Origin of the sequence: Chitinophaga pollutisoli, assembly GCF_038396755.1 — a bacterium.
GTDB classification, from domain to species: Bacteria; Bacteroidota; Bacteroidia; order Chitinophagales; family Chitinophagaceae; genus Chitinophaga; species Chitinophaga pollutisoli.
Genome location: NZ_CP149822.1, coordinates 1,268,133 through 1,498,818, shown reverse-complemented (window position 1 = coordinate 1,498,818; position 230,686 = coordinate 1,268,133). Strand labels below are relative to the sequence as shown.

General features: G+C 53.4%; 167 protein-coding genes, 1 tRNA gene and 4 pseudogenes (2 of these 172 only partly in view). 92 read left to right on the top strand and 80 right to left on the bottom strand.

The window, feature by feature from the left end:
* The 5 genes from WJU16_RS06130 to murC all read right to left on the bottom strand — a co-directional run.
* Positions 1–2,242, bottom strand: partial view of a prolyl oligopeptidase family serine peptidase gene (locus WJU16_RS06130; RefSeq protein WP_341837445.1) — the 5' portion only. The gene continues 326 nt to the left of window position 1, outside the view; the window shows 2,242 of its 2,568 coding nt (coding positions 1–2,242); its start codon is at positions 2,240–2,242; its stop codon lies off the left edge, out of view.
* Between the two features lie 95 nt (positions 2,243–2,337).
* Positions 2,338–3,222 (bottom strand): DMT family transporter, encoded by an 885-nt coding sequence (locus tag WJU16_RS06125; protein ID WP_341837444.1) that lies wholly within the window; start codon positions 3,220–3,222, stop codon positions 2,338–2,340.
* Positions 3,223–3,231: 9 nt separating this feature from the next.
* Positions 3,232–3,960, bottom strand: a complete 729-nt coding sequence (locus WJU16_RS06120; protein WP_341837443.1) for a polyprenol monophosphomannose synthase — start codon at positions 3,958–3,960, stop codon at positions 3,232–3,234.
* Positions 3,961–4,030: 70 nt separating this feature from the next.
* A complete protein-coding gene (locus tag WJU16_RS06115; RefSeq protein ID WP_341837442.1) occupies positions 4,031–4,807 on the bottom strand; it encodes a 3'-5' exonuclease in 777 nt (258 codons plus the stop codon).
* 2 nt (positions 4,808–4,809) lie between these two features.
* On the bottom strand, positions 4,810–6,183 hold the full coding sequence (gene murC / locus WJU16_RS06110; protein ID WP_341837441.1) for a Mur ligase family protein: 1,374 nt from the start codon (positions 6,181–6,183) through the stop codon (positions 4,810–4,812).
* Positions 6,184–6,516: 333 nt separating this feature from the next.
* Here murC and ytxJ point away from each other — a divergent pair, with 333 nt between their 5' ends.
* From ytxJ to WJU16_RS06060, 10 genes are all read left to right on the top strand, one after another.
* Positions 6,517–6,840, top strand: coding sequence for a bacillithiol system redox-active protein YtxJ (ytxJ, locus tag WJU16_RS06105; protein ID WP_341837440.1), 324 nt, complete (start codon positions 6,517–6,519; stop codon positions 6,838–6,840).
* An 81-nt stretch (positions 6,841–6,921) separates the two neighbouring features.
* On the top strand, positions 6,922–7,482 hold the full coding sequence (locus tag WJU16_RS06100; protein ID WP_341837439.1) for a UbiX family flavin prenyltransferase: 561 nt from the start codon (positions 6,922–6,924) through the stop codon (positions 7,480–7,482).
* A gap of 25 nt (positions 7,483–7,507) precedes the next feature.
* Entirely contained in the window at positions 7,508–7,927 is a 420-nt protein-coding gene (aroQ, locus tag WJU16_RS06095; RefSeq protein WP_341837438.1) for a type II 3-dehydroquinate dehydratase, read from the top strand.
* A 94-nt stretch (positions 7,928–8,021) separates the two neighbouring features.
* Positions 8,022–8,645, top strand: a complete 624-nt coding sequence (locus WJU16_RS06090; RefSeq protein ID WP_341837437.1) for a sigma-70 family RNA polymerase sigma factor — start codon at positions 8,022–8,024, stop codon at positions 8,643–8,645.
* Between the two features lie 77 nt (positions 8,646–8,722).
* Positions 8,723–9,739 carry a FecR domain-containing protein gene (locus WJU16_RS06085; protein WP_341837436.1) on the top strand — a complete coding sequence of 339 codons (1,017 nt, stop codon included), beginning with the start codon at positions 8,723–8,725 and terminating at the stop codon, positions 9,737–9,739.
* Between the two features lie 161 nt (positions 9,740–9,900).
* Entirely contained in the window at positions 9,901–13,359 is a 3,459-nt protein-coding gene (locus WJU16_RS06080) for a SusC/RagA family TonB-linked outer membrane protein (RefSeq protein ID WP_341837435.1), read from the top strand.
* Positions 13,360–13,371: 12 nt separating this feature from the next.
* Positions 13,372–14,847, top strand: coding sequence for a RagB/SusD family nutrient uptake outer membrane protein (locus WJU16_RS06075; protein ID WP_341837434.1), 1,476 nt, complete (start codon positions 13,372–13,374; stop codon positions 14,845–14,847).
* Positions 14,844–15,686: a DUF4843 domain-containing protein gene (locus tag WJU16_RS06070; RefSeq protein ID WP_341837433.1), complete on the top strand. Its 843-nt coding sequence runs from the start codon at positions 14,844–14,846 to the stop codon at positions 15,684–15,686. Before WJU16_RS06075 ends, WJU16_RS06070 begins: the two co-directional genes overlap by 4 nt.
* A gap of 11 nt (positions 15,687–15,697) precedes the next feature.
* Positions 15,698–17,113: a PKD-like family lipoprotein gene (locus tag WJU16_RS06065; RefSeq protein WP_341837432.1), complete on the top strand. Its 1,416-nt coding sequence runs from the start codon at positions 15,698–15,700 to the stop codon at positions 17,111–17,113.
* Between the two features lie 27 nt (positions 17,114–17,140).
* Positions 17,141–18,304, top strand: coding sequence for a TlpA disulfide reductase family protein (locus tag WJU16_RS06060; protein WP_341837431.1), 1,164 nt, complete (start codon positions 17,141–17,143; stop codon positions 18,302–18,304).
* Between the two features lie 262 nt (positions 18,305–18,566).
* Here the strand turns inward: WJU16_RS06060 and bioB are convergent, their stop codons facing one another.
* The 7 genes from bioB to WJU16_RS06025 form a co-directional block, all read right to left on the bottom strand.
* Positions 18,567–19,574, bottom strand: a complete 1,008-nt coding sequence (bioB, locus tag WJU16_RS06055; RefSeq protein ID WP_341837430.1) for a biotin synthase BioB — start codon at positions 19,572–19,574, stop codon at positions 18,567–18,569.
* Positions 19,575–19,594: 20 nt separating this feature from the next.
* Positions 19,595–20,695: a M42 family metallopeptidase gene (locus WJU16_RS06050; protein ID WP_298715394.1), complete on the bottom strand. Its 1,101-nt coding sequence runs from the start codon at positions 20,693–20,695 to the stop codon at positions 19,595–19,597.
* A 43-nt stretch (positions 20,696–20,738) separates the two neighbouring features.
* A complete protein-coding gene (locus WJU16_RS06045; RefSeq protein WP_341837429.1) occupies positions 20,739–21,593 on the bottom strand; it encodes a UbiA family prenyltransferase in 855 nt (284 codons plus the stop codon).
* A gap of 79 nt (positions 21,594–21,672) precedes the next feature.
* Complete coding sequence (locus WJU16_RS06040; protein WP_341837428.1) at positions 21,673–23,223, bottom strand: DUF6770 family protein; 1,551 nt, start codon at positions 23,221–23,223, stop codon at positions 21,673–21,675.
* A gap of 3 nt (positions 23,224–23,226) precedes the next feature.
* The gene (locus tag WJU16_RS06035) at positions 23,227–24,636 is read right to left on the bottom strand and encodes a M48 family metallopeptidase (protein WP_341837427.1); all 1,410 of its coding nucleotides are present in this window, start codon (positions 24,634–24,636) and stop codon (positions 23,227–23,229) included.
* 142 nt (positions 24,637–24,778) lie between these two features.
* Positions 24,779–26,317, bottom strand: coding sequence for an acyl-CoA carboxylase subunit beta (locus tag WJU16_RS06030; protein ID WP_341837426.1), 1,539 nt, complete (start codon positions 26,315–26,317; stop codon positions 24,779–24,781).
* Positions 26,318–26,358: 41 nt separating this feature from the next.
* Positions 26,359–26,820 carry a hypothetical protein gene (locus tag WJU16_RS06025; RefSeq protein WP_341837425.1) on the bottom strand — a complete coding sequence of 154 codons (462 nt, stop codon included), beginning with the start codon at positions 26,818–26,820 and terminating at the stop codon, positions 26,359–26,361.
* A gap of 109 nt (positions 26,821–26,929) precedes the next feature.
* Here WJU16_RS06025 and WJU16_RS06020 point away from each other — a divergent pair, with 109 nt between their 5' ends.
* From WJU16_RS06020 to WJU16_RS06005, 4 genes are all read left to right on the top strand, one after another.
* Positions 26,930–27,907, top strand: coding sequence for an acyl transferase (locus WJU16_RS06020; protein WP_341837424.1), 978 nt, complete (start codon positions 26,930–26,932; stop codon positions 27,905–27,907).
* Positions 27,908–27,961: 54 nt separating this feature from the next.
* Positions 27,962–28,780 (top strand): hypothetical protein, encoded by an 819-nt coding sequence (locus WJU16_RS06015; protein ID WP_341837423.1) that lies wholly within the window; start codon positions 27,962–27,964, stop codon positions 28,778–28,780.
* Between the two features lie 291 nt (positions 28,781–29,071).
* A complete protein-coding gene (locus tag WJU16_RS06010) occupies positions 29,072–29,698 on the top strand; it encodes a YceI family protein (RefSeq protein WP_341837421.1) in 627 nt (208 codons plus the stop codon).
* 83 nt (positions 29,699–29,781) lie between these two features.
* Entirely contained in the window at positions 29,782–31,107 is a 1,326-nt protein-coding gene (locus WJU16_RS06005; RefSeq protein WP_341837420.1) for a DEAD/DEAH box helicase, read from the top strand.
* 2 nt (positions 31,108–31,109) lie between these two features.
* Here the strand turns inward: WJU16_RS06005 and WJU16_RS06000 are convergent, their stop codons facing one another.
* Positions 31,110–33,302 (bottom strand): B12-binding domain-containing radical SAM protein, encoded by a 2,193-nt coding sequence (locus WJU16_RS06000; protein WP_341837419.1) that lies wholly within the window; start codon positions 33,300–33,302, stop codon positions 31,110–31,112.
* Between the two features lie 76 nt (positions 33,303–33,378).
* On the opposite strand from WJU16_RS06000, the pseudogene WJU16_RS05995 reads away from it, so the two are divergent.
* Together WJU16_RS05995 and WJU16_RS05990 are read left to right on the top strand one after the other, a co-directional pair.
* Positions 33,379–33,756: pseudogene (locus tag WJU16_RS05995) on the top strand (TonB-dependent receptor plug domain-containing protein); the annotation flags it as partial.
* A 617-nt stretch (positions 33,757–34,373) separates the two neighbouring features.
* Positions 34,374–35,381, top strand: a complete 1,008-nt coding sequence (locus WJU16_RS05990; protein WP_341837418.1) for a TonB-dependent receptor — start codon at positions 34,374–34,376, stop codon at positions 35,379–35,381.
* A gap of 185 nt (positions 35,382–35,566) precedes the next feature.
* Here the strand turns inward: WJU16_RS05990 and WJU16_RS05985 are convergent, their stop codons facing one another.
* From WJU16_RS05985 to WJU16_RS05975, 3 genes are all read right to left on the bottom strand, one after another.
* Positions 35,567–37,471, bottom strand: a complete 1,905-nt coding sequence (locus tag WJU16_RS05985; protein WP_341837417.1) for an AAA domain-containing protein — start codon at positions 37,469–37,471, stop codon at positions 35,567–35,569.
* Between the two features lie 99 nt (positions 37,472–37,570).
* The gene (locus tag WJU16_RS05980) at positions 37,571–39,184 is read right to left on the bottom strand and encodes a SusD/RagB family nutrient-binding outer membrane lipoprotein (protein ID WP_341837416.1); all 1,614 of its coding nucleotides are present in this window, start codon (positions 39,182–39,184) and stop codon (positions 37,571–37,573) included.
* 11 nt (positions 39,185–39,195) lie between these two features.
* The gene (locus tag WJU16_RS05975) at positions 39,196–42,294 is read right to left on the bottom strand and encodes a SusC/RagA family TonB-linked outer membrane protein (RefSeq protein ID WP_341837415.1); all 3,099 of its coding nucleotides are present in this window, start codon (positions 42,292–42,294) and stop codon (positions 39,196–39,198) included.
* Positions 42,295–42,803: 509 nt separating this feature from the next.
* On the opposite strand from WJU16_RS05975, the gene WJU16_RS05970 reads away from it, so the two are divergent.
* From WJU16_RS05970 to WJU16_RS05950, 5 genes are all read left to right on the top strand, one after another.
* Complete coding sequence (locus WJU16_RS05970; RefSeq protein WP_341837414.1) at positions 42,804–43,250, top strand: MarR family transcriptional regulator; 447 nt, start codon at positions 42,804–42,806, stop codon at positions 43,248–43,250.
* 400 nt (positions 43,251–43,650) lie between these two features.
* Positions 43,651–43,893, top strand: coding sequence for a hypothetical protein (locus WJU16_RS05965; RefSeq protein WP_341837413.1), 243 nt, complete (start codon positions 43,651–43,653; stop codon positions 43,891–43,893).
* A 6-nt stretch (positions 43,894–43,899) separates the two neighbouring features.
* The gene (locus WJU16_RS05960; protein WP_341837412.1) at positions 43,900–44,526 is read left to right on the top strand and encodes a hypothetical protein; all 627 of its coding nucleotides are present in this window, start codon (positions 43,900–43,902) and stop codon (positions 44,524–44,526) included.
* A gap of 9 nt (positions 44,527–44,535) precedes the next feature.
* Positions 44,536–44,784: a hypothetical protein gene (locus WJU16_RS05955; protein ID WP_341837411.1), complete on the top strand. Its 249-nt coding sequence runs from the start codon at positions 44,536–44,538 to the stop codon at positions 44,782–44,784.
* A 112-nt stretch (positions 44,785–44,896) separates the two neighbouring features.
* Positions 44,897–45,733, top strand: a complete 837-nt coding sequence (locus WJU16_RS05950; protein ID WP_341837410.1) for a sugar phosphate isomerase/epimerase — start codon at positions 44,897–44,899, stop codon at positions 45,731–45,733.
* 300 nt (positions 45,734–46,033) lie between these two features.
* Here the strand turns inward: WJU16_RS05950 and WJU16_RS05945 are convergent, their stop codons facing one another.
* Positions 46,034–46,792: a hypothetical protein gene (locus WJU16_RS05945; protein ID WP_341837409.1), complete on the bottom strand. Its 759-nt coding sequence runs from the start codon at positions 46,790–46,792 to the stop codon at positions 46,034–46,036.
* A 221-nt stretch (positions 46,793–47,013) separates the two neighbouring features.
* On the opposite strand from WJU16_RS05945, the gene WJU16_RS05940 reads away from it, so the two are divergent.
* The 5 genes from WJU16_RS05940 (at position 47,014) to WJU16_RS05920 (ending at position 52,214) form a co-directional block, all read left to right on the top strand.
* Positions 47,014–47,223 (top strand): hypothetical protein, encoded by a 210-nt coding sequence (locus WJU16_RS05940; RefSeq protein WP_341837408.1) that lies wholly within the window; start codon positions 47,014–47,016, stop codon positions 47,221–47,223.
* Positions 47,224–47,370: 147 nt separating this feature from the next.
* Positions 47,371–47,703, top strand: coding sequence for a DUF1508 domain-containing protein (locus tag WJU16_RS05935; protein ID WP_341837407.1), 333 nt, complete (start codon positions 47,371–47,373; stop codon positions 47,701–47,703).
* 169 nt (positions 47,704–47,872) lie between these two features.
* A complete protein-coding gene (locus tag WJU16_RS05930) occupies positions 47,873–48,547 on the top strand; it encodes a Crp/Fnr family transcriptional regulator (RefSeq protein WP_341837406.1) in 675 nt (224 codons plus the stop codon).
* Between the two features lie 1,168 nt (positions 48,548–49,715).
* The gene (locus WJU16_RS05925; protein ID WP_341837405.1) at positions 49,716–50,816 is read left to right on the top strand and encodes a TlpA disulfide reductase family protein; all 1,101 of its coding nucleotides are present in this window, start codon (positions 49,716–49,718) and stop codon (positions 50,814–50,816) included.
* A gap of 18 nt (positions 50,817–50,834) precedes the next feature.
* Positions 50,835–52,214, top strand: a complete 1,380-nt coding sequence (locus tag WJU16_RS05920) for a hypothetical protein (protein WP_341837404.1) — start codon at positions 50,835–50,837, stop codon at positions 52,212–52,214.
* Positions 52,215–52,324: 110 nt separating this feature from the next.
* On the opposite strand, the gene WJU16_RS05915 is transcribed toward WJU16_RS05920, so the two are convergent.
* Entirely contained in the window at positions 52,325–52,750 is a 426-nt protein-coding gene (locus WJU16_RS05915) for a hypothetical protein (protein WP_341837403.1), read from the bottom strand.
* An 86-nt stretch (positions 52,751–52,836) separates the two neighbouring features.
* Complete coding sequence (locus WJU16_RS05910; RefSeq protein WP_341837402.1) at positions 52,837–53,325, bottom strand: MauE/DoxX family redox-associated membrane protein; 489 nt, start codon at positions 53,323–53,325, stop codon at positions 52,837–52,839.
* A gap of 514 nt (positions 53,326–53,839) precedes the next feature.
* Between WJU16_RS05910 and WJU16_RS05905 the strand changes: the two genes are divergently transcribed.
* From WJU16_RS05905 to WJU16_RS05890, 4 genes are all read left to right on the top strand, one after another.
* Positions 53,840–55,978 (top strand): TonB-dependent receptor plug domain-containing protein, encoded by a 2,139-nt coding sequence (locus tag WJU16_RS05905; RefSeq protein WP_341837401.1) that lies wholly within the window; start codon positions 53,840–53,842, stop codon positions 55,976–55,978.
* Positions 55,975–57,390, top strand: coding sequence for a hypothetical protein (locus tag WJU16_RS05900; RefSeq protein ID WP_341837400.1), 1,416 nt, complete (start codon positions 55,975–55,977; stop codon positions 57,388–57,390). Before WJU16_RS05905 ends, WJU16_RS05900 begins: the two co-directional genes overlap by 4 nt.
* Positions 57,391–57,413: 23 nt before the next feature.
* Positions 57,414–58,787: a RagB/SusD family nutrient uptake outer membrane protein gene (locus WJU16_RS05895; protein WP_341837399.1), complete on the top strand. Its 1,374-nt coding sequence runs from the start codon at positions 57,414–57,416 to the stop codon at positions 58,785–58,787.
* 262 nt (positions 58,788–59,049) lie between these two features.
* A complete protein-coding gene (locus WJU16_RS05890) occupies positions 59,050–61,032 on the top strand; it encodes a PAS domain S-box protein (protein WP_341837398.1) in 1,983 nt (660 codons plus the stop codon).
* 141 nt (positions 61,033–61,173) lie between these two features.
* On the opposite strand, the gene WJU16_RS05885 is transcribed toward WJU16_RS05890, so the two are convergent.
* A complete protein-coding gene (locus WJU16_RS05885; protein WP_341837397.1) occupies positions 61,174–63,282 on the bottom strand; it encodes a hypothetical protein in 2,109 nt (702 codons plus the stop codon).
* A complete protein-coding gene (locus WJU16_RS05880) occupies positions 63,279–64,436 on the bottom strand; it encodes a caspase family protein (protein WP_341837396.1) in 1,158 nt (385 codons plus the stop codon). Before WJU16_RS05880 ends, WJU16_RS05885 begins: the two co-directional genes overlap by 4 nt.
* A 176-nt stretch (positions 64,437–64,612) precedes the next feature.
* Between WJU16_RS05880 and WJU16_RS05875 the strand changes: the two genes are divergently transcribed.
* Positions 64,613–64,990: a DUF202 domain-containing protein gene (locus WJU16_RS05875; protein ID WP_341837395.1), complete on the top strand. Its 378-nt coding sequence runs from the start codon at positions 64,613–64,615 to the stop codon at positions 64,988–64,990.
* 3 nt (positions 64,991–64,993) lie between these two features.
* Here WJU16_RS05875 and WJU16_RS05870 read toward each other — a convergent pair whose 3' ends face one another.
* The 8 genes from WJU16_RS05870 to WJU16_RS05835 form a co-directional block, all read right to left on the bottom strand.
* Positions 64,994–65,713, bottom strand: a complete 720-nt coding sequence (locus WJU16_RS05870; RefSeq protein ID WP_341837394.1) for a GAF domain-containing protein — start codon at positions 65,711–65,713, stop codon at positions 64,994–64,996.
* 357 nt (positions 65,714–66,070) lie between these two features.
* On the bottom strand, positions 66,071–66,928 hold the full coding sequence (locus WJU16_RS05865) for a fumarylacetoacetate hydrolase family protein (RefSeq protein WP_341837393.1): 858 nt from the start codon (positions 66,926–66,928) through the stop codon (positions 66,071–66,073).
* Positions 66,929–66,935: 7 nt separating this feature from the next.
* Positions 66,936–68,159 carry a DUF6786 family protein gene (locus WJU16_RS05860; protein WP_341837392.1) on the bottom strand — a complete coding sequence of 408 codons (1,224 nt, stop codon included), beginning with the start codon at positions 68,157–68,159 and terminating at the stop codon, positions 66,936–66,938.
* A gap of 16 nt (positions 68,160–68,175) precedes the next feature.
* Positions 68,176–69,783: an altronate dehydratase family protein gene (locus tag WJU16_RS05855; protein WP_341837391.1), complete on the bottom strand. Its 1,608-nt coding sequence runs from the start codon at positions 69,781–69,783 to the stop codon at positions 68,176–68,178.
* 6 nt (positions 69,784–69,789) lie between these two features.
* Positions 69,790–70,584 (bottom strand): SDR family oxidoreductase, encoded by a 795-nt coding sequence (locus WJU16_RS05850; RefSeq protein WP_341837390.1) that lies wholly within the window; start codon positions 70,582–70,584, stop codon positions 69,790–69,792.
* 39 nt (positions 70,585–70,623) lie between these two features.
* Positions 70,624–72,174 carry an aldehyde dehydrogenase (NADP(+)) gene (locus WJU16_RS05845; protein ID WP_341837389.1) on the bottom strand — a complete coding sequence of 517 codons (1,551 nt, stop codon included), beginning with the start codon at positions 72,172–72,174 and terminating at the stop codon, positions 70,624–70,626.
* 27 nt (positions 72,175–72,201) lie between these two features.
* Positions 72,202–73,338, bottom strand: a complete 1,137-nt coding sequence (locus tag WJU16_RS05840) for a glycoside hydrolase family 172 protein (protein WP_341837388.1) — start codon at positions 73,336–73,338, stop codon at positions 72,202–72,204.
* Between the two features lie 93 nt (positions 73,339–73,431).
* Entirely contained in the window at positions 73,432–74,451 is a 1,020-nt protein-coding gene (locus tag WJU16_RS05835; RefSeq protein ID WP_341837387.1) for a substrate-binding domain-containing protein, read from the bottom strand.
* Between the two features lie 88 nt (positions 74,452–74,539).
* Between WJU16_RS05835 and WJU16_RS05830 the strand changes: the two genes are divergently transcribed.
* The gene (locus tag WJU16_RS05830; protein WP_341837386.1) at positions 74,540–74,812 is read left to right on the top strand and encodes a hypothetical protein; all 273 of its coding nucleotides are present in this window, start codon (positions 74,540–74,542) and stop codon (positions 74,810–74,812) included.
* Positions 74,813–75,162: 350 nt separating this feature from the next.
* On the opposite strand, the gene WJU16_RS05825 is transcribed toward WJU16_RS05830, so the two are convergent.
* The gene (locus WJU16_RS05825; RefSeq protein ID WP_341837385.1) at positions 75,163–76,032 is read right to left on the bottom strand and encodes an AraC family transcriptional regulator; all 870 of its coding nucleotides are present in this window, start codon (positions 76,030–76,032) and stop codon (positions 75,163–75,165) included.
* A 304-nt stretch (positions 76,033–76,336) separates the two neighbouring features.
* Here WJU16_RS05825 and WJU16_RS05820 point away from each other — a divergent pair, with 304 nt between their 5' ends.
* The 9 genes from WJU16_RS05820 (at position 76,337) to WJU16_RS05780 (ending at position 91,588) form a co-directional block, all read left to right on the top strand.
* Entirely contained in the window at positions 76,337–77,836 is a 1,500-nt protein-coding gene (locus tag WJU16_RS05820) for an alpha-L-fucosidase (RefSeq protein WP_341837384.1), read from the top strand.
* Positions 77,837–78,123: 287 nt separating this feature from the next.
* On the top strand, positions 78,124–79,773 hold the full coding sequence (locus tag WJU16_RS05815; protein ID WP_341837383.1) for a trypsin-like peptidase domain-containing protein: 1,650 nt from the start codon (positions 78,124–78,126) through the stop codon (positions 79,771–79,773).
* 179 nt (positions 79,774–79,952) lie between these two features.
* Positions 79,953–80,504 carry a sigma-70 family RNA polymerase sigma factor gene (locus WJU16_RS05810; protein ID WP_341837382.1) on the top strand — a complete coding sequence of 184 codons (552 nt, stop codon included), beginning with the start codon at positions 79,953–79,955 and terminating at the stop codon, positions 80,502–80,504.
* A 74-nt stretch (positions 80,505–80,578) separates the two neighbouring features.
* A complete protein-coding gene (locus WJU16_RS05805) occupies positions 80,579–81,649 on the top strand; it encodes a FecR domain-containing protein (RefSeq protein WP_341837381.1) in 1,071 nt (356 codons plus the stop codon).
* 145 nt (positions 81,650–81,794) lie between these two features.
* Positions 81,795–85,199 (top strand): TonB-dependent receptor, encoded by a 3,405-nt coding sequence (locus WJU16_RS05800; protein ID WP_341837380.1) that lies wholly within the window; start codon positions 81,795–81,797, stop codon positions 85,197–85,199.
* A gap of 9 nt (positions 85,200–85,208) precedes the next feature.
* Positions 85,209–87,158 (top strand): RagB/SusD family nutrient uptake outer membrane protein, encoded by a 1,950-nt coding sequence (locus tag WJU16_RS05795; RefSeq protein ID WP_341837379.1) that lies wholly within the window; start codon positions 85,209–85,211, stop codon positions 87,156–87,158.
* Positions 87,159–87,178: 20 nt separating this feature from the next.
* Positions 87,179–88,339, top strand: a complete 1,161-nt coding sequence (locus WJU16_RS05790; RefSeq protein WP_341837378.1) for a BT_3987 domain-containing protein — start codon at positions 87,179–87,181, stop codon at positions 88,337–88,339.
* Positions 88,340–88,357: 18 nt separating this feature from the next.
* Entirely contained in the window at positions 88,358–91,036 is a 2,679-nt protein-coding gene (locus tag WJU16_RS05785) for a GH116 family glycosyl hydrolase (protein WP_341837377.1), read from the top strand.
* Entirely contained in the window at positions 91,037–91,588 is a 552-nt protein-coding gene (locus WJU16_RS05780; protein WP_341837376.1) for a hypothetical protein, read from the top strand.
* A gap of 57 nt (positions 91,589–91,645) precedes the next feature.
* On the opposite strand, the gene WJU16_RS05775 is transcribed toward WJU16_RS05780, so the two are convergent.
* On the bottom strand, positions 91,646–92,371 hold the full coding sequence (locus WJU16_RS05775) for an SDR family NAD(P)-dependent oxidoreductase (RefSeq protein ID WP_341837375.1): 726 nt from the start codon (positions 92,369–92,371) through the stop codon (positions 91,646–91,648).
* A gap of 100 nt (positions 92,372–92,471) precedes the next feature.
* Between WJU16_RS05775 and WJU16_RS05770 the strand changes: the two genes are divergently transcribed.
* The 8 genes from WJU16_RS05770 (at position 92,472) to WJU16_RS05735 (ending at position 103,225) form a co-directional block, all read left to right on the top strand.
* Positions 92,472–93,146, top strand: coding sequence for a sigma-70 family RNA polymerase sigma factor (locus tag WJU16_RS05770; RefSeq protein ID WP_341837374.1), 675 nt, complete (start codon positions 92,472–92,474; stop codon positions 93,144–93,146).
* A complete protein-coding gene (locus WJU16_RS05765; protein ID WP_341837373.1) occupies positions 93,071–94,039 on the top strand; it encodes a FecR domain-containing protein in 969 nt (322 codons plus the stop codon). Before WJU16_RS05770 ends, WJU16_RS05765 begins: the two co-directional genes overlap by 76 nt.
* 184 nt (positions 94,040–94,223) lie before the next feature.
* Entirely contained in the window at positions 94,224–97,466 is a 3,243-nt protein-coding gene (locus WJU16_RS05760; protein ID WP_341837372.1) for a SusC/RagA family TonB-linked outer membrane protein, read from the top strand.
* A gap of 11 nt (positions 97,467–97,477) precedes the next feature.
* The gene (locus tag WJU16_RS05755) at positions 97,478–99,019 is read left to right on the top strand and encodes a SusD/RagB family nutrient-binding outer membrane lipoprotein (RefSeq protein ID WP_341837371.1); all 1,542 of its coding nucleotides are present in this window, start codon (positions 97,478–97,480) and stop codon (positions 99,017–99,019) included.
* Between the two features lie 10 nt (positions 99,020–99,029).
* Positions 99,030–100,052, top strand: coding sequence for a glycosyl hydrolase family 18 protein (locus WJU16_RS05750; RefSeq protein ID WP_341837370.1), 1,023 nt, complete (start codon positions 99,030–99,032; stop codon positions 100,050–100,052).
* Positions 100,053–100,266: 214 nt separating this feature from the next.
* Positions 100,267–101,979: an IlvD/Edd family dehydratase gene (locus tag WJU16_RS05745; RefSeq protein WP_341837369.1), complete on the top strand. Its 1,713-nt coding sequence runs from the start codon at positions 100,267–100,269 to the stop codon at positions 101,977–101,979.
* A 27-nt stretch (positions 101,980–102,006) separates the two neighbouring features.
* Entirely contained in the window at positions 102,007–102,765 is a 759-nt protein-coding gene (locus tag WJU16_RS05740; RefSeq protein WP_341837368.1) for an SDR family oxidoreductase, read from the top strand.
* Between the two features lie 46 nt (positions 102,766–102,811).
* Positions 102,812–103,225 (top strand): EthD family reductase, encoded by a 414-nt coding sequence (locus WJU16_RS05735; RefSeq protein ID WP_341837367.1) that lies wholly within the window; start codon positions 102,812–102,814, stop codon positions 103,223–103,225.
* Positions 103,226–103,236: 11 nt separating this feature from the next.
* Here WJU16_RS05735 and WJU16_RS05730 read toward each other — a convergent pair whose 3' ends face one another.
* From WJU16_RS05730 to mobA, 10 genes are all read right to left on the bottom strand, one after another.
* Positions 103,237–103,593: a DUF2200 domain-containing protein gene (locus tag WJU16_RS05730; protein WP_341837366.1), complete on the bottom strand. Its 357-nt coding sequence runs from the start codon at positions 103,591–103,593 to the stop codon at positions 103,237–103,239.
* A 108-nt stretch (positions 103,594–103,701) separates the two neighbouring features.
* Positions 103,702–104,760 carry a discoidin domain-containing protein gene (locus tag WJU16_RS05725; RefSeq protein ID WP_341837365.1) on the bottom strand — a complete coding sequence of 353 codons (1,059 nt, stop codon included), beginning with the start codon at positions 104,758–104,760 and terminating at the stop codon, positions 103,702–103,704.
* Positions 104,761–105,036: 276 nt separating this feature from the next.
* Positions 105,037–105,837: a hypothetical protein gene (locus WJU16_RS05720; protein WP_341837364.1), complete on the bottom strand. Its 801-nt coding sequence runs from the start codon at positions 105,835–105,837 to the stop codon at positions 105,037–105,039.
* Position 105,838: 1 nt separating this feature from the next.
* Positions 105,839–106,720: a DUF488 domain-containing protein gene (locus WJU16_RS05715; RefSeq protein WP_341837363.1), complete on the bottom strand. Its 882-nt coding sequence runs from the start codon at positions 106,718–106,720 to the stop codon at positions 105,839–105,841.
* 18 nt (positions 106,721–106,738) lie between these two features.
* Positions 106,739–108,601 carry an Eco57I restriction-modification methylase domain-containing protein gene (locus WJU16_RS05710; protein ID WP_341837362.1) on the bottom strand — a complete coding sequence of 621 codons (1,863 nt, stop codon included), beginning with the start codon at positions 108,599–108,601 and terminating at the stop codon, positions 106,739–106,741.
* A gap of 23 nt (positions 108,602–108,624) precedes the next feature.
* The gene (locus WJU16_RS05705) at positions 108,625–110,724 is read right to left on the bottom strand and encodes a DEAD/DEAH box helicase family protein (RefSeq protein ID WP_341837361.1); all 2,100 of its coding nucleotides are present in this window, start codon (positions 110,722–110,724) and stop codon (positions 108,625–108,627) included.
* A gap of 9 nt (positions 110,725–110,733) precedes the next feature.
* Positions 110,734–111,738 (bottom strand): hypothetical protein, encoded by a 1,005-nt coding sequence (locus WJU16_RS05700; protein WP_341837360.1) that lies wholly within the window; start codon positions 111,736–111,738, stop codon positions 110,734–110,736.
* Between the two features lie 4 nt (positions 111,739–111,742).
* Entirely contained in the window at positions 111,743–111,940 is a 198-nt protein-coding gene (locus WJU16_RS05695) for a helix-turn-helix transcriptional regulator (RefSeq protein WP_341837359.1), read from the bottom strand.
* A gap of 116 nt (positions 111,941–112,056) precedes the next feature.
* A complete protein-coding gene (gene mobB / locus WJU16_RS05690; protein ID WP_341837358.1) occupies positions 112,057–113,331 on the bottom strand; it encodes a conjugal transfer protein MobB in 1,275 nt (424 codons plus the stop codon).
* Between the two features lie 69 nt (positions 113,332–113,400).
* Entirely contained in the window at positions 113,401–113,769 is a 369-nt protein-coding gene (mobA, locus tag WJU16_RS05685; protein WP_341837357.1) for a conjugal transfer protein MobA, read from the bottom strand.
* 732 nt (positions 113,770–114,501) lie between these two features.
* On the opposite strand from mobA, the gene WJU16_RS05680 reads away from it, so the two are divergent.
* The 4 genes from WJU16_RS05680 (at position 114,502) to WJU16_RS05665 (ending at position 117,817) form a co-directional block, all read left to right on the top strand.
* Positions 114,502–115,203 (top strand): nucleotidyl transferase AbiEii/AbiGii toxin family protein, encoded by a 702-nt coding sequence (locus WJU16_RS05680; RefSeq protein WP_341837356.1) that lies wholly within the window; start codon positions 114,502–114,504, stop codon positions 115,201–115,203.
* Positions 115,204–115,222: 19 nt separating this feature from the next.
* On the top strand, positions 115,223–115,540 hold the full coding sequence (locus WJU16_RS05675; protein ID WP_341837355.1) for a DUF6922 domain-containing protein: 318 nt from the start codon (positions 115,223–115,225) through the stop codon (positions 115,538–115,540).
* A gap of 762 nt (positions 115,541–116,302) precedes the next feature.
* The gene (locus WJU16_RS05670; protein WP_341837354.1) at positions 116,303–116,665 is read left to right on the top strand and encodes a hypothetical protein; all 363 of its coding nucleotides are present in this window, start codon (positions 116,303–116,305) and stop codon (positions 116,663–116,665) included.
* Between the two features lie 114 nt (positions 116,666–116,779).
* Complete coding sequence (locus tag WJU16_RS05665) at positions 116,780–117,817, top strand: ATP-binding protein (RefSeq protein WP_341837353.1); 1,038 nt, start codon at positions 116,780–116,782, stop codon at positions 117,815–117,817.
* Here the strand turns inward: WJU16_RS05665 and WJU16_RS05660 are convergent.
* Both WJU16_RS05660 and WJU16_RS05655 read right to left on the bottom strand, forming a co-directional pair.
* A complete protein-coding gene (locus WJU16_RS05660) occupies positions 117,806–119,287 on the bottom strand; it encodes a S8 family serine peptidase (RefSeq protein WP_341837352.1) in 1,482 nt (493 codons plus the stop codon). The two genes, WJU16_RS05665 and WJU16_RS05660, sit on opposite strands and share 12 nt — an antisense overlap.
* Positions 119,288–119,313: 26 nt before the next feature.
* Positions 119,314–120,264, bottom strand: coding sequence for a hypothetical protein (locus WJU16_RS05655; protein WP_341837351.1), 951 nt, complete (start codon positions 120,262–120,264; stop codon positions 119,314–119,316).
* Between the two features lie 214 nt (positions 120,265–120,478).
* Here WJU16_RS05655 and WJU16_RS05650 point away from each other — a divergent pair, with 214 nt between their 5' ends.
* Positions 120,479–120,640, top strand: coding sequence for a hypothetical protein (locus WJU16_RS05650; RefSeq protein WP_341837350.1), 162 nt, complete (start codon positions 120,479–120,481; stop codon positions 120,638–120,640).
* Between the two features lie 57 nt (positions 120,641–120,697).
* Positions 120,698–122,224, top strand: a complete 1,527-nt coding sequence (locus tag WJU16_RS05645; RefSeq protein ID WP_341837349.1) for a recombinase family protein — start codon at positions 120,698–120,700, stop codon at positions 122,222–122,224.
* Here the strand turns inward: WJU16_RS05645 and WJU16_RS05640 are convergent.
* The 6 genes from WJU16_RS05640 to WJU16_RS05615 all read right to left on the bottom strand — a co-directional run bounded on the left by WJU16_RS05640 (position 122,221) and on the right by WJU16_RS05615 (position 133,036).
* Positions 122,221–123,285, bottom strand: coding sequence for an alpha-L-fucosidase (locus WJU16_RS05640; protein ID WP_341837348.1), 1,065 nt, complete (start codon positions 123,283–123,285; stop codon positions 122,221–122,223). The genes WJU16_RS05645 and WJU16_RS05640 overlap by 4 nt on opposite strands.
* 157 nt (positions 123,286–123,442) lie before the next feature.
* Positions 123,443–124,060 carry an XRE family transcriptional regulator gene (locus tag WJU16_RS05635; protein ID WP_341837347.1) on the bottom strand — a complete coding sequence of 206 codons (618 nt, stop codon included), beginning with the start codon at positions 124,058–124,060 and terminating at the stop codon, positions 123,443–123,445.
* Between the two features lie 22 nt (positions 124,061–124,082).
* Positions 124,083–126,218 carry a GDSL-type esterase/lipase family protein gene (locus WJU16_RS05630; protein WP_341837346.1) on the bottom strand — a complete coding sequence of 712 codons (2,136 nt, stop codon included), beginning with the start codon at positions 126,216–126,218 and terminating at the stop codon, positions 124,083–124,085.
* 442 nt (positions 126,219–126,660) lie between these two features.
* Complete coding sequence (locus WJU16_RS05625; RefSeq protein ID WP_341837345.1) at positions 126,661–129,594, bottom strand: insulinase family protein; 2,934 nt, start codon at positions 129,592–129,594, stop codon at positions 126,661–126,663.
* 125 nt (positions 129,595–129,719) lie between these two features.
* A complete protein-coding gene (locus tag WJU16_RS05620) occupies positions 129,720–131,390 on the bottom strand; it encodes a DEAD/DEAH box helicase (RefSeq protein WP_341837344.1) in 1,671 nt (556 codons plus the stop codon).
* Positions 131,387–133,036 (bottom strand): hypothetical protein, encoded by a 1,650-nt coding sequence (locus WJU16_RS05615; RefSeq protein ID WP_341837343.1) that lies wholly within the window; start codon positions 133,034–133,036, stop codon positions 131,387–131,389. Before WJU16_RS05615 ends, WJU16_RS05620 begins: the two co-directional genes overlap by 4 nt.
* 194 nt (positions 133,037–133,230) lie before the next feature.
* Between WJU16_RS05615 and WJU16_RS05610 the strand changes: the two genes are divergently transcribed.
* The 15 genes from WJU16_RS05610 (at position 133,231) to WJU16_RS05540 (ending at position 155,922) form a co-directional block, all read left to right on the top strand.
* Positions 133,231–136,431, top strand: coding sequence for a TonB-dependent receptor (locus WJU16_RS05610; RefSeq protein ID WP_341837342.1), 3,201 nt, complete (start codon positions 133,231–133,233; stop codon positions 136,429–136,431).
* 30 nt (positions 136,432–136,461) lie between these two features.
* A complete protein-coding gene (locus WJU16_RS05605) occupies positions 136,462–138,009 on the top strand; it encodes a RagB/SusD family nutrient uptake outer membrane protein (protein WP_341837341.1) in 1,548 nt (515 codons plus the stop codon).
* Between the two features lie 13 nt (positions 138,010–138,022).
* Positions 138,023–139,522 (top strand): M81 family metallopeptidase, encoded by a 1,500-nt coding sequence (locus WJU16_RS05600; RefSeq protein WP_341837340.1) that lies wholly within the window; start codon positions 138,023–138,025, stop codon positions 139,520–139,522.
* Positions 139,519–140,343, top strand: coding sequence for an SMP-30/gluconolactonase/LRE family protein (locus tag WJU16_RS05595; protein ID WP_341837339.1), 825 nt, complete (start codon positions 139,519–139,521; stop codon positions 140,341–140,343). The genes WJU16_RS05600 and WJU16_RS05595 overlap by 4 nt, the downstream gene beginning before the upstream one ends.
* A 22-nt stretch (positions 140,344–140,365) precedes the next feature.
* Positions 140,366–141,343 carry a mannonate dehydratase gene (locus WJU16_RS05590; RefSeq protein WP_341837338.1) on the top strand — a complete coding sequence of 326 codons (978 nt, stop codon included), beginning with the start codon at positions 140,366–140,368 and terminating at the stop codon, positions 141,341–141,343.
* A 23-nt stretch (positions 141,344–141,366) separates the two neighbouring features.
* Positions 141,367–144,384 (top strand): cellulase family glycosylhydrolase, encoded by a 3,018-nt coding sequence (locus WJU16_RS05585; RefSeq protein WP_341837337.1) that lies wholly within the window; start codon positions 141,367–141,369, stop codon positions 144,382–144,384.
* A gap of 127 nt (positions 144,385–144,511) precedes the next feature.
* On the top strand, positions 144,512–145,816 hold the full coding sequence (locus tag WJU16_RS05580; protein ID WP_341837336.1) for an aspartate aminotransferase family protein: 1,305 nt from the start codon (positions 144,512–144,514) through the stop codon (positions 145,814–145,816).
* 93 nt (positions 145,817–145,909) lie between these two features.
* A complete protein-coding gene (locus WJU16_RS05575; RefSeq protein WP_341837335.1) occupies positions 145,910–146,803 on the top strand; it encodes an AraC family transcriptional regulator in 894 nt (297 codons plus the stop codon).
* 142 nt (positions 146,804–146,945) lie between these two features.
* Positions 146,946–148,520 carry a hypothetical protein gene (locus WJU16_RS05570; protein ID WP_341837334.1) on the top strand — a complete coding sequence of 525 codons (1,575 nt, stop codon included), beginning with the start codon at positions 146,946–146,948 and terminating at the stop codon, positions 148,518–148,520.
* 32 nt (positions 148,521–148,552) lie between these two features.
* Positions 148,553–149,974: a sugar porter family MFS transporter gene (locus tag WJU16_RS05565; protein WP_341837333.1), complete on the top strand. Its 1,422-nt coding sequence runs from the start codon at positions 148,553–148,555 to the stop codon at positions 149,972–149,974.
* 17 nt (positions 149,975–149,991) lie between these two features.
* Positions 149,992–150,756, top strand: a complete 765-nt coding sequence (locus tag WJU16_RS05560; RefSeq protein WP_341837332.1) for a glucose 1-dehydrogenase — start codon at positions 149,992–149,994, stop codon at positions 150,754–150,756.
* Positions 150,757–150,785: 29 nt separating this feature from the next.
* Positions 150,786–151,415, top strand: a complete 630-nt coding sequence (locus tag WJU16_RS05555) for an SGNH/GDSL hydrolase family protein (protein ID WP_341837331.1) — start codon at positions 150,786–150,788, stop codon at positions 151,413–151,415.
* 31 nt (positions 151,416–151,446) lie between these two features.
* A complete protein-coding gene (locus WJU16_RS05550) occupies positions 151,447–153,012 on the top strand; it encodes a hypothetical protein (RefSeq protein WP_341837330.1) in 1,566 nt (521 codons plus the stop codon).
* A gap of 26 nt (positions 153,013–153,038) precedes the next feature.
* Positions 153,039–154,565, top strand: coding sequence for a hypothetical protein (locus WJU16_RS05545; RefSeq protein WP_341837329.1), 1,527 nt, complete (start codon positions 153,039–153,041; stop codon positions 154,563–154,565).
* Between the two features lie 10 nt (positions 154,566–154,575).
* Complete coding sequence (locus WJU16_RS05540) at positions 154,576–155,922, top strand: hypothetical protein (protein ID WP_341837328.1); 1,347 nt, start codon at positions 154,576–154,578, stop codon at positions 155,920–155,922.
* Between the two features lie 67 nt (positions 155,923–155,989).
* Here WJU16_RS05540 and WJU16_RS05535 read toward each other — a convergent pair whose 3' ends face one another.
* The 5 genes and pseudogenes from WJU16_RS05535 to ppsA (WJU16_RS05515) all read right to left on the bottom strand — a co-directional run bounded on the left by WJU16_RS05535 (position 155,990) and on the right by ppsA (WJU16_RS05515) (position 164,489).
* Positions 155,990–157,408 carry a Glu/Leu/Phe/Val dehydrogenase gene (locus WJU16_RS05535; protein ID WP_341837327.1) on the bottom strand — a complete coding sequence of 473 codons (1,419 nt, stop codon included), beginning with the start codon at positions 157,406–157,408 and terminating at the stop codon, positions 155,990–155,992.
* A 12-nt stretch (positions 157,409–157,420) separates the two neighbouring features.
* The gene (locus WJU16_RS05530; protein ID WP_341837326.1) at positions 157,421–160,255 is read right to left on the bottom strand and encodes an FAD-binding and (Fe-S)-binding domain-containing protein; all 2,835 of its coding nucleotides are present in this window, start codon (positions 160,253–160,255) and stop codon (positions 157,421–157,423) included.
* Positions 160,256–160,281: 26 nt separating this feature from the next.
* The gene (locus tag WJU16_RS05525; RefSeq protein ID WP_341837325.1) at positions 160,282–161,133 is read right to left on the bottom strand and encodes a fumarylacetoacetate hydrolase family protein; all 852 of its coding nucleotides are present in this window, start codon (positions 161,131–161,133) and stop codon (positions 160,282–160,284) included.
* A 12-nt stretch (positions 161,134–161,145) separates the two neighbouring features.
* Positions 161,146–162,044: pseudogene (locus tag WJU16_RS05520) on the bottom strand (SMP-30/gluconolactonase/LRE family protein).
* 12 nt (positions 162,045–162,056) lie between these two features.
* Complete coding sequence (gene ppsA / locus WJU16_RS05515; protein WP_341837323.1) at positions 162,057–164,489, bottom strand: phosphoenolpyruvate synthase; 2,433 nt, start codon at positions 164,487–164,489, stop codon at positions 162,057–162,059.
* A gap of 290 nt (positions 164,490–164,779) precedes the next feature.
* Here ppsA (WJU16_RS05515) and WJU16_RS05510 point away from each other — a divergent pair, with 290 nt between their 5' ends.
* From WJU16_RS05510 to fbp, 7 genes are all read left to right on the top strand, one after another.
* Complete coding sequence (locus WJU16_RS05510) at positions 164,780–165,811, top strand: hypothetical protein (RefSeq protein ID WP_341837322.1); 1,032 nt, start codon at positions 164,780–164,782, stop codon at positions 165,809–165,811.
* 110 nt (positions 165,812–165,921) lie between these two features.
* On the top strand, positions 165,922–167,484 hold the full coding sequence (locus WJU16_RS05505; protein WP_341837321.1) for a right-handed parallel beta-helix repeat-containing protein: 1,563 nt from the start codon (positions 165,922–165,924) through the stop codon (positions 167,482–167,484).
* Between the two features lie 370 nt (positions 167,485–167,854).
* Positions 167,855–170,017 (top strand): SusC/RagA family TonB-linked outer membrane protein, encoded by a 2,163-nt coding sequence (locus WJU16_RS05500; RefSeq protein ID WP_341837320.1) that lies wholly within the window; start codon positions 167,855–167,857, stop codon positions 170,015–170,017.
* The gene (locus WJU16_RS05495; protein ID WP_341837319.1) at positions 169,936–170,967 is read left to right on the top strand and encodes a hypothetical protein; all 1,032 of its coding nucleotides are present in this window, start codon (positions 169,936–169,938) and stop codon (positions 170,965–170,967) included. Before WJU16_RS05500 ends, WJU16_RS05495 begins: the two co-directional genes overlap by 82 nt.
* A gap of 10 nt (positions 170,968–170,977) precedes the next feature.
* Entirely contained in the window at positions 170,978–172,708 is a 1,731-nt protein-coding gene (locus WJU16_RS05490; RefSeq protein WP_341837318.1) for a RagB/SusD family nutrient uptake outer membrane protein, read from the top strand.
* A 78-nt stretch (positions 172,709–172,786) separates the two neighbouring features.
* Positions 172,787–174,136 (top strand): hypothetical protein, encoded by a 1,350-nt coding sequence (locus tag WJU16_RS05485; protein ID WP_341837317.1) that lies wholly within the window; start codon positions 172,787–172,789, stop codon positions 174,134–174,136.
* A gap of 42 nt (positions 174,137–174,178) precedes the next feature.
* A complete protein-coding gene (fbp, locus tag WJU16_RS05480) occupies positions 174,179–175,171 on the top strand; it encodes a class 1 fructose-bisphosphatase (protein WP_341837316.1) in 993 nt (330 codons plus the stop codon).
* Between the two features lie 279 nt (positions 175,172–175,450).
* On the opposite strand, the gene WJU16_RS05475 is transcribed toward fbp, so the two are convergent.
* The 10 genes from WJU16_RS05475 to WJU16_RS05430 form a co-directional block, all read right to left on the bottom strand.
* On the bottom strand, positions 175,451–175,825 hold the full coding sequence (locus WJU16_RS05475) for a hypothetical protein (RefSeq protein ID WP_341837315.1): 375 nt from the start codon (positions 175,823–175,825) through the stop codon (positions 175,451–175,453).
* Positions 175,783–177,534, bottom strand: coding sequence for a beta-galactosidase (locus tag WJU16_RS05470; protein ID WP_341837314.1), 1,752 nt, complete (start codon positions 177,532–177,534; stop codon positions 175,783–175,785). Before WJU16_RS05470 ends, WJU16_RS05475 begins: the two co-directional genes overlap by 43 nt.
* Positions 177,535–177,546: 12 nt before the next feature.
* Complete coding sequence (locus tag WJU16_RS05465) at positions 177,547–179,949, bottom strand: glycoside hydrolase family 95 protein (RefSeq protein ID WP_341837313.1); 2,403 nt, start codon at positions 179,947–179,949, stop codon at positions 177,547–177,549.
* Between the two features lie 27 nt (positions 179,950–179,976).
* Positions 179,977–182,223 (bottom strand): beta-galactosidase, encoded by a 2,247-nt coding sequence (locus WJU16_RS05460; RefSeq protein ID WP_341837312.1) that lies wholly within the window; start codon positions 182,221–182,223, stop codon positions 179,977–179,979.
* 77 nt (positions 182,224–182,300) lie between these two features.
* Positions 182,301–182,777 (bottom strand): DUF5018-related domain-containing protein, encoded by a 477-nt coding sequence (locus WJU16_RS05455; RefSeq protein ID WP_341837311.1) that lies wholly within the window; start codon positions 182,775–182,777, stop codon positions 182,301–182,303.
* 20 nt (positions 182,778–182,797) lie between these two features.
* Positions 182,798–184,687, bottom strand: a complete 1,890-nt coding sequence (locus tag WJU16_RS05450) for a RagB/SusD family nutrient uptake outer membrane protein (RefSeq protein ID WP_341837310.1) — start codon at positions 184,685–184,687, stop codon at positions 182,798–182,800.
* Between the two features lie 27 nt (positions 184,688–184,714).
* Positions 184,715–188,008, bottom strand: a complete 3,294-nt coding sequence (locus WJU16_RS05445; RefSeq protein ID WP_341837309.1) for a TonB-dependent receptor — start codon at positions 188,006–188,008, stop codon at positions 184,715–184,717.
* A 168-nt stretch (positions 188,009–188,176) separates the two neighbouring features.
* A complete protein-coding gene (locus WJU16_RS05440) occupies positions 188,177–189,355 on the bottom strand; it encodes a FecR domain-containing protein (protein WP_341837308.1) in 1,179 nt (392 codons plus the stop codon).
* 6 nt (positions 189,356–189,361) lie between these two features.
* Complete coding sequence (locus WJU16_RS05435) at positions 189,362–189,997, bottom strand: RNA polymerase sigma-70 factor (protein ID WP_341837307.1); 636 nt, start codon at positions 189,995–189,997, stop codon at positions 189,362–189,364.
* Between the two features lie 404 nt (positions 189,998–190,401).
* Entirely contained in the window at positions 190,402–191,157 is a 756-nt protein-coding gene (locus WJU16_RS05430; RefSeq protein ID WP_341837306.1) for a sulfite exporter TauE/SafE family protein, read from the bottom strand.
* A gap of 217 nt (positions 191,158–191,374) precedes the next feature.
* Between WJU16_RS05430 and WJU16_RS05425 the strand changes: the two genes are divergently transcribed.
* From WJU16_RS05425 to WJU16_RS05415, 3 genes are read left to right on the top strand one after another with little or no spacing between them, the layout of a single operon-like run.
* Positions 191,375–192,103 carry an Error-prone repair protein ImuA gene (locus WJU16_RS05425; protein ID WP_341837305.1) on the top strand — a complete coding sequence of 243 codons (729 nt, stop codon included), beginning with the start codon at positions 191,375–191,377 and terminating at the stop codon, positions 192,101–192,103.
* Between the two features lie 2 nt (positions 192,104–192,105).
* Positions 192,106–193,608 carry a DNA polymerase Y family protein gene (locus WJU16_RS05420; RefSeq protein WP_341837304.1) on the top strand — a complete coding sequence of 501 codons (1,503 nt, stop codon included), beginning with the start codon at positions 192,106–192,108 and terminating at the stop codon, positions 193,606–193,608.
* 10 nt (positions 193,609–193,618) lie between these two features.
* Entirely contained in the window at positions 193,619–196,837 is a 3,219-nt protein-coding gene (locus WJU16_RS05415) for an error-prone DNA polymerase (protein ID WP_341837303.1), read from the top strand.
* Here the strand turns inward: WJU16_RS05415 and WJU16_RS05410 are convergent.
* From WJU16_RS05410 to rocD, 7 genes are all read right to left on the bottom strand, one after another.
* A complete protein-coding gene (locus WJU16_RS05410; RefSeq protein ID WP_341837302.1) occupies positions 196,834–197,598 on the bottom strand; it encodes a hypothetical protein in 765 nt (254 codons plus the stop codon). The genes WJU16_RS05415 and WJU16_RS05410 overlap by 4 nt on opposite strands.
* A 154-nt stretch (positions 197,599–197,752) precedes the next feature.
* Positions 197,753–198,229 (bottom strand): hypothetical protein, encoded by a 477-nt coding sequence (locus WJU16_RS05405; RefSeq protein ID WP_341837301.1) that lies wholly within the window; start codon positions 198,227–198,229, stop codon positions 197,753–197,755.
* A 170-nt stretch (positions 198,230–198,399) separates the two neighbouring features.
* Positions 198,400–198,906: a hypothetical protein gene (locus WJU16_RS05400; RefSeq protein WP_341837300.1), complete on the bottom strand. Its 507-nt coding sequence runs from the start codon at positions 198,904–198,906 to the stop codon at positions 198,400–198,402.
* Between the two features lie 153 nt (positions 198,907–199,059).
* Complete coding sequence (rsgA, locus tag WJU16_RS05395; protein WP_341837299.1) at positions 199,060–200,118, bottom strand: ribosome small subunit-dependent GTPase A; 1,059 nt, start codon at positions 200,116–200,118, stop codon at positions 199,060–199,062.
* A 228-nt stretch (positions 200,119–200,346) separates the two neighbouring features.
* A complete protein-coding gene (locus WJU16_RS05390; RefSeq protein WP_341837298.1) occupies positions 200,347–200,592 on the bottom strand; it encodes a helix-turn-helix domain-containing protein in 246 nt (81 codons plus the stop codon).
* 80 nt (positions 200,593–200,672) lie between these two features.
* Positions 200,673–201,644: an arginase gene (rocF, locus tag WJU16_RS05385; RefSeq protein ID WP_341837297.1), complete on the bottom strand. Its 972-nt coding sequence runs from the start codon at positions 201,642–201,644 to the stop codon at positions 200,673–200,675.
* Positions 201,641–202,897, bottom strand: a complete 1,257-nt coding sequence (gene rocD / locus WJU16_RS05380; RefSeq protein WP_341837296.1) for an ornithine--oxo-acid transaminase — start codon at positions 202,895–202,897, stop codon at positions 201,641–201,643. The genes rocF and rocD overlap by 4 nt, the downstream gene beginning before the upstream one ends.
* A gap of 121 nt (positions 202,898–203,018) precedes the next feature.
* Between rocD and WJU16_RS05375 the strand changes: the two genes are divergently transcribed.
* The 4 genes from WJU16_RS05375 to ppsA (WJU16_RS05360) all read left to right on the top strand — a co-directional run bounded on the left by WJU16_RS05375 (position 203,019) and on the right by ppsA (WJU16_RS05360) (position 207,291).
* Entirely contained in the window at positions 203,019–203,471 is a 453-nt protein-coding gene (locus WJU16_RS05375) for an Lrp/AsnC family transcriptional regulator (protein ID WP_341837295.1), read from the top strand.
* 338 nt (positions 203,472–203,809) lie between these two features.
* The gene (locus WJU16_RS05370; protein ID WP_341837294.1) at positions 203,810–204,517 is read left to right on the top strand and encodes an FAD-dependent oxidoreductase; all 708 of its coding nucleotides are present in this window, start codon (positions 203,810–203,812) and stop codon (positions 204,515–204,517) included.
* Positions 204,490–204,813 (top strand): FAD-dependent oxidoreductase, encoded by a 324-nt coding sequence (locus WJU16_RS05365; protein ID WP_341838650.1) that lies wholly within the window; start codon positions 204,490–204,492, stop codon positions 204,811–204,813. The genes WJU16_RS05370 and WJU16_RS05365 overlap by 28 nt, the downstream gene beginning before the upstream one ends.
* A 57-nt stretch (positions 204,814–204,870) precedes the next feature.
* On the top strand, positions 204,871–207,291 hold the full coding sequence (gene ppsA, locus WJU16_RS05360) for a phosphoenolpyruvate synthase (RefSeq protein ID WP_341837293.1): 2,421 nt from the start codon (positions 204,871–204,873) through the stop codon (positions 207,289–207,291).
* An 89-nt stretch (positions 207,292–207,380) separates the two neighbouring features.
* On the opposite strand, the pseudogene WJU16_RS26020 reads toward ppsA (WJU16_RS05360), so the two are convergent.
* The 6 genes and pseudogenes from WJU16_RS26020 to WJU16_RS05335 form a co-directional block, all read right to left on the bottom strand.
* A pseudogene (locus tag WJU16_RS26020) lies at positions 207,381–208,352 on the bottom strand (phosphate acyltransferase); the annotation flags it as partial.
* A gap of 72 nt (positions 208,353–208,424) precedes the next feature.
* Positions 208,425–209,651 (bottom strand): annotated as a pseudogene (locus tag WJU16_RS26015) (malic enzyme-like NAD(P)-binding protein); the annotation flags it as partial.
* Positions 209,652–209,927: 276 nt separating this feature from the next.
* Positions 209,928–210,014, bottom strand: a tRNA-Leu gene (locus WJU16_RS05350).
* Positions 210,015–210,085: 71 nt separating this feature from the next.
* Positions 210,086–211,033 (bottom strand): DUF5996 family protein, encoded by a 948-nt coding sequence (locus WJU16_RS05345; protein WP_341837291.1) that lies wholly within the window; start codon positions 211,031–211,033, stop codon positions 210,086–210,088.
* A 76-nt stretch (positions 211,034–211,109) separates the two neighbouring features.
* Entirely contained in the window at positions 211,110–211,361 is a 252-nt protein-coding gene (locus WJU16_RS05340) for a hypothetical protein (protein WP_341837290.1), read from the bottom strand.
* Positions 211,337–212,332 (bottom strand): MBL fold metallo-hydrolase, encoded by a 996-nt coding sequence (locus tag WJU16_RS05335; RefSeq protein ID WP_341837289.1) that lies wholly within the window; start codon positions 212,330–212,332, stop codon positions 211,337–211,339. Before WJU16_RS05335 ends, WJU16_RS05340 begins: the two co-directional genes overlap by 25 nt.
* A 335-nt stretch (positions 212,333–212,667) precedes the next feature.
* On the opposite strand from WJU16_RS05335, the gene WJU16_RS05330 reads away from it, so the two are divergent.
* Together WJU16_RS05330 and WJU16_RS05325 are read left to right on the top strand one after the other, a co-directional pair.
* Complete coding sequence (locus WJU16_RS05330; protein ID WP_341837288.1) at positions 212,668–213,018, top strand: MmcQ/YjbR family DNA-binding protein; 351 nt, start codon at positions 212,668–212,670, stop codon at positions 213,016–213,018.
* 309 nt (positions 213,019–213,327) lie between these two features.
* Positions 213,328–213,807, top strand: a complete 480-nt coding sequence (locus WJU16_RS05325) for a RidA family protein (protein WP_341837287.1) — start codon at positions 213,328–213,330, stop codon at positions 213,805–213,807.
* Positions 213,808–213,822: 15 nt separating this feature from the next.
* On the opposite strand, the gene WJU16_RS05320 is transcribed toward WJU16_RS05325, so the two are convergent.
* Both WJU16_RS05320 and WJU16_RS05315 read right to left on the bottom strand, forming a co-directional pair.
* Complete coding sequence (locus WJU16_RS05320) at positions 213,823–216,945, bottom strand: ATP-binding protein (RefSeq protein WP_341837286.1); 3,123 nt, start codon at positions 216,943–216,945, stop codon at positions 213,823–213,825.
* Positions 216,945–218,804 (bottom strand): CHAT domain-containing protein, encoded by a 1,860-nt coding sequence (locus WJU16_RS05315; protein WP_341837285.1) that lies wholly within the window; start codon positions 218,802–218,804, stop codon positions 216,945–216,947. The genes WJU16_RS05320 and WJU16_RS05315 overlap by 1 nt, the downstream gene beginning before the upstream one ends.
* A 196-nt stretch (positions 218,805–219,000) precedes the next feature.
* Here WJU16_RS05315 and WJU16_RS05310 point away from each other — a divergent pair, with 196 nt between their 5' ends.
* The 6 genes from WJU16_RS05310 (at position 219,001) to WJU16_RS05285 (ending at position 230,668) form a co-directional block, all read left to right on the top strand.
* Complete coding sequence (locus WJU16_RS05310) at positions 219,001–220,497, top strand: caspase family protein (RefSeq protein ID WP_341837284.1); 1,497 nt, start codon at positions 219,001–219,003, stop codon at positions 220,495–220,497.
* 709 nt (positions 220,498–221,206) lie between these two features.
* Positions 221,207–221,914, top strand: coding sequence for a hypothetical protein (locus WJU16_RS05305; protein WP_341837283.1), 708 nt, complete (start codon positions 221,207–221,209; stop codon positions 221,912–221,914).
* A gap of 11 nt (positions 221,915–221,925) precedes the next feature.
* On the top strand, positions 221,926–224,529 hold the full coding sequence (locus WJU16_RS05300; RefSeq protein ID WP_341837282.1) for a S8 family serine peptidase: 2,604 nt from the start codon (positions 221,926–221,928) through the stop codon (positions 224,527–224,529).
* Between the two features lie 224 nt (positions 224,530–224,753).
* On the top strand, positions 224,754–228,344 hold the full coding sequence (locus WJU16_RS05295) for a PAS domain S-box protein (RefSeq protein ID WP_341837281.1): 3,591 nt from the start codon (positions 224,754–224,756) through the stop codon (positions 228,342–228,344).
* A 51-nt stretch (positions 228,345–228,395) separates the two neighbouring features.
* On the top strand, positions 228,396–229,613 hold the full coding sequence (locus WJU16_RS05290; RefSeq protein WP_341837280.1) for a PAS domain-containing sensor histidine kinase: 1,218 nt from the start codon (positions 228,396–228,398) through the stop codon (positions 229,611–229,613).
* Entirely contained in the window at positions 229,610–230,668 is a 1,059-nt protein-coding gene (locus WJU16_RS05285; protein WP_341837279.1) for a response regulator, read from the top strand. The genes WJU16_RS05290 and WJU16_RS05285 overlap by 4 nt, the downstream gene beginning before the upstream one ends.
* On the opposite strand, the gene WJU16_RS05280 is transcribed toward WJU16_RS05285, so the two are convergent.
* A protein-coding gene (locus WJU16_RS05280; RefSeq protein WP_341837278.1) for a hypothetical protein crosses the window boundary here: on the bottom strand, positions 230,625–230,686 show its end. The gene runs 298 nt beyond the window's last position; 62 of the gene's 360 nt are visible here — the last part of the coding sequence; its start codon lies beyond the right edge, outside the window — the gene reads right to left on this strand; it ends in the stop codon at positions 230,625–230,627. The two genes, WJU16_RS05285 and WJU16_RS05280, sit on opposite strands and share 44 nt — an antisense overlap.

Sequence of the window (230,686 nt, the reverse complement as noted above, 5' to 3'; positions counted from 1 at the left end):
CGTACGCGCTTTTGCCGGGGCGCCCGTTTTCATAACGGATATCCGGCGCCAACACCACATATCCGCGGCTCACGAAGAACGTAATATTCAGGCGCGAAGGTGTGGGCGCGGGCGGCTGATAGCCATATAAACCGTCGGTCAGTTTTTCGTAGAAGTAAATCAGCACCGGGTACTTTTTTGCGGGGTCGAAGTCCTCGGGCTTGTACAGGATACCCTCGGTTTCCTGGCCGTTGAACGTCGTCCATTTGAACAGTTCCGCCGTGCCCCAGTTGTATTCTTTCTGCTGGGGATTGAGGTGGCTGATGCGTTTGGCGGTCGATAATTCCTCACCGGCGAAAATATCGGGAGACTCCTGGTACGTAGTGCGCTGGTAAAGGATCATGCTCGCGTTTTTCGCTTTTACGGGGGCAATGTAGGCATACGGGCCGCTCACCACTTGTTTCGGCGCGCCTTTATCGAGTAGTCTCACTGTCCAGAAGCCGCCGAACTTGGTGACGTCGCTCTGGCTTTCGAGCAGGAGGGTTTGTTTCGGTGCGTAAAAGCGCTCGTCGGGATTGAGTTTCACGTTGCGCAGCACAGTTTTGTTCGCCCTGCCAAGGCCTTGCGTGATCATTACAGCGGGTTCTTTGCCGGAAGGGTCTACCTGCCAGATATCGTATCGGTCGTTGATGTATACGTATTTGTCGTTTTCCATCCACCCGCTGGTGCCGTAGGGCTGGGGGAAGTCGGGCATGTCCATTTCCTCGTCGGTCAGCTTCACGGGGATGCCCGCGGAAATGATGCGCGTGGAGCCAGTAAGGAAGTCGTAGGAAGAATATTGCCCGTTCATGTTATCGAACCAGATGATGTATTTGCCCGCCGGCGAAATAGCGATCTGCCCGTTCAGGTCCTGTTTGATGGACATGCGGCGGCCGCTCGGGATGTGCACCATCCAGGCGTTCTTGTTGGTTTTGCCGGTCCATTGCAGTGCGATGCGGGAGTGGCTGTCGCTGGTGCCCAGGCCGTATTCGGCATTGCCTTCGTCGCCGAACTGGAACGTTTCCATGGAATCGTCGCTGAGTTGTACCATGCGGTTCTCCGCCGGGAAGTAAACGGCGGTGTAGCTGCGTTTCAGTTCGCGGTCGAGGTTTTTGAGCTGCATGGGTTGCAGGTAGTCGTCGAGGTAATGCCAAACGTCCACTTTCGCTACTTCGAAATCCACGATGGTGGTGTCTTTCGGTTTGGGAATGGGCGCAGTGCCGAAGAAGAGGCGCTGGCCGTTGCGGGAGAATATAAGCCTGCCGTTTTCGGATACGCTCCATGTGTCGCGCATGCCATTGCTGCTGCGGGTGATCGCCAGGCGCGCGGTGTCCATACCGGGGCCATACACTGCCAGGGCGTGAACGGCTACGGGGGCTTTGGCGCTGTCGCGGCTCACCGTCCAGGCGAGTTGTTCGCCTTTGTCATCGAATGCGAACTGTGCAAATTGGCCCTGACCTTTTGAGATATATTTCGATTCGCGTTTGGCGGTGTTCCAGAAGATGATGCCCGGTGTAACCAGACTGTCTTTTTTACCCGGGCTCACCACGGCGGCGAGGGCGTTGCCGGGTTTGGAAATAGTGTAAGATGTGACGTGACGGATAGTATCGAACGCGAGTGTTTTGCCGGTCCGGATGATTACGAGGTCTACCGCGGCGGAAGCGCCTCCTTTCCCGGGTCCGTTATCGTCCGCATCGGCGAAATCTGCCGCTGCGACGGGTTTTGCTGCTGGTTTCTTCGCGGAAGATGTATCCTTCGCGGGTTCCACGAGGTAAGCGATGATGCCGCTGCCTTTTTCGGGCGTTTTGAAGGATTTTACTTTCGCTGAATGCACGAGGGTTTTACCCGTTTCCAGTTCGTAAATAACGAGGGAATCTTTCGGCATCTCGTCGGGCTTCGTTTTTTTAATGCGGGCCTGCCTCGTTTCCTGGAAGCGCGGTTTCACGGTGAATGCCACAAACCGGTTATCATCCGTGATCGTGGGAGCGGTACCGCGTTCGAAGGCGGTTTGCCGGCCGGTCTGGAGATTACGGATGAAGAGGGTGGCGTCGCCTTCCTGGGGCGTTACGGTATAAACGGCCCAGCGCCCGTCGGGGCTGACCAGTTTCACGCCGATGTTTTGCCAGCTGTCGTACACGCTGTGGTCGAGCGGTTTTTTGGATTGCGCCATCTCGCCGGTGCACCATAGGCTGAGGGATACGAGCCACATTGCAGATCGGGTCATAAGCCAGTTCAGTATTTTTTAGTTCGTAAAGTTGGTTAGGATAATCGCAAAATAAGGCATTTCAGATCAAGTTCCCGTCATTTGGTGATAAACGGTCAATGCGCGGGTGCATGCTTCGCCTGGCGTGCTACGCGGAGCATCTGTAGTATTACGGATAGGAGGATGAGCCCGAGCCCGCCGTAAAAGCCGCTGTGCAGCAGCTTGTTTTCATGGAAAATGATGAAAGCCAGGACGATGCTGTATAAGGGTTCGAGGTTGAAGCAGAGGTTGACGGTAAACGCCGATATCTTCTTCAGCGCGTTCATCGACAGCGTGTACATCATCACCGTACAGAACCAGGAAAGGATGAGCAGGTAAATGGCATCGGGCAGGCTGGGGAGAATGTTTTCAACAGGAAAGGCGACCAGGTAGGCCGGCATGAGGAGCGTAAGTCCGAGGAAACCCACGCCCAGTTCGTAAAACGTTATGGTGGCTGTGTCGTATTTCACCACCAGCTGCTTGTTCAGCACGGTAAACAGCGCTGCGAACATGCTGGAGATGACGCCAAGGATGATGCCGGTCCGGTATTGCGTATCGAAATGGAAAATCAGGAGGATGCCCGCCAGGGTGAGCATGCTGAGAAACATCTCCATCTTGTCGAACCGGCGGCGGTTGATCAGCGGGTCGAAAACGGCGGTGAAAAGACTGGTGAGCGAGAAGCAGACGACACCGATGGAAACGTTGGCGTATTTGATACTGCCGTAGAAGAAAATCCAGTGCAGCGCCACGATGCAGCCGACCCCTCCGATCCGCATCACGTCGCGGAGCGGCAGTTTTTTCAGCTTCCCCTGCCAGCGGAAGAGGAAATACATCGTCACGGCGGTGATGAGGAGCCGGTACCAGACCAGCAATCCCTCATTCAGCGTGATCAGTTTGCCGAGGATGCCCGTAAACCCGGCGAGGAATACGGAGAGGTGGAGTTCAATAAACGCTTTCTTCACTGCACTATTTTAGCGGCGCTTTTTCCCGAAGAGGCTATGCCATTGGATCTTCAGCACCCCGAAGATCCCTTCTTTCACAATGCCCTTGCTCATCTTCGAATAGCCTTCTTTACGATCTATAAATGTAATGGGAACTTCCGCGATCCGGAAACCGAGCTTCCAGGCGGTAAATTTCATCTCGATCTGGAAAGCGTAACCCACGAACCGGATGTCGGAAAGATCAATGGTTTCCAGCACCTTGCGGGTGTAGCAAACGAATCCTGCCGTAGCATCCCTCACGGGCATCCAGGTGATGCAGCGCACGTACACGGAAGCGCCGTAGGAGAGCACTGCCCTGTCCCAGGGCCAGTTCTCCGTTTTGCCGCCCGGCACATACCGCGACCCCACCGACACATCGGCCCCGCCGTTGGCGCAGGCGTCATACAAGCGGATAAGATCCTTCGGGTTATGCGAGAAATCGGCGTCCATCTCGAAGATGTATTGGTAGGTACGGGCCAGCGCCCAGCGGAAACCGTGGATATAGGCGGTGCCAAGCCCTTGCTTGCCGCTTCTTTCCTCGATAAATAAGTGATCCGGATATTGCGGCTGCATGCCTTTCACGATCGCGCCCGTGCCATCCGGCGAGCCGTCGTCCACAATTAAGATATGGAACCCCTGTTGCAACGAAAAGACCGTCTCGATCATGCGCGCGATATTGTCTTTTTCGTTGTAAGTGGGTATGATAACTAATTTTTCCAATTAGCTGAATTGATTTAAGGATGGCGAAAATAGATAATATCCTCCGGTTTTTTACCGGACGAACTAACTTTTATGGTTTTTTTAGCATCATGTCGTGGTAAATCTCCGTCAGTTTCTCTTTCGTGTTAAGCGGGAACTCGGCTTTCATCATCCAGTCGTAGTACTGGGGCTCCTGTTTCAGCACATCGCGCACGGGGCGGCCCTTGTACTTGCCGAAGTTGAAAATTTCCGTGCCGTTCTGCCGCACGATCCTGCGGGCGAAATCCACGTATTCGTCTTCCTTGGTGAACTGTGCGAGGGCGTCCACATCCGCTTTCAGCTGCTCGGAGTACCGCACCAGCTGGGCTTCCAGGATCTCGAAAGTAGCCACGGCATCCGCTTCGGCACTGTGCGCGTTGGTCAGGTCTTTGTCGCAGTAAAATTTGTACGCGGCGCTGAGGGTACGCTTTTCCATCAGGTGGAAAATCTTCTGTACGTCCACAAAACGACGGTCTTTTACATCGAATTCCAGGCCCACGCGGAGGAATTCCTCCACCAGCATGGGGATATCGAACCGGTTGGAATTGTACCCGGCGATATCGCAATGCTCCAGGAACTGGCGGAATTCGTTGGCCGCCTGCTTCCAGGTAGGCGCGTCGGCCACGTCTTCGTCCTTAATCCCGTGGATGGCCGTGCTGGCCGACGGGATAGGCATCTGGGGGTTGATCCGCTTTACCTTGCGCTGCACGGAACGGTCCGGCATCACCTTGATGACAGCGATTTCAATGATTCGGTCGGTGGCAACGTTTGTGCCGGTAGTCTCCAGGTCGATCACGGCGAGGGGACGGGTAAGTTGTAAAGCAGACATTATTATGATTGAGGTTTCTGAACCGGTAAATATTTTTTCAATCCCGCCAGGTCGAGCCCTTCGTAATCGCCGGAGCTCATGAGCAGGAGGTTGGTATGGGAATAGGAACGGCCGTCGAGCCATTTTTCCAGGTCGGCGCGGCTGGTGAAAACTTGCAGATCCTTCCGGCCGAAGCCTTCCCGGATCACTGCGGGCTCAAGATACGGCATCCGTTTGATCTCCAGGGCATGCCCGCTGTAGAAAACCGCCGCTTCGTTCGCCGGATCCAGTGCGCCGGCATATTCTTTCATGAATCCCGCGTTCAAACTGCTGTAAGTATGCAATTCCAATACGCCAATAAGTTTGCGCTCCGGGTACTGGTCTTTCAGCGCCTGGATAGTGGCTTTCACCTTGGAAGGCGCGTGGGCGAAGTCGCGGTAAATGGCCGTTTCCTCGTTTTTAGTCACCAGTTCCAGCCTTTTGGCCGCGCCTTTGAAAGAGGCGATGGCCGCCAGGAAGTCGATGTCGCCCACGCCGAGGGCCCGGCACACGAGCAGCGCGGCGTGGATATTCAGGAGGTTATGCCCGCCGAATACCAGCAGATCGGTGGAAGCGTTCCCGAAGCGCACGCGGGTGATCCCGTTGCGGATTACGTGCTCCGGCATGCCGTAGGGCTCCAGCACGAGGTGTTGGCCTTCCTTTTCCACCAGCTGGCGGAGGGTGTCGTCGGTTTCATTATAGATCAGCCTCCCGCCCGGTTCCATCGTCCGGATGAAGATGGCGAACTGTTCCAGGTAGTTTTCGAAGGTGGGGAACACGTTGATATGATCCCAGGCGATCCCGCTCAAAACGGCGATCTGGGGATGCAGAAAATGGAATTTCGGCCGTTTTTCGATGACGGAAGCCGGATATTCATCCGCTTCGCACACAATGAGGGGGGCATTTGTGACGTTAACGGACTGCGCAAAACCTTCGAGCCGGGCGCCCACCAGGTAGTCGAACTGCATCTGGCACTGTTGTAAAACGTGCATGACCATAGCGGTAATGGTCGTTTTACCGTGGCTGCCGCCGATGGCCACGCGGGTTTTGTTGCGGCTTTCCTGGTAAATGTACTCCGGGAAAGAGTAGATAGGTAGCTTCAGTTCCTGGGCGCGCAGCAACTCGGGATTGTCCGCCCGGGCATGCATGCCGAGGATCACGGCATCAAGGTCTGCCGTTACACGGGAGGGGTCCCAGCCCAGGGAATCGGGCAATATGCCCGCCAGGCGGAGGTTGGTACGCGAAGGCTCGAAAATTTCGTCGTCGCTGCCCGTAATCCGGTACCCCTTGTGCTTCAGCGCGATCGCCAACTGGTGCATCACACTGCCGCCTATCGCTATAAAATGTACATTTGCCATAACTTCAGGTTCAATTGCGGTCCCGTTCGTCATCCGTTCCATGCCGCCGGCAACACATAGGATTGTTTTTTTTAATATAATGTATATATTTGCAAAATAACGTCACAAAATACAGATCACAAAGTTCTACAATCCAGGCCTATGAAATTTCGTTCAATTACTAAAACGCAGACTATGAGTTCAGCACGCCGTATATTCGGTATAATTTGTGCGGTGGCAGTAGTAGCCGCCTTGTTTTCTTCCTGTGCTTCCCAGAAGCTGGGTTGCCCGATGAAGATCACGAAAGTGCAGCACGAGCAAAACAAAAATTGTTAGTCATTATCTTTGTAGGATATGTGGACAACCCTGGAAAGTGAAGAACAGCTGGACCAGATCCAGCACCGGTCGTTCGACCACCCTGTGGTCATTTTTAAACACAGCACGCGCTGCCCTACCAGCGGTATGGTCAAATCGCGGCTGGAAAGATCGGTGGCGCCCGAAGGGTGGGAGTTTTATTACCTCGATCTGATCCGTTACCGCCCGGTTTCCAACCGGATCGCGGAAAAGTTCGGTGTGGAGCACGAATCTCCGCAGGTATTGCTCATCCGCAACGGGGAATGTGTGTACGACGAAAGCCATATGTCCATCCGCATGGAGGAACTGACTGAGATGAGCTAAGAAAATATTCACCCATGGCACGGTCGTGTTGAAAAGTGTAAATGCTTTTTAACAGGACCGTGTTTTTTGTAGATTTGCCGTATGAAGCATCGTATAGTTGTGGCGGTTACCGGGGCCAGCGGGTCCATTTACGCCCGGCAGCTCCTGCAAAAGCTGGCCGGGATGAAGGAGCAGATCGACCAGGTGGCCATTGTGATGACCGAGAATGCGAAGACGGTCTGGGAAACCGAGCTGGATGAGAAGGGGTACGAGCAGTTGCCGTTCCCGTTTTTTTCGCAGGGCGATTTCCATGCCCCTTTCGCCAGTGGCAGCGGGCGTTTCGGCACCATGATTATTTGTCCCTGCTCGATGGGCACCCTGGGCCGCATTGCCGGCGGGATCTCCAACGACCTGATCACGCGGGCGGCCGACGTGGTGCTGAAAGAGCGCCGGAAGCTCATCTGCGTGCTGCGCGATACGCCTTACAACCTGGTACACATCCGGAATATGCAGGCGGTGACTGAAGCGGGGGGCATTATTTGCCCGGCAACGCCTTCGTTTTACTCCCGGCCGCAAACGATCGAGGACGTGGCAGCCACGGTGGTGGACCGCGTCATCGACCTGGCGGGGCTCGACCACGATACCTTCCGTTGGGGGGAATAAGTTATAACAATCAGCAATCCATCACATGAAAATAGCCATCATCAACGGCCCCAACCTCAACCTGTTGGGCAAGCGCGAACCGGAAGTTTACGGAAAGATTTCCTTCGAACAGTATTTTGAAACCCTGAAAACCGCGTTCCCGAACGTGGAGCTGACGTATTTCCAAAGCAATGTGGAAGGCGTGCTGATCGACAAATTGCAGGAACTGGGGTTCTCTTACGACGGCATCATCTTCAACGGCGGTGCGTATACCCATTATTCCTACGCCATCCGCGACGCCATCGCAGCCATCAAGACGCCCGTGGTGGAGGTGCATATCAGTAATGTGTACGCGCGGGAAGAGTTCCGGCATAAGTCCATCTCCGGCGGCAACGCGGTAGGGGTGATTACCGGTTTAGGGATGAAAGGGTACGACCTGGCCGTCCGTTTTTTTCTGGAACGTTGAAAGTAGTTGATTTTCTGCATGATAAGGGCTCACCGGCAGGCAGGGGAGCCTTTTCTGTTGCATTCCACCATTCCCCTTGTTATCTTTAACGGCATTGAGCAACGGTACAGAACATATTATTGAGGCGGGCGGGAGGTACGCCCACCTGTCCGACCCGGCCCTGTGGAATAAAGTGAAAGAAGGCGACCGTGGCGCGCTGGATTATATCTACCGGCAGCACTTCCGCCCGCTTTTCGGCTATGGCATGAAGGTACATGCAGACGAGACCCTCGTGCAGGACGCCATCCACGATGTATTCGTTAGCATCTGGCAGGGGAGGAACGGGCTTTCTTCCACGGATTCCATCCGGTATTATTTGCTTTCCAGCCTCAAACGGCGCATTCTCCGTCACCTCGGCAAACAACTCGTGTTGCAGGACGACGATACCTTTTACGATGCGCCCGCATCATCCCCCGAAGACGATCTTATCGGCCGGCAAAACGATCTGCAGCGCAGGGCGCGCCTGGCGGGCGTGATGTCCGAACTGCCGCCGCGGCAGCAGGAAGTTTTGTACCTCCGTTATTATCACGGCCTCGACACCCGCGAAACCGCGGATATCATGTCCCTTTCCGTCAATTCGGCCTACGTATTGCTCTCCAAAGCGCTGAAATATTTAAAAGACAACAGCGACAAAATCGTTTTTGCAATCACTTTCCTTGGGAACGGATTTATATACTGAAAAAAATATTCAAGAAATAACGGGGAGCGGCGCTAAGATTTTCCTTGCCACCTGCTTTACCTGTATAAGTAATCATCATGGCCGACCAGACTTTCACGTTGGAATACTTCTTATCGCAGCCCGGATTCCGGGAGTGGGTCCTCCAAAAGGACATCCGCTTCACGGAAGAGTGGGAAGCGTGGACGCGCCGGCACCCGGAACATGCGGCTACCGTACAGGCCGCGGCAGACTGGTTGCTGATGACGGACGAGCGAGAAGCCGTTCCGGAAGCATCCATGCAGGAAGCAACCTGGGCGAAAGTAGTGGCCTCCATCGATGCAGCGCCCGCCCGCAATAGCCGCCGCACCCTGGTGCGCTGGCTGCCATGGGCCGCCGCGGCCGCCATCATCGGTCTCTTGGCGATCGTATGGCTCCAGGGAAAGGAAGCGGAAAAAGAATTTGTAACCATGGCCACCGGTTACGGCGATGTGAAGAACATCACCCTGCCCGACGGCTCGGAAGTTTGCCTCAATGTAAATTCCACGGTAAAATATGCTGCCGTATGGCACGCCGACTCAACGCGGGAAGTGTGGCTGGGTGGGGAAGCCTTCTTCGAAGTGAAGCACCTCGCCGCCAACCGGAAATTTATCGTTCATACGGATGACGTAGACATCCAGGTAGTGGGGACCGCCTTCAACGTGAACACCCGCCGCGTGCAAACGCAGGTGGTATTGCAAAACGGGAAGGTGAACCTGAAACTTAACCGGAAAGATACGGCGCTGATCGCCATGAAACCCGGGGATATGGTCACCTGGTCCGCCGAGCGCCGGGAGCTGACCAATAACCAGGTAGATCCCGTGCAGTACGCCGCCTGGCAACAGCAGCGCCTCATTTTCCATGACGCCACGCTGGCCGAAGTGCTGCTGGCCCTGCAGGAAAACACCGGCGTGAAAGTACAGCTGGAAGATACCGCCATGCTGAAAGAAACATTCACCGGAACAATACCGACCGATCATATCGACGTGTTTTTCAAAACATTGTCGCGGTCTTTTGATATCACGATCACGGAAAACGGGAAAGACAGTTATGTGATCCGTAAGAAAGAGGGACAGTAGAAAGTTTAAAGGAGAAAATTTATCAGCATACATATTTATTAAACACCGGGTAACCGGACTACGCCCGCGGCATGCAGCGGCGCGATAGGGAAAATTATTGCCTGATGGATGAGCAACGAAAAAGACATCGTGACTAACAACCAACCTAAATCTACATTGCTATGGGACAATTCAACGCCGGCCGATGCCTGACGCTGGCGATGTGCCTTACAGTGGGCGCCGCACAAGCTGCTTCGGCAAATGACTTGCCGCAAAGGGAAACGGCCCTTTCGTACCAGGAACCGGGAGGCCGCAAGATGCCGCTTAAACGCGTGCTCGCCGACATGGAGAAAGCGCTCCGCGTCCGGATCAATTACATGGGCAACACCGTGGGTAATCTCCAGGTAGACCCTCCGCCTCCGCATGCCGGCGAAGCCGTCATCACCTACATCAACCGCTACCTCGCCGCCTTCGGGCTCGAAGCGGAACATGCATCCGGCAACGATTACATTATTTACAAAAAGGAAAAGGCCAACACGTCCGCCGCACCCGCTACGGCACCCACAGCGCAGCCCGCAACCAGCGCTCCGGCCCGGCAGGACCTCACGGCCATCCCGCAGCAACAGGCCTCCGTGCAAGGTACAGTTACCGATGAACAGGGCCTCGCATTGCCCGGAGTAACCGTGCTTGTTAAAGGCACGACCAACGGTACCAAAACCAACGACAACGGCCGCTACCAGATCAACAACGTTCCCCCCAACGCCACGCTTGTCTACTCCTTCATCGGCTACAAGGCCCAGGAAGTGAAACCCGGCAAGCGCACGCAGCTGGATGTGAAACTGCTCACCGATGTGCAGTCCATGAAAGACGTGGTGATCACCGGTTACCAGCGTATCAAGCGCGATAACTACACCGGTTCCGCCGTAACGATCACAGGAGAGGAGCTCAAGCGATTCAACCCGCAAAATATCCTGTCCAGCATCCAGGCCTACGACCCGTCGTTCCGCCTCGCGGAGAACAACCTGGCCGGCTCCAACCCCAACATGCTGCCCAATATCAGCATCCGGGGAACGACCGCGCTGCCGGCCAATACCGACAACGTACTGAGCCGCAACCAGCTGGCATCCGTTACCAACCTGCCGCTCTTCATCCTCGACGGCTATCCCACCAACATCCAGGCGATCTTCGACCTGGATATGAACCAGGTTGAAACCATTACCCTGCTGAAGGACGCGGCGGCGACGGCGATCTACGGTTCCCGCGCTTCCAACGGCGTAGTCGTGATTTATACCAAAGCCCCGAAAGAAGGCAAGCTGGAACTGCACTACAACTACGAACTGAACGTGGTGGCGCCCGACCTGACGGCTTACAACGTCCTCAACGCAAAGGATAAACTGGAATACGAAAGGCTCGCGGGACTGTACACCGACAACCAGGTGGATGCGCCCGACGAACTGGAGAAACAATACTTCCGGAAGCGGCAGAACGTGCTGGCGGGAGTGAACACCTACTGGCTGTCGCAGCCCGTGCAAACGGAGCTGGGCCATCGCCATTCCGTGTCGCTGCAGGGCGGTACCCGCGCCGTGAAATACGGTGTGGATGCCCGCTACCAAAGCAACGGCGGTGTGATGAAAGGTTCCGGCCGCGACCGTTACAGCCTTTCCAATACCCTCAGCTACAACCTGGGCGAGAATAACAAGTTCCTGGCCCGGAACATGTTCACCATCACGCAGGTGAACCAGAAGAACAGCAATTTCGGGAGCTTCTCCAATTATGTAAGGATGAACCCCTACTACCCGAAAACCGACAGCCTGGGCCGCCTCATCCGTGAAGTGGATATGTGGAACTCCCGCGGCGGCGAAGGTAACGGCGTCATCAATTCCGCGGTGCTCAATCCCATGTACGAAGCCACCATCGGTAACTTCGACAAAAGCGAATACCTAGAGTTTACCGACATCCTCGCGCTGGAATACAACTTCAACCCGCAATGGCGCGTACGCTCGGAAGTGAGCTTTATCCGCCGCGGCAACTCCGTGGATAAATTCACTTCTCCCTTCAGCAACAAGTATTACGATTATGAGGGCGACGATCTGAAAGACAGGGGCGAATACCTCTTCGCGACCGACAAGGAAACGCAATGGGACGGTAACATCACCCTCAACTATAACAAACAGATCGGCGGCAACTTCATTACCGCTACCGGTGGCTTCAATATGCAGTCGGTGGATTACTGGAGAAAGGAGACGATCGGCGAAGGGTTTGTAAACGACCGGTTCAGCGATATCAATTTCGCGCGCCGGTATAAAAACAATACCCGGCCCGAAGGTGAATCGCGCCAGCAGCGCCTGGCCGGTGGCTTCGCTACCGTGAACTACGCCTACAAAAACCGTTACCTGCTCGACGCAACATTCCGCGTGGACGGGTCCAGCAAATTCGGGGCGGATTCGCGCATGGCGCCGTTCTGGTCCATGGGTATGGGCTGGAACCTCCACCAGGAAGCCTTCCTGCAAGGCCATCCGTTCATCAACCAGCTGAAAATACGTGCCACAACAGGTCTTACGGGAGACGTTTCTTTCCCTTCCTACCTGTCCAACACTACATATGAATATTACGGCGGTGACTGGTATTCCACCGGTGTGGGCGCCATCTTCAAAGAGTACGGCAACCGCAGCCTGAAATGGCAGCGCACGCAGAACTACGATCTCGGGCTGGAAGCATCGCTCTGGAACGACCGTGTCTACCTGGCGCCGCGTTACTACTTCAAGCACACCCGCGACCTGTTGGCCGACGTGAACGTTCCCCTCAGCACCGGTTTCCCCAAATACAAGGAGAACCTCGGCGAGATGGTGAACAAGGGCTACGAACTGTTCCTCCGCATGAATGCCTTCCGCAGCCGCAAGTGGTCGGTGAACTTCAACGTGAACCTGGTGCATAACTCCAACGAGATCACCAAAATCTCCAACGCGCTGAAAAGCTTCAACGACGAGATCGACAAGCAACAAACCGAGAAACCCGAACTGCGTTCCGTGCCCCTGCTGCGATTCCAGGAAGGGCAGTCGATGAGCACGATCTACGCCGTGCGCTCCCTCGGCATCGATCCGGAAACCGGCAAGGAAATCTTCCTGAAACGCGACGGCACCCGCACGTTTGATTATAATGTGAAAGACATCATGCCCGTTGGCGACGAAACGCCCGTGCTCGAAGGCAACTTCGGTACCAGCGTCGTATACGGCGGATTTATGGTGGAGGTGCGCTTCTGGACAAGGCTCGGCGGCGATATCTACAACCAGACGCTGGTAGACCGCGTGGAAAACGCCGACCCGAGATACAACGTAGACAGCCGCGTGCTGTCCGAACGCTGGATCAAGCCCGGCGACGTGGCGTTCTTCAAGAACATCGCCGACCAGGGCACCACGCAGACGTCCTCGCGCTTCGTGCAGGAGGAAAACAGGCTGGAGCTGAAATCCGTGTTCCTGTCGTACGACTTCCCGGCCAGCTTCTACAAAAGGCTGCGGATGCATTACCTGCGCTTGTCGGCCAACATGAACGACCTGGCTTACTGGTCGACCGTTAAGGCCGAGCGCGGTATCGATTATCCGTTTGCCCGGAGCATCACCTTCACACTTTCAACCAGATTCTAAAAATTGCGCCCAATGAGAATAAATATCATACTGATCGGTGGCATGCTGGCGCTCGCATCCTGCACCAAATGGCTCGACGTGTCGCCGAAATCGGAAGTTTCGATGGACCTGCTGTTTACTTCCCGCGAAGGGTACCAGGATGCGGTGAACGGGCTTTACAGCCGCAGCGTGAAGGAAGACCTTTACGGCAGGGAGCTGACCGCAGGCACGCTCGACGTGCTGGCACAGAATTATAATATTGACGTAGTGGACCGGGTAGGTTTCCGCCAGACCATGCTGTTCAACTACCGCGACAATAACTTCATCAACCGCCAGAAGGATAGCTGGGCCGGTCTGTATACGGTGGTGGCCAACAGCAACCTCATCCTGGAGCATGTAGATGGTTCCGGCAACCTGCTGGAAGCATCGGAGCGCGACCTGATCAAAGGGGAAGCGCTGGCGATGCGGGCCTGGTGCCACTTCGACGTGCTGCGTCAGTTCGCGGCCGCTCCGATGGTTACGCCCGGTGCGCAGGGGATTCCCTATGTAACGACTTTTTCACGGAAAACGACGCCGGTGTACACCTTGCGCCAGGTGCTGGATTCCGTGATCCGCGACCTCACCGCCGCGCGGGAGTTGCTGAAGAACGTAGACCCCATCGTGAAACCGGGTTATAAAGTGGGATATACGACGCCCGATTCTTCCACGGAAGTTTCCGGCCCGATGTTCTTCCAGCACCGCCGTCACCGCCTCAATTACTTCGCGGTAACCGGCGCGCTGGCCCGTGTGCAGCTCTACGCCGGCAACACTGCCGCCGCGCTCACAATGGCGAAAGAAGTGATCGAATCCAACAAATTCCCCTGGACGCGGCAGACGGATTTTCTGAATCCGGACGAGCAGCAGAAGGACCGTATCCTGTACAAGGAACTGCTCTTCGGGCTGTACGCACCGAACATGACCAATCCGCTGTACGACCGGCTACGCAATGGTGAAACCACGCTGAACACGCCTCCCGGTGAGTTGCGGACCATGTATGAAGTGGCGGGCCCCGGCGCGGAGGACTTCCGGTACAAGCAATGGTTCTCCCAGCAGAACAGCTCCACAGGCGGCTACATGCGCCTGGAAAAATACAGCCGCAACGGCGACAAGAACCTGCATGATCTCATGATCCCCATGCTGCGACTCAGCGAAATGTATTATATCGCCGCGGAAGCAGTGTACGATACCGATCCCGCGAAAGGTTGGGAATACCTCAACACCGTTCGCAAACAGCGCGGGATGGGCGTTCCGTTGAATGATCCCTCCAAAACCGTATTCATGAATGAACTCGTGAAAGATGCCAGGAAGGAATTCTTCGGGGAAGGTCAGATCTTCTATATGTACAAGCGGCTGAACCGCGCATATCCCGGACTGGGAGGCAATACCATCCAGCCCACCCCCAGATATTCGTCTTCCCCTGGCCGGACGACGAGCTCGCTTATGGTAACCGTTAAACCTGCCAACTCATGAAGAAAATAACCAAAATCACAATATGGCTGCTGGCTGCCGGATGGCTGGCAGGATGCGAAAAAGGGGACGACCTCGTATACAAATCCGATGACGGCGTATACTTCGATTTCAGCTCCAGCGACCTGACGAACCAGCGGATCGACAGCGTGATCTATTCCTTCGCGCTGTTTCCCGATAAATCTTTCGACACGATCCTTTTGCCCGTGCGGCTTTCCGGGAACAGGACCACCGCAGGCCGCAAGGTGAAGGTGACCCTGGTAAACGGTAAAACCACCGCGCAACCGGGCCTGCACTTCGAAGTGCTGAAGGCGGATTATACCCTGCCCGCAGATTCGGGCCGGCTCGATATCCCGGTGGTGATCTACAACACCGACCCCTTGCTGGCGGAAAAAGCCGTGCGGCTCTTCCTGCAGCTGCAACCTACCGGCGACTTCGCCACCATGTTCCCCAAACTCGATACCGCCAAGATCATCTTCTCCAACCGGCTCGAAAAGCCCCTCTACTGGGAGATATGGCAAGGCGAACTGGGCGAGTATTCCCGCGTGAAGCACGAGCTGTTTATCCGCGTTTCAGGTACTACATCGCTAACGGAAGACCGCGCCGACTGGCAGGCTACACCCAAAGTGCTGTACCATACCCGCCGATTCCGTTCTTTCCTCGCCAATCCCAAAACCTGGACGGAAGAAAACCCGGAAGAAGGATATGTGGTAACGCCCGGCGCCAATGGTACGCTGGAATTCTATCACAGCGAAAACACCGCGAAGAAATACATCCTCACGCTCAACCCGGCAGACGGACGTTATTATTTCACCGATGAAGACGGAGATCCGGTCATCTAATGCTGCAAGCCATGAAAAAGATTTATCTGCTCATACTCTGCCTTTCGGCCATCATCGCCGGTTGTTACAAGGATAAAGGCAATTACGATTATGTGGAAGTACCGGCGCCGATTATGGCGGGGCTGGATTCGGTGTACCATGTGATGTCGGGCGACAGCCTCATCGTGGCACCCGTTATCACCCTCAAAAGCGGCCCGAACGATTATTCCTGCGAATGGAAGATCAATGTGCCCGAGCGTGCCACTACCGACGATTACTTCACCCGCGACCTGCGCATCGTGTATGGTCTTGGTGCCGCCCGTTATACCGTGTTGCTGAAAGTGACCGACAACAATACGGGCCAGAAGTACTTTTATGATTTCGTCATCAGCGGGCAAACGGCGTTTACGCGTGGCTCGCTGGTGCTCAGCGGGAACGGCAGCAGCACTTCGCTTTCCTTTATCAAACCGGATGGTACGCTGCAGGCCGATATCTACGAAGCGATCAACAAGGAAGCGATGCCCGGCGGTCCGCGCCAGATTGTGCAGGTGCGGAACCAGTTCTACATGAACCAGATCACCCAGTACTGGCTTACTTTTGGCGGCAACGAAGGCGCTGTGCTCATCGACGCCAATACCCTTGGCAAAGTGCGCAGCCTGAAAGAAAACTTCTACCAGCCGATGGCGGCTACCCGCGCGGATTATTTCCTCCGCAACCTCAACGGCACCACTACGGCGATTATTAATGACCAGCTGTATATGGGCACCTTCGAAACCGCGCCTTTCGGTTCTTACTACGGATTCTTCGGCGTGGCGGTGAACGGCGAATACAAACTCGCGCCGCAACTGTTGCAGGAGCTGACGGAAAGCGGCCAGGCCGTTTCCCACTTCCTCGGATTCGACAAGGAAAAGAAACGTTTCCTGCGCTTCTTGCCTGGTACTTATCTTGATACCACTTATACCGTGTTCGATTCCGCCTTTGTTCCCAAAGACCTGGGCATGGATCTCCTTTACATGGAAAAATTCAGCGACAACGACATCTACGCCTTCTGCGATTCGCTCGGCAAAACGATGCAGTTGCGATTTGGTCTGAACTGGAGAGAAGGCAGGCAGCAATTCAACGCCCGCGAAATGAAGAAATTCAAAGGCGACAGCCTCGTGACGGCTACCACCAAATGGGCGGTTTCTCCCGTAGGCGTGTTCTATTTTACCGGCAACGGCAAGGTTTACCGTTATAACCCGCTGAATGAAGAAATCCGCGAGCTGAATGCCGCCTTCGGCGGGAAGGAGATCACCCTCCTGAAGATCGAACAAAACGGCAACTTGCTCGTAGTGGGGGTAGAAGGAGAGCTGCATATACTGGATACCTCCGTGGGCCACTTCGGCGACCTGATCCGTAAAACGACGGGCATTCCCGGATCGCCGACTGATATCTTCATCCGCGAATAACCGCATTGATTTTTTAAAACCGACACCATGAACATACGTATCGTAAGATCCCGGACCCTGGCCCTCGTGGCCGCCGCCATCATCCCGGCAGCCGCTATGGCGCAGGAGGGCAAATTTGTGCTGAAAGGCAGGATCGGCAAGCTGAACGCCCCGGCCACCGTGTATTTTGACAGAACCGAAGATGGCGAGCGCATGCTGGATTCGGCGGTACTGAAAAACGGGGAATTTTCTTTCTCAGGCACCACTGCAGAACCCGGGCTCATGATGATCGCGCTCAGCAAAGACGGCAAAGGCCTCCAGAACATGGGCTCCGGCATGGACCGCAAGATCATGTACCTCGAACCGGCCACCATCACGCTGAGCTCCGAAACTGACATGGCTTCCGCCAACATCAAAGGCTCTAAGCTGAATGCCGCCGACGCCGAATATAAAAAGCACCTGCAGCCCTACGAAGACCAGATGGACGCCATCAACAAGGTATGGGGCAGCGCCACCGACGAGCAACGCCGCGACACCGCCCTCACCAACGCCCTGAACGTGAAGTTCCGCAAGGCGCTGGCTGATAAGCGCGGATTGATAAAATCCTTTATCGAAAAGAACCCCGGATCGCCCGTTGTCGTGTTCGCATTGCAGGAGCTGTCGGTCCATAACAACATGGACCTGGCCGAACTGGAGCCCCTTTTCGCCAGCCTCCCCGCCCATCAGCAGGCTTCCCCCGCCGGGAAGCGCTTCGCGGAGAACATGCATAAGAAAAAGACCATCGTGATCGGTGCCGTGGCGCCGGATTTCACCCAGAACGACCTGGCGGGCAAACCCGTCAGCCTGTCCGATTTCCGGGGCAAATACGTGTTCCTCGACTTCTGGGCCAGCTGGTGCGGCCCCTGCCGTGCAGAGAACCCCCACGTAGTGGCGGCTTATAAGAAGTTCAAAGAGCGTAACTTCCTCGTTCTCAGTGTGTCGCTCGACCAACCTGGCCGTAAGGACCTCTGGGAAGAGGCCATCAAAAAGGACGGTCTGGAAGATTTCGTGCACGTTTCCGACCTGAAGTTCTGGAACAACGCGGCGGTGAAGCTCTATGGCATCCGCGGGGTACCGGCCAACTTCCTGATCGACCCGCAGGGAAAAATCGTGGCGAAAGACCTCCGCGGCGCCGCCCTGGAGGAAGCCCTGACGAAGTACTTACCGCAGTAATCGTTCCTTATTCTCCCTATAAAGCCCCCTTAAGCCCGCCGGTACAATTCCTGGCGGGCTTTTTTGTACCCTCCGGTGAGTTGCGGTACAGACTTAGTAGGGACTTAGTAGGGATACCGTACTGTAGCCGTACTAAAATACCTTGTCAGCCGGCGGTGAACAATTGCATAAATACTACCGGCAGGGTGGGAAAATGACAGGAAAAAGAAGAGCCGCCCAACACGGGCGGCTCTTTTGGATTTAGTTTGAAAGGCTATCTGTGTTAATGTGTATGTGCGTGTTCGTGCTGGTGGTCGCAGCAGCCGGCGGCTTTTTCATCTTTGAAGACTTCGCGGGGTTTGAGGCCCAGCAGCTCGAACATCAGGTTGTCTTCCTCGAAGGAAGGGTTTTTGGTGGTAAGCAGCTTATCGCCGGTGAAGATGGAGTTGGCGCCTGCCATAAAGCACATCGCCTGTTCGGAAACGCTCATTTCCGCGCGGCCGGCGCTGAGGCGGACCATCGTGGTGGGCATGAGGATGCGGGCGGTTGCGATCATGCGGACCATATCCCAGAATTCCACTTTCGGCATGTGTTCCAGCGGGGTGCCGGCCACGCGCGTGAGGGCGTTGATAGGCACGGAATCCGGATGTTCGGGCATGGTGGCGAGGGTGGCCAGCATGTTGATGCGGTCTTCATGGCTTTCGCCGAGGCCGATAATGCCGCCACAGCATACGGTTACGCCTGCCTTACGCACGTTTTCGAGGGTGTTGAGGCGGTCGTCGTACGTGCGGGTGGTGATGATTTCCCCGTAGTATTCGCTGGATGTGTCGAGGTTGTGGTTGTAGGAATACAGCCCCGCGTCGGCGAGCTTTTGCGCCTGCGATTCGGTGAGCATGCCGAGGGTGCAGCATACTTCCATGCCGATGGCGTTTACGCCTTTCACCATATCGAGCACGCGGTCGAAGTCGCGGTTGTCGCGCACTTCGCGCCAGGCCGCGCCCATGCAGAAGCGGGTGGAGCCCGCATCTTTGGCTTTTTGGGCGTATTCCAGGACTTTATCTTTCTGCATGAGGGCATGCACATCTACCCCGGTGCTGTAGCGCGCCGCCTGGGGGCAGTAGGCGCAATCTTCGGAGCAGCCGCCGGTTTTGATGGACAGCAGGGTGCAAACCTGTACCTCCGCGGTATCCTGGTGTTCGCGGTGCACGGTGGCGGCACGGTACATCAGTTCGAGGAGCGGTGTATTGTAGATATCCTTTATTTCGGGGATGGTCCAGTCACGACGGATCATACAACATCGGTTTTATATGGTTAAAGATACTGGAAGTTGGTTTTGGGGGTAATGTTGAGCAAGGTTTGGTAGATGAGGCGGATGGTATTTTCCACGTCGTCTTTCTTTATCATTTCCACGGTGGTATGCATATAGCGGAGGGGAATGCTGATGAGTGCCGAAGGCGTGCCGTCGTTGGAATAGGCGAAAGCGTCGGTATCCGTGCCGGTGCTGCGGCTTACAGCGTGCAGCTGGTGGGGGATATCTTCTTTTTTAGCCGTTTTGATGATGAGGTCGCGCAGGATGTTGTGCACCGCTGGCCCGTAAGTGATGCTGGGGCCGGCGCCGCATTTGATTTCGCCTTCGATGTTTTTGTTGATCATCGGCGTGGTGGTATCGTGCGTTACGTCGGTGATGATGGCCACGTTGGGCTTGATCCTTTTGGCGATCATTTCCGCGCCGCGCAGCCCTACTTCTTCCTGCACCGCATTTACAATATAAAGACCGAAAGGCAGGCGCACCTTGTTTTCTTTCAGCATGCGCGCCACTTCCGCGATCATGAAGCCGCCGATGCGGTTGTCGATCGCGCGGCAGATGAAGTAATCGTAGTTCAGCTCCTCGAACATATCGTCGAAAGTAACCACGCAGCCCACATGGATGCCCAGTTCTTCCACTTCTTTCCGGTTGCGGGCGCCGCAGTCGAGGAAGATGTTGTCCACCTTTGGTTGGGGTTCCTTACCATCGCCGCTGCGCAAACGGGTATGTATCGCCGGCCAGCCGAACACCGCTTTCACGATGCCTTTTTCCGTATGGATGTTCACGCGCTTGCTGGGTGCAATGGCCTGATCGGAGCCGCCGTTGCGGATCACGTAGATGAGGCCTTCGGGAGAAATGTAGTTTACAAACCAGGAGATCTCATCGGCATGCGCCTCGATCACCACTTTAAAAGCCGCTTCGGGATTGATCACCCCAACGGCGGAGCCGTAAGCGTCTACAATGGTATCGTCGATATATGGTTTCAGGTATTCCAGCCACATTTTCTGTCCTTCTTTCTCAAAACCGGTGGGAGAGGGGTTGTTGAGGTAGTTGCGGAGGAAGGTCATAGACTCTTTCGTCAGTATGCTTTTCGGTTTTTTCGCCATTGTTGTTCAGGTTAAATATCCTTCAAATGTAATGAATTCCATATCAAATGCCGCCTGCCAGCCGCCACAGGAGGTGGATGAGGGCGGAAAAGGCCATGAGGCCGTCGAGCTGGAAATAATAGACGTAATCGGAATGATGGTTTTGCGCGTAGTTTTTCACGGCCCAGACCACCGCCACCGCCGCCAGGAGGCTGAACAGCACGAAGAGCGGCAAAGACGGCGCCAGCGCCAGTGCGCAGGCCGCTGACACGATGAGGGAACCGTAATATAGTTTGTCGAGGTGGGGTTCCTCCAGGCTGGTAATGAGGCTGCGGATGCCTTCGGCGCGGTCTTCTTCCCGGTCGCGGTGGTCGAACAGGATGCAGATGGCATAGATGAGGAAAAACCGGTATACACACAGTAGCGCCACTTCCCCGAAATTCACCTTCGCCGCATCGGCGATCAGGTATGGCAGGAGGGTGGTTACGTACATCCATACGAATGCCAGGAAGATGGTTTTCCCGATGGCGATCTTCTTCAGCCACCGGAACGTGGCATGCGGCACTTTGGGCGCCGAATAGAGGAAAGTCAGCACCACCGCGCCCGCCAGGGGCAGCCAGTGATGGAGAAGGGGCAGGCCATACCAGGCGGCGCCCATGAGGCCGATGCAGCAACCCATGAGCTGGAGCCTCCTGCGCCGGCGGCCCCACAGGATCCTTTCCGAGTATTTCTCAGAACCAGGCGTAAGGTACCAGTGGAAGTTATAGCTGCATATGGTGGAAAAGAACACGAAACCGAAGTAATTGCCGCGGTCGAGCGCGAGCCCCATGATCTCTTCCGATTCCCATACCATGAGCAACGCCACAAGGGCGATGTAGATGGAACTGAACAGCAGGAAATTGAAGAATCCGCGAAACATAGCCGCTAAAATAGGCATTGCGGGCTATAAATATGCAAGGAAAAAGAAAAGGGGGAACGTCATCCGTTCCCCCGTCATATCAACTGATTTTTTCCATGCGCATCTCTACCGTTTTTTCCTTCCTGTTGTCTTCTATGATCAAAAGGAACCCCGGCTTGGCGGGCAGCACCGTCGTCGTGCGTTCCCGGGTGCGCAGCGCCACTTCGTATTGCCGGAACTTCTGCCCGTTGTATCGCAGGTAAGTGAAATACCCGCTTTCGCTTTCCGACGAACGGCTGCTGTAATAACAAATGGAGAAATGACCCGGATTACCCGAAGGATGGATAAACTGGTACCCGAAACGGCCGACAGTCCGCATCGAACGCGCCACCATATGCCGGTTCAGGAAATCCATCCGCGACATCATCCGTGTTCCCGGCTTATCGTATGTGACGGCTTTCACCAATTTGTCGGTATTGCTGAATTCCAGGACCACCATGTCCGCATTGGCTACCGTGGTAAACGAAGGCGTCATGTGGAAAGGTAGCAGTACCGTCGAATACACCACGCCAAAAGGATACACCTTGCGCGAATACCCTTCCGCGGCTACAAACAGCTTGCCGTCGGGCCCGAGCGCGGCGTTATGCAGGTAGAGGTATCCGTTTTCGGCGTTCTTGCCTTTTTTATTGCAGGAATACAACCGGTTGATTTCCGTTTCCCAGCTATTGTATGTCCGCGTGAGAATGGCGCCGGTATTGCGGCTGACGCGATAGATGGCGATGCCTTTGCCATTGCTTTTCATATGCCTTTCGCCCTTCTCGAAATACTTGCCTACCATCACGATCGTATCCTGTCCGGGAACAGGCAATACCGCCGCCGGTTCAAACTGCCATTTCTCCTTGTTGGCATTCACTTCAAAGGCTTTTTTCTTCGTATGGATGTTGAACGCCACAATGCTCGTGGACGCGCGCGATGACCGGCGGTTGGAAATCTCCAGGAACAACAGGCTGTCGGTTTTGGCGAGGAAATCGGCGCGCAGGAAATCCTTGTCGGCCACACCCGGACTGAACTTCGTCGTCTTGTGCTTTTTTACGTCGTAGAAATTGATGTCGTAGGTGCAGGTGCCCTTACCCTGCCAGCGTACGAACACGGCCATGTAGCCGTTGGCGCCCACTTCAAACAAGGTGCGGTTGGCATCTGATTCATTATGCTGGCTCATGTTCTGCAGGTGCAGTTTGCGCTTCTCCGAATCGTAGGTGCGGGCGTAGGTTTGCAGCAGCTCGCCGTCGTGATCGTAGATGCGCAGTTCATATTTTCTGTCCATCGGGTAGAAGAACAGGAAAGCCATGCTGCTGTCGCTGGCGGCGGCTTCTTGCAGGCGGATATTGCTGGAGGCGTTGAATTTGATTTTCCTGACGCGGTTGAGGTTCTCGTCCAGTACGTGCAGGGCGTAGGCGTTGGTGGTTTTATCGACCTTGTCGTTCTGCATGAGGAAATAATACCCGCCGATCTGGTTGTTCCGCTGGATGGTTCCGCTGCTGTAGAGGATGGAGGGCGTGGCGGCGTCGTTGAGGCTGAGGGTCTTCTGTGCGGAAGCGCCCTGTATGCTGCATACGACTGTCAATAAACAAAAAAGTATATGCCGGATCATGGATTACATTTTTATGAAGCCTTCGCTTTTGGTGATTTCGGATTGGAACTCAGGATAGGCGCCTAGCTTGTCCTGGTACCGTTGCAGGTAATGGAATGCGATGTGCGCGTATTCCTCCATGTACAGGTTCTGTACGAACTGGGCGAGCGTATTCATCGATTCGGCGTTCTCGGGCGAGGGGTACCGCAGCTTCTTGCCCAGGCGGTGCAGGCGCTGGAGGTAGAAGCAGTTGTTGAGGATGCGCGCCACGTGCATGATAAGATACGGATCGTCCGGATGCTCTTCCAGCATGGCGATCGTGTAATAAAGGCTTTCGGTATAGTTATCCTCCGCAAACGAATACTCGATGATCTCGAAACGGAACGCCTTTTTCAGGGAATCGAACCGTTGGGGGTGGATGCTGGCGTAGGGCACGTCGGGCTTGCCGGCTTCGGCGCTGTCGGCAAAGGCGTTGAAGGCAACCAGTTTGTTGGCGCGGTCGATGCAATCCGGGTGGGTTTTGAGGGAATCGGTGAGGGTGCTGTCGAGCCGGAGGCGTGCGTGCCCGCCGAGGAGCCCTGCGTCTTTGCGGAGCCATCTGTCCTGGAAGGGATATTGCGGCGCGTTGAAGAGGGTGCGGAGGCGTTTTTCCATGTCGATGTAGTCGATGTCGATATCATCGAGCAGGAGCATGCCGGCAACGGCCGCCTGCGGTTCGAAGCCGCTGTTGCGGTAGTAAACCAGGGCGAGGGAGTCGGCGTCGGATTCGTTGTTGCGGCTATGCCGGCGGCTGTCGAACGCGAGGCCCTTGCTGAGGTCTTCCAGTTTGGAGAGGCGGTTGTATTGTACTTTCTTCAGCTCTTTCAGCTGCGACTGCAGGGCGGAGGAGTGGAGGTTTTTTACGTACTTCTCGATCGATTTGTCGCTGTGCTTCAACACGGCGTGGGCGATCTCATGGCAGAGCACGAAAGCGGCCTGCTGCTCGTTGTCGAGGCGGCTGAACAGCCCGATGTTGAAAAAGATGATCCCCTGGCCAACGTAAGTGGCGTTGGGGGTGCCGGAGCGGGAGAAGAAAGCGTGGAGCTGCTCGCGTTTCAGTTCGGGATTGGCGGCGATGATGCGGTTGAGCATGCTGTCGATGTACTGTTGCGCAACGGGAGGGGTGTAAATCTCTTTCTTCTGGAACCGGGATTTAATGTACTTCCACCGTTGGCCGTAAATCTCGGAATAGTCTTTCCGGAACTCGGTAGGGAGGTTTTTCTGCAGGGTGTCGTGCTGCCGTTCGAACTTGCGCATCAGGGCGTGGGTCCGGGTGCCGTCTACGATGGAGGGCTTGTAAAGGGGGGCTGGCGTCTGTTGGGCGAAAACGGAAGATGCCAGCAGCAGGAGGGGTAATAGCCGGCTTGGACGGCATGCCCGCAGTAGTGCATTCATGGTATAAGGGTTGAAAATCGATGCAAAGAAATGATTTTCAACCGGTATTCTTATTGCATGAACGTGTGATAGGGGCATGAAAAAAGGGCTTTCCCGGGAGGAAAACCCTTTTACATTATGTTTTTGGCAACGGCCGGCGGTATCACAGGGGGATATTCCCGTGTTTTTTACGCGGCATGTTTACCACTTTGTTTTCGAGCATGGCGTAGCCTTTGATGAGCCTTTCGCGGGTGGTTTCGGGCACCACTACTTCGTCGATGTATCCTTTCTCGGCGGCGAGGTAGGGATTGGCGAAGCGTTCGGTGTATTCGGCCACCAGTTCGTTCATACGGGCTTCCGGGTTTGGGGAGGCGTCGATTTCTCTCTTGTAGATGATTTCCACCGCGCCTTTCGGCCCCATCACGGCGATTTCCGCCTGGGGGAACGCGAAGTTGAGGTCTGCGCCGATGTGTTTGGAGTTCATCACGCAATAGGCGCCGCCATAAGCTTTGCGGGTAGTCACGGTGATCTTGGGAACCGTGGCCTCGCTGAGGGCGAAGAGCAATTTGGCGCCGTTGGTGATGATGCCGTTCCATTCCTGGTCGGTGCCGGGCAAAAAGCCGGGAACATCCACCAGCACGAGCAACGGAATATTAAAGGCGTCGCAGAAGCGGGTGAAGCGGGCTCCTTTCACGGAGGCGTGGATATCGAGCACACCCGCGAGCACGGCGGGCTGGTTGGCCACGATGCCGATAGCGCGGCCTGCCACACGGGCGAAGCCCACGATGATGTTGTCCGCGAAATCCTTGTGCACTTCCAGAAAGCTGTCGGCGTCCGTCAGTTCGGCGATGACGTCCTTCATATCATAAGGCTGGTTCGCATTATCGGGAATAATATTATTCAGGGCGGGGCGGCTTTCGTTCCCCGCTTCGTAAGGCACGGAGGGCGCGGTTTCTTCGCAGTTCTGGGGCATGTAGGAAAGCATGTCGCGGATCGTCCGGATGCATTCTACTTCGTTGGCGCAAGCGAAATGCGTTACGCCGCTTTTGGTGGCGTGCGTCTGCGCGCCGCCCAGCGCTTCGCTGGTCACTTCTTCATGGGTTACCGTTTTTACCACGTTGGGTCCGGTCACAAACATGTAGGAAGTATTTTCGACCATGAGGATAAAGTCAGTGATGGCGGGGGAGTAAACGGCTCCGCCGGCGCAGGGCCCCATGATCGCGGAGATCTGGGGGATCACGCCGGAAGCGCGGGTGTTGCGGTAGAAGATATCGGCGTACCCGGCGAGGCTGACTACACCTTCCTGGATGCGCGCGCCGCCGCTGTCGTTCAGCCCGATGAGGGGCGCGCCGTTTTCCATGGCGAGGTCCATCACCCGGCAGATCTTGCGGGCGTGGGGCTCGGATAAGCTGCCGCCGTACACGGTAAAGTCCTGGGAAAATACATACACGAGGCGGCCGTTGACGGTTCCATAACCGGTTACAACGCCGTCTCCCGGAAACTGTTCCTGGTCGGTGGTCATGCCGCGGTTACGGTTATGAACAAACATGCCGATCTCTTCGAAGGAACCTTCGTCGAGCAGGAGTTTGAGCCTTTCGCGGGCTGTCAGCTTGCCTTTCTTGTGTTGGGAATCGATTCGTACCTGTCCTCCGCCGAGTTGGGCTTCGGCGATTTTGGATTGCAGTTCCTGGATCTTGCTCATAATTGTAAATGTACGGAAAGCCGTGCATTCACAAATAACAATTAGCGGCGAACGACAATCTTGGGCGTGAGGATCGTGTCGCTGGAATTGCCTTTCTTGTCGAGTACAAAAACTTTGAGCTGGATGGTATCGGGGTCGGATAAGGGATCGCGGGACCAGGTGCGGACTTTCAGGAAATTGCCTTCGCGGACATCACTCAGGATCAGGATCATTTCCGCGTCGAGCTTCACGCCGGCATGGGCCTCGAGCTTGGGCAGGTCCAGTTGGTCATATTTATCGTGATCGTCGAAGTGATAAAGTTCCACGACGTTCCAGGTGCCTTCGAGGTCGCCGTCGCCGTCTTTTACGTTGAAGGTCATCGTAAACTCTTCCTGCTCTTTGGGAATATCCGTAGAGGAGGCGGATTTAAAGGTCAGGATCGGCTTGGTGCCGGTATCGCCATCCTTTTTGCAACCCATGAATGCCATGAGCGCCAACGCCGAGAGAGGGAGGATTTTCTTCATATGACAAACGTACATTAAATTAGGCAAAAGGCAAAGTGCCCGGTTATTTAACGCTGCCTGTGCCGGGTTTGTTACATATTGGCGCCGGGATTCGTAAATTTGCCGTCTCATGACCGACGCATTAGCAGAAAGGATTTTCAGGGAAGGGGACCCGCTGGCCCTGGCAACGGAGGTTTTCCGGTACCAATACGAAGGGAATGCCCTCTACAGGGCTTATGTGGACGCGCTGAAGGTAAACCCCTCCGCCGTCCAATCCCTGGAACAAATCCCGTTCCTCCCCATCTCGTTTTTCAAAACCCACCGCATCACCACCGGCACCTTCGAACCGGAAGTGGTCTTTGAAAGCAGCGGCACCACCCAAACGGTCAATTCCCGCCACGAAGTGAAAGACACGGCGCTCTATACACGCAGTTTCCTCGACGCCTTCCGCAGGTTTTACGGACCGGTGGAAGATTTCGTGATCCTGGGACTTCTGCCTTCCTATCTCGAACGGAAAAATTCCTCCCTCGTGTACATGGTGGAAGACATGATCCGCCGCAGCGGCCGCCCCGAAAGCGGCTTCTACCTCTACGAACACGAAAAGCTGGCCGATACCCTGCTGGCCCTCGAAGCCCGCCACCAGCCCACCCTCCTCATCGGCGTCACCTTCGGCCTCCTCGATTTCGCGGAAAACCACCGCATGGACCTCCGCCACACCATCGTCATGGAAACCGGCGGCATGAAAGGCCGCCACGAAGAATGGACCCGCGAAGAACTCCACGCCTTCCTCTGTGAACGCCTCGGCACCGGCGCCATCCACGCGGAATACGGCATGACCGAGCTGCTGTCCCAGGCCTATTCCCAGGGACGCGGCATCTTCAACTGCCCGCCCTGGATGAAGGTGCTCGTCCGCGACGAAAACGATCCCTTCCAGCTCAGCACCGCCGCCGCTTCCGGCGTCATCAATGTAGTCGACCTCGCCAACATCCACTCCTGCTCCTTCATCGCCACCGACGATATCGGCAAAATTCATGCAAACGGCAGCTTCGAAGTACTCGGCCGCCTCGACCGATCCGCCCTTCGCGGTTGCAGTCTCATGGTCAGCTAGCATTGTGATTTAAAATAATATGATTAATTTTCAGGCGGCATATCGCCTGAACCTATGAAGATACCTCTACTCACGGCAGCCATGCTGTTTTGGCTCGCGCCCGCATCGCAGGCCCAGCTGCTGAAAAAACTCAAGGACAAGATCAAACCCGCGGAGGAAGCCCCCGCGCCGGAAATGCCCGATCCCAAACTGATCATCGGCGGCGACGAAGCCGTTGCCATCGACTCTTCCTACGAATACGACTGGGCCGTCTACCAGGAAAGCGAAGCCTTTCAGGGCAATCAGCGCGTGATCGACGGCGGGGAGGAAATCGTGATTTATTACAGCTCCACCCAGCCTGCATTCAACATCCAGCTGAAAAGCCGAAGTACGGGCACGAAGTATTACTTTTTCGGGGATTTTGAGAAAGAATCGCAACTGCAGCTCGCCGGCGTGGCGGGGATCGCCAGCGGCGACAAATCGAAGCTGGAGCTGAAAGGGATGGAACCTGTTTACCCCGGTGAGATCGGCTACCTGAGCGAGCTTCGGAAAACAGGGTCCAAGAAGGTGATCGCCGGCGTGGCCTGCGAGGAATATGTGGCCCAGAACCTGCGCCACGACCCACGGGTAAAAAACACCTCCCACAACAAAGTGACCGCCTACGTTTGGATCCCCATGGACCCGCATTCCGTTTTCCCTGGCTATTCCCTCATGCCCGAACACTTCAAACTGCAGATCGAAACCATGCGCCGCGCAGGCTCGTACCCGCCCGTAGTCATGCCCCTGGAAATGTTCCTCGAATACGGCAACGGCGATAAAGTCTTTACCCACACCACCCACATCATCATCAAAGAAAGAAGGAAAATCCATATCGGCGATATCAACCAGCTGTAAAAAAGCCGGCTTCCAGGGGGAAAGCCGGCTCATGCGCCACGCGTCGAATATCTTTTTGCACCGGGTCAGGCGTTACATGGGTTTTACAGGACCGTTCGTTCAGGACTTTTTTGGGTAGATGAAAGACCGGACTGCCGTCAGGACTTAGAATGGCGGAGGGAGACCCTTTGAACGATCACGCTGCTAAAGTACCCGTCAGAATGTAAAACTTATGTGAAATGTTTGCAAAACAAATGTGAAAGTTATCTATCCTTCAGTATATTGGATCAACAAATCAAACCTACCCACAACATGCGTAAAATTGCCACCATCCTCTTCATCAGCGGCGCCGCCGTCCTGATGTCGTTTAACGCTCCCGTTTCCACCGCTCCGGCATCCGCCGCAGTAGCCGCTCCGGTGGCTTTTAAAGTAGACGGTTCCAAAAGCAAGATCGCCTGGCTCGCTAAGAAAGTGACCGGTTCCCATAATGGTTTCATCAATATCTCCGGCGGTACCCTGCAGGTCGACGGCAGCACGCTGACCGGCGGCTCCTTCAACGTGGATACCCGCACCATGACCGTGGAAGATATTAAAGATGAAAAAGGCAACGCACGCCTGCTCGGCCACCTGAAAAGCGACGACTTCTTCTCCGTGGAAAATCATCCTGACGCCTCTTTCGCCATCACTTCCGCGAAAAAGAAATCCGGTAACACCTACGATATCACCGGCAACCTCACCATCAAAGGTATCAGCCAGTCCATCACCTTCCCTGCTGATGTGGTGGTAAACGGTGACCAGCTGAACGCCAAAGCCACTATCAAGATCGACCGTACCAAATTCGATATCAAGTACCGCTCTAACAGCTTCTTCGAAAACCTGGGCGACAAAGCCATCTATGATGACTTCACCCTCGACGTGGAACTGGTGGCGAATAAATAGTTTTCCCTCCGGGAAACAGCAAAAGGGCGTCTAAATGACGCCCTTTTTTATTTTCAGCCGGATTCGGCGTAATTTTGCCGGCTATGACATTCGAGGAACTTAATCTGAACAAGCCTTTGCTGAACGCCCTCCAGGACCTGGGCGTTACCACGCCTACCACCATCCAGGAGAAAGCGTTCTCCGTGGTGATGTCCGGCCAGGACGTGTGCGGCATCGCGCAAACCGGTACGGGTAAGACTTTCGCTTACCTGCTGCCTTGCCTGCGCCTGTGGTCGTTCACCAAAGACCGTTACCCCCAGATCCTCATCCTCGTGCCCACCCGCGAGCTGGTGGAGCAAGTGACCACGGCTGTGAAACAGCTGACCACTTATATGACTGTCGAAACCCAGGGTTTTTATGGCGGTGTGAATATGAAAGGGCAGATGGCCGTTTCTGACGGCAAGCTGGATGTAGTGGTAGCCACGCCGGGCCGGCTGGTAGACCTCATCCTGAGCGGCGCCCTCAAGATGAAAAACATTAAAAGGCTGGTAATCGACGAGGTCGATGAAATGCTGAACCTCGGTTTCCGCGCGCAACTGACCCGCGTGCTCGACATGCTGCCCGTTCGCCGCCAGAACCTCATGTTCTCCGCCACCATGACGCCGGAGGTAGACGCCATCATCCAGGATTTTTTCCAGAACCCCACCGTCATAGAAGCCGCGCCGGCAGGTACGCCGCTGGCCAATATCCGGCAAACGGTGTATCATGTTCCCAACTTCAATACGAAAGTCAACCTGCTCGAATATTTACTGACGAAGCGGGAAGAAATGAGCAAAGTGCTGGTATTCGCTTCCACCAAGGCGCTGGCCGACGAGTTGTACGAGAAAATGTCGGAACATATGCCCGGCGCCGTGGGGGTGATCCACTCCAATAAAGACCAGAACTTCCGTTTCAACAGTGTTCGCCAGTTCCGGGAGGGCAATTACCGTGTGCTCATCGCGACGGACATCATGGCGCGCGGGCTCGATATCGCGGAAGTGTCGCATGTCATCAACTTCGACATGCCCGAATCTCCCGAGAACTATATCCACCGTATCGGCCGTACGGGCCGTAAGGATGCGGAAGGTGTGGCGCTTACTTTCGTGACGGAAAAGGAAAAGCCGTTGCTGGAGCAGGCCGAAGCTTTAATGAAGTTCGAAGTGCCGGTGGCGCCGATTCCGGAAGAAGTGGCGATTTCGGATGTGCTCATCAAATCGGAGATCCCCGAGGTTATCATACCCAACGTTCAGCTCAAACAACGCAAAACCGAAAGCGGCGCGGCGTTTCATGAGAAACTCGCGAAGAACAAAAAGGTGAACGTGGTGGTGAGCCACAAGGATAAAATGATGGCGAAATACGGGAAACCCAAGAAGCGCCCGAAAAAGCGCTGATCCTACAGCTGTAACAATCCTGCCTTATAGAGCGTGTTCACGGGCTTGTTGTCCCAGAACAGCTCGAAATCCTCCAGTCCCGCGGCGGTGTAGTGATCCTCCACGTCTTTGAGCGTGAGCGGGGATTGCTGTACCGACAATTTCTCCAGCATGCCGGCGAGCCAGATGCCTTCTTCTTTGCCAACGCTGATGCTCAGGGGTTCTTTGCGTGTCTGGAACGTGAGGGAGGTCACTTCCCAGGTGTTGCCTTTTTTGGATTTGGTGAGCGTTTGCACCTGCGGCTTTTTGCCTAACCATACTACTTTGGCCGTGGGTTTGCGGGCGCCGAGCGCGTCTTCCATGAGGGCTTTCTCGATGTAATCCGGGGGGATTTTGGTGCGGGGGATTTTCATCTCGAACCAGTTCTGCAGGGGATCGTCGAGGCAAACGCCGTGCATGAAATTGAAGAGCGACTTCTTCAACCCGAATGCGAAATCTTCATGTTCCGCGCCGGAGTCGTCGATATGTTCGAGGTCGTTGTTGGCGAAAGCGCCGACGGTTTCCGTCATCCGTTTCACTTTATATTTTTCCGGGGCCATGCCTACCGGGCTGTGCGCCGTCATCGTAAACAAGTGCCAGAAAGCAGATTGCAGGATACCTGTTTTGAACATCTGGCGCACCATTTCCAGGGAATCCACCGTTTCCTGCGCGGTTTGCGTAGGGAAGCCGTACATGAGGTACGCATGCACCATGATACCTGCTTCGGTGAAGTTCCGGTTCACCTGCGCCACCTGCGCCACGGTGATGCCTTTCTGTATCAGTTCCAACAACCGGTCTGACGCTACTTCCAGCCCGCCGGACACAGCGATGCAGCCGCTGGCTTTCAGCAGCAGGCAAAGGTCGCGTGTGAAGCTTTTCTCGAAACGGATGTTGGTCCACCAGCTGACGGTGAGCTTTCTCTTGATGATTTCCAGCGCCAGCGAGCGCATCAGGGCCGGGGGCGCGGCTTCGTCCACGAAGTGGAAGCCGGTTTCTCCCGTTTGCGCGATGATTTCTTCCATCCTGTCTGCCAGCAGCGATGCGGCGATGGGCTCGTAGAGGCGGATGTAATCCAGGGAGATGTCGCAGAAGGTGCATTTGCCCCAGTAACAACCGTGGGCCATGGTGAGCTTGTTCCAGCGGCCGTCGCTCCACATGCGGTGCATGGGGTTCACGACTTCGATGGCGGAGATGTATTTGTCGAGATGGAAGTCGCTGTAGTCGGGCGTTCCTACTTGTCCTTGCCGGTAATCCTTGCAGGAAGCGTTGTTGATGAATTCGACTTTCCCGTTTTTCAGCAGGAAGGCGCGTTTCAGGTCGCTTTCAGGGAGTTCGCCGTTGATATGGCGATAGAGGTTTTCGATCGGGGCTTCGCCATCGTCGAGCAGGATGTAATCGTAGAATTCGAACACGCGCGGATCGCTGACGGAGCGCAGTTCGGTATTGGCGAATCCTCCGCCCATGGCTATTTTCACCTGCGGATAATGTTTTTTGATGTATTGTCCGCAGCGGAGCGATGCATACAGGTTGCCGGGAAAGGGTACGGAAATGGCTACCATGCAGGGTTGTATGGTTTTCATTCGTTCTTCCAGCAGCTGGAGGAGGATTTCGTCGATGTAGGTGAACGGCTGATGGAGGGCTTCGTACAATGCGTCGAAGCTGTTGGCGGAGCGGCCGAGTTTTTCGGCGTAACGGCTGAAGCCGAAGTGTTCGTCCACGGTTTCCTGGATGAGATCGGAAAGATCTTCGAGGTACATGGTGGCGAAGTGCTTGGCTTTGTCCTGGGTGCCCATGGAGCCGAAGGCCCAGGCGAGGTCTTCGAGCTGGGAGAAGCGGGAAGCTTCGGGTAGGAAGTCGCGTTTGCAGATCCGGTGCGAAAGGGTGGGGTTATGGCCTTGCAGGAAGGAAACGACGTCGTCGATGGTATGGATATAGTCATCCTGCAGGGCGATGATGCGCGCCGCGTTGGCAGACAGTTCCGCGCCGGCGGGAATGCGGGCGAAAAGGCTGGTCAGGCCGCTTTTGGAGAACAATGCCACGGTTGCTTCAATGCCCAGGTCGGCCTGTACGGAGGGGATGCCCCTGGTATTGAGGAAACCTTTCAGATAGGCCGTAGCCGGGTATGGCGTGTTCAGCTGTGTAAAAGGCGGCGTGATAAGAAATACGGGTGCGCTCAATTCGGAATCGTTTAAACCGCAAAATTAACCCGAAATAATTAAACCCGGATTTTTCCTATTTTACACGTTGCCAATTATGAAAAGAAATATGATCATCGCGGCGCTTGCGTTCAGCCTGCCGGCCGCGGCACAATCGGATACCACGGTGCTGGAAGGCGTTACGGTACAAGGTTACGCCCAGCAGCGCGACTTGTCGACCGTACCGGGTGCGGTGAGCGTAGTGCGCGGGCAGGATTTGCAGCGCGTGGCCCCGGGTTCCCTCGTTCCCGCGCTCAATGCGGCGCCGGGCGTGCGCATGGAAGAACGTTCGCCGGGCAGCTACCGGCTCAATATACGCGGCAGCTCGCTGCGGTCACCTTTCGGCGTCCGGAATGTTAAAATGTACTATAACGGCCTGCCGTTCACTGATCCGGGCGGCAATACTTACCTGAACCAGTTTTCACCCATCATATTTTCCTCGCTCGAAGTGCTGAAAGGCCCCGGCAGCAGCCTGTACGGCGCAGGGACGGGAGGCGTGCTGTTGGGCGACCGCCGTTTCGAGGCGGGCAACGGATTCAGCGCGGGGTATACCGCCGGCAGTTACGGGAGCCACCTGGCTTCGGCTAACGGCACCTGGGGGAACGAGACTTTCCGGCAGCAGGCGGTAGCGTCGTGGCAGGAGTCGGGCGGTTACCGCGACCATACTTACATGCGGCGTTACGTAGCCGGGTGGAGCGGCCGCTGGAAAGCCAGCGAGCGCTCGGCCCTGGAGGCGCATGTACTGGCGGGGGATCTCTATTACGAAACGCCCGGCGGGCTCACGCTGGCGCAATTCCTCGCCAATCCCCGGGCGGCGCGCCCCGCGGCGGGCGCTTTCCCTTCCGCACAGGGCGCCAAAGCGGCGATTTACCAGCAAACGGTCTGGGGCGGGCTGAAATGGGAATACAAATGGAACGAGCACTGGGAGCATTCCGCCGGCGTCTACGGCGCCTGGAGCGGGCTTAAAAACCCTTCCATCCGGAACTACGAGCAACGCAATGAGCCCCACGCCGGGGCGCGCACGGTGGTGACCTGGAAAAAGGCCCCTGGCGGGTGCTGGCGGGCGCGGAAGGACAGACAGGGAACTTCCGGACGCGCGTATCCACGAATAAAGACGGCAACGCCGGCGTATTGCAAACCGACGACCGCATCCGTAACGGCATGCTGTCGCTTTTCCTGCAGTCGGAAGTGGTGCTCGCAGGCGGATGGGTGTTCACGGGCGGTTTGAGTATGAACGGCGCCAATACCATGATCCGCCGCGTGTCCGAATCGCCGGTGTTCCGGTTCGAAACGGATTATGACAAAGAATGGGCGCCGCGCATCGCCGTGCTGAAGCAATTCAGCCCCTGGGCCAGCGTGTATGCCGTGGTATCCAAGGGCTTCTCGACGCCCGCGGTGGCGGAATTGCTGCCATCCACCAGCGTCATCAATACCGGTTTGCAGGCGGAAAAAGGATGGAACTATGAAGCCGGTGCGCGCGGCGGCAACGGCCGTTTCCGTTACGACGTGAGCCTGTTCCGTTACCAGTTGAAAGATGCGATCGTTTCGAGAAGAGACGCTTCCGGCGCGGACTACTTCGTGAATGCCGGGGCCACCGTGCAGCAGGGCGCAGAAGTCGCCGCTACCTGGTTGCCGGCGCATTTCCTGGGGCTCCGCGGCGCGTGGACGTTCCACCATTTCCGGTATGATCAGTTTACGCAAGCCGACAAGTCTTACGACGGCAACCGACTGCCGGGAACCCCGCAGCATGCGCTCGCCGCTTCGGCGGATGTGCGCCTCAGCCGGTCGTTTTCGCTCTTCGCCACCTGGCAGTACAACGACGATGTTTTCATGAACGACGCCAATACCGATAAAGCCGCATCCTTCAACCTGCTGGGCCTCAAGGCCGAATACCGGCTGAAGCGCAACGGGTGGGAGGGGCGCCTCTTCGCCGGCGGCGAAAACCTGCTCGACGAAACGTACAGCCTCGGCAACGACATCAACGCTGCCCTCGGCCGCTACTATAATGCAGCGCCGGGCCGGGCGTTTTATGCCGGCTTCGCCGTTCAGCTGGGAAAATAAATCCGGTGGATAAGTTGCGACTAAATAAAACGCCCGATGCATCGCGAAGCGCCTGCATGCGATTATCTTTGCAGGGTACTTGATTGGGGCCAATCCCCACAGGTACCTTTCGGCAGCAAAGCTGCCTCAACATATACCGCCCGCCACGCTAACGTGTAAACCGCAGCATGGCGGGTATTTTTTGTTTATACCATAAACTCCCACGCGCTTTTGTACGCATCATTCGCTTCGGCGTAGGCGATGAAACCGGCGTAATAGGGGAGCCTCGACAGCGTGGCGCTGTCGCCGATCACTACGAGTTTTTTACGCGCGCGGGTCATGGCCACGTTCATCCGGCGGATATCGGAAAGGAAGCCGATTTTATTGTCGGAGTTGCTGCGCGTCATGCTAATGTATACGACGTCGCGCTCCTGCCCCTGGAAGCTGTCGATGGTATTGACGGATATTTGTTCGCCGTAAACTTTGAGGTCGGGATGATGATCGAGTTGTTCGCGCAGCAGGCCGATTTGTTCTTTGTACGGCGCGATCACCGCGATGGAAGGGAAGTTATCGGGCGTGTAATGCGGCTGCAGCGTTTCCACGAATCCCGCGAGGTGCTTGAAGAGGAACGCCGCTTCTTCCGGGTTGGAGGTGCTGGTGCCTTCGGCTTTTTCGTCGAACCCGCAGCCGGCGGTATCCACGAAGGCCAGCGGATCGTCTTCCCCGAACAACAGGTGCCCCGCCACGGAAGGGTGGGCTTTGAGTTTGTCGTCGTAGAACGCGGTGGAAGCATATCCCATGATGGTGTTGTGCATGCGGTATTGCTCTTCCAGCATCACTACAGAACCGGGATGGCGGGCGGCGATCTTTTCCAGCAGGGTTTCGGCGAGGCCGTTTTTGGCTGCTTCGGCGGATTTGATGGTAGGCGGCAATTGACAATGGTCGCCAGCGAGCACCACTTTATTCCCTTTCAGCGCGGCGATCCAGCAGGCGGGCTCCAGGGCCTGGCCGGCTTCGTCGATCACCACGGTGTCGTATTGCAGGTGGCGGACGGTGTAATGCTGCGCGCCCACGGGCGTGGCGGTAACCACCTGTGTTTTGTCGAGGATGTCGGAAACGATGTATTGTTCCATTTTCTCGACGCTCTGCATGATGTTGCGGGCTTCGGCGAACAGGGCTTTGCGCTGCTCGCGCTCGGCTTTCCCGAAGTTGCGCTTGTATTTATGCGCCATATCACGGAACTCGTTAGCCTGTTTGCGCAGACGGCGGATTTCCTTCACGGAGGCGTGGTTGCTGACCTGCGCATCGAGGGTGATGTTGGTGAGTTTTTCGGATACTTTCACCGGGTTGCCCACGCGCAATACGCGCAACCCTTCGGCGGCGAGCTTTTCGCTGAGCAGGTCGACGGCTGCGTTGCTAGGCGCCACCACCAGGATCTTTTTGTCGTCGTTGGCGAGCAGGGCGCTGATGGCCTGCACCACTGTGGTGGTTTTGCCGGTTCCCGGAGGACCGTGTACCACGGCTACATCCCGGGCGGATAATATCTTCCACACGGCTTCGTGCTGCGAGGGGTTGAGCTTTTTGGTGGTGAAAGGTTCGTGGGGTTTGTCGAATTCCGGATTTTCCATTCCGGCGAGCACGCGTACCAGGCGGCCTTCGGTGGATTTTTCGGCCAGGGCGAAAGCTTTCTGCAGGGCGGAAAACATTTCTTCGTAGCTGGTATCGTCGAACAGGAGATCGATGCCCAGTTTGCCGCTGTCGGCCCATTCGGGCAGCTCATCGGTTTTGAGGGTAATCTTCAGGCGGTTGCCGCTTTGCCAGCTGATGGTCCCCTCGGCACGGTGCTCTTTCGGATCATGCTGGGAAAACAACACTGCCGAGGCGCCGAAGCGGAGCTGGTGGGGTACGTCGTGATGCGTGGTGCGCTCCACTTCCACTGTCAGGTAATCGCCCCGGCTCATTTCCGACCCGCGGATGGCGATTGGGTACCACGATAAGCCGTTGGCCCTCCTTTGCGCCACGGGCACGCTGTCAGTCTGTTTACGATAGTTTTCCCTGTCGCCCGACTTTTCCTGCTGCAATAACTGCCGGAGCCTGTTGAAATAATCCATCCTGCAAAGGTAAGCATTCCCGGAGCCAACACCAGCGGAAAGAACGACGGCGCCCCGGATCCCCGGAGCGCCGTCGTTATCGGAAAAGCATCCGTTAACTCAGGGCTTGTCCCACCACACGGGTTCCGCCATGTAAGTCGGGTTCGAAGCATTGGGATTCGCCGCCAATACCTGTTGCAGGTTGTAGTTGACCTCGTAGGAAGGTACGGCGCAACGGCGCGGCCAGTCGGTTGGACTGGGGTAACCTTCCGGCATGACGTGCGAAGGACGTTTGAAGCCCTTGTAGATGCCGGCGGCTTCGTTGTAGTTGCCGCCCGCGTCGGTACAGAAATTCATGCGGCGCATATCCATCCAGGCTTCGGGAGAATAGCTCAGCGCGATCCATTTCTGGATCATGATATGGCTCATGGTCAGCTGTCCGGCGGACTGCACCACAGACGTGCTGGCCAGGAACTTGTTGATGGAATCCACCGGCACGCTCATGATCGTCATATGTGAACGGATTCCCGCCTGATAAGCGGTAAGCGCTTCGCCGGTTTTGCCCTGGCGAAACAGCATCTCCGCCTCGATGAAACGCATCTCGGCATGGGTCAGTAAAAGCCCTTTGCCGCCACGCTGGGTGTACCACGAACCGGTAGAGACAATCTTGTCGCCGGGCTTGGGCGCCACTGGGCTTTTCCGCAGGGTGATAAAGCGCGTATCTCCCGCGGCAGGACCGGATTTCGGCAAATCCGACGCCATATCCACGCCTTCTGAACGCACCAGTTCGCCGGCGGCATTGGTAGCGCTGGGGATCATCATGGCGGCGCGCGGATCTTCCATGTTGGCGGCGCCGGTTGGTGCGCCGGTGTAATTGTTCGTGAGGTAATCGATGAACAGTTTGGTAGGACGGTAGTTGTTGTTGATGTTCACATATTGCAGGGCCGCCTGAACAGTTGTGCTGGCCGGGGATTCATCCACATATTGCATGATGGCGCTTTCGTCTGCCGTTTTGGGAGCGTTGGCGAGCAAGTCGAGAACTGCCTGGGGATTGAAGTCCGCTTTTTTGGAAGTATGTAGGAGGAAGCGGGCCTTCAGGGCATATGCGGTTTTGATCCAGTCGCTGGCGCTGCCGCCATGCAGGATATCGCCTTTGGCGAGCGCCGGGGCCGCTGGGCCCTGGGTCTTTTGCAGATCAGCGATGGCTTCGTCGAGCAGGGCGAGCACTTTGGTCTGAACATATGCGCCGTCGTCGAATTTAGGCGTCAGCACGGCGGGATTATCGAAGTCTTCATACGGCAGCATGCCGTAGTAATCGGACATATACCCAAAGCCCCATGCCTTGATGACCTTGGCTACGCCCACATAATGCCAGGCATCCACTTTCTGCGCCGCTTTGATCATGGGTTGCAGGTTCACTGCGGTATTCACGTACCAGCTCTGCCAGGGCCATCCTGCAATAGCGGAAGTGGCGGCGGTGGAGTTCCAGCGGCTGAGGTGATAGGCGGCCAGGGAGGTGCTGTAAATGGTGGCCAGTTGCTGCGTGATAACGCCAGCACGGGTGCCGGCGCTTTCATACCCGTCCACGAACTGGGAGATAATGGGCGCCAGGCGCTGGTCGGCCGTGGGATCGTCTTCCTGGCCAACGTTCGGGTTATTGTTGATGTCCAGCCATTTGGTGCAGGAAGAAAACGCCATGGCGGCTATGGTGAGAATGCAGATTATCTTTTTCATGTTCCTCATAATTAGAATTTAACATTTAAGCTCACACCCAGGCCCGACGTGGAAGGAATCCCCCCGTAATCGATACCCACGGAGCCGGAACCGATTACCCCGGCGCCGGCGGCGCTTGTTTCAGGATCCATGCCGGTATAATTCGTGAAAAGCAGCAGGTTGTTGCCGTTCAGGCTCAACGATGCGTCTTTCACCCACTTCAGCTGCGTGAAGAGATTTTTCGGCAGGTTGTAGGTCAGCGAAAGGGAACGCAGGCGCATCCAGTTCACTTTCTCCACGAAGAAAGGAATGTTGTTCAGGTACAGCTCACGGTAATATTTTTCCGACGCTTTCACCGTAGTGGTGCGCGGTTCATATTTATTGGTGGTCGTGTTGAGCGTTACGCCGTTGAAGGTGATATCAGCATCACGGTTCCCGGTCAGCGTGCTCAGGCCGTTGGACACGAGCATGTACTCTGTGCCGTTGAACACATCGCCGCCCAGGCGGAAGTCCCAGAGGAATGACAGGTTCCAGTTTTTGTAAGTGAAGCTGTTGTTGATACCACCCAGCAGATCCGGTTCGCGGTTGCCTACGTTCTCGGTGGTGTTGCCGGAAAGGATGGGATAGCCCGCGGCATCGAGGAGGAGATCGCCATCGGGAGAGCGCTGCCAACGGGAACCGCTGATGCCCATGAAGTTGCCGCCGTCGAAGGACGCGGCTTTGGCGTTACCCACCTGCACATCCGTTACATACAGGATAGGCAGCGATCCGGGGAGCGATTTCACCCTGCCTTTGTTTTTGGAGAAGTTCAGCGCGATGTCCCAATTGAAGTCCGCCTTGCGGATGGGATTGGCGTTGAGGATCACCTCGATGCCCTTGTTCTCGATCTCGCCGGTGTTTACGTAACTGAGGATGTAACCGGTAGCGTTGGAAACGCGGGGCTGGAGGATCTGATCGCGACTGTTGTTGATGTAATACGTGAAATCCACACCCAGCCTGTTATTGAGGAAACGCAGTTCGGTACCGATCTCGGTGGAGGTGGTCGTTTCCGGTTTCATATTGGGATTGCCGCGCGTCCATTCGTTACGGAAACCGCCGCCGATGGTCAGTTCGGGAACTTTCAGGTAAGTGGTGGTCTGGTAAGCCGGGGCCACCTTGCCTACCTGCGCCCACGACGCGCGCACCTTGCCGAAGCTGAGGATGCTGCGGTTTTCCATCAGCTCGGTGAATACGAAACTGCCGCTCACGGAAGGGTAGAAGAACGACCAGTAATTCTGCGACAAGGTGGACGTCCAGTCATTACGCCCGGTGGCGCTGAGGAACACCATGTTCTTGTAGGAAATACGCAGGTCGCCGTAAGCGCCCACGAGGCGGGAGCGCTCTACTTTCTGCAATGCGTACCGGTCGCGGCGGTCGGCGTTGTTGATGGTGTATTTATCCGGCAGCAACAGGTTTTCGGCGCGCAGCGAGTTGGATTTCTTTTTGAAATCTTCCGCCATGCTGCCCACCAGGAAATTCACGTCCCAATCCTTGCCGAACGTTTTATGGAAATTCAGCATGAAGTTGGAATTGATGTACTGGTAGTTCAGATCGGTTTCGGAAACCATGCCCCTGAGCCAGGCTTCTTTCACGGAAGAGCCGGGAGCGATGATATTGCTGAACTGCGTCACGTAGTTATCGATACCGAGCCGGTAAGTTGCATCCAGCCAGTCGGTGATTTTGACGTTGGTGTAAGCCGTTCCGAGCCAGCGGTTGGTTTTGTCGCCCTGGGGGTTACGGTTGAGGATCCAGTAAGGGTTTTCGAGATCGCCGGAAGCGTCCAGGCTGATATCCGGCAGCAAACGGATTTTCTGTCCGCTGGCGTCGATCCAGTTGCTCATGCGGTGGTTGCGGGGCCAGATGAGGGCACCTTCCAGCGCACCGTTGCCGCCGGACTCCCAAAGACCGTTGGCGGTGAGGGTCTTGGTGGTGTTGGAGTGGGCGAAGGAAGAATTGATGCCGAAAGTAAACCGTCCGATCTTTTGCTCGCCGTTGAAGCGGAGGGTAGAACGCGCGAAACCGGTCGTCCGCACAATGCCGGACTGCCGCAGGTCCGAACCGGAGAGGAAGAAGTTGCCGGTTTTGCTGCCCCCGGTAACGGTGAAATTGTTATCGAAAGCGTCGCCGCGTTTGAAGAAATCCCCGAGGTTATCATATACGGGTTCGCCGGCTTCGAATCGTTTGCCCCAGGAAACGGTGGTTTTATCGGTGAAGTTCCCGTTGAGGGAGGAACCTTGTTTGAAGGTGCTTTGCTGGTCGGGCAGTTTGTTCACCCAGCTGTTGGTGTAGCGGGAGGTAACGGAGCCGGAAACGACGCCTTCTTTGCCTTTTTTGGTAGTGATGACGATGGCGCCGTTGGCCGCGCGGATGCCGTAAAGCGCGGCGGCAGCGGGGCCTTTGAGGACGGAAATGCTTTCGATGTCTTCCGGGTTGAGGTCCATTGCGCGGTTGCTGTTGGTGGTGGAGCGGTTGATCATGCCGTCGAAGGCGCTGTTGTCGCCCTGGCCGGTGGAGTTATCGACCGGCATGCCGTCGATCACGAACAACGGCTGGTTATCGCGTTCGAGCGAAGTGCCGCCGCGGATCACGATGGAAGCCGAGGAGCCGGGAGCGCCGCCGGAGTTGGTGATGTTCAGGCCGGCGATTTTGCCGTTGAGGGAATTGATGAGGTTGGGGTCTTTGTTCTTCATCAGTTCGTCGGCCTTGATGTCTTGCACCGAGTACCCGAGCGCTTTACGTTCTTTTTTGATGCCCATAGCGGTAACTACTACCTCGCCGAGGGCGCTGGCCGTTGATTCCAATACAATGCGCAGCGCGTCGCTGTCGCCGACGGCCACGTCTTTGGTTTGGTAGCCGATAAAGGAGAACTCCAGTATTTCGCCTTTCGCGGCCTGGATGGTGAACCCGCCGGAGCCATCAGACTGGGCGAAGCGGGTGGTGCCTTTAATGCGGATGGATACGCCCGGCATGGGCGTGCCGTCGTCCGACAACACGGTGCCGGTAATGGCTTTTTGCTGCTGCGCCAGGGAAACGGCAGGCAACAGGAAGAGTATTAACGAAATGACCGTTAATAGCCTGAGCAATCTTCTCATGGTAGCTGATTTAGTGTGGGTAATAAACTGGTTGACGATTAATGACATAGACAATTGACATGCTGGATAGCACGAAATGGCGGGCTGCCGGATGTTTTAAAACAGGGTAAGGCGCGCCCTTCCCGAGGGTTTACCGTTTGTACGTATACAGTGTGTTAAGGAATAGCGATTTCGATTTTGATGCTGATTTCGATTTTGATTTTAGATCTCCTGAGCTTTCTATATAAATGATTTCCCGTGAAAATGCTTTTGCCTTATCGGAATTGCGAATTCAAGACTAATATAAGCGCAAAAGGGATGGATTTATAGTGATGTGGATTATTTTTTCTTACAGATGCTTGCGAATTGCTTACGCGCGCTTTACTTTTATTGCATGATACCCCTCCGCCCCGCATACCCCGACGGTTTTTTGCAACCCGTTGATATTAACTGCAATGCAGGTTAAGTGGATACATGTTACCCTAATCAGTTTGATGTTTAACTATTATTTTTGTACACTTTGCATTGTTATGATACCATCGAAAGAATTTGAACACATCCGCGGCGTACTCGACGCCATCACCGGCCTTCGTTCCGCCATGCGGCAGTTCATTTCTAAAATCATCAAAGAAGGCGATTACGACATCACCTACGAAATGATGCAGCTCCTCCTGGTGCTCTGGCGCGGCCAAGAAGTGAACCAGCAGGAAATCGCCAACCTCCTCATTAAAAACAAAGCCAGCATCACCCCGCTGATCGATAACCTTTCCAAAAGGAAACTCGTTGTCCGGACAGAAGATCCTTCCGACCGGCGCAACAAAATCATCGCCCTCACCAAAGCCGGCCGCGAGTTCATGGAAGCCTTCATGCCGGCGCTCGACGATTTCTTCCGCCGCATCGAATCCGATATCAGCCTCGAAGAAATGGAGAAAGTCAGCCAGGTCATCGCTAAAATGCGCCAAAACCTGACGCACTGATTTTTTTGCCCATATGGTTGAGTATTTAACCATACGATGTTTGACGAATTAATATCATGAGATAAATAACCATCCTATTGTTCATCACCGGCGGCTTATTGGCGGCCATACGGCTTCACGCGCAGGACTCCATCCGCCGCGTGCTCACCTTGCCGGAGATTTTCCGGCTCACCGAAGCGGCCAACCCCTCCTGAAGGTAGCCGCCGGCAACTATTTCGACCTCAGCAAACTGTACAACCAGCGCGGAGTCTATACCGATAACATCGCCCTGGCCAATAAACGCCTGAAAAACATCCGGCGCATGCATGCCGAAGGGATCAATATCCTCTATACATATTATCAGCTCCTCAAAACAGCGGGACAATTATAATTACCACACACGAAAACACAATTGCAGAAAATGGCAACGCAACATTATAATAACAGGAAAACAGGGAAGCACAAAAGGTGGATGGTGTACATCAACATCGCCGCATTCATGCTGATAGCGGCGGCGCTCGTTTGGGTGCTGCGGCAATATTTCCACTTGGGCGACAGCAGCTATACCAATGCCGCGCAGGTGGAAGCTTTTACACAGGATAATACGGTTGAAGACCTCGCCCTGCTGTGCGCGGGGATGAATGTGGTCATCACATTGGAATAAGCAATCATGAACGCGATATACGACAAAGGACTTTTTCAGGTGGTAGTGTTCATCTGGCGCCAACTGACTTTGCCGCAACCCTTTATGGATGTGCGGGTGTTCCGCAAAACGCCGGTGCTGCACGGTTTGCTGTTGCTTTTCAGTTTGGGTGTGTACATGGGTACCGCGGCGATGCAAACCTCTTTCACCACCGGTGTGCTGGGATACGACAATTACACCAATGCCGTGTTGTACGCGTGGATGATCGCGGGCATCGCTATCAGGGGGCTGATGGGCGTGATCGGGTTTAAGCGCGGATGGCATCTGGAATATTTCATTTTCGGGGGATACCTGTGTTTTATGGCGTACAGCGTGAGCATGTACTTCCTCATGGCGCCCGTTATCGACATCGAATATCTTTATGTGATCAGCATGGTGAAAGGGTTGGGGATGACGGTCCTGTTTATCGGGATCTGGTACTACGCGATGAGCACACTGCCGATGGACGAGATGCTGAGCGCGGTGAGCGTGTTGATGGTAGTGCGCACCTTTGTGGGCGCGGCCTTGTTTGCCGCCGTGTATTCCTGGGCGCAATATCAGCTGACCTGGCAGAGCGCGGCCAACCTGGCCACGGGGATGGACGCCGTGCAGTAAAACGGCGGTATGGCGCTGTACGCTCCCGTGCAGGTGCAGGCCTTGCTGGATGCCACCAAAACGCTGTACGGGTACGTCTGCATCGGGGGATTGTTTGTGTTGACGTATGTGTTGACGCATCACTTCGGCCGGCTGGATTACCGGCAGATGGTGAGCATCAGCCGGGCGATAGCGGGCAGTCCGCTGAAGGGGAAGTTCCGCCGGCGGAAAGATGGCGACGACAACAATGCGCTGGCGGCTGTCGCCGCTGCTGCGTGAAGAAGGAACGATTTACAACGTTGGAAATGCGCCGGCCGCTCCGCCGGTGCATTTCCCCGGAAAAAAATCCCGGAAAATTCCCATATTGGGATAAAATAATCTTACAAAGCATATGTCTACCAGAAGAAATTTCCTGCTGCAAAATGCGTTGGGACTGGCTGCCACGGCAGCGGGCCCATTGGCGGCCGTAGCGGCGGCTCCCAAACCGAAGGGGCAAGGTTTTCCCATGGGGATGGCGGGGTACACTTTCGCCAAATTCTCCGTGGATGAAGCTATTGCCCAGATGCAGCGGGCCGGCATCGCACATATTTCCGTGAAAGACATCCATCTTCCCCTGAACAGTTCCGAAGCGAAGATCGCCGAGGTGCTGGGCAAGTTCAAAGCCGCGAACATCAATGTGTATGCGGTAGGGGTGATTTACATGAAATCTGAAAAAGCCGTGGATGATGCATTCGCTTATGCCGCGAAGGTAGGCGTTCCGCTGATTGTGGGTGTGCCTAATCCCGAGCTGCTGGATTACACCGAGGCGAAAATCAAAGCCACCAACATCCGCCTGGCGATCCATAACCATGGCCCGGAAGACAAGCTGTACCCCGGTCCGAAGAACGTGTACGACCTTATCAAAAACCGCGATGCGCGTTTGGGTATCTGCCTGGATATCGGGCATGCGATGCGCGCAGGGGAGGAGCCCGGCAAGGCGTTGAAGTTGTATAAAGAACGCATCTTCGATCTTCACCTGAAAGATGTAACGGCGGCTTCCAACCAGGGCAAACCCACGGAAATCGGCCGTGGCGTCATTGATTTTCCCGCTTTCGTGCAATCGATGGAAAAAATCAATTACAAAGGTATCAGCAGTATAGAATACGAGAAGAATATGGCGGATCCTTTACCGGGGATCGCGGAGAGCAAGGGATTTTTTGAAGGGGTGATACGTGCGGTGGTGAAGTAAGTGATTTCGATTTGAAGCGGGAGGCAGTGCAGGCGCACTGCCTTTTTTGTTGGAGGGAATCGTGGTCTTAATTATCCAATGAGCGGGAGAGATGTCAAACGCGGCGGGTTGATGACATATGTCATCGAATACTTTCCAAAAGAACAATTGCATCCGCGCGGGCATTATTCATCCTGAACACCGCGCAGCTGGCGCATACAATTATCCGATATGAAAAACATGATGCCTTATCCTGCCGCTTGGACAAACGAAGAAGGTCCCCGGGGAAACGGGGACCTTCGGGAACGCGTGAATAACCGATTACGCTTTCGGCGCTACTGCCACCACCTGCATGGCCGCGTGGGAGCCATTGCTGAGGTGGTAGAAGCGATTGTTGAGCTGTTGATAGAACTCAATGCTCATGACCAGGAAAATATGCCTTGTACTTTCCGGAGGCAGCTGCACCGTGAGCGTAAGGGCAGCCTGTTCTTCGTCGGTCAGCGGCAATTCGGCGGTAGCCGTGATGGCCTGGTCAAATACCTCCGCTTCGAAATCCACCGCTGCGGCCAGCAACTGGAGCGAGTAGTGGGTGCAGCCCTTGGGGCGGGAGATCCTGCTGCCGGGGCGCATTGCGGGGATCTGGACCGAGGCGTTACCCGTCGTCCGGTCGATGGCAGCCGTGAAAGGCGTATGGAAGATACTATCCAACAAGCTCGCCGCATTGCATTCGAATCCTTGCAATACGAGGAGATTGCCATTTTCTACAGTGCGTTCTCCACGGGCGTTGTCGGGGTCCGCTTTCAGCGCGTTATGCATTTTCTGCACGATGCGGGCGGTTACTCTTTTGTCGCCGGCGCGCTGCAGCAGGGGATTGATGGCGGAGCGGAGGATTTTCGCCGCTTTGCCCGCTTTGCGGAACTCCTGCCCGTTTTCCCGGGTACGCTGGAATTTCGGATCGTTGGCGATGCGTTTGCCATCGAGACTGGATTTTTGACGGACGGCATACTCACCATCTGTTTTGTAAAACGTGAGATTACCGACTGTTCCTTGAATGGGCATGTAGCCTTTTTGTTTTGCCATGTTGATAAGTTTTTGTTTTTGATAATTCCGAACCGCTTTCTTCGCCGGGTTCATTGGGCGGGGCCCTGATCAGCAGCCCGTTTCGTGTAATTACGATTCGAAAGTACCCGGCATCTCCAAGGGCGAAAAACCAAAACGCCGTTTTGCCTTGTATTGTAGTGAGATGTAGTGTTATGTCGTTTGTGCAGACGTATTTTTTCATCAGCAAATCCCAAATTCTTATGTCGTATTTGCCATCAGAACCGATTGTTTTTTGCGCCAAAGACGCCGCTATCGTTATGGGGAAAAGCCTGGAAACCGCGCGGCGTTATTTGCGGAAGATCCGCCGGCACCTGGGGAAATCGCCCGATCATTTCATCACGCTACGGGAGTTTTGTGCTTTTTTCGGATTGGACGAAGCGGAAGTGCGGGCGCATCTTCGCAGGGGTTAAAGTAGGGTAAAACAAGGCTTACCGTATAGTAACAGTATATGAACTGTATATCCGCGGCTTTTTTTGAGAATAGGTTAGGGCTTGTATGCACCGTATTTGCTGCCTGTTTCCTATGGATTACATCCTAAGTAAACAAACTATAATAGTATGGGAACATTTGTCATTTCGGAAGACCTTTCCGGCGCGTACGCCTTCAGGCTGTATGGGGACCAGGGGGAGATCCTGCTTGTGAGCGAGCCATACGCGGCCCGTGGCGGCTGCCTGAACGGGGCGGAGGCCGCGTTATACAGTGCGCAGGATGAAGCGCGTTATAAGCGCCGTATTTCGCCGGAAGGGGCGCATTACTTCCTGCTGACGGCCAGGAACGGGAAGGCGATTTGCGTTAGTGAGCATTACGAAAGTGCGGCGGCCTGCGAGGCCGGTATAGCCGCGGTGATGCGGGCGGCGCAGGGGGCAGGGGTATATGAGCGATTATTGTGATTTTACACAAGCAAGTTTGTGTGTTTTGTCCTGTTCCGGCAAGCATGTTTGTGGGATGGAAATTTCAGTAGAAATACTTTGGGGCGAATAGAAAAATGCGGTAGTTTCGCTGACCTATTTTGAAGAACCGTCGCCGGCAGCGTCTATAACCCTCAACAATTTGACCCTTATGAAATCATGGCGACACCTGGAAGAAATCGGCTATGCCACGGCCGTACCGGCAGAACAGCGGGAACCCATTTTTGGTGCGATGTTCCAGCTTTTCCGCAGCCTGTATCCCCAAATGGATGAAGAACTGGCGGCGGAGATCCGCGCACGCAGCGAGGTGGTCCGTTTCCGGCGGAGGGCTATTATCCTGGAGTATGGGGAAGTATGTGATCATGTGATCTTTCCGTACCGGGGGCTCGTCCGCCTCGCTTACCGCCGCGACGGCGAAGAGCATACCACCTGGATGATGGGCGAAAACGACATCATACACGCCGTGGACAGCTTTTATTCGCGACAGCCGAGCTACGAGCGGCTGATCGCCCTGGAGGACACCGACGGCATCACCCTGCATTGGGACGATCTCGAGGAGCTCTACGACCAATACCCGGCGTTCAACCGGTTCGGGCGCCTGCTCACGGAATGCTATTACCGCCAGGCTTACCGGCGCGCCAAATGGGTAGCCCTCAGCGCCAAGGAGCGGTACCGCCTGTTGTACAAAGAGTACCCCGGTTTCCTCGGGCGCGTACCGGATGCGGTGCTGGCCTCGTACCTCGGTATCAACAAAGGCACCCTGAGCAGGATCAGGCACGCAGTATTCAGGGGGCGTAACTCCCCTTTTCAAGATATCCCGGTTTAGTTTAGACAGGCCCGGTCGCGAGAGCGCCGGGTTATTTTTTTATGGAGGTGGGAGCGGATTTGAATTGAAATTTTGTATTTAATTGATGAAAATACAGAAACTATATTAGATCGATAATAATTTTGCAATTTGGAAATGATATTAAGTTTAATTCAGAAAGCTAAACTTTAGATTCAGCTTTCTGAATTTGTTATTTTGATTTTACATTAAAGTGAAGATTTATACTCAGTTTGGATCGCGCTAGGTACAAAAAAATATCCAACTTGAGTTCCGTTGTCAAAAATGGTATGCTGTTTCCGGGATAGGTGTGGGTAACTTCGAACCATACGCCACAGAATTTTGAGTTGTTGATTACACAAGTAGCATTCATAAGAGCTGGGTTAGCTGCAAGCCAAACGTTCGCTGTGGTATTCAATATATGAGTTTTGACTTGAGCGCAAGTATGTTGTCGAGTTCGCTATTTGATAGGCAAACGGGTCAAGAATACTAGCATTAAGCAAATTTTTCAGAGTTATTTGTTCGAAACCGCCAGTCAATACACGTTTGCCAACAGATTAGGCATTTGACTGCAATGGTTCCACCTGTGGCGGAAATTGCTATTACAAGCGCAGGGTTCAACTTTAAATTTTTCATTTTCGGGCTTTTACATTGCTATCAAATGCTTTATCATTTTATTTAAAGATTGGAATTTGGCTAGTGAGCAATTAGGAATGAAATATATGTGGGGTATTGATGTATATCAATTTGTCCATCCAAAGAAATAGTTAGGTAATGTTGATAATATCCTGTTGAAGAAATAAAATGCTTGTTCTTATGCAGTCATTTTATACAGATATTGGATTTACATGCTAGCTAAAAATTACCAGTTATCATGAGGCGGTTTGAACAGTTAGGCAACGCTGTAATTATTGAAGTTGTGATTTGAGAAAAGGAATAATAGACCCTCGCTAATTCAAAGCTACAGTTACCTGATGCTACGATATTACAAGGGTAAAACTTTCTAAATGAATACGGCTTTTCATATTACGTTACATTGCATTAGCCCAATTTATGCGGGTTATATATTACTATAATAACATATGTTGAAATGGCCATTTGCAATAGGAAGTGCACTAATTCACCCCTAATGAATCTTTTGTCATCATAATACCAGATAAACCTTAACACTATGCAAAATAAAAAATGGTATTTAATACGGGGGATCGCTATTGTATTTGGATTGATTGCGTATATAAGCATTTACGCGCAAAAGGATGCTAAATTTCAGTTAAGCTGTAAAATTGACGGATTACCCGACGGCGCGATTGTAAATCTGATTGACAGAGAGATGAATATCATTACAACTGCTATTGCTAAAGCAGGCAATTTCAAAATGGAAGGGTTTATAGAAGGAGATGCAAATTACTACTTCTTACAGTTGGATTCAACAATAACAACATCAGCTAGTAAGGCTATCTGGTTGGTGAATAAGCCTCTAACGTTGAATGCGTCACTTTCAAGATGGCCAGAAATTACGTTGATCGGATCTGAGCCACAAGATGAATATCTCAGAATGAAGGCCGTCAGCGATACAACTACTGTTGAGAAAATGAAATTCGAATTATGGTTTGAGTTTATCAAGAATAATCCTAATTCTATTTTTGTAGGGGATTTAATCAGGAAAGTTTGTGATGGAAATCAGAAGAGGGAGTTTTACGACCAATTATCGGACAGGGCCAAGAATAGTTTTGCAGGCAAAGAACTCTTCGATGATATTAAGAGTACTGAGAATTTCAGAAAGTTTTCGGACCAAATAAAAAAAGGATATCCAATCCCCAATTTTTCACTCACTTCTGTGGACGGAAAGGAAGTGAAAATACTTGATGTTGCCGCTAAATCAACCTATACTTTAATTGATTTTTGGGCAAGTTGGTGCGGACCCTGCAGAGACGCGATACCTAATTTGAAAGCAGTGTTTAATTCTTACAAATCGACTGGTTTCAATATTATTGGCATTTCGATAGACAATAAAGTATCTGACTGGCAGAAGGCAATAAGGGAGGATCAAACTCCTTGGATCCATTGTATTGATAATTTAGAATCCGTAACGAAGAAATTGTTTAATGTGATTGCCATTCCTGGATATGTATTAATAGATAATAAAGGTAGGATTGTTTCAATTGATGTAGTAGGAAAGGAAGCACTAGTAGTAAATAATGATAAGCTTGGACACAAGGAGCTTTCTAAAGATTTGAACTCAATATTGGAAACTTTATATACAGTAAAGTAAGTTATTAAATTTATTCTTATGTTGACAAGGGTGAATCGGAAAAGGGCGATAGGTATCATTATTTTATTCCTATTAATTTTTGAGATAACAGCAAAAGCTCAAGTACCTATCCCCGGGACGCAATTGTCTCCTGCTATAGTGATAAGTAGTTTTGTTAATCAAACAGAGGAAAGAGAGTTGTTATCCAATTATAGAGGAAAAGTGGTTGTACTTGACTTCTGGAGTAGGGGGTGTGCAAGTTGCATTGCAAATTTTACCGAGGTTGATAGACTAAACGAACTTTTTAAGGATAGTTTGGTGATTTTACCTGTTACAAAAGATAATGCAGAAGTATTTTATCAGCTTCGCCGAAAGCACAAGGTTATACAAGAAGCACGAATGCCATTCGTAATTGGAGATACCCTGCTGCATGGTATTTTTCCTCATAGATTTGTACCATTCTATGCATGGATAGATCGTACAGGTAAAGTCATTGGTACTTCTAAGGCCGGAAGCTTGAAGGAGCAGGTATTGAGGGAGGTATTAAAAGGGAATTTGAGCATTTTGGATTCAGTTAGTAGATTTTTAGAGCATAGAGGGGTTTATACTGATGATGAAAGAGTAAAAGATGCCTTGAGAAATGAGAATGTAACGGAGAAGTATTTTGCTGGGAAAAAGTACTTTTCCATATTGCGTAGAATGACACCAGAAGAATATGCAAAAAGGGGCTTCAATGAATATGACAATTCCAATAGGATAGAAAGTTTAAAGAAATCGAAGAATAAAGTAATGAGAAATTACATTGGTTATTATTTAAGCGATTTACTATTAATGGCCTATCCTGAATATAGTGTAAATCACATTGAAGTTGGGAAAGGTGTAAGAATGGATATTCATCCACCTGATGAGATAATAGAAAGGTCTAAATGGATACATAAAAATGCATTTCTTTACCAATTTGAATGTGATCCATTGCAATATTCAATAGATTTATTTAACTCTTGCCTTAAACAGGATATATCCACGGCATTCCAGGTCGAAGTTAGTGAAATTATCAAGGAGGACGAGTGCTATGTTGTTTCAATTGGAGATTCGGGTTTGTTGATGGCAGCGAGAGTAGAGACATCAACATCTGATACCAGTGTTAGCGAACTTACATCCAATGGTATTTTTCTATCCAATTATCCGATCGGATTTATTAATACAAGTTTATATGACGGGATTAATAAAGGAATGCAACATAAAATGGACATTATTAATGAAGTGACTATATTGGGTAATTTTACTATGTTTATTCCTTGGCGTGATAAGAATGATTTAGATTCGTTAGGGAAAGGTTTGGCGTTATATGGATTACAAATTAATAAAGAGAAGAGAATGTTTAAAACGTTACTGTTGATTGATAAGAGGCGGAGATAGTAGCAGCAAAATGGTGGAGTTTAGGTTTCTGATATAATAAATGGAAAAGAAAAGAAGAATGAGTTGTTGTCATTACTTCTTTTCTTTTCCTTTTCATAGTAACCTACATATTAGATGGAGGGTTTGCAAAGAATGTTGCTTGCGCTGGGAATATAGAAGTAACCGGTTTGGGAACCGATAGTCAACGAAGGAATGCTGTTTCCAGGATAGGTTGACTGTACTTCGAATTGAACGCAGCAGAATTTTGCTTGATTGGGGGTGCAATCAAAGCGAACTGATGCAGGGTTTGCTGAAAGCCAAACATTACCTGTGGTCGTCAAGATATGAGTTTTAACTTGAGCGCAGGTCAAAGTTGGATTGGCTGCTTGATAGGCAAGCGGATCCAAAGTAGTGGCATTAACAAGGTTTTTCAGTACTACTTGTTCGAAACAAGCGGTGATTGCACGTTTTCCAAACGCATTTGCATTGGTTGCAACAGTTACACCTACAGCTAAAATTGCGATTACAAGAGCAAAGCTCAACTTGAAATTTTTCATTTTTGTCTTTTTAAATTGTTAACTAAAATGGTTTTTGTTACCTGTTTTTATTTCCAAGTACAGGAACTTGGATTATTGCGCAATAACTATTTTTTGTTCTTTGTTTTGCTTTCTTCTTTTCTATTGTTTCGCCACATTAAAGCTCCTATAAGTGATATTATGGTTAGGAATATGTTCAGAATCAAATGTTGTGTCCAATTTAGCCAGCCAACTACACCTCCACAGCTGCATGGTAAATTTGGTATTGTTGTCATTAGAAAGTACACATACCAAGTGAAAAAACCCATTAATAGAAAGCTTGCGATGAACGCAACAAATCGAGTTCTTTTAATAACTAACATTAGTGCTATAATAATTTCCAGGATTGGCCCGCCGAATGTTACAATTCTATAGTATTCATGGAAAATTGGGGATTGAAACATTTGTATTTCAAAACTTCTCCAGTCAATTAATTTGCTGATGCCAGTATGTAAGAGTACTACAATTAGAATGGCGATAATTGCTTCAATAGCTATATTTCTCCATTTGATTGCTTTTTCAACTCTTCGTTGAATTGGCAAAGTCTTATTTGTCATAGTTTATAAATTTAGCACGTATTATATCACGAGTGAAGCATTAATGGTGTACATGTAAGTATGTTATCCATTTAGATGGGTAGATAGTATTAAAGATATAAGTCTTTTAATGCGTATTCATGTTACTTTCCTTTTGCTAATTTAGATATCCCCCCTGCCAAAGAAACGCAGTGCCGAAAAAATGTGAGAAAATTTCTAGATTAAGTTGAAACTCCGTTGTTCACATGTCGCATTCTTATTGAAGCAGGATAGGGATGTAATTCAATTCGGATAAGTATTACTTAACTAAATAATAACACTCGAATCGGGTTTTTATAGACATTTTGCTGTATGCCAATTGTCTCCATTTTCGTAGCGCAAATTTCATTCTGTTCCCTCGTTGTATTTCCCTAACTCCAATTAGGAAGATTTTGATAATTGTTTTTTTGCTCATTGTCAGTAAGTATTAAATGTTATAGGGAAATCATCAAATAAATTTTAAGGAATAGAGATCCTCATTTTAAAGAACGCTGCTATGCAAATAGTTTTAAGGAAAATATGGCATACTTTAAAAGTAGTCGCATTTGTGCTCTTGTCGTTTACTATTGAAGGCCGAGCAAATGCACAAGATTCGACGCTTGTTTCATTAAATTTTAAGGATGCTCCTGCTGACAGAGTTTTAGCTCATATTGAGCGGCAAACTGGTTTTGCTTTCTTTTATAGCTCAAGAGTTAAGAATGAGTTCGGAAAGGTTGATATTAATGTGAAGAATATGCCAATATCAAAGGCATTGCTGCAAATATTTCGCGGTAAGAATGTAATTTGGTATATAAGAAATCGTTCTGTAACGCTAGCATTTGGAGATAATAGAGGTATTAGGGATGAGGGTGATAGTATAAGATTGATTACTGTAAAAGGGCAAGTGCTTTCAAGTGATTTTTCTGGCGGGAATGGGGGCGTTGCAGGTGCAACTGTAAAAATTAAAGGAGGAAATAAAGGAGCTGTAACAAATGAATCTGGAGAATTCATTATTGTGGATGTTCCTGCTAATGCTACATTGTTAATTAGCTCAATTGGATTTGAACCAACCAGTATGAAGATTAGTGGGAAGACTTATGTTTCAATTACATTGGTTAGATTGATTAAAACAATAGGAAACGTTGAAGTGGTATCCACGGGTTATCAAAATCTACCAAAAGAGCGTGCAACTGGTTCATTTTACCAAATAGGCAATGAAGTTTTGAGACGCACACCGTCGACAAATATATTGGATAGGATACAACATGTTTCTAGTGGACTGCGCGCTGATCCAGACAATCAAGCAAGAACAACTGGCACCAAGTATGTAATTCGGGGGTTTAGCACTATCAATTCAAATAGACGACCCTTGTTTGTAATTGATGGTTTCCCATATGAAGAATCAGCAGGACCCGATGTTATTTCCATGATGAATCCTAATGATATCGAGTCAATTACTATCCTGAAAGATGCTGCAGCAGCCTCAATTTGGGGTGTGAGGTCGGGAAATGGTGTTATTGTAATTACTACAAAAAAAGGAAAGATAAATAGCCGCCCTGAGATTAGCTTTTTAAGCAATATTACTATTGAAGAGAAGCCCAGGATTAACGATATGCCAATGATTTCAGGGGCGGACGCCATTGCTTATGAGAATGAGTTGTTTAAGACCGGGTTTTACAATCCTAATGATGATATTTACCCAAATGTTAGACATTTTCCTATCATTTCGCCTGCGATGGAATTACTGCTAGCAGGTAGAAGAGGGGAATTAACTCCAAATGAAGTGAAAATGGGACTCGATAGATTTAGTAGCCAAGATATCCGAAGGGATGTATTAAAGTATTTCGTGCGATTACCTATCACACAGCAGTATAATTTAAGCATAAGAGGAGGATCTGAGAAATCGACATATTACTTGTCTTTTGGTTACGATAAAAGTAAACCTCCAGATAGGTATTCAGATAGTAGACGCTACACTGTTAATTTTTCTAATAATTTTAACATTTATAAGTTCTTGGAAACTAATTTTTACATCAACTACGGAAAGCAAGAAGTTAATGCTGGGAATATCAATTATCAAAATCTGCTCCCGGGGGGCAATAAAGTGGCACCTTACTCAGTAATAGTTGATCCGGTTAGTGGAGAACATTTAGATATTCCAAATTCCGCTGGGCTAAGGGATAAGTATCTCGATACTGTCAATTTTCCTGGTAAACTTGACTGGAAGTATCGACCACTTGACGAGGTAAATTCTGGTAGCCGAAAGGATCAGAATGATATGATTAGATTAGGTGGTGAATTTAGATTTAAAATTCTGAAGGGATTATTGTTGGAGTTTAAGGGGCAATATGCAAATACCAAGGTGATCAATGAAGTATTGAGAGACGGTAGCTCGTTTATTAATAGGAATTTGGTAAATAGGTTTTCATTTGTTGACGCAGGGGGAATAGTCCAGTATCCATTTCCATTAGGCGGAACATTGCTAATGTCACAGAGTAAACAGGCTGCATGGAATTTGAGAGCTCAACTGTCATACTCGATTTCTTGGAAGGAACATTCAGTTGTTTCCATTCTTGGTGCTGAGTCAAGTGAAACGAAGTTTGGCGGAAGTTCAAATTCTTTTTGGGATATGATGAGCTTACCGGACAGTTTATGAGAAATATAGACTATTTAACTTTGTATAACACACGGCCTAATGGGCAATCTAATTTGACTAATGAATCTAGTACATTTGGTACATTGAATAGAAATAAGAATTACTATGCTAATGCAGCATATACTTACGGATCAAAGTACACGGTAAGTGGAAGTATTAGAATTGATGAGACAAATTTAATGGGTGTTAATGCGAATTTGAGAAGAGTACCATTATGGTCTGCTGGAGGGTTGTGGAATTTGGGAAACGAACCATTTATGAATTCTTCTATATTTGATAATCTTTCTATTAGCATGACTTATGGATGGAACGGTAATATTAACAATAGAGTTTCAAGCCTGCCTTTGATTAGTTATTTCAATTCTCTTAGATCTATCTATTCTAATTTTCCCGTTGCAGGTGTTGTTTCTCCCAGTAACCCTGACTTGACATGGGAGAAAGTTGGCGTACTGAATATGGGTGTTAAATTCGCGCTGCTTAAAAGTAGGTTGTCGGGGAGCTTCGAATATTATAGGAAGAAGGGTAGTGATTTAATCGGGCCGGTTTTGGTGGATGCAACTAGAGGATTCATGGACTTTACCGGAAATTATGGCTCGATTTTAAGTAAGGGTTTTGATTTTCAGCTCGCGGGAGACTTGTTGTTTGCTAAGGAAGTTAGGTTTCGCTCCCACCTAAATTTAAATTATAACACTGATAAAGTTTTAGAGTTTAATTCATTAACAGAAGATGCTTTGAAAGATCCTAGCAATTACCTTGGTATCGCGGTTATTACCGGAAAGCAGCTGTATGGTATTTACGGCTATAAGTGGGCTGGATTGGACTCAAAGAATGGAGATCCAATGGGGTATTTAGGTGATACGGTTGCAACCTACAGGAATATTATTGCAAATAGAGATCGGGGAGATGCTGATCTTATTAATCCCGGGTCAGCTGTACCTCGTATTAGTGGGAATCTGTTGTCCAATTTTGGATTTAAGGGGTTTGAATTTTCCTTTAACATTACTTATAGGTTGAAATATTACTTTAGAAGACCTAGTGTTAGGTATGGTGATCTATTTGCAAATTGGTCCACGCATTCTGATTATTCCAAAAAATGGACAAGTTCTGGTGATGAACAGCGAACCAATGTTCCCTCACTTTCAATATTACCGGATGCTGGCCGGGATAATTTTTACACTCTTTCCAGTGTCCTTATTGAAAAAGGTGATAATATACGTTTGCAGGATATTAGACTTGCGTATACGTTTGATAAGAGTAAGATTCAAGCGTCATTTCTTTCTGATTTATCCCTAAGTATGATGGTATCGAATATAGGTATTATTTGGAAGGCAACTAAGGAAGATGTTGACCCTGATTATTCAATTATGAGGCCGTCAAAGGCGATTGCAATAGGGCTCAACGCGCGATTTTGATTTCTCTTCTTAAACTTTGTATTATGATTAGAAAATTTCGAATAATTGCTATTACTTTTATTCTTGCCATTTCTATTGCCTGCGAGAAAGATTGGCTAGATGCTAAGTCAGAACAATCGCAAACAGTCCCTACTACTATAAAAGATTATAGGGCACTTTTGGATTTATACTATATGTTTGGAGCAACTCCTTTGACTTCAGAAATATCAGCCGATTATCACACTTATCCGGAGGATACATGGGATTGGATAAAAACCACCTATTATGGAAGTGTATATAGTTGGACCGTTTTAGATCCTGTCCAATTTACTTCTTTTACTGACTGGTATACACCATATATGTGGATTTACAGTGCTAACATAGTAATAGAAGGAGCATCCAAAATAAGGAATGAAGGAAATGCTTTTGAAGTTGACCCTTTAATAGGGGAAGGATTGTATTATCGAGCAAGGTACTTTTTTGAATTGGCTTCAGTTTTTAGTCCGCCTTTGAATAGTCAAAATGCAAATGATAAGTTTGGCTTGCCGTTGAGACTTGTGCCTGACATGGAAATTCCATCCACTCGTTCGTCAATTATTGAAACCTATAATCAAATCATTAGTGATTTCAAATCATCTGTTGCATTGCTTCCAATTAATAGCGGTGGTATTACGAGGCCAAATAAAGCTGGTGCTATTGGGATGCTTTCAAGAGTATATCTTGCAATGGAGAAATACGATAGTGCATACTATTATGCTAACGAGTATCTGAAAATGATGCCAAATCTGCTTGATTATAATACAATTTCTCCAAATGCAGATGTAATAGGTCTAAATGTTGAGATTCCCAATTTGACGATTCAATATCAGCTTTGGGAAATAAATTATTATACGGTCGCACAGAAATTTGTAGATAAGTATGAAGATAATGATTTGAGAAAGTCTATTTTTTATACCAAAGCAAATGATACGCTTTATTTTTTTAAAGGACTATACACTCTAAGCCCTTCTGAAAATTTTACAGGGTTTGCAACAGATGAGGCCTACTTGATTAGGGCTGAATGCAATGTAAGAAACAATAGGTTGATTGACGGGCTGAGGGACTTAAACTTACTTATGCGGAATAGGTATAAGAAAAATGGAGGCGTGTCGACATGGACGGATTTCAATACAAATAGTTCACAAGAGGGACTCAAAAGAATTATTGAGGAGAGAGAAAAGGAGCTGGTTTTACGAAACGTTAGGTGGACAGACCTTCGAAGATTGAATAGGGATCCAATATTTGCCCAAACAATTATTCGTGTAGCAGGTGGTCAGACATTTGTACTTGAACCCAACAGTTTAAGATACACCTTTCCATTACCGTCTGATGTAGTTATTAAGGAAGGACTTCAACAGAATCCGGGCTGGGGGAATTGATTATCGAGCGATTTATATACTACTTTGAGCTCCCGTTAACAAGCCCACAACATTTTACCTGTCGGGAAAGTCCCATATTTACATCAGAGGTCGTGAAAGTAAACAACGCGTAAACCCGTCAGTCATGATTCTCCACATTTGATCCGACGTAGTTTCCATTGATTATATTTCACAGGGGCCCCACGCTATTCAGCCAGCGGGGGCCCTTCTTCTTTGCAGCATCCCTAACGATCCCACCCCGAAAAAATTCCTTATCTTACCCATGCTATTCAGTCCGCAATCCATCATGCCCGCACAGAACAACAATAACAAAGCGCTCAATTCCCTCACGGCCTCGCCGCTGCTGGAAAAACAACTCATCGAAAGTCTTCCTACTGCTGTTTATATCACCGACAAAAACGGATTCATCCTCCACTTCAATGAAGCCGCCGCCAAACTATGGGGCCGCAACCCGGTGGCAGGGGAAGACCGCTGGACCGGCGCGTTCAAAATGTTCCAGGCCGACGGGCAAACGCCCATCGCCGCCGACGCCGGGCCCCTCGCCCGTACACTGCTCGCCGGCCTCGCCGTAGCGGGAGAGGAAATCATCTTCGAACGGCCGGACGGTACCCGGTCTATCGTAATTTCGCACCCCAAGCCACTGTTCAACAACAATGGCGAGCTCATCGGCGCTATCAACATGCTCACCGATCTTACCGCCCAACGCCTCCAGACCGAAGGCCTCACGCACCTGGCCGCCATCGTGGAGTCGTCCGACGATGCCATCATCTCCAAAACCCTCAACGGCATCATCACTTCCTGGAACAAATCCGCCGAGCGCATCTTCGGGTATAAAGCCCATGAGATGATCGGCAAACATATCTCCATCCTTATCCCGGCCGACCGCCAGGACGAGGAGCCCGCCATCCTCCGGCAGCTCGCCGCAGGCAACCGCGTGGACCATTTCGAAACGGAGCGCGTCACCAAAAACGGGCGTATCATCGATATCTCCCTCACCATTTCCCCCATCTACGACGCTTCCGGCGACATTATCGGCGCCTCCAAAATCGCGCGCGACATCACCGGCCAGAAGCGCGGTGAAATGCTCCTGCGCCTGGGAGAAGAACGCTTCCGAATGGCCGTATCCGCCACCAAACTCGGCGTCTGGGAAGTGGACCTCCGCTCCGGGAAAGTGAGCTGCTCCGACGAATGCCGCATCATCCTTGGGGTAGATGTGAGCGCCATCACCAGCCTCGAAACCCTCGAAGCCATGCTTCATCCGGTCAGCAACACGCGCTCGCTCCTGCAACTCAAAGCGCTCGTGGAAGACAATGGCAAAGGGGAATACGACGCTATCCACCGCATCATCCGCCCCACCGACCAGGCGCACCGCTGGGTAAGGGTCCGCGGATCTTACTTCCTGGGGCGCGACGGCAAGCCCGAACGCCTCCTGGGCACCCTGCTCGACATCACGCCGGAAAAGGAAGCCGAACTTTTACTCGAACGCACCGTGCAGGAACGAACCGTTGAGCTCCTCAAAACCAACGAACGCCTCGGGAAATCCAACCGCGACCTGGAGGAATTCGCCTATATCGCCTCGCACGACCTGCAGGAGCCCCTCCGGAAAATCCAGACCTTCATCGACATGATCCGCGAGAATCCCGGCGATTCTGAAGCTTTCGATAAATACTTCGCGAAAATTTCCGACTCCGCCCGCCGTATGTCGACCCTCATCCGGGACGTACTCAATTACAGCCGGCTGTCCAACGCGGATGGGATACCCGGCGAAACGGATCTCAACCATGTGCTGGCAGATGTGCTATCCGACTTCGAGCCGGCCATCCAGGAAAAGGAAGCCAGGGTTATTGCAGGAGACCTCCCTGTGATCGTTGGAGAAACCTCTCAGTTGCGGCAACTTTTCGCCAACCTGCTGGGGAACGCACTGAAATTTTCGGCGGGCAACCCCGTCATCAATATCCACAGTCAGCCGCTTACGCCGGCGATGGCGGCCAGGTTGTACAGTATGCCTGAAAACCGGGCGTACGTACAGATCACCGTCGAAGACAATGGCATCGGCATCGACGAACAATACATCGATAAGATCTTCGCCATCTTCAAACGGCTCCACACGCGCCAGCAATATCCCGGCACAGGCATCGGTCTGGCTATCTGCAAGAAAATCGTGGAAAACCATCACGGGCATATCTTCGCCCGTTCCAGGCCCGGTGGCGGAACGGCCATGGTGGTGGTATTGCCGGTGATGTAAGGCTTAATTTTTTGGGAGGTGGCTTCTTTGCGCAGCTTCAGCGCATTCCTGTTTTCGTGCAAGATAGGGCAGGTGCCCCGGCTTGCCCGGCGGCGGATTGGAAAATATCCCGAACAAACGGTGTTTGTATTTCTCCATAGGCTAATCCATCATTTCTTTCAATAATTTGATGCTGCTGTTGTAGTCGAAATAATTGAGGTGGTGCGCGCCGGTTTCGACGGATCGCTCCAGGTATTTTTCCGGCACGTCCATAATGCTTTTCACGCTAACGGCGATATCATTCGGCGTCTTCCAGTACAAAACGCTTCCCACCGCCAGTTCGATTTTCTCGAACAGTCCCATGTCCGCCGCTTCCAGTTTATATTTGGACGAATCGCCGGCCAGGAGGTAATACCGCGTGGTAATATCGCGCGCATGCCCGTGGAGCCCTTTCAGGAAATCGGAACCGGTATCCATCTGGCCGAGTGTTTTGGTGAGGAAACCCGCCGTCGCTAGCCCTTTGTTGACGATCTCCAGGAAGGGCCCCCAGGCGCCGAGGAACTGCTTCCCGTAATTGCAGGCGAGCGTGAGCACGCGCACCGTCCATTTCCGCACATCTTCCACATTCCCGAACGCGGATCCCGCATTGGGTGTGCCGGCCATTATAAGGCGGCCGGCCAGCACGTCGCCGCCCAGCGATTCGATCATGTAACGGCTCACCAGCCCGCCCATCGAATGCGCGAGGATGTCGACCTTCCGGTGGGGGGAGATGCCGTTGGCCAGGAGCCTTTCCTTCAGTTTCTCCGCGATCTCTTCTATGCTGGTATTGAGATTTTCATAATCGAATGTCAGGATGCAATCGTAGCGCCCGCTTTCCAGCAGCGACCCGAGGTTGGCCGATAACGATTTCGTGTTGCCGATGATCCCGTGGATGACCAGCAGGATTTTATCCGATTGACCGATCCTGTCGCTGGTTTTCTCTTTACTGTATTCCGGCGCGCCTTCCGGGAATTCGAGATGCCGCAGCCGGAAGATTTCTTTGTCGCGGCGGAACACCACTTTCAGCAGGCAAAACCACAGCGCGCGCACGGGGCTCTTGCCGGCTGCCCTTCGTTCGTCAGGCTCCCCTGGGGCATGATGGATGAACATCCGGTGGTTGCCGCCCGCATCCGGTTCGAGGAAGCCCAGCGGCAACACGATCCCGTTTTGCATGGTTTCGGCCATCACCGATTCGTTGTCTTCCAGCGGCTGGCGGACCTGTATTTCCAGCGGGTGTTTTTCCAGCGAGGCTTCGTTTTCCAGCCCGGTGAATTCCACCACCGTATTGGCCGGCAGCCCCCGCGAAGGCGGCGCCACCGGAAGAAACGAAAACTCCGCGCTTTCAAACATCGACTGCAATTCCTGCGCGGGATTCAGTCCTTTGGCATTGTTGCGCGCCGGCGTAACCGTCACCTTCGCCCTGAACCCGGATTGCGTGCCGATGGAAAGCATGCCGTTATCAAAGCTTTTCCCTTTCTCCACCTTAGTACCGTTGCGGACGATGCGGATCCGGAGCGTTTGGGCGTCCCAGTCTTTGCGGAAACCTTTCTTCGCACCACCGATTCCGCGTGATTTCGAACTGTCAAGCGTAACGACGGATCGCTCCAGTTCCTGTGCTTCTTCCACGAAATAATCCGAAAAAGGGAACAGGGAATACACGAGCTTGAAGATTTCCGTTTCTTCGTTCACATCGTCTTCCGTGAGCATGAACGTGAGAAAATCGCCGGGCGGGTTGCAAAGCAATGCCAGTGGCTTGCCGTTGCGCAGAACGCTGGCATCCGTATCGGGTGTTTGTTTGGAAATGGTGAAGTTGGGGGCGAGATGATACAGCGCCACATGGTATTCGACCTGAGATGTATTATTGAGTTTTATCCGGAACGGGATTTCGGAGCGGGAATCGGTAAGATCGATGGTGATGTCGTGGCCGGTGCAATCCTGCCAGTTACCGTTTTCATCCATCAGCTGCACCCCGAAATCGAAATCGCTCCTTGGGATATTGCTCTGCGGGTGATGCATCGCTTCCAGCGCTTTCCACTTCCCGATCTGCGCCAGCGCCGCCCCGATATAATTGCAGGCGGCGGCATCTGTGCCTTTTACGCCATGCACAAGATGCCCGGTCAACCGGTCGCAGATGCGCAACTCGCCGCCGCCCGTATCCAGCCGGAAGTCGAAATGGCGGTCGGGCAGGGTATGATAGAAGATGGCGGGATCCCTGGGAAGCAGCGCCATCACGGCATCCGCGGCATCGCCGGAAACGAGGATACAAAGCCGTGGGGGAGATTGATGATGGAGGCCGCATAACGGACGGAAGTGTCGGCGCCTTCGGGCATCCGCAGCACGCTGTCGGTGAGCCCCACGCGCTGGATGCCGGCGACGAAATCAGGTGACTCGCTGCCCGCCGTTTTGTAGAGCAACACCTGCGCCTGTGCGTAATCACTTTGCACCGCGGATATGCCATGCAGCGCGCCGGCGTTGACGGTCCACTCGTTTTCCGTAAACCGTGAGATCAGCAAAGGAGCGGACGGATCGCATTCGGGGAGGAGGAAATACCTGCCGGGATCGGCGCCGCCATATACTTTCAGCTGGGGCGTTTGGGCATTCGCATTTTTCTTGATGACGGCGTAGAGCGATTCATACAATTGCGCATACGTTTTACCGCCAGACGCTTCGCGCAGCAGGCGCGTCAGCCATCCGGTGAAAACGCCCCTGGGCATCACGTCTTCATACGCCAGCTCGTGGCGCCCGCAGGCGGCCATGAGGAGGTGCCTGGATGCGGGGATTTCCAGTTTTCCGTTGGCCTGCATGGCGGCATAGCTGGTGGCGCCGATGGAAAGATAGTCTTCCAGGCGGCGCGGTATGTCGGCGTCGCTGGTGAATTTGGCGAGGCCCGAATGCTGGAGGGTCTTAATGGAACGCGTGGCGGAACCGGAATGGCACGAATCCAGGATCACCACGGCATGCGCTTTTCCCGGGATATGGGAAAGCAAAAGGGCCAGTTCTTTGTCTGCCAGGTCGAAATGGCCGGGAAGACGGCTGTCGTAGAGCACGAGCGTTTCGTCGCGCTCCTGGCTGTCCTGGTTCAGGGCGGTGAATTCAGGGGCCGAGGGGGCGTGGGAGCCGTGGCCGCTGTAATAGAATAATACGGTATCGCCGTCGCCGATGGCGGGGTGCTCGCAGAGATGCGCCCGGAAATTGTTGATCACGGCGTCGCGCGTGGCGTCGGCGTTGAGGAGGATGCGGATGTTGTCGGATGGGTCGGAAGGGAAGCTGTTGCGGATATATTCCTGGATGGATTTCACATCATTCAGGCAACCGTTGAGACCGGATACGCCTGATTCAGGATGGTACTCAGCAACCCCGACGAGCAGGGCAAAAACGGAAGGCATCGTGGAGAGGTTTGAGGTTATAGACCGAATTTACTGATTTGGAACGGATAAGGCAATAAATTTTCCGCCGCGTAAGCCGCCGGGCGAAAGACCCGTCGGCCTGGTCCGCCGCACCCCGGTATTGACGGACGTATTTTCGTAACTTTAAATACTTGCATACCCTTTAAATACCGACTATGGAACCTAAGAAATTCGGCGGGCCCAACGACCATCTCGCCAACGAGCGTACTTTCCTGGCATGGGTGCGTACCAGCATCGGGATCATGGCGTTCGGATTCGTGGTCGTGAAGTTTTCACTTTTCGTGAAACAGTTTTCGCTCATGCTGGGAAAGGATCTTGTGGTGAAATCTCCCGGGCTTTCGGCCGTGGCGGGCATCACGCTCGTGGCGGTAGGGGCGGCCACAGTGATTTTTTCATGGTTCCGCTACCGGAATATCGAGAAGCAGCTGAACGAGGGGACTTATGGCCATTCTTCCGGCCTGCTGACGGGGCTGACCTGTTTTATTTTCCTGGTGAGTGTGCTGCTGATCGTGTACTTACTGGAAAGTACCTGAGGCTTAGGGGATCCTTCCTTCGAGGCAAAGGCCCAGGTCGGAAGCGATTTCCCGTTGTTCGCGGAGGTTCCATTGCCAATTCGGTTGGCTGGAATGGGTGGAGAGCATGCCGATGAACCGGTTGCCCGCCACCACCGGCGTGGAGATAACCGACCGGTAGCCCGCTTGCTCCGCGATGTGCCGGTGCGGCGCGAAGCTCTGCGACTGGGCTATATCTGCAATGATGTAAGGTTCGCCCGTTCTGAGAGCCTGGCCGCAGGCGGAATTGTCCGCGGCCGTTACCACCTTGAAATGCGCCAGGAAGTCACGGTTGAAGCCCCTTTGCGTAACGATCGTCAGCGACCGGTAAGCGGGGTTGAACAACTGGATGTTCCCGAAGTCCGCTTTGGCGGTTTCCATGGCCTTGTCGAGGTAAAAGCCGAGTTGGGGGCAGCTGTCGTTCAGGTGCGCCAGTTTCCCGGCTTCCGCGGCTTCGATGGCGGCTCCTGCGGATTCGGTGAGCACGGAGGCACGGTCGCTGTCGGGATGCACCCATTTGTCGCATTGCTTGCGCAGCTGGGTAGCAGGGATGACCGGGCTGCCGGCGCTTCCGGGCAGACGGATATTGCTCAGTAAATAGCAGTGTTGGCTTGTGTTCCAGGTAACGCGTGCAGTGAGTGTCAGTTCTGTGGGGAATCCTTCGATGGGATAGCGGAATTGAATGTCGAGATGGTTAAGTAGCATGAAAAAGGTTTCCAATTTTCCCCAAATTATAACGTTTGTCGCACAAATCCAAGGAGGCTCCTGACATAGGGATGTCACCGTCCTGCAGTAATTTATCAAAGGATACTACCGCATTGTTTTTCCGTCGCTGCTGCCAAGCGGCGGCGTGCCGGGGAAGGAGCACCAACGGGGAACTGCCCCGGAGGAGATCTCCGCAACACCATATTACGCACCACAGGGGCAGGTGACTGTGTACCTGCGGTGCCAGGGTATCACCCCGCCGGCGTACGTGTACTGACCGGTTGGTGATTTGGTTTTTTTGTTTGATGCAAAGCCGCGGGATCCGCGGCTTTGCTGTATGGAGTTGGTTGTGCAGGATCAGCGAAGGGTTTGCACTTCGTTGATCAAGGTGCCGATGTGGTCGATGCTGATTTCTACGCGGTCGTTGTCTTGCAGCGTGAAGTTATTGTCGGGCACGAGGCAGGTGCCGGTCATCAGGAAACAACCGTCGGGGAAGGCGCAGCCGCGGAACAGGAATCCGACCAGTTCCGCATGTCCGCGTTTCATCTGGCTGATGGGCACGCTGTCGTTATACCGGATCGTTCCTTCGCGGAAGATGGACATGCTGATAACGGTGTCTTGCGGGATGGGTGCTTCCGGAACGAGCAGGCAGGGGCCGAGGCCGGCGCATTTTTCATAGACTTTCGCCTGCGGCAGGTACAGCGGGTTTTCCCCTTCGATGCTGCGGGAGCTCATATCGTTGCCGATGGTATACCCTTCGATGGTGCCATGCGAAGAGATGAAAAGCGTCAGTTCCGGTTCGGGAACATCCCACTTCGAATCGCTGCGGATATATACGACCTGCCCGTGGCCCGAGACGCGGTTGGGCGTGGCTTTGAAGAACAGTTCAGGCCTTTCTGCGACATACACTTTATCGTAGAAGGTGGCGCCTCCCGAATCCTCGGATTCTTCCATCCGCGCCGTGCGGCTCCTGTAATAGGTAACGCCCGCCGCCCATACTTCCTGGGTGGAAATAGGCGCTTCCAGCCCCCTGGCGATCGCTTCTTCCGCATCATGCTTCGCCAATGGTTGCATGGAAGGGATTTCGGATAAGATGGCGGCGTACAAGCCCTTTCGGTTCACGAATTCATTCCAGCCGGATGTGCCTGCATAATAGCCGGCTTCATGCTGTACAATGATGCCTTTGGATGTTTTATAAATGCGGAAACAGTTCATGTCGGGATTATTTTTGTTGAAGGAATTGCCGGACGGAATCCAGCGGAAGTTGCCACAATTGGGATGCGAGGGCTTGCAGTGCCGGAGGCTCGCCTTCGAAGTGCATCGTGACCTGCCGGTACCGCAGCGATTCCCCGGGCTTCAGCGCCCGCGCGTCGGAAGACGATTCCACTTCATAGAATGGTCCCATCTGCGTGCCGTCTTCCAACGGACCGTCATTGTAACAGTTCACGGCATCGCCTTTGTAAGGTTCTGCCTGGTCTTCCCACTTCGAATTCACATATTTCCCTTCCGGTTCCACCGTGTAAAGGAGCACGGTGATGGAATTGTTGGCGAGGTCGATGCTGCCCGCACCCGGTTTCGCGATGCCGGGTGCGATGCCCAGCTTGCCGCGGGCATTCCCGTCGGCACGGAAGAGCAGCACGCTGTCGCTCACCTGCAGGTTGCGGACGGGTATTTTCCCGAAGTAATCGTCGGTGATCTGGCCGCGCGCATCGGCGCCGGGCTGGAAAGGCGCAATCACGGCCGTCTGGTCCGAAGGTTTGAACATGCCCAGCAGCCAGATGCTCGGGAGTCCGGATTGTTCCTGCCATGCGCTGTCGCCTGCGTTGGTGATGACGTTTTCCGTTTCATACGCTACGCTGCGCAGCCCGTCAGGTATGATGAACCCAAGCCTTTCGCCGGTGTGCTGACGGTCGAGGAGGCGGATGGTGCGCTCTACTCCGAGGTGAAAAGTATAGCCCGCATGGTTTTGAATGCTGCCGGCATAGGCGTACGATACTTCGCCGGGCGTTTCCGACCGAACTTCGTAATGTGCGGTATCGATGAGCCCGGGCGTTTGCCAGTTGTCGAACGTGTAGGGCTTCCCTGGAGGGAAGAACAGCGCGTATTGGCCGCCTTCGGGCCCGAGCCAGAAGCGCTCTTCCCCGCCGAAGGCGTTGATGTGCGGCGCCAGCTTGCCGGAAGCCACCAGGTCGTAATTGATCCAGCCGAAACTGTTGCCGGTATCGCCGTTTGCGGAACTGGTCATCACACGCGCCTGGTAATCGCCGGTAACGAGCACGCGGCTGCTGTCGCCCGGGAGTTGCAGTACCACCACGTTTTTGAGATGCTGCCGGAGGAAAGCGGCGTCTTCGCCGAAGTTGGAGGGCTTTCCGGATGAGTCGCCGGGAGAAGGCTGGCAGCCTGCGATCCCGGCGGTAAGTAAGCATGCCATGAAGAATGGTTTCATAAGGTTAGATTATAGGTTAAAGGGAAACGCCGCGTTTCCAGGGGATGAAGTCATCCTGTTCCAAAACCTGCGCTTTGGCGGTGTAATGGCCGCTGGCGGAATATATGAGCAGCTCCATGATCCGGTCGGCCGCCTGGTCGAGGGTTTCGTCGCCATTGATGACCGGCCCGGTATCGAGGTCGATGATATCCGGCATTTTAGCCGCCAGGCGCGAATTGGTGGACAGCTTCAAAACCGGCGTTACCGGGTTGCCGGTAGGTGTACCAAGCCCGGTGGTAAAAAGCACCACGTTCGCATGCGCGCCCACTTCAGCCGTGGTGGATTCCACATCGCTGCCGGGCGTGCAGAGCAATGCCAGCCCCGGCCGCTGTACCCACCCGGGATAATCGATCACGTCGGTAACAGGGGAGGAGCCTCCTTTCCTTGCTGCACCGGCGGATTTGATAGCGTCGGTAATAAGACCGTCGCGGATGTTGCCGGCGGATGGATTGGAATCGAACCCCGAGCCCACGGCTTCCGCGCGGCTGGCGTATGTTTTCATCAGGCCGGTATATTTCTCCGCCAGTTCCATACTGGTGCAGCGGTCGCTGAGTTCCTGCTCTACGCCGCATAGTTCCGGGAATTCGGATAGAATCACCGATCCCCCAAGCGCCACGATCCTGTCGGCCACCTTGCCCACGGCCGGATTGGCGGAAATGCCTGAAAACCCGTCGCTGCCGCCGCACTCCATGCCCACGATCAGTTTGCTGAGCGGCGCGGGCTGGCGCTCCTGTGCGTTGGCTTTTGCGAGGCCGTCGAACGTCTGGCGCATGGCCTGTTCCATCAATGCCTTTTCCGTTCCTTCCTGTTGCTGTTCGAGGATCGCGAGCGGACGGTCGTATCCCGGCGATCTTTTTTCAATTTCTTCTCGCAGCATGCTGATCTGCGCATTCTGGCAACCCAGGCTCAGCACTGTGGCGCCCGCAACGTTGGGGTGCGTCACGTAACCGGCCAGCAGTCCGCAAAGGGCGCGGGTGTCGTCTTTCGTTCCACCGCAGCCCATCGTGTGCGTCAGCAGTTTGATCCCGGTAATATTAGGGAAGGGGCGCTGGGAATTGACGCCGTTGTGCGCGGAAGCGCCTGCGTTGCCGTGAAGCATTTCGTGCAGGAGGGTTTCGTAGGGATTGCCTTTATGATAGCCGAGCCCTTTGATCAGCGTTTCGTGTAACAGCTGCACGTTCCTGTTTTCGCAGAACACCAGCGGCAGGATGATCCAGTAATTGCCGGTACCTACGCGGCCGTCGGTACGGTGGTACCCGAGGAAGCTGCGGTCTTTCCACGCCGCAACATCCGGTTGGTTCCATTGGGTTTGCCGCTCCGTGCGAACACCGAAATTGCCGGATGCGTGGCGGATGTTGGCGGTGGTGATGAGTTCCCCGGCCGGGAGGTCTTCGTTGGCATGCCCTACGAGCACGCCGTACATAATGATGTCGCCGTCTTTGGGGATGAATGTTGTCGTCAGTTTATGTTTGGCGGACACGTCGCGGAGCGCGGTGACGCCGCTTAACGCCGCACCTTTGGGAACGTCTTGCAGGGCTACGATGACGTTGTCGGCGGGATGAATCTGGAGTGTTTGCTGGCGCATGAGAATTTAAGGTTGAGGAGATTGTAATGCACGGTCGAGATGGACGTACCCGCCATCTACGTGAATGAGCTGACCGGTGGTATGGCTGGATTGGGAGGAAAGCAGGAACGCGGCCATTCCTGCGATCTCTTCCGGCGTGGTCATCCTGTTTTCCAGCGGTATGCGGGATACGATGCCTTTGAGTTTGGTTTCCCTGTCTTCGAAAGTATTGATCCAGTTTTCATACAGCGGAGTCCAGGATTCCGCGACGATAATGGCGTTGACGCGGATGCTCCAGGGCAGCAGTTCCACCGCCCATTCGCGGGTGAGGGCGTTCCTGCCGCCGTTGGCCGCCGCATAGGCAGAGGTGTTACCCTGGCCGGTTTCCGCGGTTTTGGAACTGATGTTGACGATGGAACCGCGGCTTTCTTTCAGCAAAGGCAATGCATGGTGCGCCATCAGGTAATAATGGACGAGGTTACGGTGCAGCGATTGCATGAATCCTTCGTACGATCCGGAAGCAAGCCCTACGCCGTCGTTGATGCCGGCATTGTTCACGAGCCCGTCGATCCGCCCGAATTTTTTCGCAACGGCTTCCACGGCGCGTTTGCAGGCTTCCGGGTCCGTAAGTTCCGCGGCTACCTGCCAGCCTTTGCCGCCCATGGATTGAATTTGGGAAAGATGCTGCAGGTTGTCGGTTTCGCTCCGGCCGATGATGACGGGCACAGCGCCTTCCTGCGCCAGTACGGCGGAAATGGCGGCGCCAATGCCTTTGGCGCCGCCGGTTACGATAATAATTTTGTCCTGTAAGCCAAGGTCCATAACGTGTGGTATGAGGGTTTGGTAAATAAATCGGGATCATCAGGAAAGCGCCTCGCGCGACCAGTCTCCGTTGGCCAGGCGCCAGATCCGGAGCGGGTTTTCGTTGCGGAGCGCTTCCGGCAGCAGGCCCTCCGGGAAATCCTGGAAGCATACCGGCCGGGTAAAACGGTAAATAGACCCCGTGCCCACGGACGTACCGGCAGCAGGCGTTGCCGCGGGCCAGGGGCCGCCGTGCACCATCGCATGGTTCACCGCCACGCCCGTTGGGAAACCGTTGACGAGGAGGCGGCCGGCTTTCTCGCGTAGAACATCCACCAGCCCGGCATGCGCTTCGAGGTCGGCGGGTGTGCCGTGGATGGTGGCGGTCAGCTGGCCTTCCAGGGAGGCGGCAAAAGCGTGCAGCTCATCGGTGTTGCTGCATTGCACCACCAACCCGGCGGGGCCGAACACTTCATGCAGGATCGCCGGGTTGCCGATAACGTTGCTGAATACGGTATGCATCACGACCGGCGCGGCTTTTCCGGTTTCTTCCGGGGCTTTCCCTACCGGCAGGGCGCCCTGCCCGGCCATCCGCTGCAAGCCTGACTGGTAAGCGGATAGGATGCCCGGCGTAAGCATCACGCCAGCCTTCAGCTGGGCGATCCCTTGCTGCAGGGCAGCCATCAGCGGACCGGCGTCGCCCGCAACAACCAGCACGCCGGGATTGGTGCAGAACTGGCCCACACCGAGCGTAAGCGACTGGAGATATTGCGCGGCGAAAGCTTCCGCGTTAACGCGTAACATTTCGGGTAATACGAAAACCGGATTCACGCTGCCCATCTCCGCATAAACGGGAATGGGCACGGGCCGTTGCGAAGCGGTCTGGTAAAGCGCTTTCCCGCCGCCGAAAGACCCAGTGAACGCGATGGCGCGGAGCAGGGGATGTTGCGCGATACGCTGCCCGGTGTCTGCCGTAGCGCCATGCAGCAGGCTGAAAACGCCTTCGGGCATACGGGTGGATTGCGCAGCCTGGCGGATCACTTCTGCCACGAGGTGTGAGGTGTGCGGGTGTGCGGGATGGGCTTTGCAGATCACGGGACAGCCGGCGGCCAGTGCTGCCGCGGTATCGCCGCCGGCAACGGAAAATGCCAGCGGGAAGTTGCTCGCCCCGAAAACGGCCACCGGCCCAAGCGGGATCTGCATCTGCCGGATATCGGGCGTGCCACGGTCGATGCGGGCATTGACCCACGAACCCTCTTCGATCATGCCCGCGAAAAGCCGCAACTGATTGGTGGTGCGGTCGCGCTCGCCCTGCAGCCTCGCCAGCGGCAGGCCGCTTTCTTCTGATGCAGTGTTCAGGAGCCCTTCTCCGAGGGATTCCAGCCCGGTGGCGATGGCCTTCAGGAAAGCGGCGCGCTCCCGGGCGGAGGTTTTCTTGTAAACATGAAACGCTTCCTCCGCCAGCGTTACCGCCTGGCTGATCTCATCCGGTGTGCTTTCCCGGAATTCCTGCGGCAGCCATTGCTGTTGCTGGGGGGCCCAGGCGCGGAAGCTTGGGGTGCCTTCACCCCGCCATTCGTTTCCTATCAACTGTAATCCAATATTATTCATAATGTCAACTTTGTTTGCGATGTCAAATCAATTCACTTCCAGCTGGTCTTTCGGCTGCAGCTTCGGGAATGGCGCATGCGGCTCGCGCTGGTACCAGAACACGACCGAACTGATGTCCGACTGCTGGGGGAGATACCGCCCGCCACTGCGCCAGCCCAGGTCCTGGATGGTAATTTTCAAATCCTTGTCGAAGCGCACCGGGTCCATAATATGCCAGCGGTACAGCCCGAAGCGCTGCTGCGATTTATACAATCCATCCGGACGGATAACCTGGTGCAATCCCGCGTATGGGGTCGTGAATTCCTGGTATTTGCCTTTGTTGTCGAAGTTGTAAGACCCGCAGAAGTAATCTTCCGTGCCGGTGCCGCAAATGGTCGGGAACTTGTTGTCGCCGTCCATGAAAAATTTAATCTCGCCCTCTCCCCACCAGCCGTTGTTATTCACGCCCCAGGCCATGTAGGTGCCTACGTAGTGCCCTTTCCCTTTAATTCCGTCTGCCAGCGTGAATTCAGCGTCTTTCACGGGATTGTTGCGGCGGAATTGCGCATGAAAGTAGGCCGCGTCTTCCGGTACCTGCGTCAACGTATAGTCAACCTGGTAATACAGCGTCATTCTTTCCGTGTTAATATTTTCCATGGTGATTTTGCACTTCTTGCGGAAGGGCATGGTCCAGTAGCAGTTGAAGGCGCTGCCGGGATTCACGGTCACCGCCAGCGAGCTGAGTTGCGCATATTCTCCCCAGCCCATCCCGAAGAAATCTCCCACGGGCACTTCCACGCTGGGCGTGGTTTCGTCGTCCCAATAAAAACGGAGGATGGAATATCGCCAGTTGCCGGTAGGGGTCATCCAGATGTGCTGGATCGCGCCGGAGCCATTGATTTCGGCGAGGGTGAAAGTTTGTCCGGGCTCGATGTGTACGTAGGGGTTCACTTTCCAGCCCTGGCCGAGGTCGCGCGCGGCGTTGCGGGCGTTGCCCTGTTCGAGCGTGGCCATGCCGCCTTTGCCGGGCTCGCCGGTGAAGTTTTCAGGAGAAATGGAGCGGGTTTTGGCGTCGGACAGGCGGTGCAGGTTGCCCATGTTCATATCCAGTCCGTTGAAAGGCTGTTGCGCTGCCGATAAAAGTGCCAGGCAGGCGCAAAAGGAGAGAAGGAGCAGTGTTTTCATAATGTGTATTGTTTGAAGGTTTTTCGCTTGATCGATAAAGCGCCCCTTTCATTCGCTGTCCTCGTTCACGTGGCATACCAGTGGAATTCGATTTTACTTTTTCGCGGTCGATTGCCGCACTATCAGTTCCGCATCGAGGCAAATGGCTTCCGTAGGCTTGTCGCCGTCGCGGATCTGTTCCAGCAGCAGGCGCACGGCCGCTTTGCCCATTTCCCGGATCGGTTGCCGGATGTAGGTAACAGGCGCGTGGAATAGATCGAAGGCTTCGCTTTCGTCGAAGCTCACCACGGCCAGTTGCTCCGGCACGCTGATTCCCAGCTCGCTGATATACCGCAGCCCTTCGATGGCAAGGCTGTTGGTGGCGAAGAACAGCGCATCCGCGGGATGTTTGCCGCCGGTAAGCTGGTCGATCGCTTTGCGGATATCGTCGCGGAGGTGGGAATACCGCGCAAGTTTGATCCGTTTTTCTTTTTCAAGGCCGTAATCGCTGAGGGCTTGCGTGTAACCACTGCGGCGCTCCGCAATATGGTGCAGCCCGGTTTTGTAGGCGATCATGCCAACGCGCCTCCTGCCTGAAAGCAGCAGGTGTTTTACAGCTTCGTAAGCCGCCCCGGCGTTGTTGATGCTGATGCTGCTGGCGTCTACGTCGGGGAAAGGGCGGTCCATGAGCACGAACGGAACATGCCGCTCTTTGAGCCGGCGGATTTGTTGTTCGGATCCTTCCGCCGGGATCACGATCAGCCCATCGACCTGCCGGTTTAGCAAAGCGTTGATCAGGTCGCCGGATTTGTCCACGTTCTCATCCGAACTGCCGAAGATGACGGTGTAGTTGTGTTGTTTGGCCTCATCTTCGATGGTGCGGGCGATGTGGCCGAAGAAGGGGTTGGAAATGTCGGCCACGATCAGCCCGATGGTATCCGACCGGCCGCTTTTCAGGCTGCGGGCAAGGTGATTGGGCTGATAATTGAGTTTCTGCGCGATCTTGCGGATCTTGCGCGCCATTTCTCGTCCCACCCTGGCTTTCTCTTCCTTATTGGTCATAACGTAGGAGACGAGCGCCGTGGATACCCCGGCCTCCTGCGCAATGTCCTTGAGCGAGACTTTCTTCTTCATAAAATAAATATATGCTTAAACGATTAAGTAAGCAAGTTTTGGCGGGAAAATCATTTTTTGGCTACATTTGTCCTTCATTTTAAGACACATGAGTTCATTAGGCTGGAAGTTAATCAGGAGTTTCGATAAAGAGTTTGAAGTCAACGGAGAAACGGTGCGCGTCCGATTTGTAACGATGAACTGCGTACACAAGCAGCTGTACCAGGTGTACGTTCCCTGGGAAGGAAAGGAGGCGCGTTTTCATATCCAGCTGAATGATGCCGGTGCTTTCAAGATTGTAGGCCGCAACGTTTGCCCGCCACCCTACTTGCCCCTCGAAGCCGCATTCGAACAGGCTATCCTGGATTCCCCGATAGGATAAACTTACCCAATACAAAGAAAAGGCTGTCTCAAAAGTAATTGGACGGGCTTGCGCATCGCGAAATGTTGCTCCGCCTGGTACCCGGATAAAAACGGGTGACAACTACTATTAAAACAGCCTCGCAATATCCCCTTCAGGCGATATGCTACAAATCCCCCCGGCATATAATAATTCGCCGCCTGCACCGGCAATTCCTTTTTCGTAACCATCTCCGTGTATACCTTTCCGGTAGCCACCACGGCACCGCGGTTATTCACCGGGTAAGTACTGGCAATAGGAAATGTGCTTTCATAAGGTAATTCAATAAAAAGTAGTGTATTCGGTTTTTCGGTGTGAAAGTTGGTAAAATATCAATCCGGCAGGGAACGGATATATTCCCGCGGCGTCATGTGTTTGATCTCCCGGAAAAAACGGTTGAAGTTGGACAGGCTGTTGAACCCGCATTCATAGGCCAGCCCGGATATCGCGAGGTCACCTTCGGCCAGGAGCTTGCAGGCGTGGCCGATCCGCACTTCGTTGACGAACTGCACGAACGTTTTCTGTGTCCGCCCCTTGAAATACCGGCAGAACGCCTGCTTGTTCATATTCACCATGCGGGCCACGTCGTCGAGCTGCATATCCGTTTTGAAATTTTCGAATACATGTTTAAACACCCTGTCGATGCGGTCGTTATCCTTCATCTGGTAGGTATTCACATATCCTTCGCTGGCGAGCAGCTCGTATTCCCGCGTGCGGGTAAGGATTTCGAGTACGCGCATGAAGGAAATGAGCTGCGCGAACGGCGTTTGCCCGGTCATCTGCATCAGTAATTCTTTCAGCGATTTCTTCGCCTGCCCCGAAAACTTCATCCCCCGCGCCGATTTCTTCAGCAGGTTTTCCGCTTGCCTGCCCAATCCGAATTGCGACAACGCGGACACCAGTTTTTCCGGCTGGATGAAAAGCGCCACGGATTTGGCGTGCCTGTAACTGTTGCGGTCGAAATATTGATTGTCGTTATGCCAGACGTGCGGAATATCCGGCCCCAGCAAAATCAGTTCATCACTGTTGAAATTTTCAACGCTGTCGCCGATGATGCGCCGGCCTTCACTTTCTACTACATACACCAGCTGGCATTCCTTATGGAAATGGAACTCCGTGGAAAAATAAGGAAGATCGATCTCGCGCATGGCAAACACACCCATTTGCGCTTCTTCCTGGATCTTGGTGAATACTGGCTTCATATTCCGTCGGTTACTGCATGCTAATATAAATGGAAAACCAGTGGCTTGTATCAAAAATCTGGATTTGTATTGCACTTATTATTGCAACCGATTCCAATAGTATGCTAATATACGCTCATGATTCCATTATATCCGCGTAGGAAACCCGGGCGTGAGCGGGTAGATTTGCGGGTGGAAGCATGCTAAATTCACAATTGCTCCCATAATCTGAAGGGAAGCGGACGACTAATCCTTCCGTTCCCTATTTTGATGCGCAGATAACATATCTGCCGGTAAAATGTCAACCAGCAAGTATTTACAATCCATGCAAAATTTCACAAAAAGATGGGCCGCCGCGCTGATGGGTATGCTCGCGGCGCTGAGCGCCACGGCCCAGCAGGTTCCGGGCAACAAACCCAGTGTTGCCCAGCAGGCGATGATTAAAAGGGGATACGGTATGTTCATCCACTTCGGCGTTAACACGTTCGCCGATGTGGAATGGTCGGACGGGTCTATCCCCGTTGATACCTACAATCCCACGCAGCTGGATCCCGAACAATGGGTAAGAACCGCCAGGGATGCGGGATTCCGTTACGTGCTGCTCATCACCAAGCACCACGACGGATTCTGCCTGTGGGACAGCAAGTACACTGAGTACGACGTTGCGTCCTCGCCTGTGAAAACAGATGTGGTGAAAGCCGTGGCCCAGGCCTGCAAGAAATACGGCCTGCAGTTCGCGATGTACTATTCGCTGTGGGACCGCCATGCGCCATCCTACAAGGATAAAAACCCGCAGGTTTACATCGATTACATGAAGAACCAGCTCACTGAGCTTTTCACCAGTTACGGCCCTGTTTGCGAACTGTGGCTCGACGGCGGCTGGGACCGCAGGCCGGAAGACTGGGGCATCGATCAGTTATATGCTTTGGTGAAAAAGTATAATCCCGCCTGCGCCGTGAGCGTCAACCATACGATCGTGAACGAAGAGGGGAAACGGAATTACACACCTCCGGCGAAGATGACGGAAGACAACAAGTATTACTTCCAGTACTTCCCGTCGGATTTCCGGCTGTGGGACCCGCAGATCATCACGCGTTTCGACAAAAAGCAGTATCTCCACAAAGGCGGTTCGTATTATCTGCCCTTCGAAGCTACGATCTGCCTGAGCAGCCGCTGGAATTGGTTCCAGAAATCGGCGCAGCTGCCGGTACGCGATACCGACGAGCTGGAGGAGCAATTTTACTGGAGTACCCATAATGATAATTGTCTGGTGGTGAATATCCCGCCCGACCAGACGGGCCGCATCCGGGAGTATGAAGCGCTGGCCGCCATCCATCTTGGCAAGCGCCTGGGCCTCGCGCCGGGGAGGCCGCTGCCCAAAAACGGGAAATTCATTTCGGAACGGCGGCCGGCGACCGCTACGAGTGTGTACCCCGACAATAAAGGGCAATATGGCGCCGGCAGTGTCACCGACGGAAACCTGGAAAGCCGCTGGGCCTCCGCTGATACGCTGGCCAGCCTGGAAATCTCCCTGGATCCGTTGGAGTACTTCAATAAAATCAGCATTTTCGAATATAAAGATGTGAAAAGTGGGAAAGACGGCTTTTCTCAGATCCGGCTGCCCCGCATTCAGGAATACGCAGTGGATATCCGGCAGAACGGCCGGTGGGAGACGATTTTCCTCGGGAATGAACCGATGGGGGATTGCAAGGTGATCCGCTTGCCAAGGCGTTACAAAACAGACGCACTGCGGTTCCGGGTGATCAAATCGACGAACCTGCCCTCGATTTATGAAATTTCCGTCATCGATATGGATAGAAAGTAAACCGCTACTATAGCAAATTAGAGAATGAGAATTCCCATGCAGGCATCCCGATTATTCGGGATGCAATTTTACAAATGGCATCTTGCATGATGCAGGAGTATAGCGTTAGATGCTACTCTTCAGAAATGATAGCAAATGAAAAGGCTTCGCCAAACCGGCGGAGCCTTTTCCATTTTACCGGAGAAATCAGGGAGGAAATGTTCGAACATACGTTTCCCGGCCGGCAGCTCATTTTACCATTGGTAAAGGCGGTGAGAAACGGGACACATATAGTGCTAAATTTGTGTATGATTTTACGACAAGCGGGCGTGTTCTTCAGCGCCCTCATGATATACCTGCATTTCATCCCGGTAGCTTCCGCACAAGAGCGAATCTCCACCAAAACCGCCGTGCAACAGGTGATCCGCAAAGCGGGACGTGCTTCCGTGAAAGCGTTCGCCTTCGACACGCTGAAGCAGGTGCAGACCGGCGGGCCCTTCAGCGCGGTGGTGGTAACGGCGGACGGCTACCTCCTTACCGTAGCCCATGCCTCGCGCCCCGGCAAAACATACAAAATTTCCTTCCCGGACGGCAACAGCGCCATCGCGGTGGGCATGGGAAGGATCGATACCAACGAACAGGAAACCTTGCCCGATATCGGTATGATGAAAATCGTGACGGGTGGGAACTGGCCTTTCGCGGAGATGGGATCGTCAGGAAACATGATGAAGGGAGACCCCTGCATGATGATCGCTTACCCCGAATCCTCCGGCCTGCCGTTTCCCAGCATCCGCTACGGCCTTGTCACCAATCCGGCAGACGAGCACCATTTCCTCGTTACCGACTGCACCATGGAGGTCGGCGACAGCGGCGGCCCCATCTTCGATATGGATGGCCGCGTGATCGGGCTGAACAGCCGCTGCCAGGTGTCGGAATCCCTCAACCACCACGTACCTGTGGATGAATACCGGAAGTATTGGTCGTCGCTCATCCAGCCTAAAAACTATACCCGCTACCCGGTGCCCGACAGCAATTGGACGGTCAACCTCCCGCAACGCCACCACCCGCTGCCGCCCGCCGTTACGCTGGAAGGGAAATTGGGCAGCGCGGTAACGCTCACCAGTAGCCGCAACGGCCAGCCCGCGAGCATCGCAGGCACCATCTGGAAGTCTGGTAAAAGCGGCACCTGGATCATCAGCAAGTTATCGGCCCTGGGAGATACCATCTACCTGCAAACCGGCAAAAGAAAATCTACCCGTCTGCTCATTGCCGCGCGCAACCTGGAAAACGATCTGGTGCTGCTCAAAACGGTAAAGCGACGGGTGCGCGCCGCCGGTGTGGAACATGCCGAAAGGCATGCCGGCGAACCTGAGCTTGGTGGCTTTTTGTATACACCGCTGGCTTCCGGGCAGCAGAAGCGGGGTGTTACCAGCACACCCGCGTTTGATATGCCGCCGCGCCTCAGCAGCGGGTATTTTGGCGCTAAACTTGGGGAGATGGAAGATATGACAGGCGTGGCTTTCACGGATCCGCAAGGCCCTGCCGCGCGGGCGGGCATCCTCGCAGGCGATAAACTCCTGCGCATCAATGACGCGCAACCGGCCAGTGGCGAAGCTTTCATCCGCGAGCTCCAAAAATACCACCCCCATCAAACCATTACCGTATCCCTCCGCCGGGGCGATAGCCTCCTGACGCGTCCGGTTACACTCGCCGAACGGATGGATCCGCCCTCCAAACACCCCGCCGAAATGTATGAAGGCGGCAAAAGCAGGCGCAGAGACGGTTTCACGAAAGTCTGGTTCTGCGATATGCATGCCCGCTCTTCCGATTGCGGGGCGCCCGTTTACGACGACCAGGGCCGCTTCTCCGGCATCGTGATCGCCCGGTTCAGCCGCACGGCTACGGTTGTACTCCATGCATCGGAGATCGACCGATGGATGGCCAACCTGCAATTGTGAGGTTAACGCTGGTTTTTAATGATATTTTAACTATTGCTCCCTGTTTTTTGCCGCATGTTTGACAATTTGCGCGGAAGCGTTTTTATTTTGTATGGTTTTCGAAACCGGATCGGATGCAGCGTTATTGCGTTCGTGTATATAGGTTTCAACTTTCAGTCCGGCCAGATTGCATGAACGTTATGATTAGAACAGATGCTGCGCTTCTATTCCAACAACTACCGCATCCCAATGGGGAAGCGGCCCTCATGCAATTGCATTCCCTGTTCTTCAACCGGATTTTCAAACTCATCCTTTCCCTCGTCAAACAGCGCGAACCGGCTGAAGAGCTGGCCAGCGATGTATTCATGGAGCTTTGGCAGCGGCGCGAAAAGCTGTCCGATATCCGGAATTACGAAGTTTACCTCTATGTGATCGCCCGGAATAAAGCTTTCACCTACCTCCGGCAGCAGCTGCAACTCACCGATCCGCTCGACCAGATCGAGGATTTCAGGCTGGAACTCGCGCGCTCGCCGGAAGACCTGCTCATTTCCTCGGAAATGCTCCACCGGATCCATATGGCCATCAACGAACTGCCTCCCAAGTGCAAGCTGATTTTCCAGCTGGTGAAGGAGCAATCTTTCAAGTACCGGGAAGTCGCGGAAATTCTCAATATCTCCCCCAAAACCGTGGAGGCCCAGATGGGCATCGCCATCAAAAAGCTGGGCAAGGCAGTGGCATTTTCCACGACCTGAAATATTTTTTATTTCCTTTTAGGGGTGCCGGGCATTTTTCTCACTCCTTCTAATAAACGACCGGCATTTTTTCAATGAACAGAATCTGGGAATTACTCGCTAAGAAATTCAGTCATGAGATTTCGGATCATGAACGGCTTGAGCTGGAAGAGTTGCTCAAGGCGTACCAGCATGATTTCGAGCAAAGCGAGCTGCTGCAGGCGGCGTATGACCTAAAGGCCGTTTCCCCGGAGGACGATGGCGCGCTGGAACGCAGTGAGATGCGTTTGCGGAGGATGCTGGTCGAAACGGCGGTGGAAGCGGAACCCGAAACGGAGGCAACGCCCGCTGAAGAAATGCGCAAGCCTTCGCATATCCGGCGTTTTTCGCGGTACTACATCGCGGGATTGGTGAACGTAGCGGCCATCGCCCTGATTTTTGTGTGGCCGCTGGTTTTTTCAGAAGGGCCGCTCTATAACAAGATCAATACGGAACGCGGCGCCAAAACCACGGTACATCTGCCCGACGGGTCGGTGGTGACGCTTAACTCCGGCAGCCGCCTGAGTTACAACAAAGACTTCGGCGTAAAGAACCGTGACATCAAACTGGAAGGTGAAGCCTACTTTGATGTGGTGAAAAATGCCAACATGCCGATGCTCGTTTCCGCTGGTAACGTGGAGGTAAAAGTACTCGGCACCACTTTCAACGTAAAGGCTTATCCCGAAGATTCCGTGGTGGAAGCTTCACTGTTCACCGGCGCCATCCAGCTGATGTCGGAGAAAGATCCGGAAAGAGTCATTTTGCTGCGTCCTCGCGAGAAAGTAACCATCAGCCGGCAGCAGGATATCATCGCCGCACCGGTTGCCGCAAGGGGCGAAACCGTTTCCCTCAAACAAATGCTCTTCAACCGCGCCGATAGCAGTTTCGACGAAACCGCCTGGATGCAGAACAAACTCGTCTTCAAAGCCGTCCGCTTTCGAGACGTCGCCAACGAACTGCAACGAAAATTTAACACGGATATTCAATTCAACGACGCTAAATTTCAGGACATACGCATAACAGGGACTTTCGCTGAGGAAAATATTCAGGAAATCATCCAGGCTTTGCAAGAAACCATACCATTTCAGTACACCATTTCGGGTCATAAAATTTATATCAGCCAGTAACTAATACCGGCAACAAGCGGTATCCACGTCCCGGCAAGACGAATACGGTCAGATTTAAAGCGATTACACATGAGATTCGCGGCGTCAAGGCGTCGTATCAGCCCCCTGTTGCCTATTAGAAAACATTTTAAAAACCAAAATTGACATGACATTTAAACAATGCTGCAAAGTGCTGCTCTGTATGGTTGTCATACTACTATCGGGGCTTCCTCCTGACGCGTATGCGCAGCAGGTAAGCGTTCCGGCGGGGAAGAAGACCGTCCGGGAAGTGCTCGAGTACGTCGAGCAGACTTCGGCTTATCGCTTCCTCTATACCGAAGACCCCGCATTCGACAAGGTTGCCGGCGGTTTTAACGGCAAGGGGGAAATCGGCGCGGTACTCAACGCCGTCCTCAAACCGACGGACATCACCTTCAAGTTGAACGCCAACAAGCTGGTGACCCTGCAAACGCCGCGCTCCGCGAAGCTCGCAGCCGCGCAGGATTCTACCGGCGCCAATGTGACCATCTCCGGCACCATCACCAATCTGCAGAACCAACCCATCGGTTCGGTCAGCATTTACCTGAAGGCCAATCCGCTCGTGGGCACGGTATCCGATAAAAATGGTTATTTCATCCTGAGTAATATTCCCCGCTTATCTACACTGGTGGTGTCTTCCGTCGGTTATAAAACACAGGAGATAGACGTGAAGACCATCCCGGCCAACAGCCTGCGCAAATACCCCGTGCTCATGGAGCTGGAGAGCGTGACGCAGAACGAAGTGGTGGTAACGGGAACGGGCACCCAGAAGAAAGTAAGCGTTGTGGGCGCCATCACCACCGTCAATCCCCAGGAGCTGAAAGGCCCCACCCGCTCGCTCACCACGCAGCTGGCGGGCCGCGTGGCCGGGGTAACGTTCGTGCAGCAGTCGGGGCAACCCGGGCAGGACGGCGCCTCTTTCATCATCCGCGGCATCAACTCCGTAACGGGCAACGCCGCGCCGCTGGTGCTGATCGACGGGCTGCGGAGAAACATCGATGACGTAGACCCCAACGACGTGGCCACTTTCGCCATCCTGAAGGACGCTTCCGCCACGGCGGTATATGGGCTGGAAGGCGCGAACGGCATCATCGTCATCACTACTAAAACGGGTAAAGTGGCCTCGCGCCCTACGATCCGGGCTTCCCTGTCGTCTTCCCTCAACAATGCCACATACAAACCGGAATGGGTGGACGCGCCCACATACGCCAAAATTCGCAACGAAGCGCTGGAGGTGCGTGGCAAGCGGCCATTTTACTCGGATGATGATATTATGAAGTTTGGCGATAGCGATATGGATTTCTTTCCGAATGTGGATTGGTATGGGCAGATGGTGAAGCAGAATAACCGCTCCAACCGCGCCAACTTCAATATCAGCGGCGGTGGCAACGCGGTAACGTATTATATGTCCGGCGGTTTTTATAACGAAAAAGGCATGTTCAATGCGAAAAACGATAACAACGCCAACTACAACCAGTTCAACTTCCGGTCGAACCTCAAGGCCGACCTTTCGCCAACCACCTCGCTGGGCCTGGGCTTCGACGGGCGGTACAATACCACCACTGAACCAGGGCAAGGGGTTGGGAATCTGCTGGATATCATGAACATGATCAATCCCACGCTGTTCCCGGCGGAATATTCCAACGGTACGGCGCCTGAAGAGCCTGCAGGCATTCTCAATCCGTGGTCGCTGCTGAACAAAACAGGTTTTTTAAAGCGGTATGAGAATTTCATGTCTACCAATATCAATCTCACGCAGAAGCTGGATTTTGTCACCAAAGGGTTGTACCTGAACGGTATCGCTTCGTTCACGAAAGGGAACTTCTATGAGCACCGGTATGCAAAAAACTATCAGCGCCATGCACCGGATTTCGCTAACAGCCACATGGGCACGGGCCGCGACGAATACGGCAACCTGGTGAGCATTAACAAAACGCCGGACGTGGACGACAAGATGCAGTTCACTTATGTGGCGCCCACCGGCAACCGCACGATCGAAGTGCAGGGAAGCCTGAACTATGGCCGTATTTTTTTCCAGAAGCTGTCCGTAGCGGGGCTGATGCTCTACAAGCAGCGCGAGTTCCTGACGGATGCTCCCACGGGCTCGGGCGCCACGCTCCTGATCAACGCGCTGCCCACCCGGGAACAATCCGTCGCCGGCAGGGTAACGCTGGGATGGGACGATCGCTACTTCACGGATGTCAACTTCGGGGCGTCGGGCTCGCAGATGTTTACGCCGGATAAACGTTGGTCGTCGTTCCCATCCGTCGGTTTCGGATGGGTGCCTTCTTCGGAAAAGTGGTGGGGCGGGATGGAAGACAAGATCGACTTCCTGAAATTCCGGGTGTCTTACGGCATGGTGGGATCGTTCGGTAATGCGGAACGGTTCGGGTATATGGCTACGTCGGGCCCGGTGCCGGGATATACATTCGGTTTCGGCCGCGCGGCGGGGAGCGGCATCCTCATCCCCGGCGTGGGCGAATCGCGGCTGGAGCAGCTGGGCCTGACCTGGGAGCGTAACAAGAAATTGAACCTGGGGGCGGAGATCGGTTTGTTCCGCGCGCTCAAACTGATCATTGACGCTTACCGTTACACCAACGATGATCAGCTGATTTACCTGAACCGCCTGCCCGCTACGCTCGGCCTCCCTTCCACGCCGCGCGCCAACCTGGGCAGATCCCGGTCGGAAGGGATCGATTTCGACCTGACCTACGCCAAATCGTTCGGGAAGTTTAAGATCAATTATATCAAGGGCATTGTTTCCTATAACAAAAACACGATCCTGGAAAACGGACAGCTCGACCCCAAAGTGGCGTACCAGAGCGGTATCGGGCTGGATTATGGACGGCAGCTGAACTACATCGCGCTGGGGCTTTTCAGGGACCAGAAAGATATCGACAACAGCCCGGTGCAAACCTGGAATAAGTTAATGCCGGGCGATATCAAATATAAAGATATCGACGGTGACGGACTGATCACCCCCAACGACCGGATCTGGGCGGGGAATAGGTATCCCAAATGGAGTTATTCTCTGGCCGTGGACCTGCGATATGGTAAATGGACGTTTGCCACGCGCGCTATCGGGAAATCAAATTTGTACCGGTCCATCAACGGCGGAAGGATTCCATTTAATCCCTACAATTCCGGCGGCACCAACAACGGCGCCGTGTACACTGCCGCGGTGCGGGATCACTGGACGCCCGCTTCCTATTCCGGCACCACGGCCACCGAGAACTTCCACGCCACCTATCCGCGGTTAGGCTTCGGGACTGACAACCAGAACAATGCCCAGGTGTCCACTTTCTGGCTGCGCGAAGCAACCTATGTGCGTATCGCCGATGCGGAACTGGGGTACAACTGGACGCCCCGCACCAGCAAATCGCCTTTCAAAAGCATTTACTACTACGGCCGGTGCGATAATGTGGTCACCTTTTCCCGTTTCAAAGACTGGAACCCGGAACAGGAATCATCGTTCGCGTATCCCCTGAAACGTACCATTTCGCTGGGACTGGAAATTGGATTTGACCTTTAAAAAATGTGTATGAAAAATAGCATACTTAAAATATCAACCATCGTATTGCTCGCCATGCAATCCGTAAGTTGTAATTACCTCGAGGCCGACGAATACCTTCACGAGGTGAACAATCTCAACGATATCTGGACGCAGCGTATCGACATCCGAAAGGCCTGGGCTGCCTGCTACGGCCACATCCCGAACTATACGGACATGGCGTACACCTGGCCTTTCAATACCAATTACGACGAAGGCCATGCAGGGCGCGATGTATATACCAGCCTCGTGTTCGCGCAGGGGAAATTCAATGCGGATAACGTATTGTTCAATTTCTGGGCGAATGCTTACCGGGCGATCCGCACCTGCAACCTCTTCCTGGAAAATCACCACAAAGCGAACGACAAGCTGCTGGTGCCGGGAGAAGTGGAAGGATATGCCGCTGATGCGCGCTTCCTCCGTGCTTTCTATTATTACAACCTGTTGCAGTTGTACGGACCTTTCCCGATTGTGGAGAAAACGGTGGATTATTCGGATGAATCGGCCATGCCGACTAACCGGAACACCGAGGAAGAATGTGTCAACTTCCTGATCGCGGAACTGGATAAATGCGCCACGGAATTGCCGGAGAAAGACCGCATCCTGGTGTCGGAAGTGGGCCGTCCTTCCAAAGAAGCCGCCATGGCGCTGAAAGCGATGGTTTTACTTTGGGACGCGAGTCCGCTGGTAAATGGAAACCCGGATTATAGCGGGTTCAAAGATGCGAAGGGCCGCAATTATTTTTCCACCGCAAGCGATCCGGAAAAGTGGCGCAAAGCTGCCAATGCGGCCAAAGCGGTGATCGACCTCGGGGTGTTCGACCTGCATACGGCTCCGGCCAACCAGGGTTATACCACGGTTCCGTTGGGTAATTTTCCCGGCAACACCGTGGCCTGGCCCAACGGCCCCGCCGGCATCGATCCTTACCGGTCTTTCAAAGAGCTTTTTTCCGGCGGCGATACCTATTGGAACCAGGAAGGTATCTGGCAGGTGAACCTGGGTTACCAGACAGACCACCTGTCGCTGCTGGGCTTCCCTCGGAATTACAACAACGGGGAAGATGGCGCTGTGAAAGGCGTGCTGTGTGCCACACAGAAAATGGTGGACGCGTTTTTCATGAACAACGGCGCCACCATCGGGGAAGAGGACAATAGTCTCTATAACGACATCGGCATCGCCGAAAACGGCGATGGATATTACATCAGTGGCAGCGGAAAGGAAGCGCATACGCCCATCATCACCGGATTCAAATTGTCGAACACCAACGCCAAGGTGCCGAACCGCGTCCTCAACCGGGAAGCGCGTTTTTACGCGACCGTTGGGTTTATCGGGCGGGGATATGAGCAGAACAACGGCACATTGTATTACGCGGATTATAAAGCGAATGCCATGGACGGGTTCATCCAGTCGGACCGTCCTTCCATCCGTACCGGATATTCCATCGTGAAATGGGTGGCGGAAGACGATCTGCGGTCGCGTGGGAGCAGTGACAAGCCTTATTATGTGCTGCGCCTGGCGGAAATCTATCTCAGCTATGCCGAAGCCTTGAACGAGATCGAACCGGGGAACCCCGATGTGTTGAAATACCTCAACCTCATCCGTTTCCGTGCCGGCCTTCCGGGATATACGCCCGCCAGCCAGGAAGTGACCCGCGAGCGGATCAAACGCGAAAAACATGTGGAATTCGCATTCGAAGGGAAGCGGTATTTCGATTCGCGCCGGTGGAAAGACGCCGGCAAAACGACCCGCGATAAATGGGGTAACAGCCAGGGCATGGGCGGGCTTGTATACGGTTGCAATTTTACAGCGCCCGACGGTAGTTTCTACGACCGCGCGGTGATAGACGGATACATCTTCCGACCCAAAAACTACTTCCTGCCCATTCCGTTTGAAGAAGTAGCCAATTATTGGGGCACGATGACGCAGAGTCCCGGATGGTAGTACCTTTTAATCCAACAAACATGAAACGCATTCGTATTTTATATTTCGCGCTCTTCGCCGCCGCCATGCAGGGCTGCGGGAAAAACGACTACGAGAATAAGGAATTCTACAAGCAGGAAGCTTACATCATTTCCGCGGAATCCACTTCCGCCGCGGAAAGGGAAATCACCGATATCGAGGTGCATACTTTCATGGATACGCTGAAGTATCTCAACGAACAATACGATTCCGATACCATTATCGACGAGAAAACGTTCATGGCCGAAATCAAGTTCAAAGTCGGCATCGGCGGTTCGCTGCCCGCGGCGCAGGACATGAAGATCGTTGTGGGGTTTGATCAGGAAGCGCTGGAAGATTACAATATCCTGAAGAATACCGAAATGGTTGTCCCCGCCGCCACGGAGTATACCTCCAGCATCCCGTTCGACGAAAAAGAAAACGGGTTCGTGGTGAACGTCCCGAAGGGCAGTTCTTCCGTGGGGTTGATTTTTACCGTACCGGTTGAAAGGAGTAAAATGGCGCAATACGGGAAGTACGCCTTCCCCTTGAAAATCCTCCGTGCCGAAAATGTTCCGCTGAGCCGGCAGTACACCAATTTCATGGTGGCCGGGTTGCGGGTGAATGAAGGCAAAACGGTGAACTGGTCGGGCCTCCCCATTCCAAAAATCCCTGCCGGCCGCTATACTTCCGTGATGATCATGAGCAATCCCGGGGAAAACAATAGCGACGGGCGCGTACGGAAGTACAAGTATATTACGCCGCTCAGCGTGACCGACGATCCGCAGCTGAAAGACAAATACATGATCTGGGGAACGGCGGGCTGGAGCTTCGAGATGTTCGGTTTCCATAGCGCGGGATACATGTACAACCTGCTGACCCTGGTCGACCGTAACTTCGGCGTGTACCGCTTGGATCCGATCCTTTCCGGTAATAACGATTTTCCTTTTTATACCTTCGCTTATGCCACTACGCAAGGGGTGAGTGAAGAGAATTTTTATGATCCTCGCCTGAAAACGCTCACGTTGCATTACAAAAACGTAATCGGTGAGGATTATACCGATGTGCTGACTTTCGAAAGCTCCGACCTTACGCTGGAAACCGTGCGAAGCGGTACCATCTACCAGCCGCAAAGCTGGGAACAGGTGCGGGGCAAGGGTTACAAATACTGGCTGCCGTTGTAGCCTGATAAAAAAGAGACTATGGAAAGAAGAAGTTTTATCCGCCAGGCGGGCCTCGCCGCGGCAGGATTGTTCAGCCTCCGGCTGGAAGCGCTCGCTTCGCCGAAGCCGCCTTATTCCGGCGTGTTGCTCCCGGTGCATAACATCCCGGCCAACAAACAACTCGATCCCGCCTGGGTGCGTTCGTTGTACCAGCGCACGAAACCGACCACTTACACGAAATCGAAAAACGAACTGCGCTATATCGGCATGCCGGCAGGCGGGCTCCATGCCGGAACGGTGTACCTCGGCGGCGACGGCCGCCTGTGGCTCTGGAGCATTTATAACGACGAGCGCGAGGGCATCGAGCCCAAAACAGTGCTATGGAACGATGGTGTGGCCGACCGGCAAATCCGCAACCGCGACGGCGCCAGTTACGTGGAACCCGCCATCGCGGCCAACCGCCGCGTGCTGGACCAGGGTTTTGCCGTAATGGTGGAAACTGGCGGTAAAACGATGATCGCAGAATTACGCGAGGAAGATTGGGAAGAAGTGAGCTTCGAAGCCACATACCCCGTAGCCACCGTGCGATACAGGCATAGGAAGTTCCCACTGGAAGCGACGCTCCGGGGCGGAGGGATCTTCATTCCCCTGGATGCCGATAACAGCGGCCTCCCCGCCACGGTGTTCGATATCAGCATCAAAAATATTTCCGCGCAGCCGGTGCGCGCGGCGGTAGCGGGATGGCTGGAGAACGGCGCGCGGAAGATTTCCGCGAAGAAAGGTGAAGGTGAGAAGTGGAACCACGTAGCCAAAGGGAATGGATATACACGCGTTAGTTCGAAGATGGACAAAACGGCAGAATTTTCCCGGCCCGACGACGGCACCACCTGCATCGCTTACATTGGTGAGGGCGCCACGGCCAATGCCAATGCACATCCCTGGCCTGTGACTGCGGATTTCTTTACGACGCAGGCCGACAGCGCCACGGCGGAAGCGGATGCAAAATTAGTGGCTTCCATCGCCGGCCCGAAAAAGCAGCTGGCGCCGGGAGCTGTCGTGGAGGCGCAGTTCATCCTCACCTGGCACTTCAATCATCCCCTGAAAAAAACTTCCAAACTGAAAGACGCGGCAGAAGGATACCTGTATGCAAGCCGGTTTAAAAACGCCGCCTCTGTGGCCGATTACCTGGCGGAGCAGTTTACAAGGCTCTGGGGCCAAACGCTTCGCTGGCACAAAACCTATTACGACTCCACGCTGCCGCACTGGTTCCTGGAGCGGGCGCTGCTCAATATCGGCACCCTTGCCACCGCCAATACCTACCGTTTCGCCAACGGGCGCTTCTGGGGTTGGGAAGGCGTGAACGCCTGCGAGGGTACCTGCACGCACGTGTGGCAGTACGCGCAGGCGATGGGGCGCATTTTCCCGTCGCTCGAAAGCGATACCCGCCAGCGCACCGACCTCGGCAATGCCATGCAGGACGACGGCGGGATTATCTTCCGCGCGGAATATGAGCACCGGCCGGCTATCGACGGGCAGGCGGGCACTATTCTCCGCATTTATCGCGAGCACCAGATGAGCGCCAGCGACGCGTTCCTCCGCCGTAACTGGACGCAGATCAAAAAAGCGGTGAACTTCATGCTGGCGCAGGATAAGAATGGCGACGGCATGACGGATACACCGATGGAAAACACGCTGGACGCGGTTTGGGAAGGCGAAATCGCCTGGATCGTGGGGCTTTGCATCGCCGCGGCCCGCGCCGCGCAATACATGGCGGAAGAAGTGGAGGATACGGCATTTGCCGCCCGCTGCCGCGATTACGTAGAAAAAGGTAGCGCGAATATGTCGAAGCACCTGTTCAACGGCGAATATTTCATTCACCGGCCCGACGCGGTCCAGGGCCGCAAGAAACTGGGTTCTTACAACACCTGCCACATCGACCAGGTGTATGGCCAGAGCTGGGCTTTCCAGGTGGGGTTGGGCAGGTTATGGGATAAGGAACAAACGCTTTCCGCCCTGCGCTCCCTTTGGAAATACAATTTCACGATGGATGTGGGGCCATATATCAAAACGCACATCGGTGGCCGGCCTTACGCGCTGGAAGGAGAAGGCGGTATGATCATGAACACCAATCCGCATAACGAGGAAAAGCCCTTCGGCGAAAACGTCACCTGGCAGCTGGGGTATTTCCATGAGTGCATGTCAGGGTTTGAGCACCAGGTGGCCAGCCACATGATGGCCGAAGGGATGACCGACGAAGCGTTGGTGCTGACGCGCGCCATCCACGACCGGTATCACGCGGCCAAACGCAACCCTTACAACGAGATCGAGTGCAGCGACCACTATGCCCGGGCGATGGCGAGCTACGGCACGTTTATTACGGCGTGCGGATTCGAATACCACGGCCCCAAAGGCGACCTGCGCTTTGCGCCGGCATTCGGAAAGCAACAATTCCGCGCACCGTTTACAGCGGCGGAAGGCTGGGGCACCTTCAGCCAGCAGAGCGGCAAAGGCGGATGGCGTTGCAGCGTTTCGCTGGGTTATGGAGCCCTTCAGCTGCGTACCCTGCGTTTGAAGGCGGCCGCATCGGCCGTAACGGCGACGGTGGGAGGGAGGAAAATTCCCGCCAGCCTGGACCGCAACGGGGAGGAAGTGACCATCCGTTTCCCGCAAACCCTGCAACTGAAGGAAGGAGAAACTTTAAAGATTCAATTGGCATAAATGACAGGAAGAGTAATAAAAGCGGCTTTTGTGCTGGCGTTCCCGCTGCTGGCGGCATGTGGCGCGAAAGCGCCGGAAAGCAATGGTTCCTGGCGGCAACGCTTGGCGGATCAATTACCGCTGCTGGGCCACCGCAACTGGATCATCGTGGCGGATCAGGCTTTCCCGGAACTCAAATCACCGGGCATCACCTACATCAATTCCGGAGAGCGTTTGCTGCCCGTTCTGAAGGAAGTGCTCGCCATGGTGAAGGCGCCTGGTCATGTTACACCCATTTTGTACCGCGATAAGGAATTGGGTTTCATCGCGGAAGCACAAAGTACGGGCATCGGCGCGTTCCGCGATTCGGTGAATGCCTTGCTCGCGGGGAGCATGGTGCGCGAAATGCTGCATGATTCCATATTCGCCAAACTGGATGCGGCGGCGGGCTTGTTCCGCGTGGTGGTGGTGAAGACGGACGAAAAGTTGCCTTATACTTCCGTGTTGATGGAACTGGATTGTGCTTACTGGAACGGAGAAAAAGAAGCCGCGCTTCGACAAGTCATGCAATAATTATAGCCGAAGATAACTTAGCACATAAAACGCTTTGCAGTCTTGCAAGGCGTTTTTTTATGGAAGCTTCGCCACCAGGCGTTCCGGCGAATATTTCAGCACGAGGTAAATCAGCTTCCATTTGAAGCCCGGTACAATCGTGAACCGCTTCCCGGCGTTGACCACCGCGTTGGCGATGAAAGCGGGCTCCAGCATGAGGGATTCCGGCAGCGGCAGGCCAGCCGTCATCTTGCTCCTGATGTATCCCGCCACGATTACATTCACCGTCACTTTCCGGCTGAACAGGTATTGCCGGAGGCCGGCGAGGTATTGTGTGAACGCGGATTTGGTGCTCCCGTAAATGAAATTGCTTTTCCGCCCCCGCACGCCGGACAAGGAGGATAGACCCACGATCCTTTCCAGCCGTGTGTTTGCGGTATCGGTGACGATGATATTGAGGATGGATACCGCGCCTGCGTAATGCACCTGCATCATCCGGTAACTCCCTTCGAAATCCAGCATAGCCGCTTCGTTGGGATGAAGATATCCGGCCGCATACACGACGGTCTGCGGTTTTTCGGGCAACGACTGGTAGAAACCCGCATGGCTCGCGAAATCAGCCGCGTCGAAGGACAGGACGCTCACCCGCCCGGGGCCCGTAACGGATGATTGCACGAAAGCGGCCAGCTCCGCTGTGTTGCGGGAGGCTGCCATGATGTGATGGCCTTTGGCGGCGTATTGTACGATGGCGGCCTTTGCCACATCGGAATTGGCGCCAAGGATAAGTACGGGTCCTGGTTGCATGGAGGGCATTTGGGGGGCAAAGTTAACCCCTAATTTTGATACCGGAAGGGAACGGCAAACCCAACAGGAAAGTATTTGAATATTTTGTATTATTACGGGAATGAAGGAGGAATCGAACATCTCTGCCGACTCAGCCAACGACGCACTGCGTAACCGGGATGTAGCTGTCTTCCAGGAGTTATACACAACCTACAGCGAAGCGCTATACCTGCTGGCCTACCGGTGGGTGAAAGACAGCAGCCTGGCCAAAGATATGGTACATAATCTTTTCGCGCACCTATGGGACAAAGGAGAGCAGATCGTCATCACCGGCCAGGTCCGCAATTACCTGTACCGCGCCATCACCAACCAGTGCATTAATGAGCTGAAAAGGCGCAAGCGCCATATCGGTGAGGAAATCCTGCAATTCCAGGCCGACGGGCAATCCTTTTACGAAGCCGCCGATTACATTTTCTTCCAGCAGGAACTGATGCAATCCCTCCGCTCCCTGGCCCCCCGCTGCCGCGAAATCTTCCTCCTCAGCAGGATCAATGGCCTCGATCCCGCCGAAATTGCGGAGAAACTGGGGATTACCCTCAATACCGTCTACTTCCAACTGTCCGTAGCCCTCAAATCCCTCCGCCAGCAACTGGCCCCGAAAAAAATTTGTAACCGGCATCAAAGTCCGGGCTTTCTGCATTGTCTTCATACTATAAGCATATGGAAAACGACCTGTCCAAATTCATTATCGACTACCTCGCCGACAGCGCTAACCCGGAGAAAACCCGGGAAATGAACGCCTGGCTCATTGCCAGCGGGGAGAACCGCCGCATGTTCGAAGAAACCCGGCGGGTCTGGGAGGCTTCGCGGCAACTACCCGCGGAACCTTTCGATATGCAATCCGGCTGGAGCAGGTTGAATGAACATATGTCCCAATCCGCCGCCCCGGCAAAAATCCGTACGATGCAACCCCGTCGCGCCTGGTGGCGCGTGGCCGCTGTCGCGCTGCCCCTGCTGGCGCTGGCCGGCTACTGGATGACGCGCGATGCGGATGCCGGATGGGTTTCCTATACCGCGCAACGCGCCGTGAAAGACAGTCTCCGCCTGCCCGATGGTTCAGACGTATTCCTCCGCCCCGGCGCCACCGTGCAATATAAGATCGATGAAAAGGAGCGTTCGCTGCGGATGACCGCGGGAGAAGCCTTCTTTAAAATCAGCCAGGATGCCCAACGGCAATTCAGCATACAGGTGCCGAAAGGCGTGGTGAAAGTACTGGGTACATCCTTTAATATCAGCACCTCCAATGGGTTCAGCGACGTTACCGTGTGGGACGGGAAAGTGAGCGTGGAAGGCAATGGCCGGAAGCTCATCCTCACCGCGGGCGATATGGTCGTGGTAAATGCCGCCAACGGCGCTTTGGAGCAGCCCGAAGGCAACTTTGCGTACCGCTGCGGATGGGGCAACAGCGACCTCAGCTTCAGCAACCAGTCGCTGGAAGTAGTGCTGGAAACACTGGCTTCATATTACCAGGTGTCCCTCGAAACGAAAGACGATCAGCTGCGCGACAGCAGGATCACGGTGCGGTTCAGCCATATGCCCCTCGACCAGGCGCTGGCCGTGCTCACGGAAATGCTCGACCTGGAAGTCAACCGCAGGTCGGCCAACGATTATGAGTTAATACGCAAATGATATCGTAACAGCGAAAATTAAAACCAGAATCAAAAGAAAGTAAACCTTTACCGTTCCCATTTTATCACCGGTGCCTGCCGGTAGGAGATGTATTGCCCGCCCAGGGGATCCGCCGGCTGATCCTGATGGGAGCGCCATGCCTGTCCCTGCCGCCGGCAGCTATTTCACTTCTTAAAATATAGAAATGAAAACTATTCCCTGTATTACACTGTTGATCGCGATGGCCTGCGCTTCTTTTACCGCCATCGCGCAGCGCCCCAATGACGCCCTGTCGAAAAAGCTGACGGTGGCGATCCAGGACAAGCCTGCGGAAGCGATCCTCACACAACTTGAAAAACAGGCCGGCGTTTCGTTCGCCTACCCCAACGGCGTACTGGCCAACCGCCCTAAATATTCCATCGACCGGAAAGACGCTTCGCTGCAAAACCTGCTGGAAGTAATATTTCCCCCGGCGCAATATTCCATCAAAGCCATCGGCAACCAGATCATTATTAAACAGGCCGCGGGCAATCCCGCCCATCCGGCCGATACCAATGCCCCGCAGAAAGTGATCGATATGAACACCGTGGTAGTAACGGCGCTGGGGATCGGCAGACAGCAACGCTCCCTCGGTTATGCGTTCACCGACGTGAAAGGCAGCGACCTCACCCGGGCGCGGGAAACCAATCCCATCCAGTCGCTGAGCGGCCGCGTGGCCGGCCTCGATATCAACGCCACCAACAGCGGCGTGGGCGGCTCCGTGAAAGTAACCCTTCGCGGCGTGAAAGTCATCGGCGGCAACAACCAGCCCCTGTATGTGATCGACGGCATCCCGGCAGATAATTCTTCGCCCGGGCAAGCCGATAAATACGGCGGGTACGACCTCGGCGACGGTTCCTCCATCATCAACCCCGACGAAGTCGCCAGTATTTCCGTACTGAAAGGCGGCGCCGCCACGGCGCTTTACGGCAGCCGCGCCGCCAACGGCGTGATCCTCATCACCACGAAGAAAGGCAGCCGCCAGGGACTCGAACTCGAAGTCACCTCCAACGCCGTGCTCGAGCAGCTGAACAGCAGCTACGATTTCCAGGAAGTGTACGGCAGCGGCCGCGACGGTCTGCTGCCCCGCGACGTGAACACCGCACGCGGTTATTCCCAGGCCAGCTGGGGCCCGAAAATGAGCGCCGACAGCATGGTGTGGCTCTGGAATGGCGAACGCGTTCCTTATACCAAAGCGCAGAACCCGATCCGCAATTTCTTCCGCACGGGGCTCACGCTCACCAACTCCGTGGCCGTGTCTACAGGCAGCGATAAAGCGCAACTCCGTTTTACCTACACCAACGTCAACAACAAAGACATCGTGCCGGAAAGCGGCCTGAACCGCCATAACTTCGCCCTGCGCGGATCTTCACAGCTCACTTCCAAACTCAGCCTCGATGCGAAAATCACTTACCTGAACGAAAAAGTGAACAACCGCCCTGCACTGTCCGACAACCCGAACAACATCGGCTACGTGCTCAGCGGCATCGCGCCCAATATCGATATCAACTGGCTGAAGAATTATAAAGACCCCGTAACAGGCGACTATATCAACTGGAACAACAACCAGTACCAGGTGAACCCCTTCTGGGCCATCTACGAACAACCCAACAACAGCCGGCAAGACAGGCTCAACGGTTTTGTACAATTGAAATACCAGCTGCTGCCTGAGTTGTCCGTCCAGGCGCGGACCGGTACCGATTACTCCAAATTCGGCTTCCGTGAGTTCATGGAATTCTCCACACCATTCAACCAGAGCGGGATGATCAACCTGAAAGACCGTGTGTTCCGCGAAACCAATACTGAAGTGATGCTGAATTACGGCAAACAGGTGAAACAATTCTGGATCGGCGCCAACCTCGGCGCCAACCGCATGGATTACAACGAAAATCTCCTCAATACGACCGGCCGCGACATCAGCGTGAAAGGCGTTAGGAGCATCAATAACTTCAAAACGAAACTCAGCAATGAACAGATTTTACGCAAACGTATCAATTCCGTGTATGGTGCTGTGAACCTGGGTTATGAAAATTTCCTATATCTCGATCTGACGGGGCGTAACGACTGGTCGTCGACCCTCGCGATGGGCAACAATTCCTTTTTCTATCCCTCTGCATCGCTCAGTTTCGTGTTTTCGGAGCTGATGACGAAGAACGACTTTTTGACCTTCGGCAAATTGCGTTTTTCCGCGGCGCAAACCGGTACGGACGCCATCGATCCTTACCAGCTGAAGCTGACATACGGCAGCAACCCCGACGTTCCCATCGTGGGCGGTTACGCGATCGGCGGTGTGGCGGTAGACAAGGTGCCATTCAGCGAGCTGAAGCCCAGCATCAGCAAGTCGTATGAAGCAGGCGCGAACCTGGTGTTCTTCAAGAACCGCCTCAACCTCGACGTTACCTGGTACCAGTCCAATACCCGCAACCAGATCCTGAACGCGCCGATTTCCTCATCCAGCGGCTATACCAGCGCGGTGATCAATTCCGGCAACGTGCGCAACCGCGGGATCGAGGTAACGATGCTGGTGAAACCGGTGGTGACCAAGCATTTCAACTGGGATGTAAATGTGAATTTCGCGCGTAACCGCAATAAGATCCTGGAGTTAAGCCCGCTTGTATCAGGATTCTACACGCTCGCGTCTGCACGATGGGCCAATGCGTCGATCGTGGCGGAAGAGGGGGAGGAGTATGGCATTATCGTGGGCCGGAAGTTCCTGCGCAACGACCAGGGCAAGATTGTGCTGGATGCCAACAACCTGCCTTTGTACGACCCAACCGACACGAAGATCGGCAGCGGTCAGTACGAGTGGATCGGCGGGGTAAACAACCGCTTTACTTATAAGAATATTTCACTGGGTGTACTGTTGGATATCAAGCAGGGCGGGCATATCTACTCCATGACCAATCTCCTCGCGCATGCCAACGGCCGGCAGAAAGCCACGCTGGAAGGGCGTGAAGGATGGGCGGAATCGGAAAGGGCGCGTCTTGCCGCGGGGCAAACGCCCGGCAACTGGGTACCCACGGGCGGACGGTCGGTGAGCGGCGTTCGGCAGACCGGCACAGACCCCGACGGCAAACCGGTGTACTCCGACGTGAACGCATTCGTGAGCCCGCAAGCCTGGTGGCAGCGCGTTACGGACAACATTCCCGAGCATTTCATTTACGACGCATCGTTCGTGAAAATCCGTCAGCTGAATATCGATTACACTTTCCCGAAATCCATGCTGGGTAACGGTCCGTTCAAAGAGCTGGCGATATCGCTCATCGGGCGTAACCTGTTCACCATCAGCAAGCATGTGCCGAACGTAGACCCCGAATCCAGCTATAACAACAGTAACGGTCAGGGTTTCGAGTACGGATCACTTCCCACGCGCAGAACCTACGGCGTCAACCTTTATGCTAAATTCTAAAACGGCCCATCATGAAACGCATTTCATATATAGTAATGAGCTGCCTCACCCTGATACTGGCGGGCAGTTGCACCAAGGATTTCGATTCCATCAATACAGACCCCACGCGCGGCGCCAATATCGCGCCAGGGCAACAGCTGGCGGCCGCGGCATACTACCTCACCGGCGGGCGCGAAACGGGATATCCCAACCTGTACTTCTTTCTGCCCCGCGCGCAATACGTGACCGGCAGCTGGGGCATGCGCTCCGGCGGGAAGTACATCCGCAACGATTTTTATAATGAGCGCATGTGGGAGATCTTCTACGGCAAAAGCCTGAAGCAGCTCATCGATATGCTCGAACGCTCGAAGAACGACGCCGACCTGACGAACTATATCGCGGCAGGCAGGATTCTCAAAGCATATATCTTTTCCCTGATGACCGACGCCTATGGTGATGTGCCTTATTCCCAGGCCGGTGTGGCGTATTACGAAAAGATCTATACCCCGAAATACGACAAACAGGAAGATATCTATCCCGATCTGATCAAGGAACTGACCGAAGCCGCGGCGCAGTTCGACGCGGGCAAGCAGCCTTTGCTGAACGATATCGTGTTCAACGGGAATGTGGACCGCTGGAAAAGGCTTGCCAACTCCCTGCGCCTGCGTTTGGGCATGCGCATGTCGAAAGTGGATGCCGTGGCGGCGGCAAGGGAAGTGAAAGCTGCGGTGGATGCGGGCGTCATGACAAGCGCCGATGATAATTTCAAAATCATCCACGAAAACTTCGGCTTCCCCGACCTTCGCGGCAACGGGCTTTCGCAGGCCTTCCATGAAGAATCGACTTTCAAATACACTATCGGCACCAATAACTTCGTGCATTACCTGAAGAACCAGCAGGACCCGCGCTTGTCCAGCTTCTTCATCAACCGCGACCCCGACGGCGAAGATATCACCGACCTCACGGGGTACATCTCGGTAACGCCGGGCCTGTACTGGTGGGATAACTGGGGCGACTTCACCGCGCCGAACGGCCGCGTGATCCCCCATGCCAATAAATTCTGCACGATCAATCTGCCTTTCACGCAATTGCAGGCGTCCTTCCTGCACATGGGCTTCGCGGAAGTGCAGTTCCTCCTCGCTGAAGCAGCGGCCAGGGGCTGGGCCGGCAGCAACGCCCAGCAGTTCTACCACAACGGCATCCGCGCGGCGATGAAACAGCTGGAAATGTACCCCGGCATGGCCGCCATCCCACAGGCACAGGTAGACGCATTCGTTACCGCGCACCCGCTCCCGGCAAACGACAGCACCATCAAGCACATCAATATGCAGAAATGGGTGGCGCTCTTCCCCAACGGGTACGAAGCCTTCGCCAATCAACGCCGCACCGGATTCCCCGTGCTGGAAGCGATCGAAGATGTGGGCACGGAATCGGAAACGAACAAAGTGCCCTTCCGCCGGCTCTTCTATCCGGGAACGGAAGCATTTACCAATACGGTTAACTACCAGGACGCCCTGCAAAGGATCGGCGGCGCCAACGATTGGCTGAAACCGGTGTGGTGGGATAAACAATAAAAATGGAGATATGAAGATTAGATTGCTGATACTCTTTGCTTTGCTGCCGCTGCTGGCATGCGGCAAATCGAAAAAGGAAGCGCCGGAGCCGGAAGACCCGCCGGCCAACGCCCGCATGCGGACGCAGGCCTATCTCTTCAGCTGGAACGGCAATTGGGAAGCCCCGGTCAACAGCGCCGACATTTCCAAAGTGACCGACCTCACCCTGGCGTTTTTCAATCCCGCCGCCAACGGAGACTTCGAGCCGGATCCCGCTGCCCTCAAACGGGCGGTGGACGCGGCAAGGAGCAAGAACGCCAACGTCAGGATATACTTTGCGATCGGCGGCGGCAGCCCGTCGCCCCATCTCGAAAACCTTATCAAACCCGCGAACCGTAACGCTTTCATTGCGAAAATCGTGCAGCTGGCCACCGACGCCGGGTATGGATTTGCCGGGGTGGACGTGGACCTGGAAAACGATCTCATCAATGCAGACTACGCGGGTTTCGTGAGCCAGCTGGCCGCCGCCTTGCATGCCCGCAACAAGGTGATGACCGCCGCGCTGGCGCGCTGGAAAACGCAACAGAGCATCGCCGACAGCACGTTGCATCAGTTCGATTTCATCAATATCATGTCGTACGACGAAACCGGCTACTGGAACCCTTCCGCGCCGGGGCCGCATGCCAGCCACGCGAAAGCGACCGGCGATTTCGAATACTTCAAAGGCCGCGGTGTGGCGGCGGGTAAATTGCTCATCGGGCTTCCTTTTTACGGATATGGCTTCGGTCCGGGCTTCCCCGCCACGGAGGCCAGTTCACGGACCTACAGCCAACTTGTCAATACCTACCCCGGCGCGGCGGAAAAAGACGCCGTAACCGTCGAAGGCGCCGGAACGATATATTATAACGGTCAGCCTGCTATTAAGCGCAAAGTGGAATATGCGATCAGCCAGGGAGCGGCGGGCATCATGATCTGGGAGATCAACCAGGACCTCCCGTCAACCGATGCCCGTTCGCTCCTGCGGGCTATCCACCAGACAATTACGGGATCGTAGCACATCATACAAACATGCAGGAAGCCGGCGCTCTGCATGCCGGCAGGAGCGCGGGCTATCCCTGGACAGCACCCGCCTCCGTTCCTGCAGTATATGTCCTTCTGTTTAACGGTAAAGGCCCGCCAATCGGCGGGTCTTTTACTTTCCGGTCCGATGTATTATATTGAGTGAGTTACAGACGCATTCCACGTAAAACAGTCACAAAAAGGATTCCATGGAAAGAAAACTCAGGAGCCAGCAATGGTTCGGCAAAACGGGGAAAGACGGCTTCATTTACCGCGCCTGGATGCGCAATCAGGGCATTCCCGACGATCATTTCAGGGGTAAGCCGGTGATCGGCATTTGCAATACCTGGTCGGAGCTTACGCCTTGCAACGCACATTTCAGGGAACTGGCCGAATCGGTGAAGAAAGGCATTATCGAAGCCGGCGGCTTTCCGTTGGAATTCCCGGTGATGTCGCTGGGCGAAACCCTTATCAAACCCACGGCCATGCTATACCGCAACCTGGTAAGTATGGAAGTGGAAGAGGCGATCCGCGCCAATCCGCTGGATGGCGTGGTGCTGATGTGCGGCTGCGACAAAACCACGCCTTCGCTCGTGATGGGCGCCTGCAGCGTGGATATTCCGTCGATCGTGATATCCGGCGGGGCGATGCTGACAGGGAAGTACCGCGGCCGTAACATCGGCACCAGTGACCTGTGGCGCTTTTCGGAAGACGTCCGTTCCGGCGTGATGAGCGAAGAAGAGCTGAACGAGGCGGAGGCCGGCATGTGCCGGAGCAGGGGGCATTGCGCGGTGATGGGCACGGCCTCGTCGATGGCCTGCATGGTGGAATCGCTGGGGCTTTCGTTGCCGGGGAACGCCGCTATCCCCGCCGCGGATTCCAACCGGAAAGTACTGGCGCAGCTCACAGGCAGGAGGATCGTGGACATGGTGCGCGAAGACCTCAAGCCGTCGGACGTACTCACGCGCGAAGCGTTCGAAAACGCCATCAAAGTGAATGCGGCGATCGGAGGTTCCACCAACTTCGTGATCCACTTGCTGGCGATTGCCGGCCGGGTAGGGGTGCCGCTGTCGCTGGAAGACTTCGATATCTTCTCCCGCAACATCCCGCTGGTGGCCAATCTGCAGCCTTCCGGAAAATATTTTATGGAAGATCTGTATTACGCGGGCGGTTTGCCCGCGGTGATGAAACAGATAGAAAGCAACCTGCATACCGGATGTATTACCGTCAACGGAAAATCCGCCGGAGAAAATATCAGCAAAACAAAAAGCTGGGATCCGCAGGTAATCGCACCGGCGGATGCGCCCGTCAACCCGCGCTCGGGTATCGTGGTGCTGAAGGGGAACCTTTGTGAAAACGGCAGCATCATCAAGCCTTCCGCGGCCAGCCCGCATTTGATGCAACATAAAGGCAGGGCCGTTGTTTTCAGTGATATTGAAGATTATAAACGCCGCATCAACGATCCGATGCTGGAGGTGGACGCCACGAGCGTGCTGGTGCTCAAGAACGCCGGCCCGAAAGGATATCCCGGCATGCCGGAAGTTGGCAACCTGGGGCTGCCGGCGAAGCTGTTGCAGCAGGGTGTCACGGATATGGTCCGCATTTCGGATGGCAGGATGAGCGGAACGGGCTTCGGGACGGTAGTGCTGCACGTTTCGCCGGAAGCGGCGGAAAACGGGACTTTCTCCCTCATCGAAACGGGCGACATGATCGAACTGGACGTCGACAACCGCCTGCTCAACCTGCACGTCTCCGAAGTGGAACTGTTGGAAAGAAGGAAACGGCAGGCGCCTTTCAAAAGCCCTTACACCCGTGGTTACACCCGGCTTTTCGTCGAGCATGTGGAGCAGGCCTGCCAGGGCGCCGATTTCGATTTCCTGAAAGGCGGCTCCGGCAGCGAAGTAACGCGCGATTCCCATTAATCACCCAACTTTACCTATCAGCTTATCATGGATTTTATCAATAAAACGGCAATTGTAACCGGCGCAGGATGCGGCATCGGATTTGAAATGTGCAGGCAGCTGGCATTGCAGGGCGCCACGGTTTTCCTGAACGATGTGGATGCATCACTTTGCAAAAGCGCCGCGGAAAGCATTGCGGCTGAAGGCGGGAAATGCATTCCCCTGACCGGTAACAGCAGCGACGAAAGCTTCGTTACCGACATGATCACAGTCGCCGTGGCGCAAACCGGCCGGCTCGATATCGCCATCGCCAACGCGGGGATCACCCTGTTCGGGGAATTCCTGACCTACCCGGCGGATTCCCTCTTCAAAGTATTGCAACTGAATATCGGTGGATCCTTTTTCCTGGCGCAGGCCGCCTGCCGGCAGATGAAGCGCCAGGGCACGGGGGGCGCTTTGCTCTTCACATCGTCCGTGACGGGGCACCAGGCGCATAAAGACCTCGCCGCCTATTCCATGACCAAAGCCGCGTTGGAAATGCTGGCGAAGAACCTCGTGGTGGAGGTTTCCCGCTATGGCATCCGCGTCAATACCGTGGCGCCGGGCGCCACCGCCACCGAGCGTACCCTCAACGATCCGGAGTACGCAACCATATGGTCGCGCATCACGCCCATGGGCCGCCCCGCCACCGTGAGTGATATCGCCGACGCGGCACTGTTCCTCGTGTCCGATAAAGCCAAACACATCACCGGCCAAAGCCTGGTGGTGGATGGAGGGTGGACTGCCACCAGTCCTTCCCCGTTTTAGATCAATATACCGGGAAATAACATTATTCATCCTTCAAATCCAGTTTATGAAAATGAAGATCATCACCCTGGCGATCTCCGTTGCCCTGCTGGCGGCCTGCCAGCAAAGCAGCCAGCCGGCCCAATCGCCCCAGTCGCCCATTAAGAAAGGAATGGTGAAAGTTTCGATACTGTACCCCAACGGGGAAGGCAAGCATTTTGATATGGATTACTATGTAAAAACGCATATGCCGCTGGTGGCTACGCTGTTAGGGGATTCGCTGAAAGCGCTTTCCATCGACAAGGGGATCGGTAGCGGCCGCCCGGGCCCGATGCCCTACCTGGCGATCGGGCATCTGTATTTTGAGCGGCTTTCGGCATATGAGGGCGCGCTGGCGCCTTACACGGACACAATCCGGAAAGACATCCTGAAATACACCAACATCGCGCCCGTGATCCAGATCAGCGAGGTGCTGGAATAAAGCGGAGCAGCTTATTGCCGGAGGATCTTTTCCATGGCCTTTCCTTTAGCCAGTTCATCGATGAGCTTGTCGAGGTAGCGGACCTGTTGCATCAGTTTATCTTCGATATCTTCCACCCGGTAGCCGCAGATAACGCCCGTAATTTTGGATGCGTTGGGATGGATCTGCGGGGCTTCGGCGAAGAAGTTTTCGATGTTGGTTTTATTGTCGAGCTGCCGCTGCAGGGATGTTTGATCGTATCCCGTCAGCCAGCGGATGATTTCATCCACTTCTTCTTTCGTTCTTCCCTTTTTCTCGGCTTTCTGGATGTAGTGCGGGTAAACGCCCGCGAAAGACATCTTGTAAACGCGCTCGATATTGCTTTTCATCAGATGGATTTTTAGCGGTTAGCCAAACGGATTCCTATAGTAAAATACAAAAAAAGACAAACCAGTGATTGCCGGTTTGTCTTTTTTTATAGTGAAGAATAATGAACCTTATTCGAAGAAATCGATCTCAGCGATGGTAATCGATTTGCTGCCGGCGGCGGCATCCGTGGCTTCGATCTTCACATAGCGTGCGTTCACCGGCTGCTGGAAATATTGGTACCGGGTAACGGGATCGTTGATGAGGTTGCCGAATTCGAATGCGCCGGCAGGTTGCCATTGCTGTCCGTCGGTGCTGAACAGCAGTTTTCCTTTCGCCATCATGCCTTCCGCGTTCACGGTTTGCGGCGTGTAGGAGAAGCCTTTCAGCGCATGGCTGGCGCCCAGGTCGATGGTGATGCTGTGCGGTCCGCTGTCGGACGATTGCCAGAAGGTTTTGGCATTGGCGTCGAAAGCGGCGGAGGCCGTGCGGTTGTTGCGTTCACTGCTGGCGGCTATGAGTTTCCAGTTTTGTTTGGCGATACCGATGGCTTGTTGGGTCACCTCGCCTTTATCCGGGCCGCTGACAGCCATGGCTTTCACTTCGCCGGAGGCAAGGCGGAACGGTCCGTTGTATTTGACATCAGGTGTGCCGCTTGTGGTGGTGTAGTAGATGTCGTATGGCGCGGAAAGGTTTTTGGTGGCGTCTTCGCCGTGGGGCTTCCAGTTGAATTCCGGTTGCAGGGGTTCGATGCGCACCATGCCGTCGGCTGACCGGAGGATCTGCAACTGGGGCGGGCGGCTCTTGTAGAAATGGGCGGACACATGGCTGATGGCCGGCGCCATCCGCGCGGCCAGGATGCGCACCCGGAAGCGGCTGGCCGTAACGTCGGGGAAGCGCAGGATGCGTTTGTAGCCGATGTTGGCGGCATGCGCGATTTCTTTCCAGCTACCGTCTATCCACGCGTCTACGGCATGTTGTTCCACGCGCTCGCTGTGCGTGCTGATGGCTTCCTGGAGCATGATGCGGTTGATGGTGACCGGTTTGGGCGTGGATATCTCCAAACTGCCGGTGGTGCCGGTAAAAACATAAGCAGTGGCCGGGCTGCCGTCGAGTATGGCTTTATTGCCTTTCGCGCCGGCAAAGAGGTTTTTGCCGTAAGTGGTTTTGATCCTGCGGCCGGTTTCCATCAGTGCGGTGGAGTCGGGGGAGAGAAGCGGCCTTCGCGGTTGGGCGGGATGTTGAGGAGGAAGGTGGAGTTGCCGCCCACGGAGCCGAAACCGAACAAATCTCGAAACATTTTTTGGAAGATTTGGAGCGGTTGGTAGAGTTGGATTTGGAATCGGTGGCATTATAATCTTGTCGCTCGTTTTACAGCAGCTTTCTTACATGGCGGCAATTTAACGGTAAAAACAGTCATGTACCAGCAGCAAACATAAGGCTCATTGCGTCTTCCCGCGATTGAGTTAAAATAATGACGTTTGAACTTCTATTTTAGGGTGAAATGAGCCAATAATCATAAAAGGGTTGTGAGATACATAATGGTTCTTCTGTGTTGTACCCAAGAAGAAGTGTAGGTCCTTTGTTTTTGCAAAGTCATCAAAGTATTTTTTACGGACGTCTTCGATAGCCTTTTGTTCATTACCTTCATGTCTGGCGAGACAATTCCAAAATAACTGACCAGTTTCCCAATCTTCAATCATCATGTTACTTTCCTTGCCTTGATTGTCTTTGAAACGGAATTTGAATTTATATGGAATTTTTTTCACAACTTCAAACTTGGTTTCAAAAAGGTTTTGCTGAGCAAGAGCTGCTTTTTGTTTGGAATTCCATTCCCGTTCAACGGATTCAGCATAAAAGTCCAATATTTCGGTTGGCTTGAATACCGCCAATGAAGTTCCAATATTTTTGTCCTTGGCTTCTGCAATGAGTTCGGAAAGGTTATAATATATTTTTCCTAAACAAACCTTTTTGCGTTTTAACCAATTTTTTTGGGTATCAATGTGGCCTACTACATTTATTTCGGTGTCTAAAGTCGATGGTCTATAACTTTCAGGACGAAAATCGCTCTTGTTTTTGACTAAATCTAACTCAATCCAATCGTATTTTTTATATTGCTCTGTGTATGCCTTTTTCCTAAATGGCACAGGATAAATTCTAACCCAAGTTCCATCTTCCCGAAAACCTGCGGTGCAGACCAATTCATCATATTTAGATGAAATAGTCGGACAGGTTTTTACAGTTATAAGAACTTTTGTCAAAGCCATTTTAAAGATGTTTTAACGAGTAAGTGAAATCAGGTGACTTTGCAATAGCTTCTGCTAAATGTGTACGATGACACTGACAGGGTTTCGCTTCAAAACATGTTAAAGCAATACGGTTGTATTCTTTTAAGAGGTCTAAAATCTGTTTTTGTGATGTGGTTGTTTCTAATAAGGTTGTGTTTCGGTAATCGGTAAACAAACGGTTGTAATCATCTTGTGTTTCCAATTGCTGACGTTTGTCCGAGTTGATACCCACTTCAGGGATATGCAAGTATTCAATTTTCATGCTGTTACAATAACGCTTAAGCAATGTTTTACTAAAGCCAAACTTCATACTCAAAGGATTTTTCCGAACATCGATTAGCAGCTTTATATTATTCTTTATAAGCTTTTGCAAATACATTTCTAAGGAAATACCCTCATAGCCAATGGTAAACAAAGTGGTTTCTTCGCCTTTAGGGGTAGCTTGCTCTACTCGGTCATATAAATTACCAGTCAACACCTCCTTGGCTATGGTGCTTCGTATGGCATAAAACGGAAAGTTCAAATACGTATGTTTGATGAGGGCATTGCTGCTCATTTGTCCATAATTCGAAACTACCTCCTGCAAAAGCCTAGCATCTTCTAATTTTAGCTTTTGAAAATAGGTTGTTGTATTGCTCTTATATTTGTTTTCGGTTTCTGATAGAAAACCTCTTTTGACCATGGTATTCATGTCTGCTTTGGCGGAATAGGAATAACACCCAAATTTGTACGGAACAAAATCATACTCTGGGTTTTGCTTTTTCATGGCATATAAAAAAAGTAATTTTTGAAGTCGGAGCTTCTCTACTTCACCACCAAGTAATTCTATTAAACCTAATATGATTTTTCGTCTATAAAACATATTACAAATTTACAATTTTTACGCCATCGGCTTAATCATACTTTCTATAAACGCCACTTCCTCTGCACTCAACTGATACTTTTTGTACAACTGTTGGTCTATTTCAGGAATGGATTTTGTCCAATCAATGTCTGAGTTACGGGTGAAGTCTTGAACGGGAACAAACTTGTAAGTTTTTGAAGTTGCATCTTGACTTGCTTTAGCCAAGCTGTGCATAAACCTCACGAATTTTGTAGAACAATATTTTGAAAGAGTTATTGCTGATTCTCTTTCTAATTTCAAATCAGCACCCAATACCATATACGATTCAGTACATATCGTACCTGGCTCACCAATAAAAGTATTAAGGTTATCATCATTTAACTCAGTACCGATATTGTTGGCTCTTGAAGTGAAGACTTTGAAGCGATTTATCCATTTTTTTCTGATAGTAATTTCACTTTCTTCTACGTAGCCTATTTTCTTGCCCTTGCCATAACAAATAATTGGTTTATTCAAACCTTTTGACTCACTTCTAAATCTATCATCATTTGTAAAATACCCTCTAAAACCGAAAGGCCTTAAAGGAGACACATAATCTTCGAAGCTTTTAAAATCATCAGATGCATTGACTTTTTCTATAATATCCAGTGCCGACTTATGTCTAACAAAAATTTCTGTCTCACCACTTTTCAACGAACGCATTACAGAAACGGTTTCTTCTCCTTCTCTGTGTGTGACTACTTCTGTTAATTCAGAATCTGAACCATAGTTTTTATCCCAAAGAAAATAACATATACCCCCGCGAATGTTGGTTTTTGGAAATACTTCATCAGGATTCAAATAGTCATGGAGAACGGCAAGACGTTTATCATTGATCATTGATTCCCTGAAATCGTCAAGTCCTTTACCGCCTGAATACCACCTTGTAGGCATAATCATAGAAATGTATTCAGGTTCAATTTTCTTGGCAATATCTACAAACTCGTTATAGATTGGTTTTGCGCTTGCTTGTGCACCACCGTCCATTTCCATATATGGTGGATTCCCTACGATTGCATTGAATTTCATATCGTTGTTGTTATTTGCTTTCCAATAAGATTGCCCTTTTTTGATTTTTGCGATAAACTTTTCGGGGCGTTGGGTAATTTGCCGCACCATGTCTTCAAAATAGTGCGTATTTACATTGGCTACTCTAAAGCCTACCAAAGTGCGTTTGGTAATGCTTTTTGCCATTGGTGTTTTACAAAGCACAAATACATTTTCTGCTACGGTTTCATCCCATAATTCCTGCTGTTGTGCAACTGTGAGTGTGTTGGGGTCTTTGTCAGGATACTTCTCCTTGATACGGGTTCTGAAGATGGAATACGCTACATACAAAGGATACAGACCCGATTTGGAATTGATTTCTAATATGCGAGCATCCGTGGCAAACACTTCATCTGTTACCTGACCTTGTGATGTATAACTTGGATGTGCGATTGTTTTTTCACGAGTTTCATCTAAAAAGACATAACCGCCCAAACAGTCACCCAAGTGCATATTAACTACACGCCAAGGAGTCAATACGGTTTCTTTGTCAGGGTTTCTGAAGGTACCGAAAATATGAGTGATGCGCTCTATTCGTTCTTCAATGGTCACGTGGTCGGTGGCACGAGCTAAGGCTCTGATGCGTTTGCCGGCTGCACGGAATACATCTGGCTCGTAATACTTTTTGAACTTTTTAAAGGTGGCTTTATCTACGCCTTTGGGCATAAACTCTTCCCAAGATTGGTCGTCCACCAAGTCCGTAAAGTTGTCTATGGTTAATTCGTTTTCTTCATTTCGTACATCCGCACCGTAAATCAACAAAGGCATACGAATAGAAATACCACGAAGAATAGAAACTGCGGTATCACGCATTTTTTTCTGCTCTTTGTAGCGCTCTAACAATTCGTTCTCTTCGGGACTAAGTTCTTTTTCTTCTTCTTTTGGGCTTGTTCTATTTGTTCGTAATCTTCTTCTGTAAAGCCCTGTTTATTTATTTCTATGTCTTTGCTTTTAGGCATGGCTTTAGTGCTGCCAATCACTTTTTTCAGTCCATTGAATTCTTCCACCTCCACATCATCCAATTGCATCAATTGGTCACGGTTGTACAGATGTTGGTCTTCAAAGCCATTGTTCACAACCCGCTCGATATACACCTTTTTGAGTTGTTCGAGCATGCCATTTACGTCATAATCCCTCATTCGAGAACCGTCAAAGGCGATAATGGGGCAGAAGTTCAAGAACTCACCCATAATCTTGCGGTCTTCGCCTGTGGTCTTTCCTGCCTTGGCAGAAACTTTAGCCGTTTCGGCAATGACTTTCAGCGTTCGGTCAGGGGCAAAGTCGAAAACAAAGCACTCTTCCTTTACCTTACCGTTAATGGTGGCAGGGGTCTGCACTCTGAATATGGTTTGCATATAGGCAGAAGCAGAAGTATTGTGTGAGCCTGAAAGCATAAAAACTGCCGTCCAAGCTTTTACAGAAACACCTGTGGTTAAACGTCCGCAAGAAAGGGTAATGGTGTAGGTTTCATGCGGATTGTCACCAATGGCTTTTTCTACTTTTTTAAGTGCTTCTTCGTTTGCTTCCTCTTCATCTCCGTCACCTGCCACATTTACAATGTCAAATTGACCAAAAACAGGGTGTAATTTAAGCATGGCACTCAAGGCTTTGGCTTCTTTTACACCTGGCACCATCCAAAGTGAATGCCTAAAATTACTGCGGTATTCTTCTGTAGAATAGGGGTAATTACTTTCAGCATCAGATTTACAAATGAGATTTAAGAATGAAAACACATCCTTCTCATGAAGAAAACTTCCCGTTTCATTTACCCTAAAAAACTCACGGAAATTAAACGCTACTTCTTCATCAATATAGCCGTGTAGCAATTTCCCAAGGTCGTATGTGAAAATATTGAGCTTTGGTAGTGGTGCATACGGATTTGGGTCGCCAAAGTGAATTTTATCCCAATCTGCTTTGGCTTTTTGCTCCATCACATAATCCCAAGTATAGATTTCTTCTTCTTGATAGTTGTCTAGTAAATTGAAGGGGGTTCCTGAAAGATGCAGTACCTTCGTATGCTCTTTTTTAAGTTCCCGAAGCACATTAGTTCCTAATTCAGTTTGTGTACCTTCATGTGCTTCATCTACAATTACGAAATCCCAAGTTGTTCCAAAGATTTCATCATTTTTATTGAAATTGCCACCTACCAATTCTGAACCTCTGAGGTCTTGCATGGATGCAAAGTAGATGTACTTGGAATTTCCTTTTTTACATTCTCTTTCTAGTGTGGTAAACTGATTACCTTGATTTTTTGAACCATACAAATACTGTGGCGCATCATAGAATATTTTTCCAAAGTCTTCAAACCAACCCTTATCCACAACAGGGCGGTGTGTTAGAATAAGGGTTCTAGTGAATTCATGTTCCTTTACAACTTTGAGAGCCGAAAGTGTTTTTCCAAAACGCATTTTTGCAAACCAAAGCATTTCGTTTCCTTTCTTGAATTGCTTGGCGGTTTTTTCAATCGCTTCTTTTTGTTCTGGTCTGAATACAATTGGGTTTTGGGTTTCTGAAATTTCACTGGAATGCAGTGAATCTTTGCCTTCTTTTACAGCTGCGATAGCTTTTTTTACAGTTTCAAGATCAGTTATAAACCACTCATTTGCTTTGTTTTTGGAATCGAAGATTTTCTTTTTTACACCTGAGCGAGTAAGCACATTATGAACCTCATGGTCAGAAAAAGCTTTGAGTCCGTTTTTATCATTGTAAATGGTCAGCTCAGTGTAGAGTAAGTCATAGGCAATCCCTGCTGTTTGGGTGTATTGGTCAATACGCTGTTTGGCCGCTTTGTTAAGTGCTTTGCTGTTCGGTTCAAGTCCCCAAATATTTTCATTGTCTGAAGTTGCTTCTCCTATTTTCAAACATCCGCTATGGGCAGCATCATTGATGCGAAAAACATAGATTAACTTGAGCTTTAATGATGATGTAAACTTCATTTTCCGCGATTATTTAATAAGGTCAATAAACCTGATTTTTCTGCCAGTCTTACCTGTTTTCGAATCTTTGTTAGACCAATCCTTTATTAAAGCATAAGTGCCGTTATGTTTACGGATATTGCCTTTTTCGCAACCTTCGCAAAAAGTGTGTTTGGTCTCAGTCTCTCCAAAAAGATTTACCGTTGTCTCAGTCTTATGACCACAGCTGTTTGGAATTACGCCTTTCAGCCCATCCATTTGCCATACATTCCAAGAAATAATGTAGGCTATATATTGAATTGATTTCAGCAATGGCTCTTTGTCAAATTTTACTGTGTAATTTTCAATGAATGTGGCAAGCATGGCTTCTCTTGCGAGTAGTAAGCTATCGCCTTGCCATTCAAAAGCATACGTATTTTTGTAAGCCGTTTGTGCTGCTTTTAGCCAATCACCTGTCGAATCGACATTTTCATTTATTACTCTTAGTTTACGGTCTAAAATGCCAATTCTATTTTGAATGGGAATGAATTCTCCTGTTGTACTATCATATCGACTTGTGATGTAAGGAGCTTCTCCGCAAGCAATTTCGAGTCGCGTATCTCTCACATAGCCATTCCAAGTTTTGCCTTTGGGGAATGTGATTTTATCCTTGTTTACCTCCCAACATTTTGTTCCGTCAGACAAGGCTTTTTCTTGATTGAAAGCTCCTTCTTTTCCGAACCAAGCATTATCGATTAGATTGTTTTGAGCATTGCAAATCCATGAAGGGGTAAATACTTCAGCCATTTCTTTAGATCTGGATAATTGCAAAACCTTGTCTTTATGAACTCGCGGCATGATGATATTGCCGTTATCTCCTGTGATTAACTCTGGAAAGATGTTAGCATTAGAATTGTATGGCGCTCCAAGATGTTCGTAGTTATTGGTTGCCCAAAAAATATTGTTTTGAGTAGTATGATCACGAACTAATATTTCGAGTACATCAGGGTACTGAGCAACTAATTCATTTTCTAATATGTCGATTCCTATTCGCACCCGTTTAATTTTCTTTATTGGACTTCAAAAGTTCTTTTACATCAATTTCAAGAATATTTGCTATCTCAAAAAGTACTTCCAATCTTGGTTGTTGTCTGTTTTGCACATAGCCGTTTACCATGTTGTAACTTTTTCCCAGCTTGTCAGCCAACCAGGTTTGCTTAATTCCTTTTTCTTCGAGTACTTCCTTTATCCTGTTCATATCATCGAGGATTATGGCTGCTAAGATACGTTTATGTTTTTAATTATATTGTTTTACAAGATAAAAAGTGATTGAAAAATTATCATCTTCCAACGGGTGTTGGTAAAAAATCATTTTCACAATCTCCTCCCTTTCTTCTTTTTCTTCTTCATCCTTTTTGCAAACTGTTCTTCCTCGTAACCTTCGACCCGTGAAAAGTCAGGCAAGATACTAAATGAGCTAAAATCAATATTAAAGGGATGATCATCGTCCTGCTGAATATACTCAGAAAGGTCTTTCGCCGGTAAATCCGTCAATGTATTCGTTTTGGAAACAGGATTGTCCTGTACCTTTAATTCGGGCTTATCTCCGTTGTTCCACCAATCGTTGAATGCATTTGCCGACAGTTTTCTGTCCAATGCAGAACCATTCCAAACGCTACGGCTTTCGAGGTCGATGAACGTTATACCGTAAATCCGGCCGTTGTCGTTCCTTCGGATAACCGTATTGATTCCCTGTTCTGCAAGTTGCTTTGTAAATTCCGCTTCGTTGTTTGTCGTGTGCATAGCCAGTTCAACAGCGTTCTTTAAAACAGACCTTGCAGTTTGGGTTTTCATTTTTTCTTTGGACTGCTCAAAGTGTTTTTGCAGTTGTGCAACGCCCGCGTCTTTTCCGAATTGCGATGCTTTGAACGGATTGCTTACCTTATTGCCGTTTTCATCCAATGCCACATAGACCAATCCGCTTACGGTCTGACCATTCCGTTCGCCTTTGACTTCTTCCGCTGTGATATTGAACAGCGACAGCAAAGCGTTATATGCTCCGAGACTTGTGTATTGATAATATTTCGGCAAGTACCGTACTACCAAAGCAATCTGGCTTTTGATGTCTCCACGCTGATAATCCACAGGTTTGAAAATCTTATTGCCCTGTTTCTGCTCCTGCTCGGTTGCTTTGTGCAGGCTGTATTTCGTTTCCAAGTCCCTACAAATTGCCATTGAACGTGGATGGTCGTAATCATCCGGGATTTTCCTGCCGTCAATGCCCACACAGGTTGAAACGATATGAATATGCGTTCGGTCAATATCCGTATGCTTGAATACGATATAAGGCTGGTTGCCATAGCCCATCCGTTCCATATATTCCTTTGCCATTTCGGTAAACTGTTCATCGCTGACCCTGTCTTTCGGGTCTGGGTTCAATGAAACATGCCGCACCGTTTTTTCCGTTTTAATGTTTGCATACAAATACGGTTCAAACCATTTATTAAAATAGGCAGTTGAATATTTTCCATCCACGGTATCGGGTATCTTGTTCAGCAACAAAACCGCTCCGTTTTCCCTGTCCACTTTCTGCTGGTTGTACAAAATCGCTCCGTACAAATTATTTCCTTTCCCAATTTTTGCAATCATAGCGTTACGCTTTTTTCAGGCACTTCGCTTCAAATTCCTTTGTCAAACGGATGACTTCCTTAGTGACTTTTACCAATTCAATGGTTTCTTTTTCCATCTTAAAAAGGTATGCAGCGGCTTTTTCTCCGAAAAATTGCGGTACAACAGCTTCACTATCTGGTTGTAATTGGTTCCGATTCCCCTGAACTGGCTGAAAAATCGGGTGAGTTTTTCGTGGTATTCTACCGCATCCATATCAATTTTGACGGTCTTTACCGTCTTGTCAAAGATGCAGGCTGTAATGAAATGTGCTATTATCTTCATCCCTGATTGGTCAAAAAGGGCAAGGAATTTGGCATTGTCTTCTGCATTCAGGTTAATGGAATACCGATGAACCGCAGGGTCAATCTTCGGTTTCCTCCCTGTTTTCCTAATCTGTTTACTGTCCTTTTCTTCCATAATAATCCATTTAAATGTTAAACCAAAACTGCGACTTCGGAGCGGTTTTCAGCCCCCTGCAAGGGCAAGTACTTTTGAGTACCGAAATTCGTTTCGAGTACCTCAAAAGATAACTTGCTCTGAACAGGAGTTCAGAAAAATCCGATTTGCAAAACGGATTGGAGTTAGCCGAAAAAAACAGTCCGAAACTGTTTTCATCCTATCCACAAATACTTTGATTTTAAGGGGTTAAGCCTGCTCCGTTCTTCCTTTACAAAGTAAAGGAACAATACACTCTCAGCACACGGACAAACACTGCCACTGAACGCCAAATACTACCATTTATAATAATTCTGAGCCGTGTATCAGATTTCAGGCAGGAACCCTATCATCCCATCAATCAGAACGGGTAGACAGCCATCATAAACCCAGGTCTTCCTGCAAGCAAGACTGCGAAAATGCAAGAAAGCAAGCGTGCCTGAATGCAGGCAATCACACGGGATAGATTTCCTGAACGTATGCAGGTTTGCAGGAATGATAGCCGTGCTGACAGATAGCAAGTAGGAACGTGTGGAGCACTGCCGTATCGCATAAAGGCTGGCAATCCTGCAAGGAAGCCGGCGGGTAACAGGAAATCATAAAAAATGTAAAAGATAAACACAAAAGAGCCACTGAACGCCAAACTATGCCACTGACTGCCATTTTCGGCAAAGACATCGCTTTCTGGATTAAATTCCCGAAAAACGAAATATTATGTTATACAAAGAAACAGTCAGCAGTGAGATGTGGGAACTTCTCCAAAAGCTGATGAAAGATGAAAAATTGAAAGAGTATATCCTGGTTGGGGGAACGGCTCTTGCTCTGAAAATGGGACACCGCCTGTCGGTTGATATTGATCTGTTTACCACAAAGGATTTTGATTCCACCGCTATGTTGGACTATTTACACAAAACCTATGGTGCTGATCCAAAAGCAAGCAGACTTCATAACAATACATTACTTACCTATATCAGTGATATAAAAGTTGATCTGATTACCCATAAGTATCCTCTGTTAAATCCTGTAGAACAAAAAGAAGGCGTTCGAATGATTTCCAATGATGATATAGGAGCGATGAAAATCCATGCTATTTTTCAAAGTGGCAAGAGATTAAAAGATTTTGTAGATATGTATTTTCTCCTTGATGGAAAACCACTCAAGCATTACCTCAATGCATATGAAAATAAATATTCGGGAAATGTGTTCTGGGCTACCCGTTCGCTTTCTTATTTCGATAATATCGAAAAAGACTACAGCGTATCGATGGTCAAAGGGAAAGAAAAGGATTGGGAAAAGATTTCCAAGCGATTAACAAAGGCTGTAGCTAACCCGGAAATGAAATTTGGGACAATATCAAAGCATCAAAATAGAAATAATCCTCCAAAAAAGGGCGGACATTTTAGTTCAATCCGATAAAAAACAGTAAATTTATAGTATGAAAAAAACAGTAAAAGATATCCGGAAACCTACTTTGCATCCTAAATTCTTTTGGGATACAGATATCGAAAAACTGGATTGGCAAAAAGCCTATCTTACTGTGATAGCACGTATCGTTGAACGCGGTGGACAGGACGAAATTGATGAGATTATCCGTTTCTACGGATATAAAAAAGTTATTACAGCAGTCCGTGACAAAATACACTTTCTTCCAGACTACGCCATTGAAGATGCCCTGAAATTCTTTCCTGAACTCAAAAAGGAAGAAATGTACTGTTATCTGAACCGTAAAGATAAACCGTATCACTGGATATAAAGAACAGTACAAAATATTTTAAAACTTAAAAACAGGTTGAGAAATCAACCTGTTTTTTTCTCATTGCCATCGCTTTAGCCCAATCATTCCAAACTTAAAGGCGGTGTTCTTTTTGCTTCTTTTTTCTTGCTCCGCAATTTCTACAAGAAAAAGAAGTCACGGCAAACCTGTCAGGAACACGAAACAGTATCAGCTCCCTGCCGATTGTAGATAGCTGAAAAACTCCCTCAAAAATTATTTTCAAAACAAAAAAACAGAAAAAAAGAAAGACATTCAACAAAGGCGGACAAGCAGAAAAACCAGAAGGAAACGGAATAAGTCCCGAAGGGTGGCAGGGCAATCACACAACAACCCGGCAAAGCCACCTTTTTGCCCTGCCATTATGCCGTAAGCTTTTGGTTGGGTGGTGCGGTGGCTGTCCGCTTTATCTTTGCGACCTTTTTATTCTTTTTTAATCAATTCCAATCAAAGAAAGGGTACAAAAAACGCGTACGGGATAAGGATAGGGTGTTTTTGGTATGCTTTCCTTTATCCGTATAAAACTCTTTAAATCTGTGAGGGCTTTGCGAGGAAAATTTAAAGTGTTTTAAGGATTACTTTCTTTCCTATTGTGCCAATATAAGCCGAATACTGCCACATAAAGCCAAATGAAAACAATACATTCTCTTGTATTCTATATTGGGGGAAATTTTGAACTTATGGCACAAAAAGTAAATACCAACAAAGAGCGTAAAGAAAACCAGCTATCCGAGAAGAAAAAGAATGGAATTAGGAATGTGTTTGATAGATGCGATTAAGAAAAAAGTAAGGGGACGAATTATGCCTCCACTTGAAGGAAGCGACCATTCTTATGTTTTTATGCCTTTAAGCCACAAAAACTGGAAAAGTAAGGAAAAGGAGTTACAGCTTAGATGTTTAGTCGCAAGAAAGGAAAGCAAAAATGCTCCAAAAGTTATCGGAATTGCGATTGGAAAAAGCCTAACGAATGAACATATATTCGACATAGCTTATTTTGACATTCCGGAACTAAATGAGGAAATCTTGGAAAAAATAGAAGAAGCAAAACAAGAGTTTGGGTATTTTAAAAATACAACTATAAGCCATAGTAAAGATCTGAGGAAATAATTAAATGCTTCTTTGTTTTCAATAGTAACTTGCTATTGAAAACAACTGTATAAAAAACCTGCTTGCATTATTTGTCAGATTGCCATATTTTTATTAAACAAAAATTGGTTACCTTTGCGGGAAGAAATGGCACAATTAGATTACATAAAAGATATAGCAAAATATGGTCTTGAAAACGACCAAGAACGCTTATTGTCTGTGCTAAACGAGTTGATTGAGCATTCAAAGAAAACTAAAAAGCTCAACTTTGCCATTCAACTTCAATCCATTCTAAAAGATGCTTTAAGGTTTCAAAAAACTAACGGATTAACTAAAGTTGGTTCAGAAGCTTATCTCAATAGAATTGAAGACAAAGAAATCTCTGAACTGATTTTAGAGAAAATTACCTCTGATTATACTTTAAATAATATCATTGCAAATGAAAAGGTATATAATGAGCTAAAATTTTTCATCGAAGAACATCAAAAGATAGATGTACTACAACAATTCGGTTTGCCTGTTTCCAATAAGTTGCTATTATACGGTCCGTCAGGTTGTGGAAAAACTTTAGCTTCTTATGTTATTGCAGGTGAATTAGAAAAGATGATGGTTGTTATCAATTTAGGAGCAATCGTATCTTCTAAATTAGGCGAAACAAGTAAAAACCTTTCCAAAATATTCAAGAAAGCTGCCATAGAAGATTGTATTGTATTTTTGGATGAATTTGATAGTTTGGGTAAAATCAGAGATTACAGTCAAGACCACGGAGAAATGAAACGTGTTGTCAATACTATTCTTCAATTGTTTGACTATCTCCCTCAAAGTAGTATTGTTATTGCAGCAACCAATCAAAAAGATATGTTGGATGAAGCCTTGTTAAGAAGGTTTGACAATATCATAGCATTTCAGCTACCCAATGAAACCGATATCAAGAAACTAATTGATTTAGTATTGCAAAATGGCAATTTCAAATTTGACAATAAAACTGCTGCAAACAGAATTATAAAGCAATGTGTCGGTTTATCCTATTACAGCATCCAAAAAACACTAATTACTGCAATCAAGCGTTCTCTGTTTGCAACCAAAGAGCCACAAAAAATATTGTTTGCCAAAATAGGTACTTCCATTTGGCAGAAACTTGTTGAAACAGAAAAACAGTCTTTAAACGTCTAATGCTTCTGCTTCTAATCCTGCGTCAAGGTTAAGGTCTTGGAGTGCTTCAACTTCATTTACCAACTGAATTTCATCGTATAGTTTTCCTGTACTTTTCTTGATAGTTTCTTCTATTGTTAATACTATTGAAAACGGAAATTCTGTGGGATAATTTTCAGGTAAGCCCCCAACAATTTGTTCAGATAATTTAGCGTGAACAGCCAGTTTAAAGGTATTTGTTTCATTTGCCAAATCGTCAACTGTAACATTTAGCAAGGTAACCTTTTGAGTATTAGAATACGGCAATGGTTTATTTGGAAACCTACCATCTTCTGACCATCCAAAGTTTGTTCGTAATTTTGATTTGATTTTCTTTTCAGACTTTAAAATATCTTCCGCAGAATGATTTTTAAAAATACTGAAAGCCATGTGAATAGGATTGTACGAAAGCTGATTATTCTTAATTGGTAAAAATTTAAAACATAATGTAGCGGTTATTTTTAATCTTTTCTTCACCTTGCCTAAATCATCATTAACCAAATATTCAGGGAAATTGATAGGATAAATCTTGATTTTCTTATTTTCAATTGTATCTTCTAAAATAAGTGTTGCTCTATTATTGTCGGAATATAGACTTCTAAATTCATTAGCTATACCATTACCTACAACTCTGTTTCTTAATTTCGATACATTATCTGCAAATGGAATTAAATTCAATGAAGCACTATTAACGATAAGGGCTTTTATGCTTTCATTTGATAGAGCAGGATAATTCTTTATAATTTTTGCTGCAAGATTAGCTACCAAAGGAGTTGCAAAACTTGTCCCAACTTCCTGCATAATCCCGATTTCTGAACGAGCTGATAATAATGTAAGTGCAGGTTCATCCATCCAGTCCAAAGTATTTTCATTATAATATCCTACATCTCCACCACTTTCTATTACATCTGGCTTGAAATAGTTTTTATTTGTTTTCTTGGCATTGTATATTGTAGACAAATCGATATGCCCTTTTCTTGTGTATAATGCTGGAAATTCTCTACTGTTGGCAATACCCAAGAAAGCACCATCTTTTAGGTTGTCGGCTGCAGCTCCAACGGTAAGATTATTTAGACTATCCGCTGGTGTCGATAAATTGGTGTGGTCGCCGTGAAAATAGGAAAGGTCATAGCTTGTATTTTCATTAATACAGTTGAGGTTATTTCCCGTGCAAATTAAAATAAGACTGTTTGTCTCATAGGCAAATTTATCCAAAGCGTAAGTATAGTCGGAGAAAGCCTCATTTTTATACATAAAATTACCATAACAAGTGGTTAATGTAAACAATCTGATTTCCGGATATTTAGTCTTAACGGCATATAGCATTTTTAGCAAATCGACCTCTGAAATATAACCGTTGCCATTATCGCTGATTTTGATTGAAAGTAATTTTGCATCTGCTATTACATCGCCCTCAAAATTATTTCTATGGTTATGTTTACCTAAAGCCACTAACCCTGCTACTGCTGTACCATGCCCTAAAAATGTAACCCACTTCTACGCCCTGCTTGGTCAATAAGCGGGTTACCTGCAAGCGTAAAAGTAGTATCATTAATGATTAAAGGGGCTAAAGCTGTTTGTTGACTAATTCCAGTATCAATAATTCCAACAATAGGTAAATCTTCCCCTGCATTTTGGATTGTAAAACCAAATTGACGTTCTACCGTATTAAATTCACTTGGTCTAACGGTCGTAAATGCAGAGCAGGTAGCACTTTCGATTATATCAAAGTTTTGGACAATTTTTTGAATTTGTTCAGAGGTTGGATTTTGCAATTCTATTCTTTCATTTTCCGCATCATATCTATAATAGATGTCATTATCAACCATATAAGAAATCAGAGATTGGATAATCTGTTGCTTAACTTCCTCGTCTAATGGTAAATCTATTATAGACAGATATACAAAACTCCCAACATTTTCCAAATCAAATTTTAAAATATCATTTGATCTTAATAATTCAAAACTGGATATATACTTAAGGTAATTTGAATATTTTACATTGTGGTTTCCCTCTAATTCGTACTCGATGAAGTTATGGATATTCGTAATAAACGTTTGGAACTTACCACGGTCAGCAACAGCAAATAATCCTTTTTTAGCAAAATCATAAAAAGCTGCTGCTTCTAATCCAAAATCATTATAATACTTTTCCCAAGTATCTTTAATCGCAAAAATCCCTTGAAAAGTTATTTTAATGTAGTCAATATCATAGGGTATGTCCAATGTGGTATCCTTTTCTCTGTATTTCTTTTTTATGTCAGAGTTGAGATTATTTAAATCTGTCCGAAATGATGATGCTAATATATTATAGTTTTTGGGTATATTATCTTCCTCTTCTTTATCAATAGGACCATAATTGTACTTAAAGTCTTTAACTTCAGACAATTGTTTTTCGCTTAAGAATTTTAGGTGAGATTTATTTGCCATTAATACCATTTATTTGTTTAGGTTATTTTGCTATGTAATATTTGCAAAATAGACCTCTGTAAATAAACCGTAAAGATACTAAAAGCTTTTTAGTGTAATGCTATGCAACACAATAAGTAACGTGCCACTGAACGCCAAATGCTACCTCTGAGTGCAACATTGAAAGCCCGACTTACTTACCCACCTAACTTTAGTCAGAACAAAAAGTTAGGCAATGCAGGAGAAAAAAGAAATAGAAAGAATACCTATCGAAGAAGCAATGGAGCTTCTCCGTAAAGAAGGTATTGATGTGGGGCAGGAAGAAGCCGAACTGATCATGGAATTCCTGTATAACCTTACGATGATCGTAATTCGGGAATGCTTTGATGTTGAATGATTTATTTCGTAAATTAGCTAATCCCCAAGACACATTATCCATTTAAAGAGATTAGCAATGAAGAGAGCAGACTTATACATACGTGTTTCCACGGATGAACAGGCAGACAAGGGATATTCACAACGCGATCAGGAAGAACGTCTGAAAAGATACTGTGCGACCAATAAGATTACCGTTGGTCAGGTTATATACGAAGATCATTCCGCCAAGACCTTTAACCGTCCCCAATGGATGAAACTGTTGAGCAACCTTAAAAAGAAAAGTTCAAAGACTGACCTTGTCCTGTTTACCAAATGGGATAGGTTCAGCCGCAATGCAGGCGATGCCTATCAGATGATCAATACACTTAACAAATTAGGCATAGAACCACAAGCAGTCGAACAACCTTTAGATCTATCTATTCCCGAAAACAAAATGATGCTTGCCATTTATCTGGCAGCCCCGGAAGTAGAAAACGACCGCAGGGCATTGAACACATTCTACGGAATGCGCAGAGCAAGAAAAGAAGGACGTTTAATGGGGAAAGCTCCTTTCGGCTATATCAACAGAAGTAAAGAAGACGGCAGAAAATATATAGCATTAAAAGAACCCGAAGCCTCCGCAATGCGCTGGGCATTCAACGAAGTGTCAAAAGGCATACTTGCTGCTGACCAGATACGACAAAAAATGAATGCACAAAGCCCAATAAAATTAAGCCGAAGTGCATTTCACGTCGCTATTCGAAACCCTCTGTACTGTGGGAAAATATTCATAGCGAAATTTCAGGACGAAGAAGCACATCTGGTACAGGGACAGCACGAGCCGCTTGTATCCGAAGAACTTTTCAACAAAGTACAGTATGTATTGAGTGGAAACAAAAGAAAGGAACGTCCGAATACCAAAATACTTTCAGATGTCAATTTGCCTTTAAGAGGTTTCTTGATATGTTCTGACTGCGGTCGCAACCTGACAGGCAGTGCATCCAAAGGCAGAACGAACCGCTACTACTATTACCATTGTGTTTCTGCTTGTGGTTTCCGTCAAAAAGCTGAAGTTGCTAATGATATTTTTGAAAAGGGCATACATCAGTTAGAACTGAACAGCGGCATAAAGAACGTTCTCAAAAAACTGCTGTTGGACAACTACAAGAAATTTGTGCAGGATCCAACGATCGAGAAGAAGCGGATAGCACAAGAAATAGACAAGCTCAATGCAAGACTTTCGGTTGCACGTAGCAAACTGCTTTCTGAAACGATAGACGATGAAGAATATCTTGACATCAAAAAAGAATGTAAGGAGAAAATCGAGACTTTAGAAGAACAGTTGAGTAAGGACGGTTCAGACACCAAGGGCTTCGACATCAACAAAACATTGGATAGAGCTTTGCATAGTATCGTCAATATCCCGAAACTGTACCGAGAGGGCGAAATTTACACGAAGAGAGCGGTAATTGGTTCAATATTTCCCGAAAGTTTGGAGTTTGACGGAAAATCATATCGAACCGCCCGAATGAATGTAATTGCCAAATATATCTTTCAGATAAACAACGAATTAGCCCTAAAAAGAACAGGACAAACGAAAATAAATTTCATTTGTCCTGTTTAGTAGCGCTCGTAGATATCGAACACGTCGTCGGCGCTGCGCACTTTCTGCCGGGTATCGTCGCGGTAAAACCAGCCTTCCCGGATGGAAGTATTGGTTTCCGCCTGCTGGTAGTGCAGGAATTTTGCGCTGTACAATTTATCGCGCTGGCCAAGGGAATCGGCTTCCAGATCAGGGAAGTTGGTGGCAGTGGCGGGATTCATGGCATAAGGAATGATGTTCCACTCTTCCGCACGCGTTCTGCCGGCTTCGTTGCCGCACCAGCGCACGTCTTCTTTCCCGAAAATCACCGCTTTCGGCGCGAGGGTGTGGATGAGCTTTTTCCAGGCTGCGTAATTATACTGCTGGCCGCCTTTGGTTTTGGGGTGTGCGCCATCGAACCATACTTCATGCACGGGCCCGTATTCGGTCAGCAATTCGAAAAGCTGGTTGAGGAAGTATTCGTTGTAATCGTCGACCTCGAAGGTAAATGTGGTTTTGTTGGCGAAAGGCCTCCCGGCCACGGCGCGTGGGATAGTCCTTTGCGTGTATTTGCTGAGGTTGCCGTACAGCCCTTCCGCGTTTTCGATCTGGAACAGGTCGGCAGGAGAAAGGTATATGCCGAGCTTCAGGCCGTACTTCTTCAGCGAAGCGGATAGGTTGCGGAGGATGTCGCCTTTGCCATTGCGGAAGCCCGTGCTCATGATACCGTGCTTTGTATACCGGCTTTGCCAGAGCACGAACCCGTCGTGGTGCTTCACGGTGATGATCACCATCTTCATGCCCGCCGCTTTCATCGCCGCGCACCACTGGTCGGTGTCAAGGTTTTGCAGGGCGAAGATGGCGGGATCTTCCTTCCCGTTGCCCCATTCCATCCGCGTAAAAGTATTAGGCCCGAAATGGATGAATGCGATGAATTCATTTTGCAACGCGGCGTATTGATTCCGCGTGGGCACAACGTGCGCCGCTTTCCGGATGATGGCTTCATGCGAATCGCCCGGCGCCACGGCGATGGTGTTGGAAGTCTGCTGCCCGATGGCCTGCAGGGACGCAAAAGCGCACAACAGGAAGAGTGATTTTTTCATACAAATCAAATAAAGACAGTAATAAAGATAGCTGACGGAGGGGATATTGGTGAACCTTCACCGGATTAATGCGCCAAATGTCAAAATACATGTAGAAAATGGCATAATTCTGTCATTGGCAAAACAACGGTGATGGCCGCGAAGTGTCAAAGCATGGCTATCGGCTGATTTCGGCGAAGATGTACATCACCAGCAATTGCACCGTTGTATTTTCGGTATGCACCGGCATATGCGGAATATTGCCGTCAAAAAAGAGCGTGTCGCCTTCGGTTAATTCGAATAACCGGTCTTCCAGCTGGTATTGCAGGTGACCCCGCAGCACATATACGATCTCGTATGCGGCGGTGGTAACGGCAGGGCGTTGTGCGCCGGGCCTGAGCGTCAGCAACGACAGCTGGAAGGCGCCGCTTTCGAAGGTATGTTCAAGAATGGACTGGTACTCGAAGCCAATCGCGCCTTCTTCTTTTACGTAACTGGCGTATTGCCCCTTCCGCAGGAGGAGGAACCCGGGAAAATGGTTTTCCGCACTAAGCTCCGCGAAGAATGTTTCCGGTTTGATGCCCAGTTTCTGGATGATGGTAAACAATGTGGGGATCGTTGGCAGCATCCGCCCGTTTTCAATTTTGGACAACATGGCCGATTTGATGCCTGTTATACCGGAAAGATCGAGCAGTTTCAAACCCTTGTCTTTCCGGTAACGGCGGATGAGACCGCCGATTTTATGGTAAACGAGCTGGCCGCTGTTGACTGCTTCGGGTTGAGGTTCCTGTTGCATATTCGTAATGGAAGTATTAAACTTAATGCTGCGAATTTAACAAATTCATGACCACCGATCGCAATGCCAGCGCCCATTTCCGGTAACCGCCTGTTGTAAGGTGGATGCCGTCGGAGGAATAGTCCTCCGGGCTGAGGCTCCCGTCTGCCTGCACAAATGCCTGCGTCAGCGGGAAATAAGTATACCGCTTTTGCGCGGCGGATTTTTTAGCGAGGATGGCATGGATCTCATCATACTGCACCCTTCGTTCCGCATCTTTTTGCAAACCTGTCGGCAAGGGGCCGGAAAGGATCAAATGCGTTTTGGGCATATGCTTGTTTATCCACGCCGCGATCGCCAGGATGCCCGTGGCGATCTCTTGCGGGCTGTCGCCTGCGGGCAGGTTGTTAACGCCGATAGACACCACGATTACTTTGGGCGGCGCGGAGGCGAAGGCGCCCTGTTGCAGGCGGAAAAGTATATGCTGCGTTTTGTCTCCCGAAATCCCGGCGCTTTCCCATTTATATTGCCCGAAGAGGCTGTCGAATACGGCGAAACCGGGTTTGTAGGGGACGTAGGTCCTGTGCCCGCCTGTTCCCTGTGTAATGGAATTCCCCAGGAAAACGATATCTTTCCCGGATCCGGCGGAAAGCAGGCTGTTGATATTGGCGGATTGCTGCCACCAGCCTTTGCCTTCCGTCCATCCCGCGCCGGACCTGTACTCCGCACCCGGAGCGGCGATCGAGGCGAAGTTGATTTTAAGGCCGGTGGCGGACAGGATGAAGTTCGTGATAGGCGAGGGGTCTTGCAGGCTATGCGGATGGTGCTTGACGCCGGGTTTGTGGATGACGGTGATATGCCCGCCGGCAGCTTTGATTTTTACTTCGAAAGGACCGGTGTTCTCATCCACCGGAACCACTTCGTCCGCATCTCCCACCACATGCAGTAAAGGAATGCCGAGGCGGGCGATTTTGGCGGCATTGTCAAGCGGTGAACCGGTGAACGCGGCGGCCTGCGCTTCTGTGATTTGATAATCAGTTTTGAAAATTTCCCAGTTTTCCTTGCTGCCGGGCCCTTTACCGAAACCGCCGGGCCAGCTTTTAAGGTCGAGCACGGGCGCGTCTGCATAAATGCAGGCTACCTTTCCGGGGTTGGCGATCGCCCAGTTGTAAATGTATACGCCGCCGCGACTCATGCCTTCCAGCGACACTTTTGCGGATAATCCGGCGCCGGTCATCCGTTTATAAAAACTATTCCAAGCCATAACGGCGGCGGAATTGCCGAACAGCTCGGCCACATCGCAATACACGACGTGGAAGCCTCGTTCCAGCAGCGATATATCCAGTTGCGGTTCATGGCCCCAGAACCGGGCGCGCCAGATCCAGGGGCGGCCGGGCGCCACCGTCTTCGGTTTCACCACTTTGCAGGCGCGGTTCCCGGAAGTGAAATCTGCGCACTCGAACCCATGAAAAGAACTGAAGGTTTTAGGTTCCTTTATCCGCGGGAATATGTCGAAAGGCGCGCCGGGTTTGGCGGACATTTGTTCGTACACGCGTTTGGCGATCAGCGTGGCGCCGATGGATGAGGGATGGATTTTGTCGGGAAAGAGATCGGGTTTGTCTGCGAACAGCGGGTACAGATCGATGATGTCCAGCTTTTCTTCATACGCGATCTGCCGGATGCGGGGCGTAATATGCTGCCGGATCGACTGTTGATAAATCGCATTGTCACCCACCGTGTCCGTCACGAAAGACGCAACGGGCAACAACAAAACGACCCTGGGTTTGGATGGCAGCTGCCGGAAGGAAGCGTTCAGCGCTTTATAGTCGGCGTCAAAATGCCCGCGTTCATCGGTATATCTGCGCTTGCTGTCGTTGGTGCCCAGCTTGATAAAAACGATATCCGGCCGGAAAGCGAGGGCATCGGCATATGCTTTGGCGTCCCAATAGGAGTTGTTGGTCCCTTTCAGCGCGGTAGCGCCGCTATGCCCGAAATTCCCGACAACATAGCCTTTCCCAAGCATGTTTTGCAGCTGCGCGGGGTAGCTGTTATGCTCCCGGTCGGATACCCCGGACCCGTAAGTGATGCTGTTGCCCACGCAGGCGATGCGGACGGCCTGGGCAATGGCCTGTTGCCAGATGGAACCGATGAATAGTAAGGCGAGTAAAAAACGATGCATGATAACTATATTGAAATCTCGTGAATGTGGTAAACCAGCCATCCCTTTTGCAGCAATTGCCGGGATATCATCAACAATATCCTGCAAAAAATTGCCAAACGGAAATGTTTTGCAAAGTAATGCAACGCTATGCAGTACTTGTTTTCAGCGATGCTAATTTAAAACAGGTTTGTGTTAAAATAGCGTAGGGTGAAGGTACGGGAAGGAGCGCCGGGAGAAAAGGCAAAGGGGCCGGAATGGTGCATTTTGGCCGTTTATGGCCAGGGAAGCAAGGTAATGGCTTAGCGGGGACTCAGTAGGGATACAGTAGGGATACCGTACTGTAACAGTACTAAGTGCGTTTTGGGGTAACACGTTTGCAAAAAGCAAAGAAAGGTGGCATAAAAACAAAAAACCGGATCACGATTGCGCGTGATCCGGTTTTTTTGATGAAGCTATCGGTTTAGAACCCGAAAATCTGCTCGAGGCTTACGGGGGTAAATGCGCCGTATTTCGCGAGGGTTTCTTGGGTTACTTTGTCTTTGGAAGCTACAACGCAATAATTGTAAGGCTTGTTCGACACGTTCTTCTGGTGGAAGGCGTTGATATCCGCGAAGGTCAGCGGTTTCAGGCCTTTGTAGAGATCGATGCGCGCGTCGTGGTCGATGCCCAGTTTTTTGTTGCGAAGGTAGCTGCTGATGATGTCGTACTGCGTGATACGATCGGTTTCGAGGGAATTTACCGCGTTGTCTTTCGCAGCGGCGAAGCGTTCCGACGACTCAGGGAGCGTGGTCAGCAGTTCGTTCATGCCGTTCAGCGCCTCGTTCATCTTGTCGGCCTGCGTGCCTACGTAAGCCATCATCATGTATTGCTTATCCTTTTTGTCGGGGGAACTGAAGCCGGCGTACGTGGAATACGCCAGGGCTTTCGATTCGCGGATGGTCTGGAATACCACGGAGCCCATGCCGCCGCCGAAATAACCGTTGAACAGGTCTACATGCGCGGTTTGCGTGGGATCGTACACACCGGCGTTTCTCACCCAGCGCACTTCCGCCTGCACCATGTCGTAATCCGCAAAGTATACCTGACCGGTGGCGGGGCTGTAGCTGAACTGCTTCGCCGGAGCGGCCGCCGTGAAGGCGGCGGGAACGGTGTGCAGCTTGCTGATGCCGGCCACGAAGCTGTTCAGGGTTTGCGGACCGTAATACGTAATCGTATGCTGGTAGTTTTTGATGTTGTGCAGCAGGTCGATCAGCTGTTCAGATGTGATGGCGGTTACCTGTTCGTTGGTGAGCGTGTAGTTGAAGGGATTGGATGCGCCGTATTGGGCGTAGCTCACCAGGCCGTTCAGGATATTGCCCTTATTCAGTTTTGCGTTCTCCCGGTTTTTGAGGATCGCGTTTTTCATGCCGGCGAGGGCGTTGTCGTTCGGCTGGCAATTCGCGAAGATGTGCTCTACCAGCGAAACGGCTTTGTCGTAGTTTTCCTGCAGGCCGGTTACAGTGATAGACGCTTCTTCGTTGGCTACAGCGAAGTTATAGCTGCAGGCGATGTTGTAGAACTGCTTGCTGATCTCTTCGGAAGTGTATTTATCGGTACCGAGGTAGGCGAGATATTGCGCGGCGTAGGGCAGCAGCTGGTTATTCCAGGCGCCGAGGTCGAAGCGGTAGGTCAGGCGGAACAGACTGTTGTCTTTATTTTCCACGGTGATCACATCGGCGATACCGGATTTGCCGAACTGGAGGTCCTTTTTGTAGTCGAGGAACCGGGGCTGGATGGGCTTCACGGGCATGCCGATCAGCGTTTTCGCCAGCGGGGAAGTGAACTCGGAGTTGGTTTTCACCGGGGTGATCTGCGGTTTGTCTACCTTGGCCACGTTTTTATCTTCCCCTTTACGTTTAAATGCCACTACATAATTGTCGGCGAAGAAGCGTTTGGCGAATGCGGTGATTTCCGCTTTGGTTACTTTACCCATTTCGTCGGTGCTGGCCAGGGATTTGTCCCATTTCACGCCGCGGTTGAGGATAAACTCATTAGTGAGGGCTTCCACGCGGAACTCATTCTCTTCGAAGGAAGTCAGCAGTTTCAGTTTGGTATTGGCGACGATGGCCGGGATGAGGCTTTCGTCGAATTCGCCGTTTTTCACTTTTTGCAGCTGCGCCAGCAGGAGATCGCGGGCCTGGTCGAGCGTTTGGCCTTGTTTGGGCTGGGCGGTCATCATGAAGAAACCGTAGTCTTTCATTTGCTGGGTGCCCGCATCGCTGCGCAGTACCTGTTGTTGCTTGTTCAGGTTGATGTCGAGCAGGCCGGCTTTGCCGTTGGACAGGATGCTGGAAACGAGATCGAGCAGCATTGCTTCGCGGGTATTTTCCGCGAAACCGCGGTAGAAAATGCCTACGCTTTCCGCATTGGGACCGAGCACTTCCACCTGCTGGATGCTGGTCAGCGGTTTTTCAGCAGCAGGGTTGTACAGGTCTACCGGTTTGGCTTTCATGTATGCGAACGAAGCATCGATCTTTTTGATCATCTCATCGGGGTTCAGGTCTCCGGCCATGGCGATGATCATGTTGTTCGGCACGTAATATTTGTTGTAATATTTCCGGATCTCCACCAGCGAAGGGTTCTTCAGGTGCTCGATAACGCCGATGGTAGACTGCTGCCCGTAGTTGTGGGTGGGGAACAGCCGTGCCAGCACTTGTTCGAACATTTTGGAATTGTCGTTGTCGAGGGAACGGTTCTTTTCTTCATATACCGTTTCCAGCTCGGTGTGGAAGAGGCGGAAAACGGGATTGCGGAAGCGCTCTGCCTGGAGGGCCAGGAATTTGTCGGTGGCGTTGGAAGGGAAATCTTCCTTGTACACCGTTTCTTCGTACCACGTATGCGCGTTGGTGGATTGGCCGCCGATGGAGGTCATGATCTTGTCGTACTCATTGGCGATGGAGTAATTGGATGCCTCGCCGGAGGTTTTGTCGATTTCGGCATAAATCTCCTTGCGCTTCGCCGGATCGGTGGTTTTGTTGTACTGTTCGTACAGCGCGTCGATCTTATCCAGCAGGGGCTTTTCCTTCGCGTAATCCATGGTGCCGAACTTGTCGGTGCCTTTGAAGAGCAGGTGCTCCAGGTAGTGGGCGAGGCCCGTGGCATGCTTCGGATCGGTGTTGCTGCCGGCGCGTACGCCGGCGCGATAGTAGATCACCGGCTTTTTGTTGTTCTGGGACAGCACCACGGTCAGCCCGTTCTTCAGCGTGTAGAACCGGGCCTTGCTGGGATCATTGGTGACGTATTTGTAATTGTATCCGCCGGAAGAAGCCGTTTTCCACTGGTACGGCTGCGTCTGCGAAAATACCGTGCTGCTTGCGATCAGGGCGCAGGCGAGCAGTAAAACTTTCATTTTCATGGTTGGAGCGGTTGGTTTTATGGTATCAAATATATGTAACATTGTTGCAAACGCAAGCCGGAATTTATGCTGGTTGCAATAGGAAAGGATGGGTGGAGGCTATCAGGGACGCCTCCGGGTTCAATTTACAGGATTTCAAGCAGTTCCGCTTTTGATAGATGTTGCAACGTGGAAACGTCGGTTTGGATGAGGTCCTGCGCCAATTGCTGTTTCCGGGCCTGAAGCCGTCTTATTTTTTCCTCGACCGTGCCGCTGCAAATGAGGCGGACAGCCATCACGTTCTTCCGCTGCCCGATGCGGTGGCTGCGGTCGATGGCCTGGTTCTCCGCGGCCGGGTTCCACCAGGGATCCACGAGATAGACATAATCGGCTTCGGTGAGGTTCAGGCCCACGCCGCCGGCTTTCAGGCTGATGAGGAACACGCGGATGGCGTCGTTCGTCTGGAAATTGTTCACTTTTTCGCCACGGTTCACCGTTTGGCCGGTCAGCAGCTCAAAGGGAATGTCCAGTTTTTCCAGTTCCGTCCGGATCAGGTCCAGCATGCCGGTGAACTGGGAGAAGACGAGGATTTTATGCTCGCGGGACTTATGGACGATTTGTTCGGTCAGCACTTCTAATTTGACGGAATTGCCGCCGGGAAGCCCTTCCTTCAACAGCTCGGGTGAATTGCAGATCAGGCGGAGCCGGGTAAGGCCCGTCAGTACGTGCATGCTGTTTTTATGGATTTCCTCCACGGTTGACGCCGCGATGTAATCCCGCAGCTCCTGTTCGCAGGCGTCGTAAATCTTCCGTTGTTCCGCATTCATTTCGCAATAGATCGTCAGTTCCGTTTTCTCCGGCAGTTCCAGCGCCACCTGTTTTTTGGTGCGGCGCAGGATGAAGGGCTTAACGGTTCGCTGCAAATCCATCGCGCGCTGCGTGAAACTGAACTTATCGATCGGGACGGCATAAATCTCTTTGAAATATTGCTTGCTGCCCAGCAGGCCGGGGCAGGCGAACGACAGCTGGCCATACAGATCGACCGAATTGTTTTCGACAGGCGTTCCCGTCATCACAATCCGGTTACGGGCCTGGAGGAGCCGGGCCGCCTTATACCGCTCCGATCCGGGGTTTTTGATGGCCTGCGATTCGTCGAGGAAGATGTAATCGAAGCGGAAAGCTTTCAGGAGGCTGATGTCGGAAGGCAGTGTGCCGTAACTGGTGAGGATAACATCATACCGGCCCATGTCCGCCGCGGTTTTCAGGCGGCCGGGGCCGTGGTGGAGTTGTACCTGCAGTTCCGGGGCGAAACGCTGTATTTCTTCCTGCCAGTTGAATAAAACCGAAGTAGGCGCCACCACCAGGTGCGTTGCGTGGCCTTGTTGGGCTTTGAGGGAAAGGATGAAGGCGATCACCTGGACGGTTTTCCCCAATCCCATATCGTCGGCCAGGCAGCCGCCGAAATTGAATTTGTTGAGATGATGCAGCCAGTTCAGCCCATCCTGCTGATAGGGCCGCAATTCCGTCCGCAGTCCGGCGGGACTTTTAACAGGAGCGATTTTACCATTCGGCCCGAATGCTTTTTTGAAGTGCGCGATTTCAGTTTGGACCACCTCATCCAGCATTTCCCTTTCGAACAGTTGCGAAACTTCCGAGAAACTGATCTTCGGGAATTTGAGCATTTCCGCATCAATTTCCCCGGCCTGGAAGAATTTGGCCAGTCGCTGGATCCATTCGGCGGGCAGGAGGCCGGTGGTGCCATCGCCCAGTTCCACGTATTTACTTTTATGGCGGATCGCTTTGTTCAGGTATTTCAATGAAGCCTTTTTCCTCCAAAACTCACCTGGACGCTGGCATTGAACCAGTCGATCCCGCTGTTGATCATGATGCGGATGCTCGCCTTATGCCCGCTACGGTTGATACCTGGGAGGTTGTTGAAACCCATGATGGTAACGCCCGCCGCCCGCCAGGCCTCGAAGGCGTGCAGGAACCAGTCATTATCCAGGAATTTGCTTTTGTGGAGATAGAAGTATTCATGCTCTTCCAGTTGCTCCTTGAAATCCGGGTGCTGGTGCATGACGAGCTGCGTGAGATCATGTTCCGCTTCGGCGTTACGTTTCACTTTGAATTCCCGGCCGTTTTTGTCGGTGTCTGTCAGCTGTTTGAGGGAATACACGGGTACTTCCATCTCCCCGTATTTCATCACCGGCGTAATGGCGATGTATACGCCTTGCTGCTGGATGTATACAAGCCTTTCCGAGGTGCGCTTCTTTTCCGCCAGTTGCGCGGGCGTGGCCGGCCTGATATAACTGTAGTCGATATGTACGAGGTGCTCCAGCGCGCGGAGGGCCGTTTGCCGGAAGTTTTCAAATTTCGATTCGTGGACGTACAGCATCTCGTTGTTCCGTTTGAAGAACCGGATGACCCGCGTCAGGTTCGGATTGTCCAGCAGATACAACCCCTGCCGGTGCACAACGAATTGCTGATAGCGGAGGGTTACCTTGTCGAAAGGTATTTCCATATCCCGGAGCAGCAGTTTGCCGGTGATCTCATAAAACGGGGATTTCTGGAATACGCTCAATACGATCTCCGCTTTCAGGACATGTAGCCGGATGGGGACTAAGGACCGGCTGGAAACCGTGTCCGTAACGTTGCGGTCGTGCTGGTACACTTCGAGCTGCATGGGATTGGCGCATATCAGCCGCAACGCCTGCAGGTCGGATGGGTGGTGCATATCGATGGCTTTCTGCGAGATGGACGACAGGGCCGCGATGAATTTGATGACGGAGGGGTCCTGGCTATCGCAGATGAGCTGCAGCAGGTCTACCTGCGCAACCGGGCTTTTGAGCTTGCCGGCCTGCGTGGTGCCGGCATGCATCAACAGGAAGGCGGGTTGCTGGTACAGGCGGTGCTTGTCGATCACCAGGATGATGCGGCCTTCTTTGTCGGCTGGGTGCGCGGTGGGCAGGGGGCGCAGCTCGTCGGTCAGGGCGCGTTCATCGATCCGGATGAGCGCCGGCTGGATGGGCGCGATGAGGAGATTGTTGGCGGAGTAGGTGATGCGGAAGTGTTTGTCGAAGTCGGGCTCGTTTTCCAGTCCGTAATCCTCGGCCGTGCGCAGGAGGATTTTGCGGCGCAGGGGGGCGTCGAAGAAAACGCGGTATTGGTGTTTTTCGATGATGCCGGAAAGGACTTCCGCCTGGTGCGTGCAAAGGCCGTCGGCTTTGCCGCCGCAGGTGCAGGCGGTGAGGATGGCGTTTTCGGTTTGCCGGACCCTCACTACCGGGGCGTTGCCCAGGGCGTCCTGCCTGGCGAACATGCCTTCGCCGATGGACAGGGAAAGCGGGTGGATGCCTTGCCCGGCGCCGGGTTCAGGGATTTGGCCCATGTGTTCGAGCAGGTCGTGGATCGACAGCGCGCCGATGGTGGCGGCGGGTATGATGAAAGGTTCCGAAAATTCCATGTACCTGCAAATATATGGGTTCCGGGCGGAGGATGGCATGGGTTAAACTTGTTACATATCGGGGTAAGTACAGAACATTTTGATTGCGTTATTCGCTCTACTTTGGTGGCTAAGGAAGCTTCGCCTCCGGCCCGTTACGCCGCAGCGAAATGTATCCGCAACCATTATCATTGAACCGTTTCAACTTATCCAACATGAATGGGGCAATTGTTAAGCATCTTACCCGGCTGATATTCCGGCCATGGCTCCGCACCTGCGGTGTTTTATTGTTGTTATCAGGCCTTCCCGCCACGGGGATCGCCCTTCCGGCCGAAGGGCCCGCCACGGTGGCCGACGAGATAATCGTCTCCGGCAGCGTAAAAGATGAAAAGGGCGAAGCCCTGCCCGGCGTCACGATCCGCATCAAAGGCACCAGCAAAGGCGCGGTAACGGGTGCAGACGGCGCCTTTCGCATCACGGTGCCCGGCGCGGCATCGGTGCTGGTTTTCAGCTATTCAGGCATGGAAACCCGGGAGGTATCCGTGGGAAGCCAAACCACGATAAACGTTGTCCTGCAAACCAGCAAGGAGTCGCTCAACGAAGTAGTGGTGATCGGATACGGCACCCAGCGAAAGTCGGACCTCACCGGCGCCGTAGGCTCCGTGCGGGCCGAACGCCTACAGGAACGCCCCGCTTCTTCCCTGAACCAGGCGCTGGCCGGGAAAGTGGCCGGGGTGCAGGTGAACGCCAATTCCGGCAGGCCCGGCGGTAAAACGGAAATGCGCATCCGCGGCTTCAGTTCCATCAACTCTTCCAACAATCCCTTATATGTGATCGACGGCGTCATGATGCCCATTTCCACACAGGCTGTGGGCAGCCAGCCGATCGATTATATCAATCCCAATGACGTAGTGGCTGTCGAGGTGCTGAAAGATGCATCGGCCACCGCGATCTACGGCGCGCGCGGCGCCAACGGCGTAGTGCTCATCACCACCAAAAGAGGCAAGGCCGGCGGGGGAGAAGTGACTTATAACGGCGATTACAGCGTTCCCACCGTAGGCCCCAACTTCCCGAAGTTCCTCAACGCAAAGGAGTTCCTGGCAGTGGAAGACCTCGCGTACAAAAACATGGAGAAATACGACCCCGCCGGATGGGCCGCGGGTAAATATACCGGGCGCAACCCCGCCCTGGCACGTACCGATCCGCGGATATTCGACGGCAACGGCAACCCGCTGTACAACACCGACTGGCTGAAGGAAGCCACCCAGCACCGCATCTCCCAGAACCATCAGCTGGGCTTTTCCAACGGCAACGAAAAAAGCAGCTACGCCGCCTCTCTCGGCTACCGCAACGACCAGGGGCTCATCAAAACATCTTACCTCAAAAGATATTCCGCCCGCTTTACGTTCGACGACCAGGTGAAGCCCTGGCTCAAAGTAGGCGGCACCCTCAGCTACAACAATCAGGAAGAAAATCTCGTGGATTTCGACTACCTGCCCATGCGCATGATCGCGGAAGCATTGCCTTTTCTGCCGGTGAAATACGCCGACGGCACCTGGGCCGATAACCGCCACTATCCCAATGCGGAACAATCTTTCAGTCCCCTCCATTATTTATACGACCGGAAATACATACTGAACACGCAAACAACCATCGGCAGCTTTTATACCAACCTCAGCCTCGCAAAAGGGCTGGAAATGCGGACCGTACTGGGTGTGAACATCCTTTCCCAGGGTACGAACACCTATACCGGCCGCACGCTGTCGATCAGCCAGAAAGGCATCGCTTCGTCCAGCAACGGGCGGGAGAACTTTTGGTCGCTGGAAAATTACCTCACCTATAACAAGCGCATCGCCAATAAGCACGCTTTCACCGGCATGCTGGGCGTGGCCTGGCAGGAAACCAACGCTTTCGGTTTGTATGCCAGCATCCAGAATTTCTCCAGCGACTTCTTCCAGTTCAATAACCTGGGCGCCGGCAGCACCAGCCCCGGATACGGCACCAACCGCTCGCGTTTTGCGTTCAATTCCTATTTCGGCAGGGTCAATTATGGGTATCTCGATAAATACCTGCTGACCGTAACGGGCCGTATAGACGGATCTTCCAAGTTCGGGGAGAACAACAAATACGCCTTCTTCCCCTCCGCCGCGCTTGCCTGGCGTGTGTCCGAGGAAGATTTCCTGAAAGATCATCCTGTGATATCCAACCTGAAACTGCGCACCAGTTACGGCGTTACCGGCAACTCCGAAATTCCGCCATACACTTCGCTGCCGCTGCTGAGCTCCGGCTATGCCGCTATCATCAATAACCAGCGCGTGGGGGGGACGGGCCTCGGCCTGCTGTCGAACCCCGATCTGCGGTGGGAGAAGACAGCGCAAACGGATGCGGGCATTGAGATCGGCCTGTTCAAAGGACGGATCTCGCTGGAAGCCGACGTGTATTACCGAAAAACGACCGACATGCTGCTGGATGCGCCGGTGCCGCAAACGAGCGGCTACGCGATTATCCGCAAGAATGTGGGGTCGATGGAAAATAAAGGGCTGGAGATTTCACTCAATACCGTGAACATAGAAGGGCGCGACTTTTCCTGGAACAGCATGTTCAACATTTCCATGAACCGCAATAAGGTTTTGTCGCTGGCGACGCCTTCGGATATATATGGCGTTGGCGGCCTGGTGTTCATCAGCCCCACGAACATCATCCGAATCGGTGAGCCTGTTGGTGCGTTTTATGGCCTGGTGCGGGAAGGGATCTGGAGCGAACCGGAAAGAGCCGAAGCGGCTAAATTCGTCAGCTACCGCGGCGGTTTGCCCATTTTGCCCGGCGATATCAAGTATAAAGACGTCAACGGTGATTATACCATCAACGATGCCGACCGGATGATCATCGGCAACGGCAGCCCCAAAGCCTGGGGCGCGTTTACCAACGCCTTCCGCTATCGCAGGTTCGACCTGTCGCTGGAGCTGCAATACTCGTATGGCAACGATGTGTTCGAACTGAGCACGGGTTCCAGCGAAGACCGGGTGGCGCTTGCGAATAGCTACAAATCGGTGTTGAACGCCTGGCGGCCCGACAACCAGAACACCATGATCCCTGAGATCCGCGATACCCGCGCGGGATATGTGATCAATGAAGATACGCACTGGCTGAAGGATGGCTCTTTCCTGAGGGGCCGGAACCTGCTGCTGGGCTATAGCCTGTCGCCCGAATCGTTGAAGCGCATTCGTTTCAGCCGGCTGCGGGTGTTTGGTTCGGTGCAGAATTTCTTTTTGCTGACCAGTAAGGAAGTGAACGGTGATCCTGAAACGATCGGGCTGATCGGCGGAGAAAATACGAAAGTGTTTTCGCAGGGGATGATGTATCACGCCTATCCCAAATCCACCACTTTCATGCTGGGCATTCAGGCCGCCCTGTAATCAAATTCTTCAATTCTAAAGCTTTTTCCGATGAAGACGAATATAGCAGGTAAATGGTTGCTGGCAGGCGCGTTGTTGCTGGGTACGGGCTGCAGCAAGTTCCTGGAGGAAAACAATCCTTCCAGCCTTACATCAGAAAGTTTTTACACAATACCCGAACATGCCGAAGCCGCCATCGCCGCGGTGTACGCCGAAACCCGGTTTATCGGCAACCCCGCCGCCATCTTTTCCGGCAACTGGCAGATGCTGGAAGCGGTCACGGGAACGTCTACCGCGGAAGCCACCGAAAATACAAACCTCAATAACCTCTACGCCCTTTCCTATGACGGCAATAATCTCCATGTGGCGCAATGGTGGAACGGCCTCTACCGCGTGATCGCGCAGGCCAACCAGGTGATCGAAAAAGTGCCGGGCATCAACCCGATGGACGATGCGCAGAAAAAACGCATCCTGGGAGAAGCGCGCTTCCTGCGGGCATGGGCTTATTTTTATGCGGTGCGGCTGTGGGGAGATGTTCCCCTCATCACAAAGCCGCAAACCGCGTCGTCGGAGGATTTTATGCCGAAAAGGACGGCGCAGGAAGAGGTGTACAACCTGGTTGTGGAAGACCTGCAGGCCGCCGAAGCCGCCGGCCTGCCCTGGATGGACGTTTCGGGGCGTGTATCGCTCGCTGCGGTGAAGGCCCAGCTGGCAAGGGTGTACCTGACCATGGCGGGGCAACCGCTGAACAAGGGGGCCGCATACTTCAAACTGGCGGCCGACAAGTCCAGGGAAATCATCGACTACGCAGAAGCCAATCCCGCGCAGATCAATCTCTTCCCCAATTACGGCGCGCTGCACAGCGTTGCCGAAGAGAATAAGCTGGAGCTGCTTTTCAGCATCCAATACCTAGCCGACGTGGAAGCCAATCCCATGCTGCACATGCTGCCGAATAACAAACCGGTGACGGTTTTCGGCGGCTGGACCGGCACCACCGTGCCGACCCGCTCATTTTACGCGACGTATGAAACGGGAGATCTCCGCGCCAAAGACCGCGAAGGGTTTTTCTATACGAGCTATTACATGAACGGCAGCGGCGCCCTTTTCCAGCTGGGTGCTCCTTACATCTTCAAATACTTCAACACGATAGCTTTCGGGACATCCGGCAAAACAGGCACCGGGCAGGATGACCTCAACCTCATGCAGATCCGCTACGCGGAGGTGCTGCTGATGTACGCGGAAGCCCAAAACGAAAGTGGCGGCATCAACCAGGCAGCATACAATGCCCTGAAGAAAATCCGCGACAGGGCGGAGCTGACCACTGCGGGCATGGGCACCTTCACGCAGCAGTCCTTCCGCGAAGCGGTGTGGCGCGAGCGCTGGCATGAGCTCTGTTACGAAGGCATCACCTGGTTCGATATGATCCGCTTGCGGAAAGTGTACAACGAAACCAACAAGGGATTCGACGCATTCGAGGGGCACGTCAACCTCAATTCCAACCAGCCTTTACAGGCCCGGCACCTGCTTTTCCCGCTCCCGCGGCTGGAAATGCAGAACAACCCGAACCTCAAGCCGCAAAATCCCGGCTACCCTCAATAAAAACGATACAGACATGAGTTTTGACGGCAAACAGTTGCGCGTGGCCATACTGGGCATTTACCACGAATCCAATACATTCATCGCGAAACCAACGACGCTGGACGATTTCAGGAACAGCCACTGGCTGATGGGAGACGCTATCGCGCGGGAATACCGCCACGCCTTCCACGAAATCGGCGGCATGCTGGAAGTGCTGGAAGAAAACAACATCAAGGCGGTGCCGGTCATGTATGCCGAAGCTACGCCCGGCGGAACGGTCAGCGCCGAAACATACGACACGCTGCTGGAAGAAATGATGCGCGGGCTGGAAGCAATACTGCCTGTCGATGGCTGCCTCGTGGTGCCGCATGGCGCGGGCGTTTCCGAGGAATTTATGGATATGGACGGCCATTGGCTGACGCAGCTGCGGCAGCGCCTGGGCGCGGATATGCCCATCATCGGCACCCTCGACCCCCATGCCAATGTGAGCCCGGCCATGACCGCGGCTACCAACGCATTGGTCGCCTACAGCACCAACCCGCACATCGACCAGCGCGATACCGGGAAGAAGGCGGCCGCGCTGATGGTGGAAACGCTGAAAGGCAACATCCATCCCGTGCAGCAACTCATGCAGGCGCCGGTCGCCATCAGCATCGAGCAGCAATTCACTTCCGCGGAGCCCTGCAAAAGTTTGTATGGCCTGGCGCGGGAAGCGGCAGGGCAACCGGGCGTGCTGTCCGTCAGCATTCTGCTGGGTTTTCCTTATGCAGACGTGCCGGAGATGGGAAGCGCATTCATTGTAATTACCGATAACGACCCGCCGCTGTGCAAGCGCATCGGCGAAGAATTGAAAGATAGGCTGGTAAGCAATCGTACTGATTTCGTGGCGGAGAAACATGATATCGCCGCATTGCTGCCGAAGATGCGGAATTGGGCCAAACCGGTGCTGTTGCTGGATATGGGCGACAACGTAGGCGGCGGCTCCCCGGGCAACAGCGCTTACCTGCTGGCCGCGGTGGAATCATACAGGATGCCCAGCTGCTTTATCTGCATCTATGACCCGGCGGCCGTGGCGGAAGCCCTGGCGCATCAGCCCGGGGAAACGTTTTCCCTCTCGCCCGGCAATGTGGAAGGCGGATATATGCAGGGAACAACGGCATTCACCATTACCGTGCGCCTCCTCATGGCGGCAGACGGGAAGTTTTCCGAAGACAGCCCCCGGCACGGCGGACAAGTAAATTTCGATATGGGTAAAATAGCCGTAGTGCAAACCGGCGGCGGGAATGTCATCATGCTGACATCCTTACGCGTGCCGCCATTCAGCCTGCGGCAACTCACCGCCTTCGGTATCCATCCACAGCACTTCAACGCGGTGGTCGCCAAAGGCGTGAACGCGCCCATCGCGGCGTATGGCCCGGTTTGCCCCACCATCGTACAGGTGAATACCCCCGGCGTTACACAGGCCGATATGACGCGGTTCACCTACCGTCATCGCCGCCAACCATTATTCCCATTTGAACAGGATATAAAATGAACAAGATGATTTCGGTCACGATCGTTGAACGGCTGGCGGAACTGCCCTGGTACACGGAAGGCCCGGTTATGGATGCACAGGGGAACCTGTTTTTTACCACATTGACCGGTGGCATCATTTTCAAAATCAACCCGGAAGGGAAGATGTCTCACTGGGCTTACGCGAAGTGCCCCAACGGCCAGTACATCCTGCCAGATGGCGATCATCTCATCTGCGACAGCGGGCAGGCGGGCATCGCCAGGTTTGGCGGGGACGGCGGGTTTAAAGGCTATGCCATCAAGGACCATTGCGACGGCCAGGCGTTGGGTGCGCCCAACGATCTCACGGCGGATGCCCATGGCGGGATATACTTCACGGATTCCGTGCGGGAAACGGGCAAGGTGTGCTATTTCGGGACAGACGGATCGCAGCGCATCGTGGGCCGCGATTTTGATTTCCCCAATGGCATCGCGCTCAGCACGGATGGCAAACGCCTGTTTGTAGCCGAAAGCTATCGCAACCGGATCATGACCTGCGCCCTTCGCGGGCCGGGGCAGCCAGCCGGGAAGTGGGAAGAATGGGCGATGCTGCCCGAACATCCTTCCGGAGACATTATTCAAAACCTGCCCGACGGCATCAGGATGGGGCGCGACGGATTGTTGTACGTAGCGCATTACGGCATGCAGGCCGTACAGATATTGGATGAAGACGGAAAATTAGTGGATACGATCCGGACAGGTTACCCGCTCACCAGCAACCTCTGCCTGCTGCCGGGAGAAATCATCGTGACGGGCGGATACGGAGAACCCGGGCCCGGAGGCGTATCAAGTATCAAATTATAAGAAACAGTAAAATACATACGAAATGAAAATAGCAGAAGTGCTGTCACAGTACCCCGACCGGCTTTGGAGGCTGGCTAAACAGGCAGGCGTAACACATGCGGTAGCCCGGTTGCCGGTGCAGGCAGACGGTACGCCCTCTTACGAGTACATGGACCTGCTGCATATGAAGCAGCGTTTTGATGATTTCGGCTTTAAGCTGGAAGTGATAGAACCCGGGCTGGATGCGCAAATGCACCGGATGAAACTGGGTATAGAAGGGCGGGATGAAGACATCGCCCTGTGCCAGCAGCTGATCCGGAATATGGGAGCATTGGACATTCCCGTGTTCTGTTACAATTTTATGGCGGGATTCAACTGGCTCCGCACCTCCGTGTCTACACCCACCCGCGGAGGCGCACTGGTAACGAGTTACAACCACGCGCTGATGAAAGACGCGCCGCTTACGCCGGCGGGCATTGTGCCGGAAGAAAGGTTATGGGATAACCTGCAATACTTTCTCGAAAGGGTGATTCCCGTGGCGGAAGCATCTAACGTAAAACTGGCGCTGCACCCGGACGATCCCCCTGTATCGCCCATCCAGGGGATTTCCCGGATCATTACCAGCCCCGCGGCGTTGAAGCGCGCCATCAACCTGGTGCCCAGCGCCAATAGCGGTGTTACCCTGTGCCAGGGCAGCCTCGCCGCGGCAGGGGCAGACATCCCGCACGAAATTCTTGAGCTGGGGAAAGCCGGGAAAATCTTCTTCGTGCATTTCCGCGACATCCGCGGCCAGGCACATGCGTTTTCCGAAACGTTCCACGACGATGGCCAAACCGATATGTACGCCGCCGTGAAAGCCTATACCACCGTTGCATTCGACGGGCCCGTGCGGATCGACCATGTGCCAACGATGGACGGTGAGAACAACCGCGAACCGGGTTACGGCGAAGTGGGGCGCCTCTTTGCGTTGGGGTACCTGAAAGGCTTGCTGGAAGCCGCGGAATACGAGAAGAAATCATGAATGTTTATCAAGGTTAAATAGCTATGAACAGAAGAGAATCGCTGAGATTACTGGCTCTGGGCTCGGCCGGCGTGGTGACGCCCCTGGCCGGTTGGGGCAGTTCCCCGGACAAGCCGGCCGAACCGCCCGCCACCGGGCCGGATGCCGGACTTCCCGGAACCACGGATACCGCTTTTGATAAGAGCGCGGCCACCGATGCGGGCAGGCAATCCGTTTTGTACCTGGTGGCCGATAGCGCTTTCCTGACAGCTGTGGGTGGCGGTTTGCCGGCGAACATCGTGCCGTATCCGCGGCATCAGCTGGACGAAGCTAAGCTGCTGCAGCAACTGGCTGCGGGCAACGGCATGATCTGGGTGGGTAAGCCGGAAGGGATACCGGCGGCTTTGTCGGTAGGCGGATTTCGTCCGTCGGAAGCCGCTATGGCTGTAAGCGTTGCCGCTAACGCACCGGTGATCCTGGAGGATATCGCGTTCAAACCGGCGGTGGCTCATTCGGCTTATATCGCTCCACCGAAGGAGATGCCCAATCATAACATTGATGAAGAAGTACGGGCCGATTTCCTGCCCGTGCTCGAAGCATACGACCAGTTCGGGAACCTGTCCGGATACCCCGGCGTGCTGATGAGCTATTACGCGCCATCGCTGGCGGCGGGGAGGTTCAGGGGCAGTGACTGCTGGTTCTACTTATTCAACGATCCGCTGGCGGCGCTGGACACCAAAAGTTGGCTGGCCCTGCTGCAAAAAACGGCTGCGCGGTGGAAAGGTGGTTTGCAGGTATATGCGCATCAATCGAATTACGCGGCATATCATCCCGGGGAGCGGGTGCAACTGCGGACCCGCGTGCAGAACCAGGGCACCCAGGCGGTGGCGGCTACATTCCGCTATTCCGTGAAAGCCCCCGGCGCCGCTGCGTTTACGCCGCTGATCACCACCCGCCGGGTGGCTTCCGGCGGCAGCGACACGGAAGTGTTGTGTGATTTCAAACCCGCCGGGGGCCTCGGGATGTGGACCATCCGGCTCGAGATCTTCCAGGATGTGGACAAGGCCGCATTGCTCGCGCTGGAAGGCGAACAGATAGTAATCGATCAACGATTCATCGGTTTCGTGGTGCAGGAACCCTCGCTGCAAACGCCCCCCATTTTAGCCGTAAAAGGCCCCAGTATCGTGCTGGAAGGGGAAGAGGGCTTCTGGTCGGGTACGCATTATTATCCCTCCACTTCCTGGTGGGAATGGGCCTGGCGCGATTTCCATCCGTTGAAAGTGGCCGAGGATTTTGCCGCCATCCGCAAAGCCGGTTACCGCATCGTGCGGGTGTGGGTGGACCCCGTCACCGACGAGCCCGTACTGCGCGCGATGGACGCCGCCATTCAGCTGGCGGCCGAACACGGGCTCGTGCTGGATATCTGCATTTTTACGCAATGGGCGCGCCATATGGGCTTCGAAAGGCCCGATGGAACGCACGCGTATTTCGAATACCGGCATGAAAGGGATTTCAATATCGTCAGCTTCTCGCTGCGCAACCTCGGGCTGCAACGCGAACTGGTAGGATTGCTGGCGGCAAGATGGAAAGATGCGGGCAATATCATCTATAACCTCGCCAACGAAGTATACCTGAAAGATCCGGACGAAACGCAGATGGATGCGGAAGTGGCCACCTGGCGAGGGATCCCCGCCCAGAAAGGCACCGTGCGCGATTCCCTGTTGTTCCGCCGCTGGTCCAACGAAATGACGGCCGCCATCCGCGCTGCGGGCGGCATGCAGCCGGTGATGCCGGGATACATGTTCTCCACGATGGACGGCGGCGATACCTATCTCGCCAACGAGGACGCGCCGATCCTGCCCTGGCATAACTACCTGCCACCGGAACAGGCCGGTTTGTCTGCACAATATTTCGATCCCATCGGCTCCAACCGTCCGGTGATCATTGAAGAGTTCGGCAACGGCAAATGGAACAACCTCGCGTATTACGACGCTTCCGTTCACTACGCGTTGGCGGGCGGCGCGGCATGCGCCATGTCGTACGAATGGGGCGTGAGCTGGTTTGCCCGTGAATCCTGCTACTGGCCGCTTCCCCTCCGGGAAGCGTCGCAGCTGGAACCCGATCCGCGCTGGTTCCCGCCATACCTCGGGTTGGATTCCGCATGGTTCGAGCGCGGGGTAGGGCTTTGCCCCACGCCCAGCGGTACCGGCTACGGTTCGGTGTATCACGGTACGCCGTTCCCTGCGGACGCTGCGATTGCGCTGGGTCGGCTGGGATTGATGGGCAAAGGGCTCCAACGGGTCTCGGTGCCAGAAAAAGTATACATCATTGTGCCTGCGGGCAACCTGTCGGCCATGGAGCCGGTCAAAAAAACGCTGGCTGCACTCTGGGCCGGGAAAGCCCTGTTCGGCGTCTGGCAGGAATCCGCGCTGGAGGCGATACCCGCAGGCACGAAAGCCGTCATTTGCCCCCATCCGCTTACCAATCCCTCCGCGCTCAACGCCCTGCGCAGCAAGGGCATAACCGTATTCGAAGGGCCCGACGCCTGGAAGGATTGCCATGCATTCGAAAAAGTGGACGTGAAAAACGGGGAGCAGGTGAAGCTGCTGGCGCGCCGTACCGAATACGGCATGTTGTTTACATTGGCGGCGGAACAGCCCGCGGATACCAGGCCCGTTGCCCACACAGTTGCCTTGCAATACGGGAAAACCGGCGCAGGGTTAACGGTCAGCGATTTCGGGATGGTACACATCACCCGCAAAGGCGTTGCGCTCATGGAAGGCGGCGGCGAATTGCGGATCAACGGCAGACTGTTGTGCAATTTACCCCATGGCAGGATCATCCTTTCGGCGCCGGACGGGCAGGATCTGCTGCAGGCGAAGCAAATTCAATTCATGGCCACCGCGCCGTCGAAGATCAGTTTTGGCCGGAAAATTACCGGCGTGGCAATCAGCGACGGTGTGAAGCCCCCGGTGAAAGTAACGCAACGGCTTGCAAACGGAAAGGACCTGCTGGTCGACGATCAGCTGGTGAAGTATATGATACATCTGACATTGGCTTAATATGCGCCGCGGCTGGATAAATGATTGATACTTTTTGATCAGCCGCCCGCATTTTTCCGCCGCTTATCGGCGGAACTTTAATGGACCGCCGGTAAGCGGACTAAAACACGATTAAAACTATCTACGAATGGAGCGCATAGCATATACTGAATCAGCAAAATTATTGGAACGGGCGAAGAAGGTGCTGGCGGGCGGCGTGTCTTCCGAATTCCGGAAGTACAACCACCCCCACGCTATATTTTACACGCATGGCAAAGGTAGCCGCGTGTACGACGTGGACGGCAACGAGTACCTGGATTTTACGTTAAGCCAGGGCCCCCTGATCCTGGGGCACTCCCATCCGCATGTGCTCAAATCGGTCACGGAATATTCGGAACCGGGCCAGCTCTTCGCAGGCCAGCACATCCGGGAGATCGAACTGGCGGAAAAACTATCGGCGCTGGTGCCATCGGCGGAGCTGATGCGTTTTTGCCTCGACGGGTCGGAAGCGGTGCAAACGGCATTCCGGGTGGCGCGGGCGAAAACAGGGAAGCAAAAATTCCTCCGCTTTGAAGGGCATTACCACGGCTGGCTCGATAACGTGGCCTGGGGAATCTCCGCGCCGGACGCGGCATCGCTCGGCCCCCGTGAAGAACCGGTGGCCTGGCCCTGGTCGGGCGGCTTGCCGGAACAGGCCAGGAACGAATTCATCATCCTGCCCTGGAACGACCTTGACCTGCTGAGAACGAAACTCGCATCGCATCACCACGAAATCGCCGGGATCATCACCGAGCCGGTAATGTGCAACAGCGGGTGCATTCCACCGCAAGAGGGCTTCCTGCAAGGGCTTCGCGCATTATGCGACCAATACGGTATTGCGTTGATCTTCGATGAAGTGATTACCGGCTTCCGGTTGTCGATCGGAGGGGCGCAACGGTATTTCGGCATTTCGCCGGACATGTCCATCTTCGCCAAAGCCATGGGCAGCGGTTACCCCATCAGCGCCATCGTGGGCAAGCGCGAATGGATGGGCCTGATCGAAAGCGCGAAGGTGATCCACGCCGGCACGATGAACTCCAGCAACGCCACCATCGCCGCCGCGCTGGCTACGATCGAGGTGCTGGAGCAGGAACAGCCTTACGACCGTATGTTCGCACTGGGCAACCGGCTCATGGATGGTCTGCGCGAAGCGGCGGCACGCCACGGGCAACCGATGCTGGTGCAAGGACCGGGCCCTATGTTCAACACCGGTTTCACCCATCTGGAACAGGTCAGGGATTACCGGGATACTTTTACATACGACAAAGCGAAGCTCGGCAAGTTCATCGCAGGGCTGCACGACCGGAAAGTAAGGGTCATCGGGAGGGGATTATGGTACATCAGCACCGCACATACCGGGGAAGACATAGAGCGCGCCGTGGCTGCGGCGTCCGACGTAATGGCGACGTTGTGAAAACGGCCGCTTCCTCCTGCCGGAAAATGGAATAGTATGTCGGAATACCAAAAATAAAATGTTATATTTAGGTGTATACCAATCTTTTTGGACATGAGGCTGCTACAAACCGAAATCACTCCGTTTATCAACAATTCTCTGTACCTGGATTTTAGGGATCAACCTTTCCTGTCTTCACTGAATAACGAACAGGCGTCGTTTCACAAGCATCCTGAACTGCAACTGACTTTCATCCTGGAAGGCTTCGGCAAAAGGATCATCGGTAACGAAGTCGCGCCATTCGAACCGGGAGATATGGTATTCATCGGTTCCAACGTCCCACATATCTGGCTCAGCGATCCCGTGTTCTACGAAGAAGGGTCCAACCTCCGTTCGAAAGTCATCACCGTGTACATCAACCCGAAAATATTCCAGCAGATGTTCGATTTCGTCAGCGAATTCGACGCCATCCGCGAAATGATCAAACAAGCCTCCAAAGGCATCAATATCTTCGGGGAAACACGGAACGTAATCGCGGAGAAGCTTATCGCCCTGTCTTCCAAAACCGGCTTCGAAAGAGTGCTGGAATTATTGCAAATCATGAATATTATTTCCATCTCCGCGGAAAAAAACCTGATCATCAATAAAGACGTGGAAGAACCGGTTTCGCACTCGGACCGGCTGCTGGAAGTGATCAATTTTATCAAGTTCAACCTGCATGAACAAATCACCCTCGAACAGGTGGCGGAAGTCGCCTGCATGACAGTGCCTTCGTTCTGCCGGTTTTTCAAGAACAAGACGAAAAAGACGTTCCTGCAATACCTGGTAGACCAACGCATGGCGCATGCCTGCAAACTGCTGATCGAAATGGATAAACCGATTTCCGAAGTCGCCAGCCTGTGCGGGTACAATTCCAATTCCCACTTCTGCAAGGTCTTCCGGGAACGCATCGGCCAAAGTCCTTACCAGTACAAATGCAGCATCGCCAAGTGCGCGGACCAATGTTAAACACATCCATCGAGGGGGGTAACAAAGTGATAATTCCGGTTAATTACATGACATTTATTTTTCTCCTGACACATTATTTTTAACCAGCCACCTGTTAACGCACAAGCGTTAGCGATTTTTTCTTTTATTTATACGGAACGTTATGATCAAAGCAATAAAGATATTTATCGCTTGCTGGGCTGTTATTGCCATGCACGGCGCATCCGCGCAAACCGCCGCCACAAAGCCGGCTACAACGGAAAAAATACTGGGCATGTACATGCACCAGCACTGGTCCTACAAACATCCCTACGCCGTCCGCACCTGGACGCTGGAAGACTGGAAAGGATACCTCGACGGCCTCCACCGCCTGGGATACAATTACATCCTCATCTGGCCCATGCTGGAAATCATGCCCGACCCGCTCACGCCCAGCGACGAAGCCAACCTGGCCAAAATCGCGAAAGTGATCGATATGGCGCACCAGGATTACAACATGCGGGTATCCATCGTATTCTGCCCCAACGTTTCGCCCAAAAGCGAAGAGGGACGTAAATACACCTTCGAAGACCGGCCCTTTTTCCATACCGACGACCGGGTAGATCCCGGCGATCCCATCGCTTTCGGTAAACTGATGGAATGGCGCGAGAGGCTGTTCAAACCACTCGCGCAGGCCGACGGGCTCTTTGTGATCGACAGCGACCCCGGCGGTTACCCGCATTCTACCAACATGGAGTTCATTTATATCCTCGGCGCGCACCGCCGGATGCTGGATCGCCTGCGTCCGGGTATCGAAATCAATTACTGGGCGCACTTCGGTTGGGAGTCTTATGGTAACTTCTACGCTACCGGCGAACTCGTGAAACGCGGGCCTGAGGAAATCCGCGAAGCGATGCAATTGCTCGCCAAACAACATTACGAGCCCTGGGGCGTGGCCAACAGCGGCTTCGACGATAACTTCGCCGACCCGATCGGGATGCAGGACAAAGTGCTGGCATTCCCTTACGGCGCCATCGAATACGAGCCGGCGTTCCCGCTCACTATTTACGGCGGCGACCGCGCTTCCGGCGGCGGAAAAAGGGGCGGCAAACGCGGGGTGCTGGGCAATGCGCAATCGCATGTGGTGCAGTTGCCCAATACGTTTGCCTTTGCCCGTGGTGCGCAGGGGAAAAGCGTGGAGAAGGAAGATTACACCGCTTTCGCCAATGAGCTCATTCCCGGCGCCGGGAAGAATATCGTGGAAGGATGGGAAGCGCTGCAGGGCGAAGACGCCGCGCGCATGCGCAAAGCCGCGAAGCAATTGTCGGGCATGCCGAAGAGCGCATTGCAGGGCGGGCCGCTGAAAGGACTGATGTTCGGCGACCCCGCGGGGTTTGTGCGCGACCTGGCGCTGCAACTGAACATGGCGGCATCGCTGTATGAACTGAAAGCCGTTGTGGACGGAAACAAAAACGCAGCGGCCAAAAAGAAGGCGCTGGCGGGTTTCGTGGACGCAGCATCCGCCTGGCAGGGTCAACATGGTTATAGCAATTCCTGGCACTGGCCGCAAATGGAATCCACCCTGCGCAAACTGAATCTGGCGCCGATCAATGCCACTTTGGACACGCATACCTGGACCAGTGAGGAAGGCGCCACGGCATTCGACCGGGTGAAAAACGGCCTGGCGCGCATGGAATCCTTCACGCCGAGGCTTCTGGCAGCTATGCGGCAGGCGCTTGCGGAAATGGGCGGCAGGTAAAATTTTTATAACTTCTACAATCAACAAGCAATATGGCTCACGGCAATATAGTGGTCAACACGATAGAACAGGACCCGGGCAGAAAGCGGGCTCCGGTCCCGAAGGCAGGCAGGTTATATATTTATGCCATCGTGCTGGTGGCATCCATCGGCGGATTCCTGTTCGGATTCGACCTGGTGGTGATCGCCGGCGCGCTGCCTTTCCTGGAAGCGGATTTTAATTTGTCGGCCGCCATGAAAGGGTTCGCCGTCAGCAGTGCGATCCTGGGCGCGGTAACGGGGCCGCTGTTCGGCATGTGGTTCACGGAGCGGCTGGGACGACGCAAAACCATGATGCTGGCCGCGTTTTTCTTTATGATATCCACCATAGGAACCGCCGCCGCCAGCGGAATATGGGACTTCGCGGTATGGCGCTTCTTCGGCGGCGTGGGTATTGGCCTGGCGATGATGTCGTCGCCGATTTATATCGCGGAATTGTCGCCGCCGCACCTGAGAGGCGTGCTGGTGAACGTTAACCAGCTGTCGAATGTGATCGGTATCAACCTGGCGGTGATTACCAGTTATGTCTTTTCCTTCGAAGGATGGGGCTGGCGCTGGATGTTTGCCGCGCAGGCAGTACCGGTGGCGCTGCTCATCGCAGGCTTGCTGCTGATCCCCGAAAGCCCGCGCTGGCTGGCGGCGCGCAACCGTATCGGTGAAGCGCTGAAGGTTTTATCGCGGATCAACGGGCCGGAGCAAAGCGAGCTGGAGATGAAGGAAATTGAAAAAGAACTGAAACAAGAGACGGGCGCTTTCCGGGAATTGTTCCAGCCGGGTATCAAAACGGCTTTGTTCATCGGGATCGTTATCATGATATTCTCGCAGATCAACGGCGTGAATATGATGCTGATGTATGCCCCGAGCATCCTGGCGGAATCCGGTATCAGCGTGGGCTCCAATGCCATCCTCAGTTCCATTCCCATCTATCTGCTTATTTTACTGACCACCATCCTGGCATTCGGCCTGATCCGGCGCTTCAGCCGCCGCGGGCTGCTGATTACCAGCGTGTTGCTCATGGCGCTGGGGCATATCATTATGGCAATTAACCTGCAAATGCACTGGCCGCCGATGTTCACCCTCGTACCGATGCTTATCGGAACCGGATCGTTTACACTCGGGCTGGCGCCGCTCAGCTGGGTAATCGTGTCGGAAATTTACCCGAACCGTATCCGCAGCAAAGCGCTGGCTGTGGTATGCTTCTTCCTGTACGCCGCGTCGTTCGTAACCGCGCAGTTTTTCCCGATGCTGACGGAATGGTTCATTGAAACCTTCGACAGCGCCGCCGGCGTGTACTGGATCTTCGCGGCGATCTGCGCAGCCTGCGCATTGTTCTCCTGGAAAATGGTGCCCGAAACCAAAGGCCTCAGCCTGGAGAAAATAAGTGAGTTCTGGCGCGACCGCCAGCGGAAAGTTTAATACTAAACAGACTTGATATGCGATTGAAAGATAAAGTGGCCATAATTACCGGTGCGGCGCAGTCCATCGGCAAAGCGGTGGCGCTGCGTTTCGCAGCGGAAGGTGCGAAAGTAGTGGTGAATCACCTCGCGCATCCCGAACTGGCGGCGGAGGTGGTGGATCAGATCACCGCGCAGGGCGGTGAAGCCATCGCCATCGCGGCGGATGTGGCCGATGAAGCAGCGGTGGAAAGGATGGTCCGGCAAACGGCGGACCGCTTCGGCGGAGTCGACATCCTGGTGAACAACGCCGCTATCGACCCCCGGAAAGCCTGGCATGAGATCACCGTCGCGGAATGGGACCGGGTGATGACCAACAACGTGCGGTCGCAGTTCGTTTGCGCCAAAGCCGTTTATCCCTATATGCAGCAAAGGAAATATGGAAAGATCATTAACGTGTCGTCGGTCACTTTTTTCGCCGGTACACGGAATTATGTGCATTACGTGGCGTCCAAGGGCGCGGTGATCGGGTTCACGCGGGCGCTGTCCCGGGAGCTGGGCGCCGATAATATTATGGTCAACTGTATCACACCTGGCGCGGTGCTTACCGAAACGGAACTGGAGAAAGTGGGCTCGAAGGAAGCCCAGGAAAAAGCGACAGAATTCCTGCTCGGGGCGCAGGCCATCCCCAGGCGGCAGCAAACGGACGATATCGTTGGCGTGTTCGTTTTCCTGGCGTCCGCCGACAGCGATTTTGTAACCGGCCAGACTTTAAATGCGGATGGCGGCTGGATGATGCATTAGCCGGCGCCGAATGTTAATATCCAATATTTATGACTTACCGTTTTACATGGGTTGTGTTGTGCTGCCTGGTGCTGGGCTGCGCGGCAACGAAGCGCGCAGAGGAACGGAAAAAGCCCGTTGTTTTCATGGGCGATTCCATCACGCAAGGCTGGCAGGCCCTGATGCCGGAATTCTTTACCGGCAAGCCTTTCATCAATAAAGGCATCGGCGGGCAAACGACGCGCCAGATGCTGGCGCGCTTCCAGGCGGATGTGCTGGATTTGCATCCCCATGCAGTGGTGATCCTCGGCGGTACCAACGATATCGCGGGACTTGGTGGACATTTGCCAGTTGATTCGATATTCCAGCATATCGTGAAAATGGCCGCGCTGGCGAAAGCCAACGGTATCAGCGTAATCCTGTGCTCGGTGATCCCCGCCTATGAATATGCCTGCTGCAAATCCGTGAAGCCCGTGCCGCTCATCGCCGCACTGAACGATAAAATCAGTAATTATTGCCGGGAAGAAGGGATTCCATATGTGGATTATTTTCCCGTATTGGCCAATGCGCAACGAGGGCTGGATAGGGCTCTGACGGGGGATGGCGTTCATCCCAACCGCGCGGGATACGAAAAAATGCGGCCGCTGCTGGAGAAAGCCATAGAACGCAGCTATCAATAATCAGAACAAATCAGTTTAAAAATATTGCAAGATGAAGTTACAGTTGAGATTATCATTGATCGCTTTCATGGCGATGTGCCTGGTCACGCAGGTGAAAGCACAGCAAAACGCGAACAGGAAGGAAGTAGGGATGTACATCCACCAGCACTGGTCTTACAACAACCCTTACGCTGCCAGAACCTGGTCTTTGGAGGACTGGAAAGGTTACCTGGATGGCATTCATAAACTGGGATTTAATTCCATCCTGATCTGGCCCATGCTGGAAATTATGCCCAACCCGCTGACGCCCAGCGATGAAGCCAACCTGCAAAAGATCGCCAGAGTGATCGATATGGCGCATGCCGACTACGATATGCGGGTTACCATTGTGTTTTGTCCGAATGTTTCCCCCAAAAGCGAAGAAGGTAGGAAATATACATTCGAGAAGCGGCCTTTCTTCCATACGGACGAGCGCGTGGATCCCGGAGACCCTGTGGCATTCGGTAAGCTGATGGCATGGCGGGAAGAGCTGTTCCGGCCGCTGGCAAAAGCGGATGGTATGTCGATTATCGACAGCGACCCCGGCGGTTATCCCAACTCCACCAACATGGAATTCGTGTACCTGCTGCAAGCCCATCGTAAAATGCTGGACCGCCTGCGCAAAGGTATCCAGGTAGATTACTGGGCCAACTTCGGCTGGCAGTCGTATGGGCATTTTTACGCCACGGGAGAACTGAAGCGCGGCGAGCCCTCCGAAATCATGGACGCGATCAGCCTGCTTTCCCGCCAGCGCATGGAGCCCTGGGGTGTGGGCAGCGGCTACGGTCCGGGTATTGCGGACTCCCTCGGCATGGGGAACCGCGTCATCACCTACAACTACGGCGCGATTGAAGGTGAGCCTTCTTTCCCGTTCACCCTCTACGGCGGCGACAGGGCCTACAACGGCGGTAAGAACGGCGGGCAACGCGGCACGATGGGCAACGCGCAAACGCATTGCATCCAGTTGCCGAACACATTCGCCTTTGCCAGGGGCGCACAGGGCAAACCCGTTGCCACCGAAGATTACATCACATTCGCCAACGATCTCATACCCGGCCAGGGAAAACTTATCGTGGATAGCTGGGAAGCGCTGCAGGGCGAAGATGTGGCGAGAATGAACAATTGCATCAGGAACCTTACCGCCCTGAAACCCGCTTCGCTGAAAAGCGGCCGGCTCGAAGGGCTGCTATTCCGGAATCCCGCGAGGTTCGTGAACGACCTGGTGCTGCAGCTTCGCGTTGTCAGCGCGATGCATGAACTGAAAACAGCATTAAACGGAACGCCGCAGCAGGCTGTCGTGAAAAAGAAACTGGCAGCCTTTATCGCCGCCACAGAAACCTGGCAGGGCACGCACGGATACAGCAATCACTGGTACTGGCCGGCCATGCAGGAAACATTGGCGAAACTCAAATCAAAACAACTCGACGCTACCCTCGCCACCCTCACCTGGGTAAGTGATGAAGGGGAAACGCCTTTTGATAAAGTGAAAAACGGGATGGCGCGGTTGGAGGATTATACGCCCCGCCTGATCAAATCCATGAAAGTGGCATTGCAGGAAATGGAAAATCAAAAGCCATGATCCGGCGCCTGGTAATTGCCTGTTGGATGATAATATGCTTCCATCCCGTGGCGGCACAGGAGAAGGTAAATGAGTTACGGGGGATGTATATCCACCTGGGCTGGTCCTACAACCATCCATACGCCGCGCGGACGTGGACGCTGGACGATTGGCGCAATTACCTCGGCGGGCTCCGGCATCTGGGATACAACAGCATCCTGATCTGGCCCATGCTCGAAACGATGCCCGAGCCGCTCACGCCGGGCGATCAGCGCCAGCTGGAGAAAACAAAAGCGATAATCGAACTGGCGCACCGGGAATTTAACATGAAGGCTTTTGTGGTACTGTGCCCGAACATCCGCGCGAAAAACGAATTGGCGGCGCAATACACATTTGAAAACCGGCCGGTGTATGGTGTGGATGAATACATCGACCCCGGCGATCCGCAGCAGCTGGGTAAGCTGATGTCGTGGCGGGAAACGCTGATGGGCCCGCTCCGGCAATGCGACGGGATTTTCATGATCGACAGCGACCCGGGCGGTTACCCCAATTCCACCAACATCGAGTTCGCCTACCTCATGGCGGCGCACCGGCGGATGTTGGACCGCCTGCGGCCGGGCATTGAAATCTATTACTGGGCCTGGACGGGCTGGGAGTCTTATGGAAGATTCCACGCCACAGGGAACTTCAAAATGGGGCAGCAATCCGAAATACAGGATGCGCTTTCCCTGATCAACCGGCAGCGCATAGACCCCTGGGGCATCGCGACCCATTGGCTGGGCTACGGTGCACAGATCGATTCCACAATGCAGGACCGGGTGCTGGCGTATAACTACGGCGCCATCGAGGGGGAGCCATCTTTCCCGATGACAAATTACGGCCCTGGCGCCCACGATGCGGGAACGCGCAAAGGCAGCCGCGGGGTTTTCGGCAACGCGCAAACGCATTGCATGCAACTGCCCAATACGTTCGCTTTTGCAAGAGGCGCAGCGGGCCTGCCGGCGGAACGTGCTGATTACATCGCTTTCGCCAACCAGCTGATCGGTGGGGCGGGGGATGCCATCGTTGCCGGATGGGAAGCGCTGCAAGGCGCGGATATCGCGCGGATTAAAGCCGCCGAAAAGCAGCTGGCTCGCCTGCAGCAAACAAAGCTGAAGCCCGGCAAATTAAGCGGCCTGCTCTTCGGCGATCCAAAGCGGTTCGTCGGGGATCTGATCGCGCAACTGCGGATGACGGCGTCGCTGTTTACCTTGCGGGACATGCTGGCGAAAAACGCAGACATCCGTTCGGCGGAGAACATGAAAGCATTCACGGAATTTATCGCATCGGCGGATGGATGGCAGCAAAGGCACGGCTATAAAAGCTATTGGCATTGGCCGGCCATGACGGAGACGTTGAAAGCCTTTCCCCTGGCGCACCTGCAGCCCTTCCTGTCGGACCAGCCCTGGTGGGAGCGCGGCGATGGCGCCACGCCGGCCGAACGCACGGCCGATGCCTATGAAAAGGTGCAGACCTACACGCCCCGGCTCCTCAACGCCATGAAATCGACTTTGGCAGATTTGAAAACGAAATAGCTGCAGTTATATGAAAAACATAGCATTATTTGTCTTGTTGATTTGCATCTCCGGCGTATGGAATGCCTGCGCGCAGCAAAAGCAGCAAGCAGGCATTCCCACGGTGGGTTTATATGCCTTCCATCCTGCGGGGGAGCAGCATTATCGCTTCTGGAAAGCCTGTGGGTACAATACCCTCCAATTTATCGATATCGCTGTATCGCTGCCCAGGGCTGAACACGCGGCGTTTTACGAACGTATAGCGAAGGGCATCGCGGATGCGCAGCGTGCCGGCTTCAAAGTGGGCGTCATCATCCAGTCGAATATTTCTCCCCACCCGTTGCAATGGTGGGATACTTTCAACCCGAATAGCAAAGATTCGATGGCCATGCGCCTCGATGATATTGCCACAGGCGTGAAGTTGCTGTCGAAGGCGGATTTCTTTTCGTTCTTCGGCGGTGATCCCGGCGGTGCGCCTGTGCCCCTGGGCCGCAGCGGCATCGAAAAATGGATGGAGATGTCCGGTAAAGTGCAGGCGATCGTCAGGAAGGAAGCGCCCCAGGCTTTCTACAACGCCAATATCTGGGCCGTCACCCATTGGGATGATAAAACGATCAACCCCTTTTACGTCGATTTTTGGGACAAGGAAGTGGCTTACGGAAAGATGATCGCCACCAACGAGCGTTTCATAACCAAAGATTGCGGCATCGAATTCCCTTTGCATAATTATTACCGCTCCCTGGCTTTCAAAGCTTATGCGGACGCCAAACGCGATCCGGAGCCATATCCCGTGGCCGCCGATGTCGAAAAGCTGAAGGCGCGCGGTGTGAAACATTTGTGGGGATGGGCGCATTTCCTCATCGATGAAGTGGACGACGGCTACACCGGATACAGCGGGCAGAAACACCCCACCCAGGCGGAGACCCGTTACCTGCACCGGATCGTTTCCGATGCACGGAACGCGGGGTTGAACGGGATCTTCAGCTTTACCGACGGTCCAGGTTCCGAAATTGAGGCCATGAATGTGTACGCCTTCGGAATGTTCTGCCAGGACCCTTCCCGGACGCCGGAACAATCGGTGAGCGAATTCGCCGGCTTCATCGCCGATAGCACTTCGAAACACTCGCTGGAGCAGGTCATCCGGTTTATTGAGAACCGCAGCACCTGGGAAGCCAGCATTCCTGAAAAATACCAGGTGAAGAAATTTGATTGCGATTTGAAGGACGCTAGCCAGGCCCTGCAGGCGCTGCTGACAGTCCGCGCAAACCCGCAGCCGGGGTTTCCCTTGCCGGAGGCGCCCGATAAATATATCGAAAGGCTCCGCAGCCGTTTGGAAGATATCAAAATAAAAGATGACGCATCAATATCCAAAAATTAACAGGCAACGATGAGTACATTAAAAAAGCCTTGCATCTGCAAGGCTTTTCCTGTTGTGGGGAAAAAGTTCAGGGAAAGATGCCAAGCTCACTGTACGCCGTGGCCACTTTATTGATCGCCACCACAAATGCAGCTGTCCGCATGTCGGGAATGGCGGGGTTAGCCTCCCAGGCGTCCATGATCTCCCTGGCCCCTGCGATCATCGTTTCTTCCAGCCCGCTGTACACCAGGTCGGTTTCGTTGGCGCCGTACAGGATGCTTTGGCGCGCGGCTGCGCTGATCTGTTTGCCGGAAAGTTCCTCCATCTGCTCGATCATCCGCGTGTTCATGTGTTCTGTAAAGCGTTTCTCGATCCGGCCGTACCGCACATGGCTCAGGTTCTTCAACCATTCGAAATAGGAAACGGTAACGCCGCCCGCGTTCAGGTAAATATCGGGGACTACAAGTGAGCCTTTGTTGGCGAGGATCTCGTCTGCGCCCGATGACACCGGCCCATTAGCCGCTTCCCCGATGATTTTCGCCCGGATACGGTGCGCGTTGCCGATGGTGATCACCATTTCCAGCGCGGCGGGGATGAGAATGTCACAGGGGTATTCCAGTGCTTCGGAAGTGTTAAGGAAATGTTTGGCGGAAGGAAAGTTCAGGATAGAGCGCGTGGCGTTGCGGTGTGCAAATACGGCATCCACGTCAAGGCCGTTTTCGTTGTAAATCGCGCCTTCAAACTCAGCGATGGCGACAATGATAGCGCCTGCCGATTGGAGATATTTCGCGGCGTGGTAACCCACGTTCCCCAATCCCTGCACCACTACTTTCTTGCCCGCGATCCCCGGTTCCAGGCCGATGCGTTGCATCACGGCGGGCATCCGGCAGATTTCCTGCAACCCGTAAAACACGCCCAGCCCCGTAGCTTCCTTGCGGCCGCGGACGCCACCCTGGGCCAGGGGCTTGCCCGTCACCGCACCCAAAGCGTTGATCTCGCCCGGGTGCAATCCCTGGAAAGTATCCGCCATCCACGCCATTTCCCGCGCGCCAGTGCCGTAATCCGGCGCGGGCACGTCAATACCCGGACCAATAAAGTTCTTCCGGACCAGCTCCGCCGTATACCGCCGGGTGATCCGCTCCAGTTCTTCCACCGAATATTTTCCCGGATCGATTTTGATGCCGCCTTTCCCGCCGCCGAAGGGCACGTTGGCGATGGCGCATTTGTAAGTCATAAGAGATGCGAGGGCTATCACCTCGTCCTGGTTCACCTCGGCAGCAAAACGGATGCCGCCTTTGCTGGGCGTTTTATGCTGCGAATGCTGCGCCCGGTATGCCTCGATCACTTCAATCTGCCCGTTGTCGCGGCGAATGGGGAATTTCATGCTGTACACAGCGTTGCAGGCTTTGATCTGTGCCAGGATGCCGGGGTCCCAGTTTGTAAATTCCGCGGCTTTGTCAAAGCAGTTACCCACGCTTTGCATAAAGCCTTGCTCGTTTGCTGTCATTGTTGATGTAGTTTATTGTACGTCGGTGTTGTGAAGGGGGATCATCATTTCGTCGGCCAGATATAGTATCGACATGTAATTCGCTTTCACGGCTTCCGATAGGGCGATCTCGCAGGTTTTGGTGGATGAATAGCAGCCGTCGAACGTGCCGCTTTGTACTTCCCTGGCTTCCTGCAGCGTGGCCGACAGCGTCAGCTGCGGGAACAGGAAACCACGGTCGCCCGCCATGCCGCAGCATCCGGCGGATTTGGGCACTGTCACCTGATTCGCGAAGTGCCGCGCCACCCGAATGAATTTATCCTGCGTTTTCATTTTCTCAAGCGAGCAAACGGGATGCAGCACAATGTTGCGCGTATTGGCACGCGCGCCCACCACGGGCACCACCATGTCGTGCAGGAAGTCCACCGAATCGAGGATGGTCAGCTGGTCGAAACGCAATTGGTCGCCTTCATCCAGTACACCGCGCATCGTTTTCAGGGTGTAGGCGCAGGAGCTGACGTCCGTTACCACCGGCAGCGCGCCTTGGCGGGTGCTTTCCCATAATTGCCGCATGATCTTGCGGGCGGTAAAGGCGTACGCGGGCAAGAATCCTTTGGAAGAGAAGATTTGCCCGCAACAGCTACCGTAAATATCCCGGGGAACAATCATGTCGATCCCCGCTTTGGCGCAAACGCTGCCGAATGTTTCCATCAAATCTTTCTTTTCTCCTGCATAAGTGCCCATCGCCCGGGAGATGCAGGCGGGGAAATAGACGACGGCTTTACCGGAATTTGATGTGTGTATATTCGGGCGCAACTTCGCCGGCGGCCTCGCATCCGCCGGCCAAACGGGCAATGCGGGGATCGCTTTGCGGAGTAGTTGCGTTATGCCGGTCATGGTGCCGCTTCCGAAGGTGGCGTTGATTTTCGCCCCCAATCGAAGTGCGTTTCTTACCATCCATTCCACCGATTTAAACTGCCGCGCAATTACCAGCGCGAGTGTATTCGCGGCAGGGGAGTGGTTTTCGCGCCGCAGGCGTTTGACCAGGTCGCCGGTATTGATGTCGACTGGGCAGGCAGTGGCGCATAAGCCGTCCACGGCGCAGGAATCCAGGCCTTCGAAACGGAATGCTTTTGCCAGCGCGCGGTGTTGCCGCTTGTCGCCCGAAAGCTCCAGGTTTTTAAGCGCCCGCCGCAGAACGATCCTCCTGCGCGGCGTGGCCGTGAGGTCGCGGCTGGGGCACCGGTGTTCGCAATAGCCGCATTCGATGCACCGGTCCACTTCCGATTCCACGGCGGGCAGGCTTTTGAGGTTTTTGATATGCACATCGGGATCATCGTTGACGATCACGCCCGGGTTGAAGATCCCTTGCGGGTCCACGGCGTTTTTTATCCGTTTGATGATCGCGTAAGCATCTCCGCCCCATTCCGTTTCAACGAATGGCGCCATATTCCGTCCGGTGCCGTGCTCGGCTTTTAAAGTGCCTTCGTGCCGCAGCACCATGTCCACTACGTCCCGGATGAAGGCGTCGTAGCGGTCGATTTCGACTTGCGAATTGAAGGACTGCGTCACCACGAAATGAATATTCCCGTCTTTCGCATGGCCGAAAATAATGGCGTTCTCGTACCGGTGCTGCCGAAACAGCGCCTGCAAATCCGCGATGGCTTCACCGAGCTTTTCGATGGGGAACGCCACGTCTTCCAGCACCACCGTGGTGCCGCTGGCCCTCACCGCGCCCACCGCGGGGAAAAGGCCCTTCCGGACTTTCCAGAGAAACTGCTGTTCCCCGGCTTCGGTCGTGAAGATGGGGGTGTTGAGGAGCGATAACTGCGGCGCCTGCGCCAGGAAGGCCTCCACTCTTCGGTCCACCGCTTCCGGACTGTTTTCCTGGAATTCGATCAGTAGCGCTGTGGCCGCATCCGGCAGGGTTTTGACGATGGCGGGCATCCCTTCCAGGTTTTCAACGGCGCGGAGCGAAGCCCTGTCCATCAGTTCCACCATCATCGCCCCCAGATCGGTCAGCGGCCGGATGGCCTCGCAGGCGGCGGCGATGGTCGGGAAATACAGCAGCGCTGTGGCTTTGTGGGGATAGTCCGGCACGGTGTCCAAAACAGCCTCCGCGATGAATGCCAGCGTTCCTTCCGCACCGATAAGCAGGTGCGCCAGGATGTCGAGCGGATGTTCGTAGTCGATGAATGCATTCAGGGAATATCCGATCGTCGTTTTCGCCTGGTATTTCTTCCGGATCTTTTCGAACAACAAAGCATCGGCCCAAATATCCCGCCGGATAGCTTTCAACGTGCCACACAAATCCGGGCAGGCTGTTTCGAACCGCGCGTAATCTGATTCATTCTCGGTATTGAAAAAATTGCCGTCGGGCAGCATGAAGCGCAGATGCCGGACGGTGTGATATGAATTCTGCTTCACTCCGCAACACATGCCGCTGGCGTTGTTCGAAAGGATCCCGCCGATCATGGCGGCGCTGATGCTGGAAGGGTCGGGCCCGATTTTCCGTTGCTGCTTTTTGAGGTAAGCATTCACCATGGCGCCGGTGATACCCGGTTGCACCCGTACCCGCGCGCCCTCGTCTTCGATGGATATTTTCTTCCAATGCAGGCTGAGGTCTACCAATATCCCGTCGGTAATGGATTGGCCGGAAAGGCTCGTGCCGCCTGTCCTGAAAACCAGCGGGATCCCGTGGCGCCGCGCAAACCTGGAAAGCAAGGTGATCTGCTCCTCGGTTTCCGGTTGCACCACGGCTTTGGGAACGAGGTGGTAAAATCCGGCGTCGGAAGCGAAAGACACCAGGTCGATATACCTGTCCCGGATCAGCCGTTCGGGCAGGATTTTTCTCAATTCACTGAGCATGTCTGTTGTTTAATGGCGAACGATGGTCAGGCGGGGATGCAAACCTGTTTTTGCTCCCCCAGTTCGTCGATGCTTACTTCCACGATATCGCCTTCCCGGAGAAACTGCTGCGGGTTCATGCCAAGCCCGACGCCCGGCGGGGTGCCGGTGTTGATAAGGTCGCCGGCTTCCAGCGTCATGAATTGGGAGAGATATTGGATGAGGTGATAACAGTCAAAGATCATGGCGTTGGTATTGCCTGTCTGCATCCGCTTGCCGTTCACGTTGAGTGACATGGACAGGTTATGGATGTTGAAAACCTCGTCTTTCGTAAGCAGGTAAGGCCCGAGCGGGTTGAAATTGTCGCAGGACTTGCCCTTGGTCCACTGCCCGCCCCGCTCCAGCTGAAATTCCCTTTCCGACACGTCATGCGAAATGCAGTAACCTGCGATGTATGATTCCGCCTCTTTTACGGTGGACAGATAACGCGCGTCCTTCGCCAGTACCACGCCCAGCTCTACTTCCCAATCCGTTTTTTTGCTGTTCCGCGGGATGAGGATAGGATCATAGGGCCCCACCACGGTGTTGGAGCCTTTCTGGAATAGAATGGGCTCGGCCGGGATGGCCATATTGCTTTCTTTCGCGTGGTCGGAATAGTTCAGCCCGATGCAAAGCACTTTCCCCGGCCGCGCTACGCAGGATGCCCACCTGGCGCCGTCTTCCACGGCAGGCAATTGGGCGCCGTTCGTTTCCAGGAAGCTGCGCAGTTTGCCGAGCCCGTCGTTGCGGAAGAAGGCGCTGTCCCAGTCACGGAAAACATGCGACAGGTCTTTACGTTCCCCGTTCAGGAGAATACCGGGCTTTTCGTTGCCCGGGTTGCCGAAGCGTATGAGTTTCATGTTGAATTCGGTTTAGTGGTGGCGGAATACCGCGGGGCTCATCCCCTGGAATCCGCAGTTTTTAATCACGAACAGCGAACCTGCCAGGGGTTGTTCGTCGTGTTGTTTTTCGTTGAGGCCGATGCTGGCGGAAGTGATGTAGAGGTCTTGCAGGTTTTCGCCGCCGAATGTGCAGGAGGTGACAAACGCTACCGGCAGCCGGAAGCTGTACAGCTTTTCACCGGTAACCGGGTTCCAGCGGGCCACCTGCCAGCCGTCCCAATGCGCGATCCAGAGCATGCCTTCGTTGTCTATCGTCATGCCGTCGGGGAGGCCTTCTTTCTCAGGAATGGGGAACGCCGATCGTTTGGGGCCGATTCGCCCCGTTGCGGTATCGTAATCAAACACCGCCACTTCGAAGGTTGGTGTGTCGATGTAATAAAACGTGCAGCCATCGGGGCTCCAGGCCATGCCGTTCGACATGGTGATCCCTTGCAATTGCGTCGTACACTGCAGGTCGTGATCAAGCAGATGGAGATTCCCTGCCTGCTTTTTATGGTTGAGCGCCGTGCTGCCGATGAGGAAACGCCCTTCCGGATCGCATTTCCCGTCGTTATAGCGGTTCTGCGGCAAATGCGCTTCCGGGTGATGGAGGAGCCGGATACTGCCGTTCGATCTGCCGACAAACGAAATACCTTCCCGCAGGCCGGCGATGAAATCACCGTTTTCGCAGATAGCGATGGCGCCCACCAGGCTGTCAACCTGGTGGGTATGGTGGAGTTTTCCGGGGGGTGATACGTGTGTATCCGTCCGTTCAGTATATCGACCCAGCAAATGGTGCTTGTTTTTTCGTCCCATACCGGGCCTTCGCCCAGCAGGCAACAATGCGGCACCACCACTTCGCAGGGTTGCGCACTTGTTGTTGTAATCATATGACTTGGCTTTTAGGTGTGCTGAGGCCGCTTCTTCCGGCTTTCGGTTTCGATTTTATGAATGGCAGCATTGGTTTTCAGGAACGAATCCGGGGTGATGGATAATGTGTCGATACCCTGCTCCACGAGGAACTGCGCAAAATCCGGGAAGTCGGAAGGCCCCTGCCCGCAGATCCCCACTTTGATCTTCGCCTTTTTCGCCGCCTGGATCAGGCGGATGATCATTTCTTTCACCGCGTTGTTGCGCTCGTTGTAAATGCTCGCTACGAGCGAGGAATCGCGGTCGAGGCCCAGTACCAGTTGCGTGAGGTCGTTGGAGCCGATGGAGAACCCGTCGATATGTTTGGCGAACTCGTCAGCCAGGATGATGTTGGAAGGGATTTCGGCCATAAGATAGACCTGCAGACCGTTTTCGCCGCGCTTCAACCCGTATTCCTCCATCACCTTATACACCGCGAACAGCTCTTCGACCGTCCGGCAGAACGGGATCATCACAATCACGTTATCCAGCCCCATTTGCTCGCGCACCTTTTTGATGGCGTGGCACTCCAGCCCGAAGGCTTTCTTGTACGTTTCCGAATAATAGCGCGAAGCGCCGCGCCAGCCCAGCATAGGGTTTTCTTCTTTCGGTTCGAAATATTTGCCGCCGAGGAGATTGTAATACTCATTCGTTTTGAAATCGCTGAACCGCACGATCACCGGCGATGGATGGAAAGCCGCGGCGATTTTGCCGATCCCGTAAGAAAGCTTTTCGATGAAGAAATGCTCGCCGCCGTCAAAACCTTTCGTCAGCTGTTGGATCCTGGCGGTCAGTTCCGCATCGTTGAGCGAGGCGTGGTGCATCAGCGCCAGCGGATGCGCCTGGATATAATTGTTGATAATAAATTCCTCGCGCGCCAGGCCCACGCCCTTGCCGGGTAAATGCGCGATATGGAACGCCTGCGATGGCGACGCTACGTTGAAAAGGATCGTGGTATCCACCTGCGGGATGTCTTTGATATTGGTTTCCACGAGGGAATATGCCAGTTTACCTTTGTATACCTCGCCCTCTTCGCCGCTGGCGCAGGAAACGGTTACTTCCAGGTTGTCTGTCAGGATTTCGGTGGCGTTGCCGCAGCCCACGATGGCCGGAACGCCCAGCTCCCGCGCGATGATCGCCGCGTGACAGGTGCGGCCGCCTTTGTTGGTAATAATCGCGGATGCCATTTTCATGATGGGTTCCCAGTCGGGGTCGGTCATGTCGGTTACCAGCACGCTGCCTTTCCTGAACTCGAAATGTTCTCCGATCCGCTTGTCGAGCGAATACATGATGTGCACCGGCCCATACCCGATTTTGTTCCCCACCGCAATGCCTTTCAGGATCGGTTGCTGACCGTCGAAATCTTCGCTGAGCTTATAGTCTACGAGCAGCGCCGCGTCTTTCCGGGAATGGATCGTTTCCGGGCGGGCCTGTACGATGAAGAGCTTCCCGCTGAGGCCGTCGATGGCCCATTCCACGTCCATCGGGCACCAGTGGCCGCGGAGATTGGAGTAATATCCTTCAATGATGCATACCCATTCCGCCAGCTGCAGGATCTGCGCGTCGTTCAGGCAGAATTGGTTTTGCTTGGATTTATCTACCGGGATGGTTTTGACACGTTCGTCGGGATTATCGCCATACACCATCATCTGGTCTTTCACTCCGATTTTCTTTTCAAGAATGGAAGGAAACCCTTCTTTCAGTTTCGGCTTGAAGACGATGAACTCATCCGGCGATACACTTCCCTGCACCACCATTTCTCCCAGTCCGTACGAACCATTGATCACCACTACGTTTTTGAATCCGGATTCGGTATCGAGCGAGAAGGCGACGCCGGCGCTGCCCAGGTCGCTGCGGATCATCTTTTGTATGCAAACCGATAATCCCACCTTGAAATGATCGAAACCGAAAGTGCTGCGATAACTGATGGCGCGGTCTGTGAACAGCGACGCGAAGCAGTTCCGCACGGCGTCCATCAGCGCTGCGGGGCCGCGCACGTTCAGGTAAGTTTCCTGCTGGCCGGCGAAGGAGGCGTTGGGCAAATCTTCAGCGGTAGCGGAAGACCGGACGGCCACATCCGTGGTTTCCTGGCCGTAGGATTGGGATAAAGTGTAGTAGGCATCGATGATTTTCACACTCAGCTCCTTGGGAAAGGGACTGTTCCGGATGAGCTGGCGCACGGAGAGGCCCGCGCGGCGCAGCGATTCCACATTGTCGTGATCGATGTCGTTGATCAGGTCCCTGATCTTTTTGTCCAACTGATTCTGGACGATGAATTGGGTGTACGCTTCCACGGTGATGACGAAGCCGCCGGGGATGCAGATGCCCAGGCCTGACAAGTGCTGCATCATTTCACCGAGCGACGCGTTTTTCCCTCCCACGGAAGGAATGTCGTTGATACCCACACTATTTAAATCCAGTATCATTTTATCAGCATGCATAATTTTGAATCAATTTATTTCAAAATTAGGGGCGATTGGATCGCGTTAATGTATGTATGTTGTCAATCTTTATCGACATATTACCTCCCTTCCGTAAAGCTTCGAAATGCAGCAGGGCAGCAGCGTACGGTGTAAAAATTACATTTCTTTACGGCGGGAAAAACGGGCGGGTAACTATTTGATACTTTCCGCTAATATCACGACATATTCCGTTTGTGATATCAGTAATTTAGTGTTGCTGGTTCTGTGGCCGTTTTTGTTTCGATACCATCACCATGAACATTCAACCAAATTCCATACGGCTGGGCAATAGCCGGAGTATACTGGAGATAGACGCGTGCGGCGGTGCTTTTACGAATTTCCGTTTACGGCAGGAAGGACTGAATCCTTTGAGTTTTATGTATCCCCTGGATGGGGTTGCCTCCGCTTGTGGACAAGCGGCGTTCAAGGGGCACTTTTTGTGCCTGGGCCGCTGGGGAGACCCATCTGCCGCTGAGCGCGCGGCAGGGGCCATCAAGCACGGTGATTTCTTCGTCCGCCAATGGGAGGTGTTGCCGCCGTACAGCGATACGCAGGTACGCATGCGGGCCATCAGCCCGGTGGAAAAGCTGCAGGTGGAACGGAAAGTGACGCTGGATGAAAGCGCGCCGGTGTTTTTTGTAAATGAAACGGTCACCAACGTAGGTGTTGCCGGGAGATGGTATAATATGGTGCAGCACCCGACCATCGCCGCGCCGTTCCTGCATGAAGGCACGCGCGTGTTCGCCAATGCGGACGCGGGGATTTGCCAGGAAGCAGATACGGCCGTCCGTTCGCAATGGCCGGTGGGCCAAACGGGAACGGGGGAAGCGGTGGACCTGGGGTTTTCCCATCTGCCCGATCATCATGTTTTTTCATTTATCGTAAAACCAGGCGCGTCGTTCGGCTGGCTGGCCGCCTGGTCTCCGGCGGACAGGTTGCTGATCGGTTACATCTGGCCGCGGGCGGATTTCCCGTGGATCAATTGCTGGCAGCATGCTGAAAATGGAAAGATGCTTTACCGCGGACTGGAATTCGGCACCAGTGGTATCCACGCGCCGCTGGATGAAATATTGCAATCCGGCAGGTCGGAATTGTTCGGGGAGAAGACAGTGCGGTTCCTCGGGGCAGGGGAGCACATCACCTCCCGGTATGCAGCCTTTCTCGTGAAAACGGAAGAATATATGACCGCCGTAAACGACATCAGGATAACAGACAGGAAAATCATTGTACAGTGCGACAACGGGCAGATCGCCATCGCATTGCCGGCGCCGCTGCCGCAGCTTTAATTCGCACGGGTCCGTTTCTCTACACTGGTTAAAACCACACATCCCCATTTCCGCCGGGCGCGCCCGGTGCGCCTGACTATGCACGTAATTCTGTAAAACAATAAACCCTTATGCAATCAACATCTCACTTTCTCAAGCGGCTGGCCTTTTACTTCGGACTGGTGTCCGGCATCCTTCCGGCCGCCGTTCACCAGGCCAGGGCAGACGCCCTCACCGGATTGTCCCGGCCTTCGGCCAACATCCCGGCGGCATGGCCGTCGCAAAGCACGGCGGCCGATTATGTGCTGATCACCGATTACGGTGCGATCGGCGACGGCAACATCGCCAATGCGGGCGTCAATACCACGGCCATGAACACGGCGCTGGCTACCGGCAAAACGGTGAAGATCCCCTACACCGCCGCGGGCTTCCACTTCGGTACGAACCAGATCACCGTGGGTTCCGGGCAGATCATCGAAGGCGAGAGCCAGGTGCTGCTGAAATCCACCGCCACCACGTCGCTCTTCCGCATGACCGGTTTCGAACTGACTTCAGGGATCAGCAACGTTTCTATCGACATGACCGGCTCGGGCGCGTCGTCCACCGCCATCCGGTTCGGCACTAATTCGGCGGTGCCGGTGTACCGGGTGCGCCTTTCGAAGATCAAGTTTTCGCATTGTGTGGAAGCCATCGGCGACGAAGCGCATGCCACCAATTATGTGGTCGACATCATCATCGACGATTGCATGGCCTGGCAAACCCGGGGCCGGCAGATCTACAACCGCCGCTCGCGAGGCTTCTTCCTCATCCGTTCCACAAACGTGGATTTTACGTCCGATCCCGCCACCGTAACCTGGGAAGGCATCCGGCTGGAGGACTACGCCGGCCTGGAACTGGAAAGGGTGGATGTTGTCGGCTGGGGCCTGGGGCCGCGCGTGTACAATCCCGCTATCCGGTCCATCGTCCTCAACAATGGTATCGCTTTGTGGCTGACGCGCGTTTTCGCCGACAGCGTGATCGGCGATGGTATTTTCATCAACAACACCCAGTTCGTTTTCTCGCTCACCACCGAATCCTCCCTTTCCCTGGGCATCGGCATCATCCTGTCGAATGTGGAGAAGGGTGTGTTCACCAATACCATGATCAATGGTTCCAATGGCATCCCTGGTGCTGCGGCCGGTGCGGGGGGATTGTATGTCGAAAACTGCCGCGACAACATCTTTACCAACACGTATGCCTTTAATTGCACCGGCGCGGGCATTTACGTAACTACTGGCTCGGTGCGCAATACTTTCATGAACAATTCCGTGAACGCAAACGGTTTTGGCCTCGCCTTGCAGGGCAACGCCGCCACCACGAAGTTCATCGGCGGCAGCATGAACGGCAATACCACGGCCGTGGCCAATGGCTCTTCCGGCGCGGGCAACATGATCCGCGACATGACGGGCTACAACCCGGTGGGCGCGGCGTCGGTTACTACCGGCGGTTCGCCCTGGACGTACACGGCCGGGATTTCCCCGGAAACGGTGTACTTCAGCGCCAGTACCGGCGTGTCAGCCGTTACGCGGGGTGGGGTGAGCATCCTGCCCGCCGCGCTCGGGGCAAACGTTCCTTTTACGGCGGTGCTTTCACCCGGGGAATCCATCGTAGTCACCTACACCGGTACCCTATCGGCTAAAAAACTGGTGCAATAATGCCGGCCGGAGAAATGGGCGAATGTACCTTAACCATCTGCATCAAACTTACTACCGGCCCGGAGCGCGTTCGTAGACGTGGAAGCGCCCGGGACCGGAGGCTGTTAAATAGTTAGGATTGTCGGAACATTTCGCATGTTCTGATGTAATGAAACCAACTATGCGTATTTTACGGGAACCGGCAAGCGGCATGGCGTCGCCGCTGCCGGGAGGAAAAGATCGGGGGGAAGAATACATCCGCTATGTTGCAGCATGTGAAAAGTTAAGAATAATATAATTCGAGTTAAGAACAGGACATCAACCATTTTTCTTAGTCGGTACCTTAGATACGTTAGACATTAGATAGACTTATCATTTCAATCAATCCCGTATGAATACAATTATATTCCGTTGCCCGGTCTGTTGGCGGCAATTGGTTTTACTGTTGCTGCTCGCCTTTTGCGGCACCGCGGCATTTTCACAATCCATCAATATTACCGGAACCGTCACGGATTCTCTTGATGAATCCACATTGCCTGCGGTGACCGTCAGGGTGGCGGGAACAACCAAAATCACACAAACCGACGAAAACGGTAAATACACCATAGCGGCTGCGCCCGGCGCGGAGCTGATTTTCACGTTCCAGGGTTACCTGGAGAAACGGGTGACCGTCCGCGCCGCCACCACCATCAACGTGGAAATGGTGTTTACCCGGAAAGAACTGCGGGAAGTAGCGGTAGTGGCGTTTGCGAAGCAAAAGAAGGCCACGGTGACCGGAGCCATCTCTTCCATCCAGACCAAAGAAATCAAACAAAGCCCTTCCGCGAACCTCGCCATTTCGCTGGCGGGCCGCCTGCCGGGGTTAACCACCCTCCAGACCAGCGGCGAGCCGGGGAGAGACATCACTTCCCTCTTCCTCCGAGGGCGGGCCACCATCAACCAAACGGCCCCCATCGTGCTGATCGACGGGATTGAGCGCGACCTGACCTATATCGATCCCAACGAAGTGGAGTCTGTTACCATCCTCAAAGACGCATCGTCTACCGCCCTGTTCGGCGTTAGGGGAGCGAACGGGGTTATCCTGGTGACCACCAAGCGCGGTACCGCGGAAGTGCCTGAAATCAATTTCAGCGCGGAAGTCGCCGCGCAGGATTTCCAGTATTTCGTTAATACCGTGAATTCATACGATTACGCGCGGCTCCGCAACCTGTCATTGCAAAACGATGGACTGGCCGCACAGTTTTCGCCCTATGCGCTGGAAATGTACAAGACCGGCGCCGACACGGCCAATTACCCCAATACCGATTGGCGGGATGTGATGCTGAAGGATTTCTCCCTGCAACATCGCTACAACCTCAATATTTCCGGCGTAACGGCCAACAAGGCGGTGAAGTATTTCGTCAACGCTACCTACCTGAACCAGGGCGGGCAATTCCGGACGGAGAAAGATCTTCCCTATGATCCTTCCTTCAAGCTGGACCGTTACTCTTTCCGTTCCAATATCGATTTGCGGCTGAACAGCAAACTGAATGCGTTCCTCAACGTAGCCGGTTACCTGGAGAAGCAGAATATGCCGATGGGGATTTTAAACCGGTTGGGAGATGTAAGCTCCGTGCTGACCGGGCAATCGCCGGCGGTGTACATCATGTCGTTTATGACGCGGGTACCTGCCAATGTTCCGAAGCTGACGCCCGACGGCGACGTAACCACCGGTCCGAATATCGACTGGCCGGCCTACGGCCTGCTGAACAGATCGGGCTATGTACGGCAAACGAGAAGTAACGTGTTGGCTACTTTCGGGATGAAGCAGGATTTGTCCGGACTTACGAAAGGTCTTTCCGCGCAGGTCAATTTGTCGTTCGATACGCGTTCCATCAACAACCTTTTCGGTGGGAAGGAATTCGTAAGATATATGCAGGTGATCACGCCCAATGCGCAGGACCCCAACGCGCCGGATGATATCCACTTCGCGCAGTATGGCGGCTGGCTGAACACGCCGCTGAGCCTGGGCGGCGCCACCAGCTTCGTTTCCCTGTCCAACGTGCAGGCATACCTCAATTACGACCGGAAGTTCAAAAAGCACCAGGTGAGCGCCATGGCGCTGTACCTCCAGCAGCAGAACATCCAGGGCATAGCGCTGCCGTTCAACTTAAGGGGCGTTTCCGGAAGGGCCACCTACGCATACGACGATAAGTATTTCGCTGAATTCAATGCGGGGTACAACGGATCGGAGCAGTTCGCCAAAGGCAAGCGGTTCGGCTTCTTCCCGGCGTTTTCGGCGGGGTGGCTCGTCTCCAATGAGCCCTTCATGCAGGCGGTGCCCGCTATTTCTCATTTGAAAGTACGCGCGTCGTACGGCCTCGTGGGTAACGACCAGCTGGGCGGCCGCCGCTTCCTGTACCTCGATGATATCACATTGAGCGGGGGGGATATTCCAGCAGTCTCGGCCTGGGACAGTACATCGGCATCAACATGCTCAAAAACAGCAACATCACCTGGGAGATCGCGAAGAAAACGAACATCGGTTTCGAACTGGGATTGTTCAATGACCTGAATCTCGTGATCGATGTGTACAAGGAAAGGAGGGAAGATATCCTGCGCAGCCGCGGCACCATCCCCGTGCTGAACGGCTTCCCGCTGGGCGTTTTGCCGCCGGCAAACGTAGGGGTGATCGAGAACAAGGGATATGAAATCGAATTGAACTACCGGAAAGCGGTGACGAAGAAGCTGTCCATCCTGGCGAAGCTGAACATGAACTACGCGAAGAACAAACAGCTCTTTGCCGACGAGCCCCTGCTCGGAGAAGATTTCGCGTACAGGTACCGTTCCACCGGTTACCCGCTCGGGCAGAGTTTCGGTTACCTGGTCGACGGATATTTTGCGGATGATGACGATATCGCCAGGTCGCCGGTGCAAACCGTGGGCGGCCATGCCTCCCGGCCGGGCGATTTCAAGTATAAAGACCTCAACAACGACGGATTGGTCAACGAAAAAGACATGGCGCCCATCGGCTACACCAATTTGCCGGAATACACGTACGGCGCGGCATTCAACATCACTTACCAGGGGCTTGACGTGAGCTTCCTCTTCCAGGGCGTTTCCAACGTGGGCCGTTACCTCAATGGCAGCGGCATCTGGTCGGGCGCGGGCTTCACCAACTATTCGGACTGGCACCTCGACAGCTGGACCCCGGAAAGGGCGGCCAGCGGTGAAAAGATCCGCTATCCCCGCCTCACCACGCAGGTGTCCCCCAACGAAGTCGTGAATGATTTCTTTTACGTGAATGCGAGCTACCTGCGGTTGCGCAATGTGGAAATCGGGTACACCTTCCCGGCGGGCTGGGCCAAATCGGTAGGGCTCAGCAGGGCGCGGGTTTATGCGAACGGGCAGAACCTCTATACCTGGGATCGCCTGCCCTTCAAGGGCGTGGACCCGGAACAGTTATCTGCGTACGCCTACCCGATCCAGCGCGTGTTCAACTTTGGATTGAATGTTACTTTCTAAATCATCAGACATGAAAAAGAGCTTTATATACTTCATCACCGGATGCTTCGCGTTGTTCTCGTGTAACAAGAATCCGTTGGATATCACACCGGACGGGCGTATCACGTTCGACGACGTTTTCAAGAACGAGATACAAACGGAATCGTTCGTCAATACGATCTATTCAAAAATACCCACGTACTTTTTCAATTACAACAACTACGGGTTTTTAGCCGGGATAACGGATGAAGCCCAGGAAGTACGCAACACTTATATCGGCGGCATGGCGCTGCAATGGCAGAATGGCGGCCTCACACCGTCCAGCAACCCGCTTAGCGGCATGTTGGACTATGCGGTATGGTGGCAGGGCATCGGGCATGCCAACCTGTTTTTGTCGTACATCGACAATGCCACGATTAAAGACGGCGCCAAGAAGAGCCGGCTGAAAGCGGAAGTACAATTGCTGCGGGCGTTTTTTTATTGGGAACTGGTGAAACAATACGGTCCGATGCCGGCCGTGGATAAACCTTTCGACGCCACCTTCTCATACGAAACGCTGAAACGGCCGGCATTTGCCGATGTAATCGCTTTTATCGTGCAGGACTGCGATGCCGTGATCGCCAACCAGGATGTGCCGCTTCGGATCACCAACGTGGCCGAGCGTGGGCGTTTCCCCAAATCGGTGGCTTATGCCATCAAAACGCAGGCTTTACTGTTCAATGCCAGTCCGCTTTGGAACCCCGGCAACGACGCCGCCAAATGGGCCGCGGCCGCGCAGGCGGGTAAGGAAGCCGTGCAGGCGCTCACTGTGCAGGGCGATTACAAATTGTTTGCGGATTATGGCCAGTATTTCCTGAAAACCCAGGACCTGGGCGCCAATATCCGCGACTTCGAAACCATCCACGAAATACCCGCGCCAGCAGGCGTATTCTCGGTGATCAATACCATTCCCACGAACGGACGGCTCATCGGAACCAGTGCGGGGGCTTGCCCTTCCCAGGAACTGATCGACAGTTACGAAATGCAAGTCACCGGAGAACCTGCGATATTGGGCTATTCGGATAACGATCACCTGCAACCGATTATCAATGCGGCTTCGGGATATGATGAAACCAAACCGTATGAAGGGCGCGACCCGCGGTTTTATGCAACTACCTGGTACAACGGGTCGCATTACGGCATGATCGCCGGCATAGATCATCATGTGGAAACTTTTATCGGCGGCCTCGACCAAATGATTCCCCAGGTGCAGTTCACCAACACGCGCACGGGTTATTACCTCCGGAAATTTTATGATCCGTTGATCCCGGCGAACCAGTTGGTGCAGGAGTGCCGCTGGAAGAAATTCCGCCTGGCGGAAATCTACCTCAACTATGCCGAAGCAGAAAATGAAGCGAACGGGCCCGCGCAGGCGTATGAGCCGGTGAATATCGTGCGCAGGCGCGCCGGGATGCCGGAATTGCCCACAGGGCTCGATAAAAACCAGATGCGGGAACGGATCCGCCGCGAGCGCAGGGTGGAGTTCGCTTACGAAGAGCACCGCTTCTGGGATGTGCGGAGATGGAAAATTTTGTCGCAGACAGATAAGCTGGTAACCGGCATGGAAATCAGGAAACAGCCGGACGGTTCTTTCACTTACAAACGGTTTGTGACGGAGCGACGCGCCTCGGGCTGGCAGGATAAATTCCTGTTGTTCCCCATCCCCATCGGCGAAACCAACCTGATCCCCGATTTCGCGGCCAATCAAAACCCCGGATGGTAAAAGGAAAGTATAAATGAAACAGGTAGCCGGTCCGGGCGGACCGGCTATTTTTTTACCCAAATTTAAAACTACGGATATATGCGATTTTGTTTATTGCTCATGCTGTCCGTCTTTACCCTCGCCTGCGGGAAGACGGCCAAGGTACCCGCGAATACAACGCCGGAAGAACCGGACACCAAAGCCCCGGTTGTGCGGCCGAAAACGGATTTCGAATATTTAGGCGTATACCTCTGGCCCTCCTGGAGCCGGGAAATTCAGCGCGACTATGATTACTGGAAAGCCTGCGGGTACAATACGGTTTCCATTCTCATCGCCGGCGAAATCGCCACGGAGGAACTGCTGACAGTTTACCACGCCCGGATGCGGGATGCGCAGCATGCCGGTTTTAAGGTGGAGATCGTCGTGTTTTCCAATATGGGGCCGAATGGACAGGGCTTCGATCCAAGAGATGCTGTTTTGATGGAGAAGCGGTTGAAAGATATTGAACTGATCGTTACGCGGATGGCGGCGGCGGATGTGATCACCCTGTTCGCCGGCGATCCCGGTGGTACGCCGGTGAAGCTGGGCGAGGCCGGCGTGGATCATTTTATGGATATGGTGATGACCGTGAAGGAGATCGTCCAAAGGAAAGCCCCGAAGGCATTGTACAACGTCAATACCTGGGCCATCGCGCATTGGGATGATGTACATATTTCTCCCTTCACCGTTGAATTCTGGGATAAGGAAACATCTTTCAGCCGCAAGTTGCTGGCGAATTCCAAATGGGCGGCCGACATCGGGATGATCTACCCCATGCATAATTATTACCGCTCCCTCGCATTGAACGAATACGTGAAGGCAGGCAAGACGCCGGACTTGTTCCCCGCGCAGGCAGATGTGGATGCGCTGGAGGGCAGGGGCGTGCAGCGGCAATGGGCCTGGCCATATTTCCTGATCGATGAAGTGGATGATGGCTATACCGGTTACCTGGTGGGCACACATTATACCCAGTCGGAAGCGCGGTATATCGGGGATGTCGCCCGCAAGGCGCGGGGATTGAAGCTGAACGGGATGATCGTGAATACGAGTATCGACAAAGACGGGATTCAGACGGAAGCGCTGAACGTGTACGCGATGGGGCGTTTCAGCCAGGATGCTTCGCTGACCGCGGAAAAGGTGATCGCGGAGTTCGCAGGATTTGTCGCCGACAGCAAAACGGCGCCCGTACTCGCGAAAGTGCTGCGGTTTGTGGAGAACCACAGTACCTGGGAGGCCAGCATGCCGCAAGCGCACCGGTTGGCGCCGTTCACGGACGTATACCCCAACCCCCAGGCGGCGCTGGAAGCATTGGCGACCGTTCAGGCGAATGTTAAGCCTGCATTCCCACTGCCGTTTGCCCCGAGAGGATTTCTGGAACGGGTGAAAGCGAGGCTGCTCGCCATAAAGTAAGGATTGTCGATAATTATTTGAAAAAAGTAAATGAACCGAAGTATGCTGACGCTGGACGAATTCACCATCCAGCAATTGAAAAGATTCCCGAACGCAACAGGAGAATTGAGCGGGCTGCTCAGGGATATCGGCCTCGCCGCAAAGCGCGTAAACGTGGAAGTGAACAAGGCGGGGCTGGCCGATATCCTGGGAGATACGGGCGGGATGAATGTGCAGGGTGAAGAAGTGAAAAAACTGGATGTGTATGCCAACACGCATTTTACGGAAGTATTGCAGCGCGGGATCAGTTGTGCGGGCGTGGGGAGTGAAGAGATGGATGATTATATCGCTTTTGAAGATGACGTCAGCCGGCAATCCAAGTACGTATGCCTCATTGATCCGCTGGACGGCAGCAGCAATATCGACGTGAACATTTCGATCGGTACGATTTTCGGCGTGTACCGCCGTGTGTCCGAAAGGGGCACGGCGGCAACGCAGGCGGATTTCCTCCAGAAAGGCAGGAGCCAGATCGCGGCGGGGTACATCATTTACGGTTCGTCCACCATGCTGGTGTACGCCACGCGCCGCGGCGTGAACGGCTTTACCCTGGACCCTTCCATCGGGGAGTTCTGCCTCAGCCACCCGGATATCCAATGCCCCGCGCAGGGAATGATCTATTCCGTTAACCACGGCAATTTTTTCAGCTACGGAGAAGGCGTGCGGCGATACATCGATCAATGCCAGCAAAAGGCGCCGCGGGATGGCGGCCCTTACACACAGCGCTACAGCGGGAGCATGGTGGCCGATATGCACCGCAATCTCCTCAAAGGCGGCATCTTCCTGTATCCAGGCACTACCGGCAAGCCCAATGGGAAATTGAGGCTCCTCTACGAATGCAACCCCTTCGCCTTTATCCTCGAAGTGGCGGGAGGAGTGGCTACAGACGGCCATCAACCTATCCTCGATATCCAACCTTCCACGCTGCACCAGCGAACGCCCTTCTTCGCGGGGAGCCGGGAGATGATGGCCGAGCTGCACGCCTGGATGCACAATTGAGGGCTAACGGTTTGGGCGGCTGTTTCGGGATAAATCAGGAATACATGACAAACCCGCCGTCGGGGCGGGTTTGTCATGTAAGTCAGCGGGATGAACCTGGCCGCAGGTTAATTTTAACCTGGTATTCGGGGATCACCGAGACTTTGGATATTTTAGGCGGTTTTTGATCGTATTCGCCTGTAATCGCAAGACTTAACCTGTTTTTCGTGCCGGCTTCAGCCGTACGGAAGCGTTTAAGTCCGAGATACCAGGGTTTGCCGTAATATAGCCTGTCCGCAACTACCACATCATTTTTTTGGCAGCAGCCATATTGCCCTGGAAGTGGGTTGCTATAAACACATCGCTGACAAAGGCGGGCCATTTGCCATGCAGCGCTATTTCAGCGGTACTGTCTGATGTGGCTTTCAGGATGTTATCAACATTAAAATTGCTGAGCCGGGCAGTATAGGTCTGGAATATTCCTGGTTTCCCTGCTGGCAGTCCGACTTTTACGCCCGGGAATTTTGGGAATGCCCGGATATTCAAACTGGGATCTTCCGGCTGGCGTGCAAGGATGTAGTCGGGATAGAAGAGTAAAGAAGCTTTCGTAATAAAAAGGTATTCCTGTCCTTTTATTTGCGTCTTCCACGCATTTTCAGCGTCTTCCCTCGGCAATACGACGATAACTGCACGCTGCCCGTCTTTTTCCTGATCGTAATCGTTGCCGGCAATGTTTCCGGGTTGAAATACGCTGCGGATTCCGAGTTGAAATACGCGCAACCGGTAGCGGACATCGAATCGATACCTTTACGATCGATGCAAATTTCAGGGTCTATTCCATCGGTGCCATACATGAAGAGCGTTTGTTCCTTCTCCTGGGAAATGTCGCAAAGCACCTGGGCCGTGGCATACCTGACATTAATTCCGCCGAATTGGAAGTTTACAGGCCATGTAGCAATCTTTCCGTCGGTAAAGGTTACAGGTTCTCTCGGGAATGTCAGCGGCCCGTCCGGGAGATGAACCTTCATCCGGAGTGTTTTGGGTGGCATTGCGAGGTAATTCTGCGTGTTGCAAAGGAAGATGAAACCCTGACCCTCCCCGTTGAAGCGCCCGGTATATCGCAGGTTTGCCGTGTCTTCGGGAACGGTGGGCAGCGTTGCCGGACGGATCGTCTGCATGGTAACCAGCCTGTTGCCGAAGTCGTTCAGAAACAGGTGTTGCAACTTCAGATATTTGTAGCTGTCATTCAGCCGGCCAAATTCGTCGATGGGAGCCTGGTAATCATACGAAACAAGGCCGGAGGGCATCATCGGTCCGTCAGACAGTTTCATTTCCGTTCCCGGGTACTGTGTGCCTCCCTGGAACATGAAGTACCCCATAAAGTTAACGCCGCGGCCTGTCTGGTTATGCGCGTGCGCTTCGATGACGTGTGGTGCTACGCTTATCCTGCTTCCGTGCGTCTCCTGCATCCCGGCGCCTTGTTCGCAGGTGGCCCTTGGATAGCGTTCCACGTCGTAATACACTTGCCCGAGATTTTTTTCCATGATCCATTGGTCACGGGAGAACAGGAAGTCGGTGGTCAGCTGCTGACCTGCTTCCCATCCGCGATAGCAATAGGCGCCCTGCATGGGCAGCACCTCGAACGTTTCATCCCTGAAAACCGTATTGGCGGTAACGGACCAATAAACGGGGGATATACCGTTTTTAATGGCCAATTGTTTCAGCTGCGAAATATGCGTGCTGTCTCCCGAGGCATACTCATTTTCCAGCTGTACGCCGATTACCGGGCCGCCCTCCTTCCAGTACATTCCCCGCGTTTGCCTGCCCACCTGTTCAAAATAGGCATCCGTTTCGCTGAGGTAGGCCGGGTGGTTGGATCGTTTCTGCCGCATTTCATAAATCCTGTCGGGGAATCCGCGGCCCCTCACATCGCCGTTGATGTAAGGGCCGGGGCGTAGCCAAACGTACATGCCATGCCGCGCACAAAGTTCGATGAATCGCCGCAGGTTCAGCCTGCCCGTCCAGTTCCAGTTGCCTTTCGTTTTCTCGTGCGCACCCCAATAAATGTAGGTAGCCACGATTTGCAAGCCACCGCTTTTCATTTTAACAATCTCTTCCTCCCAGTATTCGGCCGGGTATCGCCAATAATGGAATTCGCCCATTATGGGATACCATGGCTTACCATTCTTTTCGAAATACCGGTTGTTTACGCTTAGCCGGACACCTGCCGGATGGGTTCCGGAGAATTCCGGGATCGACTGTATGGCTACGCCGGGAAGCTTTGCGGCGTCCAGATCGTACGCAGGCACCTGTGCGCGCGAGGCCTCGCCACCGAACAGCATGAGCCCGGTCCATAATACCATTTTCTGCAATTTCGCCTGCATGATAGAACCAGTTTATTTGTTTTGTTTGGGAGATAATGTGGAATAGTTGATTTCGACCTGATCCGTAATCTGCCTGACTTCTTTTTTGCCGTTGGCAAGAATAACGGCGGTCGCCGGTTTCGGGCCTGATGGTGCAGCATTTCGGATCACCGCTTTTGCCAGCAGCCCGTCTTTCCAATCCATGTCTATCTCGAAACCGCCGCGGGCACGTATACCCCGAATGCTACCGTTGCGCCATTCTTTCGGCAGGGCAGGCAACAGTGCAATCACTGGCGCGCCGGAATCGTCGTTGGTGTGTGATTGAATCAACATTTCACATATGCCCGCTGTATATCCAAACAGCCAGTCCACCTGGTAACCGCCGTCGGGGTTCACGTCATTCGCGCCTACGCGGTCTGTCAGCGCCTTCACCAGTTCGTAGGCTTGCTCTGTCCGTTGCAGCCTTGCCCAAAGATTAATCTCCCAGGCATACATCCAGCCGGATTGCCCCGGGCCGAATATTTCAAGCGTCCGTTTTACTGCCCTCACCAGCCTGGCGTCTTGCTGGGAAATCAGATGCCTGCCCGGGAAAAAACCGATGAGCTGCGACAGGTGGTTCTTATTGCCACCGTAAGGACGGTCAACCCCCGGTTCCAGCCATTCTTTGATTTTCCCTTCCGGGTCTATCTGGTAAGGAGGCAGGCTGGCCAGTGCTTCTTTAGCGCGGGTGTATAATTCGTCTTTACGTTGCAGGATTTCACAGGTACGGGTAAAATTCATAAATAATTCTCCGTACAGCGCAATGTCCTGCCCGGTATTGGAAATGCAATACCCTTTATACCCGGAGGTATCCTGGTAAGTAGCTTCGCTGGATACCGTGAATGGCGGAACGAGTTTCCCGTCTTTATCACGCTTCAGCCAGTCGAGGCTGAATTCGACGGCGCCTTTCAGCAGCGGGTAGGCGCGCTGTTCCAGAAAACGGCGGTCCTGCGAGAACTGGTAGTGTTCCCAGAAGTCAAAAGTTTCCCAGATGCCTCCTCCCATGAAGTTCGCCCATGATGGTTCACCGCTCTTATTTCCGACGGTTCCGGAATACCGCCAGACGTCGGCGTTGTGATGCGCTACCCATCCCTTCTTGCCATAATTTACCTTTGCGGTTTTCCGGCCGTTGACGGCCAGTTCCTCGATAAAATTGAGCATGGGGCTATGGCATTCGGCCAGGTTGGTCACCATAACAGGCCAGTAGTTCATCTGGGAATTGATGTTCATGGTATAATTGCTGCTCCAGGGCGGCCGCACCCATTCGTTCCAGATGCCTTGCAGATTCAGGGGCTGCGATCCCGGTCGCGATCCGGAAATCATAAAATAGCGGCCCAGTTGGAAGAGCAATTCCGTTTTCCGTGCGACGTCGAGCCGCGAGAATTCCGTCGTGGTGTCTTGTGCAGGATCATTACCGTCGTTCAGGCGAAAAGATAAGCGGCCAGACAATGCCCCGAAGTCCGTGATGTGTTCCTGGTATATTTGACCGTATGTTTTACCGCGTAATTTTTGCAGGTCGGCCCGGGCGAGTTTTTCGCTGTCCGCACCTTCGGTGGACGGTGATTTGTCGAAGCCGTTGAAACTCGTGCGGGCAGTCAGGTAAATCGTTGCTTTGTCGGCATTTTTGACGAGGAGGGTTTGCCCTTTCCGGATCACGGTGCCGCCTGTATTTTCTACCTGCACCAGCGTTGTGTAGCGCATGCCTTTGCCTGCTGTTGCGCTGTCGTAAATAATGGGATGGGGTGTATCGAGATAGTTGGGGTCTACATGCGCGGGGGCCTTTCCGCCGGATTCCAGGGTATTGTTCCGGTGAACCCGTGCCGTCCGTTGATGCGGTCCGGACAGTTTTATCTCGAAATTCAGCTTGCCTGGCTGGTCTGCTTCCAGGCGAAGAACGAATGCCTGACCAGGGTAACTGGAAAAGGCCGTCCGTGTATAGGTGACACCGTCGGCCTCGTAGGAGATTTTAGCCAGGGCGTTTTGAAGGTCCAGGGAACGGGTGTATCGGGATGGTGTTCCTTTATGGTCGAAGGAAAGTTCCAGGGTTTCCAGTGGCTGGTACGACTGGTTGTAAGGGCCCTGTATCTGTTGGGCGAGCTGGTCGGCAAGCCGGTGGTCGCGTTTTGCGATGGCGGCTTCGATCCTAGATACAATCTCGGGGCCGCCGGGTATGGTCACGTCTATTGGTTCCCCGGACCAGAAACTATCATCGTTGAGGATGATTTTTTCCCGGGTAACGCCACCGAAAACAGTGGCGCCCAGGCGGCCGTTGCCCAATGGAAACGCTTGAGTAAACTGGCGTGCAGGCTGGTGGTAGATGAGCCGCAACGGTGGATCCTGGGCAAAAAGAGTGGTGCTTTCGGCAATGATTGCCAAAAGAATCAATCGTTTTTTCATGTTGGGTAATTTTGCTGTGCCGCTGTACTAGCGGATAATGGTTTTATATTGTGGAATCAGTGAAATGCCGTTGATACGCGGCCCTTCGGCTGCGATCTTTTGGGCCAGCTTTTCCGGTACGCCCGTGATATCTTTGTTCCAGGCGTGTACCGCCAGTTGCAGCGGAGCTTGTACATCCCGGAAGCGCCGTAATGTTATAAGCCAGGGACCGCTGCCGTTGTAGAGGTCGTCGGTCAGTAATTGCCCGTCGCGGAGCAATTCGCATTTACCGCCCTGGTAACTGACGGCCATGATCCAGTCCGCGATGGAAGCGGTTTGGCCGGATGGCAGCGGTACGGTCGCTTCGCGCGATCCTGACTGCAGCGGGACGGCAATCGTAGAAGCGGCTTTTACCTTCCTGCTGTGAAGGGTGAACAATTTACCCGGACCGGTTTTTTTGCCGGAAATAGCGTCAGACGGGAAAACCCGGAGCTGGAAATGATGATTTCCCGCCTGTCGGAGTTCCAGCCCCTGATCGTTCATGACTACATCGGCTTTCGTCAGGATCAGTACATCTTTGCCTTTAAGTGTCATACGCCAGGATTGCTCCGCCTCCTCACGGGAGAGAAAAACGAGCGTAACCCGCGCGCCATCCATTCCTTGTATTTCTACCGGGTTTTCGCCTCCGCTGTAACGTGAAATCGTTTGCGCGGAAATCTGCTTCCATCCTCCTGCATTCACCTTCGTCACACCTTTGGCATCGAGTCCGAATTCGGGCAAAACGCCAGGCAGTCGAAAAAAGAATAATGTAGTATGCCGGTCCCGCGTGATGCGGGCGAGTGGCTGGGCGGTTACGTACTTGATGGTAAGGCCTTGTTCCGTGAGATTGAAAGGGAGGATTGGAGCCGTTTCTTCCGCAATTTTCATTTCAGGGAACGTAATGGTTTCATGATCCAGCTTGACCTTGATAGAAACGTTTTTTGCAGGCATCGGTACCCTGACCTGTGTGTTGCAAAGGAAGAGGAAGCCGCTGTTGCCACGCGCCCTGGCCACGAACCGCAGTTCCGAGGTGTCTTTTTCGTTTGTAACGGGATGCGGTGCCGGAACTACCCGCATGGTGGCGAGGTCGGATCCGAAATCATTGATGAAATGATGGATAACTTTGAGGTGATGGTATGACGGCCTTAGCAGGCCAAATTCCGAAACCGGCGCCTGGAAATCGTAACTGGCAGGGTATCCCGGTTCGGCGAGGCCGGGTGTTTGCGTGCCGCCGTGGAACATGTAATACCCCACAAGATTCATGCCCCTGCCCACCTGGTTTTGAAGGTGGGCTTCCACTACATGGGGTTCCACGATGAACCGGTTCTGATAGGTTTGCTGGCTGCCACAACCCTGTTCGCACAGTCCTCTCGGGTATTTACTGATGTCGTAATACACTTTGCCGAATGCGCCCGTCATGATCCACTGGTCATTCCCGTATAGAAAATCTTTAGTGGGACCACCGCCGCCGGCTTCCCAGCCGCGGTAGGGGTAAGCACCCTGGAGAGGGATTACGTCGGTAATCGCATCGTCGAAGACCGTATTGGCGGTTACTGTCCAGTACACGGGCTTTATACCCGCCTGGACAGCCCGTTTTTTCAATTCGGCGATATGGGATTTTTCACCGGACGCATATTCATTTTCAAGCTGTACCCCGATCACGGGGCCGCCGGTCTCGAAATACAGGCCCTGTGTCTGGCGGCCGATCTGGCGGAACAATTCAGCACTGGCATCCAGGTAAGCGGGTGTATTCCGGCGGTGACCTTTCATATGTTCTATCCAATCGGGGAATCCGCCATGCAACTGTTCTCCATGGCACCAGGGGCCGATGCGCAGCCAAACGTACATGCCGTTTTGTTTACAGGTTTCCACAAACCGGCGAAGGTCCCGGTTATTGCTCCAGTCCCAGTGGTTTTGTTTGATTTCGTGCTCGTTCCAGAAGATGTAAGTGGCAATCACGGATATTCCTGCGCTTTTCATCTTCCGGATTTCTGTCGCCCATTCCCCGGCAGGTACACGGTTGTAATGCAGCTCGCCCATCACGGGAAACCAGGGCTGGCCGTTTTTAACGAAATATTTACTATTGACTTCCAGCCGCACACCTTCGGGGCTGGTCCCCTTCATCGACAATGGAAGCCCGGTGGCTTCGGCAGATGCACTTGCATCCACCGTATATTCCCTTGCCTGGGCGTTTGCGCCGCTGCAGTACAATAAGCCTGCCATCGACAATATTAAGAAAGCTGACTTCGATTCCATGTTGAATTTAGTTTAAAAAAGAAGCCGGCACAAGAATGCGACGGCCTTGTTTGATACAGTGAACGAGGGTTCAATCTTTAGTTGGTGAATGATGTGATATTAATTGTCCAGGTACGTTTTTCGCCATTGGCGGCCGTTACTTCGAACTGCAGCGGTTTGGTTGCGTTGGTTGGGTCGCCCAGCGACGGAGTACCGTTGATCGCCTTGATCGTTGCGGCAGTCGAGATGTTGCAATAGAACCAGAGATTGGATTGCGTCACCTTGGTTTTTTCAGCGGCGGTGAAATCGCCTGATGCGCCCGGAACGGTGATAGACACGTTGATCACACCGTTGGCTTTGTCGATCTGGCTTGCCGTTGTCAGTTTTTGATATCCCACAACCGGTTGGCCGTTCATCATACGGCCGGTGTTGAAACGGTGTTCGGCGCTCACAAGCGTGATTTCGTTGCCATCGAACAACGGGTATTCGGGCAAGTCCTTTTTCAGGCATGCGCTCAGGCATATCATAATGGCGGAAAGGAGACTGGCGGTGCGGAATAATATTTTAATGTTCATTGTTCAGGAGTTTAGTTTGGTTACCATCCGAAGTTTTGCGGTCCAAAGTTGGGATTGTTGTCGATGTAGTTTTGCGCGATAGGGAAGAGGTACCTGCGTCCTGGATCAAAACGGCGCTGGTTGTAAGCATTGGCAAAGGCGCCGGTTACGATCGCGAAACCTTTACGGTCCCTAGTGATATCCATCACACGGATAGTAGCGGTCAGATCGTTAATGGTACCCCCGGGAGCTATGCCATTGTTGGCTGCGCCTCCGTACCTGCCCCAGCGCAGCAGTGAAAAGTAATAATCGTTTTCCAGCACCAGGTCAACGCGACGTTCCCGCTTATAATCCTTCCAGGCGTCTGCCAGTGATCCGGCGGCGGCGGGAGGCAACTTGCCATGTGTTTCGCGGGTCTTGTTGAGACTCGCAACAGCGTTGGCAACATCCCCCTTCAGCAGGTATGCTTCCGCCAGGTTGAGGTATACCCGGCCGAGGCGCATGCACACATAGTGGTAAGCCGTTTTGGAAACATTCATGAGCGTAGGTGTAACGTTGGTGTACATTCCCTTTCTCCAGTACATATTGCTGATACTGGCGCCCCAGATGCCGCCGTTTACCGAAATCCAGCGGGTGGCATTGCCTTTAACCGCGGTAATCATCAGCTCGCCGTAAAAGCGGGTGGAATCGCTGACGATGGAAGATGCCCAGCGGGCATCCCTCCCGCGGTTGGTTAGCGTCCAGACGGTTTCATTGCTGCCGGCTTTGATCCGTCCCTGTTTTACCAGCGTTTCGTCGAGCAGCAAAGGAATGGAATCGTCTGGCAAGCCCCTGCGGCGGTAGGTCGTCCGCACATTTGCCATCTCATCCACCGCGGATTTATATTGCGAAGTTTCGTACCAGGGCAACGCCAGGGAAGGATTCTGATCGTCTTTCACTAGGTATTCATCGGTGAAATTTTCGCTGGGGAAGCTGCCGGGCCAGCAATTGAAAATATCGGGCACGTTCATGGCCGGGTATCCGCCGATCTGCTCCAGCTTGTCCGGCTTGATGTTGCCCGCCATGAATTGCATGGGGGTGTTTTCTACCGAAGTATTTATAGGTAGCAGATACTTGGCGTAAATGATTTCCGGCGATGTGTTTTTCGTTTCGTTAAACATTCCACCGTAGTCGGCCTCCAGTGAATAGCCGCCATTGTCGATCACAAACCGGGCATTTGCGATGGCTTTGTCGACCAGCGGGCTGGCTGGTGTAACATTCGCCGCATTCGGATAGTTTTGGTAAGCAGCCGCCTGCAGGCAAACTTCCGACAAAAACGCGGCTGCCACGTATTTGTTGGCCCTGCCGGATACTTTTTCGGCAGACATATCCTGCACCGCATCTTCCAGATCTTTGATAATATATTGATAGGAAGCGGCCGGATTAGCCGTGGTTGGTAGTTTTAGCTCGTCGTCTGGCGTTAGTACCTTGTCTATCCAAACAATGCGGCCGGTAGAACGCGCGATAGCATAGTACGACATGGCCCGGAGGAATTTGGCTTCCGCAATCAGCATCCGTTTATCAGCGTCTGAAATGCCAGGCGCCTCGCCTACTTTTTGAATGATGAGATTGCACCGGCGAATGCTGCCCCAGTTGTTGAATCCGTAATCGTCGTTCCGCGTAACCGCTTCCGTGTATACCGGGAAAGCGCCGCCGGCAGTTCCGTCCTGCCCCAGAATATTGGTGGTACGCGTATCGGTTCCCGGAACGGAGCCGAAGTTGTCCATGATATTGTAGGTGCCGAAAATAAAGGTTTCGGCATTGGCCTTGTTGCTCCAGACTACGTCTTCGCTGATCCTGTCGAATGGTTCCGTTTCAAGTACCTTGTTGCAGGCAGACGAAAGCGCAAAACATGCCGTTAAGCCGGATATGAGGATGTGTTTCTTTTTCATTGTAGTGGTTTTGACGTTGGCGGTTCTTTAAAAGCCGGCATTGATGCCGAATGAAATGGTGCGTTGTACCGGGTAACCGTAGTTGTTTGTGTCGGATTCGGGATCGATGAAGTACTTCATGCTTTTGGAAGTGGTGAGCAGGTTCATGCCCGATGCGAAAACACGGAGCGTCTGGAACCGGCTGTTCTTCAAAACACTGTACTTAAGATCATATCCCAGCTGCACGACCTTCAATCGCAGGAAGCCGGAAGACAACAGCCAGAAGTCGCTGGTCACGTAGTTATTGTTGCCATTGAAAGTCGGGGTGGACACGGCACGGGGGAACTTCGCTCCCGTATTGTCCGGCCGCCAGTAATCCTGTTGGAAGGCGTAAGTAAACAAGGAGCCTTCCGCGCCTCCCTGTACCACCTGTCCGATGTAACGGTCGCGCTTGCCGGATCCATGCAGTACCATGCTAAGGGAAAAACCCTTAAAGCCAAGATCTGCCGTAAACCCGAAGTTGGACCGGGGGAAGGTGTTGCTGCCGATCCGGCGGAAGTCGTCGCCCGTGATCTGTCCGTCGCCATTTGTGTCTTCGTACCGGATGTCGCCCGCGGTGATATTCGTGGAAGAAATGCGTCGCGCACCTGAGAACAGGTCGCTGTTGTTGTTGTAGTACCCGAGGCTCGTATAGCCGGTGCCATAAAAATTGCCTGCCGTTCCGGAGCTGCGGGTATAGGGGTTTTTCAAAGCCGCTTCGCTTTCGGTGTTCCTTTCCACCAGCGAATTGAAGTAAGTAAGAGTAGCACCTAATTTATAACTGAATTTTCCTTTGTTGCCGTTCCAGTTCGCCATGAATTCGTAACCCTCTTTCCGGGTTGCCCCTTCCGCGAAGTTGATGGGGGGCAGGCCGATGCCCAGCGTCTGCGCGTAACGGGGATCGGAGTTCACGAAGCCCGTCGTCCGGGAATAGTGATAGTCGGCCGAGCCGTTCAACCGGTTGTTGAATGCAGCGAAATCGATACCAATGTTGCGGCTTTTAACGTTTTGCCACGAAAAATTGGTACTGGGAAGCGAGCCTGGCTCAGATGTGCTTTGCACGGCATTGCCGTTGATAACCCATCCAATGGCGTTAATACTATATCCCGGTACATACTGGTACCGCGCAATCCCATCCAGGTTGCCGGTTTTGCCGTAAGAACCGCGTACTTTGAGGAAATCGATCCCTGCACGTTCCGCGAAATCTGCGATGAATGGCTCTTCTGTGATCACATATCCGCCGGAAACGGCGTAAAACGTTCCCCATTGCTTGCCGGGCACGAACAGGTCGTCGCCGTCACGGCGGGCCGATACCCCAAGGATATATTTCGTTTTGTAATTATAGCTCACGTTGCCGATGAAGGCCGCCCGTCCGCTTTCGTTCTGGCCGCCGCCTAACGTCTGGTCCTGGGTAGGCCCTGCCACGAGCTGGTCGTAAACTATCTGATATTTTACCCTGCTTCCTTCCAGGTTGTTGGATTTGAATTGCTGCTGTTCATATATACCCGTAAACTCTACGTTGTGGTCGCCGAATTGCCGGTTATACAGTACATAGCCCTGGAGGTTCATATTGTTGCCTGAGCCGCTGCGCAATGATAGGCTGGGCGCGGGGCCAGGGATCGGGGTAGTGCTGCCGTTGGCATATGTGGGCACCAGGTAATCCCATGTTTTACCGTCGCTGCTATAGGAATTGTAGTTCCCGTTAAACCGGAATCGCAGCCCCTCCAGGAAATGGGCCGAATACTCAAGCGCCAGGTTTCCATTGAAAACACGGGAGGTGTTCTTGTTGTATCCCGAACCGGCCGCCAGTTCTACGGCAGGGTTGTCGGGGGTGTTGACCGACGGCAAACCGTATTCGTTATAGGCAAGGAATTGCGGGCGCTTATCCTGGATGTGGCTGTAGATCGTGCCGTAACTGTGGTTGGGTTGGGAATTGGTTTCTACAAAGCCGTCGAGGCCGGTCGTAACTTTCAGATTGATTTCGTCGAAATGGCTCACGGTGTTCAACCGGTAGGTGGTGCGGCGGTTATAGTTTTTATCCGTTTTCAGAATGGATGCCTGATCGTAATAGGATAAAGAGGCAAAATAGGTCAAAAGCTTCGTGCCGGCGGAAACGGACAGGTCGTGCCGCATTTCAGGCGCCGCGTTTTTCATGGCCACCTTTTGCCAGTTGGTGTTGGGGAACCGGATCGGGTCGGATCCCGTGCGGTATTTCTCGAGGTCATCCGGCTGTGTGTAAGGGCTGCGACCTTCCGCTTCATACAACTTGTTGTACCACGAAAGTTGTTCGTATGAGCTTACTTTCGTGGGGAAAACAGTAGGTTGGGAGAATATCTGGTTATAGGAATAGTTTACGTTCATTTTTCCGCTTTTCCCTTTTTTAGTCGTTACGACGATAACGCCGTTCGCTGCGGCAACTCCATACAATGCAGTGGCTGCGGCGTCTTTCAGAATCGAGTAGTCTTCGATGTCGTTGGGATTGAGATTGGCGAAGTCGTTGGAAGAGCGGATGACATTGTCGATAACAAACAACGGAGTGCCGCCACCCCTGATGGAGATGTTGCTTTTAGTGCCCGGGGCGCCGTTTGTTGTGGTGACGATTATCCCGGCAAGACGGCCGGCGATGGCATCGTTGATGGATGGCACGGGAATCGGAGCAACATTTTCCATGGACAAGGTGCTGATGGCGCTGGTGGTCTTGCGCTTGCTGGAAGTACCGTAAGCTACCACGATCGCTTCATCGAGTTTGTTAGGCGATTTCTCCAGGGCAATGTCCAGTTGGGTTTTATTGGAAACGGCAACGGTTTGTGTTACATACCCGATAAAAGAGATGATCAGCGTTGCGCCAGGATCGGCATCGATGGTAAAAGCGCCGTTTTCATCCGTAACTACACCTCTTTTTGTGTCTTTCACGACCACCGAAGCCCCGATTAACACGTTTCCCTCGGTGTCGCGGATGACTCCCGAGATCTTAATGTAAGCCGGGGCGGCCGTTGATATTTCCGGTTGCCGCGGCTTGACCACAATGCGGCCATTCGAAATCGAGTAAGACAGCGGTTTGTCTTCCAGGCATAATTTCAATACCGACGAAACGGGCATGCCCTTCACATCCAGTGAAACACGGCCGGCGCTTTCGAGTATCGACTCATCGATCAGGAAATCCAGCCCCGTCTGTTTCTGGATTTTAAGAAGTACGGTTTTAATAGGCACGTCCTTAAGCCTCATGGTTACATTTTGACCGGCAACTTTGGATGCAGCCACGTGGAGGCTGGCGGTCAGGATGAGAATCGTAGTCAGCTTCATGACCCTCGTAATTTTGGAAAAGGAATACCGTCCGGCCGGTAGGCCGATAGGGACAGTTAAAGTTAATTTCATAACTTTGGTTGTTTGGCAGTTAAAAAATGATGCTCTTAGGCGTTACATATAATTGCTAGACTTCGCCGCTCCGTCTAGACCACGGAGCGGTTTTCTTTATTTGGTTGATACAATTAATTGTTTTCCATTCACTGTGAATTTTATCTCATTGTCTTTCAGTATTTCGAGCACTTGCACTAACGTATTACTTCTACGGACGATGCCGAAAAATTTGCGGTTTGTGGAGGGTTTATCTTGGTATACGATCTGGATATCGTACCAACGTGCGAATTCACGGAGTACCGTTTCAAGGTCGGCATTCTCGAAGTGGAATAGCCCTTCTTTCCAGGCGATGATCCGTTCCAGGTCTGTGGCTTTACGCTGAATCAGTTGGCCGCTTTCCAGCAACTGCGCCTGTTGGCCGGGTACCAGTACCATTGATGACTGTCCCGCGTTGCGGCTGCTTACCCTGACACGTCCGCTTACCAGCGTAGCCGTGGGGCGGGGCTCATTTTCATAGGCGTTTAAATTGAACTCAGTGCCGAGGGCGGTCACTTCTACGCCGTTCATATCTGAAATAAAAGGCTTGGAGGGGTTGGCCGCCACTTTTACATACACTTCACCGGAAACAATTATTCTACGTTCTTTTTCCAGGTAAGCGGCAGGTATCTCGACACGGGAAGCGGAGTTCAACCAAACCTGGGAACCGTCCGGCAGCTTAAAGGAAAACGTCTCGCCCTTGTTCGTAACAACAGCGCTGCTGCCGCTGCCCCCGGGATTGAACAATAAAACGCTGTCGGCCGACATGCTCACCAGTCCGGCGGCTGCATTTTGTAGATGGGCCAGGCTATCGAGCACGATGGTTTTTCCATTGGCAAGCGTCAATTTCGCTTTGTAGGTGGCGGGCTGTGCATCATGAACTGTGTCGGCGACAATGGCTATTACCGGCCGGGTGTCTTTTTCTCCGGACAGGAAATACGCGGCTGCGCTTATGGTGAGGGCTACAGACGCGGCGATGGAAATCCGCGTCATCAAACGCCTGGCCTGATTTCGGGCGGGCCTGATGGCCGGTGCTTCAGCGATCTTCTCCTTCAACCACGCATGGAGCCCTTCTTTAACGTTCAGATTTTCCGATTCAACATACCGTTCGCCAATGAAATCACTTTCCATAAGGGATTCCAGCATTGGGAGGCTCTCCGGCGCGTCCATCGCACGGATGAGCGCCGCCTTTCCTTCCGGTGTAAGGCTGTCGGTCAGATATTGATCAAGTAATTCTCTGAGTTCGTTTGCGTCCATTGTCGTTCAATTACACATAAAGACGCTTTTAAAATGGCAGGTGGGTGGTTCCGGGTTAAAAAAACAAAAAAATAATAGCAGCAGCGATAGCCAGCGGCCTTCGTTTTTCAGCGATTGCCTTAGGAAATTAAGCGATTTTACAATATGTTCTTTAATGGTATTCCGGGATATGTTCAATTTTTGCGAGATTTCCTCATAGCTTAAACCTTCGAGGCGGCTCATTTTAAAAACCTGCCTGCGCGCCGGCGGAAGTTTTTCGATCGCGGTAAGCAAGGACTCGTATGCTTCCTTGTAATTTAACTGGAGGTCGGGTTGCAGGGTGGTTTCCTGGAAAAATGCGTCTTCCAGGCATTGCGTCTCTTCCAGGTTCTGGCGCATGAAAGATATAATCTGGTGTTTGCCCGCAATGAAAAGATAATTGCTAAAATTGGTGACCTCCGGAAGCCGCAACCTTTTGTGCCAGATATTGAGGAAAATGTCCTGGGTGATTTCCTGCGCTGCAACCTGTTTTTTTGTATAAGCCAGTGCATGGCTATAAACTTTGTTCCAATACAGGTCTACGAGCAGGGTAAATGCCTGTTCGTCGCCCCCCGCCGTTCTTAACAGCAATTCTTTTTCAGATTGAATGGTGTGAGTAGCCAAGTCCTGATTGGATGTCGAACTAAAGTAATGAATAATTACATTCTTCCGGGCACTGATGCTAAAATAATATCAGCAAATGGAAGCAAAATGCCATGCGCCCTAGCCGGTAAAGCTGGATTGTCTGGTATTACTACCGTTTTGTACCCGTGATGGCGGCCTCACCTGGACGCACGTTTCCAACCATGGATACCGTAATGAAACCGAAGTAAATGGGGGAGAAATGGCTTTCCGCTTTAATGCATTAGTTTATCGAAGATAATCAGCCGCTGGTTTTTACGCCTTTTTTGATGTGGGTTTGATTTTCTTTAAATTAGTCTGCTGATGGAGGTTTTGACATTTCAAGTAGGAAAGTTGCAAGTCGTATGACAATTGTCTTCTGATAAGTACTCCGGATAGTATTGAAATCAATGCAACTTCCCGCCCTGGCCCGCCAAAGTGAAAATAATCAGCATGGCGCCGATGGCGATCAGTCCCGCATACACATATTTATAGAATGTATTGCCCTGCAGCCTGCGGTTCAGGTACCTGCCCAGGGAAATCGCCGGCAGCATGGCGGGGATGCAGATGAAGAAGTATTGGATGACCGTCCACCCCAGCAATCCCTGCACCCCATAACCCACCACGCCGATAAAGCTGGCCGGCAGGAAGTAAGCCTGCAAGGTTGCCCTGAAATGCTGCGCGCTCCAGCCTCTTTTGTTACCATACACCACCAGCGGCGGCCCGTTGATCCCATAAGCCCCGCCCAGCACGCCGGACAAAAATCTGCAGATGAAAAGCCAGAACGGACTGTCATGTTCCAGCTTCACGGAATGTTTTGCCCGGAGTGTAAAAATGCTGTAACTGATGATCAGCGCGCCCAGCCCGATCTTCACCCAATATTCGTTGCCGTAGGAAAGCACGAGCAACCCCACGGGTATCCCCAGCAGGGCGTACAAAATCAGCCATTTGGCGCTTTGGAAGTGGATGGATCTATGATCCTGTACTACTACCACCGCCGCAACAAAAATGGACATCAGCACCGACAAAGGCACCGCCACATGCAACGGGATAAAGAGCAGGAAAAGCGGCACGGCGATCAGGGATTCCCCGAACCCGAAAGTAGAACGTACCAGTGTGGCGAGAAAGCTGATCAGGACCAGGTAAATGATGATGATAAGCATGCTTCAGCAGCCCGGGTTATGGGCTGAAAATGGTTTCCGGTTAAAGGGTTGCAATGTAATCAATTCCAGGCGGTTTACATCGCTGAAGCATGCTTGTTTCGCCGCTTTATTAAACTACCTTGATTTATTATTTGCCTGTTTGCAATAAACTTGCCTGAATGCTAAAAAAATTAGTATTTTTGCCTTGGGCCCATCTTCCAACAGGATTAGGCAGGATATGAGTAAAAGCAGCGCAGATATCGTTAACCAGTTACAGGCTGAGATCAACAGCATCCAGGGCTACAAGCCCGCGGAGGCGGCGGTTTGCCGTATGGGGATGGGGCCGGTGGAAGCTGCTTTTCCCAACGGAATTTTCCCCGAAGCCGGCATCCATGAATTTATTACCACCTGCCGGGAAGGTTCCGCCGCTTCAGAAGGCTTTATCGCCGCCCTTCTTGCTAAATTATTGAGCAAAGGCGGCGTCGCCATCTGGGTGAGCATCAGTCATGCGCTTTTCCCGCCGGCGCTGGTCGCTTACGGCGTTCAGCCGGACCGTATCGTGTTTATCAACGTGGAACGATTGAAAGATGCTTTATGGGTGACCGAAGAAGCGTTGAAATGCGAAGGCGTCGCGGCCGTCATCAGTGAAATCCGCGATCTGGGTTTCACCGAATCCCTCCGCTTGCAGCACGCGGTGGAACAAAGCAGGATTACCGGTTTTATCCTGCGGAAAAGCCCCCGGGCAATAGGCTCCGCCGCCTGCTGCGCCCGATGGCGCATCACGCCGCAACCCAGCAGGAGCGTGGCCGGACTGCCCGGCATCGGCTACCGCCGGTGGAACGTTGCCCTGGATAAAGTGCGCAACGGCAACACCGGAAACTGGCTGGTGGAATGGAGCGACAGCGGCCTGCAGGTAGTGCCGAAAGAAACCGGATTGATCATTGAGGAAAGAAGAAATGTGGGATAGTGATGATGGAAAAGCGATTTGTATCCATCTGGTTCCGTTACCTGTTAACGGACTGGCAAACGCTCCGGCGGCCGGAACTGAAGAATGTCCCGTTTGTTTTTACGGGGAAAGACGGCGCGCGCCTGATCGTGAAAGCCGCCAATCCCATCGCCCTACAGGAAGGCGTGACGGCTGGCATGCCCGCGGCGGATGCGAAAGCCATCGTGGCCGGGCTGCAACTGCTGGACGAGCGCCCGGCATTGACCGGGAAATTACTGGCGGCCATCGGTGAGTGGTGCATCCGCTTTACACCTGTGGTGATGGTGGATATGCCGGATGGTTTGCTGATGGATGTAACCGGTTGCGCGCATCTGTGGGGCGGAGAACCGCCATATCTCAAAGAAATCGTTACACGTCTGCGTGCCGCTGGCTACGATACCCGCATTGGCATCGCCAGCACGCCTGGCGCAGCCTGGGCCGTGGCCCGCTACGGAAAAAACGGCCCTGTCGTTCCCCCCGGAAAACAATTGGAAGCCTTGCTGCCCTTGCCCACCGCGGCACTCCGCATTGAACCACAGGTGCAATTGCGCCTGCACAAAATGGGGTTCTGGCAAATCGGTTCCTTCATTCATATGGACCGCCGCATGTTGTTCCGCAGATATGGGATCGGGCTGCTCGACCGCATCGAACAGGCGCTGGGCTTCAAAGAAGAAGTGCTGACCCCGATCCAGGTTATCCCTCCCTACCAGGAGCGGCTCCCTTGCCTGGAGCCGATCCGTAACGCGGCGGGCATCGAAATCGCCATCGGGCAATTACTGGAATCGCTTTGCAAACGCCTGCACAGCGAGGGCAAAGGCGTTCGCGCGGCGAAGGTAAGCTGCCACCGCGTCGATGGACAGGTGCAGTCCATTGAGATCGGTACCACGTCAGCTTCCGGCAACGTGGGGCATTTGCTGGGCCTTTTCAGGCTGAAGATCAGCAGCATCGCGCCGGGCCTGGGCATTGAGTTGTTTGTACTCGACAGCAAGGTGGAAAACGCTGCGCAGGAACAACACGCGCTTTGGGGAGGCGGTACGGGCGCTGGCCATGCTCCAATCAATGAACTGCTCGACAGGATCGCCGGCAAGATCGGCCCCGGTGTTATTCACCGGTACCTCCCGGACGCCCACCATTGGCCGGAGCGCTCCATCCGCAAAGCGCAATCCATCACCGAACTGCCCGCCATGGCCTGGCGGACGGATATCCAACGCCCTGTGCAGCTTTTAGCGGATCCCGAAAATATTACTGTGAGCGCCCCGATCCCTGATTATCCGCCCATGAACTTCATCCACAAAGGCGTGCTGCACGAAATCAGCAAAGCCGAAGGCCCGGAGCGCATCGAGCAGGAATGGTGGCTGGAAAACGGCGAACATCGCGATTATTATGTGGTGGAAGACCGTGAAGGCCGGCGTTACTGGCTGTTCCGCTCCGGCCACTATGGAGAGAAGGCCCGTTTCAATTGGTATTTACATGGCTATTTTGCTTAAATGACTGAAGATGGAATACGCGGAATTACAAGTTACCAGCAATTTCAGCTTCCTCCGCGGCGGTTCCCATCCCGAAGAACTGGTGCAACAGGCGGCTATCCTGCAACATGCGGCCATCGCTGTAACGGACCGCAACACCCTGGCGGGCATCGTGCGGGCGCATACCGCCGCGAAAACATGCGGGATCCGATTCATCCCGGCTTGCCGGCTGGACCTCGAAGACGGGCCTGGTTTGCTGGCATTTCCAACGGATAAAGCAGCCTATGGCCGCATGAGCGCATTGCTCAGCCTCGGTAACATGCGCGCGGAGAAAGGCGAATGCCTGCTGCGCAAACAGGATGTGTATGCCCATCGCCAGGGCATCCGGTTTGTGACCGTGCCGCCGGATTCGTTGGTGCGGGATTTTGAGCTGGATGCGGGGTATAAAAAGCATGTGGAAGAATACAGGGAAGCCTTCGGCCGGGGGCTCTATATTGGCGCGTCAAGAACCTATGCGCAGGACGATCAGAAACGGATCTTCCGTTTGCATCAACTGGCCGGTTATCTCGGCGTGCCGATGGTGGCCCTTAACGACGTGCATTACCATTGTCACGAGCGGCGCCAGCTGCAGGATATATTAACCTGCGTGCGGGAGAAGTGTACGATCTATGATGCCGGTCTCCGCCTGCACGCCAACGCGGAGCGCTATCTCAAGGAACCGAAAGAAATGGAGCGCCTTTTCCGCCAGTATCCCGACGCGATCCGCCAGACGATGGAGATCGCTGAATCCTGCCGGTTTTCGCTCGATAGCCTTCAATACATTTACCCGGAAGAAATCACCTCCGGTGGCCGCACACCGCAGGAAGAACTGGAAATGCTTACCTGGCAAGGGGCAAAAGCACATTTCGGAGAAGTGCTGCCGGAAAAGATCATCCATTCCATCCACCACGAAATGTCTTTCATCCGCGAAATGGATTATGCCGCGTATTTTCTTACGGTGTATGATATTGTCCGGTATGCGCGGGAAAAGCAAATCCTTTGCCAGGGGAGAGGATCAGCCGCCAATTCCACGGTTTGTTTCTGCCTGGGCATCACTTCTGTCAACCCCACAAAATTCGACCTGCTCTTCGAGCGTTTTATCTCTTCCGCCCGCAACGAGCCGCCGGATATCGATGTGGATTTTGAACACGAAAGGCGGGAGGAAGTGATGCAGTACATTTATAACAAATACGGCCGCGACCGCGCGGCCATCGTGGCAACGGTTACCCAGCAGAGGCAGAAAGGCGCCATCCGCGACGTAGGAAAGGCGATGGGATTGTCGGCCGATACGGTCAGCCGTCTCAGCAGCGCCATCTGGGAATTTACGGATGAGTGGTTTGACGAAAAAGCCCTGCGGCAGGCAGGCCTCAACCCGGAAGATCCGCACCTGAAAAAGGTGCTGGAACTGACCGGCCAGATGATCGGCTTCCCCAGGCAACTGGGGCAACATACCGGTGGTTTCGTCATCACCCGGGGCAAACTGACGGACCTGTGCCCGATCCTGAACGCACGCATGGAAAACCGCACGAATATAGAATGGAACAAAGACGATATCGAAGCGCTAGGCTTCCTCAAAATAGATGTGCTGGCATTGGGTATGCTCACCTGCATCCGCAAAGCGTTCACCCTCGCAAAGGAGCACTACGGTTTAGATCTGACACTGGCCAATATCCCGCAGGACGATCCTAAAGTATATGAAATGATCAGCCATGCCGACACCATCGGTGTTTTCCAGATCGAAAGCCGCGCGCAGCAAAGCATGCTCCCGCGGTTGCGGCCAAAGAAGTTTTACGACCTGGTGATAGAAGTGGCCATCGTTCGCCCGGGGCCTATACAGGGCGATATGGTGCACCCTTATCTGCGGCGCCGTAACGGGGAGGAACCTGTTTCCTTTCCTTCCGAAGAGTTGAAGGAAATCCTGGGCCGCACGCTGGGCGTTCCCCTTTTCCAGGAACAGGCGATGAAAGTGGCCATCGTTGCCGCTGGGTTTACCCCTGCGGAGGCCGACCAGCTGCGGCGGAGCATGGCCACGTTCAAGTCGCATGGCCTGGTCAGCAAATTCAGGGATAAACTCATCAATGGAATGGTGGGCCGCGGCTACGATGCGGAGTTTGCCGGCCGGATTTTCAAGCAGCTGGAAGGTTTCGGGAGTTATGGTTTCCCGGAAAGCCACGCTGCCAGCTTCGCGCAGCTGGTGTACGTTTCTTCCTGGCTGAAGTGCTTTTACCCGGAGATCTTCGCAGCCGCGCTTCTCAACAGCATGCCCATGGGCTTCTATCAACCCGCGCAGATCGTTTCCGATGCACGCAACCACGAGGTAACGGTGCGGCCGGTGGACGTGAATTTCTCGCAATGGGATAACAGCCTGGAGGAAAAGTCGGGCCGCTACCGCGCGTTGCGCCTGGGCTTCCGGCAGATCACCGGCATGCGCGCGGAAGACGCTCAGATCCTGACCGGTGGCAGGGGAGCGGGTTATACCACCATCACGGAGTTGAAAAATGCGGGCATGACCGTCGCCGCGCTGGAACGCCTCGCGGATGCCGATGCCTTCCGCTCGATGGGGATGGACAGGCGCCGCGCGTTATGGGAAGTGTCCGCCCTTGGCGATACCCCTGAAGCTTTGTTCGCCGGTCAGCCTTCTGAGACCAGCCACGAACAGCAGGTGGAGCTTCCTTTCATGAGCACGCCGGAACATGTGGTGCAGGATTACGCGGCTACTTCTTTGTCGCTGAAAGCGCATCCCGTTAGTTTTGTACGGCAACAGCTCACGCAGCTGCATATTCTTTCCGCCAAGGGCATTGCCACGGCGGTGCATGATTCACATGTAAAGGCCGCGGGTTTAGTATTGGTGCGCCAGCGCCCCGGTACAGCGAAAGGCGTTTGCTTCATCACCATCGAGGATGAAACGGGCGTTTGCAACCTCGTGCTGTTCGAGAAAGTGTTTGAGAAATACCGCAAGGAAGTCCTGCAATCCACTTTGCTGATGGTAGAAGGGAAATTGCAGCGCGAAGGAGAAGTGGTGCACATTATCGTGGAGCGCTGCCACAATCTTACCAAACTGATCAAAAACACGATTGCCAGAAACGTAGACGAAAGCCTGCTGATGACAGTATCAAGGGCGGATGAGAAATCTCCTTATCCCGCAAGCACCCATAAAAACGGCGAGCATCCCCAACCGGATATGTTCGTGAAGTCCCGGGATTTCCATTAAAGCACCACGAAGTTGACAATATCCACGCCGGTATTACCGCTCCGTTCATCAAACGCATACACAGTAACCTGGTATTCGCCCTTTTCTGTAATATGGAGTTTGCCTTCGAAGAGATTATCCGCCACGCAGGACATGGATGCTTCCTGCAACAGCTGGCCGTTCTTTTTCACGATCGCTTTCACTTCCATCTTATCCCCGTTCCACAATCCTCCTTTTTGAATGATGCAGCCGCACATCATGACGATATTGGCCTGGATGGTCAGCGGTTGGGAATTGAGGGAAGACAAACGAAGGTAGTTATGCGTCCGGGGCGATAAAATATCAATGATGAACCCTGGAATTTCAAGAATAACGCCATCACCGGTGATGTGTTTACCTGGTATCACCCACATTTCCACCGCGGCATTTACCTGCGATTGCCGGTGGTTGGCCGGTGCCAGCACCTCGATCCGGACAAGCGTGGGTTCCGAAATGTTCAGCACGGCATCGAATTTGGCCGCCGCTGCATCGGCCATCAGCGCATACCGGCCGCGCGCGGTGTCCATGATCTGGGCGGTATTGCCGGGCGTTCCCGCCGTTTTACCTTCCGCCAGGATTTGCTGGTTGAATTTGTTGCGGATGATGACATGCGCGCCACCGATGGAGGAACCCAGGAATTTAGCGTCTTTGGCCCGCGCCCTGACAAAAACATGCGTTTCGATACAGAACGCCTGGCTAACGATCATCATCGCCATCGCGAAGATAGATAGGCATTTAAACATGGCTGGTTTTTCATCAAGATACTAAAATGGACATAATTTCTGCAAAGGAAAGCCATTTGCACGTGGATTACTCCCGTAGCATATGTATTGTCTAACAGGCTTTCGAATTTTCCGGGCAGGCTTTTGTCGATGTTGTCGCGGATAAACCCCGGTCTTACAAACGGGCGCTGCCAAGATGCAGCTTCAGTTGCCGCAGATACTTCTTCATATCGCTTTTCGCTTTATACGAAACGATAAAGTCCGGCAGATTGAAACCTATCGCGAATTTGACGATGCTTTTATCAAATTCGAGTTGGTAAGTGATTTCCGTCGTGTTCTCGGAAATGGCTTTCACCGTTCGCTGGCTTTTCAGGTAAAACCTGGCCTCGCCGGGCGTTTCAAAGATGGCGGCTTTGTTTTTATCGAACCGGATGCATTTCAGTTGCAGCAAATTGTTGGCGGCTTTTTTCGACAGGTAAGAATATTCTGAAATGGTGGTGCCGGTTTGCAAAGGGCCGTCTGGTACGCTGTCGTTTATTTCCGTGCGCCATAGGCTATCGTTGCTGGGATCGGCGAAAAACGCAAAGGTGTTTTCCACATTTTGATGTACGAGGATCGAGCCGGTGGCCTTAATGAGGTTTCTGTTTGTCATACGTTCTTGTTGGGGAGCACATTTGCAGGGAGCAGCCGTGCTGTTTTTTCAGATATGCGGGATAGGGGCAAAAGTACAACAAGGCGGCAGCAAAAAAAAGACAAATCAGCGCAAGCCGACTTGTCTTTTTCTCATTTTCCCTGGAAAGGGCACTATGTTTTACTGCGAACCTATTCCAGCAGCTTTTTCAGACCGGCCTCGTATTGGGCGATTTCGGCGGTTAAAGTGTCGGTCAGGACCTTTTTAGCGGCTTTTTCGCCATCCATAATGATGGACCACCGAACCACCGATGTGCCTTTGCTTTCGGGCAGCGACTCCACCAGCGCCGTCACGATGGCTTTTGTTACGCCGGCAGGCAGGGGAGATGATATCTGGAATACGAAGAATTTGTAGGATTCGTGCACCTGCTGGATCTCGTCGGTTCGTTTGCGGCCGTCGGCGAATACCAGGTCGCGGTACTGCGTCCCACGTTCCGTCCGGATATTCACTTCGGAGATCAAGCCGTTGGCGTAGTCTTTTACTTTCGGCAGGTCGCGGATGACTTGCCAGATTTCCGGCGGATGGTTTTTGATCCGGGTTTCATGCAGGTATTCCGGGGTAACTTTTTGCGCCGCCGCCATCTGGGCCGTAGCCGTTCCGCTCCAGCACACCAGGATCCATAACAGGTACTTTTTCATGCTTCCGTTTGATTTTTGAAAAAGTAGAGGATTTGACGGGGATCTGTATCGGAATATGTACCAACCGGGTGAATAAGGGGACGAAATCCGTGAACTACCCGGCATGAAAGCGGCCTGTAATGCACAGGCCGCTTTTTTTCATCATTACGGGTATTAATACTTGTTGTTCTTGCGATGCTTCACCACCTGTTTCACCAGTTTGGTAAGTTGCTTGATGTTTCGCTTCTTATCCGCTTCGCTGGCCTGGAAATGATATTGCTCGCGCAGTAGCTTCAGGTAGCTGCGGTATACCGGTTCCGGCAGTTCGCCGCTGCGGACGGCGGCCGTTATGGCGCATCCTGGTTCGTGCTGATGCGTGCAGTCACCGAACCGGCATTGCGGCGCCAGTGCATCGATCTGCGGGTGATAGACGCCGTCGCCCGCACCCTCGTCTGTTACACCGAACTCGCGCATGCCCGGCACGTCGATGATCATGCTGCCGTTGGGCAGCAATACGAGATGCCTGGCGGTGGTGGTATGTTTACCCTTGTTGTTGGCGGTGCTGGTAGCGCCTTCTTCCTGCAACCTGTAACCCAGCAGGCTATTAAGCAGCGTGCTTTTGCCCACGCCGGACGAGCCCAGCAGGATGTAAGTGTGCTGTGGCAGGAGGTATTGGCGCGCCCACTCGTCCTGCGAGGGTTGCAGCGCGCTGGTGAGCACCACCGGGCAGTTGTATCCCAGTTCCTGTACCGTTTGCCGGTACGTTTCCGGATCGGGAACGAGGTCTGCCTTGTTGAGGATAACTACCGGCCGGATGTTGCACTGCACGATTTGCTGCAGGTAACGTTGCAGGCGCATGAGGTTGAAGTCGCGGTCGAGGCCCTGCACGATAAACGCCGCATCGATATTGGCCGCCAGCACCTGGCGCGTGCTTTGCGTACCGGGCGCCTTGCGGCTAAGTGCGTTGATCCTGGGCAAAGTGTCGATGATGATGCCTTCTGCGTCATACCGCTTTGCCAGCACCCAGTCACCTACTTTCGGGTAGTCTTCCGGCTCGCGGCTGTTCATAAGCGCACCTGACAATTGCGCGTCTGCATTGCCTGTTGCTGTAATGAGGAGGTGTTTAAAGCCTTGTATAGACAGCACTCTCGCGGCTTCGAGGTGCTGGGTTGTGTTTGTTTCGAAATGGCGCATGAAATGCGCATTCCATCCGTACGACTGTAATGTCGGCATGGTAATATTATGCTGTCTTGCGTATGCGGACAGGCATAGCAAGTTTTTATCAATAAATGATGGGAAAAGTCAACGCAGGTAGCCAGGTAATAATAAAGCGGGGATGCTTTGCGGGCCTGCGCTAGGCGACAATGATCGACAAAAGGTTATATGTTGATGTGCGTGTCATGAGGTACAAAGGTAATTAAAATTGACAATTTCCGGGAAATGGGATAGCAAACGGGCAAATTATCGGCAGTTCTCCAGACCAATAGTCGGACGCAGATTATCCTGGTTGCTAATCTCCAGCTTATATCCCTTGCCGCGTATAACGGCAATTTTGACCGTGGGGTCAGGGTCCAGCTTCTTTCTGAGTTTGGAAATGAACATATCCGGGCTGCGGCCTACGATCACACCCTCATCTTCCCAAATCTCTTTTTGCAGCCTGTCTCGCGATATGGTCACATTAGGCGTCAACGCGAAAATGTGTAACACACGGGTTAGTGGCGGATGCTGACAGGGCTTTAAGTGGCGGCGTGCTGAGCTGACGGCCGCGGTGCCTATTGCCTGGATATTTATTCTCCTGTTGTATATGCCTTTAGCATGGGCCTTGTAACAGCATCCAGGATATCGAATGCGACCTCTGCCATCCTGTTGCCCCGGTGGTCCAGGAGCGGGTTTACTTCCACGATTTCATAGCAGATGACTTTCCCCGTGCGGAAGATCGCTTCGGTCATGCTGATGATTTCGCCGGAAGCAAATCCTTCCGGAACGGGTGTGCCGGTGCCGTCGGAGATCTGGTCGCAATCCATGCTGTCCACATCGAACGAAACGTAAATCATATCGCAAGCCGCCAGGCGTTCCAATGCCTCCGCGATGCAGTGTTGTATCCCTAGTTGCCGTACCTGGGCAACGGTGTAGTTTTGAATGCCGAGTTGTTCGATTAACTTGTCTTCCGCCGGTTCTGTGTCGCGCACGCCGAAATAAACCAGGTGTTCGGGATGAAGTTTTACGCCCGGCGCGCCCAGCGTTTTCAGTAGTTCCCAGGCGGCGGCGGTGTGGGTGTTCACGTCATTGATGCGGCAGGACAGGTTATCCTGGTGCATGACGGCTGCCAGCGGCATACCGTGCAGGTTGCCGGAAGGGGTGGTGTAGGGGGAATGGATATCCGCGTGCGCATCGATCCATATCACGCCGAGGGTTTTATCGGGGAATGCGGCTTTGATGCCGCTGATAGTACCGATGCCGGAGGAGTGATCGCCGGAGATGATTACGGGGAATTCTTTCCCGGTAAGGGTTTCGCAAACAACCTCCGCGAGCTGCCTGCATTGTTCCACGATCTGCCCGATACGGCGGCCGCAGGCATCTTCATCGCCGTGGTACACGGCTTCGTTACGCGTTTGTATTTCAGTAAAGGCAACCTGGTGGAAGAAGTGGTTCCCTTTGTTGATAGCGGCAATTTCCATCGCGTCGATTCCCATGTCTGACCCGCGCGTACCCGCGCCGATATCCGACCTGTTTTTTATGAGCTTCAGGGATGGGATCATAAACATCGGGATTTAATAGCGTTTTCAATAATGGTCAGACTTTCAATCACCTGTTTGGAATGGATGATTAACGGTGGTGCGAACCTGATTTTATTGCCATGGGTGGGCTTGGCCAACAGCCCGCGATGTTTGAACTCCAGGCAGAGATCCCAGGCCAGTTCGGGGTTAGCCGTGTTATCCACCACAATGGCGGTGAGCAGGCCCTTGCCTCTCACTTCGGTAATGACGCCGTGGCGTTTGGCGATATCCCGCAAACCTTCGCGCAGCAAACTTCCCATTTTGAATGCGTTCAGCGGGAGGTCTTCGTCGATCACCACCTGGATGGCTTCCATTGAAACCGCACATGCGAGCGGATTGCCGCCGTAAGTGGAACCGTGTTCCCCGGGCTTGATGCAGAGCATCACTTCATCGTTAGCCAGTACGGCGGAAACGGGCATCGTGCCGCCGGATACCGCTTTCCCGAGAATCAGCATATCGGGTTTGCCCTCGCCGGTGGCGATGTCGTAGGATGCCAGCATGCTGCCGGTTCTCCCGATCCCGGTCTGGATCTCGTCTGCGATGTACAGCACGTTGAACCGCTCGCACAGCGCCGCCACGCGCGCCAGGTAGTCGTCGTCCGGCACCACCACGCCCGCCTCACCCTGGATCGGCTCCAGGATAACGCCTGCGATATGCTCGTCTTTTTGTAAAAGGGTTTCGAGGGCGTGGGCGTCGTTGAAGGGTACTTTTTCGATCCCGTCGAGGAAAGGCCCGAAGCCTTTACGGGCCTGCTCGTCGTCGGACGCGGACACCACCGAGATCGTGCGGCCATGGAAATTCCCGTCGGCGAACACGATCTTCGCCTTGCCTTCCGGGATGCCTTTCACGGTATAGCCCCATTTCCTGCAGAGCTTCATCGCCGTTTCCACGGCTTCCACGCCGGTATTCATGACCAGGGCTTTGTCGTACCCGAACAGCCGGCAAAGATATTCTTCAAATTCGCCCAGTTTATTATTGTAAAACGCCCTGGAATTAAGGGTGAGTTTTTCCGCCTGTCTGATCAGCGCCGCCGTAATGCGCGGATGGCAATGCCCCTGGTTGACGGCCGAATAGGCCGAAAGGAAATCAAAATATTGCCTGCCTTCCACATCCCACAGGTAAACGCCTTCCCCTCTTTCCAGCACTACGGGCAACGGGTGGTAGTTATGCGCGCCGTAATGATGTTCTTTGGTGATGAAGGCATCGCTTTTTGATAATTGCTCCAGTATTTCCATCGTGGTTGGTTTTTGTATCAGTGAAATCTGAAATGCAATTTAACTTAAAAATGCCTTATGAAAGTTAAAAATGAATTAAATTGTCGTCAAAATAAGTCAAAACAAACGAAATCCGGGTTGTATGGAGCATGTTGACGCATTTGATATCCAGATATTGAAGGAACTGGAAAAAGACGGGCGCAAGCCTTATTCAGCTATTGCCACGGCGCTGGGCGTGTCCAATACGATGATTCACCAGCGGGTCAGCCGGTTAATGGAATCGGGTATTCTCGAAGGGATTAAACCGGTGCTCAATGAGAAACAACTGGGTTACGACTGGGGCGCTTTTACGGGCATCACGCTGGAAAAGGACCAGGATTCAAACCGGATCATCGAGGCGCTGAAGAATATCCCCGAAGTCACGGAGTGCTATTATATTTCCGGCAGTTATACCCTGTACCTGCGGATCATCGCGCGGGACCACGCGCATATGCGGAAAGTGCTGTATGAGAAAATTGATTGTATTCCCGGCATAGCGAAAACGGATTCTATCATGGAGCTGGGTTGCGCTTTTAAGAGGAATGTGACGTTATAAATTTTGATCGCGGAAGCCCCCGTTCCGCTAGGCATCGCCATGTGCAACAGGGGCTTCCGGTATCCCGGGTAAGCATCTGATAAGCTATGATCAGGGTCCGGCGCGTGTCTGGAGTCAAGACGAAGAAACATCCGGATAGAAAACGCAAATACCTTTGCCGGAAGATTTACGGCATATCAGATGGTTTAGCCCGCCCTGGATGATATTGCAATCGGTTTTTTGCGCAGAATCCGGAAAAATTACGGAATATTCTTCCGTTGATTGTGGAATCACAAACATTCTTGAATTTCGGCTGAAATATTTTCGATACCAACCATTTGCCTTTATAATTCTCACGTATGACACCAGAAACCAACCGGATCAAGTGTTTGATCATCGGGAGCGGGCCTGCGGGCTATACCGCGGCTATCTACGCCTCCCGCGCCGGGCTAAATCCCGTTATGTATCAGGGCATCCAGCCCGGAGGACAACTCACCATCACCACCGAAGTAGAAAACTATCCCGGCTATCCCGAAGGGATCCAGGGGCCTGAAATGATGGTCAACTTTGAAAAACAGGCCGCCCGCATGGGCGCGGATATCCGGTATGGCCTGGCTACGAAGGTGGATTTCAGCCAGCGGCCTTTTAAAGTCTGGATCGACGAAACCGAGCTCCTGGAAGCGGAGTCCGTCATCATCGCTACAGGCGCTTCCGCCAAATGGCTGGGGCTCGACAGTGAGCGGGAACTAAACGGTTTCGGTGTGAGCGCCTGCGCCGTTTGCGACGGTTTCTTTTTCCGCGGCAAACCCGTTGCCATCGTGGGCGCAGGCGATACCGCCTGCGAAGAAGCGCTGTACCTGTCTAAAATCTGCAGCCGCGTAAGCATGATCGTGCGGAAAGACGAACACGGGATGAAAGCTTCTAAAGTCATGCAGCAACGCGTAAAAATGGCGGAAAACATCGACATCTACTGGAATGCGGAAACGGAGGAAGTGCTTGGCGATACCCGCGTGGAGGGTGTCCGCATCGTCAATAACAAATCCGGAAAAAAAGCACGATCCCGGTAAACGGATTCTTCGTCGCCATCGGCCATCAACCTAACTCGGATATCTTTTCCGGCTGGCTCGATATGGACGAAGCCGGGTACATCAAAACCATTCCCGGATCTTCGCGTACCAGCATCCCCGGCGTGTTTGCCGCCGGCGACGTGCAGGATAAGCAATACCGCCAGGCGGTGACGGCCGCGGGCTCCGGGTGCATGGCTGCGCTGGATGCCGAAAGGTTCCTCGGCGAGATGGCGTTCGAGGAAGATGAAGCGGCGCCGCGCATGCAGCTGGAAGCGCTTACCGGCGCTATGTTTTAATGAAGACCGTATAACCCCCTTACTTTTTACATCATACACCAAAACAACCACGGAATTATGGAACAACAATATATCCTGCCGCTCGGCAGGGTAGGGATCGGCGATATTCCCCTCGTCGGGGGGAAGAATGCGTCGCTCGGGGAGATGCTGCAGCATCTCACCAGCCTCGGCATCCGAATCCCGGATGGGTTCGTCATCACCACGCATGCCTACAACGAATTCATCGCCCACAATAACCTCATCAATCGCATCAAAGACCTCGTCAGCGAAATCAATTTCGATGATGTGGAATCCCTCCGCAGGGCGGGCCTTTCCATCCGCAATCTCGTCCGCAACGCAAGGTTCCCGGCGCATTTGTCGCAATTGATCATCGATGCGTACGGCGGGCTGTCGGCACAATACGGGCAAGATATCACCGATGTGGCCGTCCGCTCCTCCGCCACGGCGGAAGACCTGCCGGACGCGTCTTTCGCCGGCCAGCAGGAAACCTATCTCAACGTAAGAGGACCGGCGGCGCTGGTAGATGCGGTGCGGAACTGCTTCGCTTCCCTGTTTACGGACAGGGCGATTTCCTACCGCGAAAACTTCGGCTACGATCACTTTACTGTGGGCTTGTCGGTTTGCGTGCAGAAAATGGTCCGCAGCGATCTCGGCACCAGCGGCGTCGCGTTTTCGCTGGACACCGAATCGGGCTTCAAAGACGTGGTCGTGATCAACGGCTCTTACGGGCTGGGTGAAATGGTGGTGCAGGGCGCCGTGTCGCCGGATGAATATGTCGTATTCAAACCCACCCTCGCCCTGGGGCATGCCGCGCTCATCGAGAAGAAGCTCGGCGTGAAGGACAGGATGATGGTATACGGCGATGATGCCGATGAGCGCGTGCGGATCATTCCCACCGAAAAAGCTTCCCAGCAACGCTTCTGCCTTGACGACGCCATGGCGCTGACCATAGCGGACTGGGTCGTGAAGATCGAAAAGTACTATTCCAACCTGAAGCAAGCCTGGACGCCGATGGATGTTGAATGGGCGGTAGACGGCATGAGCCGGGAACTGTTCATCGTACAGGCCCGCCCCGAAACGATCCACTCGCGCCGCATCCCGGGAAAGTTCGTGGACTATGCCATACGCGACGAATCCCGCGCGGAGAAGTTGCTGGTAAAAGGCATTGCCGTGGGCGATAAGATCGTTTCCGGGAAAGTAAACATCCTGTATTCGCTTGATAAGCGTGTGCTGGAAGGGCATGAGTTCAAAGAAGGCGATGTGCTGGTAACGGATATGACCGATCCCGACTGGGAGCCTATTATGAAAAAAGCATCCGCCATCGTGACCAACAAAGGCGGCCGAACCTGCCACGCCGCCATCGTGGCCCGCGAAATGGGGTTGCCGGCCGTTGTAGGTTGCGGGAATGCCACCGAATTGCTGCAAAGCGGCCAGCTGGTAACGGTAAGCTGTGCCGAAGGGGATGTGGGCCTTGTTTACCAGGGCGAAATACCCTTCACCCGCGAGGAATACGACCTGGACGTGTTGCCGGAAGTGAAAACGAACGTGATGCTCAACGTGGCCTCGCCGTCGCTGGCGTTCCAGTTTGCCCATCTGCCCAATAAAGGCGTGGGGCTGGCCCGGGAAGAATTTATCATCAACAACTACATCCAGGCGCACCCGCTGGCTTTGCTGCGGCACCGTGATATCGGGGACGCGGATCTCTCCGCCAAAATCGGAACCCTCATCGCCGGCTACCAGCATGAAGAAGATTTCTTCGTGAACAAACTCGCCTGCGGCGTAGCCAAGATCGCCGCGTCTTTCTACCCGAATAAAGTGATCGTGCGGTTCTCCGATTTCAAAAGCAACGAATACTACAACCTGCTCGGCGGAAAATATTTCGAGCCGAAGGAGGAGAATCCTATGATCGGCTGGCGTGGTGCTTCGCGGTATTATTCCGAGAGCTACAAAGCGGCGTTCGGGCTGGAATGCAAGGCCATCCGGAAAGCCAGGGAGGAAATGGGTTTAAGCAATATCGTGCTGATGGTGCCGTTCTGCCGGACAGTCGAAGAGTTGCAGAAGGTGCAGGATACGATGGCTGAATATGGATTGAAGCGCGGTGAAAACGGCCTGGAGCTATACCTGATGGCGGAATTGCCATCCAACGTGATCCTGGCTGATGCCTTCGCGCAGCATATCGATGGTTTCTCCATCGGCTCCAACGACCTGACGCAACTGACGCTCGGCCTCGACCGGGACTCGTCGCTCGTCGCGAATCTATACGACGAACGCAACCCGGCGGTGAAAGAAATGATCCGCATGCTGATCCGGACGGCGAAGCAGCGTGGCGTGAAGGTAGGGATCTGCGGACAGGGGCCTTCCGATTATCCCGATTTCGCGAAGTTCCTGGTGGAAGAAGGGATCGACAGTATTTCCGTGACGCCGGATTCAGTGTTTAAAACGATCAACGCCATCGCAGCGATCGAAGGACAAGTATAAATCTGCCGATGTCTGTTTGTTTGCAATAAAAAAGAGGTCGCCCGATGCAGGGCGGCCTCTTGTATTTTGGTAATGATACAGAGCAGCGCTCAGCGCTTTTGCTTTTCCTGCGCGTCCACCACGGCGATGGTGATCATATTCACGATTTCCCGTACCGAACTGCCCATCTGCACGATATGCACGGGTTTCTTCAATCCCAGGAGGATGGGGCCGATGGCTTCGGCCTCCCCGAGCTCCTGCAGGAGTTTGTAGGCGATGTTGCCCGATTCGAGGTTGGGGAAAACGAGCGTGTTCGCCGGGGCGTCGGCCAGTTTGCTGAAGGGGAAGTTATCCCGCAGCAAGGTGTTGTTAGTCGCGAAGTTGGCCTGCATTTCCCCGTCGATAATGAGTTCCGGATGCCGGTCGTGCAGGATCTTTACCGCTTTTCTAACCTTTTCCGGCACGGCGCCGTTGTTGGAACCGTAATTGGAATAGGAAAGAAGGGCGATCCTGGGCTGGATGTTAAACCTCCTTACCGCACGTTCCAGCAATAAAGTCAGGTCTACCAGGTCTTCGGCGGAGGGGTTTACATTTACTGTTGTGTCGCCCAGGAAGACGGGGCCTTTGCGTGTCATCATCATATACATGCCGGCTACGCGGGGAACGTCTGCTTCCGTTCCGATAACGTGCAGTGCGGGCCTGATGGTAGTGGCATAGTTTTTTGTAAGGCCGGAGATCATGGCGTCGGCTTCACCGAATTCCACCATGGAGGTACCGAAGTAGTTCCGGTCGCGCATCAGTTTGGTGGCTTCGGGCAGGGTGATTCCCCGTCTTTGCCGTTTTTCGTACAATGCTTCGGCGTATTTATTCAGCCGGGCGGTTTCGGTGAAATTGTCGATAATCTCCACATCCGCGAGATCCAGCTCGTGTTCCGCGATAATTTTCTCAATGGCGGCTTTGTTGCCCAGCAATACCGGGATGGCGATATGTTCGTCGCGGACGATCTGGGCGGCTTTCAGGATTTTGTAGTTATCCGCTTCCGCAAATACGACCCGCTTGGGATCTTGTTTGGCTTTGTTGATGAGCGCTCTGAAAATGGTATCGTCTCCGCCGATCCTCCGCTTCAGTTCTTCCTCATAAGCGGGCCAGTCGGTAATAGATTTCCTTGCAACGCCGGAATCCATCGCGGCTTTCGCCACGGCCATGGAAACGTTGGTCATCAGGCGGCTGTCCATGGGCTTGGGGATGATGTAATCTTTCCCGAACCGGATGTTCTTTTGGTTGTACGCCATGTTCACCGCTTCCGGCACGGGCTTTTTGGCCAGATCGGCGATCGCTTTTACCGCCGCGATTTTCATTTCCTCGTTGATGCTGGTGGCGCGAACGTCGAGGGCGCCGCGGAAGATGTACGGGAAACCCAGCACATTGTTCACCTGGTTGGGATAGTCGGACCGGCCGGTGGCCATGATGATATCCTTCCTGGTGGCGATGGCTACGTCGTACGCGATTTCCGGGTCCGGGTTCGACATGGCGAAAACGATGGGATTGGCTGCCATGGAAAGCAACATTTCGGGCGTCACGCATTTGCCGGAGGAAAGCCCGATGAATACATCCGCGCCTTCGATAGCTTCCGCCAGGGTGCTGATTTTCCGGGGAGTGGCGAACTCGGCCTTGATGGCATCCAGCTTCTCCCGGTCGTCCCGGATGACGCCCGTGCGGTCGCACATCACGATGTTTTCTTTTTTCGCGCCGAGGGAAACATAAAGCCGCGTGCAGGAGATGGCGGCCGCGCCGGCGCCGTTTACGACGATCTTGATGTCTTCCAGCTTTTTCTGTTGCAATTCGCAGGCGTTCAGCAGGGCGGAAGCGGAAATGATGGCGGTGCCATGCTGATCGTCGTGCATCACGGGGATGTTCATCTCAGCTTTCAGGCGGCGTTCGATCTCGAAGCATTCCGGCGCTTTGATGTCTTCCAGGTTGATGCCGCCGAATGTAGGTTCCAGCGCTTTAACGATCCTGACGAACTCATCGACGTTCTTCGTATCCAGTTCCAGGTCGAACACGTCGATGTCCGCATAGATTTTAAACAACAGGCCTTTCCCTTCCATAACAGGTTTTCCCGCTTCCGGGCCGATGTCGCCCAGGCCCAGCACGGCGGTTCCGTTGCTGATGACGGCTACCAGGTTGCCTTTGGCGGTGTATTTGTAAACATCTTCTTTGTTATCTGCGATCATGAGGCAAGGCTCCGCTACGCCGGGCGAGTAGGCGAGGGAAAGGTCGCGTTGGGAGTTTGTAGGTTTGGTCGGGATCACTTGTACTTTCCCCGGGCGGCCCTGGGAGTGGTAATCAAGCGCATCCTGCTTCTTGTTAAATCTGCTCATAATAATGGTAAATAATGTGGTTGGTTAAATAATGTCGGATAAGTAATCGTTGAGTTTTGGAATAGGATCGTGTTGATTGGTTTGTCAGGTTAAATGTACAATTTTGTGGGATGAATGATGCGACCGGTGGGGGAGTTGCCAATCAAAGGTAAGCATGTTGTAATGATAGAGTCTGTGGAGTAATTATGCAGAACGATGGTTCTCTGGCAGGATGATAACAGTCATCGCGATACATAAAAAAAAGGCCGAACAGCGTTTAAACTATTCGGCCAATGTTGGTGCCCAGAACTGGATTCGAACCAGCACACCGTTGCCGGCGCTGCGACCTGAACACAGTGCGTCTACCAATTTCGCCATCTGGGCATCCCTGGTTTTGTGTTCGGGATGGCAAAGGTAAATCATTCCCGGAACTTTCCAAATCTTCGTCAAAAAAATTATCCTGCACGGAAACATCCGTAATCATTCTCGAAATCCGTGAGGTCGCATTCGAGCGATGCGCGGTCCCAGTTCGCCGTGTTGGCGGCAGCTTCGTAAGTGGATTGCAGGAATGCCAGCAGTGTTTTTTCCGGGTTGGAAGATTGCTGCACCACTTCATACGGCAGCAGGAATTCTCCCAGCTCTTTGCTCCAATAAGCGCCTTCCGGCTGCACCGGATAATCCGCGAAACCCTCAGGCCCGGGATACGCATAACTGTAAAACGCCGCCTGCGGAAAATATGCACTGCCGGGCCAGAAACCGCAGGAACTCACTTCCTTCGAATACGCCTCCTGCATCACCCGCGCCGGAAGGTTCGGCGCCGTGCCCGTATGCAACGGCGCGTCGCGGCCCGAAAAACGCGTCACCGCCAGGTCGAACGCCCCCCAGAAAAAATGAACAGGGCTCACCTTACCCGTAAACCCCGCCCGGAAACGGGTGAACACGATATGGATGTTCACCATCGCCCGCCAGCAATCTTCCATCTTATTGGCATCGTACGACCGGTGATCGTAATCTTCCTCAAACGGCACTGCGTTTTCCAGCTCGCTCGGCATGGTGAAAATCGCTACGTCTACTTCCAGCTGCTTTAGCTTTTCAAACACCGCATGATAAAAATCCGCTACCGCCATCGGTCGCAACTCGAGCGACTCCTGCCGCCCCTCGCTCGTCGCGATCCGCAACCGGTGGCGCACGAAATCGAAGTCGATTTGGAAAAGCCCCCGGTCAAAAGGTATGCTGCCGGTCGACAATCCCGTGGGGCTCACCATCAGCGTTACATGCCACGAATGGTTGAGCCAGGGCATCTTCCGCAAACGGATCTTGCCGATCACCTGCGTCCAGCGGTGGACGGTCGCCAGCGTGTCTTTCCAGGAATCATAATCCAATACAGGCCATTTTGTAAGCATACGCATCGTTTTGTCCTAGCTAAAACAATCCGCGTGCCTTTTGGTTCTTGAAAGCCGGAACGGCCGCCCATGGATGCTATCCACGGGCGGCCGCGCCATTGAAATCTTCGCTCATCTCGAACCAGGCCACCGGGATGGCGCCTGCCATCACAGCGCCCACGGGGCGCTTGCTGCGGATGTAATTGCGGATGAAGGCCGGCTTGCCGCCGTTCACGACATGCACCGTGGCCCAGTAGCCGTCGCGGGCCAGGTCGAGCACGTAGCGGTCAGAAATATGTCGGAGTTCTTTGCGGGATGTACGGCCTACGGTTGTTTCACGTCTTTCCACCAATGTTTTGCGGGAAGGGGCTGATGGAGGAAGAAGGTTTCCCCGATCCTGGGTGTAGCCAGTGGCATGCCGGCTTTCGCGGCTTCAGCGGCGGTGCGTTGGGCGGGCTCGTCCCAGGGATGGAAGGCGAGGGCGAATTTGGCCCAGTGGACGGGCAGGAGCGCCCTGGCCCGGAGGTCCTCCGCGGCGCGCACCGCTTCTTCCGGCATCATGTGGATGGCCGCCCACTGCGGGTTGTATTGGCCCGTTTCCAGGATCGCCAGGTCGAATGGCCCAAACGCTTCGCCGATGGCCTTGAAATGCGGGCCGTAGCCGGAATCCCCGCCGATGTAGATTTTTTCTGTCTCGGCAGCCAGTATATAGGAAGACCAAAGTGATTGGTTTCTCTTCACCCCACGCCCTGAGAAGTGCCGGGCGGGCGCGGCGGTAAGCGCAAGCCCTACGGGCAGGTCCGCACTTTGTCCCCAATCCATTTCCGTGATGATTTCCGCCGGGATGCCGCAACGCACCAGGTCGGGCTTCACGCCGAGCCCCGTGTAAACGTTTTTAATACGGCTGCGCAGGCTGGAAATTGTCCGGCTGTCGAGATGGTCGTAATGGTTGTGGGTGATGATGAGCACGTCGATATCGGGCATGTCCGCCGCGCTGTAGGCATTGGCGCCCGGGAAGGCTTTGGCGAACAGGGGCACCGGGGAGGCGTGGCTGCTGAATACCGGGTCCACAAGGATATTCCCCCCGTTCATCCGGATGAGGTAGGACGAATGCCCGAACCAGGTGACGGATGTCTCCGGCCCGTTAAGCGCCTTCAGGTCACTGCGGACCGACGGCAAAGGCGCCGGCGGGTTCACATGTTTGGGCTTGCGCATGAATTTCAGGAAAGTCCTGAACATCGATGTGTCGCCCGACATGAGGGCGGTAGGCAGCTCGTTGTGAAAAACGCCGTTCCTGAAGCGGGGTGAGTTCCAGTCCATGACAGCGAATGTAGCGCATAGCCGGGAATTTCCGATTAGAGGTTAAAATAGTATTGCTTAAAACCGGGATTTTCATGAACGTATGATGAAAATGCAACATAAAGTGCCCAAAACCTGCTGACATCCTACTGACATCCTTCGCTCATCCTTCGAACGTGTTCGCTCGTGGTACGGGTTTGAGGGTGTTTGGACGAAGGATGGACGAAGGATGAACGAAGGATGGCCGAATGTTCAGGGGGAGATGAATTTTGGATGATGTTATTTTGATGCGCAGGTTTTCCGGAAATGTCGCGTTTTTACAATCCGCATGCGTGGCGGGATGTTACTTTTGGGGTATGATTACCATCGCCACATTCCGGGAGCTCTGCCTGTCCATGCCGGAAACCACCGAAGTGAAGCATTTCGACCGGCAAGCCTTCCGCACGAAGCGCAAAATATTTGCAACATTATTGGAAGAAGCGTCCACGGCTAATTTCCCGTTTACACCCGAAGAACAGGCCGCCTGGTGCAAACTCGCGCCCGGTGTGTTTTACCCGGTGCCGGGCGGCTGGGGGCTCCAGGGCTGGACCACCGTCGATCTCAAAAAGGTAAAGAAAAGCCAGCTGGTGGACGCCGTGCAGAGCGCCTGGTACCACGCGGCGCCGGCGAAGCTGCAGGAACAGTTCCGGATGCAGAACGGGCTATAGGATGGTGAGGTGCTGGGCGCGGTATGGCTGGATCTCCGGTCTGTCGGCCGGTATTCATGTTTACCGAAATTTCCCTGTTTATGCATAGAAATACCGGTGGATGCTCCGTAAAAATAGGGATTGGCAGCATAATTCGCATTTTTCACAGGATGGTTTAAATGCGGATTAACGGTAAAGTGTTTGATAATCAGTTTTTTGGGGTTGGTGGTGATGGGATGTACCAATTCCCGGGATCCATGAACTTGCAAATTTTGCCGGGGGGTTCTGCAAATAATTTGTAAATAGCGCCCGAAAAATACCATTTACGCTATGAATAATACCGCAGAAGCGCAGTTTGAAAAAACGGGATTGACATTACCGCCGGCGCCCGCGCCACTGGGCGTTTACAAGCCTTGCCTGGTCGACGGGAAGTACCTGTACCTTTCCGGTCACGGCCCCGTGCAAAACGACAAATCCCTCATCATCGGCCGCATCGGGAAAGACATGGACATGGAAGCCGGAAAGCTGGCTGCCCGGCAGGTGGGCCTCACCATGCTGTCGACTATTAAAGCACATCTCGGCAGCCTCAACAGGGTAAAGCGGGTGATCAAAGTGCTGGGAATGGTGAACTGCGTTCCGGAATTCGAAAAGCATCCCTACATCATCAATGGCTGCAGCGAACTTTTCGCCGCCGTATGGGGAACGGAGAACGGGATCGGCGTCCGCAGCGCCGTAGGATTCGGCTCCCTGCCCGATAACATCCCCGTGGAAATCGAGGCGTTGTTCGAACTGGAGGAAGAGCAGGGTTGACAAGCCGATTCTTCTTTATCTGAAGTGCAAACCCAGCTCGCGGATGCGTTTCTTATCCGTAATGGGCTTCACCGGCGACCCCGGTCCCGTGATCCCCGGCCAAACCGACGCCACATCAAACACGTTCAGGCGCAGGGTATCATTGTCGAAAACCGTCAGGTAGCGGTCGCGGGCGTAATAAAACCGCGCACCGCCGCGCGCCATGCCATAGGTGTCGTTGGATGTAAGCTTCAGCCCTTTTTTTACCTGTAACTGGTTATCGAGCACGAACAACTGGTTGGATCGCGTAAAAACGAGCAGATCGCCCGTTTGGCGGTTGAACTGCACGGTTTCGATACCCGCAGGCACGAGGTATTGCATCGGAGGGGATGGCTTGCTGAGATCGTACCGGTACAAGGTATCCGTTCCCGGGCGGAAGGCCGTGGCGGCGGGGTCTTCAGCTTTTGTGATGACATATCCTTTGCCGAAATCGATGCCGATGGCGGCGCCCAGGCAGTATCGCTGCTCTCCGTTGGCGATATTGGCGACGATCACACGCTTGCGGTGCTCGTCGTAATTGAAAGTGTTTTCGTAGAGGGTAACGTTGAGCGCGATGCGGCCTTTGGAGAGGTTGCCGAACGCGTAATCGATGTCCGCGTTTCCGGGGACGTCGTACGTCAGCGTGTCCGCGCCATCCAGGAAGTAGCAGGTGAAGCGGTTACCCCAAAGGATCGCGCCGTCTTCCGTGAAATCCCCGAACGTGAATTCATCTGTCACCTGCCTTTTCATTTCGCCATCGTCGCCGAAAATCTGCAATGCAAGATTGTTCCCGGGTGTGATGGTGTAATGCATGAACCGCTTTCCGTCGCGCGAAGTGGTGACGGTAGATACGCTGGGGATGCGGGAAATCAGCCGGCCGTCCGGGTGCAGGAGCATCAGGTGGTCGCGGCCGTTGTGCAGATAGGGCACCAGCAGGTTGCCGTTGGCCAGCACCCGCACGTGGTACGATTCCTGTTCGTTGGCGGCGTACAGCGTGATATCGTCCGGACCGTATAATTGTTGCCCGTTTTCAAACGGCACGGGGATGCGCTGCTTTTTGTCGCAGTCGTACAGCATCGCCTGCCGCCAGCGCCGGTATTGCGGTTTGCTGCGGGATTTGGTCATTTGTTGGGGTTGGGATGTGTCTACCAGTACACCGCTGCGGCTGATCACGAGGATGTTGCCGCCGTTGGCGAAACAAGCGTATTGCACGGAATCGAACTGGCGGATGGTTTCGCCGGTCATGGTGGAAAGGATGTAAGTTCTCACCGAATCCCTGAATTCTTTTTGGTTCACATTATAAACAATGTATTGCCCGTCGTCGGATATATCGATATCGATGGGTTCTACTTTCACGTAGGGGAGATCGTAATGCCAGCGGGCGAAAAGCGCCTGGGCGTCCTGCAGCTGCATCGTTTCTTTCAGCTTCAGGTTCAGCATCGAGGTGTCTTCTCCGAAGACTTTTTCCCTGAAAATCCCGAAAAGCCCCAGCGCGGTGGCCGCATCTTTATCCGCCAGGTCAAAACCCATATAGACGAGGCTTTCATTGCGGTTGAACTCCCGCGTGAGCCGCTTGTTATTGATATATCCCACCAATAAAACCACGAGCAGCAAACCGCCGATGATCCATCCCAGCCGCCATATCTTCTGCCGTTTCTGCTGGCTTTGTTCCTGCTTCAGTTCCGCATGCCGGGTGTTCACGCTGGCCTTGAAAAAATCAAGCACTTCCGCCGGGAGGTTCAGCCGTTTGATGAAAGGCTCGTACGATGCGATCTCGCGGACGCTGAGCAATTCGCTGGCGCCGTTTTTGAATCCCTCATACCGGCTGAGTATCTGCTTTTCGGTGAAGCCCGTGCGACGTTGCTCTTCCGTCCGCCGGGCATCGATCAGCCCCGCCAGGGTGTCGTGCGCCAGCTCATACGTTTGCCCGTCCGACCGGAGGATTTTGTTCTTCTCCAGTTCCGTCAGCAAATTCGTCATCAACGCCGAAGAACGCCCCTGCAAATACGGCGGCACCAGCCCGGTAAACCATATCCCATTGTTGACGCGGGCATAGGGAATGGGCCGCTTCGTGCCTTCGTTCGTCACGAAAGCATCCAATACGTTGGCCACAAAATTATCTTCTATCTCCGGAAACTGTAATTCCAGCTCTTCCTGGATCACTTGTATCCGCTCGTGCATGAACCGGTCGAGCACGTCCTGCAAACTGCCGAACTTCCGGATCACCGTACTGTTGACGTGCAGGATGGGCCAGATGGAGTCGGGCGGCTCCACTTTGTTGGGCGTGTTCATGTAAACGGTCCGCCAGAGCTGGTCGAGGTAAATCTGCAGGTAAGGCAGCGACACCACTTGTTTCTCCGACAGCACGGCGATGATTTCTCTCGCGTTCTCCGATTCCTTCTCCAGTAAGATGTTGAACTTGCTGCAGGATTTCCTGATTACTTCCTCCACGTTTTTGTGGTTCATCGGCTCGATGCGCAACCGCCTGTCGCAGAAGTCGGGGATTTCCTTTTCGAAGGGGCTCAGCCCCGCAAAAAATTCTTCCCGCATGATGAACAACAGGTTGCAGAATTGCAGGTCCGGATCGGAAAGGATGTGGTCGATGATTTTGATGATGGTTTTCTTCTCGCCGTCGCTCCCCATGATCAGCAATTCCTCGAACTGGTCGAAGATGAGGTACACCGGCCGCAGGTATCGGAGGTTGATGCCTTTGAGCGATTCGTATATTTTGGCGGGTGCGTCTGTCGTCATGTTCCTTGCCCGCAGCACCTGCGGCGCCTGTTTGTATTGCGTGCCGCCGGAGAGCGCGGTGGCCGTTGCGCCATTACCCGCCTTAGGATCGGCGGCCGTAGCCGTGGCTTCCTGCAGGGAATCCACGAGATGGTCGCCGCGGCGGACGAACAGCGGGTACCAGTCGGTATCGTACATCCTGTTCATGAGGCCGCACTGCACAATGCTAGTTTTGCCTGTGCCGCTGGTTCCGTACACCAGCACCAGCCTGTTTTTATGGATATGCTGGTAAAGCGTTTCCACTTCGTCCTCCCGGCCAAAGAAAATGTTGAAATCGTTCCGGTCGTATGGGTCCAGGAATTTAAACGGACTATGCAGGATGCTGGTCATTACGGTGTCGAGGTTAATGCCTGCTGGGTGAACAGCTTGAAGGCGGTGAGTTGCTGGCAGATGGCTTCGTGGCGGGCCTGTTCCACCCGCGTGGTGCGGTCGAAGCTGCGCTTGACGTTAATGGGCTTGTAATCCCGCGCTTCGTCCGGATTCTTGACCCAGCGGAACACGTACGAATCCGTGGCGGGCTCGTATTGCCCGAAAATCGCGATCCTTGATTGGTCGGCGAACCTTTCGAAAGTATTGATATCGACGACCAGCGGCGACAGGTTCAGGAATTCCAGGGACTCGCCTTTGTACTGGCGCCTTTCCGCATTGTGGATGGAAGGCAGTTGTTTGGTGAGCACCACGCCGCTGTTGTCGAGGTGCTGGGCAAGGAGATAGAAATTCATTTCCTTGGAGTCGTTGGAATTCATCAGTTTCAGCACCTGGTGATCGAAGGTGGTGCTGGTTTCGTGGCGGTATTTGTTGATGCAGATGTTCTGGATGCTGGTGAGCGTATAGCGGTGCAGGAATCCCAGCTTTTCGAAAACCGTGCACAGCATCGCTTCCGCCCGGATGCACAAGGCGGGGATCTCCGTATCGGAGACGCGTTTCGGCCGCGGTTTGCCGGTGGGCGTGTAGGTGACGGATCGGATGAAATGCAGGAATTCGCAGGCTTCGCCGAAGGGTTTGTTCTGCGGGTTATCATCGCGGAGCGTGGAAAGCTCGGTAACGAAATATTCCACGTCGTCCAGCGTGTCGATGTACTTGCGGATGGCGCGGATAAGGGATGAATAATCGTATACCGAACGGGCGTCGATGGAAAGGCTGAAGTAGTTATCCAGCAGTTCCATCATGTCATCGGGCAGGTCTTTCACCTTTTCTTTTATCTTCAGTTCCCACAGTTGTGAGATCATGATGATGCCCATGAATTCCGACGCGATATGGAAAATGCGGCCCAGTTGCTGCAGCCTTTCGAAGCCGGGTTTCCGTATCAGGTCTTCCGTACCCGAACTTCCGGGGGCGAAGAGCGTATTGAGCTGGCTGGCGATGGGCAAGGGCAGGGCGCTGAAGATCGTCATCTGGATGACGTTTTCTTCGTTATCGATGATCTCTGTTTTGAGGGAGTTTTCGAGTTTGATGGCCGGTTCGTTGCCTGCGGCGATGAGAGCGGTGAAAAGTGTTTTGATGAGCTGGGCGTTCGGGGTGAAAGGGGGTAAAGGCCCTGGTGCTTCACTGGGGATCGGGTTTTGATCGACCGCGGCAGCGGTGTTGAAGAAAAGCCCCCAGAATGGTTCGCGCGGCGTTTTGCCGGGTAGGTTGAGGTCGCGGGAAGGCGGCGCGTCCACGCCGAGAGGCACCGCGGATGCCAGTTGCGCCGCGGCTAAAGCGGTTTCGAACGCCTGCCGGATGCTCATGCCTTTAACGCAAACGCATTTGAAAAACTCCGTCCCGAATGCCCGGGCCGACCGGTCGTTCACTGCGGCGGAAGTGGCGATCACCGCCGGGACGCCTATTTTAAGCAGTTCATCTACCTGCGCGCCCGTAGAGCAGCCGTTGAGGACCACCAGCCGGAGGTTCCCCGCGTCGGCGCTGGGTTTTAACAGGTAAGCAAGCCCCTGGCCACTGGCGGCCTGATCGATAAATAATAAAGATTCCTCGCCGGCGTGGCCGGCGTAATGAAAGATGGCAATGTCTTCCCGGTAATTGGAAAACGCCTGGTTGATATTGGCAACCGTAGCGAACGACTCCCGGTGAACCACGTAGTTCCCCCGGAGGGCTTCGTTCAGCGTATTGTAGATGCCCTCGTCTTCTTCCGTCACCGATTGCAACGGCGCCTGCGGATGATTTGCAAAGGCAATGATTATTTTTTTCATGTCTGCTGGTGGAATCGGGGTAAATAAATTCCGCGCCTCACGATGGAAATCTCGACTTTTGGAGTTAATTTGGAGTCACAATCTGTTACCTAAGGTACGATTTTTCAATGAATTGGCCAGATCAGCAACCCCAGTAGATAAACATTAGGCACGATCGGCATAACCCCGGATTTCCATTTTAACAGAAGCATTGCATATGCAAGAACGTCGATTGTATGCGGCATTTGCCGGCATCAACGCTTATCCCGACAGTCCCCTCAGCGGCTGTATCCAGGACGTGCTCCGGGTCGACCGCCTGCTGCGCAGCCAGTGTGCCGCACAGGAAGGGCTCGCATATCACCCTGCATATTACCTTCTACCCAATAACGCCGACCTGCGGCTGCTGGAACAGTACGGTGCCGCCACCGGCGCCCCGCTGACCTGGCTTCCTCCCACTTTCGACAACTTCACCACACGGCTGTTTACCCATTTCGCGGACGCGAAGGCCGGGGATATCTGCGTGTTTTTCTATAGCGGCCATGGCTCGCAAACGGCCGCGCCGCCTGAGTTTTATTTCAACAACCCATCCCGCCGGCTGCAAACGATCGTATGTGCCGACAGCCGGACTACCGCCCGCGACCTCACCAATAAAGAACTCGCTTACCTCCTTTGGAAGGCATTCGGTAATTCGGAGGCGCATTGCCTCGTGATAACGGACTGCTGCCACTCCGGCGGCAACACGCGCGCCCTCGCGCCGCGGGGCGCCGGCGGCGAATTCCGGCCCCGTTTTCATGCGGATGCGGGGAAGGTGCTGGCATTTACGGATCTCCTGGGGCACGACGCACCGGGGTTCTATACAAATGAAAATGGTGGGATGAAGCCCGCTATCGCGCGGTATGTGCACCTGGCGGCTTGCCGGGCCGACGAGCTGGCGCAGGAATCCTGGCGCGGGGGGATCTTCACGGGCAGGCTCATGGATGCGCTCCTCGCCAACGGTGGCGCCGCCAGCTACCGCGACCTGATGTGGCGGATGCAAACCGTTGTGACCGCCGCCGCCGGCCAGCAACACCCCGTGGCATTCGCGGCCAGGGAAGCAGACCTCGACCGCCGGTTCCTTTCCGACGCCATGCAGCCCATCGTGCCGGCGTTCGACGTGCTCTTCGACGTAAGCCTTAACCGCTGGAAGATTTTCGGCGGCGCGCTCCACGGCCTGGCGCCGGGCGCGTTGCTCGACATCCGGGACGGCGCTTTCCGGCTGGAAGCGGAGCTTCGGGACGTGGAAGCGCTCTTTTCGCTGATAGATATTCCCGGCCTGGATACCGCTTCTGAAACGGCGAAGGCCACGTTGACAAGGGCGGCTGCGCCTGCATTGCATATCGCCTCTCCACCCGACGCCGCGCTGGAAAAGGCGCTGGGCGCGGGTAAATTTCCTTTGTTAAAAGTCGGTTTCGGAGAAGAAGCAGGGTATGAAGTGTACCGCCCGGCAGATGGCAGCTACGTGCTGCTGGAAAAAACGGCACCTTGCCTTTATTCCGGCGGGCGGCCAGCGCGGCGGTGTTTCTTTCCTACGCGCAGCGCGTGGCGGCCTGGATGGCGGCGCTGGACTGGAAGCGCCTCGACCCCCGTCTGGGCCGCGGGCACTTCGACCTGCAATGGACCGCGATCGAAGGGATTGATGGCAACGAACGCGCTTTGCATGCCGGCAACGATATAATCGAACTGAAATATAAGAACGGCGAATCGCCGGCCTTTCGGCTGAGCATCGCGCTGAAGGCGGATGCGCCGGTGGAAAAGTGCTTCGTGCGCGTGTTGTATCTCGGCAGCAAATACGACATTTTCACCGAACTGATCCGCGACGGGGAGCCCGCGCTGGTAAGCGGCGGGCCTCCATTGCACCTCACTTATATCGATAGCGGGAGAACGGTTTCGGCGATCCCTGTTTCCATAGATGAGTTGTACCCGGATTACAACCATTACGAGATTTCGGATTACCTGAAAATCATCGTGTCTGCGGCGGATGTGAGGGTGGGCCGGTTTGCACAGGAAGCGCTGGAGCTGGATCAGCCCGGCAGCCGGGGGATCGGGGGCGCGAGGAGCGGGGCGGAAAAGGAAGTAGGGGAAAGCGTTGCGTGGTCGGTGTTTCATTGCCGGATATTTACAGCTTTTGAAGGGCTGGAGAAAAATGCGGGCCCGGGCGGGGAAGTGTTGCTGGGGCCGCTGGCCGTCACCACGCCCACGGGGTTTTCCGGGAAGCTGGCGTTGTTGCCGGAACGGAAAGTGGCGGTAACCGGGCCCGATGCCTGGGGCGATGCGCCTTCCGAAAACGCGCTCGACGGCGGGATGGCGGCGTTGCGGCTGGAGATGACGGAGCCCCTCCGGCCGGAGGATCCCCTTTTTTACTGCAACGCGCACCCAAAGCGGCTGTGCGCGCCCTGCCCGATCATGCCGTCATCCCGTTTGTGATCGCCACCGGCGGAAATGCTTACGAGCCCGCCGGGTTCCAGGACGCCACCGGCAGGATGCAGATTTTTCACGTGCCAACGCAGGATATTTTCTTCAGGCGCATCTATCTTCCCCCTAAACCTACCGGCCTGCGGATCTTTTCCCGCACAGGCGGTAGCTGGCAGCCATCGGCATACGATCCCGCCAAAACCGCCGCCCTGCTGCTCGACGGCATCACCGGCGATTCCACTTTCATGTGGCGCGTGTTCACCGCCCGACCGGATGCGCCGGAGCAACTGCTGCGTTTCGACTTCCCGCCGGCGGATGATATCACCGTCGCCGCGGATGACCTGGAAGCAGCGCTGGCCGCGGCGGGCGCTGGAAACGTATATGTTGTCACCAACGGGATCGGCAAACAACTCGCGCAACTCGCGGAAATAACGGATACGGATAAACTTATTTTTTCAGGGAAGGAGGGTGAAGGCCGCACCACGGGCGACCTGCTGCGGATGCTGGCATTCGCCATGCAGGAGAACGGACCGGTAAAAGCTGCCATTCCCGCCCTGGCCGCAGCGCTCCGCGCGCATTCCGCACATCGCCCGGAAACCGTTACCGGCGGCAGCTATCCGGCTTATCTGCTGGATGAACAACAGGTGAAAAACATCATGCAACATATCATTCCACATTAAACCCCTGACACATGTCTAAAGGCTATTCCCTGCACATAGGGTTGAACAAAATAGACAAACAGCATTATTCCGATGTGCCCTTCCTGAAAGCGGCCGTGGCGGATGCTGAATTCTGGAAAGAATTCGCGGAGCAGTCGGGCTACTCGGCCCGCCACTTCCACGACGAGGAGGCTACCGCTTCCGCCGTGCTGGCGACGCTCAACGATTACGCCGGCAAAATGGCGCCGGGTGATATCCTGTTGCTGACCTATGCGGGCCACGGCAGCCAGATCGCCAACGAAAAAGCCGTGGGCCTCGATAACGAGCGCTTTGACCAAACCTGGTGCCTGTACGACCGCGAACTGCTCGACGATGAGCTGTTCGAAGCCTTCCGCGCTTTCCGGGAAGGCACGCGCATCCTGATCGTATCGGATAGTTGTCATTCCGGTACCATCGCCCGCGTAGTTCCCGATGCGCAGAACCTCAGCCAGCACCTGGCCGCCGGGCTGGAAAAAGCCGCGGGCGCCCGCGGGATGCGCTCCCGGAAACTGCCGCTGGCCAATGAGCAGGATGTTTTGTCGTTGTACGGCGAAACGGTATATGCCCCCGTCCAGAAGCGATTCCGGACCAAAGCGCAGGCGGCCGATGTGAAAGCCGCGGTGAAGCTGCTGGCGGCTTGCCAGGATGACCAGACCACTTTCGACGGCGATAAAAACGGGGTATTCACCGAATCCTTCATCGGGTTGTTCAGGAAAGCATCCACCCGCAAGAAAAACGCGCCGGAACTGATCGACGCCATCCGCGAGCGGTATTATTATCCGCGCCCCAATTTTTTCGAATACGGCGCCATCATCCCCGCTTTCGATACCGCATTTCCTTTTAAAATCGATATTCCCGATGCCGCCGTGGTAACGGGCAAACGTTCTCCGGATCTCAAACCCAGGCCCGTCGGCCGCCGGTTGACCAAAGAAGAGGAGTGGGATGAAGTGAAGGTGAAGCGCAACGCGCAACTGCTCATCACCTGGAAAACGCCGCCGGCGGGGGATATAACTCCCGGTAACGATATGGAAATCCTGGAGAAAGGCGCGGATTTTCTGCTGGTGGAATTGAAAGATACACCCCACGAGCACAGCTGGAGCGCCGCGCATGCCTTGCAGCAGAGTTTGCAGCAGGCAGGGATGGAAGCCGTGGTGGAACCCGATCTCAGCGTTACGCCCGCGCAGGACAAGCGGGCCACGCGCGAGGCGGATGCCAATAATCCCGATTATATCCGCGAGTGGCCGCCCGCCATGGGCGATGCCGCTATCGGCTGGCACCTCGGCGATACGCATTCCCAGCTCGCTAAAGCCACGGAGGAAGTGAGGGCTACGCCCGGGGCGCACGTCCGCATCGCGCACCTCGATACGGGCTATATCCCCAAACACCCCGCATTGCCGGAAAACCTGGATTACCAGTTGCAACGGAGTTTCGTGAGCAAGGAAAATCCCGCCGTGGCGGAAGATAAGCCCGAATCCGGGCAGGACGGCCACGGATTGGGCACCATGGTGCTGCTGGCCGGCGGGAAAGTGAGCAAGGATCAGACTTTCGGGGAATACGAAGGCTATATCGGCGGCGCTCCGGTAGCCACGGTGATCCCCTGCAGGATTTCGGAATCGGTGGTGATCATGAATGACCGGACGTTCGCCGAAGCGATCGATTACGCGATCGCGAACGGGTGCGAGGTGGTGTCGATGTCGATGGCGGGCAAACCCAGTCAGCGGATGGCGAAAGCGGTGAACCGGGCGTACGAAGCCGGCGTCGTGATTGTAAGCGCCGCGAGCAACTGCTGGTATAAGGGCACGGGCGCACTGTTGCCGAAGTGCGTATTGTTCCCGGCGGCTTTCGAGCGGGTAATCGCGGCCACCGGCGCCATGCACGACCACAGGCCGTACGACGTGGACTTCCTGCGGGAGGGTTCCGAAAGGGCTATCAGCACGCAATACATGCAAGGTTCCTGGGGGCCGGCTTCGCGGATGACGCGCGCGCTGGCCGGATACACGCCCAACACGCCCTGGGCTTCCACCGTGCATCCGTTTGTGCGCAGCGGCGGGGGCACTTCCTCCGCTACGCCGCAGGTGGCGGCTGCGGCGGCGCTGTACATCGCGCGGCACAGGGAGGAGATGGAGAAAAAAGGGTACTATGAAGAAGGAAAGAAATGGATGAAAGTGGAAGCCGTACGCCACGCCCTGTATACCAGCGCCGCGAAGGGCGACATCTTCCCGGACTGGAAAAAATACTATGGCAACGGTATCCTCCGCGCCTGGGACGCCCTGCAGGTGCCGGTGGCGGAGCCGGCAGCCCTTACACAGTCGCCGTCGGCCGAAAGCACCTGGTGGGGTGTGGTGGAGATTGTAGGCTCGTTCTTCAAGCGGCGGAAACTGTTCCGCAGCAGCGAACCGAAACCCTCCGCCGAAGCGCTCGCCACGGAATTATTGCACCTTTTGCAGACCGATCCGCAGTTTTATGAGATTTTCTCCCGGATCGACCTCTCCAACCCCGTGGAAATGGAAGCCACCATCGGCCAGCCGGAGTTCCGGGATAAGGTGCTCGCTTCCCCCTATGCTTCGGCATGGCTGAAAGAGGCGATCCAGATGTAGCGCTACTGCTGTTCCGGCCGCGGCTTACGAAAATCATATGCGAAACTGACGGGCGTCAGCTCGGGTTGCGGCGGATCGGTGGATATTTGCACTACGTTTTAAGCAATTTTAGTGTTTTTCATAGGATATGGTTTATAGCGCCGCAGATTCTTCTGCGGCGCTTTTCTTATTTTTGTGTTACTTTTATTAACCGTGAGAATCAGATGGAGTCCTGATTTGAAACTATGAATACACCGCCAGTCCCACAGAACGAAGCAGCACGCGTTCGCGCGCTGAGAAGCTACAACATCCTGGATACCTTCCGGGAAGAAGAGTATGAAAAGCTGACCGATCTTGCTTCGCGCATTTGCGGCACGCCGATTTCGCTCGTTACCCTCATCGATGAAAACAGGCAATGGATCAAAGCTAAAACCGGCCTGGAGATTGAGGAAACACCCCGCAGCGAATCTATCTGCCAATATACTATTGCACATCCCGACCTGTTCGAGGTAAAAGACGCTTCGAAAGACGGCCGCTTTGCCGGGCTGCCGGGCGTGTCCGGGGACGAACATATCCGTTATTATGCCGGTTACCCGCTCATCGACCGGGAGGGATTTGCGCTGGGGGCGCTTTGCGTGCTCGACCGCAAGCCCGGCCATCTCAACCTCGAACAAAAGGAATCGTTGAAGCTGCTGGCGGAAATGGTGGTTTCCCTCATCGTGGAGCGGCGGAAAAACATGGAACGGAATTATTTCGAACAGTTGTTCGAGCTGTCGAAAGACCTCATTTGCATCCTGCAGCCGAACGGGTACTACCGCAAGGTGAACCCCGCGTTTACAAAGCTGCTGGGCTGGTCGGAAGTGGAGCTGATGACGCGCCCCGCACTGGAATTCTCCCATCCCGACGACGTCGATGCTGCCAAAATCAACCTGAAGAATATTCGTTCGGGGAAAGACAAGGTGAATTTCACCCGGCGTTTCCGGACACAAACGGGCGCTTACCGCCTTATCCAGTGGGCGGCGGAATCCGATCCGGAAACCGGCGATATCTTCGCCATCGGCCGCGATATCACCGACGAGCGTATCCGGGAAGAATTGCTGGAGCAAAGCCAGAAAAAACTGAGTGCTTTCTTCGAGCACAGCCAGGGCCTCATGTGTACGCACGACCTGCGGGGCAACATCATCTCCGTCAATTACGCAGGTGCAAACCTGCTCGGTTATACGGTGGCGGAAATGTCGAGGATGAACCTGGGCGACCTCCTGCCGGAAGACCACCGCCCGATGTTCGACGCTTACCTGGCCGAGATCCGGGAAAAAGGGATGGCGGCCGGGCAAATGACCACCACGCACCGCAACGGTTCGAAGCGCATCTGGATGTTCAGCAATGTCCTGGAAACGGGGCAGAACGAGGAGCCTTATGTAATCGGGAACGCCATCGATATCACCGAACGTTATCTGCTCGAAAAGGATCTCGCCACTACCAAGGAAATGTTGGAACAGACCAACAGAGTGGCCAGGGTAGGCGCCTGGGTGGTGGAAATGGCGAAAGATAAACTGCTCTGGACCGACATGACGCGCGAGCTGCACGGCGTGCCGCCGGGATTTGAACCGGACCTGCAGGCCGCGATCGGGTTTTTCAAGAAAGGCGAGCATCAGAATAAAGTAATCCGCGCCGTGAACCGCGCCATCCGCACCGGCCGCTCATTTGACCTGGAGGTGATCATCACCACCTGGCAGGGCGAGGAACGATGGGTGCGCACCCAGGGGCATGCGGATTTCGAAAATGGCGTGTGCAAACGCCTCTACGGCGCTTTCCACGATATCAACGACCGGAAAAAGGCCATGCTGGATGTTTTCAATTCCCGGAAACTCCTGCAGGAAGTGCTGCAATCCGCTTCGGAAGTGAGCATCATCGCAACCGACAAATCCGGTACGATCACGCTTTTCAACCGGGGCGCTGAAAGGCTCCTGGGATATACCGCCGACGAAATGATCGGCCGCAGGATCCCCGAAGTCATCCATGACCGCGAAGAAGTGCAGCTCCGCGCAAAGGAGCTGTCTGAAGAAACAGGAGAGGAAATTTCCGAAATGCGCGCTTTCATCTATAAAACAGAGAAGGAAGGTTCGGAACAGCGGGAATGGATTTACGTTAAGAAAGACGGATCGCGCTGCATCGTATCGCTGGTGATGACGCCCATCCGGGACATCCGCAACCAGGTGGTGGGGTACCTCGGCATCGCGACCGACGTCACCAAGCGCAAGCGCATGGAACAGGCGCTCATCGCCGCGAAGCAGCAGGCGGAGCAGGTGAGCAGCGCCAAGTCGGAATTCCTCGCCAATATGAGCCACGAAATCCGCACGCCGCTCAACGGCATCATCGGGTTTACGGACCTGGTGATGAAAACCCCGCTCGACGGGCAGCAACAACAATACCTGGGGATCGTTCACCAGAGCGCCAACGTGCTGCTGAGCATTATCAACGACATCCTCGACCTGTCCAAGATCGAAGCAGGGAAGCTGGAGCTGCATACGGAGAAAATCAACCTGTACGCCCTCGGACGCGAGGCCCTCGATATCATCATGTTCCAGGGCCAGCAGAAAGGGCTGGATATCAAACTGGCGATACCGCCGCACCTGCCGGCCTACATTCATACCGATGCGCTGCGGCTGAAGCAGGTGCTCGTCAACCTCCTGGGCAATGCGGTCAAATTTACGGATAAGGGCGCGGTGGAACTGAGGATCACTTCCATCGCAGAATCCCGCAATGGCGACATGACGTTCAAATTCGAAGTGCGGGACACCGGTATCGGCATCAAACCCGACAAACAGGAACGGATCTTCGAAGCGTTTGCGCAGGAAGATGCATCGACCACGAAGAAATACGGCGGCACGGGCATCGGGCTTGCCATTTCCAATAAAATCCTCGCCCTCATGGGCAGCAAGCTGCAGCTGATCAGTTATCCCGGTTCGGGCAGTATTTTCTATTTCTACGTCACCCTGCCGGTGGAATTCGCCAGTTCGGCGGATACGGCGGCGGCGGGAGATGCGGAAGGGCTGAAATTCGCTCCGCTGAACGACCGCAAAGCCACCGTGCTCGTGGTGGAAGACAATACCGTGAACATGCTGCTCACCAAAACCATCATTCATAAACTCATGCCCGCGGCGGTGATTATCGAAGCCGGCAACGGGCTGGATGCGGTGCGCATTTTCAGGGAAACACAGCCGGATCTTATCCTGATGGATATCCAGATCCCGGAGCTTAACGGCTACGAGGCCACGTACAAAATCCGGGAGATGGAAATGAACGCCCGCGTGCCGATCATCGCGCTGACGGCGGGCAACATCAGCGGGGAGCGGGAGAAAAGCCTCTCGGCGGGGATGGACGATTTCCTGTCCAAACCCATCGTGGAAGAAACGCTGGCGGCCATATTACGGAAATGGCTGCCGGACGAATTGCCGGAAATAGTCTCGCAAGCAAATAACCCCATCGTGGAGAATCCTGATAAACATTTCGATATCAACGTATTGAGAACCTACCTCGACGACGATGCCGTAGGCGCCGAAATCCTCCGGCTCACCGGCGCGGAACTGGAAAAATCGCTGGAAGCGCTGGCGCAATACGTGGAAGAAGGTAATCTCAAGGGAATTAAATCCATTGGGCATAAAATGTACGGCACTACCGCCAGCGTGGGAATGGGCGAATTGGCGCGACTCTCGCGGGTCTTTGATATGATGACGGAGATACAACCCGCCACCGCGCAGGCCCTGCTGGAAGAAACGAAGGCTGAAATGGCCATCGTACGGGAGCTGTTGCGCAAAGCCATTGAAAAGGAGTGACGCCCTCGGAATTAAATTGTAAATTTGATCCGCCATTTAAGATCCACCGCCATGAACAATGCATTATTCGGATTTGAAGTTATTTTCAACCATGCCACTTTAGGTATCCTCGTAGCGAATACCGAAGGTAATATCGTTCTGGCGAATCCTTTTCTCCTGCGCCAATTTGGCTATACAGCCGAGGAAATACAGGGGCAAAAGGTGGAAATGCTCATCCCGCAGCGATATGCCCACCGGCACGTGCATCACCGCGAAAAGTTCCATCACCATCCGCACAACCGCCCCATGGGCATGGGAATGGACCTGTACGCCCGGCGGAAAGACGGCAGCGAATTTCCCGTGGAAATCAGCCTCGGCGTCTACGAAACGCCCGACGGCCGTTTTGTGGTGGCGTTTGTGAGCGATATTTCCCTGCGGAAGCAGTCGGAGGACGCCTTGCGCGAGCTGAACGCGGAACTGGAACAGAAAGTGGCGGAAAGAACTGCTTCGCTTTCCAAACTCGTGGGCCAGCTGGAAAAGCAGATGAAGGAGATTGAACAGAAAGACGGCGAACTGCGGAAAGCTTTGCAGAAGGAAAAAGACCTCAACGAACTGAAGAGCCGTTTCGTGTCTATGGCCTCGCACGAATTCCGCACCCCGCTGAGCACCGTACTGTCTTCTTCCTACCTCATATCCCGTTACACGGCTACGGAAGAGCAGCCGCAACGCGAAAAGCACATCCAGCGGATCGTTTCATCCGTCAATCTCCTGACCGACATCCTCAACGACTTCCTCAGCGTGGGCAAGATCGAGGAAGGCCGGATCCTGGTGCGGCCGGCCACGGTGAATGTGGAAACGATCATCGGTTCCACCGTTCAGGAGCTTTTCGAACTGAACAAAAAGAACCAGCGCATTTCGTATACGCATAACGGCGAGCCGGAAGCCCTGCTCGACCCCGCGCTGCTCAAACATATCATCCTCAACCTGCTGTCCAACGCCATCAAATTCTCGCTGGAAGGCCGCGCCATCAGCGTTGCATCCGACCGGGAAGGCGACCGGCTGGTGATCCGCGTGGCCGACGAAGGGCGCGGCATCAGCGTCGACGACCAGGCCCACCTGTTCGAACGTTTCTTCCGCGGCAACAACGTGTCCGACATACAGGGCACCGGCCTCGGGCTGCATATCGTAGCCAAATACACCGAGCTGATGAACGGCACCATCGAATGCCGCAGCGCGCTGGAAAAAGGCACCGAATTTATCCTGACTTTTCAAATCCCGACCAGCATATGACCACGATTCTACTGATCGAAGACAATGCCGACATCCGTGAAAATACCGCGGAGATCCTCACCATGGCCAATTATAAGGTATTGACCGCGGCCGATGGCATGCAAGGCGTGCAGATGACTTTCGAGCATCAGCCGGATCTGATCATCTGCGACATCTCCATGCCCGTGCTCGACGGCTACGGCGTGTTGCACATGCTGCACAAGCGCAACGCCCTCCAGCATACGCCCTTCATCTTCCTCACCGCCCGCACCGAAAGAACGGACATGCGCAAAGGCATGGAAATGGGCGCCGACGATTTCATCACCAAACCTTTCGATGCCATGGAACTGCTCCAGGCCATCGAAATCCGTTTGCAGAAAGCCAGCAAGCTGAAGGAAGACATGGCCCAGGGGCCCGGCGGTATTTCCGCACTGCTTTCCGCCAGCGGTGGGGCCGACCAGCTGGAAGCGCTCAAGAACGAACGCAACACCCAGCTGTTCAAAAAGAAACAAGCAATTTATTCGGAGGGCAAACACGCCACCAACCTTTTCTATATCATCAAGGGGAAAGTCAAATCCAGCAAGCGGCACGACAACGGGAAAGAACTCATCACGGGGCTGTTTAACGAAGGCGATTATTTCGGCTATACACCGTTGCTGAGCGGTGGTTTGTACCAGGACAGCGCCGAGGCGATGGAAGACGCCGAAGTGGCGATGATCCCCAAATCGGATTTCGAAGCGCTCATGAACGGCAACCCCGCCGTGCAGCGCCGGCTCATCCAGATGCTGGCCAACAACATGGCCGAAAAGGAAGAGCAACTGCTGGGCATCGCCTACAATTCGCTGCGCCGCAAAGTAGCCGACGCGCTTCTTGCGCTCGATAAAAAATATAACGCAGCCGGCAGCACGCAATTCAGTATCGACATCAGCCGCGATAACCTGGCCGCCGTTGCCGGTGTGGCCAAAGAATCCCTCATCCGGACGCTGGGAGATTTCCGGGACGAAAAGCTCATCAGCATCCGGGAGGGCGAAATTATCCTGGAAGACCGCAAGAAGCTGGCGCGGCTCCTGAACTAGGAAGATCGGCGCATTGCA

What these genes read in the sequence shown, in the direction of transcription:
- rocF (WP_341837297.1), bottom strand. Translation starts at nt 201,644, where the DNA reads ATGATCCCATCCCTGAAGCTCATAAAAAACAGGTCGGATATCGGCGCG.
- murC (WP_341837441.1), bottom strand. Translation starts at nt 6,183, where the DNA reads ATGGCAAATGTACATTTTATAGCGATAGGCGGCAGTGTGATGCACCAG.
- WJU16_RS05635 (WP_341837347.1), bottom strand. Translation starts at nt 124,060, where the DNA reads ATGCAACAGGAACCTCAACCCGAAGCAGTCAACAGCGGCCAGCTCGTT.
- WJU16_RS06025 (WP_341837425.1), bottom strand. Translation starts at nt 26,820, where the DNA reads ATGAAGAAAATCCTCCCTCTCTCGGCGTTGGCGCTCATGGCATTCATG.
- WJU16_RS05550 (WP_341837330.1), top strand. Translation starts at nt 151,447, where the DNA reads ATGAAGTTACAGTTGAGATTATCATTGATCGCTTTCATGGCGATGTGC.
- WJU16_RS06035 (WP_341837427.1), bottom strand. Translation starts at nt 24,636, where the DNA reads ATGAATGCACTACTGCGGGCATGCCGTCCAAGCCGGCTATTACCCCTC.
- WJU16_RS05445 (WP_341837309.1), bottom strand. Translation starts at nt 188,008, where the DNA reads ATGAAGCTGACTACGATTCTCATCCTGACCGCCAGCCTCCACGTGGCT.
- WJU16_RS05730 (WP_341837366.1), bottom strand. Translation starts at nt 103,593, where the DNA reads ATGAAAAGCAATATCGAGCGCGTTTACAAGATGTCTTTCGCGGGCGTT.
- WJU16_RS05940 (WP_341837408.1), top strand. Translation starts at nt 47,014, where the DNA reads ATGTCGTATTTGCCATCAGAACCGATTGTTTTTTGCGCCAAAGACGCC.
- WJU16_RS05795 (WP_341837379.1), top strand. Translation starts at nt 85,209, where the DNA reads ATGAAAAATAGCATACTTAAAATATCAACCATCGTATTGCTCGCCATG.
- WJU16_RS05740 (WP_341837368.1), top strand. Translation starts at nt 102,007, where the DNA reads ATGGATTTTATCAATAAAACGGCAATTGTAACCGGCGCAGGATGCGGC.
- WJU16_RS06045 (WP_341837429.1), bottom strand. Translation starts at nt 21,593, where the DNA reads ATGTTTCGCGGATTCTTCAATTTCCTGCTGTTCAGTTCCATCTACATC.
- WJU16_RS05975 (WP_341837415.1), bottom strand. Translation starts at nt 42,294, where the DNA reads ATGAGAAGATTGCTCAGGCTATTAACGGTCATTTCGTTAATACTCTTC.
- WJU16_RS05900 (WP_341837400.1), top strand. Translation starts at nt 55,975, where the DNA reads ATGAGAAATATAGACTATTTAACTTTGTATAACACACGGCCTAATGGG.
- WJU16_RS05950 (WP_341837410.1), top strand. Translation starts at nt 44,897, where the DNA reads ATGTCTACCAGAAGAAATTTCCTGCTGCAAAATGCGTTGGGACTGGCT.
- WJU16_RS06020 (WP_341837424.1), top strand. Translation starts at nt 26,930, where the DNA reads ATGACCGACGCATTAGCAGAAAGGATTTTCAGGGAAGGGGACCCGCTG.
- ppsA (WP_341837323.1), bottom strand. Translation starts at nt 164,489, where the DNA reads ATGATACTGGATTTAAATAGTGTGGGTATCAACGACATTCCTTCCGTG.
- WJU16_RS05890 (WP_341837398.1), top strand. Translation starts at nt 59,050, where the DNA reads ATGCTATTCAGTCCGCAATCCATCATGCCCGCACAGAACAACAATAAC.
- WJU16_RS05805 (WP_341837381.1), top strand. Translation starts at nt 80,579, where the DNA reads ATGAACAGAATCTGGGAATTACTCGCTAAGAAATTCAGTCATGAGATT.
- WJU16_RS05655 (WP_341837351.1), bottom strand. Translation starts at nt 120,264, where the DNA reads ATGGCAAATAAATCTCACCTAAAATTCTTAAGCGAAAAACAATTGTCT.
- WJU16_RS05605 (WP_341837341.1), top strand. Translation starts at nt 136,462, where the DNA reads ATGAAGACGAATATAGCAGGTAAATGGTTGCTGGCAGGCGCGTTGTTG.
- WJU16_RS05455 (WP_341837311.1), bottom strand. Translation starts at nt 182,777, where the DNA reads ATGAACATTAAAATATTATTCCGCACCGCCAGTCTCCTTTCCGCCATT.
- WJU16_RS05345 (WP_341837291.1), bottom strand. Translation starts at nt 211,033, where the DNA reads ATGCTTACAAAATGGCCTGTATTGGATTATGATTCCTGGAAAGACACG.
- WJU16_RS05815 (WP_341837383.1), top strand. Translation starts at nt 78,124, where the DNA reads ATGATTTTACGACAAGCGGGCGTGTTCTTCAGCGCCCTCATGATATAC.
- WJU16_RS05705 (WP_341837361.1), bottom strand. Translation starts at nt 110,724, where the DNA reads ATGAAGTTTACATCATCATTAAAGCTCAAGTTAATCTATGTTTTTCGC.
- WJU16_RS05820 (WP_341837384.1), top strand. Translation starts at nt 76,337, where the DNA reads ATGCAAAATTTCACAAAAAGATGGGCCGCCGCGCTGATGGGTATGCTC.
- WJU16_RS05970 (WP_341837414.1), top strand. Translation starts at nt 42,804, where the DNA reads ATGATACCATCGAAAGAATTTGAACACATCCGCGGCGTACTCGACGCC.
- WJU16_RS05600 (WP_341837340.1), top strand. Translation starts at nt 138,023, where the DNA reads ATGAGTTTTGACGGCAAACAGTTGCGCGTGGCCATACTGGGCATTTAC.
- WJU16_RS05320 (WP_341837286.1), bottom strand. Translation starts at nt 216,945, where the DNA reads ATGACCAGCATCCTGCATAGTCCGTTTAAATTCCTGGACCCATACGAC.
- WJU16_RS05510 (WP_341837322.1), top strand. Translation starts at nt 164,780, where the DNA reads ATGAACATTCAACCAAATTCCATACGGCTGGGCAATAGCCGGAGTATA.
- WJU16_RS06115 (WP_341837442.1), bottom strand. Translation starts at nt 4,807, where the DNA reads ATGTCTGCTTTACAACTTACCCGTCCCCTCGCCGTGATCGACCTGGAG.
- WJU16_RS05405 (WP_341837301.1), bottom strand. Translation starts at nt 198,229, where the DNA reads ATGACAAACAGAAACCTCATTAAGGCCACCGGCTCGATCCTCGTACAT.
- WJU16_RS05595 (WP_341837339.1), top strand. Translation starts at nt 139,519, where the DNA reads ATGAACAAGATGATTTCGGTCACGATCGTTGAACGGCTGGCGGAACTG.
- WJU16_RS05545 (WP_341837329.1), top strand. Translation starts at nt 153,039, where the DNA reads ATGATAATATGCTTCCATCCCGTGGCGGCACAGGAGAAGGTAAATGAG.
- WJU16_RS05535 (WP_341837327.1), bottom strand. Translation starts at nt 157,408, where the DNA reads ATGACAGCAAACGAGCAAGGCTTTATGCAAAGCGTGGGTAACTGCTTT.
- WJU16_RS05880 (WP_341837396.1), bottom strand. Translation starts at nt 64,436, where the DNA reads ATGCCTTCCGTTTTTGCCCTGCTCGTCGGGGTTGCTGAGTACCATCCT.
- WJU16_RS05710 (WP_341837362.1), bottom strand. Translation starts at nt 108,601, where the DNA reads ATGCGTGATACCGCAGTTTCTATTCTTCGTGGTATTTCTATTCGTATG.
- WJU16_RS06070 (WP_341837433.1), top strand. Translation starts at nt 14,844, where the DNA reads ATGAAGAAAATAACCAAAATCACAATATGGCTGCTGGCTGCCGGATGG.
- WJU16_RS06010 (WP_341837421.1), top strand. Translation starts at nt 29,072, where the DNA reads ATGCGTAAAATTGCCACCATCCTCTTCATCAGCGGCGCCGCCGTCCTG.
- WJU16_RS05695 (WP_341837359.1), bottom strand. Translation starts at nt 111,940, where the DNA reads ATGAACAGGATAAAGGAAGTACTCGAAGAAAAAGGAATTAAGCAAACC.
- WJU16_RS05425 (WP_341837305.1), top strand. Translation starts at nt 191,375, where the DNA reads ATGAGTAAAAGCAGCGCAGATATCGTTAACCAGTTACAGGCTGAGATC.
- WJU16_RS05905 (WP_341837401.1), top strand. Translation starts at nt 53,840, where the DNA reads ATGCAAATAGTTTTAAGGAAAATATGGCATACTTTAAAAGTAGTCGCA.
- WJU16_RS05375 (WP_341837295.1), top strand. Translation starts at nt 203,019, where the DNA reads ATGGAGCATGTTGACGCATTTGATATCCAGATATTGAAGGAACTGGAA.
- WJU16_RS05490 (WP_341837318.1), top strand. Translation starts at nt 170,978, where the DNA reads ATGAAAAAGAGCTTTATATACTTCATCACCGGATGCTTCGCGTTGTTC.
- WJU16_RS05675 (WP_341837355.1), top strand. Translation starts at nt 115,223, where the DNA reads ATGAAAAAAACAGTAAAAGATATCCGGAAACCTACTTTGCATCCTAAA.
- WJU16_RS05785 (WP_341837377.1), top strand. Translation starts at nt 88,358, where the DNA reads ATGGAAAGAAGAAGTTTTATCCGCCAGGCGGGCCTCGCCGCGGCAGGA.
- WJU16_RS05735 (WP_341837367.1), top strand. Translation starts at nt 102,812, where the DNA reads ATGAAAATGAAGATCATCACCCTGGCGATCTCCGTTGCCCTGCTGGCG.
- aroQ (WP_341837438.1), top strand. Translation starts at nt 7,508, where the DNA reads ATGAAAATAGCCATCATCAACGGCCCCAACCTCAACCTGTTGGGCAAG.
- WJU16_RS05680 (WP_341837356.1), top strand. Translation starts at nt 114,502, where the DNA reads ATGTTATACAAAGAAACAGTCAGCAGTGAGATGTGGGAACTTCTCCAA.
- WJU16_RS05615 (WP_341837343.1), bottom strand. Translation starts at nt 133,036, where the DNA reads ATGGAATTTTCGGAACCTTTCATCATACCCGCCGCCACCATCGGCGCG.
- WJU16_RS05955 (WP_341837411.1), top strand. Translation starts at nt 44,536, where the DNA reads ATGGCGCTGTACGCTCCCGTGCAGGTGCAGGCCTTGCTGGATGCCACC.
- WJU16_RS05485 (WP_341837317.1), top strand. Translation starts at nt 172,787, where the DNA reads ATGCGATTTTGTTTATTGCTCATGCTGTCCGTCTTTACCCTCGCCTGC.
- WJU16_RS05790 (WP_341837378.1), top strand. Translation starts at nt 87,179, where the DNA reads ATGAAACGCATTCGTATTTTATATTTCGCGCTCTTCGCCGCCGCCATG.
- WJU16_RS05960 (WP_341837412.1), top strand. Translation starts at nt 43,900, where the DNA reads ATGAACGCGATATACGACAAAGGACTTTTTCAGGTGGTAGTGTTCATC.
- WJU16_RS05865 (WP_341837393.1), bottom strand. Translation starts at nt 66,928, where the DNA reads ATGAACTGTTTCCGCATTTATAAAACATCCAAAGGCATCATTGTACAG.
- WJU16_RS05640 (WP_341837348.1), bottom strand. Translation starts at nt 123,285, where the DNA reads ATGAAAAAATCACTCTTCCTGTTGTGCGCTTTTGCGTCCCTGCAGGCC.
- WJU16_RS05330 (WP_341837288.1), top strand. Translation starts at nt 212,668, where the DNA reads ATGATTACCATCGCCACATTCCGGGAGCTCTGCCTGTCCATGCCGGAA.
- WJU16_RS05715 (WP_341837363.1), bottom strand. Translation starts at nt 106,720, where the DNA reads ATGTTTTATAGACGAAAAATCATATTAGGTTTAATAGAATTACTTGGT.
- WJU16_RS05500 (WP_341837320.1), top strand. Translation starts at nt 167,855, where the DNA reads ATGAATACAATTATATTCCGTTGCCCGGTCTGTTGGCGGCAATTGGTT.
- WJU16_RS06060 (WP_341837431.1), top strand. Translation starts at nt 17,141, where the DNA reads ATGAACATACGTATCGTAAGATCCCGGACCCTGGCCCTCGTGGCCGCC.
- WJU16_RS05530 (WP_341837326.1), bottom strand. Translation starts at nt 160,255, where the DNA reads ATGCTCAGTGAATTGAGAAAAATCCTGCCCGAACGGCTGATCCGGGAC.
- WJU16_RS05555 (WP_341837331.1), top strand. Translation starts at nt 150,786, where the DNA reads ATGACTTACCGTTTTACATGGGTTGTGTTGTGCTGCCTGGTGCTGGGC.
- WJU16_RS06075 (WP_341837434.1), top strand. Translation starts at nt 13,372, where the DNA reads ATGAGAATAAATATCATACTGATCGGTGGCATGCTGGCGCTCGCATCC.
- WJU16_RS05590 (WP_341837338.1), top strand. Translation starts at nt 140,366, where the DNA reads ATGAAAATAGCAGAAGTGCTGTCACAGTACCCCGACCGGCTTTGGAGG.
- WJU16_RS05440 (WP_341837308.1), bottom strand. Translation starts at nt 189,355, where the DNA reads ATGGACGCAAACGAACTCAGAGAATTACTTGATCAATATCTGACCGAC.
- WJU16_RS05825 (WP_341837385.1), bottom strand. Translation starts at nt 76,032, where the DNA reads ATGAAGCCAGTATTCACCAAGATCCAGGAAGAAGCGCAAATGGGTGTG.
- WJU16_RS05830 (WP_341837386.1), top strand. Translation starts at nt 74,540, where the DNA reads ATGAGTTCATTAGGCTGGAAGTTAATCAGGAGTTTCGATAAAGAGTTT.
- WJU16_RS05420 (WP_341837304.1), top strand. Translation starts at nt 192,106, where the DNA reads ATGATGGAAAAGCGATTTGTATCCATCTGGTTCCGTTACCTGTTAACG.
- WJU16_RS06100 (WP_341837439.1), top strand. Translation starts at nt 6,922, where the DNA reads ATGAAGCATCGTATAGTTGTGGCGGTTACCGGGGCCAGCGGGTCCATT.
- WJU16_RS05415 (WP_341837303.1), top strand. Translation starts at nt 193,619, where the DNA reads ATGGAATACGCGGAATTACAAGTTACCAGCAATTTCAGCTTCCTCCGC.
- WJU16_RS05930 (WP_341837406.1), top strand. Translation starts at nt 47,873, where the DNA reads ATGAAATCATGGCGACACCTGGAAGAAATCGGCTATGCCACGGCCGTA.
- WJU16_RS05780 (WP_341837376.1), top strand. Translation starts at nt 91,037, where the DNA reads ATGACAGGAAGAGTAATAAAAGCGGCTTTTGTGCTGGCGTTCCCGCTG.
- WJU16_RS05945 (WP_341837409.1), bottom strand. Translation starts at nt 46,792, where the DNA reads ATGGCAAAACAAAAAGGCTACATGCCCATTCAAGGAACAGTCGGTAAT.
- WJU16_RS05845 (WP_341837389.1), bottom strand. Translation starts at nt 72,174, where the DNA reads ATGAATAATATTGGATTACAGTTGATAGGAAACGAATGGCGGGGTGAA.
- WJU16_RS05300 (WP_341837282.1), top strand. Translation starts at nt 221,926, where the DNA reads ATGTCTAAAGGCTATTCCCTGCACATAGGGTTGAACAAAATAGACAAA.
- WJU16_RS05725 (WP_341837365.1), bottom strand. Translation starts at nt 104,760, where the DNA reads ATGGAAACCGGCCGCAGGATCAAAACCACTTACGGCAAAAACCTCTTT.
- WJU16_RS05745 (WP_341837369.1), top strand. Translation starts at nt 100,267, where the DNA reads ATGGAAAGAAAACTCAGGAGCCAGCAATGGTTCGGCAAAACGGGGAAA.
- WJU16_RS05625 (WP_341837345.1), bottom strand. Translation starts at nt 129,594, where the DNA reads ATGAAAATGAAAGTTTTACTGCTCGCCTGCGCCCTGATCGCAAGCAGC.
- WJU16_RS05495 (WP_341837319.1), top strand. Translation starts at nt 169,936, where the DNA reads ATGCTCAAAAACAGCAACATCACCTGGGAGATCGCGAAGAAAACGAAC.
- WJU16_RS05630 (WP_341837346.1), bottom strand. Translation starts at nt 126,218, where the DNA reads ATGCATCGTTTTTTACTCGCCTTACTATTCATCGGTTCCATCTGGCAA.
- WJU16_RS05770 (WP_341837374.1), top strand. Translation starts at nt 92,472, where the DNA reads ATGAAGGAGGAATCGAACATCTCTGCCGACTCAGCCAACGACGCACTG.
- ytxJ (WP_341837440.1), top strand. Translation starts at nt 6,517, where the DNA reads ATGTGGACAACCCTGGAAAGTGAAGAACAGCTGGACCAGATCCAGCAC.
- WJU16_RS06065 (WP_341837432.1), top strand. Translation starts at nt 15,698, where the DNA reads ATGAAAAAGATTTATCTGCTCATACTCTGCCTTTCGGCCATCATCGCC.
- WJU16_RS05565 (WP_341837333.1), top strand. Translation starts at nt 148,553, where the DNA reads ATGGCTCACGGCAATATAGTGGTCAACACGATAGAACAGGACCCGGGC.
- WJU16_RS05585 (WP_341837337.1), top strand. Translation starts at nt 141,367, where the DNA reads ATGAACAGAAGAGAATCGCTGAGATTACTGGCTCTGGGCTCGGCCGGC.
- WJU16_RS05560 (WP_341837332.1), top strand. Translation starts at nt 149,992, where the DNA reads ATGCGATTGAAAGATAAAGTGGCCATAATTACCGGTGCGGCGCAGTCC.
- WJU16_RS05935 (WP_341837407.1), top strand. Translation starts at nt 47,371, where the DNA reads ATGGGAACATTTGTCATTTCGGAAGACCTTTCCGGCGCGTACGCCTTC.
- WJU16_RS05925 (WP_341837405.1), top strand. Translation starts at nt 49,716, where the DNA reads ATGCAAAATAAAAAATGGTATTTAATACGGGGGATCGCTATTGTATTT.
- WJU16_RS05540 (WP_341837328.1), top strand. Translation starts at nt 154,576, where the DNA reads ATGAAAAACATAGCATTATTTGTCTTGTTGATTTGCATCTCCGGCGTA.
- WJU16_RS05410 (WP_341837302.1), bottom strand. Translation starts at nt 197,598, where the DNA reads ATGTTTAAATGCCTATCTATCTTCGCGATGGCGATGATGATCGTTAGC.
- WJU16_RS05855 (WP_341837391.1), bottom strand. Translation starts at nt 69,783, where the DNA reads ATGCGCCAGCAAACACTCCAGATTCATCCCGCCGACAACGTCATCGTA.
- WJU16_RS06015 (WP_341837423.1), top strand. Translation starts at nt 27,962, where the DNA reads ATGAAGATACCTCTACTCACGGCAGCCATGCTGTTTTGGCTCGCGCCC.
- WJU16_RS06030 (WP_341837426.1), bottom strand. Translation starts at nt 26,317, where the DNA reads ATGAGCAAGATCCAGGAACTGCAATCCAAAATCGCCGAAGCCCAACTC.
- WJU16_RS05645 (WP_341837349.1), top strand. Translation starts at nt 120,698, where the DNA reads ATGAAGAGAGCAGACTTATACATACGTGTTTCCACGGATGAACAGGCA.
- WJU16_RS05775 (WP_341837375.1), bottom strand. Translation starts at nt 92,371, where the DNA reads ATGCAACCAGGACCCGTACTTATCCTTGGCGCCAATTCCGATGTGGCA.
- WJU16_RS05460 (WP_341837312.1), bottom strand. Translation starts at nt 182,223, where the DNA reads ATGGAATCGAAGTCAGCTTTCTTAATATTGTCGATGGCAGGCTTATTG.
- WJU16_RS05755 (WP_341837371.1), top strand. Translation starts at nt 97,478, where the DNA reads ATGAAACGCATTTCATATATAGTAATGAGCTGCCTCACCCTGATACTG.
- WJU16_RS05980 (WP_341837416.1), bottom strand. Translation starts at nt 39,184, where the DNA reads ATGAAAAAGATAATCTGCATTCTCACCATAGCCGCCATGGCGTTTTCT.
- WJU16_RS05895 (WP_341837399.1), top strand. Translation starts at nt 57,414, where the DNA reads ATGATTAGAAAATTTCGAATAATTGCTATTACTTTTATTCTTGCCATT.
- fbp (WP_341837316.1), top strand. Translation starts at nt 174,179, where the DNA reads ATGCTGACGCTGGACGAATTCACCATCCAGCAATTGAAAAGATTCCCG.
- WJU16_RS05840 (WP_341837388.1), bottom strand. Translation starts at nt 73,338, where the DNA reads ATGAAAACACTGCTCCTTCTCTCCTTTTGCGCCTGCCTGGCACTTTTA.
- WJU16_RS05465 (WP_341837313.1), bottom strand. Translation starts at nt 179,949, where the DNA reads ATGAAAAAACGATTGATTCTTTTGGCAATCATTGCCGAAAGCACCACT.
- WJU16_RS05760 (WP_341837372.1), top strand. Translation starts at nt 94,224, where the DNA reads ATGAAAACTATTCCCTGTATTACACTGTTGATCGCGATGGCCTGCGCT.
- WJU16_RS05670 (WP_341837354.1), top strand. Translation starts at nt 116,303, where the DNA reads ATGGAATTAGGAATGTGTTTGATAGATGCGATTAAGAAAAAAGTAAGG.
- WJU16_RS05985 (WP_341837417.1), bottom strand. Translation starts at nt 37,471, where the DNA reads ATGGATTATTTCAACAGGCTCCGGCAGTTATTGCAGCAGGAAAAGTCG.
- WJU16_RS05860 (WP_341837392.1), bottom strand. Translation starts at nt 68,159, where the DNA reads ATGAAACCATTCTTCATGGCATGCTTACTTACCGCCGGGATCGCAGGC.
- WJU16_RS05295 (WP_341837281.1), top strand. Translation starts at nt 224,754, where the DNA reads ATGAATACACCGCCAGTCCCACAGAACGAAGCAGCACGCGTTCGCGCG.
- WJU16_RS05325 (WP_341837287.1), top strand. Translation starts at nt 213,328, where the DNA reads ATGAATAATACCGCAGAAGCGCAGTTTGAAAAAACGGGATTGACATTA.
- WJU16_RS06080 (WP_341837435.1), top strand. Translation starts at nt 9,901, where the DNA reads ATGGGACAATTCAACGCCGGCCGATGCCTGACGCTGGCGATGTGCCTT.
- WJU16_RS06040 (WP_341837428.1), bottom strand. Translation starts at nt 23,223, where the DNA reads ATGATCCGGCATATACTTTTTTGTTTATTGACAGTCGTATGCAGCATA.
- WJU16_RS05470 (WP_341837314.1), bottom strand. Translation starts at nt 177,534, where the DNA reads ATGCAGGCGAAATTGCAGAAAATGGTATTATGGACCGGGCTCATGCTG.
- WJU16_RS05875 (WP_341837395.1), top strand. Translation starts at nt 64,613, where the DNA reads ATGGAACCTAAGAAATTCGGCGGGCCCAACGACCATCTCGCCAACGAG.
- WJU16_RS05800 (WP_341837380.1), top strand. Translation starts at nt 81,795, where the DNA reads ATGACATTTAAACAATGCTGCAAAGTGCTGCTCTGTATGGTTGTCATA.
- mobA (WP_341837357.1), bottom strand. Translation starts at nt 113,769, where the DNA reads ATGGAAGAAAAGGACAGTAAACAGATTAGGAAAACAGGGAGGAAACCG.
- mobB (WP_341837358.1), bottom strand. Translation starts at nt 113,331, where the DNA reads ATGATTGCAAAAATTGGGAAAGGAAATAATTTGTACGGAGCGATTTTG.
- WJU16_RS05335 (WP_341837289.1), bottom strand. Translation starts at nt 212,332, where the DNA reads ATGGACTGGAACTCACCCCGCTTCAGGAACGGCGTTTTTCACAACGAG.
- WJU16_RS05370 (WP_341837294.1), top strand. Translation starts at nt 203,810, where the DNA reads ATGACACCAGAAACCAACCGGATCAAGTGTTTGATCATCGGGAGCGGG.
- WJU16_RS05610 (WP_341837342.1), top strand. Translation starts at nt 133,231, where the DNA reads ATGAATGGGGCAATTGTTAAGCATCTTACCCGGCTGATATTCCGGCCA.
- rocD (WP_341837296.1), bottom strand. Translation starts at nt 202,897, where the DNA reads ATGGAAATACTGGAGCAATTATCAAAAAGCGATGCCTTCATCACCAAA.
- WJU16_RS05570 (WP_341837334.1), top strand. Translation starts at nt 146,946, where the DNA reads ATGATCAAAGCAATAAAGATATTTATCGCTTGCTGGGCTGTTATTGCC.
- WJU16_RS05400 (WP_341837300.1), bottom strand. Translation starts at nt 198,906, where the DNA reads ATGAAAAAGTACCTGTTATGGATCCTGGTGTGCTGGAGCGGAACGGCT.
- WJU16_RS05430 (WP_341837306.1), bottom strand. Translation starts at nt 191,157, where the DNA reads ATGCTTATCATCATCATTTACCTGGTCCTGATCAGCTTTCTCGCCACA.
- WJU16_RS05315 (WP_341837285.1), bottom strand. Translation starts at nt 218,804, where the DNA reads ATGAAAAAAATAATCATTGCCTTTGCAAATCATCCGCAGGCGCCGTTG.
- WJU16_RS05915 (WP_341837403.1), bottom strand. Translation starts at nt 52,750, where the DNA reads ATGAAAAATTTCAAGTTGAGCTTTGCTCTTGTAATCGCAATTTTAGCT.
- WJU16_RS05920 (WP_341837404.1), top strand. Translation starts at nt 50,835, where the DNA reads ATGTTGACAAGGGTGAATCGGAAAAGGGCGATAGGTATCATTATTTTA.
- ppsA (WP_341837293.1), top strand. Translation starts at nt 204,871, where the DNA reads ATGGAACAACAATATATCCTGCCGCTCGGCAGGGTAGGGATCGGCGAT.
- WJU16_RS06085 (WP_341837436.1), top strand. Translation starts at nt 8,723, where the DNA reads ATGGCCGACCAGACTTTCACGTTGGAATACTTCTTATCGCAGCCCGGA.
- WJU16_RS05285 (WP_341837279.1), top strand. Translation starts at nt 229,610, where the DNA reads ATGACCACGATTCTACTGATCGAAGACAATGCCGACATCCGTGAAAAT.
- WJU16_RS05850 (WP_341837390.1), bottom strand. Translation starts at nt 70,584, where the DNA reads ATGGACCTTGGCTTACAGGACAAAATTATTATCGTAACCGGCGGCGCC.
- WJU16_RS05525 (WP_341837325.1), bottom strand. Translation starts at nt 161,133, where the DNA reads ATGAAACTCATACGCTTCGGCAACCCGGGCAACGAAAAGCCCGGTATT.
- WJU16_RS05290 (WP_341837280.1), top strand. Translation starts at nt 228,396, where the DNA reads ATGAACAATGCATTATTCGGATTTGAAGTTATTTTCAACCATGCCACT.
- WJU16_RS05720 (WP_341837364.1), bottom strand. Translation starts at nt 105,837, where the DNA reads ATGGCTTTGACAAAAGTTCTTATAACTGTAAAAACCTGTCCGACTATT.
- WJU16_RS05750 (WP_341837370.1), top strand. Translation starts at nt 99,030, where the DNA reads ATGAAGATTAGATTGCTGATACTCTTTGCTTTGCTGCCGCTGCTGGCA.
- WJU16_RS05870 (WP_341837394.1), bottom strand. Translation starts at nt 65,713, where the DNA reads ATGCTACTTAACCATCTCGACATTCAATTCCGCTATCCCATCGAAGGA.
- WJU16_RS05505 (WP_341837321.1), top strand. Translation starts at nt 165,922, where the DNA reads ATGCAATCAACATCTCACTTTCTCAAGCGGCTGGCCTTTTACTTCGGA.
- WJU16_RS05580 (WP_341837336.1), top strand. Translation starts at nt 144,512, where the DNA reads ATGGAGCGCATAGCATATACTGAATCAGCAAAATTATTGGAACGGGCG.
- WJU16_RS05650 (WP_341837350.1), top strand. Translation starts at nt 120,479, where the DNA reads ATGCAGGAGAAAAAAGAAATAGAAAGAATACCTATCGAAGAAGCAATG.
- WJU16_RS05575 (WP_341837335.1), top strand. Translation starts at nt 145,910, where the DNA reads ATGAGGCTGCTACAAACCGAAATCACTCCGTTTATCAACAATTCTCTG.
- WJU16_RS06050 (WP_298715394.1), bottom strand. Translation starts at nt 20,695, where the DNA reads ATGGCGAAAAAACCGAAAAGCATACTGACGAAAGAGTCTATGACCTTC.
- WJU16_RS05310 (WP_341837284.1), top strand. Translation starts at nt 219,001, where the DNA reads ATGCAAGAACGTCGATTGTATGCGGCATTTGCCGGCATCAACGCTTAT.
- WJU16_RS05910 (WP_341837402.1), bottom strand. Translation starts at nt 53,325, where the DNA reads ATGACAAATAAGACTTTGCCAATTCAACGAAGAGTTGAAAAAGCAATC.
- WJU16_RS06005 (WP_341837420.1), top strand. Translation starts at nt 29,782, where the DNA reads ATGACATTCGAGGAACTTAATCTGAACAAGCCTTTGCTGAACGCCCTC.
- WJU16_RS05765 (WP_341837373.1), top strand. Translation starts at nt 93,071, where the DNA reads ATGGAAAACGACCTGTCCAAATTCATTATCGACTACCTCGCCGACAGC.
- WJU16_RS05835 (WP_341837387.1), bottom strand. Translation starts at nt 74,451, where the DNA reads ATGAAGAAGAAAGTCTCGCTCAAGGACATTGCGCAGGAGGCCGGGGTA.
- WJU16_RS05450 (WP_341837310.1), bottom strand. Translation starts at nt 184,687, where the DNA reads ATGAAAAAGAAACACATCCTCATATCCGGCTTAACGGCATGTTTTGCG.
- bioB (WP_341837430.1), bottom strand. Translation starts at nt 19,574, where the DNA reads ATGATCCGTCGTGACTGGACCATCCCCGAAATAAAGGATATCTACAAT.
- WJU16_RS05810 (WP_341837382.1), top strand. Translation starts at nt 79,953, where the DNA reads ATGATTAGAACAGATGCTGCGCTTCTATTCCAACAACTACCGCATCCC.
- WJU16_RS05965 (WP_341837413.1), top strand. Translation starts at nt 43,651, where the DNA reads ATGGCAACGCAACATTATAATAACAGGAAAACAGGGAAGCACAAAAGG.
- rsgA (WP_341837299.1), bottom strand. Translation starts at nt 200,118, where the DNA reads ATGCCGACATTACAGTCGTACGGATGGAATGCGCATTTCATGCGCCAT.